The following is a 230,686-nucleotide window of genomic DNA, read 5'->3' on the forward strand; positions in this document are numbered from 1 at the left end:
TCCCCATGCAATTGTTGTTAATAGACCATGCTCAGAAGCTACTGCTTTTTCACCTGTGTTCATTAACATGAAGCAACCAGTTCCGTAAGTATTTTTCGCCATACCTTCACCGAAACAAGCTTGTCCAAATAATGCTGCTTGTTGGTCACCAGCTACACCTGCAATCGGTACATTTTGGCCGAAGAAGTGGTAATCAATTGTTTCTCCGTAAATTTCAGATGATGGACGTACTTCTGGAAGCATGCTCTTTGGTACTGTTAACATTTCTAGAAGCTCATCATCCCACTGTAAGTCGTGAATGTTAAACATTAACGTACGTGATGCGTTTGAGTAATCTGTTACGTGTGCTTTACCACCAGATAGTTTCCATACAAGCCACGAATCAATTGTTCCGAATAATAGATCGCCGTTTTCTGCTTTTTCTCTTGCACCTTCAACATTATCTAAAATCCATTTTACTTTCGTACCAGAGAAGTATGCATCAATTAAAAGACCTGTTTTTTCGCGAACCATTTCGCTATAACCTTTTTCTTTTAACTCATCACAAATTTCAGCTGTTTGGCGAGATTGCCATACGATTGCGTTGTAAATTGGTTTACTAGTTGTTTTATCCCAGACAACCGTTGTTTCACGTTGGTTCGTAATACCGATACCTGCGATTTGTTCCGGTTTTACATCTGCTTCGCTTAAGCAAGTTGCGATAACTGCTAAAATAGATCCCCAAATTTCTTGTGCATTATGCTCTACCCAGCCCGGCTTTGGAAAATGTTGTGTAAACTCTTTTTGAGCTGAATGAACAATTTCACCTTTTTTATTGAAAAGAATTGCGCGTGAGCTTGTTGTTCCTTGGTCTAATGAAAGAATATATTTTTTCATATCGGTTTCCCCCTTATGCTACTTTTCTACTATTTGTATTGCTTCCGCTTTTTTTACTTGTCATATAAGAGATTGCTAGTACAATCACAGTTGCGATAATCACATAAATAAGTGCTGAATTTTGCTTTCCTTCAAATACAACTTGATGGAATAAACCTGCAAGTGATCCACCTAAAATTGGACCAACTACTGGAATCCATGCATACTTCCAGTTTGAACCGCCTTTTCCTGCAATCGGAAGGAAGAAGTGTGCGATACGCGGACCTAAATCACGCGCTGGGTTAATTGCGTATCCTGTTGTCCCACCTAATGATAAACCAATACTTACAATTAAGAAACCTACGATAAATGGATTTAATCCATCTGCAAATTTATTTGCACCAATTGCTAATATACCAAATACTAAAACGAATGTTCCAATCATTTCACTTAAAAGGTTTGCAAATGTGTTCGGAATTGCTGGACCTGTTGCAAATACACCTAACTTTGTTCCTGGATCTTCTGTTTCTTTCCAGTGTGGTAAGTAATGTAAATATACGATAACTGCCCCGATAATTGCCCCAATCATTTGTGCTGCGATATAACCTGGTACATCACTCCATGGGAACGCTCCCTTAAATGCTAATCCTATTGTTAAAGCTGGATTCAAATGTGCCCCACTAATTGATCCAACCGCATATGCTGCAACCGCTACCGCTAAGCCCCAGCCCATTGTAATTACAATCCAACCAGAATCTTTCGCAAACGACTTCTTTAAACTTACACCAGCACAAACGCCGCCACCAAGTACGATTAACAACGCAGTCCCTATTAACTCTCCTAAAAATGCTGACATAGTATCCCTCCACAATCAATTTAAACGCTTCCAAATGTGATAGAGGTAAAATGAATGGCCATTCGTTTTTGTCAAAAGAAAAAGACCCACAGCTTGCACGCTTCTATATAAATTTATATAGAAACAATGAAATGTGGATCTCTACTTTTCTCCGTCACGTTTATTAACTTGTCTATAATGTTAACCGTAAATGAAAGCGGTGTCAACGAAAAAATTCACATTTTCGTCACTTTTTTTGGTAATGTTTCCATAGTTCGCGTTTTGATGTCGTAATTGCTGTCGCACCAGCGTTTAAAGCTCTTTCCACATCTTCTACAGTACGAATAAAACCACCCGCTAAAATCGGTACACCAGTACGCTCTTTCACTTCAGCGATAATATCCGTCATTGCTCCAGGAAGTACCTCAATATAATCCGGTTTCGTCTTATCTAAAAGATTGCAGCTCTTCTCCATCGCACTCGAATCGATTAAAAAGATGCGTTGTATTGCCACAACACCTTTTTGCTTCGCCTTCATAATAACGCTCGCCTTTGTTGAAAGTAACCCGTACGGTCTAAACTCCTGACATAAATATTCCGTCGCATGCCCATCACTCTGCAAACCATGAATTAAATCCACATGTAAAAATACCTTTTTACAATATTGCTTCGCAAGTGATATAACACTCTTTAATTGACCGACATGAATATCTAAAATAACAATATATTCATACGAACTATGTAATAGCTTTTCCAAATCTTTAATTTGCCTCACTGCCGGCAAAATCTTCTGTTCATGAAATTCCATTCTCTATATCCCCTTCTTTATGTCATCCTATCCTTTATAGTACACAATTTAAGTGAAAAGAACAGCTAGTGTAGGGGATTTCTTTCAAATCTTTCCTCTATCTATATATTTTCTTCAACTTATCCGATCCCATACCACCTATAATCATGAATGCAAGGGGCAAAAGATTCATTACATATGGCGCATCTGCTACAATTGTAATACTTGCTCCAGCAAACTTATTTAGCATCCATACAACGATTTTTGCAATAAACAAAAATACTCCTATCATAAATAGACTATCAAAAAACAACTTCCATTTTGGATACGCCAATTGCTTACTATCTTCAATTACTTTCTGCGTCAATTCTTCATCACCCCTTAGCAGTTCATCAATTGTAATACCGAACAGATCACTTAAATGAATAATAATTTCAATGCTCAGATAGTTCTTTCCCGTCTCCCATTTCGAAACAGATTGCCTGCTCACATGAATTTTTTCAGCCAAATCATTTTGCGACCAATTTCTTTTTTCCCTTTCTTCTTTTAAACGCTCACTAAAAATCATACTGTGTTTATCACCTCTCTATGCCCATTATGTTCAAATAAATGATGAAGAGTAAAGCTAGTTATCGTTGCATTTCCTGCGCAACTTATGCGTTACAGCTTATAATGGCGCTCTTTTATATGTATCTTCCCTATACTATGCTCCAATAATAATTTCCCGAACAATAATACAAGGAACGGATACTAATAAAGTGAAACTTTAATCAACCCTCACCAATCGGGCTTTTACGGACAGCCCGCCCCCCACCTAACTTCTTTGCTTCCGCTGAATTTTGAGGTGGGGTCTTACTGCCCGGCAAATAGCGGGATAAAGACTAGATTAGGCATAAAAAATACGCCATCCCTTCTTATCAGTCTCCAGAAAGAATAACGCAAATTTTCATTTTTACTCATCATTTTTCGGACTATATGAAAACCCCGGATATTTCACAACAGGCCTCTTCTCCTTACGCAGGGAATCCATTACTTGCGGGCCAACATGTATATTACTCTCCACTATTTCTTTAGGAGTCAGTGCCATCCATTGATTTAACGATACATCTTCAAAACGATTACTTCTGAACATCTCTAAAAACCATAATGTTTCGGTACCTGTATTTTGAATATAATGCCCCGTCGCAAACGGTACATATCCGACATCGCCAGCTCTATAATCAAATGTACGAGCGGTACCATTTCCAAGAAACACAGTCATTCTCGCTTCCCCTGTCAAATAATATTGCCATTCATCATTATTCGGGTGCCAATGAAGTTCTCTCATTCCGCCAGGCTCAACCTCAACGAGCGCTGCTGCGATTGTTTTGGAAATAGGGAAATTTGTAGAATCTACAATTCGAACGCTACCACCAGGCGTCTTAATCGGCTTTTGTTTTAACAATTCATGTTTAAATGTTAAAGGAACTTCTCCTTTCGGTGATTGAATTTCCTGACTTTCAAGCGAACCTGGCACCTCTCCTTGATAAATATAAACTTGATCTGAAGGGATAGAACGAAAAGCACTCTCAGGTACTCCGAAATTAGCCGACAACACTTCTTTTGGCGTATGCGCAAACCAATCAGAAATAGCTAAAGTAGATAAATCAGAAAAATGCCCATCATCGAAAACGAGTAGAAATTCACAATGTTCCAATCCTTGAATGGAATGCGGAATACCAGGCGGAAAATACCAAAGATCACCTGGTCCAACATCAGCAATAAAATTCCGTCCATTTTGATCAACAGCCGTTATGCGTGCCCGTCCTAAAAGCATATACGCCCATTCCGCTTCTTTATGCCAATGTAGTTCTCGTACTCCACCGGCCGTTAAACTCATATTTACTCCCGCAATCGTCGTCGAAACCGGTAGTTCTCGAACAGTAATCTCCCGAGACCACCCGCCTTGTTTCAAAATCATAGAAGTGTCCGAGAATGAAAACTTCAAGTTAGGAACTAATCCTGCATCCGTTATAGGCGGAACAAGCATATTCGGATTTTGAATATCCCGCATAACATTACGAGGTCCAGAATCAATCGTACCTGCTCCGTCGCTGCGGATTGGTTGTGGCACATTCCCTCCCGCTTCATTAACAGTACGTTTCTTCATGATTACACTCCTTTTTCATCCAATTAGTAAGTAAAAAGCCTCCATCATAGTGTATGAATTGGGCTTTGGATGGTTACAGTTACTATGGAGTTACATCATCTGCCTATCATTATCGTTTTGTTCATTTCTCAACTTATACTAGTATGCTTAGCGCTTAGGAAGACAAAAAAATAAACTAGAACTAACAAAAAACCCTGTAAAATTTATTACAGAGTTTTTCACCAATTATTTATTGTTTTACATATCGAATACGAACATTATCGTCCATTTGATAAATTTGTAATGTGTTTCCATAACTAATTCCTAACTCTTCACTTACACCAACTGCACTTACAAATACCCCTTTAAATACTTTATTTTTAGTTGGTTTTACTACCGATACTCTTCGCTGCCTCTTCAAACAGTTTCGAACCTTCTTGTGCTTTACTTACTGATTGATGCATTTTACTTTCGTCTTCCTGATCTAATGCATCAAAGAGAAGTTGAAAACAATCCGCATATAGTTCCATCGACTGCTTTATCTTCGCCTGTTCTCCCTGTAACTCTGGAGGCGCTTGTAGATTCTTCAGCTTTGTAGCAGTTGCCTTTGCTCCACCTAAACTCAGTTGTACTTCACTTTTCTTTTGTTTGTATGATTTTACGTCTGAATCTGCTATTCCTTCAATTAATTTCATTGTATTTTCAATTTGAGTAGCACTATTTATGATATCTGCCTTGTACCTTTCAACATCTGAACCAGTTACCTTACCAGTTGAAGAACTAGAAGAAGTTGAATTATTTGAAGAAGAACTTGGTTGACTACTTGATGAACTACTGTTTGTACCTTCACCTTTCGCTACAGATAAGCTATCCTCTTTCTTGCCATCAGTTGACTTACTCTCTTTTTCAGAAGTCTTATTCTCTTTCTCTACCTTTTGCGTTTCTTCTTTCTTTGGTTCAGCTTTCTTACCATCAGTTTCAATTGTAATACAACCACTCAATAACATAACTGGTAACGCTAAACTTACTAATTTCTTTGCTTTCATGATTACTAATACCCCTTTATTTGTAAAATGTAGTGCAAACAAGTTAATATACTTAACTAATAAATTCCCCCCGAATAATTTATTAAAATCTACTATCCATAGATTCCCTGTATATTCATAATCTTTCCATATATAAGATTTTACAAAGAATTACATATTTGGTCAAAGGGATTTATGTAGTTTTTAAAAGGAAATTTACTAAACGAAAAGAAAATTTTAATCACAAAGAAAAGAAGCTAACAATAAATTGTTAACTTCTCAGCTTAAGGAAAAAATAGTATCTTTCCTTATCTTCTACTATCTAGATTGTGGATGAACCATATACCGCTCCCTCAAAAGAAAAAAGCTACCACCTAGGCAATAATTTCTACTAAGTGGTAACCTTTCAAAATTTCTATTAAAGCAATACAGAATCCTTATCACTATCCTGATTACGTTTCTCACGCTCTTCTTCTAAGCGCTTCATATATACTTCGCCTTCTTTTTCGATAAACTCATTATCCATATCTTGCTCTTTTTTCGAAGTATATAAAACCATGTAGCCACTTAGTACAATCCCAACAATTACAAGATACACCCACCATGGTAAAGTTTCCAAATCACTTCATTCCTTTCCTTAGACAAGCCTTATTAGTTTCACTTTATGAGGAAAGAATTGGATTTATGCTTAAAATTTTTATTGTGGATGCTTCGCGAAAAATGCTTGTACATATTCCATAAACTCAATTGGTTCTTGACGAAACGGTGCGTGGTATCCTTTTTCAATAATATGAAACGTACTATTTGCAAATAGCCCATGATACAGTTCACCATTTTTCCACGAAACACTCTTATCATGTCGTCCCCATATAATTAAAGTCGGTACCTTAATTTTATCAGCTTCCATCGCAATGCGGCGCTCTCGCATTTTCGTAAGCTGATCATAATGCTCTTTATCATCACGACTATTTTTTACTTCATTTTTATTATACTTCGTAATCTCAGTTACAGTTTGTAAGTCCGTCGATAGCGGTGGTACTTCATAACTTTCTTTTTGCTGGAAAGACTCTATCCCTGTAGCATCCGCCAAGATGAGATGCGTCACTGCATCCGGATATAAATACGCTAAATTAAGGGACATCTCTCCGCCCATTGAATGGCCGAGTACCGCAAACTGATCGTATCCAAGCTTCTTCATTAACTTATAATATAAATTCACTTGCGCAGGAAACGAATACTGAAAATCAACCGGCTTAGAAGAACGCCCAAACCCTAAAATATCAACCGCAATAATCGTATGATCTCGCACTAGTTCCGGATAAATATCACTAAACCCATCAGAAGAACCACCAAACCCATGCAACATGAGTAACGGAGGTTTCCCCTCACCAATTTGCTTAAAATAAATCGTCTGCCCATCAATTTGCGCCATACTCTCTTTCGTATTCAGCTTCATCATAACAGTATCTTTCACTTCTTCAACCTTCGCAATCGGCTTATCAACGAAGTTACATACGATAAGCAAAACAAGCACAATACCGCTAATCAAATAAAACTTAAACCGTTTCAAAGTTCCCGTCTCCTTTCTTGAGTTGCTATTTAAAGTTTTTACATTTTTTGGTTGTTTTATGTTCTCTTTTTAATTGTAACTAATACAGTTACAATTAAACTAAAAAAATATAACTCATTTCTATTACTAATGGTTATTCTGTAACTATTATAGTTACATATTTAAAGTAAGTCAATTCTTTTCTCTACATGGCCTGAAAATAGAAAAAGGGACTTCATGTTGAAGTCCCTTTCTTTGTTATTATAGTTGGCTTACTCCGCCGTCGCCTTTATTATCTGCGGGTGCTCCGCCTGTGTCACCAATGTTAACGTAGTCTGGTCTTGCTGGTGCTCCACCCGTATCTCCTCGACTAGCGTATTGATTAGATTCAGTAGAGCTGTTTAATCCTATGGCTAAAGCCCCCAAAATTGCTAATCCCGCTATTAATTTGCTAAGTTTTTTCATTATTTCAAAGCTCCCTTTTCTAAATATTTTTTATTCGCTTTATTATTTATATAAAAATATTTACTTGCTTTGATATGATTACCTTCTTCATAAAATTGCATTGCTAATTTTTCACTGTATTCTTTTATACATTCTAACAGATTTTTACTTTCAAAATACGAAATGCTTTCTAATACAATTTTCTCCATTTCATTTGCATTAGAGCCCTTATTCAATTCTTCCAATATCATAAAACGATATTGAAATTCTTTATTTTTTAATTCGTTACATGTTTCAATTCCCATCGCAATATATTTTTGCGCTAACTCAATTTCACCCAATTTCCAATACTCTTCAGCCACTGTAAAAATCGCTTTATAATGTTTAGGTAATTTCTCAGCAACTTCAGAAGCATGACGAATGGCTAAATCAGATAGATTTTGAGTACCATATAACCAACCTAAATTGTTTCTAATCACCAGAACGTACTTTTTATGATTTAATCTTTGGAATACATCTAAAGCAATATTAAAACTTTCTTCAGCTAATTCAAATTGCTTTAATTCCACGCAACATAAACCATATATATTTTCACATAATGCAACATTAATTTGGTACTCAGGATGATTTATAAATTCTTCTTTCGCTTTTTGAATATGGTGAATAGCTTTCACTTCCTGGTATGTATGATAGTAAAATTCACCTAAACGATAATTAAATTCTGCTTTTTCACAAGGATTTTGAATATATTCTAATAATTTTTCTGCCTGTTCAAATTCTTTACTAGCTTCCTCATAATTTTCAACCATTCTAAAATAAAGCGCTTTAAACAAATGATAATAATAAGCTAGCAAACCTTCTTGCGGAACTTCAAAAGGTTCTACTTGATTAAAGTGACCTTCTTTAATGGAAACCCAATCACTCAAAACTTGATATCTAAAATTCAACAACGCATGATAAAGCAATACATCCTGATCCACGTCCAACCCACTAATCTTACTTTCAATCTCCTCTTTCATTTCCGTGGCCTTCTCTATATTTTGCTGCAACATTACACGATACCAATCATCTAAAGAATGTTTCATTTGCTCCCGCGTTACTACATCTGCTCCCATACACTCGCATCCCCTTTTCTCCAAAATTACAAAATTAGGATTTTTATACAATTATTAAAATTGTATATTACCACTCCTTTTCTATGCATTGAAAAATAATTATCAGAAAATTTAATATTTTAATTAATTATACCAAAGTTTTCCTTTTTAATAACTTGAGAAATAATTGTCAGAAAACTTACTAGGATAAATAAAAAAGCAAGTAGTTCCAGCACTCCGCTAAAACTACTTGCTCTCCTACTTACTATCTCTATTTTTACTCTTTAATAAATTCCTTCGTACTTCTCACTGTATCAATTGGACGAACTAATTTTTCAATTTCTTCACGTTTTGGCTCTAGGAATGGAGGTAAAGATAATTTTTCGCCAAGTGTTTCGTATGGCTCATCTCCCATAAATCCTGGGCCGTCTGTTGCAAATTCAAATAAGATTTGTGGTGCAACTCTTGCGTATAATGATTCGAAGAAGTGACGGTCTACATAGCCAGATGAAGGAAGTCCAACGCTACTGATTCTCTCAATCCATTCTTCTAATACAGCGCGATCTTCTACGCGGAATGCAGCATGGTGAACCGTACCAAAACCTTGTCGTGCTTCTGGAAGAACCGTATTATGTTCTACAATGACAGAAGCACCGTTTCCACCTTTATTCACTTCAAATAAATAGAATTCTCCTTCTTGCGCAACCTCTTTAAATAATAAAACTTTTTCTAACACTTCTTTGAAGAAACTAAAGTTTGCAATACGGATGAATACAGGCCCTAAACCAGTAATTGCATATTCTAATGGAACTGGTCCGTTTTGCCATGGTGTACCTGATTCAATCCCTTTATCAAGTTCATCTGAGATTAATTGATAGTGTTGGTCATCAAAGTCAACGAAAGAAAGAATTTTCTTACCAAATTGCTCTTTAATTCCTGTATGTTCTACTTCAAGACGGTCAAAACGTTTCACCCAATATGCTAACGCTGCATCAGTTGGCACTCGGAATGAAGTTTTTGAAATTTCATTCGTACCGTGTACTCCTTTTGGAATACCTGGGAAGTCAAAGAATGTCATATCTGTTCCTGCACTACCTTTATCATCTGCAAAGAATAAATGATACGTTTGAATGTCATCTTGGTTTACTGTTTTTTTAACTAAACGCATTCCTAAAACGTGAGTGAAAAACTCATAGTTTTTTTCTGCACTACTTGTAATCGCTGTAACGTGGTGAATTCCTTTTAATTGGTTCATTTTATATTCCTCCAATGTGTTTCATTTATTTGTTAAAGTTGTATATTTTCTTCTATTACTTCTCTTCAATAGGTGCTAAATTCGCTTCAATCTCTGCACGCTGATCTTCTAAGAACGGTGGTAAATCAAGTTTTTCTCCTAAATGTTCCACATCTCCATCAACTGTAAATCCTGGGCCATCTGTCGCAATTTCAAATAGGATTCCGTTTGATTCGCGGAAATATAAGCTTTTAAAATAGAAACGGTCGATGATTCCTGAAGAATGGAAGCCTCTTTGTTTCACTTGTTCTTCCCAATAGGCAAGCTCTGCATCGTTTTTCACGCGAATTGCTAAATGGTGAATGCTGCCTCGGCCCGGTTTTTCAGTAGGACCATCTAAATATTTCACAACGATTTCTCCAAAAGCCTCTCCTTTAATGGACTGGAAAATTGCTTCCTCTTCGCTGCGGCTAACCTCTGTATAACCAAACATTTCTGTAAGTGTACTCGCTATTTTATCAAGTCTACGAACGGTCATTTCTACAGAACCCATTCCTTGAATTTGATGCTCTGCAGGAACTTCTGATTTCTCCCAAGTTTCCCAGTGCTCTACTTTTTCTCCGTTTGAAACGAGTAGTACTAAGCGAAGACCTTCAGCATCCTCAAATTGTAAAGCAGGACGATTTGCATATGTTGTCATTTCACTATGTTTCACATCAAATTTCTCAAATCGTTCTTTCCAGTAATGTAAGCTTTCCTCTGAAGGAACGAGTAATCCAATTCGAGTAATCGCATTCGTACCGCGATATGTTCTTCCTACTAATGGAATTTCAAAAAATGATAATTCCGTACCCGGACTTCCTGTTTTATCTCCGTAAAATAAATGGTACATTGACGGATCATCTTGGTTCACTGTCATTTTCACACGACGTAATCCAAGCACATTTTTATAAAAGTGATTATTTTCATTTGCATTTTTCGTAACCATTGAAATGTGATGATGCCCTTTAATTTTATACATTTTTAATTCCTCCGCTTCGTTTTACTAGTCAAGTGATGATAAAAAAATAATATGCTTTTTAGCTGTTCAATTTATTCTCATTATGTTTTTGTAAATTCATCTTAGTTTTTACTGAATAAATTACTTCGTTTTTTTAATCGAAAGCAAGTGAGTGTATGTTTTTCATATGACTCAATCGCTTTCGTTACTATCACTTTACAACTCAAGTGATTAAAAAGCAAGTAATTTATCTCAAATTCGAGATATTTTTTTATTAAATAACATTTTGGACTAAAAACACGAGAAATTCTTGGTTTGAGGACATTATAAAATTCATAAGTTGATGGATGTGAGATATCGCCAGCATTTTTGAAAAAAACACGCTAAGAGTATGCGAGATTTTATACAGTTTTTTCGTTAATCCAATAACAGACAAGAACCCTAAAACCGCACCAGAATAGGAATGTATAAAAAATTGCATAGATTGATAGAACAAAAAAAGGAGGTTCCCTTGTGAGAGTAGGGTTCCTCCTTTTTCCTTGCTACCGATAATAGGACGTTATGTTAACTGATCATGTATAGGATATTCATATAGGAATTGTTTCTATCAATGCTGAATTATACAAAGAAGGAGGCATGATAATGAAAAAAGAACAATTAATATTAATTGCTAGTCTTACTCTTTTATTTCCTGTCCTTGAATTTTTCTTCCAGAAATATGATTACTTCAATTTTTACGCACATATAGGTATTATAGCCATTGCTGTATCAACTGTCGTATTCACACTCCATTATATAAAACAAATTTATTGGAAATTATCGATCGTATGAAGAAATTATGAAAGAATAGAATTTAATTGAATATGTTTTCTATTACCCGTTTCAAGCTTTTCCCCATACCTTTTACTGCCCATACTAGTTTAAGGAACACTTTAAAGATAGCATCCCATACGTGTTCATTAATAAAAAATTCGTATACTTTCTTTAACCACTCTTTCGGGGATTTACTCTTACGTTTAAACCTTTGCCAATGCGTTTCTTCACTAGTTTTCATAACTACCCCTTCTTTCTTAATCGAATATGCTTTCTATTAGAAGTTTTAACACCTCGCTATAATGATGAAAAGAACGAGGTTTATCATATCTGGCAATTTAATCACTCCTAATTTTAAATTAAATTCATTATATAACGATTTCTAAATTTTTAGTTAATTACTAGTGAGAATTAAGCAAAATTTAAACAAAAACACCTATGTTATTTAGTTACAGGTTTTCCCCCTATAAAATCAACTATTTGCGTCACCAACTATGGGGTACGCGAATTACTTTGATATTATCTTTGAACGAACAAAATAACTCCTTTCGAAAAACAAATGAACTGATATTAATCAACTTCCAATATCGAGAATTATGTAAATAAGCTGCCCATATGGACAGCTTATTGTATTTTTTGCTTAGCATATTTTTTCTGAAATGCTGGCGGTACTCAATTTAAAAGTTGATATGCCCCCATTCTAGTGGCAAGATATGTTTTATTAGTTCTTCGTTACACCCATGCGTACTTCTTAACTATTTTATTTCATTTTTAATAAAGTGAAACTTTAATCAGTGGGGGTTTTCTTCACCCCCCACTGATTATCAGCCCTCACCAATCGGACTTTAATGACTTAACATTATGCTTATCTTAGGAGCGAGGTATTTTATCGGTGAGTGTACACAAACCATGTAATGCTTGCTGTTAATAATGCTGACGAAATCAAAGCTGTAAGAACACTATATGTTTGCCACATAAGTATTGTTGACCAATCGAAAGCACAGCACAGTATACTCAGGGCAATCGTAGCGGTCAGGAAAATAACTGTTACGGTTATTCTCTTTTTTGTCATTGGCTGCTGATCATTCGTTTTCCTTCTGCGTAATCCTAAGAGAAATAGCAAAACGGCCAATAGACAAAGAATAATTGTGATAGACGACAAAATGATATCCAAAAGCTGTGTACCGCTTATTTCATATGACTGAGTTAGATTGCCTTCTAATATATCTTTAACTTTTAGTACCATGTTTGTATTGGTATTTGCGCCGTTGCTCAGCAAGGAGACGGCTGTTCGTTCATTTGGCAGTATGACTACTTCGGTTCTGAAATTTGGATTGCCCCCAGTGTGTTCTATAATCGTTTGTTCGGCATTTACGGACCAACCTGCCGCATAATACATACCGTTGACAGCCGAAACAGACATATCACCCCTATGTGATTTTTCGATAACCGTGTGAAATATTTCGGGTATGTCCTGCACGATACCCATCTGTATGCCCAGCCAACGAGCCATATCTTTTGTATTAGAAATGATGTAGCCTGCGGGTTTATTCCCAGCATAATCCGGAGCTTTAAATGGAGTTGTCATAAAAAAGGAAGAACGGTAGCCCTGTGCCAACTGTCCAGTAGCTTGAGCATCTTCTTTATAAACATACGTCTGGTGAAGACCTAGCGGCTGAAATACCTGTTCCTTCATAAAGTCTTCATAGCTTTGTCGCGACACAATCTCAATAACCAAACCCAATACGTCATAATTAACGGTTCCATAGTTATACTGTTCACCGGGAGGGAACGCCAATTCAGCATCAACGAGCATTTCCACAGTCTTTTGCAACATATCCGGTGTATTGCCTTGTGGAATATTTTGAGTATGCCTAATATTTATTAGACCACTGGTATGGTGAAGAAAGTTATTTAGTGTAAGACTTTGCATATCAACAGGTTTCCCTTGATACTTTAATGTAAACCAAGGTAAATATTTTTGGACAGGGTCAGTCATTGAGAGCAGCCCTTGCTCTTCCAATAGCATAATACCCATACCGGTAAAAGCTTTACTGACCGAGGCTAACTCATAGAGTGTATTTTCACTTGCAGACAACCCCTTTTCACGGTCTGCATACCCTGAAGAAAAGTAGAACACTTCATCATCAGCAAGTATTGAGATTGACATTCCCGGCACACCTGATATACGACAGGCATCATCTAGCAACGCTTGTATTGCCGCAGATTGCGAATCTGACAACGCATAACTTTGTGTTGCAAATCCTGAGAATAATATAAATATCGTTAATACAAAAACAATAATCTTTTTCATAAACTCTCCTTTTTGGAAAATTATAAGAGAATAATATAAATAACCTCCTTTTACAACTACGAAACTAAATTTTAATTCATCTTTCTATTCACCTGTATAATATCAAATAATTGCGAATAGTTACACTTGATCGAACAGATGGATGTAATTTGAAACAACTTTAAAGAGCCTTGCTACGTAGAATGTAGTAAGGCTCTTAGCTTTTTAATAATCAAAATTCAATAACTTTATTATCATTATACAACAGCCCCACTAAGCGTATTAACACTTAATGAGGCCACTTTATTCACACTATTAATTATGGAACGTCGGTTTATAGAACGAACGATTATCAAGTGCAAAGACACGCTCTGTGTATTCGCCTGGTTTTGTGCGTCCTAATGCGCGGTCCATCATGTTCATTTTTGCATCTAAGTTATCGATGTAATGCAGAATTTCTGCTTCTTTTACTAATGGTGGTTTTGGGCTACCCCATTCCGCTTTTCCGTGGTGAGAAAGGACGATGTGTTGAAGAATTAATACTTCTTCTGCATCGATTTGCAATTCGTCTGCTGCTTTACCAATTTCGTTCACCATAATAGAAATGTGGCCTAGTAAATTTCCTTCTAACGTATACGTTGTAGAAATTGGGCCAGATAGTTCGATTACTTTACCAAGGTCATGTAAAATAACGCCTGCATATAGTAAGTCTTTATCTAACGATGGGTATAGATTTGAGATAGCTTTCGCTAAATCAAGCATTGATACGACGTGATAAGCTAGTCCAGATACGAACTCGTGATGGTTCTTTGTCGCTGCTGGATAGTCTAAAAATTCGTTTTGATGCTTATTTAATAAATGTCTTGTTAGACGCTGAATGTTCGGGTTTCTCATTTCAAATATGTATTGCGTAATTTTCTCAACCATATCTTCTTTTTTCACTGGTGCTTTTTCTACGAAGTCTGAGATATCTGTTACTTCATTTTCATTCGCAACACGAATTTGTTTCACACGTAATTGAATACGTCCTTTGTAGTTTAAAATATCACCAGCTACTTTCACGATTGTTTCCGCTACATATTGTTTCTCAACTTCTGGTGATACGTCCCATAGCTTCGCTTCAATGTCTCCACTTGGATCTTGTAAGATTACTGTTAAAAATGGCTTTCCATTGCTTGCGATACCTTTTGTCGCTGTTTTAATTAACAAGAAAATATCGACTTGTTCACCAACTTCATACTCTGCAATTTTCTTTTTCATTCGAATTCCTCCACCAAATCAGTTACTTTTAGTATAGCACACTACAACTCATTTTCTTTACGCATATGTGTTAATTTTATAATCTGTTTTTCTGGAAAATACGCAAGTAAATGCGCATGACATGTAAAGAATATGACTTGTCTATCCTTTGCAATTTCCTTTATAAGTTCAATCGTTCGATTCGTCCTTACCGCATCAAAATGCACGAAACTATCATCAATAATAAATGGATAATCATGTTCGAATGTTTTCGCGAGCGCAAATCTCAGCGATAAATATAACTGCTCCGCTGTCGCTTGGCTTAGTTCATGACTGTAAAAACGCATACCATCGTTACGTTCAACGATAAACGGTTCTGCCTCTGACGGTGAAAAGATTTTACTATAGCGTCCGCCTGTTAAATAGACGAAATACTCTTCTGATTTTTGTAAAATACGAGGAAGATGAACTTCATGATAATAGTGCTTCGTTTTCGTTAACACTGTCTTTGCGGCCGCATAAGCAGCCCACTTCTTCACTTGTTCACGCACTTGCGCTTTTTTCATTTCCCATTCATGCATTAAATCGCCGTACGTACTACCTTCTTCTAAATTCGCAATTTCCATACGATGTTTCGCAATACGCTCTGTCAGTTCTTTCTCTTTCGTAAGACAGTTTTGGACAGTTGTAATTTCTTGCTTTAATTTTCCTTCATAACCGTCAGCTTCATAATGTTCAGCTAATGATAAACTCGTTAAACGCTGTTCCAACAGATCAATTTGCGGTAATAAACGCCTCACTTGTTTCTCTGCATCCTCACGTTTTTCCGCCAGTTTACCTGCTTCTAAAAACATCTCTTCATCTGTAGACTCTGCAATATGCCATAAACCATCTCGTTCTATTAGTAATTGCTTTAATTGTTCTTGCATAAACTCATATTCTTCTTGCCATTCCGCCAGTTTTTCTTTTAACTGCTTACAAGTTTGGCGCTTCTCTTTCTCATTTTGCATACGGCTTTGTGCCTCGTGTAGCTTACTATACTCCGCACTACCGATAACAGTTTCTAGTTTATGTTCAAATTGCGAAATCATTTCATATAATGAAGATTTTCGCGTACCTTGCTTCTCTAACTCCCGATATAATTGCTGCATTTTTTCAATACGCTCAAACGCCGGCAATATGTGTGCATACGTATAAAATTCAGGAAACATATAGCGCGTTTTATATGCATCGACTTGTTCTCCCGCCTGGAACGTTTCTCTCTCCCATTCCTCATACGATGAAACGACTTTATCATACGCTCGTTCCAACTGCTGTAACTTATAAGACTCGCGCTCAAATAACTTCCGAATCTCTTCATCTTTTTCTAACTGATAACGAACAGACATCGCTTCTTCACTTTGTCTCCCGCCAGCACTTTGCTGAAGTGTAAGGAGCTCTTCTTGTAATCCACTTGATGGATCTTTATATAAAACAAGGGCGAGAACAATCCCTACAAAAACAATGACACTAATAAATAAGAGCGGTCGATTGTCTATAAATAAGCTTGTGAATAAAATGCCTGTGTTAATAAGGAGTAACAGAAGACAAACTCTTTGCCACTGCTTTTTCTTTTGCTTAGCTGCTCCTGCTTTTTCCTCATACTTGCGCTTCATTCTCTCTGCGCCCATACCGATAAACGCCGCATCTTGGAACGACTTCTCTTTCTCAGCTAACGCATTTCGCTCTTCATCCGCTAACATTCGTTGCTTAATCTGTCTTATATTCTCTTCTTGTTCTTCTAATTGCTCCTGCGCTACTTTAAAATGATCATCAAGCTGTGCTTTTTGCGTTTCTAATTCACGCGCCTTTTGCACTGTTTGCGTAATTAACTCTTTCGTTGCCAAACTCATATCAAACGACAGAACTGTTTCCTTTTCAAAAGTAGCACCAATTTGTTGCTCTAGTTCTGCCAGTTCTTCTTTTATATTCGTAATACTTCCTGTCAAATCACGCATTTCTTGGCGTGCATTTTCGTAAGACATATGCTGCATACGAAGTTCTTCTACATAACTTTCTTTTTGTAAAAACTCTTCATCTATTTGAATCGAGGCAATTTCCGATTGCACTGTCTCAATTTTCTTGTGGAGCGAATCAACTTGTAATTGAAGCGGCTCCATCTTCGCCTTAATTGCTTCATAACGCGCCATTCCGTTTACAGGAAACTGCCCGCTCTCGTTCTCTAACACTTTCTCGTGCGCACGCTTTTCAATAACGAGAGGCTCAAGCGCTGCTAATATTTCATAATCTTGCTTCCGCTTTTCTGCATTCTCTTTTTCCACGCGAACAGAAGCAAGTTTCTCTTCACTTTCTTTTAACTGCTCCACTTGCTTTTCATACGTGCCAATTTTCCCTTGCCACTCTTTCATCTTCTCTTCAAGTTTCTTCATCTCTTGCAATGACACGTTAATTTCTGGTTTACGACCACTCGGCTTGAAGCGCTGGTCCATTTCTTTTTCTAGCTTTTTATCTAACTGCAATAGCGCATCACTTCCGACTGCACTTGCCGAAAATAAATAATTGCCAATATCTGCTTCGCCAAGCTGATGAATGTTTTGAAGGCCATGCATATCAAATGAAAAGACAGATTCAAATAAATTTTCATTCATCCCGCTTAATATATCGTTTAAAATTTCTTCTCCGCCCGTTTTCCCGTCTTCAAAATAAACGGTCACCTCGCCAGCTGCCGTCTTTGGCAATCGCTCAATTTTCAAACGACCGTACTGCTCTGTTTGCACAGTGATCGCACCGCCATACTTCCCGCCTTCTTTCGGCTCATAACGGCGCTGTCCTCTCGTCGGAAAACCGAATAAAATACTTTTCATAAATGAGCGAATTGTCGATTTCCCCGCTTCATTTTCACCGTATAACACTGTCAGCAAGGAAAGATCCATTTCCACATTTTCTAATTTTCCGTACCCATAAATATGGAGTTTTTCAATTCTCATTTTTTATCCCTCTCTTGCTGGAATAATTGTTCTAAAATAATATTTTCTGCTTCCTTTTGAATCTCTTTCTTCTCTTCTTCTGTAAAAGATTCAATACTATTACGCGCTACAGGAGATGTCCAAATAGTGCGCAATACTCCGTCCATATTAGTGAAAGCTTCTAACTCCTTTAGCACACTACCGACGAAATGATTTTCCGCTTTCAAACGTTCGATTTCCGCAAAAGAAACCGTCTCATTTTTCCACTTCATTGCATATACGAAATCTTTTCGCTCTTCTCCAGATGCTAAAATGTGAAAAATCTCTTCCACACGCTTTTCGTCGCGCAAATAAGGTGAAAGTGGGCCTTGTCCTGTAAATACGACAGTTAATAGCGTACCTTCCTCTTCTCTTCGGCATTCATTCATCGCAGTAGATATGCTTGTCATAAGTTCATCAACAGTGTCAAGTCCATCAATACCAACCTCGATTTCGTCCCATACAACATCTGCCGTATGGAAAAATGAACACTGCGATCCTTTTTTCGTAAGTTCAATAAGGTATGCACCCTTCTCGCCTGTTTCCTTACGATGACGACCTTGTATGTTCCCTGGATAAATAATGTATGGTTCTTCTGATAAAATTTCACGTTTATGTATATGGCCAAGAGCCCAATAATCAAACTGTTTTTCTTTCAACTCACGAATTTGAAACGGTGCATAGCGATTATGCTCTGCATCTCCTTCCACACTTCCGTGAAGCATACCAATATGAAAAGGCGCATCACTCATTTTCGTATACTGCGCTGTCATATTATCCGTTACCGCTTGCTGCAAATAACTAAAACCATAAATAGAAGCTAATAGCTCACCATTTTTATAAAATGATTTCTCTTCTACATAAGGCTCAGTAAATACATGAACATTTTCCGAAAACTCAATTGCTGCCCAGCTTCCCCCTAAATGATCATGGTTACCGTGAATAATAAAAACAGGGATATCGTATTGCGAAAGTCTCTTCATTTGCTCACGCACAAACACTTGCGCCCTCAAACTTCTCGTCTCCGCATCATACAAATCCCCAGCTAGTAATACGAAATCAACGCGCTCTTGAATCGCTTTATCAACAATACGCTCAAATGATTCAAACGTACTTTGCTTCATTCTCTCCCACACAGACTGCGTAACATTCATCTCCATCCCTTTAAACGGACTATCCAAATGCAAATCAGCCGCATGTATAAACTTTACTTGTTTCACAAATAACGATCCTTTCTATCTTTCAAAAGTTTCATTTTATCAAAATTTAAATCGCTGAAAACTAATAATCATCGAGAATAAAAATATTCTCGATGATTAAAGTTTCATTCTATTTTACCACGCAATGTCATATATTTCTTTGCATATTGTAGTATTTTATGTCAAAATAATTATAAGATTCTGATTTTAAATATTGGAGGGAATTTTCATGGGAGTATACGTTCTAACAGTCTTTGAAAAAGATGGTTCAAAAGCATTAGACGAATCATTCGAGGCGGCAACTGAAAAAGAAGCGAAAGCAAAAGGTGAATCTATCTTACAAGAAAAAGGATTGTATGAAAAAACACATCGCTGTACATCTACTGCAGGTAAGCTCGTTTTATTCCAGCGCTAAAAAAAGAAGCGTCATCCGCTTCTTTTTCACTCTACTATATCTTCGTCACACCACGTAAACACCACATCTAGAATACGATTACCGATACGTACGCGTTTATTCCATTTACCTGTTTGGATCTGATGTTGCAATTCTGCTTTCATCTTTTCCGTCCAGTCGTGAATTGTTTCACTACCGTCGTACGGATATACGCTTGGAAACTCTTCCTGCAGTAGATGCAAGCTCTCTGCATCAAAATGAAAATGGAAGAAGTAGTTTGCTGTAAGCGATGGTTCTTGCAATCGTAAAAAATGATCATCAATTTGCTTTCTATTTCGATAGAAAGTAAAGATATTCACTTTACCGCTAGTAATTTGGTCAATTTGAATTTCGTGCTTCTCTATAATCACGTCTTGTCCACCTCGTTGTATACTATCTTTAGTATATATGTCTTTTGCAACAAAGTTAACCATTTTCGCGCGAAATTCATTTCCTTCATTATATTACCTGTACCTCCATATGCAATCAGAATAAATAAAACAAAGTTGAAGGGGAGCGATCACATGTATTTCGGAAGCAAAGGTTGGTATGTAAAAGAACTTAAAAAATTAGGTATCCGTACTTATGAAGGTAAAAAACTAGAATCGTATCGTACGCATGTGTTGTCTAGTTTACTTGAGAGAATGAAGAAGGCTTCGGCTTAATAGAATAGCAAGAAGTAAACCTGAATATTGATAAATGATAAAAAACACCTCCTAAATTCGCATACTAAGTATGCAAATTAAATGGAGGTGTTTTTATCAGTCTCACTTTTTCAGGGGCGCTTCAGTTTTCATAAAATATTTTTTGTTTCCGCTGAAACGGATAAGTTTTAATCTCAGCTGTATCTAAATTTTCATTGAATAAATGAATAGCTATAATTTGTCTACAATCGTAAGTATGGTAATAATATGTTCCAGATTCCATACACATTGCACTCGTATAGATGGTATTATCTAATGTTCCGTCTTCTGTTATTACTGCCCCTTTAGGGACCTCACAATTTGATAAGATATGAAAAATAGCAGATATCCCCTCTTCTTCGTTCTCTATACCTTGAATGTTTTGTTTTCCATATGCTGCCCGCACAAATCTTGATGGCGGGGTAAAATCTCCAGGAAGTCCCATCGATCCTGAACCTTGGCCAAAGGCACTTAATGGTACATCTCCCCACTCCGTTGGCGCAAATGGCTGCGATTTAAGTCCAATATATTGTCTTAAATTTTGTAAATGCCAATTAAACTCCGGACTATTAGTCATCACTCCTAATGGATTGTCATACATTTTTAGTCCATCAGTTGTCGGCTCAAGTACAATACAATCTCCCCATTTATCTGCTAAAATCCAATGTAGCGGCGGAGTAATTCCTAAAACTGGTAATGGTATATCTATAAGGGAAATGTTATCAACAGATTTTTTTAACTCTTCAACAGAATTAAATTGCGTGAGGCTCCAAGCCACAAAATCAAATGGCGCTAAATTCGTTTTATGGTTATCTATACTGTTACTATAAGTAGCGAATCCCGGGAAATAGAGAGTGGCACACGTCATACCAGCTTCATTTACTCCGTCCGCCATAATGACCCTTCCTTCATGATTAATTCCCATTCCGACAACAGCCTTTTTCGCTCGGATAGTTTCACCAGTTATATTGTTCCACTGATAACGCCGAGGAATGATTATTACTTCCTGATTCATATCTAATGTGAAATCCATTGTTCTCGCAAAAAGATGTTGGAAATTTTTAGTTTGTAACGTCAAACTAGTACACATGAAGAAATCCCCCCATTTTATAGTTATATACACATTTTATAAAATTCTGATAAATACGTAAATTAAAAAACCTATTTATCACTAACAAAGTAACCACCCAAACTAAAAATGCTATAATAAACCCAATCAAACTAAGGGGGCAAATTACTTTGCTTGGAACATGCATTCAATTTCATAAGTTTGGCAATCCAAAAGACGTATTACAAGTTGAATATAAAAATATAGAACCACTGAAAGATAATGAAGTTTTCGTCCGTATGCTAGTTAGACCGATTAATCCATCTGACTTAATTCCCATCACAGGAGCGTACGCTCATAGAATTCCTTTACCTAACATACCTGGCTATGAAGGTGTTGGTATTGTAGAAAATGTTGGCGCTTTTGTTTCTCGAGAGCTTATCGGTAAACGAGTGTTACCTTTACGCGGGGAAGGTACTTGGCAAGAATATGTGAAGACATCAGCTGATTTTGTAGTCCCTATTCCTGATTCCATTGATGATTTCACAGCGGCACAAATGTATATTAATCCCCTTACGGCGTGGGTTACTTGTACAGAAACGTTAAACTTACAGCGTAATGACGTTTTATTAGTGAATGCTTGTGGGTCCGCTATTGGGCATCTATTTGCGCAGTTATCCCAAATTTTAAATTTCCGATTAATTGCCGTTACAAGAAATAATAAGCATACAGAAGAATTACTGCGCCTTGGTGCTGCATATGTAATTGATACTTCCACTGCCCCGCTTTATGAAACTGTTATGACATTAACAAATGGGATTGGTGCGGATGCTGCGATTGATTCTATCGGAGGACCGGATGGAAATGAATTAGCTTTTTCCTTACGTCCAAACGGGCATTTTTTAACGATCGGTCTTCTATCAGGAATACAAGTGAACTGGGCCGAGATTGTCACAAAAGCAAAAGTGCACGCAAACATATTTCATTTACGACATTGGAATAAAGAGGTATCACCATATAAATGGCAAGAAACGTTTCGTCACTTAATTCGCTTAGTAGAAAATGAGCAATTACGTTTTATGAAAGTCCATTCTACGTATGAATTAGCGGATGTGAAAGCGGCAGTTGATGTTGTACAGTCTGCTGAGAAAACGAAAGGGAAAGTGTTTTTGACGAGTTATTGAATGCCATAAAAGAATCTCTTTTAGTATCTCGGCTTCAACTACCTAAAAAATAACATTGTCAACACAACTTAAATTGGTTATCATAAAAACGAATATAACAGGAGATGAGCAGATGAATATGAACGAAAAGAAATCCTTTTCAAAAGTTTCTCGGCGAAAATTAGTCGATGAAGTATTGGAACGTCTACAAGAGAAAATCTTTTCTGGCGAGTATGAAGTTGGTGATCGCCTCCCTACAGAGCCGCAATTAATGGAAGAGCTAGGGGTAGGACGTTCAACGCTGCGAGAGAGTATAAAGATATTAGTACATGCTGGCGTATTAGAAGTTCGACAAGGACAAGGCACTCGTATTGTCTCATTAAATACAACGCAAGATTCATTTAAAAAAAGACTGCAAGCAGCTAATATAAATCATGTGTATGAAGCACGAAATATGTTAGATAAAGAAGTAGCAATGTTAGCGGCACAACGCCGAAGCGAAGAGGATCTTTTATATTTAAAAGGACATTTGAATAAAAGAAAAAATGCCCTTCAAGAAGGAAATTATGTAGCATACATAGATGCAGACATTCAGTTTCATCTAGCCATTGCAAAGGCGAGCAAAAACGAAGTTCTATTTGATTTGTATCAATCTTTCGTACCTGCCCTTCGCCATATTTTAAGTCAATTAATATTACATACAGCGAACTATGAAGACAACTCTGGCATTCATGAAAAGTTATTCCAAGCTATTTTAAAGCAAAATACCGAAGAGGCGCGAACATACGCTGTTCAAAATTTGGAGCTGAAATAAGCTCCTTATCTATTACACAAAAACATCAGATGATATACTCAATAACATCTCATGTTTAAGAAAGGAGAAAATGAAATTGAAACAGCAAGAACGAACTTATTTGTATATACTAGCACTATTTTTTATTTCCATTAATTTACGTATCGGAATTACATCTGTTTCACCTTTATTAGAAACAATCCGACAAGACTTAAATATAAGCAATTTTTCCGTTAGTTTTTTAACAGCTATTCCTGTTTTTTGTATGGGGACATTCGCCTTACTGACTGCGAAGGTAATTAAAAAATACGGGGCAGAAAAATCAATTATGACTTGTCTTATTTTAATCGGCTTGGCAACATGTATGAGAGCTTTTACCTTTTCCATTTCCACATTATTCGCGAGTTCTTTATTTATCGGTATTGGAATTGCACTTGCAGGTCCTTTACTATCAGGTTTTATTAAAGAAAAATTCCCTACAAAAATTGGCTTAATGATTGGCATATATTCAGTAGGTATGGGAACTGGCGCTTCTTTAAGTGCAGGTTTAACAATCCCTTTACAACATGTATTAAAAGGATCTTGGAATATGGCACTCGCTTTTTGGGGTGCACTAACTATTATCGCTATTATGTTTTGGTATCCTGTTATGAAACGAAAAAAGAAGACGAACACACAAAATAAAAAGAATAATAAATTGCCTTTAAGAAATAAAAAAGCATGGTTATTTACAATCCTTTTCGGGCTACAATCAGGAATCTTTTATTCCATTACGACTTGGCTTGCGCCGGCAAATCAAAGTATGGGTGTGAGTAGTGAGCAAGCAGGTACTCTTATAACTGTTTTTACCGTAATCCAAATGATATGTAGCTTTTTAATTCCGACATTAGCGGATATTTATAAAAACAGAGCACTTTGGTTATTAGGGAGTATATGCTTTGTAATCGTAGGTTTATCGCTTATGATTTACCCACTAACTACACCATGGATCCCTTCTATTTTACTAGGTATCGGGCTCGGCGGCGTATTTCCACTCGCTCTTATGCTGCCGCTATATGAAACAAAAACTTCAGAAGATGCAAGTGCATGGACTGCTATGATGCAATCAGGAGGATATATTATGGGCGGATTCATTCCTGTCCTAGCTGGGATAGCTCGTGACTATTTTGATAGTTATACGCAAGTTTTTATTATAATGGCACTTTTAAGCTTAATTTTACTCCTATTAACTTTAGTCATAAATAAAAGGAGAAGAAATGCAGAAGACCTTCTCTCCGCTTAAATTTAAAATGTTAATATATGGTATAATTTAATTAAAAAACGAAAGGAGCTTCTAACATGTGGTTCATTTCGGCAATTTGGCCTATTATACTAGTCGGGGGAATTGTAGTATTTGTAATAAAAAGATTGGAACATAAATATAAGCACGGCAAATTAGGTAAGAAAAAATCAAAAAACACTCAAATTTTATTAGACAGTTTAATACCAATGGCAATGCTTTTAGGGTGTTTGATCGGTATTATTGTCGGCATATTTTCTCCTGATTCTTTACTACTTTCAATTAGTTTAGGATCCGGAATAGGCTATTTATTTGGTTTTTTTGCCTATGAATTTTATAGCAAGACAGGAAACAATTTTTCCTAATCCAAAAGGAATAAGCGGGACAGTACATAGTAATCATATGAAATATGTAACTGTCCTTTATTTTTGCATCAATGTTATCAATTTTTCTTCCACATCCTATACACCTTTTTTATTGATGTTTCTCTCCTCTTTCTTTCGCATATCCGCTTTTTTGTTCTTCTCGGCTCTATAACCAAAGTAAAGTAGCGCACATGTAGTAATAGAACCTACAATGTATCCTAAAAAGCCCCCTAACCAAAACATAAAAATTGCCCCCAATCCATTATAAATTTTATGTAGTAGACATCTGTAAAACGTTCTCAGTACCTCCGTTTTTTATTACAGATTGGAAAATCCCCTTAACCATTCCATCCATGAACATTCTGTCTTCTCTATTTTGATTATTATCTATAAAGTTATTTATACCACTAATTCTTCCATTATCTCAAATAACAACTTTATTATTTATTATAAAGTTTGCACTCACACTACATATATGTAGCATCACTGTCTCTTTTTCATTTTACCCTTGCAACTGGAGTTTACTTCTACAACTTAAAAACAAAAAAACCCCTCAAAGCATAAACTTCAAGGGGTGAGCCTGTTTTTTATTTACTTATATACGTACAGCTGTACCACTTACAGCAACCATTAACATTCCATCACGAACAACTTCATAATCTACGTCAATACCAACGATAGCGTTCGCACCTTTTTGTCGTGCAAGTTCTTTCATTTCATCCATTGCAATATCACGTGCGTCTTTTAATTTACTTTCGTAAGCACCAGCACGACCACCGACAACATCACGAACGGAAGCGAATAAATCTCGGACAATGTTTGCACCCATAATCGCTTCACCATTTACAATATCAATATACTCAATAATTTCTTTACCTTGAATTCCAGAAGTTGTTGTTACAATCATGACTGACACTCTCCTAATAAGTTGTAGTTTTAATTAGCTTTCTTATGTCTTTATTATGACATGGAAAAAGTAACTAATCTATTGAATTACCTTACAGGAGTGTGACAATTTTGTAATAATAAAATGCGCTTTATGTTTCATTTTAATAAAGCGCTTTAATATTTGGATACATAAACGAGTCTCTATTTTCTTTCCAATCCTTTTCTACTTCTTTAAAAGTTGGTCGCCCTAATTCTTTATTATTTTCATGTTTACTAAACCATTTTTTCACATACTGATCTCCATTTTTATTTTGAACTGTGCAAAGGAAACTATTACTACTATCCTTTAATATTTTTACAATCACGAATAGACACCTCTTCCCTTCTCAATATCATAATAGGACTTGATCTTTTACTATAAGCCCTTCCTCTCTTATAGTCATACGACTCCTCGGCCGCGCCAAAGTTGTAAGATCAAAAACGATATTCACTTTGTTTACATTTTATTTAAAGAAATCAGAGTTATAGGCATTATGCTTATCAAATATTTTATAGATTTCTAACTTATCATCTAATTTTGCATCTACTAAAATTAATATATTTCCATCGTAAATATATTCTTCATACTTTTTAGCATGGTCTTCAGGGATTCCTAAGCCAATAAATGCTCCTATTAAACTTCCAGCTCCTCCGCCAATACCGGCTCCTCCAATAGCTGCTGCGATTGGTCCTGCTGCTACAATTGGACCCATTCCAGATACGGCAAGTATACCAAGACCTGTTAATAAACCACCGAGCCCGCCTGCTACTCCTCCAGCTACAAGCCCTGTCGCTGAAAAGATATCTGCTTTATGTGCAGTTTCGCTATTCACTTTTTCACCCGATTTTTCTTCCAGATGTTCAATTTCCTTTTGATCTTTCGCAATAGCTGAAATGTTATCTGCTGAGTATCCTTTTTCATTTAATTCATTAATAACGAGTGCCGCATCATCAATTGTTCTAAAAACACCTACTATTTTTCTATCTACATTCATAACTATTAACCTCCTAAAGTTTTATATAATGTATCTTTATTTTTCTTCATTTCTGTATACACTAATCTTTTTATTAACATAACCATTTACGAAAAAAGCGAATAGTAAAAGCACTACAAGTGAACTACTTAACAAGTAAATTAAATCAAATGTAATATTAATCATCATTTCATTCATGTATACCAGGCTCCTTTTTATTTAAAGTAAAAGTATATTTTGATAAACTAATCTACTAAAAATAGACATCTTACAATTCATCTTCAGTTAATCTCTTTGTAGTATATGTATACCCTTCCTAACCTTTTCTAAACGTAAAAAACTATAATTATATTTTTTCTTATTTATATGTTTAACATTTTTTTAAACGGGTATGTTTATATTGTTATGCTTACTATATGGAAAGGAATATTACGATGAACGCCATTCACTCTACTACTATTTCTTATAATGAAACACCTACAATAACTCAGATTCATCATTTTTATGCTTTAATGACAACATTTCAAACGAATGTATTTATAAGTAAACACGGAACACTTACTTCTATTAAAAACTTAAGCACTCTAGTATCCTTTTTCCTTACTGTAAAAAAGAGAGATCTTGTATTATTTATTTTTGAAGGAATAGATGCAAAAAGAGCTTTAAGAACACTCTTCCCTTCTTAGAATATTTGTTATCCTCTATTCCCTCGTTTACTACCTTTCATATATGTTTTTATATTTCAAAATGATTTCCCCTATAAAAAAAGAACCCCCTAATACAATAGGGGGATTTCTAGTTTAGCCTTATGAAAACTGATATAATATATATTACGTTTTTCATTCTTTAAAATAGAAAAGTTTTAATAACCTTGAAGGTAGGAATTTTTAATGAACTCGAAAGCAAAATTTAGTATTCGCTACAAAATTATGGCTGGTTATTTAGTTATCATTTTGTTCTTACTTGTTTCTTTCATTATGTTGAACAATGAGATTTCTAATTTACAAAAATCTCGTAATTTTATTATTGATCACGATTTTAAAGTTCTCAATTTAACAAATCAAGTGGAGAAAGATTTACTAACAATTGAAAATAAAGCGAAAGGGTTTATCATTTCTAATAATCCAAATTACGTACAATCTCTTAATTCTGCGGAAAAGGATTACGAAAAGCATTATCAAGATCTTTTCTCATTATTAGAGGATAACCCATCTCAGCAAGAAAAATTAAAACAGATTAACGAAAATATTATTAGTTGGATAAATAAAGAGATTCACCCGTTAATTGCAAATCATAATAGTAATAATGTACAAACAATCGACACGACTCAAATTCAGTCATTACAGTCACAGGTAACTAACTTCCGTAGCACTGAGGAGCAATTAACAAAAAAAAGAGCAGCACAATTAGATACTGAAAATAATAAATTAGAGATTTGGTTATACAGTTTATTGTTCTTACTTTCTTGTATTTCTATTATCATTTCACTCTATATTTCGAATTCCATTACAAAAACGATTAAAAATGTAATTCAAGCTATTAAATCCATTTCTTCTAAAGAAAAAATCACGGAAAGAATTCATGTAAACACACGTGATGAAATAAAAGATCTTGCTCATACAACGAATCACCTACTAGACGAAATATCGAAAAGAGAGTGGTTACAAACGGAGCTTGCAGAATTAATTTTAATGTATCAAGGTGTATCTTCTATTGAGATGTTAGGTAAAAAAATTCTTAGTGGAATTATACAAAAAACGCAAACTTCTTGCGGTGCATTTTATGTACGTGAAGAATATGAAGAAACTGTCTACTATGTGAAAAAAGCTTCTTTCGCCGATCAAGGTGCTGATATTGGGAAACAATCCATTCAAATGGGTGAAGGTTTCATTGGACAGTCTGCCTTAGAAAAGAAAAGTTTTATTCTCAGGGATATACCCGAAGAGTTTCGTTATGTCACTAGCGGAGTATTAGAAATACGTCCTAAAAATCTATTAATCATCCCTATCTTATTTGAGGATGAAGTAATCGCAGTAATGGAGTTAGTAAGTGTAACTGAGATTTCAGATTTACATCAAGATTTAATTAAACAAACCGTTGATAATCTAGGTTTAACAATCCATAGCATTATGGGACGTATGCGAATTCAAACTCTTTTACATGAATCACAAGCAATGACAGAAGAGTTACAAGTTCAATCAGAAGAATTGCAAACGCAAGCGGAAGAACTACAAATGCAAGCAGAAGAATTACGAACAACGAATGAACAATTAGAGTCTAGAACTGAAGAGGCTGAGCAGAAGACAGCTGACTTACAAATTACTAAATCAGAATTAGAAGAAAAAGCAAGCGAGTTGTTACGCAGCTCAAAATACAAATCTGAGTTCCTAGCAAATATGTCACATGAATTACGCACACCGTTAAATAGTATTTTACTATTATCTGAAATGTTAAGAGAAAATCATGATAACAATTTATCCGACGATGAGATTGAATTAGCAACTGTCATTCATTCATCAGGGAAAGACTTACTTACTTTAATTAATGACATACTCGATTTATCTAAAGTAGAAGCAGGCAAACTAGACATCATTTTTGAAGCAACGAACATAAGTGACATGGCAGCCAATATGCATCAAAACTTTTTACATATAGCTGCACAAAAAAATGTCGAATTTACTATTGAAGACAGTGATACGATTCCTGATCTGTTTTATACAGATGCAAAACGGATTGAGCAAATTATTAAAAACTTATTATCCAATGCATTTAAATTTACAGAAAAAGGATCCGTTTCTTTACATTTCGATTCGATAGAAACAAGTAATTTAAGTCATGATATGCAGTCTATAAGTAAAGATTGGATTACAATTTCAGTAAAAGATACTGGTATTGGTATCGCTAAAGAACAGCATCAACTTATTTTCGAAGCCTTTCAACAGGCAGATGGCGCAACGATTCGGAAGTATGGTGGTACAGGATTAGGTTTATCTATTTGTAAAGAGTTTGCTAGATTGTTAGGTGGTTGGATTACGTTAGAGAGTAATGTAGGAGAAGGTAGTACTTTCACGGTATATATTCCTAACCTTCCAAATGGATTACCAGATATACAGTTATCCAATTTAGAAGTCGCAGCAACGATAGAAGATGTTATTCCTGCTGAAGTTGTTGAAGAAACTATCGTTACTCCCGAAACAAATAACGTCTTCCAAGAGAAAACCATTTTAATTGTCGATGATGATCATCGAAATATATTTGCGTTACAAAACGCATTAAAAAAACAAAATGCCAACATTATTACTGCCCAAAACGGCTTAGAGTGTTTAGAAATACTAAAAAGTAATACAAATATTGACCTTATTTTAATGGATATTATGATGCCTAATATGGACGGTTATGAAACGATGGAAAATATCCGAATGAACTTAGGGTTAAATGAAATACCTATTATCGCATTAACTGCTAAAGCAATGCCAAATGATAAGGAAAAATGTTTATCTGCTGGCGCTTCAGATTATATAAGTAAACCATTAAATCTACATCAACTCTATTCGGTAATGAGTGTATGGTTAATAAAATAAGTGAGGTTTAGTTGGAGTGGAAAATAAGTATTATAATTTTGATCCATCAGTAGATACGGATGAGCGCACGAACTTAGAAATTGAATTACTATTGGAAGCGGTATTTAAACTATCAGGATTTGATTTTCGCCAATATGCTCGCACATCTATTTATAGAAGAATTTGTAATAGAATGCAGCTCTCTAATATCCCTACCATTTCAAAATTAATTGAAAAAGTAATTCACGAGGAAGGGGTTTTAGAACAGTTATTAAATGATTTCTCGATTAATGTAACTGAGATGTTCCGTAACCCTGCCTTTTTTAAAGCGCTTAGAGAGCATGTTATTCCTGAATTAAAAAAGCAACCTGAAATTAGAATTTGGCATGCTGGATGCGCAACTGGTGAAGAAGTATTATCAATGTCCATCTTACTTCACGAAGAAGGATTAAGTGAAAAGTCGGTTATTTACGCAACAGATATGAATACAAATGTGTTAGAAAAAGCAAAACAAGCTATCCTCCCGTTAAATAAAATGCAAACTTATACGAAAAATTATTTACAAGCTGGCGGTACACAAGCATTTTCTAACTATTATTCAACAGATAATCGTTTTGCTTATTTTAATCCATCACTTTTACAAAACATTATTTTTGCACAGCATAATTTAGTAACCGATCAATCTTTTAACGAGTTTCATATTATACTTTGTCGTAACGTTTTAATTTACTTTACAAGTAAACTTCAAAATCAAGTGCAGCAACTATTTTATGAAAGCTTAGGTCACAATGGTTTTCTATGTTTAGGAAATAAAGAAACTCTTCGTTTTTCAAATATAATGCCGCATTATACCCAATTTAATCCTAGCGAACAAATTTATCAAAAAATACAATAAAAAGCGTATGAAATCCTCTGTTTGGATTTCATACGCTTTTTATTTCGCATTCGTTTGTATCATAATTAGACACATATCATCTGATTGCGCTTTCTTTTGTTCTTCCTTGTAAAACCCTTCTATCTCGCCTTCTAAATCTCCCCATTTTCTTTCTGTAAAAGTACGTAATTTCTCTTCAGCCTCAAATTCATCATTTGCAATTGCTTCAAGAACACCATCTGTAAACAATACGATTTGAGCGTTCTTCTCAAAAGGTATAACTGTCTTTTTAACTTTTATTTCATCAAAAAATCCTACCGCACAACTCCCGTGATTTAGTTCAAACATATTTGTTTCATCGACTAAAACGTATCCAGAAGGATGCCCTGCATTTACATATTCAATCGTTCTCTTTTCTGTATCTACTACTAAATATATCGCTGTAAAATAATATGGAATATCGTCATTCTCATTATGTAAAAGAGTCATATATTTATTTAAATCTTTAATGACAAGTTCTGGATCGATTAAAGATTTAATCGTTTCACGTAATACAGACGAAATAAACATACAAACTAATGAAGCAGATATACCATGTCCCATCACGTCTAATAATATAATACCGTAGCGGTTTTCATCGATTTTATACCAATAATACATATCTCCAGCTAATTTAAATGAAGGTAAGTAACTTGCTTCAATTTTTATATAATCTTCTCTTAATGGGCTACTTAATAAGTTTCTTTGTACTTGCGTAGCTAAATCTAGTTCATTCCGAAGATTTTCTTCTTGTTCTTTATGCCAATTTAATTCCGATTTCAAGCGTAACGCTACACGCATACGTGCTAATAGTTCAACTTTATTTATAGGTTTCGTAATATAATCCATTGCCCCCATATCAAGAGCTTCGGCCAACTTATTGGCATCCTCTAAAGCTGTAACAAAAATAATAGGAATATCTTTAAACTTCTCCTCTTTTTGTAATCGCCTACAAACTTCAAGTCCATCAATTTCAGGCATCATAATATCTAACAGTATTAAATCAATTTCATTATCCCTGGAAGAATCTTCTCCAAATTGAATGTATTCGAAAAGCTCTTGTGCAGAATTCAGCGATACAAGATCCTGATATCCGGCTTGCTTTAAAATTTTTTCAATTACAAAGATGTTAACCGGATTATCATCGACAATTAAAATGGACACAAGTTATTTCCCCTTTTCTTATTTAAAATGTAAATCTATTATCATTTTCTATTTTTCTAGTATTGCATACTCAGTTACAAAATGAAAATTTCCTACTCTAACATAATTTTTATACAGCAAAAGAACAAACCCCCAGAAATGAGAGTTTGTTCTTTCATTCTATAAATTTCCACTATTAATTTAATACCATTGCTTTGTCATTTAAAAGACGATCTAATTCTTCCATATGATTTGTTTCATCTGCAATCATATCTTCTAGTTTTACAACTAACTCTGTCATATTTAATTTCGCTGCCTGTTCTTTTCTCGTTTCATAACGCTTAATTGTCTCATATTCTGATTGTCTAGCGTATTCTAACATTTCTCTAACATCTTCTGCTTGTTTCACTCGTAAAGGGATTGTAGTAGGTGTACCACCTAACGTCTTAATTTTCTCCGCTAAATATAGGGCATGTCCTTGTTCATCACTAATTTCAGATTCAAAGAAAGGTTTTAACACTTGTCTATATATACCAGAAACTGTAGCTGCATTATGGTTATACATAATAATTGCTGAGTATTCTCCTGCTAAATCTTCATTCAATCCTTCGATTAGTTCTTTCACATCGTGTGACATTTTTATATCTCCTCCTATATTTAATAAGTACCCCTTTTCTCATGTTTTAAACATAATGATTTTAAATTTTTATGTATCTAAAAATGCTGCTTGCTTCAATTTACTTATCGCTTGTCTTTTAATACGAGAAACGTGCATTTGTGAAATACCTAACCGTTCCCCTGTATCTTTTTGATTTAAATTTTCTCCAAATATATAATGAATAACACTCTTTTCTGTGTCATTTAATACGTTGAAAATATCCTTTAAAACGAGACGCCTTTCTGCCTCTTCATATCCTTGCTCTACTTCACCTACAGATTCAATCCTCGCTACCGAACTGCCATCAGATGAATTTTCAACTACATCATCTAAGGAAGATACGCGATAATTATTTTTCGCATCCATAATTTCTAGCACTTCCTCTTCGGATAGTCCTAAATGATCTGCAATCTCTTTAATCTTCGGTGAACGCTGGAAACGATCTGTTAGCTCCTCTATCGCAAGTTTAATCTTCCCGCCTAAATCTTTAATTCGCCTTGGAACGTGAATACCCCAAGTTTTATCACGTAAATATTTCTTTATTTCGCCTACTATTGTAGGTATTGCAAACGGCTCAAAAGCATTCCCTATCGAATAATCATACCTTCTTATTGCGCCTAAGAGCCCTAACATCCCTACTTGTATAATATCCTCATGCATAGGCCCGCCTTTTGAATAGCGATATGCAATGGAGTATACAAGATTTTTATAGTGATTAACCAATCTTTCCTGTGCTTCATCACATTGGTTTTGTTGGAAGTCTGCAATTAGTTTAATAACGTCTTCTTTAGTAAGATTTGTAGGTTGAGATTGGATTTCCATCATTCTCCACCTGCTCTCTTTGTATATATTTTGTCATTAAAACTGTCATGCCCTCATCATGCATAATTTGTATATCATCCATTAACGTATTGATTAAATATAAACCTAAACCATTTTCCGGCAAATGTTCTACTGGTTTACTAATATCATACGGACCAACTTTCCTTTTTAAGCTATTAAAATCAAAGCTAACCCCATTATCCGCAGCCATAATTTCTAATCGATCTTCATATAGCCCGAAGACAATTGTAATTTCTCCAACGTCTTCTTTGTATGCATGTTGTACAATGTTTGTACAAGCTTCACTAATAGCAATTTTCATATCTTCTATATCGTCATAAGCAAAGCCCATTCGATTCGCAACACCAGCCATTGTTAAACGAATAATAGCCACATATTCTGCTTTTGCAGGAATTTTCATTTCTATCTTTTCAAATCTCTCCATCATCCCTAGTCACCTTCTTTCTACTTTTTCAAAATCGGAATTCAAATTTAATATTTCTGTTAGCCCTGTAATATCAAATAATCTTTTTAGCCTTTTAGACACACCAGTAAACTCTAGCTTCCCATCATTTTTCTTAACTGCTTTTAATAAAGCTATAAAAACTCCTAAGCCTGTACTATCCATATAATCTACGTTATGAAAATCTACTACAATATGAACCTCTTTTTCGCTTGTAATAGGCATTACCTTATTTTTTAAATCTGATGCCGTATACGCATCAATCTCACCATTAAGTTGTACCGTATAACCTACATCATTTTGCAAAATATTTATTGCCAAATTCATCATTTCCGCCCCCTTATCTCGAACTTTTACTATTTAATTACCCATAAAAATTAGTTTTAAACATATTTTTTTATTTTAATTATAAATAAATTTTCTACACCTTTCTCGGCTTAACACTTAAATCGTACTAATAAATGTTTAAAACTTATAATTTTGTGTATGTATAATGTATAAACATTATTTTTAGGGGGATCTATCTATGGAAGAGCACAACTTTAAAAAGGGAGATTTCGTTCAATTTTCTTATCGACACGATCATGCTACAAAATTAGTTGGTTCCATTATTAACATACTAACGAATACAATTGTAGTTGATATAAGTAATAGCGAGGACTTATCTCATATAGAACCAAGGCAAGTCGTAAGAATAAATAATTGTAAAAAGGTAACGATGGCTTAATACATAATAGAAAGTGTAATGTTAATGAGTGGGGGGTTCTTCATCCTCCACTCATTCCTATGTAAAATACATAAAAAAGCATCCAATTAAATTAATTTGGATGCTTTTTTATGTATTTTTATCAGTTCATTAACTTTATAACTATATATAATAAACTTAAGATTACTATTTATTATCATACTTACGCTTTCCGCAGCATTCTAGAGAAGAATGTAACGATTAAAATAAAGACGATTGCACCTAATAACGCTGGAAGAACAAAAATGCCTCCCCATTCAGGACCCCAATGACCAAATAACGCACTACCTACCCAAGATCCGATTAATCCGGCAATCACGTTACCAACTATACCTAACGGAAAGTCTTTTCCTGTAATCATTCCAGCTAACGCACCAATAAGTCCACCTACAATACACGTAATAATAAGTCCCACAATTAAACCTCCTATATTCGTTTTATATTGAATTCATCAAGCTTTAGTATGTAACTAAAGCTTGATGAACATATATTATTCTTTATTATCCAATTCATCACTTATCTTTTGTTTCACTTTTCCGACTTTTTCTTTTATCGTTCCCTTCGTTTTTTCCCACTTACCTTCATTTTTCAACTCTCTATCTTCTGTAACTTCACCAATTCCTTCTTTTACTTGTCCTTTTTTCTTTTCAACTTTACCTTTAACTTGTTCTTTTAGTCCGTTCTCACTCATATTTACAATCTCCTTTTCGTAATAGATTTATAGATTTAAAGGATACAAATTTAAATAGAATACATGCATCTTCTTTCTTGTAACCATTCACCGACTCTTTCTAAATCCTTAACGAATAACAAGATTTTCCCTTCATCCAGTTTTTCTTCATAAAAGTTCGCTTCTTCCTCATTAAGCCCTAACTCTTGCATTTTATTTCTTAACTGATCTCCTGTTTTTTGAAAGACGTTAATAATGCTTGTCCCAAGTCCCTCCTCTTTTATCCCAATTGTATTCACGTCTGCATTGTCCGCAATTCTATCTGTCCTATCTTTCTCATGCGTTAATACGTAAATATCTTTTTGGTCTATTCCTTTTTTCACGAGATCATTCGCCGCATTCATGACCTCTTTCTCCGTAATAAATTCATATACAAAAGGTTTACTATACTTCGTTTCCATCTTTAACTTCCTCCTTTAAAATGAATTATTTGTTATATTATATGTAGTACACCCATTTTCGAAATGTTAAACATAAAATATGAAAAAAGTTATGTGAATTTTAATTTTAATAGAGAATGAACATCATCATTTACCACTTTAAAACATCTTCTCCTTACAATAACCACCTAAATTAACAGAAAATTGTTATAATTAAACTTGAGGAGGGATACTATGAAAAAAATCATATCTATATGCGCTCTAACCGCTTTATCTTTCACTTTAATAGGTTGTACAAGTACCTCGGCTACAGATAAAGCTTCACAAGTTAAGCAAGAACATAAACAAAATACCTTTCAATTAAATTCTGCTAATATTACAGACATTGAAATACTGAAAACAACAAATCATACTACTTCCAAATCTCAAACAGACAACGAAAAAATGATACAATCTATCGTTTCAGCAGTCCAAAAAGGCACTCCTAAACAAATCACACTAGATCAAAAAAAGAGAGAATCTGCACATTCTACTATTACTGTTACATATAAAGATGACTCAAAAGAAGAATTTCTTGTGTGGGCTGATAATAAGGAGCAAATTACGATTGCTAAAGATGAGAAGAAAGATAAGGTAGAAGGTGTGATAGTGAATATTAAAGATGCTAAAATAATGAAGGATTTCTTTTAAAATTCTAATTAACGTTAAAAAAAAGTAGGATTACATCCTACTCTTTTTTAATCATGCTCAATAAATAGACCTTTATAAAATCTATTTAAGGTCTAATTTTGCTAAATCATGTTGTAAAACATTGTTTCCTTCTTGTGGGTTAAATATGATTGCACTAAGACCAAAAACATTCGTAACAACATCTCTATCTTTCGGACGAATGATTCTTACTTCATAAGCAAAAAGTGCTGGAGGAAGAGCTGCTGAACGAAAAGTAACATATCGATTAGGTGGCAATGTTTGTGTTGAAGGGTCTATTAATGGTAACAATACCGGAGAACCAGATGACCAATCAAACATTTCAACTGTTACTCTACGAGTATCATCTGGATCAACATTCATAGCTTCAACAGTAAGAAATAACGTAGCGGAATGTCTACGTAATACACCCGTTGACAAAGTTTCATTGTGATGTTTATGACATCTTCCAGGAGGATGACCATAGCCATAGCTCATATCAATTCCCCCTTTCATTTACAATTAAGGACAAGTATTCCTTATAATATATAATGCTAGTATTATTTTAATGAAAGGTATAAAAGCGGATTTCTATCTATATTATTAGATATTTTATTTTTCATTTATTCGCTCTTAAAGAATAAAATGAAACTTTAATCAGCCCCCACCAATCCGGGTCTTACTATCCGAAAAATAGCGGCATAAATCTATTTTAAAAAGGACCTGCTCCATTTATTCGTAAAAAGCATAAAGTAAATGGAATCCGTTAAAACACATGAGTGAACCTTTGTTTTTCTCCTCCTATTTAAAGGAGGAACTGTTATGGGCTTTGGTGGTAGTTGTGGCGGCTGTGGCTTCGCTGGAGGATTTGCTTTATTAGTTGTATTGTTTATTTTATTAATCATCGTTGGAGCTGCTTGCTTCTGCTAAAAACTATCGAAAGGACACTCACGTGAGTGTCCTTTCTTCATGAAAAAAGCCCTACGTAATGTGCAGAGGTTCAAGTGTAACGAATACTTTAAAAATGTAGTATTACATTCCCCCCTCCAAAATGAACTTCGATGCTATAAATTTCGTTTAAGTGCAATCTTAATATTTTAGTTTAATAGCAATATGGTGAAACTTTATTCCAAACAATATTGCTATTGCACCAAAGTAAAACAAACTGGACAACCTAGATTTCAAAAGGAAGACACCTTAAAGGTTGTCTTTTCTTCATAAGTAAAAAAAAGCCCGCCTATTTCCGTAGGCGGGCTTTATCTTTATTACACAATATGAAAGTATACTCTCTTTTTCTTTGAAATTTTATGTAATTATACATATTCATGAAAATAGAAGAAGTGAAATTGTACGTTTAGATACAGTTTGGCAACAAACTAACTGTTTTCTTGTGCATTAATAGACAACTACTGCAAGAGTTATAATTTTTATGTTTTCATTTCCTTTTTACATTTCTCTTTTAATTAGACGAATGCTTTTTTTAGTACATAATAAAAAATATCCAGAAAAACTGTCACAAAATCCGTTTTTCTGGTTTCTCTATAATACAGGTATCAAATTGAAAGTGAGGTTTAAACGAACATGTTAACCATAGAAAATGAAGAAAGTCATGCTTCTGATATGACCTTTGAAGATTTATTTAAGCAGTACTATGCTTACGCTGTGAAACAAATCATCTGGATTGTTAAAGATCAATCTATCGCTGAAGAGTTAGCACAAGAAGTATTTTTACAACTATATCGTAGTGATTGGAAAGGGATTGAAAACATACCTGGATGGTTGATTAAATCTTCTACTTATGTAGCCTATAACCATTTTCGATCTGAAAAAAGGCAGCAAGCGAAGATTGATAAAGAAATACAATACCATGAAGTACAAAATGTTTCATCATTAGACGATGATTGGATAAGAAAAGAAGAAATTACAAAGGTCCAAACGATACTAAATAAAATGAATGATCGAGAACGAACCCTTTTACTAATGAAATTCTCTGGTTTTCAATATAAAGAAATTGCAGAAGTACTTCAAATTGAAATATCTTCTATTGGAACATTATTGGTCCGAGCCAAAATGAAATTTCGCAAGATTTATAAACAAATGGAGGAGGCATAACAAATGAAATGTTATGATATCGGGTTTATTCAAACATATATTGATGGAGAACTTTCTCATGATATAAGAAAAGAATTCACAAAACACCTAGATACATGTGAAGCATGCCAAGATTTATTAATAGAAATTAGTAAATTAAATCAATGGGAAAACGTAATGCTAGATGAAGAATCTGCAAATTCACCACAAGAAATCAAAATTGATATAGAACAAGCATGGAAAACATTTGAAAGTCGTTCCAAGTTAGACAATGTTTCTAATATAAATCACAAAAAACAACAAAAGAAGGGACTCTTTACAAACATGAGTAAAAAATCAAAACGTTTTATTTATACAGCAGTAGCTGCAGCAGCACTTTTCACAACAGCAATGATTCCACAAGTACAAGTGGCGGCTACAAATGTTGCTTCCTATTTTTCTAATGCAATTACAAATGATAAAGTTGTAAATGAAGGAATAAAAGATGAAAATGGTATCACACAAGATATGATGAAGAATGGTAAATATATTCCTATTGATGAAAAAATTACAGATCAAGGTATTACTGTACATCTCAAAGAAGTATTTATCGCAGATTCACGTATATCAGTTCATTATAGAATGGAAAAAGCGGACGGAAGTTTAGTACCATTTGAATTTGATACATCAGGATTAAATCTTGAGAGTGATGGTAAAATTGATGGGCAACAAGAGGAAAACCCTGAGATTAAAAATGACGGGAGACTATCATTTATCCATGATTCAGATGATTATCTTCCTTTTGAACTTATGGCAGCAGGTAAAAAGTTAGATAAAATAGGCATTCGTGATAATGATAGACCTGAAGGTGTTGCTACATTTGTTATAACTACTGAAGAAAAAGACGTTTTTAAACAGCCTCTTACTTTAGATGTAAATATAACTAGAATTGGAAAAGTAATTGGATCTTGGAAAGCTCAAATTCCAATTGATACTTCACATTTGAAAAATAATACGAATTAACATGAAAAAAAGAATAGAACAATATGTATCTAATTCTCAGTTTATATGTTTCCTTGTTTTCGTTACATTTATTTCTTATATAGTTTTTATTTTATCTTTTATTTATGATTTAAGTTTATAACCTTAAATCAATCATTTAAAACCATTACAAGAAAAAGATCTCTAAAAAAGTGGGGAAATAAATAACCGATTTCTTAACATATAAGGAATCGGTTATTTTGTATTTAAAATGCGTCTAGACATACAATTTTCTTTTTTGATATAGTGACCTCCAATACATCATTGTCCTTCTCTAATCTCATATCTATTTTAAGAAGAGTCATTTACAAATTCAAAAAAACCCTCAAAGCAGCTACTTTAAGGGGATTTCTCCTATCATCTTCTCTCTTCATACAATCGATTTGCTTTATACGAGCAAACGAAAAACATACATGTCGCAACGGGGATAAATATCAAAAAAAGTCCTCTCATTAATGCAAATGGCGTTTCAAATAAGAATGACCATAGAAATGATTCACCTTGCTTATCCCATAATCCTGGGGTCAAGTATAGTTCTTTCGGATTTACAAAGGCTCCTAAATTCATTGTATTACTATACATAAATAAAAATAATATCGGCAAATAACAGATCGCTAATTCTAAAAATGTTTTAGATAGACGCTTATACTTTCCTGCTCGTGACATTGGATCTGAAAAAATGTCATCTTCACTTTCTTCATCTACCTTTTTAAAATATTGCGTACCTGACCACCGATTACCAGCTATATGCTCCCAACCACTATCTTCAAATAATGTGCAGTAATTAATAAAATCACTTTTTCTACTAAATACTCTATGGTCTATTTTAATCGTCGCATCTTCCGGTTCTGTATATCTAAATGTATAACCAAATGTATTGCTTTCTAGTTGATAGCCTTTCCAAGCCATCTCTTCTAACCATTTTTCCTCTTTCTCAAAGTCTAAAAAGAATTTTAATCTCCACATCATCGTTTCCTCCTAACTATACGTGTAATAAACTTTTTGTAACCGCAATAATGTGCTGCATTCTCATAAAATCTAAATGCAATACTTCTTTCCCGCGTTCCGTAATGACATACACTTTTCTTCTTTTATCTTCACTTTTTACCGATTCTATTAACCCTTGTTTTAATAAATTTTCCACCGCACCATACAATGTACCCGCTGCGATTTTCACTTGATGATTACTCAGTTCCTCCACCTTTTGCATAATTAAATATCCATGAGCTGGCTCTAATAAAGCTAAAAGAACGTAATACGTTGTTTCCGTTAATGGTAAATTTTTATCTCTATTCATAAAGACCTCCAATGTAACGATAACTATATAGCTAAACTATATAGTTAAACTGTATAGTTTAATTTTATACAGTCAGACTGTATATGTCAAATGTAGGAATAACTTTATAACCCAAAACAAAAACGCTACCTTTTTAAAAGATAGCGTTTTTGTTTTACCCTTGCTTATTCTTCGCCTTCATTTGCTCTTCAAGAGATTTTTTTCAGTTTCTAACACACTCATATCACTTTTCAACTTTTGCGTTTCTTCAAAATGTTCATCTACTAATTTATTATATTCTTTCTCAGAGTACATTTTTTCACTGGTTGATGTCGTTTTCTCTTTCGTAACAACTACATTAATAATTACAAATAAGGCTACAATTCCTATTAACACAGCGAAAATCTTCTTTTTATTCATGATTAATCCTCTAAAATGTAAAATTCCAAAAATTATCATAACAGACCAATTCGCTTTCACCTGTCATATTTTGTCGAATTAATATAATAAAAAAAGCATCTGAAACAGATGCTTTTTCTCATTCTTAATACGTAAACGTAATCGTCACTAAAGAATACCCTTCTTTCGCATTGTAAGGCTCCGCTTTATAAGAAACACGGTTGGACCCTTGCGGATAACCGATTTCCCCAATTGCATTTTTCACATCTTGCAGCGCACCGTTCATTGATTGCTTATAAAGTACTTCTATCTTTTCTGGCTTTGCACTATAACGCTGCTGCATTTTATTTTTTAATTCAGTATAGTTATTTGCAATATATTCATTTCCTAAATAGTTTAACTTTGTATCTTTTAATATTTGCTGATATGCAGACGTTTTCGTACTACCTGCCGCAATTTTATTTGTCAGTGTACTATAATAATTTGTTGTAGCTTGCGGATAGTCTCCACGGTTCCACTCATGATTTCTTGCGATTTGTTCATCTGATAAATTGAAATACGAATACGTTACGCGGCCCTGCTCATCTGGAACCGGATCATCGAATGTTGTATCAAGGTGATACCATTTGTTTTCGATTTTCACTAAATTCCAAGCATGAGGTTGTCCGTCCCCAGTTCCTGTCACGAAATGATTTTCAATTCCTGCTTCTTTTAATAATTGATAAGTTAATAGTGCGTAACCTTGGCAAACCGCAGAACGATTTACAAGTGCTTCATATGCTGTGTAAGCTTTATAAGACGTATCATAAGAAACATGCTTTACTACGTAATCATGAATCGCCTTCACTTTTTCGTGATCATCCATTCCAACTTGAGTGATAGAAGAAACGATTGCTTTCGCTTGTTTCATGACATATTCCGTCTGTTCTTTCGTTTCACGATATGTAATCTTAAGCGTAAACGTATAATTTCCAGGTGATCCAGAAAGTCCATATGAAACATTCGATCTATTATTATTTGTATACTCATTCTTACTTGCCACTTCTTTATATGCGTTAAAAAGTGTATTCATCACTTCGTCTGTATTATTATTTTTCGTTTTATATGGCAGTGTAATATTTGTCTCGTATGTATTAATACGCTTTTGTACTTCCTCTTTAAACGCTGTTAATAATGCCGCATCTCCTGTATCTTTCACATCAGCATTTTTATACTTCAAAGTTTTATATAAAAACTGCGCATACTGTTCACGTGTTACTGTGCCATACGGTTCAAAATTCCCGTTCCCTGTGCCATCTGCGATTCCATTTGACTGCACCGCACTAATTGCATTTTCTGCCCAAAATGGATTTGGAACATCCTTAAAGGTATGTTTTTGTTTTGCCGCAAGATGGAAAGCATTCGTAAGAATTTGTGCCATTTCTGCACGATTCACAGAAGCTTTCGGTCTAAATCGGCCATTTTCATCACCTTTAAAAACTCCTAAATTCGTTAAAGTTAATACCTCTTCTGGGAACATTGTAGAACTTTGATTAATATCACCGTAAGGATTTTTAAACGTAGACCCATCCTTTAATACGTAACGAGTTCCATCATTACTAAACGAGCCGCCTTGTTTATTTGGTACTAACACTCGATAAATTAAAGCCGCAACTTGCTCCCTTGTCGCAACATCTCCAAAACCAAATATCCCATTTCCATAACCGGAAATAATATTTTTACTCGCTAAATCTTTAATCGCAGGATATGACCAATGTGATGTCGGCACATCAGAAAAAACACCCACTTCAGCAGCTTTTACATCGCTGCCATTTGTATATAACAACGCACCACCAATAAGTGATAATGATGTAATTGATTTTAATAGTTTTGTATACATAATGTCTTCTCCCAATACGCTCTCTATTTTTGTTGGTTTATGTCGAAAAATCTAAAAATATGACAAAATATATTATACAATTAAAACTTTTTAAGGGATATATTAAATTTTAAAATATGCAAAAATTCATATTGTTATAAGGGTTCATAGTGATATTATGTTATTTTACTTGCGAATATATAAATAAAAAAACGCTCATCTGAGCGTTTCATCTATATACCTAATAATTACTTTTTTCTACACTTCGAACTCTTCTTCGGTAATAATCCTTTGATCTAACAACTCTTTATACTCCAATATTTCTTTAGCCCCACGACTCTCCATGCGTATATTGTATAACACTTTTTGTATTGACCTTTGATTGGTCCGTTGAAAGATTTACTCCATTTAGAAATAATTCTATTGAATTTTTCACCACTAGCCACAAAAATATCTTATAATCTTTATATAATAAACTACAGTATTAGGAGTAGATAAAATGCCAGTTACACTCGAACTTATTCTTTTCATTCTTATAGCAATTAGTGCTGTTGGCTATTTAATAAAAGAATTTCAAAAAACTAGGAAACGAACACTTGGAATTTCACTAGAATTTTTAGTTCTTTTCTGGTCAATATGGAGAATATCAACTCTCATAATCTAATTTATAAAACATGAATTCCTTCGAATGAAGTGAAACTCTAATCAGTGGGGGTTTTACGGGATAAATTTACCAGTATTTTCACCACAACATTCATGTTAAAATCCCTTGTGAGTACGACATAACTCGACCTTATGAAGCTCCGCAGCTTTTATCGCGGAGCTTTTTTTATTTAAATTAACGCTTTTGTTCACTTTTTTGATACATTTACGAAACATTCATATGTTACGTTATATAAGTCCTTTTTTAAATCATATTCATTCTAGCAAAAAGTCCTAGTCCCCCTAGGACTTTTTGCATTCAAATAATGAGTTGTCTTTTTTCTCAATAACCGAAGCTATTTAACGTGGTAAAATAATAATTGGACTGGCATCCAATACCATATTACAATGGAGCAAATCGCAAGAAGGCACCTTAGGGTGTCTTTTTTGTACATAAAAAAATCTTCCCATCTTATAGAAACGATAAGCCCTTTAAAACAATAATTGCAACTATATTAATTTTACATTACATTAAGGTTAGAGAATGTTCTTATTTTAATAAAGTGCTAAATAGTAGGTGGAAAAATGGAATTTAACGATTTGGGTATTACCATTAAAGAACTTAGAATCAAAAAAAATATATCACAATCCGAATTATGTCATGGAATATGTTCACAAAGTCAAATTAGCAAGATTGAAAAAGGTATGATTTATCCATCTAGTATATTGTTATATCAATTATCAGAAAGACTTGGTATTGATCCGAATAACATATTTGCACTAACTCAAAACAAAAGATTAAAATATGTAGAAAATGTAAAATATGTAATAAAAGATTGCTTAAAGCAAAAACAATATAAAGAACTTTATGAAATAGTAAAAAAAGAGAAAAACTTAAATAATTTTCAAACAAAAGATGAGAAACAATTTCTAATGTGGCATGAAGCAATTGCTATATTTATGGTGGATAAATCAATAAAAACTGCTTTAGATTTTTTAAATAATGCATTAAAACTGACTTTAACTAATTCTGATTTTTTATCAGAAAGAGAAATAGATATTATGCAAACAATGGCTATATTTTATGCAGAAAATAAAGAATATGAAAAAAGTATTAATATATTCAAAAGATGTTTAACTAATTTTAATAAATTAGATTTTCCTAGAGATAAAGAAATTAAATTAAAACTCATGTTAAATTTAGCAAAATGTTTCGACTTCACATATCAACATGAAGAGGCAATAAAGTACATTGATAAGGGTATCAAATTAGCAATTAATCTAAATACTTTATACCTATTAGGTGAACTATTCTATTTAAAAGGTCAGTGTTTATTAAAAATGAAACAACATAATGTAGAAGATGTTATTTATAACTGGAAAAAAGCATTATTTATATTTGAACTAACAGAAAAAGAATATTATACAAACGTGATACCAAATGAACTTATTGAATTACAAAATAAAAAACACTCATAATTTCGTAAAAACTACTTACAAAACCCACAGTAAAAATCCCTACAGCTTTTAAACTTAGATCGATAATATTAAAATTAATTTAAGCCGGCGGAAGGCACCTTTTGGTGTCTTTTCTTTATTTTTACAAGGACCTGTTCAATTAATTTTAAAAAACATAATAGGGGATATTGTTTTATTTATCTCATTTTCATTCATGCTATATGTAAAATTCGTTAATAAACCCACCTCAAATACTAGTTCCTTTTATAAGCTGTTTTTTTGATGTAGATGACATTATTCTCAATACAATAGAATGAATTATGGGAACATATTTAGCAATATATCAAAAAATAATATTAAGAAACCCCCTCCACCTTAAGGTAGAAGGGATCTTCTAATTTCTATTTCAAACTACCCGAAATTTCCCTAAAGGTACCCTAAGCGCATGTGTATCTGGATATCCTAAACTTCTTTCACCAACTACCACTCCTCTGCCGAACGATCTTTCACCGATAGATTGTATGCCGTGAATTGCTACTTGTAACATTTCAATTCAGATATACGACAGTAAAAAATACATCATCACAGTGTCAGCAAGCAAAAGTGTATTCTGCATTTCTGAAAACAGTAGATGGCAAATTGTGACCTACTGAATCTGCTAAGAAAGAATATACAAGAACATCCTTAACATCCTCTTTATTTCCACTAATGATGACATCAAGGAAATCTTCTACTTGAAATTCTGGAGTAAACAACACAATCTTAGTTGTTCTGTTTGGTTCTAAAGAAACAAAAGTACGAGAGATTTCAACTAATTCATTTTGAGTTGGGAAAAAGGTGTTTCGACTTCTCTTAACAGTTACCGTTACATTACTAGTATGGCAGCGTGAATCATTGTTTAACATAATGTTGAGAGCAGTTGGAATAATCCCATTTTCAGAAACTGGAACCCGAAACACTCCAGTAGATTTATGAGCCATATAATCAGATCCTTCCAAAATAAAATATATTTACAATATATTAAATGCAAAAAACGTTCATTTTGATAGGGACAAATTATGTAATTACTATATTTATAATAACCCTTGGTATTACTAAGCTAATGTTTTAACAGATTAACAAATAATTACCTCTGCAAATTAAAAAAATATCTACACTTTTTACAAACATTATTACAATTAGATAAACTAAAGCAATATCTCATTAACAAAGGGACTCCATAATTGGAGTCCCTTTGTTAATGAGATATTAAAAATGATCAGCATGTGAATATTGTATAATTTCTTCCTTTTTTAGAGCATGTTGTGTATCACCTGTATTGTTACTAAATGATAATACTATCACTAATCCTAACGTCGCTAATATAAGCTTCTTCATTATTTTAACGCCCCTTTGCTTAGTAGTTTTTGTTTCGCTTCGTAACATACATCGAAATAATCACTAACTTTTTCATGCTTATTCAATTTGCTGCGACAACATCATTTGATAAAAATCATTAAGTTATTGCATAACTGCTTCATGCATTAAAATATTTGTGCTCATATCACTAGGTCCTCCTCAACTACTTCTATTTACCTAAAAATTACCATAATTCTGTAAATTATATAATAGTTCAACCTCTAATTGTAAATCGATAAAAAACAACAGAATATTCTGAATCAAGAGAAGGGATTGGCTAACAAATGGTTACTGTATAAAAAATAAAAAACTTGTGATATTGCTTTTATCATATTTGATCTTATATATGGTTCTGTTACAAAGTTTGCTAAGTTAATATAAACTCTAGAAAAAATGAATAAAGATCACCACAGCTGAGCTATCTTTAATCCGTATAATAATATAAACATTCTATTAATTCATATTATTAATAAAGAAATACTTAAATATTCCATTTTTTCTAAAAGTGTATTATACTGTAAATTGCTGAGGGGCATATTTTAGTATTTTCTGGTAACTATTCAATTTGTTAGGTTGTTATTAGTATTACGGTAACGAAAACCTTATATTTCCCCTTGAAGATAAAGCATTAGCAGCAATTACATCGAGATATCATAATAATAATTATTTTCTTAACAATATCACGGAATTTTAATTCAGAAAATTCTAATCATTAACTAATATACAGTGCTAAATAAAATATTTAGACAATTGAAGTCCAACAACGATTAGAAGATATATATATTAGAAAAGGAATTTTGGGAGATCTTATCCTATATAACTAATACATATAGCGTTGTATCTTTAAATCAATAAATTTTTCGATAAGCTAGTTAATAGATTATTGAATTTAATCTTTTGATAGAGTTAAAAAAATCAACTTTATATTCTAATTTAGAAATTATTAGGTGGTGTCAGTAGTGTTTGAGTATCTTTTAGTTAAAGCTTTATTTACTATTTTCTTAATTAGCCTAATCGTGTTAATCAGTGTAATATGGACTAAAATAGAAAAAATTATGGACGAGACTGTATTTAAAAACGTTTCTGAAAAAACCAGATATGTAGGAACTATGATAATTGTTATGGTAGGAGAATTTGTTCTCATAGTCATTACTTCATTAAATTGGAAAGCTTCAATTATTGACACACTCTTTTTTGGTAGTATTATTTTGTTCTGCTGTATATGGCTAATACCTTATTTTGTTAATCAACAACAAAACGTCGCTAAAGTTATGGATAAGCATTTTAGTGGAGGGGTAGATTTAGGTGAAATTCAAGTTCATCGTGCGAAACTTTCTGCATTTAATTTAGGAAGTATTGTATTTTCTATAGTGGGAATTATTATACCTATTTGTTATTATTTTAAATACTTTTTATAACGGTTTATTGGTTCTGTTGGAAATTTTTTAAAGATATAGTAATAGGTGAGATTACAGATATTTATGTAGAAACAACTTAGATGTATAAGACAATCCATGTGAGCGAAAACAGTAAAATACCCTATAAGATCTCTTTTACTTGTATTAATTAAAAATGGTACTAATCCCCAAAACTTCCACCACTATGAGAGGTAAATGAAGGAAACCGATACAGCTTGTGCGTATGCAGTGCATTTTGGTCTGGGTCACAGTCTTTTAACGTGGTCGAACTACAGGGGGAGTAAGCATATTCCCGATGGATCCATTTCTATACCTCCATTATCTAGGGAAATCCCCCAGTATCCAAGACTAAATTTTACCCATACATCATTTTTTGATGTAGCTCTTGAAGATAAAAACTATTTAATTTTCAAGGAACAGTTATTAACTTAAAACTTATTATACAAGGAGGGTGTATCATGAAAAAAATATGCTTTGTATTAATTGTCGACGCTGGTATAAATTATGGTTCAATATTTTCTCTACCATTTTTAAGGAATCAGGATGATTTGAAGGAATATTTCTCTAAGTATTATAATGTTTCAATTAATTATATTAGGGATAAAAACTCAGTTGACTATTTGGTAGTTCCCAAACCGTGTCCAGCTTTTGATAATGAAAATAATCTTCCAATAATTGAAGTACCAGCAATCTTATTTATGGAAAAGAATTTTGAAAAAATAAAGACTTATATAGACAATTATTTTTCTAATAACTCATAAAGAAAATAAAAGTACAATAAAAAGAAGTCCGATAAAAAACGAGTGGTGTAGAATATTTCTATTAATCATTCGTTTTTTATTATATTTACATATATTTTTTAAAAGAGGATTATAGACGTTCTGAAAAAAATTAATTATAACAAGAACAGTGTTCGTGCTACTATCTACGGTTATTTTTTGTACTAAGTACCCCTTTAACTAACAAGACAACAAAAAATAATTAATATATTAAAGTGAATAATGTTACTATTTTTCAAACCTAATCTAGAAGACACCGGAATTCTTTCGGCTTCATATTCCTTCATCAGCTCAAAATCAGCCTGATTATTAACATCTAACTTTCGTAAATCTTACTTTTTATCTATTTGACGTATCATATTTGAAACCTTCAAGCTGAAGCTACTTTCTTGCACCTTTTCAAAACCAAATTTAGGATAAAATTCTAACACCGTATCATTCGCGAATAAGTATATAAAATCATAATTCTTCTCGTATTTTTTAATGATATGATTCATTAATTTAGTCGCTAAACCTTGATGTCTATAATCCGGATGTGTCATCACTGTACCCAATTGAATTGCTTTATATTCCTTACCGTTAGAGATTACATTCATTTTATTAATAGATGTATTTGCGATGACTTTATCTCCATCCACATAAGAATAGCAAATATAGTTATCATTCCAACAGCCCCTGTCATACCATCCTTTAAAATCCAATTCAAATACATGTTTTGCAAGGTCATTAAAGCTTTCCTTATATTTTTCATTTTGCTTGTAGTCACTAATTAATTGATATTCATTCATGATAAATCCTCCATTTTTTATTATATTTTCCTAAAAAGAGTGTATATTTCTTACAACAATCTACTACTAAGTTTTCGTTAATCACCGCCTTATAATAGGTGTAACGGCATAGAAACATGCTTCTGGAATCAAAAAACGACAAAAAAAAGACCACAAGAAGAAACATCTTCTCATGGTCAAATTTCTGTCTATTATAAATACACCTATCCCGAAAGAATAGATATCGTGAAATAACATGAAATTTTTTGATAAGATATAATGTCTTCTAACCGCTACTAGTAAAAGGGTATAACAAATAAAATCAAGGAATTATCCTTAATTTGACCTTTTACAGTATAAAATTCGTTTGAATTTTAATTAGCGATTAATAAGCTTCATCATATACAATCAAAACCTCTTTTCAATATAATTTCTTACTAAGAATATCTCCTTTGAAAACCGTTGTAAATGAAGACATAACAAAAAACAAGATTTATGTCCTTCTGTATCACCAAAATCGGTCGTTTTTGGTGATACAAAAAGACACATACTATTATTCTCGAAAACTACAGAAAAATCCCTCCGTCTTAAGACAGAGGGACTTTCTCATTCCTATTTCAAACTACCCGCAATCTCCGTAAAGATAACTCCAAGCGCATGTGCACCTGCATCAGGGTATCCTAAACTTCTTTCGCCAACTGTACCAGCGCGGCCCATGCGAGCTACGATTTCTTTCGTGTACTCTGCTCCTTTAACCGCTGCTTCTGCACCTTTTTCAAAGGCAGTTTTTACGTCTACTTCGTTTGAGGCGCTATCTAACCAAGAGTCTACACATGGAGCAAGTGCGTCAACAAGTGTTTTATCACCAACTACTGCTCCTCTACCGAATGATCTTTCACCGATAGATTGGATGCCTTGCAGTGCTGCTTGCAGTATTTCAGCGAATTCTTTTACTGTTAACTCGCGCTTCTCGCCTGCTGCTTTACTAGCAGCGCGGAATGCACCGCCCCAAATTGGACCAGAAGCTCCGCCGCAATGTTCCATAATAATCATAGAACAACCGTCAAGGAATGATCCGATCGTTACATTTTCTTGTTCTACAATCGAATGCCACTCACGTTTTAATTGTTTAAATCCTTTTGCAACACTCATTCCGAAGTCACCATCACCTGCATGCGTATCTAGCTCACAGAACGGTACTTCATTTTTAATGATAATATCGCTCATTTTATCAACGAGATAAATCATGTTGTTTAATGTAATGACATTATCTTTAATAACAGCGTGTTCTTCCGCCGTTTCTAGTTCAAATGAAACTTCCTTCTCTTCTGTTTCTTCAAGTACATTTACATACTCTACACTTTCAACTGGTCCATCTACTTTAAACGCTGGTGTGTTACATTCTTTCGATAGTAATGTTTTTAACTCATCATCTAACTTCATTACAGTTAAAGACATACCTGCCATATCGATACTCGTCATATAGTTGCCGACGAATACTCTATTAATTTTAATGTTTCTAGCAGCTAATTCTCGCGTCACTGCATTGTTAAATAAGTAAAGTTCCTGCAGTGGTGTTCCGCCAAAACCGTTAACTAGAAGTGCGATTTCCTCGCCATCTTTTACTCCTAAATCTTTTACAAGGTCATTTGTCATACGGTTCGCTAGTTCATCTGCTGACAACATTTTTTCACGCTTAATTCCTGGCTCGCCGTGAATACCTACGCCATATTCCATTTCATCTTCCGCAAGTGTGAAAGTAGGTGATCCGCTCGCTGGAACTGTACAAGACGTTAACGCTAAACCGATTGTGCGCACGTTAGCCGCTGCTTTTTCTGCGACAGCTTTCACCGCTCCTAAATCCATACCTGCTTCCGCTGCTGCGCCGGCAATTTTATGAACGAGAATAACGCCCGCAACGCCGCGGCGTCCTACTGTATATAGACTATCTTCTACCGCAATATCATCATCCACTTTTACGTAGTCGACTTCAATTCCATCTTCCGTCGCTAAATGTGCACCATTTTTAAAATTCATAATATCGCCGCTGTAATTTTTAATAATTAATAACGTACCTTTTTTACTCGCTGTTTCTTTAATTGCTTGATACACCTGAATTTGTGAAGGCGAAGCGAATACATCTCCGCACACCGCCGCATCTAACATTCCTTTTCCGACTAGTCCTGCATGCGCTGGCTCATGACCACTACCGCCGCCACTAATTAACGTTACTTTATTTTCGTTCATTTCTTTCTTCTTGATGACTTTATATTTTCTCAAAAGCTCAAGCTCTGGGTGAGCCATAACCATTCCGTTGCACATTTCCATTACTAATGTTTCTGGTTTGTTTATAATCTTTTTCATTGTGATTCTCCCTCAATTCCTTTAATATATTGTGATATATTTGAAATCTTCTTCTTACTATCCATGTTAAAATGAAAGCGTTTTATAGTAAACGGACAAAATGGACAATCTGTCTAAAGACACCGCTCTCATTTGTAGGTAGGATTTTCATATTACTAACATTCTAGGGATGATTCAGATGACCTCTTCTATAATTTCTAAAAAGATAATCGCGAATTCATTGAAGTATTTAATGGAAACAGAGTCGTTTCATAAAATATCAGTGAGCGATATTATGTTACACTGTCAAATGCGTAGGCAAACTTTTTATTATCATTTTAAAGATAAATTTGAACTATTAAGCTGGATTTATAGAGAAGAAACGAAAGAAAACATTATCGACTTTCTTGACTATGAAACGTGGGAAAATATTTTCGATTTATTATTTGATTACTTTTATGAAAATCAAAAATTTTACCGAAATGCTTTCAAAGTCATTGAACAAAACTCGTTTAATCACTATTTATTTGAGCATACGAAAAACTTATATATGAAGATTATTGATGAATTATCTGTGAGCTGTGGATTCAGCCTTTCTGATGAGACAAAAAATACGATTGCCTCCTTTTATAGTCACGGCTTCGTTGGCACGATAAAAGATTGGATTGAAAGCAAGTGCGAAGTAGATCCATCCATTATGTCTTCTCTCATGAAAAATATGATAAACAATCAATTACTACTATTACTGGAGCAATCAGCAAAGTAATTAAAGGGTGGCAAAGGCAATGAAAAAGATTATGAATGATGTACAACATATCGTTCAAGATATGATGCATGGCTTTTATTTTGAACATAACGACAAAGTGAATTACGACGAAACAAATAACATCATTTATGTAAAAGATATCGAGAAACTGAAGCAAAACGTTGTTATCATAAGTGGCGGTGGTAGCGGACATGAGCCTGCTGACATTGGGTATGTAGGAAAAGGTATGCTTACGGCGGCAGTAAACGGAAGTATTTTCACTCCGCCTACAGTGGAACAAATTGTCGCGGCAACTCGCCTCATGCCAAAAGATAGGAGTATTTTATTCATCATTAAAAACTTTAAAGATGACGTTGAGAACTTTCTAGCGGCTGAGCAGATCGCTAAAGAAGAAGGAAGAAAAATTGACCATATCATTGTAAATGACGACGTTTCAATTGAAGATGATGCTTCGTTTAATAAAAGAAGACGCGGCGTTGCTGGTACTGTTTTCATTCAAAAAATACTTGGTGCGGCTGCTCTTGAAGGTCATTCTTTAGAAGAACTAACAACAATTGGCCGTTCTGTTACAGAAAACTTACACACATTAGGAGTTGCTCTTTCACCTGCAAACGATCCAGTGAAAGGAAAAGCTTCATTCACATTAAATGACGATGAAGTGTTTTACGGCGTCGGCATTCACGGAGAAAAAGGATATCGTAAAGAAGCACTATCCTCTTCTGAAATATTAGCAATCGAACTAATGAACAAACTTAAAAGCATTTATCGCTGGAGAAAAGAAGACAACTTCGCTATCCTCATTAATGGACTCGGCGCAACTCCATTAATGGAACAATACATTTTCGCAAACGACATTCGCCGTTTGTGTGAACTTGAAGGATTGCAAGTCACATTCGTAAAGGTTGGTACACTGTTAACTTCTTTAGATATGAAAGGTGTTTCGCTCAGTTTGCTTAAGGTAGAAGATTTGGATTGGGTGAAGTGGTTGAAGGAAAGTACGGAAACTGCTAGTTGGTAATACAAATAAAGTGAAACTTTAATCAGCCCTCACCAATCGGGCTTTTACGGGCAGGCCGATCCTCACCTTGAAATAAACTTTTAGATAACTCAAAATAACAAGCAAAAAGTCCCTTCAAAGTTAAAGGGACTTTTTAGTATGTAGAAATTAGCCTAAACCTAAGATTACATCTCTTGAAAGGGGGCATTTTTATGTTATTCAGGTTTATTGAGGAGCTTTTGTTTGAAGCAACTTTAACCCCATACCAATAAAAATCAGTCCTGTTATCTTATTTAGAATCATTCCTACCTTTTGGTTTCCTCTTAATTTTTTTGTAACATATGAAGAGAAATAAGCAACAAATAAACACCATAATAGTCCAGTTACTGTAAAAGTAAGTCCTAAAATGATAAAAGGCATAGGACCTGAAGCCTTTGTATCTATAAATTGCGGAAGAAACGCAATAAAGAATAAAGAGACTTTTGGATTCGTAAGACTTGTTAAAAGCCCTTGTATATATATTTTTCTAATGTTCAATTTATTGGACGAGGCCTGGAAAGCTACATTCGTCTTATCAAGTATCATTTTAATCCCTAAATATACAAGATAGATAACACCTATAACCTTAATAGTGTTAAATAGCACAATGGATTTTGTAAGTATAATAGATAAACCAAAAGCAACCAACAACGTATGAACTAAAGAACCAGTAATAATACCAAAAACAGAATACACACCTGCTTTTCTACCTTGTGAAATACTTCTCCCCACAATGTACATGGTGTCTGCACCAGGAATTAAATTCAATAAAATTCCTGTTAGTAAAAACACTTCATAATTAATAATACCGTACATTTTAGCACCTCTATCTATTTTTTTGGTGCCCTTATTGATATTAAATTAAATAAACGAAAAAAGAAAGTATTTTCTATTTATTCAATAAAATTAGCGGATTTTTGAATCTACAAACGAAATCCAGCTATTTAAAAATTCAATTACTGAAGAATTCTGCCCTCAATATTACAGCAAATTCACATCAAAAATGTAAATCCTCATTTCCTTCGTATTTTCCCCTATTAAGTCTTTTTCTTATGAATAATTCTGCAACAATTAAATTAGGTACCCACGCTAACCAAGCAATAATAGCGTAACTAAGTTCAAAGCGCTCTATTCCAAATAGAACGATAAACAACGGTAGCCAAATTCTTAATGTAACTGCTCCAAAGGTTAAAGAATAATTTCTAATCATCCAATTCCGATGGTCTTTAATTTTTTTATTCTTAACTCTATTTAATGCTTGATATGCTGATGTTAGCCAAAATACAGATAACAAACCGAAACCTAGCTTCGCTACCAATCCTCCCGTAGCATAAAAAGATAGGTATAGTCCAGAAACGCCTCCTAATAATATACCAACCATATAGATTCTCCCAATTATTCGATGACGGTTGATATTCCTTTCTCTAAATCTAGTGGATAATGTAAAAGGACCAATTACTAATGCTACTATACTAGTTGTAATATGTATAAATAGCATCATATACCAGAACGCACTTAATTTAGATCCAAACATAAGCTTCACTTTTACAAGCCCTGTTTGAAATCCATCCATAATAAAATATTGGACAACAATATAACTAGCTACTAAAAATGCAAAACAAGTAACTACAAACCAAATTTTCCTGTTCAAATTTTACTGCCTCCTTATTACATTCACGAAAATTAGATTATATATTTCTTTTCATTCTCGGGAAAAATAGAAAAGCCTTCTTTACTCTCTTTAGCACATTGTTTTTATAAACCGAATGACTTACATGCAACGACGAATAAAATATATGATACAAGGCCCTTCTTCATACATAAAAACCCTCAAGTATGTCGTTCTATACTTGAGGGTTTTTTCATTTATTCTCTCTCGTCTCTCATTTTCTTAAATCAATAATTAGCTCATCTGTAATCTGCTCAAGATGGAAAAATCTTTTTATATAATGGATATCAGACCATTTTTCTTCTCCACCAATAATAAATAATTCTTGCGCATCATACATAAATGAAAAGCTTGGATAGAAACTGTCCGCTTTTATTTCAATCCCACCAGTACGATTACTGATAATCTTACAGTCTGCTGAATAGCTTAATAGCGTATAGAGAGAATCTTGTGCTGATTGGAAGAAATACTTCATAAGTGTGGTTATATCATCACTATTGGTAATGCACACTTTAAAAAAGTTCGTATCCTTTTTCTTATTAGTAAAAACTAGCTCAAAATGAAGTTTATTCTCTTCTAAAAACCCTTCAATAAAGTCTCTACATAAATAAGTTTCAAATAACATATACATAGGAAATTTGTTATGTGTACCCATAAATCCTTTAATGATTTCTTCGAATCCTGTATGCTGATTCAAATTCGTTCCCACTCCTATCATAATAGGGTGATTTAAATAAATAGGATACGGTGATAGCCCTTCATCTTTTAACATATACACTCGTTTTTCATCTGTATGAAGAGCTGGTTTAGACTCTTTTAGTAAGTATTGAGATAATTGAACATTTAACACATTTACACCTGCCTATCATGTCATACATAAACTGTATCTATTAAGTTAGAAAAAAGGATGAATAATTCATATTTTACCGTGTATAAGCGAGAAGAACTAGAATAGATCGCCGGCTTACATGTCTCCAGGATAATAAATGAACATCGCACCTACAAATGAAAAAACTAAACAAAAAACAGCCTCATATTTTATAACTAAAGAAGAGTTCGTATCAAGCCTTTTTTCCTCTCTTTTACATATCATTTTAAACATTTTAAATAAAACTCTATATATTACATACCCCACAATTGCCCCAAGGGTATTCGTAAATACATCATCAATATCTGTAATTCTATTATTTAATAATTGGTTTAACTCAATTGCCAATGAAAAAAAGAATCCCGCACATACGGTGTTTTTCATTTTTCTAAACTGCGACCAAATAGTCGGTAATAAAAAACCTAATGGCATAAACAGTACAATGTTCAAAAGATACGTCGTACTACCTGCCGTATCAAATAGAGTCAAGTTGATTTGACTTACACGAATCCACGTTTCATATCTACTTATATCCCATACAGTCGCGATCTGCGTCACCCTATACACTAGCGAAAGGTAGAATAGAAAAACATATACCCACAAAAAATGCAGAATAGATATAGTTCTTTTCGCTTTAAAATAAAATCCAATTTGAAACACAATACAAAACATAATAGTAAAAAAATAAGTATACAAATAACTCATCAAAACTCCTGTATCCATGTAGAATCCCCTAACTTTACAATTTCATCTATGACTTTGTTGTTTATAGGATAGGAGAAACTTTTAAAATAAAAAGTGGGGTAAACATAAAATTTTTCTTAAATCTTCAGTTGGGTTTTATTATTACTCTTCTTAGGAATCCACCATTGATAGCTAGGCAACAGTATGCTTACACTTAACAATATTATCATTTTTGCACGTAATCCTCGTAATACTTTAACCGATGAAGCATATATAAAATCATGTGAATCGTTTGTTCAGTTAAAACATGAAATTAAGAAATATATGACGTACTATAATCACTCTTGCTATCAATAGAATGTACAGAAGATGACTCCTGTTTGCATACAGAAATCATCTTTTTTAGGTTACCGATTTTTTTTATAATGTCCTTTACAAAGGGTACAAATCAAGAGCATCTTATTCCTATTCAAGGGGATCAACTATACCTTCCTCCCTTAAAATCACTAAAACCCATTTACAAATCTATAAAAGTAGATATAATATCCTTATGGAACCTTTATTAATTTATAAAGCATTGTCAAATGAAACAAGATGTCAAATTTTATCATGGTTAAAAAATCCAGAAAACCATTTCGACGAAAAACCTTACCTAGAACAAGACCTTAACTTTCAAGTTGGAGTATGTGTAGGAGATATCCAGCTTAAAACTGGCTTAGCTCAATCGGTTATTTCTAGTTATTTATTAACTATGAAAAAAGCAGGCTTACTAGAGTCTGACCGAATTGGAAAATGGACCTACTATCGTCGAAATGAAAAAACAATACGAGAGTTTTCTGAATACGTCCAAAACGAATTATAAAATGAAAGCTAATAATCAATCAGCATACTAATTGATTATTAGCTTTCACACATTCTGCTTTTTTACAGGTATCCAATGACTTCTTATAAATTGCACTGCCTGTAAAAGCAAGAAACATCGAAAGGAGAATTTTTTTTAATATATCATATCTAGTTATTCAGATATCTGTTATTGTATTTCAGATTACATACTCCTGATAATATTGGCATCCAATCATGCTTATAATAATGCTTCTTTGTTAATGAATTTACTTTCAAAATACTGATACGAATGGAGAGTTTTATAAATGAAAAAAGTAAATCCTTTACTTATTCTGACACTCGCAATAGGTGTGTTCGGAATTATTACTACCGAGATGGGTATTGTCGGCGTATTACCACAAATCACTGAAAAGTTCGGAATTTCAACTACACAAGCTGGATTTTTAGTAAGTATATTTGCACTAGTTGTTGCTATTTCTGGTCCGTTTTTAATTCTGCTCGTCTCTAGTATTAATCGCAAAATAATTTTATTAACAGCAATTTTCACATTTGTTATTTCAAATTTAATCTACGCTTATACAACACAATTTGAAGTCATGCTTGTTTTTCGTATTTTACCGGCAGCGCTTCATCCACTCTTCTTTTCAATCGCTCTTGTAACAGCTGCTAAACTTGTCCCTCCAGAAAAGAGCGGTCAAGCAGTTACAAAAGTTTTCATGGGAATTACTGTTGGTTTCGCTTTAGGTATACCACTAACCTCTTACCTTGCAGACCAATTTTCACTCGAAATGGCTTTCTTATTCGGAGCATTCGTTAACACTCTTGCATTCATTGGAATACTACTCCTACTTCCTTCTATGCCTGTTAAAGAAAAAATGTCTTTCGGCAAACAAATTCGTATACTCGGCAAACCAGGATTATGGTTAAATATTTTAACCGTCACATTCCTTTTTGCAGCCATGTTTTCCGTATACAGCTACTTCGCCGAGTACCTTGCAAAAGTAACTTCCATGAATGGATCTCTCATCAGTATCATGCTATTCATATTTGGTATAGTTATGATTTTAGGTAATCATTTATTTGGTGGTCTCCTGCAAAAAAGCATAATAAACACTGTAATATCATTCCCTATTCTATATTCTATTGTTTACATATTGGTTTATTATTTAGGTTCCTACCTTGTTCCAATGATTTTTATAGTATTCATTTGGGGAATCGTACATGCTGGTGGATTAATTGTTGGTCAAACATGGTTAATAAGTGAAGCTAAAGAAGCACCTGAATTTGGTAACAGTCTATTCGTTTCGTTCTCAAATCTCGGAATTACTTTAGGAACCACTATTGGAGGCTGGTTCATTTCAAACTTAGGTATTCACCAGCTTATTTGGAGCGGCTTTATATTCACACTACTCTCATTTCTATTAATTATAATAAAACTAAAATTTTTCAATTCTAATAGCCAGGCTTCATTATCAAGCTAGTACATTTTCAGTTCCAAATTCGATAAAGTGAAACTTTAATCAGCCCTCACCAATCGGACTTTTATTAATTTCAACGTTTAGACAGATACATAACTCCAAAACTAAAACGTTTATTGCAATTATCGATATGGAACATTTTACAAAACAACTTAACATGGTAAAATAATATTCGGACAGGAGTCCAATATTATTAAAATTAAGATGGTTCAAGTCGGAGGAAGGCACCTTATGGTGTCTTTTCTTTATTTGCAAATGGACCTGCTCAATTATTGTGTAAAAAACATAAAGTAAGTTGAATCCATTAAAATACATGAGTGACCCCTTGTTTTCCCCTCTTATTAAAGGAGGAACTATTATGGGATTTGGTGGTAGTTGTAGTAGTGGTTGTGGCGGCGGCTTTGCTTTACTAGTTGTATTGTTTATTTTATTAATCATTGTTGGAGCTTCTTGCTTCTGCTAAAAAACTATTGGAAAAGACACTCTTATATGGGTGTCTTTTCTTTGTAATAAAAAGCTCTCTAGAAAAGAAAGTTTTGAGGCTTTTACATTCAAATCATCCAAATTAGTTATTTACACAGCACTTTATTTCTTCTCATCCCTCATACTGTAATAGCCCAAATTAATAATAATCAGGAAATACCCACCCATAATTCCAGCTGCAAATGTCCACATGTACTCACGGTGTTCAATTTCATACATAATAATCGCACCGAGTATGGCGGCTGCAAACCGATTCATCATGCCGAGCATTGGTGCTTTTTCTTTTTTTACGATGCTATTTCCGAACTTTTCGATACGCCTTCCTAAAATCCAGGCGCAGTACATACTCACTAAAAGGCCGATGCTTATCCCTACAAACTGGGCTGGAAAAGGTGTCAGCAACCATCCCAATAACATCACGCCTAATAAACAATATATTTGTATGTTGAATGATCTTAATGCCATACGAATCATATTATGCTCCTTATCTTTCCTATTAATCCCATCTTTCGGACTTCAAGCTTTCCGATATATCTTTTTTAAAATGAGGGAATTTGATTTTGCTCACCATTAAATAAGCGAGTACGCATGTGCCAAATGCCACGGAAACTGGGTTATTTAGGAGGCATAAAATGAGGAGACACATTGCCGCAAATGGAATGGGCATTCCGATGAATGTTGGGAGTTTGCTTTGTTGCGTGTTAAATCTAGCAAGCCGCAGCATTCCGCAAATACTATAAGCGAGCGCACATATCATCCCGATAAACTGCAAATCTTTTAAAGCGACACTATAGGCAAGAATAGATGGTGTCACACCGAAGGTCACTAAATCCGCAAATGAGTCTAACTCTCCGCCTATTTCCGAAGCAGCATCTAGTTTCCGAGCGACCATACCATCAAACAGATCAAATACCATACCTGTAATAATGAACATAACTGCACCATGCATATCGTGAACGAAAACAGCGTGAATAGCCAAAAGCCCACACACAAAATTTGCTATCGTAATCATATTTGGTATGTAACTCATCACACGCTTCTCCTCCTTTCTACTAATTGCTTCATCTTCATTCTTACTCATTAGACTCAAGATCCTTCTGCTTTTCTTCCAATATCACTTTATTTATTTTCGTTAACGTATCAGTCATTTGCTGCAACGCTCCAATATCAATTTTCGAGAAATATTTCTCGATCAATACATCATCTAACTCAGACAATCTTTCGATATATTTACTACCGTTTGGACCGATCGTAAGGAAATACTCCCTTTTATTGTTAGGATTCACTTGTTTCGAAATCATCTGTTGCTTTTCCAATTTCGATAAAACTTGGCTCACAGCACTTTTCGTTATATTAAACGTACTCGCAATGTTATTTGCTGTCGTGTTTTCATTTAAATGAATATGAAATAACATGCTCTCTTGCTGCCCAGTAAGACCGAACTCATCCTTTAAATCTTGAAATAGTAAAATATAGAGTTCCGTATAGGCTCGATTCATTTCATTAATTACTTCTTTATACGTTCTAGTCATAGCATCCTCCATGCTTTTATTTCGTTTTGCTTAATAGTTAAGTTTACTTAACTTAACTATATTATACCGTTATGTTTGTGTAAAGGGAAATATAACTCTACACTTTACTCACAATGATACAAAAAAGAAGACACTCTTCTAAAACATGTTTAGTCGCTTCTGTCTCACTGCTTTCCTCATCCAAATACTTGGCAAGTCATTCTGAATAATCAAAAAGAAAATCAACAAAATTCCATATAGACCCATTACTGGTTAAAATGTTATAATGGAATTACCCTACATAGTTACTCATAGCCAGACTGAGGAACTAGCGTCTTATTAAGTAATGCGCATAACTAAAATAAAAAAGACACTTTACGGTGTCTTTTTTATTTATATTCCTAGGAATTATCTCTTTTATAAACAGACTCTATCAAACAGTAAAGGAGACTAACAGATGGAACATCCTGTTGCAAGAGAATTACGTTTTATACGGGTATGTCTTATCATTTTGATTATTGTCATTGCGTTTTGGGAACGGGAGAAAACTGTAGAAATTACTGATCACGGTAGCGATCCTATCTTAAACACCAGCAATATGACCCAAGTTGGTGAGAATACATTTGCATACAAAGACGAATCAAATCAAATTAAAATATTTAAGTTTAATCCAGATACAAATGAAATATCACTTATTAAAGAGTTTCGTGCTGAGGAATATTACTCAGATACAGCTAAATAAAGTAATATTGACCACAAAAGTATAATGACCACAGCCTTTAGCCATAATTACGACTAAAGGCTTTTTGTATGTAAGTAAATGAAAAAGGAGCTAATTTTATGGAACATAATAAAAATGGAATACTTGCTTTAATTGTTTTATTTTTAGGATTAGTGTTTTTTGTTAGTGGAATGGTTTATCATTTATGGGGCTCATTTTAATTTCAACTTTTAGACAGATAAAGTGAAACTTTAATCAGCCCCCACCTAACTTCTTTGCTTTCGCTGAATTTTTAAGTGGGGGTCTTACTGCCCGGCAAATAGCGGGATAAATAACTCGAATCAGAGAAATGCACAATATTTCCCCTTTTCCTTCCAAAATTAATATAATAAGATATAAAATGTAATACATATAAAGACAAATATATAGCACTCATTAAAGTGCTTCTATTTTGGAAGGAAGAAACGATGAACAAAAAGTTATTAGCCTCATTATTATGTAGCACATTCTTGTTTGGAGTATCAGCTTGCGGTTCACATGATGCGCCTGCGAAAAATGAGCAGGCGACTTCTAAAAAAACAGAGAATGACAAACTTAGCAGCAAGGATTCGCAAAAAGAACTTCCTACCAATGTAGATTCCTCTGATGTATACATGTCAATGGGATCTGCCGAGTCATTAGATGTTATAGGGACTGGAGAAGTTAAAGCACAAGGTGTCTTTAAAGTATTAGACATCGCAGTTTATAATCGTAAAGAAGAACCCATTACACTAGATATTAACAACTTTAAATTAATTGATGGATTTGGAAGAGAATATCACATTTCTAATGAATATCAATCCGTACTTAAAGCTGCAAATACGTCTACATTTAAATTTGGTATTGTTAACCCTGATGAACATTCGGACGGAAACATTGTATTCGATGTACCGAAAAACACGCGAGGATTAACTTTAAAATTTAATAATGATAAGTTAGATAAAGAGCTCCAATTAAAAGTGGAATTGGAATAGGCAAAATAAATACGTCTCCCTTAACATTCTCTACTAACATAAAAAAGTACAGTCTTTTCTACAGCAGACTGTACTTTTTCATTTATCATTTCACATAACATTCCCTAATTTTTTTGACTAGATGCTCTCCAATCACGAAAAGATGTTGGGCGTCCAGAAAAAGCTCTTTGCTTTGTAACAGATGGTTTTTCTTCAGGAGTCATTGTTTTTTCTTTAAGCGTCGCTGGTTTTTCTTTAAGCGTCACTGATTTTTCTTCAAGAATAGTCACAGCTGTTTGCATTTTCTCTAACTGTTCTTTCAGCAATTGTTGTTCAATCTTTAAATCCGTAAGTAAACGTAAAATCATCTCAGAATTAGCCATAAGATCCTCCTTCCCCCAATACACAGAATAAAATACAATATGTAGAAGGCGGGATACCGGTGACAAAAATAAGGTCGTCAACTCTTTTTAACTTCTAAAATCCTTTTATTTTTTTAAGGACCTGCTCCATTCATCCTTAAAAACATAAATTAAATTAAATCCATTAATAAATGGTCTTTATGGAAGGAGGAGTTAATATGGGCTATGGCGGTAGTTGTGGTGGAGGCTGTGGTTTCGGCGGCGGATTTGCCTTACTTGTTGTGCTCTTCATCTTATTAATCATCGTTGGCGCTAGCTGTTGGGGCGGCGGATTCGGCTGCTAAGGAGAGGCACTCTTGAGAGTGTCTTTTTTTTGGTATGTGGCTCGTATACATATTAAAAAAAATTTCCGTTCTAGAAGTACTATAATATTAGCTTAACATGTCAGTTCCCCCTAATTAATAGGTGGTTCTAGCCTATAGAATTCTTTTAAATATAAAATGAAACTATATTTCTCAATGAATAAAACAATTTAACATGGTAAAATAATATTTGGATGGGAGTCCAATATATTATTAAAATTAAGATGGTTCAAGTCGAAGGAAGGCACCTTAGGGTGTCTTTTCTTTTTTATAAATAATTATAAATTAAAATTGTAAAGGATGCTTACTACTTACAAGGAACATTTTCTTCCCTACAACTATTTATTTGAAACTAATTACTATTATAAATATAAAGAAGTTATGGATAAAGTAGTGAGGTAAATAAAACAAAATATAGATTTAATTCATGTTTCTCAACGAGGTACCACCAGCATTTTCAAAAAAATACGCTAAGCAAAAAAATAATCAGCTGTCCATATCGACAGCTGATTTACATCATTACATTTCTATTATTTATCTTACCACTTGTACAGATACTGGTTTCCACCCCTGATTTTCTACCCAATCAATATTAACCTTATATTTTTTATTATTTTGCTTATCTCGTACATTACCGTAGGCTTTATTATTACCATTATTCCCAATAAAATCGAAAATCAATTGGCTCTCTGGAACATCAACAGCATAAGAAATTGCTTTTTTCATCTCACTCCAATCTACTGTTCCTTCTTTAAATTTCATTTCAGGTTTTGCTCCTTGCTCGGTACCAATTGGCTTCCAAGAAGGATTAGTTTGAGAACCCTTTTCTTGAGATGCCGTTTTTTCTTCCTCATTATTTTCAGTTCCGTTCGTTTTTACCGATTTTTCTGTTTTTGATTTCTCTTCTAGCTGTGCTGCCTCTTTATCTTCAGTTTTCTTCTCTTCTATCTTTGCTGTTTCTTTATCTTCAGTTTTCTTCTCTTCTATCTTTGCTGTTTCTTTATCTTCAGTTTTCTTCTCTTCTATCTTTGTTACTTTCTTTTCTTGAGCAATTGCTTTCGTTGATGTATTAGAAGGGGTAAACAATTGGTATGTCACTATACCAACTGTCACTAATACCAAAGTAAATGCAATATTAAAAATTGCCTTTTGACGACGATTCTGTTGTTTTTCTTGAAATCTGCTTACTTGTCCCATTCTTCAAACCTCCGTGTTTACTTTCTCCTCTACTCTTTATGTATTATCCCTAAAATTCTTAATATTTTTATTAAACAATAGAAATAAACTACACTTTCCATACAGGATTTCATATCATAATAAAATTTGTGTTTTTTCAAGTATCTGACATATGTTATTCAAAATAGTTTAATACATTAAAAATAGATAAGCTTCTGCACTTAAGAAACTTTCAATTTTATTCAAAGGTGATTCCAATTATGTCCATATTAGATCTCCTGTAGAAAGCTTTTTAACAATTAAACCTCTTCTTCCCTTATTTATAATTTTTAAATTAAATTTCCCTCTATAGTATAATAAAGATGTTTCGTTTTCTAATGGGGTATGTCGTAAAATCAAAAGGGATTTTATCTCTTTTACCTTCTTTTCAGAGTAAATTTCACCACTAGGAAATTCTATTATTCCTAATGTAATCTTTAATTCGCTCTCATCGAAAGGCCACTCCTTATTAAGTTCCCTTATCTTTTGTATAAAGCTTCTTTTGGTTTGTCCTATATATAGCAATGTTACACTCTTAGCACATACTCTAGAGATTGCAAATATCCCCTTCTTAGAAGCTTCTTCCCTATTATAAAAATCATTTATACTATACATTCCATACCATTTAATATGTACTGTTTCTATGAATCTCACCTCATTTTTAGACAATATTATAATTTCTGAATGTTCAAATTATAATGGGCGCATAGTCCTGATTACTTGAATTATAAATTGTGCTTTTCAATAATACATTTTATTATTACTAATTTCAATAATACAAAAAAAATACAATATTATAGTTTAATTACAAAACTTTATAAAAAAACAAAGTGATGTCGTACCAAATATTATATTTTTTCAATATCAGACTACCATGAACAAAAGTTAGAGAGTTATTGAATAAAATATAATTTGTATGTACATACATTTCTTTAAAAAGAAGTTTTGTAGTTTGCAACTGAATTAAAAAACATAGATTTTTATGACTCTTTCGGAGATATACCAAAGTGGGATCTTTGATATGCACATTACTATACCGAACTTTCGGTATAGTATTTTTTTGCAGCTCCTTGATTTTTCACCAAATACGTATAAAAATCAATAGTAGGAAAATAAACTGCTGGCTAAAAGTTTACTTTCGATAAAATAAAAAAGAATCTGCAAATCTGCAGATTCTCCTGATAATGATTATATAAGTATAGTATCATCCATTTATTTGACTATTATTCGGAAAGTATAAAACAGTTCACTAGATAGCAAAGTATTTTTACATATTGTATTAATTCCTTCTTCAAAAATCCCCCTAAAAAAAAAAATACGCTATTCTTTCTGTAGAATCATAGGAAAGGATGGTATTTTTGTATGTCTATTTCTGTATTTGATGAATTATAACTATTTGCTCAAGAAATTCAAAGCTTTTTATGGACTTTCTTTTATTATATCGGTTTCACATATTTCCTCTAAAATCTCTAATACTTGCTTTTTCAATTCAGCCATTTACTTATTTTATATGACTTCTTATTCTTTTTCTTTTATAGGAATCATTGCAAGAACTGTTAAATCTGCATTCGTTAAATCTTTTATCACTTGATGAGAAGCAAATACCGGTAGCGAAACAATAAAACCATCATCTACTTTTGTAATATCATTATGTGTAACATACTCCAGAAATACTTTATTTGCAGCCGCTACAAATTCTTCATCGCCTGTTCCATCAGGGTATGATACACCAATTTCCCCTAACATAATATAATATTGCTTTTTAATACCAGTCATATCCATTGGATCAATGGATTGAATTTTGTAATTTACCATTCCAGATTTCACTTTTCTTTCAGGAATATCTAAGTCAAAAAACTCTCCAGCTTCTTCTAAAATAATATTGATATCTTTGATTGTTGTTATAGCATTAGTTGCTTCCTTAAAAAACATGAGTTGCTCTCTTGATAAAACAATATTTTTTTCCTCTTTCTTAAACTGTAGATTTTCTAAAATATCTTCTATTTCTTCTACATTTTCCAGAAAAAATATATCATTCTCCATATGAGGAATTAATTCTTTTAAGTTTATCAAATACATCTGTGAATATTTTATATTCATCTCTTTCATTTCACGTAATTTGTCTAGAAATTTTAATACCTTAGCTTTACGATATGTTTCTGCCATCATTTTCACCTCTCGTTACATTTTGTATACAATCTGTATACAGATTGTATTGGATTTGCAAGTATTAATTTTAAAATACAAAATTAATTGGTATTGTTTAAAAATTTTTATTATAGCTATCATGAATTTACTAATACAACTCCACCTATAAAGGTTACGATTCTAAAAAATATTAGATTTTCAAATATTCTTCTTCGCCTGCTGAAACTCTTACAGCGAAACGGACGAAAATCCCCATCGATACAGGGAGAAAACGGTCTTTAATATATTAGGTGTCGTTTACAATTGGACCATGTCTGATAATTAAGCCGCTTAATTTTAAAAATGAAACCCGTTAGGATTTATTTGATATGCAGAATCCCCAATGATTTGCACTGGTTTTTAGAATAAGAAAAAATCCCTTCTGAAACTGCCCTTTCTTAGCCTTAGCTTGATAGCAATGTGGCGGTACACCATCGCTATCAAGCTAAGACTTTAAAGAAGCCCCTAAACGATAATTTTGTGTTTTTTACAGCACCGAAGTTCATTTTTATAGTTTTTGGGTAACCTTTTTTGTTAGGGTGATAGATATGGGGGCTAAGTCATAAATGTTTAAAAAAGAGCTCGTCCTATCTTTTCTGTACGAGAAACAAGATAGATTGACCTAGTACTGTGGAAATCTTTAATGGGTACAGAACAAAGAGATAAATGACCTATGTGTTCTGAAATTGTTCGAAACACGCTCTTACTTTATTTAATTGATTCATTCTTTTATAAAAAAGTCTGTTCATTTCTATGATCCTTCAACTAACGCCATCCACCCATTGAACAAAAAGGAAAAAGTAAAGTTAACTCTTTTTCCCATAAGGAATAATGACTTTGTTCAGTAATCATTATCATTTTGCTAATGTAATGAACTTACTTTATTAATTTTCAACGGATACCCTCTTCATTAATCGCTTTAATTTATTTTCTGTATCCGTTTCCCCTACTGGCGTATAGATACTACACCGTAAATCCATATCACCTTGAACTTGAAAAGAAGTTAAATTAAACAACATTTTGCCTGCTTTAGCATGTCTGAATTCAATTATCATGTCTGGAGCCTTACTCACTTGACTTTCTTGCCATAAATTCTGGAATTCTGGATGGGAACGACTCATTTCTTCAATAAACTGGCTGTACCATTCATCGTCTAAATAGCGTCCATAATAGGTACGGAAAATAGCAAGAAAACCTTTCACGAAATGTTCCCAATTGACGGCCAATGCTTTTAACTCTTTTCTAGTGAATACTAAACGAATCAAATTTCTTTGATTATTTGGTATTTGTTCAAAATCTAAAAAAACATGAGCAGCTGCAGGATTCCAGCCCATAATATGGCAATGTCGATCCGTAATGATAGTTGGACAATATGTTAATTCATCTAGTATTCGTATTAAAGAAGGGCTAAGCTTTGATTGATCCTTTTTTGGACTTGTACTTTCTGAATTTGTTTCAAATGCCAGGTCATATAAGTAGTCTGTTTCATCATTATTTAATTGCAAAGCTTTAGAAATACAATCAAGTACGATTGTAGAAACCTTTATATCTCTTCCTTGCTCTAGCCATGTATACCAAGTGGTGCTTACACCTGCTAACTGCGCAACCTCTTCTCTTCGTAACCCTGGTGTTCTTCTCCGGTTTCCGGCAGACAAACCAATAGACTCTGGACTAATTTGGGCACGCTTAGCTTTTAAGAATGCCGACAGAGCTTTAAGCCTTATTTTATTATTCATTTTTAAAACTCCTTATCTTATCAATTTATCCTAGTAGTAGTTATACTAGGATAAATCCCCCCTTGTAATAGGATAAATTGACTGTAAAATACAAGTATATTATTGATTGGAGGGAATGCAAAGTGGAAAGAGTTGTGATTACTGGTATGGGCGTAGTTTCTCCTATAGGAAACGACATCAAAACATTTTGGAACAATCTAATTAAAGGGGAATCTGGTATAGTCAATATCGATACTTTCGATGTTACCAATCATAAAACAAAAATTGCGGGTATCGTCCAAGATTTTGATGCAGATGAAGTTTTAGGAAAGAAAGAAGCAAGACGTTTAGATCGTTTTTCTCAATTTGCTTTGGCTGCAGCTGAACAAGCTTGGTCAGATTCTAAGTTAGACCTCGATCGTATAGATGTAGAAAGGTTAGGCGTATACGTGGGTTCAGGTATTGGAGGGATTGAAACCTTGATTGAAAATGTTGATGCACTTAGGCAGAAGGGACCAAGAAGAGTCAGCCCAACTCTAGTACCTGCCATAATGTCTAATGCTGCTGCAGCACAAATTAGTATCAAGTGGAATGCGATGGGACCTTCTATGTCACCTGTTTCTGCCTGTGCAATTGGAAATACATCTATCGGGGAAGCCTTTAGACTAATTCGTTCTGGGGAAGCTGACGTTATATTTGCGGGTGGAACAGAGTCAGCTATAACAGACTTATCAATAGCCAGTTTTGGTAACGCTACAGCATTATCAACAAGAAACGATAATCCCACTAAAGCTAGTCGTCCATTTGATGAAAATCGAGATGGATTTGTCATGTCAGAAGGAGCTGGAATTCTAATCTTAGAATCTTTATCTCATGCTTTACATAGAGAGGCAAAAATTTATGCAGAAGTCGTTGGATATGGTGCAAGTTCAGACGCATACCATATCGTAGCTACACATCCGGAAGGTAAAGGTGCTTATCTTGCAATGAGATCAGCTTTAAAAAATGCCAATATATCGCCTGAAGAAGTTGATGTTATTAGTGCCCATGCAACAAGTACAAAAGTGGGGGACATCTCTGAAACGATGGCTATTAAGCAACTGTTTGGAAAACAAGCTTATCAGATTCCGGTAACAGCTAATAAATCTATGCTTGGTCATATGTTAGGGGCAGCTGGTGGAGTTGAAGCAATTGCTCTAGCAATGAGCTTAAAGGAAGGGACAGTTCCTCCAACAATTAACTTAGAAAATCTTGATCCATTATGTGATCTGGATTATGTACCATCTGTTGCTCGCCAAGTGAAAATAAATATAGGTCTATCTAACTCATTTGGTTTCGGAGGTCATAATGCAGCCATTGTTTTAAAGAGATACGAGTGAATAAATTTCTCTCGTAAATTTAACCGTTTACTCTAGAAACGGTTAGATTTATTTAATTAAAAAAAGGAAGAGAGAGTGAGAAAATGAATATTAGAGTAGCAACTGCATTAGACTACCCTAATTTAAGAAGGATATATTTAGAATCACGGCGTGAAAGTTTTCATTGGCTAGATAGAAATGAAATGACTGTAGAAGATTTTGATAAACATACTGAAGGAGAACATATACTACTAGCAGAGGAAGATAATCATATCCTCGGATTTGCTTCTTTATATTTACCTGAAAACTTTATACACAATTTATTTGTACATCCTGAGTTCTTTGGTAAGGGGGTTGGAAGACAGTTACTTCATGCTTCCATAGAAAAGATGAATATACCATTAAGATTAAAGTGTGTTTCTAAAAATCAAAAAGCATTAAAGTTTTATGAGAATATGGGCTGGAAAAAAGTTATTGAAGAAGGTGAGCTAGAAGAAAAATATTGGGTAATGATATATGAGAGGTAGCACCACATCCATCAACTTAAGAAATTAGGTATTCCAAAAACAAAAAATAAGCTAAGTGTTTTTATATTTTGTTTTATATTTATATAAAGGTGAGATGAAAAAAGACTTAATCCTTATGAGGAATTTAAGTCTTTTTATAGTGTTGTTATTAGGTGTCCTGCCAGCATTTCGGAAAAAAAACACGCTAAGAGTATGCAAGAACTTATGCAAAAAATAGGGAGACATCGGGAACTATAAGGAAGCCAAAAGGCGCCCCAGAATAAGAATGTATATAAAGATGCATAGAGTCATAGAAAAAGAAAAATCCCTTGTGAGAGTAAGGGGACGTCTTTCTCTTTGCTACTGATAATGAGACGTTATGTTAACTTCATATGCATATGGTATACATCCAATTTTTAATCATACATAAAGGTATTCAAATAAAAAGTCTATCGAATTTATCAGAATATTATTACAATTAAAAGGAAGGGGTGAAAACAATGAAAAAAAACGAAAAAGATTCTACAGTTATGTTCTCTTAGCATATTATTCTTAATTCCTATGGGATGTTCTAATCTTTCTTCATCAAAACCTACTGATACAAAAGAAAGTGCAACTATCCAATTAAAAGAGAAAGATATACAGGAAATCAGATTAGATTCCGCTGGAAAAGATAGCCACTCTAAATCAACAACAGACAATGAAGAAATAACAAAAGCTATCAAAACAGCTATCGAAACAGGAACACCTAAAGAAATCTCACTAGATAAACAAACAAAAGATTCAATCCACACTAACATGACAGTTACATTAAAAGATGATTCCAAAGAACAATATTTCGTTTTGATCAATGATAAAAACGAAATTACAATTGCTAAAGATACAGACAAAAAACATACACAAGGTATTTTACTAAACAACAAAGATTCTAAACTGATAGATAAATTTTTCACAAACAAAAACAGTCTTGATTAATCAAGACTGTTTTTGTTGTTTAATAGAACTTTTAAAATAACTTCCGCTAACGAAAATTATGTAAATGAGCCGTCCGTATGGACGGCTCATCGTATTTTTTGCTTAGCATGGGGTTTTTCCAAAATGCAGACGGTACCCCATGCCCATCAACTTAAGAATACAAACCAGCCCCAAAACGAAAAAATGAGCTTTTTTATTACAAATTAGCATAAAATCTTGTTTTGGGATATTATAAAACAACATTTCCCTAAAATGAAAAAAATGCTATTCTTTATATATATTTCTCCAGCAAGAATAGCGTTTTTTTATATCGATGGTTCTTCTATTTAATTACGATAGATAATTTGTAATTAGCATGTTCGTTTAGTTGAGTTAAGAATTGATCAAGGGCTTCATTAGATGGAAACTTACACTCTAGAAGATAACAACCTTCACCGCTAATTTTGAAGTTCTTTATGATATATTCGTGTTGTGTTTTTACAAATGATAAATAGGAACTGTGTTGAATGCTCCTTGTATAAATATTTATAAATGCGTGAACATAGTAACCTAGTTTTCTTTCATTCAGTTTAATCGTATAACCTTCTATGATGCCTTTCTCTTCCAGCCTTATTACTCTAGATGAGGTTGCTTGCCCTGTCAGATGGACTTTTTCTCCTAATTCCTTCATTGACGTACGGCCATTTTTCAATAACGCTTCTAGTATTTTTTTATCTGTATCATCTAACACCGTGACACATCCTTTCACATTTCAAGTCAAACCTTATAAATTTTTGATTTTATCTATGTAACATGATTTCTCTCATATTTTATACTATTGTTGAATCATATAAAAGGGAGGAATACCGCATGGATATTAGACTTATACGTAATGCAACACTTGTTGTACATTATGCAGACAAGAAGTTTTTGATCGATCCTTTTTTAGCTGACAAAGGATCCATTCCACCGTTTCCAAATACACCAAATCAAGATATGAGAAATCCGTTAGTTAGTTTACCAATTTCTATAGAAGAAATTATTCAGGTTGATGCGGTTATCATCACGCATTTACATCCTGATCACTTTGACGAAGTTGCTAAAAAAGTTTTACCTAAGGATATAAAAATCTATGCACAAAATGAACATGATATTGAGGCTATTAATAAAGAAGGCTTTCACAATATAGAATCTTTACAGCATGTTACCAACATAGAAGAAATTAAGCTATTTAAAACAAATGGACAACATGGAACTGGCGAAATCACAAAGTTTACCGGTGAAGTATCAGGTATCGTATTTAATCATCCAGACGAGCCGAGATTGTATGTGGCAGGTGATACAATATGGTGTAACGATGTTCAACAAGCAATTGACACGCACGACCCTGAAGTTATTGTGATCAATGGAGGTGCTGCTCAGTTTCTAGAAGGTGGCCCTATTACAATGACAAAAGAGGATATTTATGACACAAAACAGGCAGCACCACAGGCCAAAATTATCGTTTCTCATATGGAATCACTTAACCATTGCCTATTAACCAGAAAGGAATTGAATGACTTTATTGATAAGAAAGGATTATCTAACACTATTTTAGTGCCATCTGATGGGGAGTCCTATTCGTTTTAAAGTGGTGCAGTTAACCTAAACCAGAATATCAAAAGCCCGCTTTTGATTGATATTATCCCCTTTAGGTAGACAGTATGAAAAAGACCATGTATACACATGGATGTTACACTAATTGCTATTAAGCTAAGATAAATCTGTATCCATAAAACAAAAAAGCGCTATTCTTTTTGTAGAAATATACAGAAAGGATGGCGTTTTTGATGAACCCAATCATCTCAAATGAACTGAATCTTTTCGCACAAGAACTACAATACTTTTTATTAATTTTGAATATTAAAACCATAATTAACAAGTATATCAATATTGAGAAATTTATTACAAAATTAACTATAAATGATTCAAAACTCCAATGTAAACTTTTATCCAGTAGTTTACTTTCATACTATTGATTTTTATACGTGTTTGGTAAAAAAACACAATCAGTTGCAAAAAAATACTATACCAAAATCTAGTTCGGTATAGTAATGTGCATATAAAAAATCCCTCTTTGCTATATCCCCCAAAAAAATTATTGCTGAGAGACTTATAAACTGTATTTTCAGAAACATTACAAGTATGTAAGCAAAATGTAAGGCAATTCAATATGAGAAAAATAATCTCACTACTACAATGAATAACAGATACATTCATGAAAAATCTGTGGTGCGATATCAAGTTATTTTAGTGCTTAAAACATTCGACCAAGTATTACAGTTTAAATAAGGAAATACGAAACTAGACCATCAATTGTGACAAGACAAATGAGGATCCTATTTTTTTACCGATTGTAGTGGCTATGATTCACAGCAGTTTTGCATTTCTAACTTTGCACCAATTAGGACAAAGAGCAAATAGGGAAATGTCCGTTATTCAAAGCTCAATTGTTGTATTAGTAAGCTATATTTACATGCAAATTATTTACTTCCTTATTATTAGAAATCACTATATAAAACGCATATGTACAAAATTAAATTCATAAAAAAGATAACTCTAAACAGAAAAGTGCATACGCAGTCAATAGAACATGGATACCAGTATATAATCCTATGTTAATTATTATTAGGAGTAGCAATCTATCTAGAATAGTATATAAAAACTATTAAATATTTAATTCATAAAAACAGAGGTGTAAAATGAACTTTATTTTCAATCTAATTGCTAGTTATGCGATTCCTACGATACTACTCGCATTCTTGTTACTACTTATATTTGTTTTTAGCTATTTTGTAGTATACAAAAAGATATATAAAGGAGAAAAAAAACTTACTGTACAACAAATTATATTGTTTATATTAATAATAGGATACTATTCCTTTGCATTATCAGCTACTTCATTTGGTCGTTCAGATGATATGGTTTTTGCAAGAACAATTGACTTCGATGTACTTAGTGTTTATAAAAAAGCATGGAATACCTTTTCATTTTCTTCTTTTTTCCATATTATTTTAAATATAGTTATGCTTTTTCCGTTAGGAATTTTATTCCCTCTATTTAGTAAGGTTTTTCAAAAAACAAAATGGATGTTAATCATCTCAATTATAGCAAGTTTATTGATTGAAATTCTTGAATTTATACTGCAACGCGGAAGTATGGAACTAGCCGATTTACTTCATAATACTTTAGGCATGATGCTAGGGTATTCTGTGTTAAACATAGTTCTTATATTTTTGAAAAAAAAGAAACAGATACAAAAATAATCAAATATTTATACCTTCCCATTACAGTAAATTTCGTTGCACTCGGAATAATGATTTCGTATCAAATGAAAGAATTTGGGAATATGCCTATTGATCCCATTACAAAAACTGATATGTCTCATGTTACTATAAAAACATCAATAGAGTTAAAAGACGAAGGGAAAAAAATGCCTGTTTACAAAGATTTCGTTACAAAAAAATCACATGTTCGAGATGTTGAAATTCTTTCTCCGAAGGAAGCATTTCAAAAACTGAAACAAGGAGACTTCGATCCTATAGGATCTTTCAAAGCAGGTGATACATTATTCATTACAAAATATAATATAGATTACTATACTGATACAAAAGGTTTCTCTCAGCCTATATATGTTTTTGAAGTACAATTAAATGATAAAAATATTTGGTCTCAACCTATTTCCGCAAAGAAATAACGTAAATTTGGTTCTGTTGCAAAGTTTTTTAAGAAATAAACAGAGATATGAATGTATGAGGAAATATTATGAGGAGGCTACTAGTACTGGCTGTAATTCATGATACATCGAAAAGGCGGAGTCCGTTTGAAGACTTCGCCTTTGTTTGTATAGTGCATGCAAGGGTACGGAAACGATTCAGGGGATAAGGGCCATCATCAATTAACTCTCATTCTTATTGTATAAATTTGGAGGGGATTTCTCATATGAAAATAGTAAAAGATCTTAGTAAAGAATACACAAGAAAGGTTTCACATACAGCACTTTCAAATATAAAATTTAACAATTACAGAAGGAGAATTTATTGGAATTATGGGTCTTTCGGGTAGTGGTAAAACAACGTTATTGAATATGATTTCTACTATTGACTCACCAATATCAGGTAGTGTATTCATTAATAGTAAAAATCCGTATCAACTTTTACCCAATGATTTAGCCTTATTTCGCAGACAGGAATTAGGATTCGTCTTTCAATCCTTTAACTTGTTGCATACATTAACAGCAAAAGAGAATATGGTTCTTCCGCTCGTATTAGATGGCATAAATGTGAAAAGAATAAATAAACGAGTAGAATCTATTTCGAAGAAATTAGGAATCAGTAAAATTTTGAATAAACGAACATATGAAATATCAGGAGGACAAGCACAGTGAACAGGGATTGCCCATGCACTCATTCATTCTCCTAAACTGGTTCTTGCTGATGAACCAACAGGAAACTTAGATTCTAAAGCTTCTCAAGATGTAATGGAGATATTAATACAATTAAATAAAGAAGAAAAGACAGCAATGATGTTAGTAACGTACGATCCAGTTGCTGCAAGTTACTGTGACCGCGTTATTTTTATTAAAGATGGACAGTTATATCATGAAATTTGCTACAATGACAATCGTCCATTATTTTATCAAAATATTATGGACAGTCTTTCTATGCTAGGAGAGAATAAAAATGACTTTTCGACAACTCGCATTTAATAATGTTACACGGAATAAACGAATATATCTTGGCCATTTTTTTAGTAGCACATTTGCGGTAATGATTTTTTTTACTTATGGGCTACTTGTCTTTCATCCGAACCTACAAGGCGAACTGACTCATGTAAGTACTATAATGAGCACATTTGGGAAAATAGGATTTCAACTATCGTATTACTTAATTTTTGTTTTCTCTTTCTTATTTATTTTCTATTCTGTTAGCGCACTTTTAAAAAATAGAACAAAAGAGTTTGGATTATTAATGTTACATGGAATGTCTCATCAACAGCTTCATCGATTAATTTTTTTCGAAAACATGTTGATTGGAATCCCTTCTATACTAGCAGGCATTGCGCTTGGGATGGTTTTTTCTAAATTAGTTTTACTAATTAGTGGGTCTTTATTGGCAATAGAGCATGCGTTAGCATTTTATTTTCCATTAAAGTCTATGGGAGTAACATGTATTTCCTTTTTTGTTTTATTTCTACTCATTTCATTGTTTACATCAAAAATGGTGAAAATGAATGAGCTTGTAGAACTCATAAAATCAGAGGAGAAACCAAAACCTGAGCCTAAAGTATCTGTTTGGATATCGTTGTTGGCAATTATTTTAATTGGAGTAGGTTACTCCTCCGTTCACCACAGTATCGTCGCAGTGGATTACATGAGTTTGAAACAATTATTACTACTCGTAGGAGTAGGTGTCATATGTATCGTATTTGGAACCTATTTTTTCTTCAATCAATTGTGTGTATATGTGATATACACTTTAAAAAATAGAGAAACTACATTCTTTAAAAGAACCAATCTTCTTGTTATCTCAGAATTAATGTATCGAATGAAAGATAATGCGAGAACGTTCTTTATAGTTACAATTATATCCGCAGTATCATTTACAGCAATTGGAGTTTGTACGGCTATCGCAAATCCTGAATTGGCAAAACATGAGACCCCATATGCATTTACCTATCAATCGGATAAGGGGAATACACTAGAAAAATCCCATATTGAAGAGATAAAAAAGCAATTAAAAGAATCTGGATTTTCTTATAAACTTGTAGCAACAAAATTTAAAGTGACACAAAACGGATTGGTATTAATTAATCTTTCTACGTATAATGAATACGCTAAAAAATTAGGGTATGAAATAGAGAAATTAACAAATGAAAATGAAAGTATCGCTATACTACCAAAGAAAAACCACAAAAGTGCAGAGGATCAAAAAACATTTGAATTAAAACATGGTGAACTAGAAGTACCACTTTCTGTTCAAAAAACAGTTTATATCCCAGAATTCTCCACGTTTTATACACCTGTTATTGTCTCTGATGCTATTTACAGTAAAGTCCTAAATATTCAACAAGAAAGTATACTCCGAGATTACACTATATACGGTTTTATCATAAAAAATTGGCCTGAAACAACTGAAGTTTCTACAAAACTTATGAAGTTCATTGGTACGAGTCAAGATGATTATTATGCCTTTTCATCTTTAAATTTAAAATGGCTTGAACTGAAACAACAAAACGGATTACTTTCTATTACAAGTGTATTGGTGGGAATTTTATTTTTCGTATTTACGCTAAGTTTTTTATATTTCCGTCTATTTACTGATTTAGAACGTGATAAAGAGCAATATCAAATGATTTCAAAATTAGGTTTAAACCAAAAAGAGTTAAAGCAAATTGTGACAAGACAAATGATGATACTATTTTTCTTACCGATTGTAGTGGCTATGGTTCACAGCAGTTTTGCATTTCTAACTTTTCACCAATTAGGACAAAGAGTAAGTAAGGAAATGTCCGTTATTCAAAGTTCAATTGTTGTATTAGTAAGCTTTACTTGTATGCAAATTATTTACTTCCTTATTATTAGAAGTCACTATATAAAACGCATATGTACAAAAATATATTTATAAAAAAGATAATCTAAAAATTGAAGGTGCAGACTCAGTCACTAAATATGATTGAGTCTGCACCTTCAGTATGTTGAAAAATATACCAAGACTAATCTGTGTTTGTTCCAAATTCTCTTGCCACTGTTGACTTAATCATTTGTCAGTGGATCCAAAAAGGAGGAATGGTTGCCGTACCCCTTATATTTAGAATATAATATTTATTCCGAATTTAGGAAATTATTATTCCATATTTTTCACTTTTGTATTCGGAAATTCATTCCAGATGTAAAATTCTAATCATAATAACAAGGCATCTCCAAAGTAAACTTTTAGCCAAAAGTTTACTTCCAAATTAGAAAAGATTAGGTCCTTAATTTGCTTTACCCCAGCCATAAACCTTACAATCAAAAACAAAGGATAATTCAACTATCAAACTCATATAAAATGTTAATCTTGTCTAAGCATTCATTAGGATATACAATTGATCATCTATTTTTCTTTACATAATCTCCAGATACAGTCCATATCAACTATAGATTCTTGCCTTATGCTAAATGTAATCAAAAAGCAAGTAGATAAAGATAATGACTAAAACATTAACTCTAGATACTTTTTTGATGAATATTACAAATAAACAGGAGGTAATGAAAAATGATTAAAACATTATTAGCAGGAGCATTTTTAAGTACAGGATTATTAGCGGGTGGTGCAATTGGTGCAGATGATGCGAAAACGGACAATTTAAAGTCAAATGAAAATTCAAATCAAGTAATTACACAGAGTGCAGATGGAACAACGTCTTCCTCACAAAACTTTGATTTACCTAAAGATGCAGTGCCAGCATCTAAAGGAGATGTAAAAACTGTTGAAAAATCAGAAGGTACAGGTACAGATTCTCAACAAGGAAAAATGGTAGAAACAAAAGAAGGTACAGAATCACAACCTGGAAAACATGCAAAAACTGTTGAAAGAACAGAAGGTACAGGTACAGATTCTCAACAAGGAAAAATGGTAGAAACAAATGGAGGTACAGAATCACAACCTGGAAAACATGCAAAAACTGTTGAAAAATCAGAAGGTACAGGTACGGATTCTCAACAAGGAAAAATGGTACCAACAAATGAAGAAAATTAAATAATATATAGTTATAACGAAGAGCATCCCAAAAGGGGTGCTCTTTTTATATTATAGAGATTAACTAGTTTTACTCAACATAGAGGTGTAGGAGGAATTGAGGGTTAGAACATGGGGTACTGTTTCTTCAAATTATGGTGTTTAGAGCAATAGTTTTGGTGGTAACGTTACAATACAAACAGTTTGTTAGAAATTTTTTTAATTTACATAGATTCTAGATAGACTACATATAAACTTCAGATACTTGTTTTATGATACAAGTAATCAAACAAAAGGAGGGGGTTACAACAGTATTAACAGGGCACGCCATTAGTAGATGGAGAAAATGTTGAAGATGTACAGACAGATAAAAACATATTCCATATAAATAAAATGAATTGCAAAAAGCTAAAAGTACGGTTCTAAGAAGTTTGAGTTATAAAAAGAAAATAGATAAGTATAGTGAAAATAGATAAATTGACAAGAGAAAAGCACTTTGTGTACATCACAGGTCCTTTTTATTTTTATTTTGATCTAGGACTTGAATTAAACTTTTATACTAAAATATATATAGGAGAAGGTGGAAGTTCATTGTACAAAATTATTTATGGAATATTAATTTTAATTTATACTTTGTATTCATTTTTTCTAAGTGATGGAAGTGAAGTAAGGTTTATTATGGTGTTAACTATAGTACTTATCTTTTCTGTGGTTTTAGAAAAAGGAAATGTAAAAAAAAGGATTGATTAAAGGTCGTTTTTTTTTACAACTCGTTGCATCGCATCCTAAAAAAGTATCAATTTCACAAGTCAATCATGTTAAGTTCCACGACAAATACAATATAGAAGCAATAGAACAGATAATTGAGGTGGATGCACTATCGGACAGCTTACGAGAGTTATTACTGAAACGATTAAATAAATAATTACACCACCAAACATCTATTCCCGTATTATGTATGGGCGTGTTTGCATTATTTACAGTTAAGGTGAATAAGAAGTATGGAGCAAAAAAGGCAATTCTAGCTTGTCTTATTTTAATTGGAGTTGCAACATGTATGAGAGTTTTTGCTTATTCAGTTTCCACATTACTGATTAGCTATCTATTTATTGGTAGGGGTCTCGCCACATCGCTACCAACCTAAGAAAACAGTTCACCCCCAAAACGATAAATAAGCTTTTTCGTTACAAGAAATCCTAAAAATTTCGTTCTGGGGGTGTAATAAAACTTTAGGTTGATGGGCATGTGTCTGTACCCCTAATTTAAGATGATGTCGTACTTCCTCTTCAATCAGATTCGGCTATACTTATTCTAACTTTCTACCTGTTAATAAACTTTACAACAGACCCCTAATTTGCAAGCTGGCGGAACAAATCGAAATATCATGCTTTCCCATCAAATAACAAACAGCAACAGTACTTTAAATTTAATTCTTAGGATATCGCTCTTTTACAAGTTCTTCGATGTTAATAGCTTTTTTAATTTCTTCTGATGATAACCAAGGTGTATATCTTGTTCCATTCTTATTGTCTAAATATATCTTAAATTTTTTATTATATAGTTCTTCTTTAAGGATTGTGGTTACCTTGATTAAATCTTTAATTACAAGGGGATTATTTTCAAATTCATTACTACTGGTATTAATAACTAAATACACCTTATATCCTCGAACATCCCCATCTTTCAAATTTGAATAAGTAATACCTTCCAATTCAAAATGATTGTTTTGAATTGCAATTAATCTCTCTTCTATTTTTGTATGATTTTTAATCCAATTTTCCAAATAAATGTCTATGGCATTGCCCATCGTTTTTTTCATTGTTAGTAACAGCTCTTCTTTTGTTATCATTTTTTGCACATTTTTAAAAGGTCCACCTAAAGATTTGCCATTATAATCCTTAATTTCAAGTTCTGTTATCTTTTTATTATTTTTCTGGATGAGTTGAAATAGAGTATATAAACGATCTAATTCTACTGATTCAAATTGGCTAAAGTCAATCTCGTTACTCATTTGCAAAGTTAATAATAATTCATTAGTTGGTTTTCCTTCATCTGATCTTCTATCCTCTGACAAATATTGAAGAGTGTTATCAGTTTTAGTTTCCACGTACCCTAATTTTTTTATTTCTTCTAGAGTTGGTTGGAATTTCTGATATGCCTCAAATGTTTTTTTTCCATATTTGTATTCATCACTTTTTATGGATGAATAGAAGAGACCATCTACCTCTACTCGAAATTGAATATTTTTATTATTCTTTGCTTGCACAGTATGGTATGCATGTCCCATATTATTTTCATTTAAAGGGCTCATATGTGTTACAACAACATCGATTCCGTGTTTTTCTTTTATATATTTTTGTACCTCATCTTCATTAACTTGATTACAACCACTTAAAAATATGAAACATACTACTAGCAATATTACATTTTTCATGCTTTTCATATAAGCACTCCCTACGTAAGATTAATTCTTGAATATGCAGCACACTGCAAAGCACTCTTTCCTTAGTCGTATACTTCAACTTTTATATAGTGTGAATCTTAAATCATTTAAGTTCTTGATGTTCCCATCTATACTGCTTGTAATATTACTGCATTAAAATATATAACTTATTTGTTTCAAGGTCTTTCTCAGTTCTAAAAGCATATGGTTCATTGGGCAAATATCTAAATTGTACATTCATACCATGAGACCTATTTTACTATAAAATAACGAAAAAATACGCTATTCTTTCTGTAGAATCATAGGAAAGGATGGCGTTTTTTATGTCTGTTTCTGTGTCTAACGAATTACAACTATTTGCTCAAGAGATTCAAAGTGCCCTATCTCCAAATGCCTTACGAAATCTTGCTAGAGATGTTGGCTTTGTACAACGAACCAGTAAGTACCAAGCAAAAGATTTAGTCGCTTTATGTGTATGGGTGAGCCAAAATGTAGCTATGACTTCTTTAACTCAGTTATCTAGCTGTTTAGAAGCATCAACAGAAGTACTCATCAGCCCTGAGGGCTTGAATCAACGATTTAATAAAGCGGCTGTTCAATTTTTACAACACATATTAGCTGAACTACTAAACCAAAAACTGACCTCATCTATGCCAATTTCTTATCCATATACTTCTGTTTTCAAGCGTATTCGTATTTTAGATTCAACTGCATTTCAACTTCCGGATATATTTTCATCAATTTATCCTGGTGCGGGAGGATGCAGCCATACAGCGGGAGTAAAGATACAGCTTGAGTATGGTTTATTAAGTGGACAATTCCTTCATATTCATACAGGTCCAGGTAAACAACATGATCGAACCTACGGTTCCCTGTGTGCCCCAACTGTAACAGCGAATGATTTATGTATCCGAGACTTAGGTTATTTTCATTTGAAAGATCTTCAACATATACAAGATAAAAAGGCTTATTATATCTCACGTATCAAATCAAATACACGTATTTATCAAAAAAATCTAAACCCTGATTATTTTCAAGATGGCAGAATTAAGAAGGGTACAGAGTATATCCAAATAGATATGGAGGTTTTAATGAACTCTCTTCAGCCAGGACAAACATATGAAATATCCGACGCTTATGTGGGAATGACTGATAAAGTGCCAGCTCGTGTGATTGTTCATCGACTTACAGATGAACAACAACAAAAACGATTACGTGATCAAGCTATACGAGAAAAAAAGAAAGGAATGAAGTATTCTCCTCGTAGCAAACGACTTAGTGGTATCAATGTATATATGACAAACGCCTCTACAAATATTGTCCCGATGGGACAAGTACATGATCGGTATTCTTTACGTTGGCAAATCGAGATTTTATTTAAAACATGGAAGTCATTCTTTCATATTCACCATTGTAAAAAGATAAAACGTGAAAGATTAGAATGCCATTTGTATGGGCAACTGATCGCCATTCTACTCTGTTCGTCTACTATGTTTCAAATGCGTCAATTACTTCTTATGAAAAAGAAACGAGAACTGAGTGAATATAAGGCCATATATATGATTAAAGATTACTTTTTTCTTCTTTTCCAATCGATACAAAAAGACACCCAAGAGCTATCAAAGGTATTACTTCGCCCGTTCAACCTCCTACAGCAAAACGGGAGGAAATCTCATCGATATGAGAAGAAAACAATCTTTGATATATTAGGTGTCATTTACAATTGTACCATGTTTGATAATCAAGGGGCTTAAATCAAAAAATTGAAACCCATTAGGGTTTATTTCGTATGCAAATCTTTAAATTCCCTACACATAGCTTTAAAAAAAAGAAACAACCTCTACTATAATTAACGTTGTATGGACTTAACTTGATAGCGATGTGGTGCTACCCCTCAATGAACAAAAAAATTAGCATAGTAAAATAGTATTCGGATAGGAGTCCAATATATTATTAAAATTAAGATGGTTCAAGTTGAAGGAAGGCACTTTAGGGGGGTCTTTTCTTTATTTTTAAAAGGACCTGCTCCATTCATTCTTAAAAACATAAAGTAAAGTGAACCCGTTAAAATACATGAATGAACCTTAGTTTTAATCCTCTTACCTAAAGGAGGAACTATTATGGGCTATGGTGGTAGTTGCGGAGAAGGCTGTGGTTTTGCTGGAGGATTTGCTTTGCTTGTTGTACTCTTTATACTATTAATCATTATCGGATGCAGTTGCTTCTGCTAAAAAACTATTAGAAAGGACACTCTTATATGGGTGTCTTTTCTTTATGAAAAATATCTAACTATCAACCTTTTCCTTATGACTTCTAACATCAACAAAGGGTGATACAAACTATTACATATGTTTGTACCACCCTTTATTGATGCGTTTAGACTTCACAGTTGTTAAAGTTTTAGACTTCTCCCTTAGTGTACCCATATTATTAGAACATCCTGTAATCTGTAGACAAAATGTAGCTAATAAAAACAATATTAATAATTTCTTCAATAAATCCTCCTACATGCATAAAACACCATATGTTACAAAACAAACATAACATCAACTCTTTATAAAAACAATATAATCCTCGGTCCTTAAGCTATCTCTTAACATAGGAGTACCGCTACATATTCATACAGCCAAAATTTTAAAATATCCTCTACTTAAGGAATTTGTAAGTATCAAGTAAGAAAAACGAGAGCTTTGCTTCGTATAATCAAAATATAAAGTGAAGGAAGAAAGATTATTTCTGGGATTAATATGCATGTAACAAGAGAAGAAATTTACATTTTTTTAGAATAATAATATTAGTATGTCCAAGTTTTGGAGATTGCTTGCAAATATTTTGAAGTTTTCGCACCAGAATTCTAATTACCATACCTGTTTTGTACCATCACATATTGGAGGTTGAAACATGAATAAAAAAAAGAAAATACAAAAATCAGTCCTTACCTTTACCCTACTCTTTTCTTTAGGCGTTTCATCTTTCCCGCTTACAACAACTATTCACGCAGATACACATGAGGAACAATCTGCTGAAAAGAAACTAGTCTCTTTAACGGAGCGTACATCATTATTTTTTGAATATCTCCAGCAAGGTAAGTATGCAGAGGCAATACAGTTGACGTCTGCTGCTTTTCAATCCAAGTTTACAGCAACCACATTACAAAACTGGTGGACACAAAGTGGCTGGAGCAGGATAAAAAGCATGGGAACCCCCGTGATAAAAGAACGAAACTTGGTCCATCAGACGGTAGAAATTCCAGCAGCTACCGAAGGAACTACCATACCGCTACTCCTTAAATTCACACCTGGCGGGAAAGTAGATGAAGTTGGAGAAAGGTCACCCGAGGAATATTTTACCATCCCCCATCCTAGCTATGATCAACATGATTCCTATCAAGAACGTGAAATCGTCATTGGAAATTCTACCTATCCGTTACCAGCCACATTAACAGTTCCGAAACATAAGCGTGGTGAAAAGCTGCCCGTAGTTGTTCTTGTTCATGGTGCTGGCATCCATGATCGCGATAGCACATATATGGGAACAAAAATCTTACGAGACCTTGCGGTGGGCCTTTCATCCAACGGAATTGCAGTGTTGCGCTATGAAAAACGCACCTTAGAACATGCATTAAAGATGAGTGCAGAACCTGTTACGTTAGACCGTGATACTACAGATGATGCCATATATGCAGCAAAATCAGCAGTGCAGCAGGAAGGCATTGATCCAAATAATATTTTCATTCTTGGACATAGCCTAGGAGCTGGCACAATGCCACGTATACTAAGCAAAGCACCTTCCTCACTTGTCCGAGGAAGCATCTTACTCGCACCACCAGCACGCCCTTTGACTGAAATTGCTATTGATCATTCTCAATACCTTGGGGCGTCAAAGGAAGAAATCGATGAACTAAAAAGACAGGCTGCTTTTATTCAGGATCCTACTTTCAATCCTGATCATCCTCCAGCTGGCTACAATTTTGGGTCACCTCATTTTATGTATGATGTTTCTAGGTGGCGTCCAGTTGAAGAGGCAAAATCAAGAAAAGAGCCTTTACTCATTCTGCAAGGAGCACGTGATTATCAAGTAACAGTAAAAGATGAATATACAAAATGGCAGAAAGGACTTTCAAACCGCGGGAATGTTCAGTTCAAAAAATATCCGAAATTGAATCATTTCTTCACAGAGGGTGACGGAGAATTAAGTCTTCCTAGTGAATACGAAATCCCTGCTAACGTTCCCGAATACGTCATCCAGGACATTATTACATGGGTTAACGATACAAAAAAATAAGAAAACATCAAAAGCCTTCATGCAATCATCATTGCATGAAGGCTTTTTGAAACTGGTGATTCAGAGATAGCTATTATAATGCATCAAAACGAAAATTATATTTTTCTACGTACTAAATAAAATGCTAAGGAACCCATAATAACAGGTGCAACGAAGTCAAAGAAATGTGAAAAAGTAAAAGTAAAAAGAAAAAGATATAGTATAAGTGTATAGATCAATGCTAGTCCTATAAATAAAGGAATTCCAAATTGAAACTCTCTACATCGTTTAATTTTCCTATATAAGACTTCCCCAAGTAAACAAGCTATAAGAGCTGGTATACTACCATAAGTGACGATAGTTTTTATGAATCCCTGTAAAACGTCCGGGTGAATAAAGCTAGGATTAAAAATATATGAAATTAAGAACCATCCAAAAATAAAAGCAAATAGACTTGCAGCATAACTAACTACAAATTTTATCAAAGTAAGCAACGTAATCATCCCCATAATTTCCTAATATTATCTTCATTGTATCATTTTCTCTTAAAAAGACTCCAAAAGGATATACTTGCCCTTCAGCTTTCTTTTTTAACACTTGTTCAAGACGTATTTTTTGATGTTATTTTGTATAAAAAACTTTTGCTATCAACCTGTTCTGTTAGGTTGATAGCAATGGGATGCCGCCACATCGCCATCAACCTTAGGGCGCTAAGAGGTTATATGTGAGGATTATTCCTTTAAATTTCTACGACTGTTCTAAAGATAGGCATAACAAATAAACCTATTAACTGGGCATTTTAAAAAATATTATGCAACCTTGAAACTTTTTGACAACATATAATCATACACAACACCTAAAATATCAAAAACGGTTTTCTTTTCATACCGATGAGATTTTCTCCCGTTTTTCTCTAAAAGGTAAAACAAACGCAGCAAAACTTTTAATAATTCATGGATGCTCTTTTGTAGTCCCTCATAAAACAATTGATAATAATTCTTTATCATATAGATGGATTTGTATTCACTTAACTCTTTCTTTTTCTTATCCAAGAGTAACTGACGCATTTTGAACATCGTCGATAAACAGAGTAAAATACTAATGAGTTGCCCATATAAATGGCATTCTAAGCGTTCTTTCTTAATTTCTTTGCACCTGTCAATTTTTAAAAAAGATTTCCATATTTTGAACAAAATTTCAATTTGCCAGCGTAATGAATACAAGTCATGGATATGTTCCGTTGGAACATTTTCTGTAGAAAGACTCGTAATATACACGTTGATCCCACTCAACCGTTTACTTCGTTCTTTGTAGGCAATACCTTTCTTCTTTTCTTTTTTTGCTTGTTCCTTCAACCTTTTCTCTGTTTGTTCTTTTGTTAATCGATGAATAATAACACGAGCTGGTAATTTTTGATACTGTCCAATGTGTGCCTCTGAAATCTCCATTGTTTGAACAGGGGACAATTGATTCATGAGTTCTTCCATATCTAACTGAATATAGAGTGGCCCTTTCTTCTTTCCAAAATCAAATTCACTCACATGTGCTGATTCACATAAAAATGCTGGTTAAATTCATTAATAAAACTTCATTAATAATGACTGTTACTGATATCGGAAGATTAATGGGTATCTTCCGTAAAGATAAAGCTACTGTATCTAAATAAAATAGGCACTCGAAAGAGTACTTTTATTTTTTCTCAATGATCAATATTAATTAACGTAGTAAAATACTATTTTGATGGGATTCCAATACATATTATTAAAATTAAAGCGGTTCAAGTCGGAGGAAGGCACCTTTGGGTGTCTTTTTTATGATTAGCAATAAGTTTTAAATTTTGCAACGACATCCAACGAGCTTATGAGGGGCTAGACGGACGGCAGCAAGGCCGTTTTTCAAAAAAATACCAATTTATCCAATGAGGGCTTCGGCTCTCTTTTTTTTTACTCTTTTTAAACTAGAACCTTTTTATACAACCTTCATAATATAATATAGGACAACCTTAAACTCTTTTTTGAGAGGAATGATTAGATATGGCAGATTATTTCTGTAAAGATGGAAAGAAATATTACAAGAAAAAAGATAAATCATGTAACTCTTCAAACTCCAGTAACTGTTTCATAGAGACATTTACAATTTTTGGATCTGAAACTACCCCTACAAGTCTTGAAATCCCACCCGGTTCTACAATTACCCTATTTGAAAATTTTACAACTAATCACAATAAAACTCTAATTCGTTTTAGTTTTAGCCCTGTATTTGCTGCGTTTGTTACATTGACTATTAGAACATTTAATTCCACAACCCCACAAACAATTACATTAACACCAGGAGATAGAAAAACTTTCTTATTTGAGGATGTTCAAAGTATTACTTTCTCAAATGCCACTACAGCTAACGCTGAACTTAGTCCATTATTTATCCAACAAACAACATGTATTTGTTGTGGTGAATCAAATTCATATTACTATGAGAGTAGTGACCATGGTTATTAGTAGTTATTATAGAGGGCTTCGGCTCTCTTTTTTTATTCACAATTTCTAGTACAATTAAAATAATTAAGAAACGTATAGGGTACCCCGTCCAATCTCAACCGCTGAAGAAAAAGAACTGATTGAGAACATGTTGTTATGTTCCTTATTATCTGAAGAAGAAATACTAATTACATATTATGAAGATGGCTATTTACTCTCTAGCTAGATGACTGTTGTTAATATTGATCCACCAAATAGCGCTGTTTTATGTACCGATGCTTTTTATAACAAGATAAAACTGCAATTTTCTAATATAATAGATGTTAAATAACATAGGTTTAGATTATTTAAAGGAGTGTAAAAATACAAGGGAATCATCTTATTTTTTGGAACTAACGCACCCGTTAGCTGAATAAGGAAAAATGACTTTAGTAACTTATTTTGAACTTTCTCCTATAATTTCTAGTATAGAAACGGAATAATTCGCCAAGTCTTGGACTGATATTGTTTATATTGTTCACCAAATAGTGTAACAAGGGTTCTCTCTTCAACTTTTATACGATACGAATACGCAAGAAAAAATAAAAAGATATTTATGATAATGGCAATGAACGAAGATGAAGATATAGCAAACCCTAAAAAGGTCAGAAAAGAACCTAAATAACCAGGATGGCGAATATATTTATACAGACCGCTTTGAATTAACTTATGTTCTCCCTGCATTCCGACGTTCCTACTGTAAAATCGCCCTAATGTATTCATTGAAGAAAATCTAATCCATACACCAATTAGCCCAACAATAACACCAAAAAACAGAAATGAATTAATCTTATTTATTGTAAAGAAATACATAATCTCTGGAATGGTTATCATCAAGGCTAAAACTGCTCCGATAAAAAAACTAGAACCACTATTTTGTTTTTCTTCTTTAACAGGTGAACTTCTATAAAATTCTAATAATAAGTACAAAAAAATAGGCAAATATGCTATAAAAAACATAATTCTCTCTCCTTTCAATAAAAGTGTCGAATGATTAACCTATTTATTTTTATCAATGAGGTCACGCAATTTGGATGACCCTAAGATCATATCAACACAGGTTCTTTTATCAATCTTTATTACAAATTATCTATCTTTATTATAAATAATCGAATTTTATTTTAAATCTACACCTATTATCACTCTTACAATCTACTATCACCTTAATATGGTATTAAGTTTATAAAAATATAAAATTTAACATCCCCAAAAGGTACACCTTTTGATACACACCCCTACCCCACATTAAAACCACATCTCCCGATAGATTTGATAAAAACTATTATTTAATATTAGTAAAAAATAGAGGATATTGCTCTAATATCCATCGGTAAATTCTTATCATTTTTCCATTGAGAGTTATGGCTATCTTTTTTATTCCCATTCGACACGATATAACAATATACAGATGTTTATTTTGATAAGATTGTCCAGAAATATTACATTATATATATCTTGGAGGAATTAAATTATGAGCAAAAAATTATTAATGGCTTTAGCATGCAGCGTGTTACTTATGGGATTGGCTGCTTGTGGTTCAAATGATAAAGCAAATACATCAGAAGAACCAAAACAAGAAACTAAAAAAGAAGATGAACAAAAGAAAATAGAAGAACAGAAAAAAGCCGAAGAACAAAAACAAGCTGAAGAGCAAAAGAACAGGAACAACAAAAAGCTGCAGCTAATACAGCACCTCAGCAACAAGCTGCACCTAAACAAGAGAAAGTTCACTTTGCAAACTGTACAGATGCAAATAATGCTGGTTACTACGATATAACTCCAGATAGCCCAGCTTATGCTTCGCATTTAGATCGTGATGGCGATGGTGTAGCTTGTGAACGAAATAAAGGACATAAAAAATCTAGTAAAAAACATTAGATTTAAGGATAAACACTCTTATGAGTGCTTTTTTGTTTCCATTCGACATCATATGACAATATTAGAATTGATTGTTTGCTATGATAAGCTCGGAAATCTTACATTTTACATAATTAAAGAGATTATAATGAAACGAACAACTGAATTTGTATTAGGTCTTATTGATGGTATTTTTGGTCTTATTTTCGCGTTTATAGCTTTAATGATTGGTGGATTAATGGGTATCTTCCGTAAAGGTTAAGGTAAAGCTACTGTATCTGCTTAAAATAGGCACTCAAAAGAGTACTTTTATTTTTTTATTAAATTATCTAATACATCTAAGATTTACAGGAGGAATAGCTTTGACACTATTTAAAAGATTTTTAATTGTCGTCTTAATATTGACGATAATGTATGCTGCAATTTTGATGGTTACATATGGTGCGCTTTATGAAACAATTGGAGAATTCCCAAGCCTCACATCTAGAACGATTTTCCATACCATGTTTATGACGTTCACTTACACTATAATTATCGGGATTTATTATTTAATTAAAGGATTTATTAAACTCTTATTAAAAAAAACAGCAAAAAATCATTTCGTTTTTTCAGGATTACTAATGTTAATGGCAATTATTATAGTAGGTATATCACCAGAAAAAGAACCTATGAACCGACTAAACTTTAATGAACAAATCGTTGAAGAAAATGAGGTACTTCACAAAAACATAAAAACATTAGAAACAGAAAATAAGGCTCTTGATGATCAAGTGAAAAAGTTAGAAGAAGAGTTAACAAAGCAAAACAGGTCTAAAACAGAGGGATCTCCTGCATCTCAAGTTATAACACACGAGAACCCTAATAAATCTGTTCCGCCATCTACAAATGAGCCAAAAACTAACACAGCCGACTACGATAAAAACGGTAATTATAAACCAGTGGACCAGATGACACCTGAAGAAATTAGAAAAGAAGCTGAAGGAATGCTAAAAGAAGCATTAGAAAGAGATGGAGTAAAATAGCAAAATATAGATTTTGTTCACTTTTACGATACATTTATGAAACATTCATATGTTACGTTATATAAGTCCTTTTTTGAATCATTTTCATTCTGTCAAAAAGTCCTAGCCCCTCTAGGGCTTTTTACGTTCAAATAAAGAGGTATACCAAATTTCTCAATGTACAATACAACTTAACATGGTAAAATAATATTTGGATTGGCGTCCAATACATATTATTAAAATTAAAGTGGTTCAAGTCGGAGAAAGGCACCTTTGGGTGTCTTTTCTTTATGCATAAAAAAGCCTTATCTTCCTATAAAAAAGATAAGACCTTTATATACTACCTATTATCCGGTTCATCAGTTTCATAACACATTTAGCTTCTCCAAAAAGACCACCAGTGTCCTATTCTCCACCATAATACGCATACTTCCCAGGTGAACCATTATCTCGTATACTTGGATATGATTTTAGTTTATATTCATAAACCTAAAACATAAAAATATAACCAGATTACCATGATTAGAATTCCCATAACAGTAACTAATAGGAGTTTACCATCCGCACCGGTAATAACTTCTTTTAGATTTTCTTTTGCTTGTTGTTTCTTTTCTCCACTTGAAAAAAGATAAATAATGAAATAAGTAACCACTAAGAAGAATGAGAATATTATATCTATCATTACTTATGTACCTCCCTAATGCGTGCTATTAATTTCCTTATACGTTTTAAACTAAGATATCTGAAATCATAATGTTAATAAATATATCCCCCCGATTAAAAGTGCCGCAGCAAAGACTAATATTATTATTCCATCAGGACTATTAAGAATTTCTTTTATATGTTTTTTTGCTATTTGCTTAGTTTCTCCACTTGAAAAGAGATAAACAATGGAATGGAGAATTAGTAAGAAAAACGCCGTAACTAACTCTATCATGGTTTATGTACCTCCTAATATATATGTACCTTTAATTATCTAGTAATTTTCTTGCACCTTGTATCAGCCTGAGTAACTGGAATGTTTAGTTCAATAAAAACCAAATGATAAAAATTACTCCTATAACTGCTAAAGTTCCAAAAAAACCTACCAACATTTTTCCCTCAGGACCATTAATAAGCTCTTTTAAAACTTCTTTTGCTATTCGCTGACCTTTACCACTTAAAGTTATTGAAAGAATAAAGAATATTACCACTAATACAAATGAAAAAATTATTAGTTCCATGACTTGTATACCTCCCTAATATATGTTCGTTATTAATTAACCAATAATTGCCTTATACATTATACCAACTAGGGTATATAGAAGTATAACAAATTATTTTTATAATTTAATTTATTAATTGGTACCGTAGTAATAAAGGATAGTCCAAGGAGGAGTAAAGCGCCTTAGGGTGTCCTTTCTTTATTTCCAAAAAGGGTATCGAGGGACTAGCCTTTTCTAATTTGAAAGTAAACTTTTGAATATAAATTCAAAAAAAAGTTTGAGTTCTATACTTCTTACCCCATAAATAATTTAGTTTTCTTCCAATCATTGACTTGAGATTCACTACTAATAGAACTAATTATTTTTAAATCTTTTCATATTAATTGTATAGCTTGAATATTCAATTAAATATTTATAAATAAATTAAAATGTTAGAAAATACAAATAATATGGTATTGTTATTTATGTAATATTCATTCCAAAAAAGGGGGATTTTTCATGTTCAAGAAAGTAATAATTGGAACATTAGCAACTGGAATTATGTTATCTGGTGCTGGAGGAGTATTTGCGGAAACACCTACTGATACAGGTGTAAAATTAAAAACGATTGATAATAAAAAAAGTTTTGTTAAGAAAAAAGAAAAACAAGACTTTCCTGGTTACAAATCAAAAGGGGAAATACCTACTGTAAAAGAGTGGGATGGAGTGACTTGGTATTTAAAAGGAGCAACTGAAGTAAGTAAAAATTCATGGACAGGACATTATGAAGGATGGCGAACAAGTAATAATTAAGAAACTTTAATTAAGTTTTCCAAGAAAACAAGTAAACAAATAAAAAGAAGACCGAACTAGATTGTTATTCTAGTTCGGTCTTCTTTTTATTTTAAATTCATTAATAATTAATTTTTTCATATCACTATAAAATACCATTATTAACATCCCTAATATAGTTATAAATAAAGAAATTCCTTCAATGCCATTTTTCAAAATTAAGATGGTTCAAGTCCCAGGAAGGCACCTTTAGGGGTCTTTTTTTATGAATTTAAAGCCCACCTATTTCCTTAGGTGGACTACTTGTGATTTTACACAATTAAGTTATAGCAAAAGCATTTATATCGAAAGTAATTAATATTAACTTTGTAACCCTAATACCCTAATAATCTCAATTGTTTTATTATCTTTTATTTTAAAATAAAGCCTTTTCCCTATACGTTCACTAATTACAATATTTCCAGAGGCTAATTTACGCAAATGTTGTACAATCAAATCTTCTGTAATTTTTGTTTGCTTACTTAAATCAGAAACTGACAACGATCCATATGTAGTCAATTTACAAACAATTGATAATCGAGTAGAATTCCCTAATAAGCCTAAAACTTTTATACTTTCGGTATAGAAACTAAAATCCATCTGAAAAACATGTAACAGATCTTCCAACCTCCTAAAATAAGATGAATATCAACCAAAATATCTTAACATAAAAATAGTAAAAAACACCCTAAAATATACCAATTATTCATTGAGAAAAATGATACTTGAATGGAAATCCAATACATATTATTAAATTTAAAGTGGTTCAAGTCGGAGGAAAGCACCTTAGGGTGTCTTCCTCCGACTTGAAATTCATAAAATTCCTATGTAATTAAAATGAAATTTTATACATTTCCATCAAACAAACTACTAATTATTTTCTTGATTTAATTCCATTTCCTTAGTTTCCAAATAATCCATGTACTCATGCCAATCATTAAAACTTAGCTTATCTTCTTTCCCTTCTAACAACTCCAACGTCTCTCTTGCCTTTTTTAAATCTTCTACGTACAAATAAGATACTCCTAATATATAAACAAAATCATTTTGTAAATTCCTCTTATCTTTTAAAATATTAATTATTTCATTGTATTTAGGATTTTCACTACTAAACTCTAAATATGCTATATATTCTTCAACATCTTTAACTTCAAATACATATGGATTTTCTTGCTGTTGTTTTTTTATTTCTTGAAGCAAATCAATACTTTTTTGAATGTTTTGCTCCTCACCAATATCCACTAACACTTGAGCTAATAAATATTTACAAAATGTATCATCTGGGTTATCGACTAAACTACTCTCAAAACATACTTTTGATTTTAATAAATCTCTTTTTGTACCTTTATAAAATACCATCCCCGCTAAAACCTTATCCTCAAAAATTTCTAAGTAATCATCATTATCCAAATTATGCTTAGTTCTTATCTTATCGTAATCTTTTTGTTCTAAATTTCTTAATGCAAATATCCATTCTTTCCCTTCATATATCTGTTCCTTATATTCCACAAGGATTGCAAATACTCTTTCAAATGTCAAAAATATAGTAACTGTTAAAAATAGCAAACTTATGGAACCTTGTGTTTTATTTTGTAAAATATTCGAAATTACAATAGGTATAAACACTATAAATACGACAAATCTTTTCGCTCTAATACTATCTTTATTAAAACTTGAATACGTAATTAAAATAACAAAAATAGCTGTCCAAAAAAACAAAATCTCCAATATATGGGCTACAAAGAAAGTATCTGGCACCATTGCATATGTAATAAATAATGTAACAAAAATAAAAATTGGCCCTATAATAACTAAAGATTTTTCTATTTTTAAATTTATAACTACTAAACGTAATATACTATTACTTATCGCTAAAATTTTCACCATTCTAAACTCATTATTATCTTTATTTAAATAGACTATAATAGCAGAAATAAATGCTATTAAAACTAACCATAAAAATATATCTTTAAAACTTATATATAGACTTGGTATTATAAGTAAGGAGGGTGATAAGAATTCTCTCTCTCCTGTAAAGATATATCCTAAATTTTTTACAAAAGATACAATAATGCTATTAAAAGATGGTAAGAAAGTAATAAAAACATATAGTAATGCCCCAAAAAAATACGAAAATAATAATAATGCCATTAAATCAATTGCATAAATACCAAATTTCTTTTTAAATTTATTCTCGGATTCATTCAATTCGTTTTCCAACTTATCAAAGTTTAATAGGGCATTATCGAGCCTCTTTATAATTAATAAAAATATTCTCAAAAAAACCATAAATTATATTCTCCTTCCTGCAAAATTTCCTATTAAATTTAATAAATAATAGATTATTTAACTATATAGAGAAAATATTATTCAATCTATATGTTAAATTTAAAATATAAATAATCCCATTTATTGATGGTATAATAAGCTTACTCGATAATTGTTGTATTTTTAGCAATACAATACCTTCTTAGCACCAAATGTCCAAGTAAAAGAGAACTCATAAAACGCCTTAAATTAGCAAATTTAAATATCAATATTTTATTATAAAATAATACATTAATATTAACACTGAAAATTTGTTATAATTAGTAAAGAATTCTATTAATTAGATAGAGAGGATACAATATTATGGGTTATAAATTTCGTAGAATTATCCAGTTTTCCCCGGGTGTGAAAATTAACTTTACATACACAGGTATGGGAGGGAACTCTATTTCACCTGAATCAAGAACAACAACTTATGTACCTGGAACTGGAATCTCGTATACACCACGAATAGCTGAGTCAAACAATTATTATATACAACGAGGATATCAAGGACCAAACACTTCCTATCCCACTATGGATGAACAAGATTACAATACGGTAAATGCATTTGAGCCAGTAAAAGAAACCCAAACTTACCTTGTTACTGCTTTTCGTAAAAAGGATAATCAAGTAAACTCCGTAGGTAGAAAACTAATGAAACCACTTTCCATAATTACAGGCGTTTTTGCGGGCCTATTCTTAATTATGATGCTTATTATACCTGCTCTAATCATGGCATTCTTTTCTTTCCTATGCTATAAAAATATAAAAACACCATTTGCAGTTGTATGCCCAGAATGTGATGCTGAAAATCTATTCATTTTTGAGGAAGAGAAGATTACTTGTCGTAAATGTGAGAGCACTCTTATAATCCAAAAATAAATAGTTCTCAAATTAACGGCTTTTTTAGTAGACAAAACAATAAAAATCTAATTATAAATATAAACAGATAATAGAGAGGCAAGTGAATATCATCATTAATTTTGAAGCGTTTAATCCAACTATAAACGACTTAGCTATTAAACTTGCTATGGTACTGTTTATACCATTATTCTTAGCATTGATTGTCAAAGTGATACTTATGAAATTTATGAAAGAATCGATTGCTGGCAGATTAGCAAGTCTATCTTTGTTATTTTTTATGTACTATGTATTTAAATTTGTTACAGCTTAAAAGGCACCTTATGGTGTGTTTTTATGTATTAAAAGACCTACCTATTTCCCTAGGTAGGCCTTTTGTGACTTTGTATTTACAAACGATGATATTATAACAAAACTCCTTAATCCTCAAACTCCCTGATTGTTCTTCTTTAATATACTTAAGATGATTCTATATATATTAGTCTAAAGTACGAGCAGCTGCATAGAATGATCCAGAACCACCATTTCTGTGAGTAACTTTAAGCTTATATTTACCTTTTGGAAGAGTATTGTACGTATTTGTAAAACCCTTTCCTGCTACTAACGATCCAGAACCAATAACATTACCTTTTGAGTCTTTTAAAGACCAATCAAGTGTACCTTTAGTATTGTTTGTCATATGAACTCTCATATCTGCTTTTTTTACATGCTCGAACGATACTTCTCTTTCACCATTTATCAGACTGAAATCATCTTTAAGTATTTGGGTACGTTGGATAATTGGTGCTGAATTTTTAGTATTATCTACACCTTCTGTACTTGCTGATGCTGCTCCAATCCCTCCAGTTAATGCGATACCAGTTGCTAATGCTCCTACTACTAATTTCTTAAACATAATAAATCCCCCTTAAATATTTTTTATAACTTGCACCTTAAATGTATCAATTTTTCATCTTTTGTAAATATTTTAAATTTGTAGAAATATTTATTTAATTATTAACAATATTGGGATTGTATTTTATCAAATGGAAAATAGAGGGATTTACAATGATATGTAATAATGCATAATAAATCAAGCAAATATCATGATATACTCTCAAAGAGCTGATACAAAATTTCTTTAGATTGGAAAACTAAAGTCTTATCTACCTAAAAGGAAGGCCCTTATGGCGTCTTTTTTCTATTTTCAAAAGGACCTGCTCAATTAATTCTTAAAAACATAAGGTAAAGTGAACCCATTAAAATCCATGGAATGAACCCTAGTTTTACCCTCTAATCTAAAGGAGGCACTATTGTTATGGGATATGGTGGTAGTTGTGGTGAAGGCTGCGGTTTCGCTGGAGGATTCGCTTTATTAGTTGTATTGTTTATTTTATTAATCATTATCGGATGCAGTTGCTTCTGCTAAAAAACTATTGGAAAAGGCACCCTTATATGGGCGCCTTTTTGTATATTAAAAACCTCCCTATTTCCGTAGGCAGGCTAAATGTGATTTTGCACAATTGAGTTATAGCAAAATCATTTATATTGAAAGTAATGAAAATTAACTTAGTAATCCTAATACCTTAATAATCTCAATTGTTTTATTATCTTTTATTTTAAAATAAAGCCTTTTCCCTATACGTTCACTAATTACAATATTTCCAGAGGCTAATTTACGCAAATGTTGTACAATCAAATCCTCTGTAATTCTTGTTTGCTTACTTAAATCAGAAACTGACAACGATCCATATGTAATCAATTTACAAACAATTGATAAGCGAGTAGAATTCCCTAATAACCCTAAAACTTTTATACTTTCGGTATAGAAACTAAAATCCATATGAAAAGCATGTAACAGATTTTCCAACCTCCTAAAATAAGATGAATATCAACCAAAATATCTTAACATAAAAATAGTAAAAAACACCTAAAATATACCAATTATTCATTGAGAAAAATGATACTTGAATGGGAGTCCAATACATATTATTAAAATTAATGTGTATTGGACTTTCCATCCTCAATGAATGGAAAGTAGAGATGCTTCAATTATGTACCGATCTGGAGCGTCTCCTATATAGTCAAAAGGATAACAAGTTGTTAATGTTAATGTTGGCTCACTTTTTTCTACAATAACTGTTCGATCTTCTGAATCTGTTATCCAATGCTTGTTAATTTCATATGTATATGTTTTATTTTCATATTCCACGATAAGTTGGTCATTTTCCTTTAATTGACCAAGCTCGGTAAAAACAGTATCTCTATGTCCACTTAAAACTGTATGACCATTTCCGGATGGTGTAGTAGTTAAGTCACTAACAAACATACCTACACCCTTTTTTAGTACTTTATCATCAGCTCCCCAATATATAGAGTATTTCTTTTGTATTTTAGGGATAATTAAATATGCTACTTTATCTCCTAACTGATGGTTTACCTTTGAAGCAGGAATTTGTACAGGTTTTTCTTGTAATGAAGTGTCAGTCTTTATCTCTGTCTCTGTTTGATTGATGTTTTGCGTTTCATTTTCTTTAGAAGGTGTGGAGGTCTCATATTGTTTAGCCTCGTTAGTTGTTAACGACTCTGCTGATTGTCTAGCACTATACCATTCTAGAAAATAATAGGAAAAGATAGTAAGTCCAATAACAGTTAAACATAAGCCTATCCATTGTTTTTTATTCACTTTTATCACTCCATTTGAAAACGACAGGATTTCTCCTGCCGTTTTAAGGAACTATTTTATGCGTTTGTCTTTTTACGACGGAACATTAATACAGAACCAGCTAATGCTAATCCTAAGCTTGCTAACATCATTGTAACACCGTTTGATGCTGTATTAGGTAATTTTTCACCTTGTTTTTTCGTTTCTTTTTTCACAACTGTATTAGTATTTTTCTTTGTTTCTTTTGCAGTCGTTTGAGGCTTAGTTTGTTCTTGTGTAGTATTTGTTGTTTGGTTATTTTGTTTTGAATTCTCTTGCTTAGTGTTTTCTTGTTTAACAGGTTCTTGTTTAGTATTTTCTTGTTTAGGTTGTTCTTGAGGTTTAGTAGTTTCTTTATTTTCTGTTGTAGTATTTGTGCTCTTTGGATATTTATAATCTTCACATGGAATGCCGTCTTTATCATTATCTAAACGGTGTGGATCATTTCCAACACCATATCCATTTTGATCCCAGAATGCTTGAGCATCTTGTTGACTTTTAAAATGGCCACAGTTTTTTGTATCATTAGGACTCTTAGCTGCAAATGCAGAAGAACTGTACCCCACTGTTAATAGTGTTACCGCTGTTGCTGAAGCTAATAATTTTTTCATAAATTTCTTTATCCCCCTAAATGGTATGTATTTACATTGAAATATTTTACATTTAAAAATCTAAAAATACAATAATAATTTGTAGATAAATGTAAGATTTCTAGATAATAATACCAAATTGTTAATTCATATATTGTCATATTATGTCGAAAGAAAATAAAAAAAGAGCCACAGCTCTCTTTAATAACTAATACTAACCATAGTCACTATTCTCACAGTAATATGAATTTGATTTATCACAACAAATATATGTTGTTTGTTGGATAAATAATGGCCTTGATGAGGCGTTAACTGAAGTGGCATTTAACATCCTCAAATAAGAAAGTCCTTGTATCTCCCTGGTGTTAATCTAATTGTTTGTGGAGTTGTGGATTTAAATGGTCTACTAGTCAATGTGACGAACGCAGCAAATACAAAGCTAAAACTAAAACGAATAAGAGTCTTAGTGTGGTTAGTTGTAAAATTTTCAAATAGAGTAATTGTAGAGTTAGGTGGAATTTCAAGACTTGTAAGGTTAGTTTCTGATCCGAAAATTGTAAAGGTCTCTATAAAACTGTTGGTAGAGTTTGAAGAGTTACATGATTATCTTTATTGGAATCAAAATAAGCTTACACATCCAAACTGTTGATAATAGCTAATATTTGATGATCTGTCCATTTGCCATTAATCCTTATATTTTCTTTCGCTATACCTTCTTTTTTAAACCCCACTTTTTCTAATACACGAATAGATGCTATATTATCAAGCATCGCTCCTGCTTCAATTCTATGTAGCTTTAATTCCCTAAAAGCAAAATCTACAACAAGTTGAAGAGCCTCTGTTGCATAGCCCTTTGCATTATGCTCCTTATCTAAAGTGAATCCCGTATAACAGCTTTGGAGGTCTCCCCTAACAATTTGAGTTAATGAAATGTCTCCGATAAGTTTATCATTTTCTCTTAAAAAGATTCCAAAAGGGTATACTTGTCCTTCAGCTGTCTTTTTTAGAGCTTGTTCAAGACGTATTTTTTGATGTTCTTCTGTATAAAAAACTTCTGGGAGCAACGGGCAAACTCGTTGAAAAAATTCGCGATTTCTAATATGTAAGTTAGCTAACTCGTTAGCATCAGCAGTTTTATAAAGCCGAATATAAATGTGCTTCCCTACTAGTTTCATAACATCCCTCCAACATTTTTATATGTCTAATGAGGCAAAAGTATACCGTATACTTTATACAGTTGGCTATTGTCAGGAATCATTTTGCACGAAAGAAAAGACACTCTATATGAGTGTCTTTTCCAATAGTTTTTAGCAGAAGCAAGAAGCTCCAACGATGATTAATAAAATGAATAACACAACTACCACCATAACCCATAATAGTTCCTCCTTTAGATAAGAGGGGAAAACTAAGGTTCACTCATGTATTTTAATGGATTCGTTTCATCTTATGTTTTTCCGCATTGATTGAGCAGGTCCTTTCGAAAACTATTCACATATTAACTATATTTTTAAAAATAAATAATTTAACTATATCAATAGATAGATAAATTAATATAATGTATTAATCCTAAAAGAAGGGAGGAATAGCCATGCAATTAGTTTGTTTTAAAATAGTAAGTGGTCAATATTTCTTATTTGTAGAAGGTATTCAAATTCCTGTACCAATTCCAGCAGTTGCTGCAGCTTTATTAATTGGTTTAGGAGTAATTCCACTTTGTTCTTAATGTAAAGAATTCGGACCATTCCTATCTTTCCATTGGAAAAGCCTCAAGTATATGAATACTTGAGGCTTTCTTTATATCAGAGAAAAAACACCTTACAGCGCTTGAAGATCTCCTGATTTAATTAATGCGGCCGTTACATCATCACCGAAAGTATTGAGACAGAATACTTGCTCGTCTACCTTATCCATCACTGTAGCTTCACCTATCTTGCCACCTTGAAGTTTAATAAAATAGTTATGTTCTTCTACAATTTTACTAAAATCTCTATTTGCCCATCTTTCAGTAATTGCTAATAGCTCTTCTTTGTTCTTGAAATTGTTTCCGTTTAGAATATTTCTTACTTTCTCTGCATTCTTTTTGGACATAGGGGTTGCTCCCTTTCCTTCACACGCTTTTACTTTTTGATGAGTCATGCTATGCATAGCTGAAATAACTTCTTCTTCAGTAGAAGTTACTGTAATGTGAAGTTGTGCATTTGAACCTTTCACTTCTGCTTCATTCGATAGTATGTCTTCTTTATTAACCTCTGCAAAAACATGGTCCTCACCCTTAAGCGGGACTTCAGCAAACTGTAATATTCCATAAGTCATACCAGTTGCAAGTACTACTCCCCCTATAATAGATGCTAGCCAATACTTTAGCTTCTTATCCATCTTCATTCCCCCGTCTTCGTTTACATATCTTAACTAAAGAATACCATATTTAATTCCTTTTTATTGAAGAGTCTCTAATTTCTACCATTTAAAAATATTCTCATCGTTTAATGTAATACGATATAATCATTTTATAATACAAAAAAACCCATATTCTCATTCCCTATTTTTTTGGAGGTGATTGTCTTGAATAAAAACATCAATCTACTTCTTCAAATAATAATTGGAATTATAATTATGATTGCACCTATTCTCATAACAGGATCTATATACGATGTCACTAAATCATTTGGTGAACTATTAGTGGCAGAACTTATTATAAGAACTCTTTCTCTCATTATTGGACTTTTAGTTATTAGCACAGCTTTGCATCGTTATTCTCAATAATTATTCATGTTCAAAAAATACAAATATTTTACATACCAATTCTTATGTATTAAGACATCAAAAACAAGTGTTACGAAAAAAATATAAAAAAGACATCTTTTTTAGGGAAAGATGTCTTTTTTATATAAACCTTAATGTTCGTTCTGTAAAACCCTCGCTGCCTTTACTCCCTCTTTCTCCTCTTTTAAAAACAACGATACGATAAAAGCAACAATGATAAAGACTAACCCTAGTGCAAATGCACCTTGGAATCCAGACGTTAAACCGTTTAACTTCTCTACTGGATCCAGTGGATTTGCGGAGCTTTCCATATAGCTAGTTGTTCCTGAAGACATTTTCGATATGAATATAGCTGTACCAATTGCGCCAGCTACTTGTTGCAGTGTACTAAACAGTGCTGTTCCGTGCGGATATAAATCTGGTGTTAATTGATTTAAACCGTATGTTTGTGCTGTCATAACAAACATGAGTCCAACCATTAATACGCTATGCATAACAATAATTTGTACCATTGATGTATCAGGAGTAATGCCTTTAAATAAGAACATTGCTATCCCCACTAACACAATACCGGGAACGATAATAACTTTCGGACTAAATTTATCAAATAGTTTACCTGCGATTGGTCCCATTATGGCGCTAATAACACTTCCCGGAAGCATGATGATTCCTGATTTAAAAGCTGTAACGAGTAAAACTGTTTGCAGGAACATCGGTAATAAAGTCATCGTTGAAAATAACGACATCATCACAATGACGATTAATCCAATTGATAATGTAAACATCGGGACTTTAAATGCGCGTAATTCTAAAATTGGATTCTCAATTTTTAATTGTCGGACGACAAAAATACATAATGAGATAAGCCCAACAAGTAAAGTGCCATACACTTTCGCATCGGACCATCCTAAATCACCCGATGCACTAAAGCTATACACAAGTCCGCCAAATCCGAGTGTCGATAAAAGGATAGATGGATAATCTACTTTTGGCCTTGTTAACTCTGAAACATTTTGAATGTACTTCATTCCAATCATAATGGAAATGATCACGACAGGAATAACAATATAGAATAACCAGCGCCAATTTAGTGAGTCTACGATTACTCCAGATAATGTAGGACCAATTGCCGGAGCTGCCATCATCACAAGTGCGATTAATCCCATTGTGGCACCACGTTTTTCAGGTGGACAAATGATTAAAATCGTATTCATTAATAACGGTGTAATTAATCCCGTCGCTACAGCTTGGACGATACGGCCGACTAATAAAACAGAAAATGTCGATGCGGATCCCGCAATTAATGTACCAGCTAAAAACGTTACCATAGCGATCAAAAACATTTGTCTTGTTGTGAGCCATTGCTGAAGTAACGCTGTAATTGGAACTAAAACCCCAACTACTAACATGTACGCTGTAGAAAGCCATTGAATCGTTGAAGCTGTTACGCCAAATTCTTTCATTAATACTGTTAACGCATTACCAAGTAATGTTTCATTTAATAATGCAACCATTGCCCCTAAAAGTAATGCAATTAAAATAGGGGTATGTTTCATATTAGAAGTATCAACTTTGCCACTTGCTGGGCTCTTAGTTGTCATATTCATTTGCAAATTCTCCTCCTGTTTCTTACTAAAAAACTTTAAATACACCAGAACACATGTAATATAATATACATATGTAGATTAAAAAGGGAGAATCAATTTTCAGCCACTGTATATTTAATCTACAAAAAAGGAGAATTGTAGATGAACGATAATGAAAAACAAATTGATTTACGTATTAGACGTACACATAAATTACTATGGGATTCCTTATTTGAATTAATGACACAATCAAAACAGAAATATAGTACGATCACAATTAACCAAATATGTGACCGCGCGATGGTACACCGAACAACCTTTTATAAACACTTCGAAGATAAAGATGCTTTATTAGCATTTGGATTTAAACGATACAGCAAGATGATTGCGGGAATACCGGTTTCAGATCGATTAAGTAAACCATTTCAAGTAATGGAACAATTTCTACACCATGAAGAAATCGGTAAAATATTAGAAACGCAAATGTCTGATGAACAATTTATTAACCGGACACAGTATTTAAGTCACGAAACGAGAAAACAAGAAATAGAAGCGTTACATCAACTGCGCAAAAATCATACGATGCCAAATGATCTAATCATTGAATTTTATTCAGGGGCAATCACCTCATTAAGCGCATGGTGGTTTAAAAATGAAAGAAAAGTTTCTGCTGCTGAAATGGATAGGTATCTCCACCAACTTATTAATCGGGATATTTTTCAGTTTGGAAAAGAATAGATAATTTTATCGATAAAAAAAGCCCATATGAAATGGGCTTTTTGCATACTATTTATTCTCTTTCAACTTCTCTAACTCCCGCTGCACTTCTTCTTGTAAATTTTTATCTAACACTTCTTGTTGATTCGGAGACTTCATATTGTAAAAGTAGTTGCTAGCAGCTGTTTCTGCTTCTAATTTCTGTACGTACGATTCAATACGTGCAAAACCTTTCGCTGTACTTTCTGTATGGAACGAATCAATCGCTCTGTTGCTTTCTTTTATCGCTTGCGCCGCATTTAACCTTGAAACAAGAACAAGTTCTTTATATTGCAATTCTCCATATTTCTTTTGCAGTTTGTCAATTTGTTCATAAAGCGTCGCTGTTTGCTCTTTTGTTATTTCGTACTGCTGGCGGTATAACTCCGCTTTTTTCTCATTCACAATTTTTTCTTGCAAAGCTAACTGCGCCATATGATCTTCTTCACGTGATACGGCAAGTTCCGCTTGGCGCGTTCTCTTCGCAATAAGAGCATTCGTTTCTGAAATTAATGCTTCATATTTCTTTTCTAAATAATATTGATGCGAAAGTGCTTTTTCCGCCTTCGTAATTTGCTGTTCTGTCTCGCGAAGATATTGCTTTAACATACTAACCGGATTTTCTATTTTATCTAGCGTTTGATGCACATCCGCCACTACAATATTTTTAATACGTTTTAAAATACCCATTATTACTTCTCCTCCTTACGAATACTTCTTTCCCATTGATCTAAAATATCCACTTGTTGGTGCACTTGAAAATCGCTGTATACATCTATATGAGTTGCCAATCTTTTTTCTTTTAATTTTTTATATGTCCAAACAATTATCGCAACAAATGCGAGCACCGGAAGAACTGGTAATACACCAATAACTAGGAGCAATATGCCTGTCCACTTTTTAACCATATTTCCTTCAGACTTACGAAGCATGTACCAGCCGAAAAGAACAAATCCAAACGCTAACAAGAATGGTATAAAGAATAAACCTTCAAACTCTTTTTCGTGGTGTTTTTCATGATGCTGATCTCGCTCAAAGTTATTAAATTTTTCTTTTTGCGTAACGAAAGCTTCTCTTTCTTTATCGTGAGAAACTGTATATGCTGCTTGCTTATGTTTCTCATGCCCCCACCTTTCAAACTTCATACTATGTAATCCAAACAATAGTAATCCCAGAAGTAACGGAAGGATCAAAACCCATTTTAACCAACGCAATTTTTTACGTTTATTCTTTTTCATCTGTTCACCACCATCTATCCTTCGTTTTGAAATAAGTAAAAAATGTATGACCTCCCTTTACCTTTGATACATACGATTGTAAAACGTAGACGTGAGAAGAAAATGAAGGAAGCATGATGAATATATGAGAAATATATAAGAAATTTCTCATAATGATTTCAAAACGAAAAAACCTAACTTCTCCATATAAAATAGAGAAATTAGGTTCTTTTTCATTCTTTCTATTCCCTTTCGTAAATCACTTCCCAATCTTCTTCAAATCCGAACTCTCAATAATCGAATGCGAATATCCATCTTTCCCAACTCGCACCATCGCTCTTCCTAATCGTGCTGAAGTAATTCTGTTTCCGAGTCTCTTCAGTTTTATATTTATGTATAGTCTTTATTAAGACGGACCATAACCAATAAGATGAGCAATTATAACTGCTATTAAACCGATTGAGTATTCAATTAGAATTAAAGGAAGAATCCACCTTGCCCACCTTGTCCATGAAATTCCTGCAATTGCTAATCCAGCCATTAGCGTACCACCTGTCGGAAAAATAATGTTTCCAATACCATCCGCGAATGAAAAGGATAATACAGCTGTTTGGCGTGTAATGTCCAATAAATCTGCAAGTGGCGCCATGATAGGCATTGTCAACATTGCATGACCACTACCTGATGCTAAAATAAAATGAATCGCTACTTGGAAGTTGTACATTCCAACAACACTTAAAAAAGGAGAAATATGTTCCATTCCTTCCGACACTTGATAAAGTAGCGGGTCTATAATATGCCCTTGATTCAATACAACTAAAATAGCGCGTGATACACCAATAATTAATGCGCCGCCGATTAAAGATGCCGACCCTTGTGTAAAAGATTCTACTGTATCATCAAGAGATATCTTGCCAAGAATTGCAATGATTATAGTTAAAATAATAAATAAGGCTGCAATTTCTTTTATATACCACTCGTACTTAATAACACCAAATACAAGAATAATATAATTGATTAAAAAGGCCGTTAATATCCATTTATGTCTTTTTGTTAAACCTACTTTAGCTGTTAGTAGGCTGTCTTGCTTATTTGTATCGAATTTTCCGTAAATTCCGCTTGCAGGATCCCTCTTTACTTTCATAGCATGACGATAGACGAATGTAACAGCAATTACATATATGACTACGAATAAAATGAGGCGGAACCCCATCCCTGAATACATAGGAAGACCCGCTATCCCTTGCGCAAGTCCAACTGTAAACGGATTCATAATTGCCGTTGTAAATCCAACGGACGCTCCTACTAGTACCATCGCGGTTCCTGTTATCGTATCAAATCCAACCGCAAGAGCTAGCGGGATGAATAGAGGGACATACACTAAAGCTTCCTCAGCCATTCCCATTAATGACCCGCCAAGCGCAAAGAACAGCATGATAATAGGAATCATTAACTTTTCACGGTTAGCAAGTTTTTTTGCCATCGTTGAAACAAGAGCCTCAACCGTACCGGATGCCTTTAATACACCAAAAAAACCTCCAATAATCAGAATAAAAAAGATAATATTAGCAGCTTCTACCATCCCTGTAGGAATAGATTTTACCGTATCAAAAAATCCAAGTGGCGTTGATTCAATCCATTTAAATGAATTTGGATCTACTGTTGTATACCCGTTTTTTTCAATCTGTTCATATTTTCCTGCTGGCAATATATGTGTAATAACAGCCGCAATAACTAACAAGACAAGTAACATTGCAAATACGTTTATTTTCCATTCTTTTTTTTCCTTTTTTTCTTCTGGCTCGAATGAAACTGCCTTTTCTGATACTTGACTCATATACCAATCCCCTTTGCAATAGAATGAAACTTTAATCAGTGGGGGTTTCGTTCATCCCCCACTGATTATGCAGCCAGCAGTCTGGTTTCCCCACTACCATGACGTACCAAGCTATCCACCAATTCTTTTATTTATAACACGCTAGGATTTAACTACCTTTTTACTAATTTCATTTACAAATTGGTTAAATAAACGTTGCTGCAAGACATCCTTTTCCGACATCATTTCTGGATGCCATTGAACGGCTGCTACATAACGATGAGCTTTCGATTCAATAGCCTCTATTACACCATCAAAGGACCATGCGCTCGCCTCGAAATCTTTTCCTAATGTTTTCACTGCTTGATGGTGAAAAGAATTAACCATTAAAGATTTTTGGCCAATGGCCTCATAAATTTTTCCCTCTTCCAGAAGATCTACAGAATGAGAGCCTTGCCATTTACGGAACTGTTCTCGAACATGGAAATATTCTGGCCCCATCTCGTGCTCTAAGTCTTGATAAAGAGATCCACCAGCTGCAACATTTAACACCTGTAATCCTCGGCAAATTCCTAGAATAGGAATATCTTTTTCTAAAGCCTGCTTTGCCAAATTTAATTCAAAATTATCTCGTTCTTCCTCTACAGTACCTATATATGATTTTGGAGTATCACCGTAATAAATTGGATTGATGTCCGCGCCACCAGCCAATAACAATCCATCTAATTGATTAAGTGTGGACTCAATTTGATCAACTTCCTCAATTGGAAGTAGAACAACCGTTGCACCTGCTCGTTGAATTGAACGAATGTAGTCATAAGAAAAGATAGCCATATCTTGACCTGGTAGCCCTCGTAAGCCCTCCTTCCCTATTTCACTATGATCAATATAATACCCCGTAACACCAATTAGTGGTTTCATTTTCTCTCACCTCATAATTTAAATGGTTTCGTTGTCTTTCTCTGCTGAAATTGTATACTCTTAACCTCCCTTTTCTAGCAAGTGGTAAAGAATTAAATATGTAAATTATGACTCTACTCATTTCATTATTTCTTTACACACCATTGATACAAGCAAATATCGTGCCAACATTGAAATTAAAGTGATTATTTACATATTTTTAAATATTTTGTCGTTTTATCGGTGTTTACTATACTGAAATGCATTATAATTGGTTATTAATTGGTTACATAATGACCAATTAATAACCAACTTTAGACCAATTACATTCAACTAAAGAGGTGCTCTATGAACAAATTTGAAACTAACCACATTGTATTGATCACCGTTTTAAAAGAAACACGAAAAGCCCTACATCAACAACTAACGGAGATGATAGGTGACCTCATAGATATTGAAAGTTTTTCTGTAGAAGAAAGCATTCCAAAAGTATTTCATTCTACATTAATTGTGCTACCTAATACATTTACGATAGAAACGGTGAAAGACTTTATTGGGGAAAACTGCGAAGTAATAATAGCAAAACGAACATTAAATTACGAAAACGTAGACCAGCTTTTATTTTTACCAGAAGGAACACAAGCCCTATATGTGAATGATAATCATAAAACAGTATACGAATCAATTGAAACGATGCGGCAATTGGGGCTAAACCACATTGAATATTTCCCCTACTATCCTGGAAAAACGAATATACAAATGATCAAGCTTGCAATTACACCTGGCGAACTTGAAATTATCCCTGATTTTGTAGAAAAAGTAATTAATATCGGTCATAGATTAATAGATATTACTACAATCATGTCCATTCTAGATCGATTTCATTTAATGGAGGAATCAGGTAACCACGTTTCTGAGAGATACTATCGAAAAATAGTAGATTTAACAAAGAATTTAGCTAAAGCTCATCGACAACTTCATCAAGTTATTGATGGTGTTGGTGATGGCATACTAGCTATTGATTATGAAGGAAGAATTGTTGTCTTTAATGAATTTCTGGAAAGCATGCTGAAAATAAAAAGTAAAAACGCTATTGGTCATCCGATTGATGCCATTATTGATAATATTGATTTAGTAAACTTCATCCTTTCAAATAAGCAACAAGAAAGCGGAATATTTGTTGTAAACGGCTTGGATGTAATAGTAGAACGCCTACATATAAATGATCAATCGATTATTGTTACTTTTAGAAATGCCCTTAAGACCATCGGATTTGAACGGAAATTGAGAAAAGAATTTGTCAAAAAAGGATATGTAGCAAAATACAATTTTCATAACATCGTTGGGATTAGCTCTACGATCCAAGACACGAAACAAATTGCCAAAAGGTTAGCTAAGACTGATTTAACTGTATTAATTGAGGGTGAGAGTGGTACCGGAAAAGAGTTATTTGCAAGTGCTATTCATAATGCTTCCCAGCGAAATAGCGGCCCTTTTCTTGCTGTTAACTTCAGTGCTTTATCGGATGATTTAGTCGAGAGTGAATTATTTGGTTATGAAGACGGAGCGTTTACCGGAGCAAAAAAGGGCGGGAAAATGGGACTATTTGAACAAGCAAATGGTGGCACTATTTTTTTAGATGAGATTGGAGATATTAGCCTGAAACTTCAAGCACGACTACTTCGAGTATTGCAGGAAAAAGAGATTATGCGCGTTGGCGGAAGCCAAATTATCCCGATAGACGTCCGGATTATTGCAGCAACCAATAAGGATCTACTGAAAATGATTCAAGAAAATATGTTTAGAGAAGATTTATACCATAGGCTTAAAGTACTCTTTATACACCTCCCCGAATTAAGGGCACGCCGAAATGACATTGAATTATTAGCTAAACATTTTGTCGCACTATCGGACCCTAAAGTCAAAATTGAACAAGAATTGATTGAAGAACTGCACGGATATCCATGGTACGGAAATGTAAGAGAACTTAAAAATACGATAGATTATATGCTTGCTGTCCGTACCGGAAACCAAATAACAAAAAATGATTTGCCTAATCAACATTATTTTCAAAAGCCTCCACATAAGAAAACAAATAGCGATCAGGCAGAAAATATTAAACCCTTTTCTTCAAATTCAAACGCTCTTGATCAAGAATCACTTTTCATCCTTACCCTTATCATGAATTATGAAGAAAAAGGAAAAGCAATCGGAAGAAGAATTATTTCTGAAAAGAGCCAAGAAGTCGAAATAAATTTATCTGAAGCACAAGTGAGACACCGGTTGAACTTCCTGAAAATGAAAGGTTATGTGGAAATAAAAAGAGGTAGAGCAGGGATTCATTTAACAAGAAAAGGGTTGGAGATTGTACGTAGTCTTTAGTCAAGGTTCGGATTTTCAGATACATAGAGGCTGTTTTATAAACAGCCTCTTTCTTATGGAATAAAACGTCGATAAATTTAAGTTACAAATATTCAGAATTAATATTAAAATGAAGAATGGGGATAGGGGTATGGGATTCTAAAATTTATACATAACGAGGGAATAGAAATGAAACTACAATTAAAAGCGGATTTAGGGCTACTACTTGTTACATTCTTCTGGGGTGCATCCATCTTACTTACGAAGGTTGGACTCGAAGGCATAGAAGAATACAACTTAATCGCATTACGATTTATTATTGCCTTTCTTTTATCAGGTTTAATATTTTACAAACATTTATTCAAAATCGATTTTAAAACTGTAAAATATGCATTTATACTCGCTTCTGTCTTATTTATCGTTTACATTTTTGCGACTTTCGGCACAAAGTATACGAGTGTTTCAAATGCTGGCTTCTTACTATGTCTCACAGTCATTTTCATTCCGATATTATCAGCTATATTTTTAAAACACATTCCGGAAAAGAAAGTGATAGTAGGAATCATTTTAACGATAATAGGAATCGGCTTATTAACATTAACAAGCGAATTCAAGATCGGTAACGGCGACATATTTTGCATACTATCTGCCTTATTTTATGCCATTCACGTCATCATTACTGGCAGCGTAACAAAACATGTGAACTCCATTGCACTTGGCGTCATACAACTCGGTTTCGTCGGCCTATTTAGTCTTATTTTTTCATTCATTATCGAAACGCCAAAACTGCCTAGCACAACCAACTCATGGCTCATCATCTTAGCCTTAAGCATATTTTGCACCGCAGTCGCATTCATCGTGCAAGTTATCGCCCAGCAATACACGACGCCTACACATACAGGACTTATCTTCTCATTAGAACCTGTCTTTTCCGCAGGCTTTGCTTTCGTTTTCACAGGTGAAACACTCACAGGAAAAGGATATTTAGGGGCGACACTTATATTAGTGAGTGTGTTGATTGCTGAGGTGGATTTTAAGGGGTTGCTGCGGCCTAATTATAAGAAGAATATGGAATAGTTATTTCACTACAGTACATAAACATACCCCGAAAATATTCGTTTGCATTATTTTCACCCTCTTACCTTATTTTTTTAGATGCTATCTTTGAATAAGGTAGCATCTAAAAAATGTTACAAGGAACTATTATATTTATGTAGCCTGCATAGTTAACCTTTTCTACATTACTTACTGCACATAGTCATACAGATTTTTCGCTAACAATAAACAAGTTACTGTAATGAAAAGAGCACGAACATACCCGCTACCTTTTTTTATAGCAAATTTCGAGCCAACGACTCCTCCAGCAATTTGAGCAATCCCCATTATAAAACCATACGCATAGTTTACTTGCCCTACATACATAAACATTAACAATGCACCAACGTTACTTCCTAAATTAAGAAACTTCGCAGTACCTGCTGCTTTTAAAAAATCATACCCAATAAATAAAAGAGAAAACATTAAAAATGAACCTGTACCAGGACCTAGAAATCCATCATAAAAACCAATAGCAAAAATAAAAAAGGTAAAAATAATGACGTGTCGACCAGATAATTTTTTATGAGTGGAAATACTTCCCCAATCCTTCTTGAATATCGTATAAATAGCGACTGCACCAAGCATGATCAGCATTAATGGCTTCAGTATTTCTGGGTTCATTAAATGAACGGTCCATGCACCTACTATAGAGCCTATGAAAGTGATTGGAAATAATTTTAAAGCCGATTTCAAATTAAGATTACCAGAACGATAAAACACAATATTACTAGTTGCACTCCCCATTGTTGATGCTAATTTATTCGTGGCTACTGCACTTGCTGGATTCAGCCCTGTAAATAATAAAGCTGGTAAGGCAATGAGTCCACCACCACCTACAACTGAATCAATAAATGCAGCCACAAACCCAAAAACAATCAAAATAATTAATATAGATGGGTCTAAATACAAATCCATACTAGTAGCCTCCCCTTTAGTCACTATTGTAATAGTAACTATCAATTTGCTAAATGTAAAGAGTTATTGTAACGTTGAAATATAAAGTGAAACTTTAATCAGTGGGGCGGGTTTTGTTCATCCCCCACTAATTATTAGCCCTCACCAATCGGGCTTTTACGGGCAGCCCGACCCCCACCTAACTTCTTTGCTTCCCCTGAATTTTGAGGTGGGGTCTTACTGCCCGGCAAATAGCGGGATAAAAGCAAACATCGGAGGACGAAAAAGTGGACTACATCGTACAACAGCTTAAAAAAATTGGTTTTAATGAATATGAAGCTAAATCTTATGTATCTCTTGTGAAACAAGGGCCTGCTACAGCCTACCAAGTGAGTAAGGATTCAGGGGTCCCAAGGGCGCGAATTTACGAGATTTTAGGTAACCTTGTAGAAAAAGGAATTGTCATGAAGGAAGAAATAAATGACACCACTCGCTATTCACCTCTACCTGTTGAAATCTTTTTACAGAAAGCTCAATCAGAATGGCAGTCTACTTATGAAGGAATCAGTGATTCATTAAAAAAACTCGAAACATCCGAGGAGAAGACGGATAATCGAGTAATTACTTTAAAAGACAACAAAACAATCATTAGCTATTGTCAGGCATTAATAAAAAAAGCAGAACACCGTATTGTCATTTCAATGTGGGATGAGATGTATGAAGCGTTAAAAGAGGAACTATCTAAGGTAGCTGATAAAATTTCAGTACAAGGTATTACCTTACATGTTGAAAATCTAATTAAAAATCTAGAAGCTCATCGTATCACACCTTATACAGAAACTCTGTCTACAGAACATTGGTTTATTGTATCGATAGATTCTAAAGAGATGATTTATGGACCATCAATTGAAGAGCGTAATATTGCTTTTTATACAGATGACCCCGTTCATATATACTTACTAGAGGATTATGTATGGCATGATGTGTTAGTAAATCGACTTGTCCGACGTAGCCAAGATGACTTGGAGCAATGGATTACTGCAGAGAGAAAATCCTTCTTTATGGGGAAATAAGAAACATATTCAAAGAATCAAAAATAAAGCATAAGTTAATGAAATAGAACACTTATGCTTTATTTTATTTACAAAGTGATACTCAAGTCTTTTAACTATTTCCCCTCCACAAACCGCCCAAACTCCTTCATAAACCTCAGCTTAAAACTCCCCACAGGCCCATTCCGGTGCTTCGCCACATAAATCTCCGTCATCTCTTTCTGCACCGTTTCCTTATCATAATAATCTTCGCGATACATAAGCATAATGACATCCGCATCTTGCTCAATTTGTCCTGTCTCTCTTAGATCAAATAAAAGAGGTGTCACCTTATAACTATGTGATACCTCTTTTTAAATATTTAATGTAGAATTTTTATTATTAGATTTTAAGTTTGTTTTTCTTACAATTGCTGTTATTACCTTCATTAACAATAAGGGAATAATAGCTGCGTATATAATATATATAATTCCATATTTAATAATAACGCCTAATCCATCCGTATCTCGCATTATAAAAGTGACATAATCTACATTCTCAAACAGTTCAATAACATTAGTAAATAACCTAGTGGCTAGAGCTAAACACCCTAAATAAAATAAAAAATTAATAAATCTAGAATTACCTTTCGTTACACACATGAGTACAAATGATATAACAAAGCCCATATAAATATATGTAGCGTATTCAACTGCGTACGCAATAACGAGAAATCCACCAATGAAAAAAGCGATTAAACCGGCTATTAAAATAACTAAAAACAGAAGGAATGTTCCTTGTCCAGTAGGTATTGGAATCCCTACTGAATGAGCATCATTTTGATTTGATGCTACATCCCATGTATCACTATCAGAATCTAGTGTATATCCTCTGTCGTATAACTTATTTTCTGCATCTCGGCTTGCACGTGTATTCCCCTCATAATATAACCGTTCCAGTTCTTCATCTGACTTATTCGAGTCATCTCCCATAAACTTGCCCCTATCCAATAATTTTTTCATTTTATTATCTCATTTATATTTATTAATTTTTCAGTCTTTTAATCAAAAACAGTTATTACAATCAATCTCGTGCGGTAATATAAATCATGGAGACAAAGCTCTTTTCTTACATATTCATATCAATAGTCTTTTAGCTCGATCCCGTTAGCGACTTTCGCTACCATTTTCGTGAATAGCTTAAACTGGAAGACCATAAGCATTGGTACTCGTAACATGAAATTGCGCAGAAAGATTTTAAAGCTCGATTTTTCAACCATGCTCCCAGCAGCTAGTTTCCCTATTTTTTGATTCTTCTCAACAAACTTTCTCATCTCTTGCTCATAAGCAACATAGGCACGGGAATGATCACCATGCGCGTTTTTGAGTTCGCCTGCTAATACATAAGCTCCGACAAGCGCTAGACTAGTACCTTGCCCTGATAGAGGTGATGGACCATACGCCGCATCACCTACCAATGTAATTCGACCTTTTGACCATGTTGGCATGTGAATTTGACAAATCTCATCAAAGTAAAAATCATCCGCCTCTTTCATAGTTTTAAGTATGTGTGAAGTTTCCCAGCCTTCTGTATGGCCTACAAAGGCATTTTCTACAAGTTTTCTTTGAGATTCTTCATCATAGCGATCGTACTCCAGTGCCTCTGATTGGAACAGGAGCATACCTTTTGCCTCTGTATTACCACGAGCGCTATACATACCAACAGTTTTGCCTGGCATTGTATAAAGCATTGTGCGGTGGTCAAGGTTGAGGTAATTCTCGAGGGTAAAAATCGAGATATAACAGCCAAGTGTATGTTTAAACTGTGCCTCATCACCAAAAGTCAGGGACCTCACATTAGAATGCAGCCCATCCGCACCGATGACCAGATCAAACGTCTGTGGCTTTTCATGAATAAATTGGACTTCGACACCTGCTTCAGTTTCATGTATAGCAGTAATTGACTCACTCCAAATGTATTTAATTGTATCCTTAGTTAAATCGTACAAAATATTACTCAAATCATCACGCATGATTTCAATGTCCACACCATGCTGGTTCGCTACACTTGCTTCACTTAATTGACCTTCAACATCACCTTTGCTATTCACGAAGTACACACCGGTCATGTTTGTATCAGCTGCACGGACTTGATCGAGTATACCCATCTGTCCAAGCACCGTAACAGCTGCACCACGGACATCAACCCCGTATCCACCAGAGCGCAATGCAGGTGCGCGTTCTACTACAGTCACGTCGAAACCATAACGATGAAGCCAGTAAGCAAGTGCCGGACCGGTAATGCTCGCACCAGAAATAAGGACGCGTATCGCTTTTTTCATAATTACTTATTCACTCCTATCCTAATGAAAGTCATAACATACCCTCCAGTATATTCACCGCAACAAAATAATAGGTATTGAATTATTCAACAAATAACCCGCTTGCTGAAAAAGTAAAAAACCTGCCTATCAATATAGGACATTTGCTCAAACTTTATTACAAATTATTAATACCTAAAACGTCATAAAAAATAAAAGGTGATACATCTTAGTTATGCATCACCTTTGTAATTCTTGTTCAACAATCCGGACCGTAATCAGGGATATATACCACCAACAATCATATAAAGTGCTCAAGAATTCATCCCCTCCACAAACCGACCAAACTCCTTCATAAACCTCAGCTTAAAACTCCCCACAGGCCCATTCCGGTGCTTCGCCACATGAATCTCCGTCATCTCTTTCTGCTTCGTTTCCTTATCGTAATAATCTTCGCGGTACATAAGCATAATGACATCCGCATCTTGCTCAATTTGTCCGGTCTCTCTTAAATCAGATAATAGCGGACGCTTATCTTGTCGTGACTCTACAGAACGAGATAACTGTGATAACGCTACTACACAAACATTTAATTCACGCGCTAATAACTTAAGCTTACGAGAAATCTCACTAATTTCTTGAAATCGATTGCCCTTATGCTTCGGATCACCCGTAATAAGCTGCAAGTAATCTACAATAATTAAAATCTTTTTATCACCGTTCTTCCTCTTTAACTTACGAGTTTGCATCCAAATATCTTGCACCGTAACGCCTGCATTGTCATAAATCTCAAATGGCAACTCACCAATCTCCGCAAACGCCTTACTTACCTTCTCCCAATCTTCCATCGCAAAACGATGCTTCGGATTTTTCAGCCTACCTCCTGACACTTCGCCTACGCAAGAAGCCATCCTTTTCAATAATTGCTTACTACTCATCTCTAACGAAAACAATCCCACCGCCGCTCCAGACTTCGCCGCATGTAGTCCAACATTTAGCGCAAACGCAGTTTTCCCCATAGAAGGACGCGCACCAAGGACGACAAAATCACCTTCCTGCAATCCGCACGTCATTTTATTTAACGATGTATAACCAGTCTCAATACCAGTAATCTCCTTCACATCTTGATGAAGCTCCTCATACAAATCAACTAACGCATCCTTCAAATCAAATTCACATACAGAGTCTTTCTCCTCTAACTCACAAAGCGCCGTAATCGTCTCACCGATAACTTTCTCACTCTTCTCCGCAATAAGACGCTCTCCCATCTTGTGCCCAAGAACACCAGCCTGATACATTTTCCACGCACCTCGAACAAGCCCCTCATAATATGAGAAGTTGCTAGTAGTAGGCACACCATCCATTAACCCTATAAAATACTCCATTCCCCCGATGCCCTTCAAAAAATTCGGGTCCAACCTAGAAGTGAAAGTCACAAGATCAATCGGTTGCCCCTCTCCTTCCATCTTTCGCATTAACTGAAATATAGACTTATGCACCGGCATCGAAAAATACTGCTCCGTCAAACGGCACTCCTTAATAAGCTCTCCATCAAGCAATAGAGAACCTAACACCGTCTTTTCCGCCTCCACATTTTGAATACTCATGGCCGCCACCCGCGCTCCGCTAAAAAGCGCTGCAACTCTTCCTCAGACGGCGCATTCTTCTCCCACTCCTCACACCTCGCCAAAAACTCCTCCGTCTCCCCCGTACTAACAGACGACTCCTTCTTCCGAAACTTAGCCGTATCCGCCTCAACCTCACACACTTTCGTAAATCCCTTCCCATGCCAATCGCGTAAAATCCCCTTCACATAAGCAATCGTCCGCTTATTATTCTCAAACGCAATTTGAAGAGCCTTCAGCACAAGCTCCTCTGACAAATTTTCCATCCATGCACTCAGTTCCTCCACCGCAAAAGGAGACAAACTACCGAAATGTTGCTCATAAAAAGAAAACACACGACTTCCCGTTTCTTCCTCTATAACCTCTTCTTCCGCCTCTGTCTCCTCACAAACTGGCTCAACATCATCCACAGCCAAATCACTCGGTATACCGAAATGCGCTAAAAGCATCGGAACATTCAGCTCCTCCTCTACGCACTTCTGAAGAAACATATGTACAAACTCCTTATTCTTCACACCCTTCAGCTCACGAAGCACACACTTCTCCACATTCGTATTCGTCACAGGGTTATAACGAAGCCAATTCAAAACGAATAACTCCCGTGTATCCGCATCATACAGAATCTTCCCATAATCAATGAAGCGCTGCACAAGCTTATCAACAGTCTCCCGATTATAACCCGTCTCCATCTCAGCTAACCGCTTCGGAAAAGGAAAAATCCCGCACTGCGTCGTCTTCGAACAAGTTAATAAATAAACATAAAAATACCGCTCCTCCGGCGTCAAATCCAAAACAAAATCATCCTGCCAAAAATTCACCTGCACATTACGATACACCGCCATCAAAGTTCCTCCCGTCTCCGTTCAAAAGTAAAAGCCCCTTCATAATATATATGGGAGGATGGCAGGGTTTTTGGCGTGTTATTTCAAATTTTTTTTGACTACTACTACGGTGTTTGTTGTTGTAGTTGTTTTTGTTATGTTTTTTCTTAGTGATTTATTACTTGGTAGGGGCTTGTAAGGGGCTTATGAGGGGCTAGTTATCGGTTACTTCGATTAAAAATACTCGATCTGAGAAGCCACCTCTTTCTTCTGCTTTCTTTTTTCGGATGTTGTTGATTTCTTCTAGTGTTGTGCCTTCGTGTTCGGCTAGGGCGTTTATTAGTTCTAGTAGGTCGGATAGTTCTTCTAGTTTATGTTCTTTTGTGTCTGCTTCTAGGTATTCGGTTAGTTCTTCTTCTGTTTTCTTGCAGATTTCTTTTATGTATTCGTCTTCGGGTAGGATTATTGTTGTGGGTGTTTTTCCGTTAGCTTTTATGATTTGTGGGATTTTGTTTCGGATTAGTTTGTTGTAGGTCGGCATGTGGGTTTCCCTCCGTTTGGTTTTTCTTTTATTTTAAACTTCATAGAGTATGGGGGTTAAAATAGAAAAAAACTTTAAGGTAGACAGATTTTGATTTTTAATCTGTCTACCTTAAAGGGAACATATCATTTCTCCCGTACTCTTTTCCAATTATTACAACATAGAACCATACTAGTTAGTATCTACATTAAAAGATTCCATCATCTTTTGAAAACTACTTATCCTATCTCTATGTTTCACACTATTATTTTTGCGCTAAATTGACCACTTACTATCCAAAAATCAATAAGCTGGACCAATGACTTAGTTTGTTGTTCATTTAGTGGAACTCCCAACTCAAACTGTGTTTGCAATGCTCGTTCACTAAAATTTGCTGATCCCATATAGCCTTTTTCTTGATCTATTAATAATAACTTAGCATGGAACCATAACTTTTTCTCTTGTTTTTCTAAAGGTTCAAATATTCTCATCTGAATATTTTCGTGTAAAGACTGTTCTAATAAATATTCAAAAGCTTTTCTATTCATATCTAAATCATAATCATTTACTATCCAATCTATAGTAATACCGCTTTTGTTTTCGCTGAGCGCCTTTAGGCTTATCATCAATTGTTGTATACCTGCAACTGAATAGTATGGTGAAAAGAAGATTATTCTTTTATTTGCTGTTTGTATTAAATTTTGGATCCATGTATTTAAGTATTCGAAATGCTTCGAAATCCTTCTCGGAATCACAGGATTAATACCATGTGGAATAGTCCACAATAGTTGTTCATTCTCTGTTTCTAACGAATCATAATCAAAACTCCCTACTATTTCAGCTAATTCAAATATTCTTTGTAACTGGATATCATTAATAACAATGTATTTATTTTGACTTTGTTTTATCAATTCCATATCTTCTAATATCCTAAAAAGCGTATGTACAATCCCTTCATCTATATGTTGTTTATTTAAGCTTATCCATTCTTTTAACGTAAAGCCATTTGGTTGAATACACTGTAAGTAACGAAAAATTCCAGCCCATTTAATTAATGCGCTATCTAACTTGTTTTTTTTAGTTAAATTTATAAGCCTTATCAAAATTTCCTTTCCCCTTCTTCATTACCTCGTCTAATTCTTTGGAAAAATAGCCAATTATAGGGGTTTCTCCAACATAACCACCTGTTAACAAATTTCTGCTTAAACCACGATTAAAGTGCTGACACGAAAACTTCAAGTATGAACATGCATGACAAGCACCGTGCTGTCCTTTACAAATCGGATCATATAAGCACGTTTGAGTTTTCTCATAAGTATTTCTAAGCCATCTTTCAAGATCATTTTCAAATGCAGCAATAAGTGCCCCCATTCCACCACCTTGTAACTTAGAAACATAAATTGTGCCTGCCAAAGCAGATGGGAAGATGTACTCAGACATACTATCTACATCTAAACCTATAATGGATTTCCCAGCATGCAACAACATATGTAACATTGTATGAACCAGTTGATATGTCATAATAGTCGCTAAAACCTTTTGATCATGCACATAGTCTTTTGGATCAAGCATTACCAAATCTTCCTTCTCCATTTTAGAAAGAAGTAAATAATTATATAGGATTGCATGTGCCTCTCTTTTACTGTTTGGAGACTCATTATTAAAGGTGATTAATTTATTTATCTCTAACCATCTTAAAATTCTTAATGGATCTAATTTAAAAATAATAGCTTCATTGTCATTTTTTAGAACAGGGATTACTGTATATCGCTTATTACTTATCTGCTTCCGGAATGGGTTTAAAATAGAGCGATTTCTATCAAAAGATTTACGTGTGTACCCTACCCCCATGGTAATAACCGGAAACTTTTCTAGTAATGCTACTGATTCTAAACCAAGATTCTCAACTTCATTTTGTGCCCGTATATAGGAAGTTTCTTGCACTAAATCACTATTTATCCTTGCTTCTTCTAATTTAGCCTGGATAGTTTGCCCATCATTTTCATACCAAGAGAATAAAAACTCATGTAATAATCTGTCCTCTTCAACAGTTTCAATAGGGAATGTCTTTTGAAATATCTCCTCCACTTCTTTTGTTATATCTCCCTCTAAAAACTGTGCTCCCAAATCACTGTTTTTAATAGTTTTTAATAGTATCCTTCTTTCTTCTTCATTCTTTGCAGACTCTAATAGTATTTGCAATGTACTATTATTTTTTTCAATCTCGAAATTTTGTGCGTAGTTTCCCGTATTAATTGAATCCAGTTGTAATAAAGCTGCCATTTGGATCTGCGTAAAACTTTCATGCTCCTTTCGTTCTATTAGTGTTTGCTGTTCTAAATTAACCATAGATTTTAGTGCAGGATAATGAATATCGCCTTCTGATAGATGAGTTCCTCCCAAAAAACGTTTGTTATTTTGTATCATTTCCTCAGTTAAAGGAAGATTAGTACGCTTTGTCCCAAGGTCACCTAATGATATTTGCTTCTTATAGTTGTACCAGGTCGCTGTAGTAAAACGTCTAGTATCGCGCATACGAATTCCATCATATTTTTCGTGCCAGTTTTTAGCACCTTTATTAGTCTTAACATTAATAGATTGAAGATCTCCATTTAGATGAACAAGAGCGTATGGATATTGCTTAATAACATCTTTGCTACAAAATTGGCATCGTAATTCTGGATTTTTTCTAGAAAGGTCTTCAAGGTTAAAATATTGATGTACATTTCTACAAGAACGATTGTTACAGCGAAAAACTAACGGAAAGAGTGAAAATTCAATTTGATCGATCTCTCCAAAGAAATATAATTCATCCTGTTCGGGAAATAAATTGGTACTTAGTCCTGCATTTGTATTCCAATCATTAATATATCTTCTAACCGCTTCAAGAAGATGAGCTGTTTTTTCATTTAATTTATTTAATTCCATATCTGTTACCTGATACCACTTCTTATCCTCCATAAAAACCGATCCAGGGAGAAAACGGAATAGAACTTGACTTCTACCTCTTTTCAATTTCTTAACCATAATTACTTACCATTCCTTTCGCTATGAAGGAGTGCATACCTTAGAACAACATCTGTTTCTCTGCACGACTGTATTGTAATGCCCTCTTCTATGTCTCGAAAACTTGTGATAGGATTTAATGCCTGTTCATCCTTAAGGTTCAACGTTTTTGAACTTATATTTAAAAGATGTTCTTTTTCCTTATATATTCGTTCAATTGCTTCTTTGACTCTTTCCCTAGCTGTTAGTGAAAAATACTCATATCCTGCACCAAATATTCTCTCCAACTGCTCAATAATTTCCTGGCTAACTGAGTCCCCACTTGTAACTCTAGCCGCAACATACTCCTGAAATAAACCACAACTATAGATAGTATTATTTTGTTTTTGAGAATGTACGTTAAGTAACAGACTTGATAACAATCCTGGTAAAGTTCTTTCAATCGCCTTTAAAGATAAACGATTAATCGGAACAGGATCCACCAAACGATCCATAAAAATGTGATTTTGAATAAAAAATTGATACTGAGACCTTTCACGTAAGTCATTCGCCCTGAAGCTCACTAATACTAATCCTGCATGCGATCTAGCAGAACGGCTTGATGCTTGGATATACTCAGCTTGTTTTGAAGGCATACCTGCCATGAAAAAGTTGTTTATTCTTTCCAAATCCACTCCATGGCTAATTAGACTTGTAGCAATTAACAACTGCAATTTATCCTTATACTCTACCCCACTACCCTGTGACTCAATTTTATCAATGACATCAATAATTTTATCCATATCATTTTCACCAGTCAGCATTTCAGTTTGTATACCGAATTCTGGACCTGTAATTTCTTCCATACGCCTTGCTATGTCCGATCCCATAGTTTTTTGGTTTACATACACAGTAGACAAGTCATACCTTGATAGCAAATCCAAAAAGTCCTCTTCACACTCAATTCCCTCAAATCCAAATTGTTTAAAGATATAACTAGATTTATAATATAAATCTTTAATTTCTTTTTGATATAAATAAACCGCTCTTCCTATTATTTCCTCTTGAGAACGTGAATGCGGCAAGATCCCTAGATATAAACGTCTTTTAACATTTGGCGTACTTGTAGCATAAAAAGATTCACCTTTCTTAAATCCCATAGATGGATACTTTCTAGGCGCACGTAAATACAAATGATTAATATGATGTTCATATGATTCAATTGTAGCAGTGGCAGCAATAATTTTAGGTAAGTGCTCAGGCTTTCTCCCAAATGAACGAGAAAATTCATTTAATGCTCCCTCATAATGACCATTTAAAGCCCCTAATTCTTCTTTTAATAAGTGAAGTTCATCTTGAATGAACAAAGATGGGACTGGATCATAAAAACTATTTTTTATAGTCAATACATCTCTCTTATGCTTGGCCGTATTTTTTACTTTTTCGCTACAAGATTGATATTCATCGTAGGCTCCAACAATACATCTATCAGAATAAAAGCCATGTTTAGGGCATACTCCACCAATTTGTCCAAAAATATGCGAAAACTCCCTATATCTTCCCATAATAGCCAACTTATCAACAGTTCCACACAATACACTTGGAACAAATCTATATACTTCTGAATCAGTAATATATATCGGTACAACACCGTTTAATTCTTTACTCTTTACAACAAAACAATCGCTATTAGTACAACAATGTTCAAATCTCCATAAAGACTCGTTAAATTCAAGTGTAAGATTTTCGTTACATCTAGGGCACTTATGTAATAACATCTTCTTTTTTTTACTTATTTCATTTTCGAAATATTTCTTTCTCATACGGTCTTTTACAAAGTTATCGGTATTACCTCCCCCTGCAAAGAAACCTATTGAGAATGGTTTTCCCTTTTCTGGAATTTCATCACTTTTTTGTCTATATTCCTCTGCATATATTAACATCTTAGCAAGGCGATCTAATTGGTTCTTGGATAGCATCCGAAGAGGGAATCTAATCCATGAACTACATCCTCGTTTTTTTCCCCTTAACCGATCATAGAATAGTGCTGTAACCACTAAGCCCAGGTAAGCTTCCGTTTTACCTCCACCAGTTGGAAACCATAATACGTCTGCATATTTTGCAGATTGAGTAATTTCTTCTTTTTTACTATCAGTTTCAGCCATTTCACGAGCGTATAAGCTTGGTAAAATTCTTATAATGAATATTATTTGGAATAACCGCCAAGAAGTATACTTACCTTTTCCAGATTCCGCAAACACTTTATTCATTATATTAAATGCGGTCATTAACCTTGAATCCATATTTAATACATATATCCCTAATTCAAATGACTCAATTTCCGCCTCGAATTCCTTCATATCTTTGATACAACTAATAACTTCCTCTTCATTTATTAGTTGTTTATCTCCATCACCTTTATAGTCAATGAAAGTTTTCCACTTGCGTAAATACCCCTTCATTTCTAACACTACGCTTGAGAGCGTTTTATTTACCAATTCCGGTGTTGTAAGATCTCCAAAGGCAACTGACAGATCCTCCCTAGTTCTATAGTGTTCTTGAAAATAAGACGGGATGGTTTCTGTTGATAAAATTAATTCACTATCAGTATCCTCATACGCCCCTACACAATTAATACCTTTGACATTATAGCTTCTATCATATTTATAATCATCGCTAGCTCCATCAAAATAAAATGGTATATGGCTCCCCTGTTGAACTTTGACTTCAAAATAACAATCAAAAAACTGCGTTGAATGGCCTGTTGGCTTTTCGCCCATTTTTATATCAGGAACTTTCGTATCATTGATTAAGCTTATGCTAATTTTTAATAAGTTCTTTCCTTCTTTATTTTTATAATAAACTGGATCAATGACTAGCTTTGCGTCCCAATCAGCTATATTAGCGTTTGGTTCCCTTATTTCTCGCAGCATATCTTTAAACTCTTCTTCTGTTTCGGGTTTCTTAATAATTGGTACAACACCTGTTTTTTCTATAACATTAGAATACACGGAAAATAAATCTTCTCTATCCAAAAGATGCATTATTTTTTCTTTTAAAATACCCTGTAGTGGGATATCCTGTTGATTTAATTCATTAACATCTATTTCAAAAGGCAAATCATTAAAGTGAACTTGTATTTGTTCATATTTCTCCAACAATTTAAGTCCTTTATTTTGTTCATCTGTCTTTTTATCATCAATATATTTAGTTGTATTACCTTCTATTTTCCCCTCAGTTATCCCCACTACTGTTTCTCCTAATAATTCAGTAGTATATTCATTATTAGCCAAATATTCAAATGACTCTTTTTGTTCTGAGAAAGCAGGGAAAAATCTTGGATATAAATTAAATTTCCCCGAAATTGTTCCTTTCACATTTACGTTATTTGGATCTATTAGAAATTCTAGCCCCATATTACAATTTTTTGTTAAGCTCTTAAACTGAGGCTGCGGGTCATTCTCCTCGTTCTCTTCAGTTAATTGGTTTATAAATTCAATATCTGGAAACAGAACACCTGAGAAAAAACGTCGAATAGGTTCTTCTCCAATTACGATTTTTTCTTTATTCCCCCGTAGACCGTCTTTCAAGACTTGCTCCATATGTTCAACAAATTTTATTTCATTATTAGTATTTTGCTGTTTACTGATACTCTGTCGTTTCCACATATTTAACTATTCCCCTTTCAATAAACAAATTATGGGTTTCATCTGAAATAATTTTTTCTACTATGCTTGGATGAACTAGATAATCCTGATTCGCATCCAAATATTTAATCTCAGAAAACTCTATAACATCCAGAATGTCTTTCATTGAAATACGCATACCTTTACCTAAGTCTATCCATCTTGATTCATCTAGCTCATATCCTTCTACTAAACCTGCAGCTTGCTCCGCAACAATTTTCCCTAAGGACTTTCCTAATTTAATATGAATCCCCCAAAGTTCCTTCATTGCTTTATAAATTGACCGAACCCTATCTTCATATTGCTTCTCTTCTAATATCCTTGCCACAGCTCTTACATTTGCATAATCTCGGACAAGAGAAACGTCCCCATTAATCCAGTTTGAAATTGTTATTGGAGATACGATTTTCCCACCATTATTATTAATAGCATTCAAAATTTTTTCATAGGATTCAGATTTATATCTACTATTATGATGATATTTACGCCACAATAAGTTTAACATATCTTTCCATTCACTTGCATTCGCTTCTATCCATTTCATAATTAACGCATTAGATGACATACTAAGAATAGTATTAAAAAGCTCTTTTCTCTGCTGTTTTTTTACCCTCACCCATATATCACCAGGCTTTATCTCTAAGGGGTTAATAGTTTTAACATCAGACTCATTGAATTTTTTAACTTTCACTGTACAATCGTTGGGGATAAATACATATTTTTCATTATTCTTATCCTCATTTAAACCACTTGATACTGTCAGCCTAACACATGTGAAATAGGTGTCCGAAGAATTACCAACAAGTTCATGACCAAAAGATGATTCATCGATAACATTTGTATTTAGTCCCCACTCGCCTTCAAATTCATCGAAATCATTTTCTTCTGCTAAAATTTTAATTAGAACATTATCTTTAAATAAATCATCAATTTCCGTTTTATTAGCTATATCAGATATGGCACTATTATTATCTACAAAGTTAATTACATGCTCATTCAAATTAATTTTCACTGGCGGTACCGTGTCCTCTTGAGCAAAGACTTCTATATTAGCCCCAAAAAGATTACGAAATGTGGTATCCAACCGTTGTGGATATAAATTACTTATCATTTTATTAATCTGGTATTTTATAAGTGGTAATTCCTTGAATCCCTCAATAATATGTATTTCTGTTTTTCTAGAAAAATAAGATGAGCTCATATATTTTTTGGCCCACGGATTAACCAAAATCACAAGATCTGGTTCGTTTGATCCATCTAAATATATTTCTTTCAACTGTTTTTTTGCCCAGTTTTCCTGTGTCATCACATTAACTTTCATTAAATCTTTTAAACTAAAGTTCAATGTAGCTCTAAGCCATACTTTAAGCTCTTCAGCAACAATCTTATCTGACACTATTATTAAGATATTACCCTTACTATTAATATGCGTATTTATAAGTTCCTTAACTATTTTCCCTCTAGGACTATCTCCCATTCCCATTAAAATATCATAAATTTCAATAACATCTTTTAACAGATGTGGCATCAGAGTATCGTAAATAAGTTTTTCTTCATAGCTATCACCCTGAATTTTAGAAACTGTTAATAATATCTCTTTAATTGTAGGCTTACCTTGCGACCACCTTGTTCTTTCATACCAATCTATAGGAATTGGTATTGATAGCATTTTCAAAAGTATATTCTGTACTTTTTTAAAACTAAGTACTTGTTCACCTGAGCCGGTATAACTTTTACCCAAAATATCTAATGCTTTACTGAAGCTTTGATGTAATGAACGTAAGCCTTTTATTTGTTGGATTGTTATTTCACGTTTCCATTCTTTAAGATACGGCACGGAAGACTGTAAACTCCAAACCGCTGTAACTGGATTGGGAATCAAATTCAAATCTAGATTAAATAAGCTATTAAATTTCTCAATTGTATACATATCTACTGGGACACAATTTTCCACTTTCGCTGCAATATTTAATGAGATTTCATCACCAGTAGGGGCGATTACGATTACATGTTTAGCATGTTTTTTTGCCCATTTTACTAGTTTCATCGCCCTACTTCTGTGTCGGAACGGTAATAAATCAATTACAATAACATCAGGGTTCATTTCTAAACCTTCTGGTAGAGAATGCCTATACGCCCTGAAAATTGCTAGCCATGGCAATGTCCCATCATCCTTATTAATTCCATCCTTCTTCTTTTTTCCTTTATTATCATTAAAAGTGAAAGGTTTAAATCTTTCCGCTTCAACTGTATATATCTTTATATAATCACGTAAAAAGGTATTATCGATTGAAGTTCTCCAAATATGGGATAATAATTCAATGTTATCTGTTAAAATGAGTATCCCAGAATTCTCAGTAAATCTAACTCCTACTTCTGGAGCTAGACTGCCAACTACATGTTGTAATATTAAATGGTAAGAAAGTAAAAGAGGAAAACCATAAGAAAATGAAGGAATAGAATACAGAATGTCCCCTTTATTTGCTTCTACTTTAGATAAAAAGAACGCTTTCAACGATGTTGTTAAGATGATATTATCAATATCTGAAGGTTCAACTTTTTCTGTTTGGGTAGTGGATTCAAACGAATTTAATGATTCAAATAAACAATATTTTTGATGATTTAACATACCTCTCCCCAAGTCCAAACTAGATAAGCTTAAGAAATCTCCTAAAATCTCCCTCGTCGCATGTTCATAAACATTTATTGGTACCGGCATAATTTCTTTATATGCTCTCTTTTTCTGTGCATCTGTTAAACCACTCAATAGAAAATCCCCCATCTTATTGAAGTTATCTTAATATCATTGTAAATGAATTGATTTACTAAAAAAAGTAATCTCTCCTTAAAATAGAAAATTATTCCGGATAACAGTTTAAAAGGAAGTATTAAAAAAAGTATGTTATAATCTTATCAGCTGAAAAATAAAAATAAGGATTGAGATACAATGACAAGATTTCCGTTTAATATCCCTAATAATGAGCCTGTATTTACCACTGAATATGGAAAAGCTTATTGTTCGGATTCTATAAAATTCATGGAGAATATTCCTGACAATTCAGTAGATTTAATCATGACTTCTCCCCCATTTGCATTATTACGAAAAAAAAAGTACGGCAATGAAGAGTCTAGTGATTATGTAAAATGGTTTATAGATAATTTCGCTTCAGAGTTTTGGAGAATTTTAAAGCCCACTGGTAGTCTTGTTATCGACATTGGAGGTACTTGGAATAAAGGGGAACCTACACGATCTTTATACCATTTTGAATTATTACTGCAATTATGTTCAAGTGATATTGGATTTCATTTAGCTCAAGAATTTTATTGGTATAATCCTTCCAAGCTCCCATCACCTATTCAATGGGTTAACATAAAACGAGTACGTGTTAAGGATTCTATAAATCCTGTATGGTGGCTATCTAAAACGAAAAATCCAAAAGCTAATAATCGAAATGTACTAACCCCATACAAAGCAAGTATGAAAAAGCTATTTACTAATGGATATAATGACGGTCCTAGACCATCAGGACATCACGTTTCTAAAAAATGGGGAACTGATAATGGTGGAGCAATTCCACCTAACCTTATTGGTTATGAAGAAGCATTCGATTATTTTAACGATAACTTATTAGAAATATCCAATACTCGTTCCAATGACAAATATCTAAATGCATGTAAAATTTTAGATAAGAAGCCTCACCCTGCTCGATTCCCAAAAGAACTACCTTCTTTCTTTGTTAATTTCCTTACAGATGAGGGAGATGTAATTTATGATCCTTTTGGTGGAAGCTGTGTTACCGGAGAAGTTGCAGAAAATTCAAAAAGAAATTGGATTACATCTGAAATCCTATCGGAATATGTAGAAACTTCCCGTTACCGCTTCGAAGAATTACCTTCCCTTAATAAGGATACTAATGATTAGTAACTTATTAATACATACAAAAGGGATTTCTAAATTAATACGTTTAGAAATCCCTTTTGTTGTGAATATCCTCGGAAATATACCGTCAATCATTCAGATATATCCTTTTATTCGAAATAAAATAACTATTTTAACAAAAACTAAATGTAATTCACATAAACTCTCAATAATAATTCTAATTATTGATTAAGAAACACTAAATACTTGTTCGTATGATAGAATATATAATTATTTGTAGGAAGGTGAAAAATATGGCTCCTAAAGACCAACATTTAGCTCTTAGTTCCGGAATCGGCTTAGCAGGATTAGCTGTTTCAAATTTTTGGGACTATGGCACAGAGGCAGCTTGGGTCTTTAAAGATGAAATTATAGATAGTATTGTCAAACCCACCAAATTGACAGCAATACATCATTTTTTGTATTTTTTTCAAGATATTGAAAATGAATTGGACATGATTTGGAAAAATGCCGATGATATGAAATGGGTATATACTTTCATAGTAAGAACACTTCACGAAGTAAACTTACACCCCAATCTTACAGAACCAGATTTTGATTTATGCATTGATGACCATGGACATTTTAATTGTGCTTGTAACGATATTATCCATCAATGGATAGACTATGTTAATGACAATCAGGATAAAATAGATGATTTAATAGTACATTCAGCATTCCAATTTATTTTCCAAGATAGAAAATTCTTACATGATTTCCATTTAGAATTATCTAGGTTTATCGAAAAATATATGGATGATATTGAGAAAAAACATTCAGACTGTGTAACAAAAAAGAAACGAATAAAAAGACAATATTTTCCTAAATGGCTAACATCAGCAGTATTTTATAGAGATAAAGGGACATGCGCTATTTGTCGATGTGACCTTTCTAATTTAGTAAGAACACAGAATACTATACATCTTGACCACATTATCCCGCTAGATGTATACGGTAGTAATGACGCTTCAAATTTCCAATTATTATGCGAAAGGTGCAACACTTCTAAAGGAGCAAGATCTACAACCACCAGCTTAGTAAGCACTCCTGTTTGGAATTTGTAAACATCGTACTAATTCACTAATAATGCTCTCTAATCATCGTCATGTCCTCTTTTTTCTAGTAAATAAGGCCATATCAAAAGCAAGCATCCTCCGATGCCATTTTGATACAGCCTTATTTACTACTGCTCTTTAATCATTTTAGGGTAATGCTGGTATTAAAAATTCAACCTACCTACAAAACATTACCTTCCTTTAAATAACCATAAAGCTTATTATCCACCGATTTCTCCATAATCATATTCATCGTAACAACCGGTAGTTCTTTTCCATTTTTATCTTGCATTTCAGTTTGTTCTACACTTGTTTTATCAGGTCTCGCTTTTCCTAAATAGTAAAAGTCGCTTCCCTCGTCGTCATCTTTTTTCACAAAAATATGGACGTCAATATTATTTTCTTTAGCATCAATAATTGTTTGAACTTCCTTCGATTTTAATGTTCTATTACTTCTTGTATACCATTTAAGAACATCTTGATTAAGGAATTCATCACCGTAGTCCACACTAGATTCTACCTCATCATTTTTATGGTATGTGATAAATATTGGACAAGTATAGTACTTTGTCTTATAACCATACATAGTTGAGCTCTCATCATTATGCCAATTTAAAAGTTTACAAACATCTTTTCTTGAGTATTTTTTATATACAGTAAGGTTACTATCACACTCATAGTTTTTGCTCTTTTCCCTTGCACTTTTAATAATGTCCATAACCAAACGCTTAAAGTATTCATTTTGTTCTAAGCTTTTTCGGATAGAATCATTAAACATATACGTCTTATCGTCCTGTAAAGAGAGAATTGGCTTTTCTCCATATTTCTTTTGGCTGTTTTGCAAGAAAAATTCTAATTCAAAAATTCGTTGTACAGAAGTAATCGTGTCATCATCTGTTAAGCAATTAGATTTTTCAAGTTGTTTTATATACTCATCTTTATCAACTTTTTCTTGCTTTAGTAACAATTCTAATAAAACAATTTCGTTTTTACGTTTTCCATTCAATACTTCCAATGAAAACATCGTTAAAACTTTATTTTCGTACTCTGTTAATGTAGGGACATCTTCTTTCATTTTCAATAAGAACTGATAATAGTTCGAATATCCTTCTGCAAGTACAACTGGATCAATAGAATGGTTTACTATAAAGTCATATAGATATGGAGTTCTTCCTATTCTATTTTTCAACTCAGCAAAAGCTTCCTTCAATACTTTCATTGCTGTTAAATTACTATTGTTAATCGCTCTAAAGATCTGCTTTTTCGCTATCTCTTCAAAGTTAACTGTTGAAATACCTTTAATATAACTCGTGTCATTTGTATATCTACGTATATTATCTTTATTTTGTGATTTATCTCCGGAAAGGGCAATCGGAATTAAATAGTTGTTTTTATAGTTTCCAATAAAATCAATGATCGTAACAAAATCTTTTGAATCGTGTTTTCTAAGTCCACGCCCTAGCTGCTGTATAAAGATAATACTTGATTGAGTTTGTCTTAACATAACAACTTGGTTCACACTTGGAATATCAATTCCTTCATTAAAAATGTCTACTGTTAAAATATAATCGAGTATGCCATTTTCTAATTGATTCACACGCAGTTCTCTTTCCTGTTGGGAATGACCGCCGGTTAATGCAAATGTGCGAAAACCTTTGTTATTTAAAGCATTTGATAATTGTTCAGCCTCATCTTTTCGACTGCAAAACATTAATCCTGTTACCTTTTCACCAGAAAAACCGTAATATTTTACTTTTTCAACTATATGATCCACTCGCTCTTCCGTAACAAGCTTAGATAAAACAGTAGTGTCATCTATCTTTTCACCATTATATTCAAAATCAGTAACTCCAAAATAATGAAAAGGACAAAGCATATCTTCTTCAAGTGCTTCTTGCAATCGAATTTCATAAGCAATGTTGTAATCAAATAGCTCATAAATATTAAAATTGTCTGTACGTTCAGGTGTAGCGGTCATTCCCATTAAAAATTTCGGTTTAAAATAATCAATGACTCTATGATAAGAACTAGCACCAGCTTTATGAACTTCATCTATTAAAATATAATCAAATAACCCAGGATCAAATTGATGTAAATTTTCTTCCTTTGAAATAGTCTGGATTGTCGCAAATAAATATTTAGCATTTATTTGCTTATTTGATCCTGATAAAACTCCAAAGTCCTCATCGGCTCCACCAAGAACCTTTTGAAAATCTGATTTTGCTTTATTTAATATTTGCTCTCGGTGAACAATAAATAGCATCCGTTTAGGTGCAAAATTTCTAACATCAAATGCTGAAAGATATGTCTTACCCGTTCCTGTTGCAGAGATAACTAATCCTTTTTCTTTTCCAGCGTCTCGAATAGCTTGTATTTCTTGTAACGCAGCTTGTTGCATTTTATTTGGAGTAATTTTCAACGCTTCTTCAATTGCATTATGATATTGACCCGGTAATTCTATAACTCGATCTAGCAACTTATTTTCTGCAACTTGTTCATATATTGTTTCGTAATTTGCAATCAACTCTTCAGTTAATACTTGAGAATGCTCCCAGACTTCTTCAAATTGATTTTTAAAATGTTGAACAATCTCTCCATCTTCATGTGATGTTAACTTGACGTTCCATTCATAGTTTACCTTCAAAGCATGTGCAGTCAGATTTGAACTACCAACTATTAATGAACAATGTGTTTTGTTATCAAATATGTATCCCTTTGAATGAAAACCAGATAAGTTTGTTAATCTTACTTCTACATTTTCAAGTTTCATTAATTCTCTAAACACTTTTGGTGTATTAAAATTTAAGAATGTAGATGTTAATATACGTCCTTTAACTCCTTTTTGTTTAAGATCAAGGAAATGCGATTTTAAAGTCGCCAGTCCACTTTCCGTAATAAAAGCTACTGAGAAAATAAAGGCTGTACTATTTTCAAGCTCTTCCAACAATGAGCTTAAAACATTTTCATTTTTCTTCGTATTGTTTACTAATAATTTAGGCTTATATATTCCAGGATGATTATGTTTTTGATTAATAAATCCTTTATATAAAGACCCTTCTAACTTTCGAATGAAATTCTCCATATGATCACCATTTATGACAAATTTTTATACTAATTGTATTACTCACTGATTTAAAGTGCAAATTTATTACAATAAAAAAACTATCCGCATAAAACGAATAGTTTTTAATCAAATTACTTTACAATCGATTCTTTTGATAATTTCTCAATAGTTGGGATATCCGCAGGTGCCCACTCTAAAGCTGCTAGTTCATTCGGATATAACCATTTAATTGCTACGTGCTCGGTTAGAACCGGACTCCCTTCAACAAGCTTACAATAAAAAGTCTTCAAATGAACAATACCAAAATCATACTCATAGGCTGTATAATCAATTTGCTCACCAATCTGCACGCTACAATGCATTTCTTCATCAATTTCACGCTTTAACGCCTCTTGAGGTGTTTCTCCCTCTTCTATTTTCCCACCTGGAAATTCCCACATAAGCGGTAGCGATTTAGATGGTCCTCTTTGTGCACATAAAATTTTCTCATCTTGGACTATAACTGCTCCAACAACATAAATATTTTTTTTCATTATGTCCTCCTTAAATCTCACAGAAACTCTATACTTTATGTTTCCACACTTTATAGACTGAAAAATGCCTTTTATATCTTTTAACAACTAATATACTTTTAATCAGTAAGCTAGATTTGTTCTAACCCTATCTAGCCCTTTTAATGTAATTAGCCTAACACTCTCATCTCTTTTATATTATATAGAAGTAAAGACAAAAATAAAGCATGATTGAACACTTCCCACCTGAACTTCTCGCATTAGGCATAGGTTTCCCGTACCCGCCCTAACAGTTTCCGTATTCTTCTGAACAACTGCTTTCGTTTCTTTATGGATAAAGAGTATTGGAATTGAGTCATTATTCTATTTATACATAGCTGAATGTATCACGATAAACTTTATTACTCATTGCGTATGGCAGAGTCTTCGAAGATTGATGCGAAGTTGAGTGGTGGAGATGCTTTAGATAGTGTTACTAGCGCGAAATAACAAATTATGGAGATACCTTAAAATAGGTTGGTCTTTTCTTCCTATATATATAACTCCGCACTAAAAACCACTTTATTTATCTATATAATTTTATTATTATTATTAATATATAAAGATAAATATATTATAAAGAAAAGAGGAAAACCTAATGCAACAGAAAAAGAAATCTCATAAAATAATCGCCATTTTTTATGAGATCCTTATTAATACAATACAATTTATCTTTAATAAAATTGAATTGTATATACAAAAACAACAGTATCAAAATTTTTACGTACTAGCTTCTATGTTTGTTTTTTTAAATATGATTTTAGTTATATTTTTACCGCACATATTAGGATTCATATCATCTTTAATTTTCACTTTAATCCTCTTCTATATGATCATTAGAGCCTTAGCCAATTTACTTAGCCAATGGAAAAATATTAGAGAGCTAAAACATTATAATATATTTGATGATACTATCGATTTAAGTGCTAAATCGATAATAATTAAACAGTTTCTTTCTATACTATATGGATGTTTATTTATACTAACGGGAATATATATATGGATCAATGAACTAACTTTAATAAATCCTTCTTTTATCAAAGTCTATAACTGTATATTCATAATATTGATATCACTTATGATAGCTTCGACGGTATATATTTTAAGTTATAAGTACTCTAGTATTAGAGCAACACTTTTATTTGTTGCTGTTTTACCCATTATAAGCGTATTTCTCAGTTCGACCATCCTTCAAGAATTCATTAAGTTATTTGAACCAGTAACATCAATCGAGGTTAATATAAATTTCTTAAGAAGCAATTTCTTTATCGGTACGAGTACCATTGTCATTTCCGTATTGGTTCAAATTATTATTGTATTCGTCCGACCACCGTATAAACTAAAAAGCACACATCTTGCATTTATCATTGTTAATGTTTTTTGTACTATTAGCACACTGATTATATTTATTTTCATAAACGATTTTGCAGTATATATACATGAAAAAATGGTATCTGCAAACATATCTAACATACCAACCGATGCAATAAATGATTGGTTAACAAAAACTATTAAAATCATTTTACTTCCCTATGCTTTAGGGACCGGTATTGGCATAACCTTCATAGTCATTCGACAGCATATTTTTAATAAAAGAGCTGAAAAACTATTTTTAAATATTATGGACACATTAGTACAGAAGAATGAGTTACTATTATCCGATATGGACAGACAAGAACTATTTTCAAAAATAAAGAAATGTTGTTATTTCGGTGGTTTTCAATTTAAAATGCACTTCTTAGGAAATACAATTTTAAGAAATTTTATAGATGAGATGCATATAACATCCGAAAAAAAGTAGTTTGTAAATACTTTCTATATGAAGTACTTCCCTAAATTACTTACTATTAAAAAGACATAGCATAAACTATGTCTTTTTAATTAAATCAATAAAATATTAAGTGTTTTTTCTTATATCCCTATCCTAGATTGTTACATTCACATCTCCATTAAACGACATTACTCCTCCTATACTTCCAATATGTCATTCCCTCAACTTCTTTGAAACTCTCTAATAAAATCCAATATAAATGTATCAACTATCATTTACAATCACATCCTTATTTTCTTTAACTCCATATTAACGGGCCCTCTGATTCCCACATCAAAATTTGATGTGGGAATCAGAGGGCCCGTTAGTGCGAGCTAGTAATTAGTTATCCTTACTTACAGTTTCCGTTTCTTCTATCGCCCTCTTCACCTGCAAAATCCGACTAATAGGCACACTCGCATCATGCATTACCGTAAGTGCTTGCGAGAAGTGTTGTAAGTAGTTTGGATCGTGACTTTTTGATGAGACTATGATCATTTTTCGGTTTAGTTCTTGTTCGAATAGAGTGAAGACTTTTTCTTTTCGGCTGTCATCTAGGGCGCTGTCGTATTCGTCTAGGATGATGTAGCCTGGGGATGCTTCGATTGTTTGTAGTAAGGCTAGTGCGAATAGTAGAGATGAAAGGGATTCTTCTCCTCCTGATACGCCGCTTCCTACTTTGCCTCCGCGTCCTTTGGCGCTAATGTCTTCCTCATCACGAACTAGTTCCCCCTCTAATATATCAATATAGTAGGAAAGAAAATCTTTTATCGTACTAGACGTATAATCACTATAAATCTCCAATTGTCCTTTTAGGATATTTAATATATCCCCATAATCTAAAGTAAGATACGATTTATGACTTGGAGCGCTACCATCTAAACTTAAAAAAATTGGAATGATCGTATACCCTTCATATTTCTCGCTAACAAAATTTATGTAATTTTGTAATTGGCCATCCGATTCCAATGACTTATATTTATTTTCAATCAGAATAGCAACCTTTTGCGCTTCTGATATTGCCAAAATATCAATTCGTTTATTATTTTTCGTTTGTACTTCGCGAAACACTTCCAAATCTTGAAGAGACTGCTTATGTAATTTAATAAAATTATATTGTCCAATTAACTCCTCATTCTCCGCTTTTACAAACGTTCTAGAAAGGATCTTATTTACAAACATAGAACCTAAGTGATGGTTTTCCATAGGATCAAGTAGCCAAGCAATCATATTAGAATGTCTAATCTCAAACTTATCTACCTTTAATATTTTAAAAGGATTAAAACGATTAAACTTACTATGTAGCTTCTCAAACTCAATTGAATTATCTAACAATGATAAAATCTCAAAATTATAATCCATTCCACACACCGCCGTTTATAAATTTGTAAATCAATTCTCCTGAATAATCATTTTTATAAATTTTTATAAGTAAATTATAACTTATAATGTGGCATTATTTATGTCACATATCCCATTTCTTACAAATAAACATGCATTAATTACTAAACTTAACCATCCCCCCATACCACCCACTACTCTCCTCCAAAAACCCCCTACTCTCCCCACTATCCTTATAAAAACTCTCCCAACCCCGCTCCCTCAAAATCCCCTTCCAACTATCACTCTCCACCATTTTTTTAATAACACCATCCCAATAAGCAACCTCTTCCTCCGTCATATCTTTCGGGCCCATAATTCCTTTCCAGTGCTGGAATATGACGTTGATGCCTTGTTCTTTCCAGGTTGGGATTTCTGGTAGTCGGTCTAGGCGTTTTGGTGCGGATACGGCTAGTATTTTTATTTTGCCGGCTTTGTATTGTTTTTCGGCTTCGGATAGAGTCATGGTTGCGGCGCTGATTTGTTTGTTCGTTAGGGCGTTTATGATTTTTTCTTTGTTTTCGTAGACGAAGAATTGTAGTTCGGCTGGATTTATGCCGAATGCTTTGCTTACTTGTACGAATGATAGGTGATCGTCGTTTCCTAGGCCTGGGGCAACGCCGATTTTGAAGTTTTTCTTGTCTTGTTTTAGTTGTTCCATGAGTTGTTTTGCGTTTTCTATGTTTGATTCTTTTGATACGACAACGACTTCCCAGTCCGATGCTAGTGTCGCGAGCGGCGTGAAGTCTTTATATGTTAGTTTACTGTGGCCTAGTAGGTTGTTCGTTATGAGTAAGCTTGAGTTGATCGCTAGTACGTGACCACCTTTTTGTTTCGTATATTTCCATCCGACGTCACCGCTGCCACCTACTTTGTTTGTGACTGTGATTGGTTTTGTGAAGATTTTTTCTTCTGTCAGTGTTTTTTGCATCGCTCGTGCCGTTAAGTCCCATCCTGCTCCTTGAACGTTTGGCGCAACGATTTCTACTTTGTCTATGTTTACTTTATTCGTATGGGATTTTTCCGAAGAACAACCAGCTATTACTCCTGTCATGATCCATATACATAGTAATAATCGTTTTTTCATAGTCCTCGTCCTATGCGATATTTTCGTTCTGGTCGTCCGATAATGCCGTATGTGTACTCTACTGTGCATTCGTTTGTCGCTACTAAGTATTCTAAATATCTTCTTGCGGTTGTTCGGGAGGCCCCCATTTGTTCTCCCATTTCTTCTATTGTAATGCCCTCTTCGAATCCTTTTATAATCCCTTTCACTTTTTGCAGTGTTAACGGGTCCACACCTGTCGGTAAGTTTTTTATGTCTTGTGTTTGCGAGATGCCGAAGAAGTTATCGATGAGTGCTTGATTCACTTCATTGTTACTATGTAATAATTGCTTCTTTCTTTTATAGTCTTCAATTGTGCGAACGAATTTTTCTAACGTAACCGGTTTTATAAGGTAGTTGCTTACGCCATTTCGAATTGCTTTTTCTAACATATGATTTTCATTTGCCGCTGTAACCATAATGACGTCAACGTTTGGAAAGTCAGCATGGATTTTTGGTAATAAGTCCGTTCCGATTCCATCTGGTAAATAATTATCTAATAGAAGCAAATCGACTTCTTCCTTTTGTAGTAATTCCATCGTTTCTTTCGCGTTCAATGCTTTTCCGATCACTTTTACGTCCTTTATTTTTGATAAAAACCCTTCCTGAATTTGCGCGACGCGGAAATCATCTTCTGCAATTGCAACCTTCAACATATGTCCATCCCCCTGTTTGTTATGTACTTTCTTTCAATGTTTTCGGAAGGTAAATTGTAAAAATAGCTCCCCCATTTTTCTCGTTTTGAATTTCAATTGTTCCCCCTAGTAGATCTACCATTTCTTTCACGTTTGCTAGTCCGTAACCACGATCATTTCCTTTCGTTGAAAATCCTTTTTGAAAAATAGTCGTGATTTTTTCTGCCGGTATCCCTATCCCACTATCTATCACTTCAAACACAATATCGTGCCCAATATCCGTAACAAAGAAGGACACATTCTTTTCCTCTTGTGTACTCACCGCATCAAATGCATTGTCGATTATGTTTCCAAGAATCGTAATAAGGTGCGAAACTTTTATATGGTCTGGTAACGGATGAAGCGCACTATCTCCTTCAATATGAAAATCAATTTTCTTCTCAGATGCTGTTCCGATTTTTCCTAATAAAATAGCTTGTACTTTCGCATCATGAATTTGATGGAATAAAATATGGTTTTGACTTTGATGAATATTAGATTCTTGTTGAATAAATTCAATCGCTTCTTTGTAATGTCCTAATTGAAGTAATCCTGATAAGACGAAAAGTTTATTTGTAAATTCATGCGTTTGAGCGCGTAAATCCTCGGAATACTTTCTTACCTCAGATATTGTGTTCACAAGGTTTTGCAGTTCTGTTTTATCTCTAAAACTGCATACAACGCCTACCGTACTATTATTTTCGAGTATCGGTGTCATGTTTAAAATAAACACTTTATCTTGAAACGCGATTTCTTGATCGCTTTCTAGCACTCTTTCCATATTAAATTCCGGTAAAACTTTTGAAATGTGCTGCTGCATATAATCACCATTTACATGAAGCATCTCTTCTGCCGAAGTGTTCATCATCGTAATAAAACCGTTTTGATCAATAGCGATAATTCCTTCTTTTATAGATAGTAGTATCGCGCTTCGTTCCCGGTATAACGCCGCAATTTCATTCGGCTCTAAACCGAGTGTATCTTTACGAATGCTACGTGCTAAAAGAATGCCGCCAATAATTCCGACTACTAATACAGCTAAGGAAAAGAGTATAATTTCTTTCGTTCTGCTCAGTATGTTAGATTCAATACCTTTTATTAAAAACTCTACTGTCACAACACCTACGACTTGATCGTAGTCTCCGTTATGAACAATAATGGGTGCCTTTGCCATTAAAGCCGGACCACTTTCACCATTTCCTTCGAGCGTATAATAGCCACCAAAAGTGAGTGCTTCATAGTTATACGGGTTGTTACTCTTTGTGCCAATTAACTCCGAATTAGAATGGGAATACATCACCCCAAAGCGATCTTCTATAATGACAGTATCGGCACCAGATTGCTCGCGAACTTGTTCCGCAATAGATTGAATGTTACTTTTATGCTCGTTATTTTGAAAGGCATCTTTTATAGCTGGCATAAAAGAAAGCGACTTGGCTGTTTGCAGTGCTAATTGTTCCACTTGGCGCTTCGTATCAACGGACTGAATGTAAACAAATATTCCTGCTAATAGGAGAACAACAAATAAAATTAACGTAATAATTAAGCTTACTATTTTCGTTTGCAATGACACTTTGCGTGATTTCTTCATTCTTCATATCCTTTGATAAAATATTCTAAACTATCAATCTCCTTTTTCTATTATTATGACAAAACGAATAAGGAAGCAACTATTAAAACTCTCCATGTACATAAAGTACAAAAAGAATAAAATTGTCATAATATTGAGATTTTATTCTACAGACAGTACAATTCAACTATAATGAACACGCTTTCATAATTATCATTTTATTTATAAGCAAGAGGAGGAAAGATTATGGCTCAAGTAAAATCTAATCGAGTCGCCGGCAATATTTTTAAAGGGTCTGTCGGCAATTTAATTGAATGGTACGATTGGTACGTTTACTCTGCTTTCGCTGTTTACTTTTCAGCAGAGTTCTTTCCTAAAGGAGATCCAACGAGCCAGTTACTGAACACAGCAGCTATTTTTGCAGTTGGATTCTTAATGCGCCCTATCGGAAGTTTATTAATGGGACGCTATGCGGATCGGCACGGACGCCGGGCAGCATTAACGCTTTCGATTACAGTTATGGCCGGTGGTTCTTTAATTATCGCCTGTACACCTAGTTACGAAAGCATCGGTATTATGGCACCAATTATTTTAGTTCTTGCTCGTTTACTACAAGGATTATCACTCGGCGGAGAGTATGGAACTTCCGCAACGTATTTATCTGAAATGGCTAGTAGTGGTCGCCGTGGCTTTTATTCAAGCTTCCAATATGTAACGCTCGTTGCTGGGCAAATGGTTGCGTTAGGCGTTCAAATTGTTCTTCAGCAATTGCTAAGCGAACCAGATATGAAGGCTTGGGGCTGGCGCATTCCATTCATTATTGGAGCGATGGGTGCAGTAGCTGTATTATGGCTTCGCCGCACGATGGATGAATCGGAGCAGTTCGCAAACATAAAATCACAAAAACGCGAAAGCGCAGGAACCGTTCGCGCTCTTATGAAACACCCGAAAGCAGTATTAGCAGTAGTCGGCCTAACATTAGGAGGCACTGTCGCATTCTATACGTACACAACATATTTACAAAAGTTCATGGTAAACACAGTCGGTCTTCCGAAAGAAGTTGTAAGCTGGATTAACTTTGTCGCACTACTTATTTTCGTCGTACTTCAACCAATTGCAGGACTACTATCAGATAAAATCGGACGCCGCCCATTATTAATGGCATTCGGTATTCTTGGAACATTACTAACAGCACCGATCTTCTTCTTCATGGAAAAAACGACAGAACCAATCGTAGCATTCTTACTCATGATGGTCGGTCTCATCATCGTTACTGGTTACACTTCTATTAACGCAATTGTAAAAGCAGAACTCTTCCCGACCGAAATTCGCGCACTAGGCGTAGGTTTACCATATGCACTAACAGTTGCGATATTTGGCGGAACAGCTGAGTTCATCGCATTATGGCTAAAAAGTATCGGAATGGAATCACTATTCTACTTCTACGTAGCTGGATGTATCGCGATCAGCTTTATTACGTATTGGCGTATGGATGAGTCATCGAAGACTTCGCAGATTGAGGCAGAGCTTGGTGGTGGGGATACATTAGTTAATAATAAGTCTAGTTAAAATTATGTATTCTATAATCTTCGTTTATCTGAACTCGATTTACTTTATCTAAGAAGGCATAATTCATTAAGATATAATTTAAAAACCTCTACTTATATGTAGGGGTTTTTGTATGACGAAAAAACACGTATTATCGACAATTGCAAAAAGCTGGAGACTTTGCTGGTATAGAATCTATCGGTACTCACACCATGCGAAAAACCTTCGGCTATTGGTTCTATAAACAAACAAAAGATGTTGCTATGTTACAAGAAATTCTTAACCATAGCACATCCCCCTGAAATATATTGGAATTAATAAAGAAGAAAAAGATAATATTCTTGATACATTTCAAATTTAATTCACTTAAAATTACTATTTCAATCATCATAAAAAAGACCTTTTATTTTAAAATAAAAGGTCTTTTTTATAAACATATATGTATTAAGATTTATATTTTTTTACTGTACAAGGAATAGTTACAATGTACAAATCAATAGCATAGATTGTAACACAGATACCTTTACCTTCAGCTTCTAACTTTTTATCTAGTTGAGACAAATGCTCTGAAACTTTTCTTTTTCCCCATCTTCTAGGAAACCATTGAAAAACCTTAGGAACATTATATTTTTTATTATACCAAGTATTCAATCTCCAAAAAATGAAAAAAACCAAAACAATAATTATGATACGAAAAATATCAGAATATGAAATTCCTAAAACCATATTATATTTTCTCCATTTTCACTAAAACTCAGATAATTTACTTCTTAATTCTAATTCATCCTCTGTTTCGAAACCCTTAAATAATAAATGAATTATTTGATTATGATTAAAAAACACATTATATTCTTTTGATAAATTACCATGAGGATATGGACAAGAAACATAATCGCATAATTTATTATCAGCTTGTTGTTGCTTTCTTCCATAAATCATAAGAGGTTGATTAATTTCTTCTATAAGAGCTACAGAACCAATTGGTAATAATTAGCCTCCAATTGGAAAATAAGGGACAAACAAGGACAATCTACTCAGCTACCCTAAGATTTTAATGGTTTAATATTTTGATTTTCAAGTTTGCCTTCACAAATTCCTGTTAACACTGATAATAAGAAAAACAGGCCGTAACGGGCGATCAATTTGATCATAAAGGTCATACGCTTCGCCAAGTGGAACATCCGAATCATGTGGTTGTTCACCCTGTAACAATTACTAACAGCGCGTAGAAAACATTTGGATAAATAAGAGGCAAATAAATGATTAAAAAGTTGTAACCCCTACTATAAGAAATACTATTATTACCAAAGGAAGAATGATAATCATAAAGGACACTATTATTGTTAATAATGCTTTCCATGCTGAAAATTGTTGTGCTTCTCCTAAACATTTTAAGGAAATAATGATTGTCCAAATTGCAATAACTATATCAATTATGGCAAAAATAAGAAACAAAATCGTTAAAGTTATGCTACTCTCCATTTTCGGTGTCTCACTCGTAAAGTTTTCTATCCCAAACAAGAAAAATGAAGGCACCCAAACTAATATAAGAGAATAAACGTAAGGGATATAAGAATAGGCAACTGCGTAACGTGTTTTTTCAAAGGTACCTTGTCCACCAAGTTTTTTTGCCACCCAATTAAATAACGCTGGTAGCAAAAAATAATAAATTAAGAAGGCAACGAAGGTACCGAATATAACCATTGAGATTAATGAAACTGGACTATTTATTGAATCCGCCATATTTTTAGAAGATGCTCGATCTAAAGTCTGTACGAATGAGCCTAATAAAATGAGTAAAAACACATTCTTAGGTTTGGATATAAAAATTTCTTTCATTGTATCACGTGGTTTTGTCCAAATGGAGAACCAAGGATTAAGTGCACGCTTAAATTGATTTTCTGGAGTTTCCATATAAAAAACATTCCCCTTTCTTAAAACATATTAAATACAATTTCCTAATCATTCCAGTTATGTACATAGAAATATTAAAGCATAAATAGACGGTTATTTAAATATAAATATTCAATCATTTAATTTCATCTGAAACTTAGGAGGAGTGCTTCTTAGCAATTACCTCTATATTGTCTTGTATTTTTAACTATGGGCTGAGTAGTTACTTTCATTTTGAGTACCTCACATTCTTTAATACATTGGATAAACAGTTATAATCTTATCATTAATAAGAACAAACCTAATTTCCATTCCTTCAGATGTTTTACTAGAATATAATCTTCCTCTTATACATCTTTTATTGCTATAAGCCTCGTAAATGGCTTCCATAAGAAGAATGCAATTATACACTTGAAATGCAACAAATCCTCTTTAAAAGCCTATACGTATTTTCCCTCCATCTTCTATATGCTTACGTAAATAATAATACTTATGGAGTTCTATAATCATATAAAACAAAGCAAACGAAAACACTGTGCATGCAGACATAAATACAATTGCCCCCATCTGTTGTGTTGCAATGCTAAGAATTATATTAGCAATTAACTGCCCCGATCCAGCTGCAATAGCTGCTACTTTTACACCACCAGTTCCTTTCGATGATTTTGATTTTTTTCTTGGTTCCTGAAGTTTTTCAATATGATTTTTATAAAAATAATACAAAGCAACACCATACAAACCAACTGAAAAAATAAAATAGATAGGAGTTTGTAATTGTAACACTTCATAGGCAAATTTTTGCGTTATAACCAATAATCCGACTGAACATATGGTGCCATATACTCCCCGAAATAGAGTGTATTGTAATTGTCGTTTCCGAGGATTTATAGCAATCCATATTGCCCACAAATTAAAAAAAATAACTGGAGGAGTTACTAAGTAATTGAAAAGGATTCGCGAACGCAGGCAAAAGAACAAACACGTCTGCCCCCAAAAGGACAAGAACAATTACGTGGACTCTTATTTCATTTACAGGATAAAGAGCCATATAATGTGCAAAAGCTTTCTTATTAAAATCTATACTTTTTTTCATGTTAATTAGACCACCCCGTTACTGTTCCAATCAGTAAAAGTTTCATAACTATTCATTCTCTCCCCCTAAATTTATCCATAATATTATGAGCAACTATATTCCATAGTAAAGAAAGTACGGTAACAAAAAGTACAGCTAAAGAAAAATAAATCCTATCCTTCCATGTATCATGTACAATCATGCCTAGTATAATCATTATTAACGCACCAACACATATAACTATTTTTGAAAATTTTTGCATTCTATTATCTCGCTTCCTTCTCAAACTTAAATGAAACTCCTGCGGAATCTATAACCATACCCACCTATTACAATCTCACCTTTGGAACTTATATCATAATCACCTAATACAGGTATATAATTAGGTATCTTAATTTTAGTAATTTCCGCTTCATATGTTTGTAACACTATCAACGTTTCAAATGTCCTTTATACATTCCTTATTTAACCCCAAAACATTAAAATATGAATATTATAAAAATTAACTATCTACTTCCCATCAAAATTACGGTAATCCTATTAAGCCTGGGATTACTCCTTCTACCTTCGCCCATTCAAACGAGCACTCAACTAACATTTGATTCTTACACTTAATTTTTAATAAACCTTCTTCTTCTATCGTATTTATTTCAAAATAATCAATTATATTTTCTGTCCCTAAACCTTTTATTGTTAAATTATGAATAGCAAAGAAAGATATCTCTACATAAATTACATCCCACTTATCCCATCTTTTTGGCTTGTTTTCAACATTTTCCTTTGTCATCAATTGAATAACTAAAGTAGGACCATCTCTTTTAAGACGCACATCTAATAACTCTGATTCTTCAAACTTTGGTATTTTCCCAAAAATACTGATTAACGCTTGTGGATTTAAAAATTTAAATTGATCAATCATTTTTATACTTCCTATTTTTATTTCTCTTCTCAAAATAATAATGATCCTCCATACCATCTACCTGTCCTGTTCGTGTATTGTATTCAGGTCTTACATTATGATGCGGTGACTGATCTCCAATTCCACCTTCTCCAAACTTATGACCCTCTGAATGATCTTGAATTATAATTTTTTGACCTTTTACTTCATATGTTAATTCTCGAGTTATAATAGGCTGTTTATTATCATTTAATATCCTTTTACCATTACTATCTGTTAATGGTACCATTTTTTGACTAATCGGGTGTTGAAATCTAGGTATATTTAATTGTCTTTTAATTTCTTTTAAACTAGCTCCCCTAGATTCATGAGAATTTTCCCTCTCAATCTTCTTAACTTTGAGATAATATTAAAAAGACTTATGCGTAATTCACATAAGTCTTACTTTTGTTACTCATAATTAATTATTCGTCCTCGTCTTCAAACTCATATAAGCTATCAAGTAATTCTGCAAAAGATGAACAAACAGGATAGATGGATTCTTCCATTTCTTCTTCCTCATGGTCCCAAAATACGACTGTTGGTGACTGAGGATTATTTCGGTAATCAAAGCATAGAAGGTTACCAAACGGGTCTCTAGCAAAAGGATATACTTTATCTACCAATCTATCTTTTATACTATTATATGTTTGCAGCATAGAAATTTTTCTCTCAGAGTCTAAGGTTAAAAGGTTATTAAGTGAATCTTCATCCTGATTAGGAATATTGAATGTATCTGGAGTAGGATAGCCACCATCATATTTCTTTACACACTCAATAAAATCATTAGGAAATTTAATACCAAAGTACTCTTCTAATTGTTCAATTTGTTCATCTGTAACTTTTTTCTCACTTACATTAATCCATGTAATGTTGTTCATAATTATAAACCGCCCTATCTTTTCCTCAAATTTTATATCCACCTGTATGACCAGTATCGTGATGTATCTGATAATCTACAAGTTGTATTCGACCAGGTTCCTGATTATGAAAGATTTAAAATTAATTCTGCTAAACTATCACAGATTACTTCGAAGCTTCCGCTTTCATAAGCTTCTAATTTTACTTGTCCATTTTCATTATCTACAACTACCAAGAGACCATTGAATTCCATACCAATAGGAATATTATTCAGTTGATTATCATGTGCGCCTTGGTACCCTTGTAAAGATACATAAAAATCATGCAGTTCAATTCCTGGTATAACAGAATTTAATTCAAAATCATAACCTAAATAATTACCTCCTAAGTCTAAAAACCAATAAGAATTATAATATTCTTTAATTGAATTATATAATTGTATCCCCAAATCTTTTTCTATATTAGAAAAATCATGAATTATATTTTTTCTAACGGTTTCCAGAATACGTATCCCTCTATATCTGGTTCTCCTTCATAGATAAAAGCCTCTGCTTCTTCTATCCATAAAGATTTTGGCAATGAATTATTACAATCTTGCCACTCTCTAATTATTTTATCAAAACAATTTTTCATTTCATTTTTCATTTTTTTATTTACCGCCTAATGTATGATGTTCAATAAATTTCTGAAGCATTTCTACATATCCTGCATCTTTTCCCCCATGCTCCAATCGATTTTTCTGCGTTATGAATCCCTCCAAAACCAGGATGTAGTGGCAGCGGAACACCAACAGCTTGACCACCACCAATATGGTGATGGACTAATTTAGTTCCACGTAATCCAGTAAAATCATATTGTAGAAATTCCCCTCTAAATCATTAAGGATTTAGAGGGGAATTTCTTTATCACATAAGTAATATCATTTCTTATTAAATTTACTGTGTATCAGTTCAAAGAATTTATTTGTACCAAGTGAAATTGCGCCAATAATAAGAACACCAATAATAAAATAAATCTTTTTAAATAAGTTGTAAGGAGATAAAATAGCAACTACAAGAAGTATTATAATTGCAACGAATGTGACTAATTTCCCAACTTTAAATGCTTGCATATCAGCTTTCCTCCTTCTGGATAAAAACAGCCAATATAGTCATACATCACAGGTTCTTTAACCATAAGTTTTTGTTTCCTTCCATAAATCACAATACTTAAAATTCAATAAACCTCTTTAAAAGGTTTCATGTGTTCTACCCCCATCTTCTATATGCTTCCTTAAACAATAGTACCTATGGAGTTCCATAATGAAATGAAACAACATAAACGAAAGCATGGAGTATACACACATTAATACAATTGCTACCATCTTTTGTGTTGCAAAACCAAGACTGATATTAGCAATGAGTTGACCCAATCCTACAAAAGCCACTACTCCGAAACTAGAGTTTTTTTTCGATGATTTTGATTTTTTTGATTGATTCCTGAAGTTTTTTAATATGATTTTTATAATAATAATACAAAGCAAAAATATACAAACCAATCGAAAAAATAAAATAGATAGGAGTTTGTAATCCTAACATTTCATATGCAAACTTTTGGGTTATAACTAATAATCCTACTGAACATACGATGCCAAATACCCCACGAAATAGAGTGTATTGTAATTGCCGCTTCCTAGGATTTATAACAATCCATATTGCCCATACATTTAAAAAAGCAACTGGTGGAACTATTATGTACATATATATCGGTTGAACAGGATTCGCAAAAGCAGGCAAAAGCACAAATATATCTGCTATCCCAATCACAAGAGTAATTATAGTCGATCTTATATCATTTACAGCATAAAGAGCCATATAATATTCAAAAGCTTTTTTATTAAAATCTGTATTTTTTTTTCATGTTAATTAAACCACCCCGCTACTGTTGACCAAGCTTTTTTCGAACCCGTTTTCACCCTATCCTTAATACTATTATCTTCACCATCACCATCTAAATCAACATCCCATTTTACACCTTCTGTGAAATATTATTCCCTTCTCGAAAAGAAGATCAACCCATTAATAAAATCTAGGCTTATCAAAAATTTCAAAAAGCCAAAGATTTTGCTGGGATCGAATCTATTGGGACTCACACCATGTGCAAAACCTTCGGCTATTGGTTCTATAAACAAACAAAAGATTTCGCTATGTTGTAAGAAATACTCAATCATAGCACCTCATAAATTACACTTAAAATATATTGGTATCAATAAGGAAGAAAAAGATAATATCTGAGCTACATTTCAAATTTAAAAAATAAAAAGGGCATATCCCTTTCAGAATTGCCCTTTACCTTAAAAGTATATGTCAGCTTATTATTTATTTCTTTTCACAAAATGATGAATCCCTTCAAAGATTACTTCTTTTAAAGCTTCTGGATAATCCGAATAGCCTTCTTTTTCCATAATTATCTCCAACACTTCCCTTAAATTCCCATCAAGTATTATAGTAACTCCTGGCGTTAGTTCACCAGTTTCTTCATTTTTAAATGTTTCTTTTATCATAACTACTTTATTTTCTTCCATGACCTAATCCTCTCTAACTAAATAGTTTTTATTCTCATCTTCCCAATATCTATATTCATAGGGTACTTGTTCATCAAATCGCTGTAAATAACCTCTCCAGTTATTCGGAATATATTCTTCAAAAGATATTGATTCCGGATAATTAGAATAAAAAATTAAACGCTCAAAGTCTATTAGGAAACATGGATTATAATCATAATAGGCTTCTTCTCTATTAGTTCTTAGTTCCCTTAAAAATTCTAACCTAATATCTTCTGTAAATCTTTTATATTTTTCTATTCTTTCTAAAAAGTTAGCTATTGTAGTCTCATTTAAAATACTAATGCCTTTTCTTTCCTCTGGATATTCACTAGGAGAATATCCAGCTTGATTATAATCTAAATACCATAAATCCGATTCAGTTATATACCAATTGAGCTTATTTTTATATTTTACACCTACTATAATATTTTCGGCGTATAAAGGCTTAATCATTTAACACGCTCTCCTCTCTTACTTAATAAGTTTAGCATTCCGTCCGTATTCTACCAACCACCGACTAATGGGGTCAGGTAATTCGTATGCAACACCTTCAAATCCATATTTATCAAAAATACCCTTGTCAACAATCTTAGGAGCTGTTCTACCTTGGTTAAGTGGATTAGTTTTATAACCCTTCTGAGAAATCGCATTTTCTCTAATTAAATCATCTAAATACTGTGGTACATCAAATTCCACAATATATGAGTCTGCTCGTTTATTTTTGAAATATGTAGAGTGATCTTTTCCAGTAGATACATTTAAATTATGATCTGCCCTCCATTTACTATTTAAAGAGAGTGTACCATCATCATTAACTAAAATTAACTCTTTACTATCACCACCTTGAACCCTACGATAAGTAACGTTTTCTTCTCCTACACTAGTTCCGCTGACTTTCTTATTAACTTCACTTGTACCTTTAGCTTCATTTACTTTTTCAACAGGTACTTTTTTAGTTTTATTTACAACCTTAGTAGCGTCAGCAGTCATCTTTACACCCTTACCAACTTTCGAAATTTTTCCAATTGGGGTAAGACCAGCTACTACCATCCCACCAGCTAAAAATCGGTCCAAAGTAGACAGTTTTTCTCCAGATGATGGATCAACACCATCCCAAGCCCGACGAATATCATATTCACCACTTATTTCACCAGCTATGTCCCTTGCTAGTTTTTTACCATCAAAACCTTTTTCTTCTGATTCCGATGAAAATCTACCATCAATTGCTCCTTCTTCAATTGTACCACTATTTAGAAGGTTATCAGTCTGACGATTTCTATCTTCTGTAATCTCCTGAATTGAAGTTGTCCATTCCATATTCAACCCTTGCGTACTAAATGTACCACTTGCAGGACTAAACCCTTTCCCACTTTGAACTTCCGCAAGACCTGCAGCAATACTAGCTGCTAATTGAAGGGCTGTACTATAATTATTACTAGAGGTCTGATTGAATTGATACAAATGATCCAGCTTTTCTTGCAGTTTTTTCCTCATCACAGTAAAAAGATTCGCCATAGCGTCCATACCTGGGATTGGCATAGCTTGACTGATGGCTTCCATACTTGCTTTCATTCGGTCAATTTCTCGAATTTGTTCTAATATTTCTTGTTCAATTACATCTGTGGAAGCGACTTGTGATTGAAATTGACTTGGAAAAGCATCGTTCTGGCGAATTAACTCTTCACACAGATAAATGATTCCTTGCGCTAAAGGACGAAAGGTTTGTACAAAAAATGATTTTGCACTGCTATAAGTTTGTCCTTGTAGAACAGTATCAATTGCAAAGGCATCAATTGACTGAATGACTTGTTCCATACCTTGAATAGTAGCGTTACATACAGCATTCATACTTTGAGTTTGGCCTTGTACTTCTCCTAAATACATATTTAAGCTCATGCATTGACCTCCCTCGCTAATTGTTGTTGTTGATAGGAAAGGTCGTTTTCTAAATCACTAAGGTTTCGTCTTTCTTTAAGCAACGTTTCTTTTTGGTTTTCTAATTCAAATGTGACTTTTCGTTCAATATGTTGTGCCTCTTGATATGTATTCATAAAAAATTGAGACATTTCTCTATCACCATGCCAAGTTCCTAAAATTCGATCAAACAAACGATGGTTTCGACCTCTCCATTCATAAAAATCTGCTTCCGCTTGCTCCTGAATGTGAATCGCGGATTGATTTCGGTCTTGTTCTTCAAATACACTTCTTAACTTTTGATTTACTTGATTGATTTGTTTTTCAATATCTTGACTCATTATATTCCTCCTACTATTTTACCTTTACGTAGGTTGTCACATTAGCGAAAAGTGTTGTGAAGTTCGTTATCCATTCTCTCAAACTCTTGGGCTACTGAATGAATATTATCGACCGCTTGTTGAAAGGCAGTGGAAAATTGTTTCGTAAAATCTAACATTTGTTGATTCGCTTCTTGTGCTTTGGAATTAACAGATAGTGTTGTACGCGTCGCCTTTGTTATAGAACGATTTGTTGCACTTTGGATTATATTCGAAGCTGTTCTCATCTGCGTAGCAATTTGTTGTGCCGTTTGAAAATTACTTTGAAATTGTCCCATCACTCAAATCCTTTCTCTAATTTTCAGAAGATGCCAAAGAAATCCCAATAAATATATGAAAATTCCCTATTAATATCACTCTTTTTAAACGTGTGTCCAGCTAAGTTGGGCATGCAATCAAATGAGCCATACACTATAAGCTGTATGGCTCATTTGAAATGCCTGTTATATAGAGTATGACAATTTTTATTTCAAACCGAAATTACGTGATAATTCTTCATCATGAGAAGCAACAGCTTCTGCAGTTTTATTAAGCTGCATATTAATTTCTTGTAATAGCTGTGCGAAGTTTTGTACTTTTGGCTTTAATTGATTGAACTGTTGATCAAAACCTTCGAAAGCACGACCTTCCCATTCTCCTCTTAATTCATTTTGTAAATTTTGTAGTTGACTTAAAATGTCCTCAATTTGATTTGCACCTTGTCCATATTGAGCTGCTTTCGATTTAAGCTCCTCTGGTGACATACGAATTTGTCCAGCCATTTTCATTTCCCCTTTAATACATAATGAGCAAAATATAAATTGGTTAATTTTACTAAATATATTATAATGTATTATTTTGAACTTTAAAACATTTTATCTTTCTATTGAATATTAGAATATTAATATTCAACTTTTTCTTACTTTACAAGATTTTATGCAAAAAAGACCACCAAAAGGCAGTCCCTCAAAACTCAATCCCATCCCGCGCTCCACTACTTTCTCATACAAATAATTCGCAACGATAATATCTACTACAGCCAAACCAACTGATTTGAAAATAGTAATCTCTTCATCATTTTCGCGTCCGTTTTTCCCCCGCTTAGGATTTGTCCAAGTTCGGCGTGGAGATTGCTAGTTTTATCGGAATTTGAAGATCATCTGTTTCTAGATCATATTCAATTAAGCAATCCTACAAATGCCTCTTCTTCCTCATCTATAAAACCTACAAATATAATTTCTTCGATATCCTCATGATCAAATACAAATGTATACTCAGGATTAATATATCCTTCTGAATAAAAACAGCCAATATAGTCATACATCACAAGTTCTTTAATCCTAAGTTTTTGTTTTCTTCCATAGTTATTTATGTGAATTCAGCTCGTTTTTTTGTTTTGGGTGAAAAAATTTTTAACTTGATAGCAATGTGGTGCTGCCCCATCGCTATCAAGCTAAGCTTATACAAAGTCAATTTTAGGCGAGATTGTTTCTTTTTTCTAAAGGGCAAGTGTAGGTGATTGAAAGATTTGCATACGAAATAACCCCTAACGGGTTTCACTTTTTTGAATTAAGCGGCTTGATTGTCCGACATAGTACAATTGTAAACGACACCTAATATATCAAAGACCGTTTTCTTCTTATATCGATGAGATTTCCGCCCGCTTTGCTGTAGGAGATTGAACAGACGAAGTAACACCTTTGATAGCTCTTGGGTGTTTTTTTGTATAGTTTGGAATAGAAGAAGAAAATAGTCTTTAATCATATATATGGCTTTATACTCACTAAGCTCTCGTTTTTTCTTCATGAGGAGCAATTGGCGCATTTGAAACATGATAGAAGAACAGAGTAGAATGGCAATCAATTGACCATATAAATGGCACTCCAATCGTTCTGGTTTTATCTTCTTACAATGATGGATTTGAAAGAATGACTTCCACGTTTTAAATAAAATTTCGATTTGCCAACGCAAAGAATACCAGTCATGTACCTGTCCCATCGGGACAATATCTGTAGAGGTGTTTGTCATATATACATTAATTCCACTGAGTCGTTTACTACGAGGAGAATACTTCATTCCTTTCTTTTTTTCTCTTACAGATTGATCTTGTAATCGTTTTTGTTGCTGTTGTTTTGTTAATCGATGAACAATTACACGAGCTGGCACTTTATCAATCATTCCTACATAAGCATCAGCTATTTCACATGTTTGTCCTGGTTGAAGGGAGTTCATTAACGTCTCCATATCTATCTGTATATACTCTGTACCTTTCTTAATTCTTTCGTCTTGAAAATAATCAGGGTTAGGATTTTTTTGATACATACGTGTATTCGACTTGATACGAGAGATATAGTAGGCCTCTTTATCTTGTATATCTTGAAGGTCTTTTAAATGAAAATAACCTAAATCTCGGACACATAAATCATTTGCTGTCACAGTTGGGACACACAGAGAGCCGTAAGTGCGATCATGTTGTTTACCTGGTCCTGTATGAATATGTAGGAACTGTCCACTTAACAAATCATACTCAAGTTGAATTTTTATTCCAGCTGTATGGCTGCATCCTCCTGCACCTGGATAAACCGATGAAAATACATCCGGGAGTTGAAATGCAGTTGAATCTAAAATACGAATACGCTTGAAAACAGAAGTGTATGGAGAAGAAATCGGCATAGATGCGGCCAATTTTTTGCTTAGTAGTTCGGCTAGTAGGTGTTGTAAAAGTTGGACGGCTGCCTTATTAAATCGTTGATTCAGTCCCTCAGGACTGATGAGTACTTCTGTTGATGCTTCTAAACAGCTAGATAATTGAGTTAAAGAAGTCATAGCTACATTTTGGCTCAACCATACACATAAAGCTACTAAATCTTTTGCTTGATACTTACTAGTTCGTTGTACAAAACCAACATCTCTAGCAAGATCCCGTAAAGTATTTGGAGATAAAAAACTTTGAATCTCTTGAGCAAATAGTTGTAATTCATCAGACACAGAAACAGACATAAAAAACGCCACCCTTTCCTATGGTTCTACAGAAAGGATATCTTATTTTCATATTTGTAGGCTGGTTTTAGATACAAAAAATAATAAAAATATAAAAAAACAGATGTTAGCAATCTATATATGACTTAATGTAAAATATATATTGCATTTAATTTAATAATAGTATAATATATAGAATATAAGATTTATGGTATGAAGTTTATTTTTACAAATGAGGTGTATTTAATGTCTGTAAGTAAAATAAAAATTGCAAGAATAGAAAAAGGTCTGACCCAACAAGAGTTAGCCGATATTGTGAACGTTACACGACAAACCATTAGTCTTATTGAAAGTAATAAATATAACCCTTCTTTAAAACTTTGCATTCATATAGCTAAAACATTAGATAAAACCTTAGATAAATTATTTTGGGAGGAACTTTAAAATGGAAAAACTAAAAAAATGGTTTTCACTCAGTACACACTCAGATGAAAGAATTCAACAAATCGAAATGAAGATTTGGGCTCAATCTGGAATTGTTGTCCTGCTTATAGCTTTTGCTGATTTTATAATAAGAGGAGCATATCTACACCGTCCATTTCTAGAATGGGCTGCTTCATTAGCCATTATAATTTTTTATATGATATTCTTTTTTATTAAATCTATTCTGACTGGTGTTTATGAAACAGATATTAATAATAAAGAACAATTAAATGAAAAATTAAAAGAAAAAATGAGTAATACCCTTATTTTTTGTTTTGTCGCAATAGGTGCTACCACATACAAATATAACTTACCTGAAGATTTCATTGGATGGTTATCAGTAATAGCAAGATTTATTATACTTTTCGCTTTCCTATTTGGTATTCAATATCTTATTACAGTATTAGCATGGAAGAAATCAAATAAAATTTAATAAGTATAGACAAAAAAGCTTATCTTTTAGCACTTAATGATAAGCTTTTTATTATTTTTTTCATCTTTTTTCGTTTTGGGGTACAATGAATTTCTTAGCTTGATAGCGATGTGGTGCTGCCCCTATTAGGCAAATTCGAAAAAGAAAAGACACCCAAAGGTGCCTTCTTCGGACTTGAACCATCTTAATTTTATTGTGTAGTTATTATATAAGAAAAGAAGACATCGCTTAAGATGTCTTCTTTTCCTTGTACACTTGGTGTTAAGAAGGTATTTATTGCTTAAAAACCATAAAAAAATATAACAATCATCGAGTAAACCTATTATAGCATCAATAAATAGAGTTTTTATATGCATTTTTACATATATATAGATTTATTTATATTTTATCTATATAGTTAAATTGTCTGTTTCTTGTTTTAATTCGTTTGTTTATTTTGAGTGCTCCAGCAATGGAGCCTTTTTTTATGCAATAAAACATTTTCTTAGCATTACTTAGTTGATCTATATTAACTTTACCCTCTTAAATTATATCTATATTTTACCAAACAATTATATAGATAACCAGTTTTTTCTAATAATCTAGTGGATTGATAATTTTAATGTTAGTTATTAATACTTACAGGAAAATTCAGTATGCAATGGAAATTGAGAAATCAAGAATTATAAAAAACTTATAGTATCTTTTGTAAAAGTATATTTATAATTTGTATATTAATATGTTATAATTTAATTTCTAAAACTACCAAAAAAGGACTGCCAGTAATGGTGGTCTTTTTTAAATTGGTAAGATTGTACTAGGTTGAGCAAAAAAATGGAACCGAAAAAGTTATTTCTAATGAGGATAGCCTTCTTATGATGAAGTTTCATTCAGTGGATCTGCAAGCAAACATAAAAGAAGGAAAAAATTACGATTTTACTTTACGTGGATATAGAGTACCTATACTTTCATGGTTTCCAAATTTAGATGGTGCCGAACCACAAAATTAGCACTATTCTTTAATAAAAAATCCTACTCATTTTTTAATGAGTAGGATTTTTTATTAAAGAGCTATTTCGTATTAATTTGCGCCATCATTTAATATGCTATTTTTAAATGATTTCCAAATTTGATGACTAATTATCTAAATTTCTAAACTCTATACAGCACTATCAATTAAACAATTATTAGATATATCTTCTATCTAAAACATCGTATTATCATTAGCTGCTTCACTTGGAATCTCTTGAATTACATCCCAGTGTTCGACAATCTTTCCATCCTTGATACGAAATATATCCACTATAGCAACTCCCTTATCTTGAGAATTAGTACGAGAGTGTACATGAAGAGCAACTGTATCCCCTTCAGCTACTACACGTTTAATCTCTGCAGAGGAATTAGGATTTTTAACAAAATCCTCCTTAAAGAAATCCATGAAGGCTTTTCGTCCATCAGCAACAAAAGGATTATGTTGCTTATAATCTTCGCTAACATATTTAGGGATAATATCGATATTATGTTTGTTAAAAACTTCATTATAGAAATCAACTACCATCTTTTTATTCTTTTCATTTTCTTTTACTTCTTTTGATACAGAAGCGACATTTTCGCTCTTTATTGAGTTCCCTTTGTTATTACCGGTGGAAGCTTGATATACCAAAGTCGAAACTACTCCTAAAATAAATACAGAAATAATTGTTATGATTAAATTTTTCTCTAATTTCATATATACCTACCTCTTCTACTTAAATAAGTTTTCTTCTATAAAAAGCTTGAAGAAGGAGAAACCTTCCCCAAAATGTAATGTCAGGGATAATGTTAGGAATTTCATTTATCCTAACCTCCCCCTATACAAGGCATATTAGAAACGATTAACTCTAACTTAATACCTCATTAACAGTTGCACTGTCCACAATTTGAATAAACTTCTTAACCTTATCGTTCTCATCAAACTTATAAAGATGACAAAAATCTGCTACAAATGACTTCCCTGTAGCTTTATATGTTCCACTATATTTTCCATAAACGATAACAGTATTGTTATTAAAAGCATAAATTTCATCTTTAGCGCTATAGTCATCCCATTCCGTGCCAAGACGTTCATGTACGTTTTTCACTACTTCATCTGGACCTATATAAGTACCTGCATATGGAAACCCAGCAGCTTCTGTCCAAGATACATTTTCACTTAAATACGTTTTGAACGTATCCAATTTCCCTTCGCCAGTTAACACATACGTTTCATGTAATAGTTTTTGATATTTATTCATATCATTAACCCCAAGGCATTTCTTTTGTTACAACTTTTGCACTTAATTCTAATACACCTTTATTTGCATAGCCTGGATATGCTGCTTCAAGTTTTGCCACAAAATCTTTTGAAGTTCCACTTTCCTCAGAAGCTTGAACCGCCGTTCTTAGATAATCCATTGTCGCAGTAAGTGCTTGATTATTTAGGGATTTTTCGATTGATCCATGGCTAGGCACAATTATGTCAGCATGTAATGCTTGTAATACTTTCAAGTTCTCAATCCATGCCTCCATAGCCGCTTTTGAGCTAGTATCCGCTAAGAATACATGTATTTCGTTAAATACATCGATACCACCAATTAATACTTTTAGTTCTTTATTAAATAGGCTAGTTCTGTAATGATCTAAGCCTACTAGTTCAAATGTTAACCCCTGAAAATCAATCGCTTTTTCTTTAAATACTTGAGGTAATACCACGTTACTTGGTGCATTTTCTCCAAGGGCGTCTTTCCAAACTTTTAATTTCCCTAAGACAGAATGAACGATATGTTCAACAGTAGACTCTGTTGCATACGCTATAGCTTCTGGGTAAACGGCTTTAATGCTCTCTAATCCAAAGTAGTAGTCTGGATCCCCATGAATAATAAAGATTTTATCTAGAGATAAGTTGTTTTTTTTCAGATACTCAACAATTTCTTTCGAATCAGATTGCGTAAATTTTGAGTTTATTAAAAATGCATGTCCTGCTTTCTCAACTAATGTTGCTGTGACCATAAAGCTTTTTTCGTCCGAACTAAACACCGTTAATTTCACATCTTTTTGATTTGTATCGATTGTTTTAAACATAGTATGTTATTCTCCTTTTGTTAAAGTTATTAACTAATTATCATATTTTTATCTTGTTCCGATAAAATCTCCCACTCCCATTTATCTGAAAGTGTAATAGTACTGGCGAATATTACGGAGATGAATGTCAGGTGGCCTAAGATAACATGTTTGCTACTGTATCCTAAATTTTCTTAATATAAATTTTTAAAACGCGCTTCAATTTTATCCGGTGTCATTACGCCACCACCAATAGGAATAATTTGATTATCCTTTTGTAAAAGTAATGAAGGATAGCTATTAACACCAAGCTGTCGAACTTTATTGAAATCATTTTGGACATCTATTATTGTTTCTTGAGCGTTTAAACGTTCTAACACTTGTTCAGGGTCCAAACCATGCTCGATTGCAATTTTGCGATATGTTTCAGGATCACTCAGACTTTGGCCCTCATAATAAAACGCTTTTTGCATAGCCGAAGTGAATTCTAATAAACGGTCTGGCGCTAATGAGCGTAAAGCTGAAAAGCCAATTGCAGCATCTTTCGAATTCATTTTAAAAGTCCCTTCCTCCACCAATTTTTGATATGAAGGACCAAATTCAGCACCTGTAAGTTGATTAATTCTTTTATTTCCTTCTTCTATATATGAGAAGTTTTTCATTGGTAAATTATCTAAAAATAACCCTCCACATAAAACCGTTAATGGTACTTCAGTGTGGTTTTTGTAAAATCCTTTAATACTTTCTGAAAAACCATAGCACCATCCACAATATGCATCCCATACGTAAATAAGATTATCTTGTTTTGTCTCCATTTAAATCTCCTACCTTTTTTTATTATCCAGCTCAACTAAATTTTTGGTTTATATAGGTACATCTTTTTATACCTTGTTCTTTTTTAGATACCTTACTATATTTCCCCAAAACTAATATTTCCAAAGAAAGATCCACCAAGGTTTTTAACAAAAGATAACATTGCACCTTATTGCCCCGTAACAGAAAATACTAAAGCTTGGAATATGCATTGATTTGAATGTGTTAGTAACTTTCTACACCGGGTGGCAACGTATGGACCACCATCCTTAATTAAATATATAAATCATATTTTTAGCAGATATTAGTTGTAACTAAATTAATTACATGTTTATGTAACCATTTTAGTTACAACTAATATAGAAGTCAATTCTTTTTTTCGAAAACATTAAATTTCTACATTATAACGAAATTCTGTGTTAACTTGTAAAAAAAAGAGGAGCCATCTCCTCTTCATAAATAAACACTATTTAATTTGTTCCTTATACTCATGGTTAACAACTACATACCACTTTCCTGTATCAAATTTTTCTTTATTAATCACGTAAACTTTACTTTCTCTCATTACCTCCCCTGGTTTTAATCCCTTAGTGATAGTAGAGGTCTCGGCTTTTTCAACCGCATAACTACTAGCTGCCAACACATCACTTTGGTAAGCATTATCATTTTCATCCACTAAATCCACTGATGGTAAAACGGCTAATTTCATCGGTTCGTTTGTGATATTTTTCCCTTCTGCTTCTACAACAATAAAGACATGTCCATCTTCAGGCTTTTGGAATCCTATACTTTCTTTACCAACCTTATCTCTTTCTACAACTCTTTTTACAGTTACATCAAATTTAGGTGTATGAAAATCCTTGTTTACAGCATACTCTTTTTCTTTTATTTTTGATTTCTCTTTTGTTTGTTCTGTATTTTTCTGCTTTGTATTCTCTTTCGTTTTCGCCTCATCAGTTGTTTCCACTTTCTTTTCTTCTTGTTTAGAATTGGTTTCTTTAGATTCTGAAGAAGTTTTGTCGGATGTATTGCCGCAACCAGATAAATTGAATACTAAAGCGCCACCTAAAATACATGTAGTAAATTTTTTCAACATCTCTTTTATCCCCCAATAACACGATATGTAAATTCCTTACTTATCATAGCAAAAAACAAGATCTTAAATTGTTGCATCTTGTCGAATGATTAAGAATAATCAATTGTTTTTATTACATATAAAAAACATGATCTTGATGTAGTACCAAGATCATGTTTTACGTTGATGTTATTTATAAAATACTTTATCCACATTATACTTTGCTTGAAATTCGTTAATCATATATGTTTCGTAAATTTCTCTTTCCATCGGATCTTCTACAATACATACATCAATACGATACACTTCATCACGATGATTTTTAATACTTTGTCTTACTTTACGTGCTTTCCCAGCATTATAGTTAAAGAATAAAGGGAATTATATGATAGGAGATACAAATATAGACAGTCGCTGACCATTAATCTACAACCAATCCCACACCCCAACACAAAAGAAAAAAGCACCAGGTCCCCCCTAGTGCTCTCCCTCTAAAACAAATGACAAGCCACCTCATGCCCCTTCGCAATCTCAACCATCTTCGGTACTTCCTGTGCGCATTTTTCAGTGGCGAATTTGCAGCGCGTTCTGAATTTGCAGCCGGATGGTGTGTTTAGTGGGCTCGGTACTTCTCCCTCTAGGATAATCCGTTCTTTGCCAATGTTTGTTGGATCTGGTTCTGGCATGGATGAGAGTAGTGCTTGTGTGTATGGATGTGCCGGTTTTGTGTATAGGTCTTCACTGTCGGCAATTTCTACTATGTTTCCTAAGTACATGACTCCGATGCGGTCTGATATGTGTCTTACCATAGATAGGTCATGTGCGATGAATAAATATGTGACTCCTGTTTCTTCTTGGATGTCTTGCAGCATATTTACGACTTGTGCTTGGACTGAGACATCGAGTGCTGAGATTGGTTCGTCACATAGGATAAAGTCTGGTTTTACAGATAGTGCGCGCGCGATGCTAATGCGCTGGCGCTGGCCCCCGCTAAATTCGTGCGGGTAGCGATATAAATGTTCTTCTTTTAAGCCTACCTTTTTGAGCAGGTCTAATATGATTTCTTTTTGTTCTTCTTTTTCGTAAGAGCCGTGAATGTTCATTGGCTCGCTAATAATTTGGAATACGTTCATTGCTGGGTTTAATGATGCGTATGGATCTTGGAAAATGATTTGCATTCGTTTTCGATATTCTTTTAGTTCACTTTCCTTTAAACTTGCGATGTCTTTTCCGTCGAATAAAACGTTACCTGAAGTGACATCGTGTAAACGAATGATGCTTCTTCCCGTCGTTGACTTTCCGCAGCCAGATTCTCCTACTAATCCGAATGTTTCACCCTTTTTAATTGTGAAACTTAAATCATCGACTGCTTTTAATTGCTCTGTTTTTCTGCCGAATAGTCCTTTTTTAATAGGAAAATACTTTTTTAAGTTCCGAACTTCAATTAAGTTTTCTTCATGCATGAAAATCACCTACCGCCCTATCGTTTAGCCAGCACATGGAACGTCTTTCGTTTCCGATTTCAAAATATGGTGGACGTTCTTTTTCACAAATGTCCATCGCATGCGGGCAACGCTCTGCGAACGGGCAACCTTGTGGTGGGTTTAATAAGTTTGGCGTTACACCTTGAATGGGAGCAAGTCTTTCTTTTACGCCGTTTGCGATTTTTGGCAGAGAGTTTAATAACCCTTTCGTATATGGATGATTCGGCGATTGGAAAATATCAAGTACAGGTCCTTCTTCCATAATAAGTCCGCCATACATAACGATAACGCGTGTACAGTTTTGTGCGACTATTCCTAAGTCGTGCGTAATAAGAAGTAACGCCATGTTCGTTTCGTTTTTTAAGTTTTTCATTAAATCTAGTATTTGTGCTTGTATCGTTACATCAAGTGCTGTCGTCGGTTCGTCCGCAATGAGAAGGTCAGGGTTACAAGACATCGCCATTGCGATCATAACTCGCTGCTTCATACCTCCGCTTAGTTCATGTGGATATTGTTTCACCCTTTCTTCTGGTGAAGAAAGACCGACTTGTTTTAACAAGTTGACCGCGATTTGCTCTGCTTCTTTCTTTTTCACTTTTTGATGACGTATAATTACTTCCGTCATTTGTTTTCCAATTTTCACGACCGGATTTAGCGCTGACATTGGGTCTTGAGAGATAAGTGAAATTTGATTTCCTCTAATAGAACGCAATTCTTTTTCAGATTTAGAAAGTATGTTTTCATTATGAAAAAGGATTTCCCCTTCTTTCACTTTTCCTGGTGACGTAACGAGAGACATAACAGACTTCGCCATTACACTCTTCCCGCTTCCAGATTCCCCAACGATACCGACTACTTCTCCTTTATTTAAGCGAAATGTAACGCCGCGAACCGCTTCAACTTCGCCACTTTCTATGAAAAAAGAAGTCTTTAAATTTTTCACTTCTAGTAGTTTTTCAGACACGCTTCTCACTCCTTTCACTTAACACTTTAGTTTTCATGTCCGGCTCCTTTTGGTGCGAAAGCTTTCTTCAATGCTTCACCAATTACGTTAAAACTAAGTACCGTTAAAAGGATAAGGAATCCTGGGAAGAGTGTTAAATACCAAGCTTCACCAATATATCCTTGCGCATTGTTTAGCATGCTGCCCCAAGAAGAATCTGGTTCTCTAATACCTAATCCTAAGAAACTAAGTGATGATTCCATTAAAATCGATGTCGCAATTGTTAATGTCGCAGCGATAATAATGGTTGATAAAATGTTAGGAATGATATGTCTTACAATAATCATAAGTGATTTTTGTCCTGATACTTTTGCGTATAAAACGTACTCACGCTCTTTTACAGATAACGTTTCTGCCCTTACAATACGGGCGGTGTCCATCCATGTTAGTAATCCGATAATAAGAACTAACGTCGTAATTCCTGGTTTTAAATACGCATTTAATAGTAGCATTAAAAAGAATGATGGAATTGACATAAGCACTTCAACAACTCTCATTAAAAAGTTGTCTAACTTTCCGCCAAAATACCCGCTAATTGTTCCAACTGCAGTACCGATTGTAATAGAAACAACCATCGCAAGGAAACCGACCGCAAGCGAAACTCGTCCGCCATATAACGCTCTCGTTAAGTAATCCCTTCCGTAATCATCCGTTCCGAAAGGATGACTCATACTCGGTTCTTGTAAGCGATCTGGAATCGACATTTTGCTAGGATCGTACGGCGATACGAATGCGAAAATTGATGCGACCGTTAAAATCGCAAGTATTATAACTCCCATTAGTACAAACTTATTTTTCGTAAAGCTATGTTTTATCGTTTGAAATCTTCTATTATTCATTCCAAATCACCCCCTCATTCGAATGCGCGGATCTACTACGCCATATAAAATATCAGCAATTAAGTTACCGAGAATTAACATGAATGATGATAGTAATGTAATTGCCATGATAATCGGATAATCAAATCTAAAAATAGCATTTACCCCAAGTGAACCAAGACCCGGCCATGAAAATACTGTTTCCGTAATAAATGCTCCGCCTACTAAACTTGGAATCGATAATCCGAAAATTGTAATGATCGGTATTAATACATTTCGAAGTACGTGATTAAATAACACCGTTTTCTTTGAAGCGCCGTACGCATATTGAATTTGTACATATTCTTCTTCTAATTGCTGAATCGTACTTGAACGAATATATCTCATATAAACAGATACGTTTTGGAACGCTAGCACCATGCAAGGTAAAATGCCGTGTTGCACAATATCCCAAACAGAATCTTTACCTACGGTGCGCATACCCATACTCGGAAGTAGGTTCAATTTTAAAGAGAATAAGTAGACTAATAGTAGTGCAAACCAGAAAACCGGCATAGAAATACCAACATATGAAATAAAGTTTACAATGCGGTCAAAGAACGAATTCTTTTTCACACCTGTAAATAGTCCAAGTGGTATTGCGATTACGAATGAGACGAGTAAAGATGATCCCATTAACCCAATTGTTGCGGGTAATCTTTCTGCGATAAGATCTAAAACAGGACGATGATTTTGAAGTGAGTAACCAAAGTTTCCTGTTAAAATATTTTTTAACCATAAAATATACTGCACGTAAATTGGTTGATCTAGTCCTAAACTTTTGCGAATACGCTCCACATCAATTGGACTCATATTTGGCGTTACAAAGTTTCGAACAGGATCCCCCGGCGCTAGCTTTATTAATAGAAAAGAAATAATAGAAATAACAAATAAAAGCGGAATTGCATTTAAAAGCCTCTTCGCAATTACTTTATACACAAACTTCCCCCCTCAAGCTAAAGAAGCTGATTTCCACCAGCTTCTTTACTGTTTCTTATTTCACTTCATAAATCTTAGATAGATCTTCAAACATTGTGACAGGAATTGCTTTTGCTTCTTTTAATCCATCAAACTTTTTATCTACTGCAATAACTGCTTTCGGATACGCGATTGGTAGATAAGGTACGTCTTCTCTAGCTGTTTCTTGAATTTTATGGTATAGCTCTGCACGTTTTGTTTTATCCGTTTCAACTGCAGCTTCTTCCCATAACTTATCGAAATCAGCGTTTTTATATCGTGCATAATTGTATTCAGCATTACTTAAGAATAAGCTCTTATATGAATCTGGCTCAGGTCCCATTATGTAACCACCAAATGTAATGTCATATTCTTTATTCTCTTTATCTAAGCCTTTTTCACTTGCCGCACTAGCATCTAATGCATTTAGTTCAACTTCTAAGCCAACTTCTTTTAATTTTTGTTGTGTATAAAGCGCTAAGCTTTCCATGATTTTATTATTCGTTACATACATAACACGTACTTTTTCTTTATCTTTCACACCAGCTTTTGCTAATAAATCTTTCGCTTCTTTTTTATCATACTTATAGCCTTTAATATCTTTCGCATAATACATAGCGTCTGGCGTTAAGATTGAATTTGCTGGTTCTGCAAATTCACCCGAAACGAATGCTGAGTTAATCATTTCTTTTTTATCTAACGCATGCGCAATTGCTTGGCGCACTTCTTTTTTCTTCATCAAATCTGTATTCATGTTATAAGATAAGTAGAATAATCTACCTTCAGGGAATGTCACCATTGAGAAGTTCCCAGTACTATCTAGTTTTTTAAAGTCTTGCGGCTCAATCATTTTCATGTTGATTTGACCATTTTGCAGTGAAACATTTGCTGTATTACGGTCTTTTACAACGCGGTATACGATAGAGTCTAATTTAGCTTTCCCACCTACATAATCATCAAATCGATCTAATGCAACATACTCATCTGATTTATACTCTTTAAACTTAAACGGCCCTGATCCTACAGGCTGTAAGTTTTTCTTACTCTTCGCTAAATCTGCTTCCCCTTCAAATACATGTTTCGGAATTGGGAAGAAATCATTCATTACACCTTCGAAAGATGCGCTTACTTGTGGTAAAACGAATTGAGTTGTTAACTCATCTACCTTTTTCACATCAAGCGGCTTTCCTTTAAAAATAAAGTTTTCACGACTTGAGCTATTTTGCTTCTCATCCAAAATAGATTGGAATGTAAATGCTATATCGTCTGATGTAATTTTCTTACCATCATGCCATTTCAAATTATCTTTTAATTTCAATGTCCACGTTAATTGATCTTCTGAAGGCGTAAAGCTCTCAGCAAGAACAAACTTTTTCTTACCGTCTTCCATATGATACAGCGGCGCATATAAAGCTTGCTGCACAGTTAATGACACACGATCATTCGCATAAAGCGGATTCATCGTATCTGGATTATCGCTAACACCAATCGTTAACGTTCCTCCATCTTTCGGAGTCCCTGCTTTACTAGTACCCGCTTGCTTCGAAGAATCTTTTTCCCCAGAACAAGCCGCTAATGCAATAAGTAGTATTAGAACAAATGGTAATGCAAATAATTTCCGTTTCATCTTCCGGCCCCCTCAAACTAGTTATACCCATAAGAAAACTCGGAATTAATCCCGAGTTTTCTTATAAGTTTTAAATTACCACTACCTGTATGTAAAGTCAAACTTTTTTGTAAATGTGGAAAGTTTGAAATCTACTAATACATTCTTGCCATAAAATATATTTATAAGGAGGATTAAAAAAGAAGACCACGAATAGGTTACCTCGTAAAATGAGTTAAAAAACTAGTAGCCTACAAAAAAACTCTAAAATGATTGTTATATATGACCGAAAATGTAGAATGGGATTAAAGACAAAAAACACATTTAGGAGGTTATCATGACATTTGATGAATTGAAAAAAAACAAACCAACAACCCAATGGATTGAGAATGATGAAGATGGAGAGTTTTTCACTGAAGAAAATATAAGTGCAACAAATAAAATTCTTGATACTTACATAAATAATTTAGAGCAATTGGGAGAAAACCCAACTGAAATCGAAATAATGCATGTTGTTAAAGAGATTGTTCTTAACATAAATGAATTAAATGACGAACATGACTATTTTATTGAAACAATGGAAAGAGAAGATCTCTATGAATTTATCGATACAGCAGCACGAATAGCTGGCTTAGAATCCGAAGAGGATATAACAGAAGAATGGCGAGAATGGTAAAAAGTTGCCCCTCTAATAATTAGAGGGGCAACTTTTTTCATATACCAATTGAATGAATGATTTGATGTCCGCACAGAATTCATACATTGCAACATAATATTAAAAGGATTCAATTATAAATACTAGCACACCCACATCAACAAAAAAGACCACCAAAAGGCAGTCTCAAAACTCAATCTTATTCCCTACTCCTTGCTCCACCGCTTTCTCATACAAATACTTCGCAACGATAATATCCACTACCGCCAAACCAACTGATTTGAAAATAGTAATCTCTTCATTATTTTCGCGTCCAGCTTTTTCTTTGCTTATAATTTGACCAAGTTCAGCGTGAATGGCGTTTGCTTTGAATAGACCTTCTTTTATCGGAACTTGAAGGTCTCCTGTTTCGTCTAGTGCTGCTTCTTTTGATTCAACTACTACTTTGTTTGCTCCCGCGATGGCATGTGAGGGTAGTTCTTGCATGCTCGGTCTGAATGAGCCGACGGCGTTTACGTGGACGCCTTTTTGTAGTGTTTCTGAGAAGACTGGTGTGGATGCGTTCGTAGTTGTGACGATGATGTCTGCTTCGCTTATTGCTTCATTTGCATTTGTGTGAACATATGCAGGTTTGTTGAATCTCTCTTGTATATATTCCGCAAATGCATACGCCTTTTCTTCTGTGCGATTGTATAAGATGACTTTTTCGATATCTCTAACCGCAAATATTGCTTCAGCAATTCCTTTCGCTTGTTCACCCGTGCCGATAATGCATAAAGTTTTTGCGTTATGACGAGCTAAATATTTTGTCGCTACTCCTGATAAGGCGCCTGTTCGAATCATCGTTAAGTACGATCCTTCTAAAAGTGCGAGCGGTTCTCCCGTTTGAAAGTCTGATAGCATCACAATCCCGTTGATCGTTTTCTTTCCTATCTGTTTATTTTGCGGGACTACCGTTACTACTTTTAAGCCAAGTGCCTCAAGCCCTTCCGCTACTGAAGGCATAATTAATGCCGTATTTCGCTCGTTCGCAAATGGTAATGAGCCCCTTATTGGTGTAATCGTTCTTTCTGCGGAAAATTCTTTTAAAGCAAGCGCCGCGTATTCAATAACTTCATTCATATTTACTAAGTTTCTTTGTTCGTTCGCGCTTATGACTAACATATCTTTCCACCCCCTCCTTCTATCCTAACAAAAATCCACGGTTCAAATCATCTCTCGGGTCTACAACGAACTGATGAAATCCTGTAATAAAGGCATGCCCCGTTACTTTTGGAACGACAGCTTCATATGTATCTACTGCGGTTACCGACAATACTTCCCCCTCGAATTTCCCGTCAGTAATGCATTCATGGACGAAAATTTCTCCCTTTTGTAAAGCATCTTTTTCAAAAAGAGTTGCGATTCTTGCGGAAGTTCCTGTACCGCAAGGAGAACGATCTACTTGCCCATCAGCAAAGATTGTTACATTTCGTAAAGTTGCGTCTTCTCCTTTCGGTTCATCTGAGAAAATAACGCCGTATATCCCTTTTAATCCTTCTTCAAGTGGATGCTTCACTTCCATTTTGCTCTCGATGTAGTGCTTAATTTTACCGCCCCACGCTTGAATAGCAGATAAGTCTTTGAAATCGACTTTCAAGCCAAATTCTTTACAGTCTACTACCGCATAAAAAGCTCCGCCAAACGCGATATCTACTTGAAATTCATAGTTATCTATTTTAATAGGAACGTCTTTTTTGTATACAAAGGAAGGAACATTTTCAAATGATACGGACTCTACTTCGCTCCCGTTATATGTTGCATACGCAATGACTTCCCCAGCAGGGCTATCAATAATGAACTGTTGTTTCTCACCTGTCACTTCAAACATGCCTGTTTCAATTCCGACTGTAATAACAGCAATAATGCCATGACCACACATCGTACTCCATCCTTCGTTGTGCATAAATAATACGCCAAAATCAGCGTGAGCACTCGCAGGCGGAGTAATGATACAACCGTACATGCCGTGATGTCCTCTCGGTTCATACATAAGAACTTCGCGAAGATGATCCAAATGTTCCATGCAGTACGCACGTCTTTCTAGCTGCGTGTCTCCTTTTATTTCCGGCACGCCGCCCGTAATAATTCGAAGCGGTTCCCCAGCTACGTGAGCATCAATTGTTGTGTACACTTTACTAACCTTCATTTCTATCTCTCCCCTATATGTTGATACTCTTTTTATTGCAAATATCATGCCAACGCATAGGATATAAATTTGTATACATTGTTTAAAAAAGCATACATTACTGTCTATTTTTTTATACACTGTCCAGAGGCTATGTTATGGAGCCCCTTGATACAACCAGTCTTATTATTTTCACTGGAAAGTTACTTCCACCCCCAACATATACTGTTCAAAAGCAAAAAGGAAGTGATCCAATGTATTACGGAACAAAGGGCTGGTACGTAGCTGAACTAAAAAAATTAGGCGTACGCTATCATGAAGGACGAAAACTAGAAAGTTACCGCGGGCACATCTTGCGCAATTTACTACTTGCACAACAAGAGAAATTAAAAGAACAGTAACATTCTAATGTAACGATATCGGCGATTCTCGGAATATATCAGCGATTCAACACAATATATCGGCGATTCGACATGTAATATCGACTTACCGACAAATTTCGCTAATTCATCTACCTAAACCACCAACCGATTACACATCAATACAAACAAAAAAGGTCACCCAAACGGGTGACCTTTCTTTCTTATTCACAAACAAGAATCTGTCTAGTAAATGATCCTTTTCTTGTAATACAGCGATCTGTAATTTCGAATCCTGCTTCATGGATCATGTCGTCCATTGTTTCCATCGTGACAACGACTACTTTTTTCGCGATGCGGCGTGCACTTGAGAGAATTGATAGTTGATCTTCTGGTGTGGCATGCGTAAATAAGTCGTATGGCATATCGATAATGGCAACGTCGTAGTTCTCAGTAATTTCCTCGATCGGCCCTTTTGTTACTGTTCCTTCAAATCCGAAATGTGCGATGTTTTTTCTCGTTCCAAGAACTACAAGTGGATTTATATCTCTACCAACGATGTTAATCCCCATAGAAAGTGCTTCTACTACTACTGTTCCAATACCGCAGCACGGGTCAATTGCTCGTACTCCCTCTGGATTTGGTACAGCGATATTTGCAACTGATCTCGCAACACGTGTGCTAAGAGATGTCGAATAACTATGCGGTTTTTTTATGTGATGATACCAAACTGGTTCGCTTTCTACATAGTGCCCGAAGTACCAGCGTCCTCCAAGAGGAACAATCCCGAATACACGCTCTGGATTACGAACATCCGCTTCTCCTTCAATATGCATGCCGAGGTCTCTTTCAATAAGACGTCTTTCTCCATATTCAATTTTATTCTCTCCAACAAGGTCATTAATTTTAACGAAGATGACTTTGAACGTCGCTCCCGCCAAATCAATTTGTTCCACTTGTTTTAAAATGCTTTCTAAGTCGTCCCCTTCATACATAACTTCAATTCGCTCTTTAATAAACGCACTTCTACTCGGGTCAATTTTGACATCACTTTTTAAAATATTAACGTGGGACTCCATTCCAAAGAACGAGCGCATTTCCAAGTAACATAAAGCACGCTCCTCCTCACGAAATGCATACGTATATATACAGGCAGGTGTTTTACTATGATTATTCAATCTATTATCATCCTCTATCGTTTAAAATTGTTATGATTACAATTACTCAAATACTTTTCTTTTGTATATAAAATTAAATGATATCATATGCCGGAAATAAAGAGAAACGTTAATAAATAAAAGAGACTGCCAATGGCAATCTCTTATTATTTATTAACGGAAAGAAGACACGTTGTTACCCATTTCTTCATAGTAATCTAAAATACCTTGATAAATTGCTTCTGCTGCACTTTGTCTCTGCGCTGGTGTAGCTATTTTATCTGCATCACTTTTATTATCTACAAATGCTAATTCTGCTAATACAGCTGGCATTGTATTTTCTCTAATTACGTATAAATCGCCTTTTTTCACACCACGATCTTTTGTTCCCAGTGCATCTACAAGACGCTCTTGAATTTTTTCTGCTAGTAAACGACTTTCTGATACGTTAGGATTTGTTCCTCTTGCTGTCGCTGATTCATAGTAGAACGTTTCTGTACCTTGTCCATTTTTCTCTTCCGTGCCATTACCATGAATACTTACAAAAATATCCCCATTATTTTTTTGAGCAAATTCTACACGTTTCTTTAAAGAATCAGAAGCACTTGTTCCTGGACGTGTATCATCTGTACGAGTGAATAACACAGTAAATGGTGTCTTTTTCTCAAATATTTTCTGTAATCGTAGTGATACATCTAATACAGTTTCACTTTCTTTCTCATAATAACCTGGATTACCTGAATCCGCTCCACCATGACCTGGATCAATGATAATCGCTTTTCCTTCTAAGAAGTTACCTTGCTTCACTGGATTTAATTGATTTTTATTAACCCATTGGAAACCAGAGCCCATGCGGATACGAATCCAGCTGCCGTTCTCTTCAATAACAGTTACTTGTTGTGCGTTATGTGTTCCCATTACTTTTGAAGAAGAAGAAGCTTCTGCATAAGTAGTGAATCCTTCATTAATAACTTCTGTTTTCTCTACTAAAGGTGTCCATTTATCACCTTTACTTGTTGCAATTTTGATCCATCCATCTCGTTCTTCTTTAATTTCAACCATTTGTGGATTATGCTGATTTGCACTAATCCCAGAACTTAATGATGGTGCGTGATATGTAATGAATTTTCTATCTATGTACATTTTCTTTGTTTCTACTGGACGATCACTATTCTTGCTAAATTTATCTGTTTGCGCAGTAAGTTGAGCTGCTTGTTCACGCGTAATAGAATCATTCGGTTTCCAGCCATCCTCTGTACCTAACGAAAGTTTTAATTCTACTAAAATATTAACTTCTTCTTTACCCCAATGATTCTCTAAATCAGCAAATTTTGTAGGAACTGGTCCTGTTACTTTGCTTTTCAGATTATATGCTCTTACAAGCATAGCTGCCATTTCAGCACGAGTTACTTTTCCTTCAGGATCAAATACTCCTGGTTCTCGCCCTTTAATAATATTCTCTTTTTCCATGGCTGCAATAAATGAAGCTGCCCAACTATTTTTTGCATCATTATAAGACGGCTTTGCATTTGGATCTATTTTAGCACCAATTGCTGTTGCGATAATCTTTGCTGCCTGAGCACGTGTTAAATTTCCGTATGGCATAAAGTTACCATCTGGCATACCGTTAATTACATTTCTCTCTACTAAATAATAAATTGCGTCTTTTGACCACGCACTATCTGAAACATCAGGAAATTTCTTCGTTTCTGCTAAACTACTAATTGGATGTGCTAGTAAATTTGCTGCTAATAAACCTGCGGCTATTGCTTTGTACTTCATGAAAAATAAATCTCCTCTCAAAACTTCATATTCATACAATTTTTTTAATCAAGCTAACTAAAAAATATTAACTATTAATTAATCCCTTTCATAGTGTATAACATTATATATCTATAGTAAATACGTTTCCGGCCGTATAACAAAAATCGCATATATATAACTTATAATGAATGTATATAAAAACTTTAATCAGCCCTCACCAATCGGGCTTTTACGGGCAGCCCGCCCCCATCTAACTTTTTTGCTTTCGCTGAATTTTGAGGTAGGAGTCTTACTGCCCGGCAAATAGCGGGATAAAAAAGCGATTAGGACATGTCTCCTAATCGCTTTGCCAAATAAAAAGCTGATTAAAAATAATATCTTTAATCAGCTCTCTATTATCTATGAAATTATTCTTCAATTAAATTAGACATTACATATGCATACACTAATGCTTCTGTATGCGCAATAGAACTTTCATGCGTACGTTCAAATGCGTGGGAAGAATCAATACCCGCTCCAATTAACGCATGTTTCACATCAAATCCCGCGCGAATCGCAGCTGATGCATCAGATGCGTAGTACGGATAAATATCTACTTTATATTCAATATGATTCGTTTTCGCAAGCTCTACTAAATGTTTGCGCAGTGCATAATGATACGGGCCGCTAGAGTCTTTTGCACAAATAGATACTGTATATTCATCAGATGCTTGTCCATCACCTAACGCTCCCATATCAACTGCTAAGTATTCAACAGTTTCTTCTGGAATGTTAGAGTTACCACCGTATCCAATCTCTTCATTATTAGAAATTAAGAAATGCGTCGTATATGGTAATGTTATGTTTTCATCTTGTAATCTTTTAATTAATTTTAATAAAATTGCAACACTTACTTTGTCATCTAAATGACGTGATTTTATGTATCCACTCTCTGTAATTTGAACGCGCGGATCAAATGAAACGAAGTCTCCTACTTCAATTCCTAATTCGCGTACTTCATCAGCTGAAAATACGCGCTCATCAATACGAACTTCAATATTTTTCTCATCGCGTTTTGCTTCACCTGCATCTTTATATACATGTACAGATGTTTGATGCATTAAAATTGTTCCTGTATACGTCTTGCCACTTGATGTTTCAATTTCGCAATATTCCCCTTCTACGGAGTTCCAGCGAAATCCACCAATCATAGAAAGACTCAGGCGACCGTCAGGCTTAATTTCTTTTACCATCGCACCTAACGTATCAACGTGTGCCGTTAATAAGCGGTGCTGTGCATCATTTTTCCCTTTTACCGTTAAAATAAGAGCTCCCTTATTATTACGTTTCGTTTCTACGTTCCACTCACTGACATAGTTTTCAATGAAATTAATAATTTTTGCTGTATTTCCAGATGGACTTGGAATAGAGACAAGCTCCTTAATCAGTTCCATCGTTTCTTTCGCATGATGTGCCATTGTCGTTTCCTCCTCTTTTTCTCTACTATTCAGTATACAAAATTCACCAGAAAACCTCTACTTATATAGCTTAATTTTCTAAATTGTAGTAAAATTCTTTTTAGTATATAAAAGGAGTTATAAAATATGAATATATCAAAAAAATATATACACATTGCACTCATTTGGTTTTTAGCATCATTATTTTGTTTACAAATCTCTTATGCCATTCACACTACTACTTCTATTACAATCGGCTGGATATTAACAGCTATCTTCTTCATTATTAGCTTCATTGCAACAAAAAAGCATAGCGTTACTCATTAACGCTATGCTTTTCCTATAAAACTATTCTTCTGAAACGTCTAATAAATAAATACCTCTTTCAAATCCACCGCGCTCTACTTCTTTTTTCTTACGAAGGCGTTCTACATCTTCAATCGATGCACCTTCTGCACGTGCTAATGAAATGATAACTTCTAGCGCATCCGCAAGAGAATCTAGCGCATGTTCGCGTTCTTTCATAGAAGCAAATTCACGAATTTCTTCCGTTCCAATTTTCGCTAAAGCCTGTATGTATGCTTGCCCTGTTAATTTTTGTGCTGTATACGTTTTTCCAGACATTAAAATCTTCTCTGGAACACGATCTCTTACTAACTTGTTATATGCTGACATCATTCATCCTCCTATATTTAATAACATCCGAGCTCTGCTTTATAGAAAAACCATTTTTTCTTCACGCACGCACTTAACATATCAATTCCTGATCCATGTGCTCTTACATGTGGAAAGAAATAGTGCTCTAAGTCTTCGTCCTTACCATATAGAGTTTGATACTCATCTGGAATCGCTTCTTTTTTCACATCTTTTTCTTTCGTCACCCCGTCAGAAAATGCAACACTTGGATGTCCCTCAAAAAACAACGCAGTCCGAACTGCCAAAGATGGTGTACTATGCAAAGCAGAATATGTAAGCAAAATAATAGTAATAACACCGATCATTTTCTTCATGTATTACTCCTTAAAAAAAGTGCTAACACAATTATACTAAAATGTGTTAGCACTTTCTCCCCTTTATCCCGAATTAACGAGCTAATAATCAGTGAGGAATGGACAAACTTTATTCCCCTTTAAATGCTGGTAAACGTTTCTCTAAAAACGCAGCAATTCCTTCTTTATGATCCGCTGTTTGTCTCATTGCATATTGACCACGCTTCTCTAATTGCAATGTTTGCTCTAAATTAGAGCGATTTACTTCACATAAAATTTGCTTCGTTTGAATCATTGCTTTAATCGGTTTTTGTGACCATTCATTAATTTTTTGTTTCACAGCCGTTTGGAAATCTTCGCCGATTACTTCATCAATTAAGCCGATATCAAGCGCTTCTGTCGCTGATAACTTCTTACCTTCCCAAATAATTTGCTTCGTCATATTTTCACCGACACGCTTTTGAAGGAAGAAATGACCGCCTCCATCTGGAATTAAAGCGATTCCAATAAAGTTCATTGCAATAACAGATGATATATCCGCCATTACATAATCAGCTGTTAACGCAATACTTAACCCAAGACCTGCAGTCGGTCCATGAATTGCACTAATAACAAGCTTTGGCATCGTATATAATGTCACGACAACTTCAGAAATGGTATTCATAATGCCATCAAACTTACTTTCATCATTACTTGAAAGCATCGATTTAATATCCCCACCCGCAGAAAAACCACGGCCGTTCCCGCATAACACAACGATATGCGCAGAACTTTCCGCTACTTCTTTCAACTTTTGTAATAACTCTTTTAAGGTCGGCTCATCCAACGCATTTAACACCTCTGGGCGATTGACCATAACCGTTGCAACGTGGCCTTCATATTTCACAACGACAGATTCTGTTTTACTTGTTATTTCCATTATATATACCCCTCTTTTCTCCATAAAGATTATACTTATATAATTATAGAAAACCACTGAAAAATCCTTCTTTTTTCTTAATTTTCTGTCTAATAATCTCGCAATTTGTACATTTACCGTATAAAACATACAATTCCGTTGAAAAATATAGAAATTAAAGTCGGTTTATCCATGCTTTTCATCTATTTACCATTACAATGAAATGGTGTATTCTTAAGTTTGATAAAAAACAAATATTGAAATTCATTCGCCTTACTATGTAAAAAAGGCTTTATACCCATCTTTTGGGTGTTGTAATAAAGGAATGAAGAACTGGAGGAACATATGGTTAATAAGTTGAAACAAACGGATAACTACTTCCCACATTTCCTATTGCTATTCATTGTGTTTCAACCAATTTTAGATTTATTAACATCTTTTTCAATCTATATACTACACATGAGCGCAACAGTTGGAGTTGTAGTCCGTTTCGCCTTTATGCTTCTTGCATTAGGGTACCTACTTCTTCATCACAAACAACAAGATGCGAAAAAGTACATCCTCTATTTGTGCTTACTCGGGATCGCACTCGCAATCGGTCTTGTAAATAATATGATGGTTAAATCTCCAGTTTCATTTGGAGAAGAAGTTAAATTCATCTTAAAGAGCGTATATCCAATTGTGCTACTGTTTGGATATATTATCGCCTTTAAAGAGCTAAAAAATAAAGAGTATGTATTCCATAAAATCATTACATATTTCTTATATGCAACTTTAATTTTAAGCATTACAATGATTGTCGCAATGCAAACTGGAACGGATTTCCCAAGCTATCCTCACTCAAAAATCGGTTCAAGAGGTTGGTTCTTCGCTGGAAATGATTTAAGTTCTCTTTTCGCCATTATGTTCCCAATCATTGTCTTATATTCGATTCATAAAACAACTTCTTTCTCGAAAATATATTACTGGATTCCAACAATACTTGCGATGTATGCAAGTATTATGGTGGGAACGAAAGTCGGATATGGCGCAATTGTTATTACATTAGGCGTAGCACTTTTCTTCTCATTCATTGAATATATGATAAATCGTAAAAAAGAAGAAAAAGGATTCACACATATTGTAAATACCGTTGTTGTCGCAGTTATACTAGGAGGTTTAATTGCTCTTACACCGCATACTCCTATCGCAAAAAATATGGGCATTCACATGCAAATATACGAATACAAAAAATCAGTACAAGAAGAGAAAGATCGAAAAGAAGGAAAAGTAATTAAAGCAGATCCAGAAGATGCAAAAAAACATGCAAAAGGTGAACTTACAGATTCTGAAGTAAAAAGTTTAATTTACAGTGATCGCGACAAATTCTTAAAAACATACAAACAATACTATAAAGACGCACCGCTTTCACAAAAACTATTCGGAATGGGTTACGCTGGTAACTACACAGATAAAATTAAATTAATTGAAATGGACTTCCATGACCTATTTTTCGCCTTTGGAATTGTCGGTTTCCTTATTTACTTAATACCTCTTCTATACTTTGGTATTAAATTATTTATCCGCATGATCACAAACTTTAAGAAAATCATGAAAGTAAAGTATATGCTATTAGCGAGCACACTCGTTCTATCACTTGGCATTGGCTTTATGTCTGGCCACGTATTAACAGCACCAGCCGTTAGTATTTTCTTCGTTGTTATACTCGCTTATATCATTGTTGATTTTGAAATTGAATAAAAAGAAGGTGCTACGAAATATTAGTAGCACCTTCTTTTTTATTTAATTAATGTTTTACGTATTCTAAGCTTTCTTTTGCAATATACGCTTCTGTTACAGTAGGATTATCTGAAATAACTTTAACCCACGCTTTTCCATTTATTATCTCTTCACCAGTAACTGTGACAACTACATTTGTATTTAAACGATACAGTCGCTCATTTGATATACTAGGATTCTTTTTCACTTCCACGTTATTCATCACACGTGCAAGTTTGTACTTGTTGTATTCTTTTTTACCTAAATAAGAATCAAAACGGTTCATATGCCCCGCTACTTTTTTCCCCCAGTTCGCATCAGATGCATATTTCGCATTTAAACCAGCAGCTTTATCACCTGTATATGTTGCTGTATAACGCCAATGTCCTGGATTTAAATATCCTTCATTCATGTATAATTTTGCTGCATGTTCAATACAATCTTCTTTTGAATTGAATGCTTCTCCGTTACCATACGGACTATCGTCTGTTGCTTTTAAACCAAATAAATTATTTTTGTCTTTTGCAAGAGCGCTTGTTCCATAATAACTTTCATGAATTGCTAATGAATATAAGAATAATGCATTTACATTATACTTGCTTTCTACTTCTTTAAATTTCTTTCCTAAACCAATTAATGGAGAGTCTGGTTTAATCGATTTCACATAACTATCTAGTTGTTCAGCTGTATAATCTGTTTTCGAACGTAATGATAAATAATTGAAATATTGATAGAAAGTTTCGTCTCCAAATGTCTTTCCATCTACACTATACATTTGCTGTCCTTGCTTCATGAAAGAAGGTGCCACACCATATCTAAATTCTGTATATCCAGGTGAACTTGTATTATATGTATAATATTTATGGTATAAATATCCATCTGATTTCACATAATAAGACGACTGTTTCATTTCATTTGTAGGAATTAAAGTGATTTCATTCTTCTTCACATAACCTGTTAAACCAGAAAGTTGAACTTTCACACGATCTTCGCCAACTTCTAACACTTTCAATTCTGTTCCATACTGAATATACGTATATACTGTTGACAAATTCTCATCATAAATATTAATGATGTTTTGCCCAGTTATTCTTTTCGCACTTGCAAAACCATCTTTAATCCATAAAAATTCGTTCTCGTATTTTACCGCATTCATACCTTTATTTTGAGCAGCCGTAACCGCTTCTTTATACGTATTATAGCGCTCTACTTCTTGCTCTGTTCCGTTTTCTCTTACATTTGTCACAACATATTTCTTAGTTTCTACAGGATTGCTATTTCCGTTTTTTTCAATCGTCTGAAGCATGCGATCCAACATAGCTGAAGCCATCCCTCTTGTAGCTGATAAATGTGGTCTAAATGTATTATCTTCTGGATACCCTTTAATAATTTGAGTAGCCACCATAACTTGCACATGCTCTTTATAGTTAATACTATCTTTATCAGTAAAGGTAAGCGGACTTACAGCTACTTTAATATTTTTATAGTCTAACGCTCGCTTTACCATTATCGACATTTCTTCACGTGTAATTACATCATTTGGTGAGAATGTCTCGTTCGTACGACCATTAATAATTTTCGCTCCATATGCTCTACTTACACCATCATATAAACCGTAAGTCTTCGGCACATCCTCGAAATTCGAATCAGCTTTCGGTAAATTTAAAGCCCTTGCTATGAATGTAGCAAACTCTGCTCTTGTTACTAATTTATCAGGCGCATATACATTGTCTCCATACCCCATTAAAACTCCTTTAGTAATAAGTGAGCGCATATTCGTCTCAAACATATGTCCTGTAATATCATCATTTGCCGCATAACTTGAAATAGGAGTTAAAAGTAATGATCCCGTTAATGCCACTGCTGTTATACCTTTTGAAAAAGTCTTCAAGTTTACCCTCCTCGTAATCTACAAATTTATTATCACAAATTTGATTATATAATAATCGCAATCATTTTAGCATAATAAATAGGAATTAAAATAAAACGTTTTTGTAATTAGAATTTTCGTTAAATTCAAAACAAAATAAAAGACACTTTACTTTTTTAATAAAGTGCCTTTTTCCATATGATCAATGAGTTTCTTTGTTGCCTGTTTGCCTTGCAACCGAAGCTCATCTATTGTCAATTGTAACTCTTGCTGCACAGTTCCTTGTTGCATTAATTGCTTTTTCGCAATTTCATATAAATACTCAGCACTCCATTCGCCATCCACACTTCCTATAACTGGCTGATTCACTTGACTTAAAAACGAATCAATTTTCGGATCGTATGAAATCCCGACCATTGGAGTTTTGGCTACAGCAGAAAAAACTAGTGCATGAAGACGCATACCAATTAGTAATGAACATTGTGATAAAATGAATATTTTCTCGTCGATATCCATTTTATATGGAAGCATATACGTCTCTTCTCCCATTAAGTCTACTACTTCACGCGAAGCTTTTTGATCAAATGGCTCATGCATTGGAACAAATAGAATTTGGTATCCTTCTTGCTTTAATTTTTTTAATGCCGCAGCTAATTTTTTTATATAATCTTCTTTTGCATTCCAATAACGCACACTAACCGCAATTACTTTTCCATGTATCGAATGCTTTTGCAACCAATCCGATTGTTTTGTCCGTTTCCATGTTAAAACAGGGTCTGGAACAATTTCAATATCGTTTTTTATGCCAAGTTCTTTTAAATATAAAAACGAATCCTCATCTCGAACTGATACATAGGAAGCTTTTGACAAGTTCCATTTTACTAATAAACGATTATATCCTTTTGTAATTGGACCTATTCCTTGTGAATAAATGTAATACGGCTTTTTTAATAATCGAGCGAGTCCCATAATACCCGTATAATATAGAATACTCTTCGTACTTGTCTGATCTTGAAGAAGGCTCCCGCCACCACTAATAACTCCATCACTGTTTTTTATCGCATGATAAACAGCTTTTATATCCCAGCGATCTACCGATTCTACACCATACATTTCCTTTGTATATTTAGAATCATTTGATAGTACTACTAGTTCTATATCCGGGTTCTCTTTACTTAACGATTCAATAATTGATTGTAGAATCGCCTCGTCTCCAACATTATAAAAACCATAATATCCTGATAAGACTAAACGCACCCTAAATCTCCTCCAAAACTAGGTAACCGTTTATTTCATCTAACATAAACTGGTACCCATTCCTTACCTAAACACTTGATACCCTACATAGTTTCCTCTTTATCAGCTCATATGAATTATAATAAAAAATTAAATTTCTATATTTATCTTTTCAAAAATGGCATTTTGTTTATTGATATCCATTTTAATTTCAAAGCACATACACCATACAAAATGGTTGTAATACTTAATGCTATACCACTGAATAATAACGTCATAATTCTTGAAGATGTAACATCTATCACATTACATAGTTCATACAATCCTAGTCCCAAAATACATGCTATTGCTAGTACACCAAAAAAGCTTTTTAAATGAATAGAATAAGCAATATAGCTTCGAATATACAAATGATTTACAATACAAATCAATATGTAAGTAATTAATGTACTATACGCCGCTCCATCTATGCCAAACTTCTGCACGAACATCATGTTTAACACGACTTTCACACAACTCGCACCAATAACAATCCACGCAGCTTGTGCAGAACGGTTAATGCCCTGTAAAACACCTATTGATAATACCATAACCGCAGTAAAATACGAACTGCCAATCATAACTGTTAACATACTACTGCCTTTTACGTCTGTGAACAATCCGACATTTAACGGTACTGTTAATGCCATCAACCATATTGTTAACGGTGCTGTCAAAACATGCGCTAGTCGATTTGTATTTTGAATTGTTATTTTCGCCAAATTTATATCTTTTTTGGCCAATGCGGAAGTTAAGAGTGGTATTAACGGAAATACAATTGCACTTGCAAAAATAACAATTATTTGCGTGAATGCAAAACCGCGACTGTATATTCCAAATTGTTCTTGAATTTCTTTTGATGATCCTTGTAATACATGCGGTATTGTAAGCGAGTCTACTAAATTTAAAAGTGGCATTGATAAAGCTCCGATAGCGATTGGGATCGATACCCGCAATATCTTTTTGCCGTTTTCTCTTAAATCTCGGAGCGAATAGGAATTGCTTTTATTGTAGTATGGACTTCTATTATATTTTATACGCAAATATATAAGCGAACTAATGACTCCAAGAAAAGAGCCAACCATCGCACCACTAGTAATAACAGTATTACTCTTATCCCATGATACTAGTATGTAAGCAATTATTAACATAAAAAACACACGTACAAATTGCTCAATGACCTGTGATACCCCTGTTGGTTTCATATCACCGAAACCTTGAAAATACCCTCTATACACCGCCATGTATGGCGCAATGAGTAATGCTAATGAAGTAATAAGCAACGGCATTCTAGTTTCTTGTCCACCAAGCATATTTGCAATTTCAATAGAAAATAATACAATGACTAAACAGCCGAAAACGCCAAATGCTATCCCAATAATTGACGCTGATTTAAATAATTTCGCAATTTCCTTTTGCTTATTTTTTTCGTTCAACTCTGCAATTAGTTTCGAAATTGCAAGTGGAACTCCGGCTACCGATAATGTAAGAGCAATCATATATACAGGAAAAACAAGGCGAAAAATACCGAGCACTTCATCTCCTGCAATATTTTGTAATGGAATTTGAAAAAAACTACCAAGCAATTTCGACAAAAAAGTTGTAATGGTTAAAATTGCTGCTCCTTTTACAAATGTTTTATTCATATTTTTTCTCTTTTCTTTTATACATATACTCTCAAACATATTGTTTTAAACGACAGGGATTCACTTTATCCCATTGGTTATCATAACAAATTTATTATAGGTTGAATACTTGGTTTTTTTTTCAAAATAGAAAAGAGAACCCATTTAAGTCTGCCTCTTCACAATGTTTTTTCTAATTCCTTCCATTATATATGTACAAACTATAACCGTTTCTGTTACGCCAAAAGAGCCCTTCCTCTCTGTCACTGCGATACATATTACTAAAAACATTATAAAAATATCCCACAACTCTACATTATAATTTATGTAAGATTGTGAGATATTCTAATTACTATCTAAACACTTAAAATTTTCAATTGCTCTTTCTGTTCATCGCTTGCCATTACTGCGATTGTTTTTTCAATACTCGGATGTACTTGCTCAAGCTTTACACTTGCTCCTACTTTATTTGATTGCTCAACAAAATTTAATAATGCCATAGCCCCTGATACATCCATATAACGCACATCTTTCATACGTAAAACAACCGGTGACTTCACATCTTGTAAAGTAGAGAAAATACGATCTACTGATAGGAAAGAGAGCGGCCCTTGAATTGTGTACGTTTCTTCTCTTTCTTTTACGATAGAAGTTTTACGCTCCTTACATTTCACCATATATATGATGAACGAAAGAATAATACCGAAGGCAACAGCAATCATTAAATCGAACTTCACCGTTACAATCATCGTTACGAGCATAACAACGACATCACCTTTAGGAGCAACATGCATCTTTTTCATGCTTCCCCAATCGAACATTCCAATACCAGTTAAAATTAAAATACCTGATAATACAGCAAGTGGAATATATTGTACGACCGAACCAAGACCCATAATAAAAATAAATAAGATAACACTATGCATACATGCCGAAAGTGCCGTTTTACCGCCACTTCTTATATTCACGATAGACCTTACAGTCGCACCTGCACCTGCTAATCCGCCAAACAATCCGCTCATCATATTACCGATACCTTGTCCGACCAGTTCTTTATTACTTTTATGACGTGTACCTGTCACATTATCCATTACGACCGATGTTAACAACGAGTCAATCGATCCTAATAAAGCAATACTAAACGCTGGTAAAATAAGTGCTGCTATTCCTGTTCCACTTAAAGATGGAATATGAAGCGTAGGTATCGCTTCTGGAATGGTTCCAATCTTTTCAATTACTTTATTTAGTGAAAGATTTCCGATAATCGGTAACTTTACTGTAAGTCCTTCGAGTAGAGAAGAAAATAAAGGAAGCAAAGCTGTCACACCGACTAGTGCTACTAAACTAGACGGAATCGCCTTAATCCATTTACCAGAAACAATCATTACAATAATCGTTAACACAACAAGTAGAAAACTATTTTGTACGTGCTTTATTTCACCTAAAATAATGATTAATGCAATACCATTCATAAATCCCGAAACGACAGGATACGGAATATATCGAACGTAAGAACCGAGCTTACATACACCGAATAAAATTTGAAATAACCCTGCCATCATAAAAGCAATAAAACTTGCCTCTAACCCATGCGTCGCAATAACTCCTGTTGCAATAACGGTAATTGGTCCAGTTGGCCCTGTTACTTGCCCAGGTGTCCCGCCAAATAACGCTGCGAATAAACCTGCAAAAATCGCACCATACAATCCAACAAGCGCTCCCTCAGACGTTCCTGTCGCGGCAATACCAAATGCAATCGCAAGTGGTAACGCAACAATCGCAACAGTAAATCCTGCTAAACATTCCTTTGCTATTTTTTGAAACATAAAAAAACCACCTTTGTATAAAGTCCATGTTCCATTGTACACCTAAAAAGATACATTCGTTAGCTTACTTTTTACATTCTCGTGACGTAAACGTATTCAACGAAAAGTTTTCCCCTTATCTTTGGAAACAATTGCAACTATGCTATAATGAACAAATTAAATCTTTTACTATATACTTGGAGGCACTATGCTAACTTTTGAAGAAAAATTATCGATTATTGAATCTTTCCCAGAACTAGAAAGAAAGAACGTATCATTAAAACGTGTAAACTTCCACTTTGAAGAAAGTCGTTTAGATAAAAAGAACGTTGTATTTCATTTACACCCAAATGGAAATGGATTTGTATATGCAAGCGGTATTAAAGGTTATAAAACAGATGATAAAGGCATGGTTAACATCCGTGAGTTTTCAGCAGAGGAGTTACGTTCAGTAATTGAGAAATCAATTGACCTTCTATCACAAGAAGAGGTAGTAGCACCTGTAGAACCTGCGAAAGAAGAAGAATGGCAGAACGAAGATGGTCATATTCTTACTCTTATTTCAGAGGATGACATGTGGAACGTGTACGCTGGTGTAAACTTAGACGGTACATTCAACTCTTATCCAGAAGCTGCGGAATACCTTGATGAAGAAGGCTTTTCACGCAAATAAAAATAGAAACCTATTTCATTCAACGACTTTTATAGTAATCAAAGAAGACACTTAAGGTGTCTTTTTTTGTTATATAAACTCCTTTCTCACACTATCTCTACTAATTTTCATAAAATGATTCAGAGGAGGTTTATATGAATACAACTGCTAAATTAATAAATTGGAAAGAACATGGCGATATGATTATTCTAGAATGTGAATTAAATGGAAAACGCTTCGAGATATCAACATATAAACAAAGAATATATAATGCACACCTTTTATCAGCTGACGTTTATATTCGTTTAGACTCATCTGATAATATAATTGGAATAAATATTTATAAAAAGTAAGAAAAGCCCCCTATTCCGTAGGCGGGCTTTATCTTTATTACACAACATCAGAGTATACTCTCTTTTTTTCATACAGTTTATGTAATTATACATATTCATCAAAAAATACACTAAATGAATATTACATGTAGTAAAATATAACTTGTGGGCACGTTCTATAAAGCAGATTCTTTTAAAAGGCGTAACATATCAATTATTATAGGGGATGTGGCGTCACTTCAATATTGATCTCAAATCTCTTGTCTTTTGTGAACTAACAATCTAGTGTATATAGACGATTCTGCTTTATAGTATGTGTTTACACTCATAACAAAGGGGTAATGGTAATACGGATAGATTCGTATGAAATGAAATGGTTCAAGTCGGAGAGAGGCACCTTAAGGTGTCTTTTCTTTTTGGACATTACATCCATTTTGTTTTTCCACCTTATTTCAAATGCGCTAATTAACCTTCAACAAGAAGAAATGAGAATTAACAAAGATATTGTTTCTTCTGTTTAATATAGAAAAATGAAGGATACCCCATAGATATGGGGCATCCTTCATTTTCTATTTTTTCGCACCTTTCAACGACTCCCTCAGTACAAACTTCTGCAATTTCCCGCTCGCATTACGAGGGAGTTCATCTACAAATAAATAATGACGCGGACGTTTATAATCTGCTAGTTCATCACTTTCTTTGCAATACGTTTCTAAATCAGCTTCTGTTATTGTTTCATCTTTCTTCACAATAACTGCCACAACACGCTCTCCCCATAATTCGTCTGGCTCACCAAGTACCGCCACATCTAATATACCAGGATGACTATGAAGGAAATCTTCAATTTCACGAGGATAAATATTTACGCCACCGCTAATTACCATATCATCAACGCGATCAGCAACGAATAAATAACCGTCTTTATCAAAATAGCCTAGATCACCCGAATGATACCATCCTTTATACATCGATTTTTTATTCGCTTCTTCACGATTATGATAGCCAGCCATCATAGTTGGGCCGCGCAAAATAATTTCTCCCACTTCATAAGGAGGTAATACATCCTCTGGTTCTGCCGGTGCCTCCTCGTTCGGTTTCACAATACGAACTTCATGGCTAAAGCATGGCGTGCCTGCTGAACCAGCTTTCGTAATTTGATCCTCCTCTACGAGAAACGCAACAACTGGCCCCATTTCTGTCATTCCGTATATTTGAACAAGATCAATATAAAGACGTTCTTTACATTCTTTTACTAACGCCGGTGCCATTGCTGCTCCGCCGTATATACCAATCTTCATCGAAGTTAAATCATACTGAGCTAAATCTTTTTGCAACAACATATTCCACATTGTCGGCGCTGCAAAGAACGTCGTAATCTTTTCTTCTTGAATCGTATGTAATACTGTTTCTGTATCAAAATGATGCAAAATAACATTCTTTCCGCCAACTTGAATGCGTGGTATGATTCCGGCATTTAATTCACCACAGTGATATAAAGGCGCCACAACAAGCCCTACACTATCTCTATTATATTTAAGGAAATACGTACAAATCATACTATGCTCAGTCATTTCGCGATGACGATGTAATACGCCTTTCGGATGACCTGTCGTACCGCTCGTATAAAGCATTGAACAATAATCCATTTCATCAATTTCGATATTTACTTTCTCAGAAGATGCTGCATTCACTTTTTCATGGTAGGAACTTGCATAGGAAGGTTTATCGTTTTCTATAGACCAAAAAGATGTATTTGGAAAATCTCTTTCAATTATAGCAACAGTTGACTCAACTGCTTTTTCAAAGACAACGACTTTCGAGGATGCGTCCTGAAGAATATAAGATACTTCTTTCGCCTTTAAGCGGAAATTAATCGGGTTAAAGATCGCTCCGATTTTCGCACAGGCTAAGTAAACGTTTACAAATTCACGGCAATTATATAAGTAAACAGATACAGTATCTCCCTTTCTTACTCCGTCTTCTAATAGAGCGTGCGCTGTTTTATTTATTTGTTCATCCCACTGTTTATACGTCCAGCGAATATTCTTTTCAGGTTCCACTAACGCCTCTTTATTCGGATACTTACCAACTGATAAATCAAAAATTCTCCCTATCGTCATGTACATGCCAACAATTTCCCCCTTTTCTCTTTCATAAATCTATCATTTCGTCCATAAGTAGACATTGTCCTTTAATGATTTGACTAATTTTTCTGATTATTATCGACATAGTTTTACATACGGTACCGCTAGACGGTAAATGAAATTATATCGGCGATTTTCCAGATATATCGACCGTAACTTGAAATATATCAGCGATTTTCAAAATATATCAGCGCAACTCGAATTATATCAGCGATTTTTCGAATATATCGACTTACCGACAAAAACTGACAAGATATAATCGGACCGCCCGTTACTGCAGGATAAAAAGAGGTTGTTCCAACTCGGAACAACCTCTTTCTTCTTATGCAAATAGCTCTTCTAAAATTTTCAGTTTATCTTCTGTATATTTCACAAAGCCATCGTTATATGATTTTGGATCTTTCGGATTTGCGAAGTGAGTAATTGCTCCCGTCTTCGGATGAACAAATTTACTTGATGCACCACAGCCAAGTCCGATAATTGATTGTACTTCTTCCATAATGACAATGTTGTAAATACTTTCTTGCGTCGGCATTGCATAACCAACGTTCTCTAAGTTACCTAAAATATTCTTTTGACGATATAGGTAATATGGTACGTAATTATGCTTTTGCGTCCACTCTTCTGCTTCGTGCATCATCGCTGTAATTTCTTCGCGACCTGCTACTTTATATTTACGTTTGTTTTGCGTCATTTCAGAAGCACGTTTGAATGATAACGTATGAACTGTTAATGATTCTGGCATTAACTTTTCTGTTTCATCTAACGTATGTTTGAAGATATCTAACCCTTCACCAGGAAGACCAATAATTAAGTCCATATTAATATTGTTCATTCCCATTTCACGAGCTAAATGGTATTTCTCAATTGTTTCTTCTACAGTATGATGACGTCCAATTGCTTTTAGTGTCTCTTGATGGTATGACTGCGGATTAATACTAATACGGTCAATATTCCATTTATTTAACACTTCTAGCTTTGCTGGCGTGATCGTATCTGGGCGACCTGCCTCAACTGTTACTTCACGCACATTTTTCACATCTGGGAACGCTTCATACATTTCTTCATACAGCATATCCATCTCTTCTGCTGTAATACTTGTAGGTGTACCTCCGCCGTAATAAATCGTCGTAACTTTTACACCTTTTTCTTTTAAAAACTTACCAATTTCACGAACTTCATAATGTAAACCACCTAAGAACGAATCAACAGACCCTTGGCGTCCATTAATCGCATAAGCCGGGAATGTACAATATGCACATTTCGTTGGGCAGAACGGAATACCAATATAAATACTTACTTCTTCTTTCAAACGGTATAAATCTGGAACAACTGCTAATTGGCAATCAACAATGCGCTGAAGAAGTTCAATTTTCTCTTCATGAATTAAATAACTTTCACGAAGCTCTTGATGCGCTTCTTCTTTTGACATACCATTTTGAAGCATTTTATGAAGAAGTTTCGTCGGACGTACTCCCGTTAAAATACCCCAGCTTTGTTCAATACCAGTTAACTGCTGAAGAACAGAAAGATATACATAAGAAACAACGTGTTTCACTTGCTTCATACGCTCTTTTTCATCTGTGAAAGCAGATAAATCTTTCGAGAATGTTTCTTCATACACATTTCCTGTGCTAACATCCGTTAATCGAGCGGATGCTTTCACATTATCCTCAATGTGTATATCAACGATAAGATTCGCTTCCTCTTGTTCAAATCCAATCGTACTATCTTCAAAAAATAAGCCGCCAATATTTTGTAGCGGACGTAAAAAACGATCATCTTGTAACGTTTTAATTGAAATTAACAACATTATCACCTTTTCATTTGCAAACTCTCTTTAGTTTACTTGAAGGGCGTTTACAGGTCAATACAGAAGGTTTTACCTGTTTCTCTTACATTTTTTCAAATAATTCTTTTTATGAATATCGCTCCTGTATATAGACATCATCATTTTCTCTTGTTAAAATTTATTAGTACTAAAATCGATACATAGTGAAAATACAATATAAAAAGGAGGAATGTTAACACTAGATTCCATAATCTAATGTGTTAAAAAAAATATGAAAAAGAAATTTTATAGTGTTTTAACTCTCTCTCTTGCATTACAAACTGTTCTTGCACCTACTTATTCATTTGCAGAGAGTGCTGAAAAATCCGCTGAAGTATATACGGAAGATCAAGTTTTTAAAAGTATTAAAGAGCATGTTAATGAGCATAGTACTCATGAAGAAGATATCGAGGTTACTAGCCAATTCCTACTATACACTTCAAAAAAACATTCATTATATACCGCGAATGATTTAAAAAACAAATCGAATATCGAGATTACAGAACAAGTCGTAACGGCGACAAAGAAAAAAGGAAATGCTTATTACATAACGACGCCAACTGGCGCTGGATGGATAGATAACAATGATAATAGCTTAGAAGTTCAAGAGATTCATAAACTATCTAATCAAAAATTAATCGTAAAAGAAGAAGCTTCCATACATGCCCTTCCGTTCCAATCATTTAAAGAAGAAGGGAAACTACAGCCACAAGTCATAACTCCTACTGAACAAGCTGGAAATTGGTTTAAAGTCCAAATAAATGAAACAGCAAAATGGATTTATGCACCTTCTGCTACATTTGAAGGTACAAAAGCTTCATTATTAAAAAACAGTCGTACTGCTAAAAATAGTTTATTGAGATCGCCAGAAGCTCTACAAACAAACAATATTTATGGCGTTACATTTAAAGAAATGATTGTCCCAAAAGGAAATGACGATATTCGCCCTGGCTACCCGATGGTACCTAAATATATTACGATTCACGAAACAGCTAATACAGCGAAGGGTGCCAATGCTCTAAATCATGCAAAATTCTTAGATAATCAAGCACGCGGAACAGCTGATCGCGCCGCATCTTGGCATTTCACAGTAGATGATAAAGAGATTTACCAACATCTTCCAGTAAATGAAGTTGGATGGCATGCTGGAAATAAAACTGGAAACTATGAATCTATCGGAATTGAAATTGCCGTTAATCAAGATGGAAACTATGAAAAAGCGGTAGAAAATGCCCGTAAATTGGCAGCTTACTTAATGAACGACTTAAATATTTCTCTAGATAAGGTCCAAAAACACCAATTTTGGTCAGGAAAAAACTGCCCTGCGTTTATGATTCAACGCGGACAATGGGATGCTTTCTTAAAAGGAACTGAAACATACTATAAGGAAAATCAAAAAAATCCCGTAACTGATGACATTACAGGTGGATGGTATGAACAAGACATTCGTCAATTAGCAGCTAGAGGCATTATGCAAGGAGAAGGGAACGGCAAGTACTTCCCAGAACGTCTTGTAACGCGTGCTGAATTTGCTACACTAATTACTCGTGCTTTACAATTACCAAGTGGAAATGCTAATTTCACAGACTTAGAACAAGTACACCCATCGTTAAGAGACGGTATTAATCGTGCAGCAAGCGCAGGTATAATCCGCGGACGTGGTGATAATACATTTGATCCAAATACTACAATTACACGCGAAGAAGCTGTTATTATGATCGATCGTTCTCTAAAACACGCTGGTATTTTTGCAAAACAAGTTGAACTACCATTCGTAGACCAAAACTTAATTTACGCTAAAGAAGAAGTACAAAGAGTGTATGGATATGGAATTGTAAAAGGTAATGAATTTAATCAATTCGTACCAAAAGGACCATCACAACGTGCACACGCAGCTGCATTTATAAACAGAATGCTTAGCGTAATTGAAGCTTAACATATTTATCATTCCATATAGATATTTTCATTTTATCTGTATTCACTTAAAAGGCATCAGAGATTATATATCTCTGATGCCTTTTATACATCTTTTAGCTATTTTTAGCCATGAATCTTAAACGTATTCCTAATAGCAGAAGCATAAAACCGATGAATGGAACGTAATTCGTATTGTGTCCTGTAGCTGGAAGTTGTTGATTATTAGAAGAACCTTGTCCTTTTTCTGGTAAATTAGGTTTTTCTACTCCCTCACCTGGTTTTTCTGTTCCTTCACCTGGCTTCTCTGTTCCTTCACCTGGTTTTTCTGTTCCTTCACCCGGCTTTTCTGTTCCTTCACCTGGCTTTTCTGTTCCTTCACCTGGCTTCTCTGTTCCTTCACCTGGTTTTTCTGTTCCTTCACCCGGCTTTTCTGTTCCTTCACCTGGCTTTTCTGTTCCTTCGCCTGGCTTTTCTGTTCCTTCACCCGGCTTTTCTGTTCCTTCACCCGGCTTTTCTGTTCCTTCACCTGGCTTCTCTGTTCCTTCGCCTGGCTTTTCTGTTCCTTCACCCGGCTTCTCTGTTCCTTCACCCGGCTTCTCTGTTCCTTCACCTGGTTTTTCTGTTCCTTCACCCGGCTTTTCTGTTCCTTCACCTGGTTTTTCCGGACCTTTTTCTGTATCTTTTTCATTTGTAATTTGAAGCTTTACAACTTCAATTTTTTCATTAGAAATCGTAAATTTCATTTCCTTATCGGATAAAGTATATCCTTCTGGCGCTTGGATTTCTTTTAAAGTGTAATCTCCTGGTTCTAACTTCTTAGAAGTCGCTTTACCGCTCTTGTTTGTTGTTAATGTGTCGATTTTTGTTCCGTCTTTCCAAATTTCAAACACTGCGCCTGCTAATATTTTATTTGTATTATTAGCGTCTACCTTTGTAATTTCTAATTGACCTGTAATTTCTTCTTTCACTTTTTCATTCATAACTTCTTGTTTTACTACTTCATTTGCTACAACATTTACTTCTACTGTTACTTCTAACGCTTTATAACCTTCCGGCGCTTTCGTTTCCTCTAACGTGTACTTTCCTGGCACTAAGTTTTCGAATTTCACAACACCGTCTTTATTCGTTGTTTTCGCTTCTCCAACTACTTGACCAGCTTCGTTCTTTAATTTAAATTCTGCACCTGCTAGAACTTTTCCACTCTCCGAATCCTTTTTGATTACTTGTAAGCTTCCTAGTTCTTTTGCGTTTTCTACTTGTACTTCTACTACTTTGTTTGCTTCCACAACGACTTCAATTTCTTCTTTTAACAACTTATATCCTTGTGGTGCTTTCGTTTCTTTTAATGTGTACTTTCCTGGCTCTAATTTCTGTGAAACTACTTTACCAGTTTTATCTGTTCGTAACGTATCTACTTTTTTACCAGCTTTATACACTTCGAATTCTGCATCTGATAATACTTTCGTTTTATCTTCCGCATCTACTTTCACGATTTCGAATTGACCCGTTACTTTTTCGGGGATCTTTTTATTCACCACATCTACAGTCACTACTTTATTGACCTCTACATCAACAGAAACTGAACTAGATGATAATTCATATCCTTTCGGTGCTTCTACTTCTTTTAATGTATAGCTTCCAACTGGAAGTTGTTTCGATAAGGCTTCACCTTTATCATCTGTAACAATTGTTTCCACAACTTTCCCATCTTTATCGATAACATCAAATTTTGCACCTGGTAGAAGTTGACCAGATTCACTATCTTTTTTCAATAATTTAAATTGGCCATTCTCTACTTTTCTCGTATTCTTCATAACAAGTTCAATTACGTTTGTATTATCAATTGTTACTTTGACTGGTGTATCAACTTTTATATATCCTTCTGGTGCATTTATTTCTTTTACAAAATAGTCACCAAATGGTAAATCTTTAACTTCCGCAATACCCTTTTCGTTTGTTGTAACAGTAGCCACAACGTTATTATCTTTGTCTATAACATCAAATTTTGCGTCTTTTAAAACAATATTTTCATCGTTTTCATCAACTTTTTTAATTTGTAAATGTCCTTTTTCAGCTGCTGGCTTATTCCACTTTGGCCAGTTAAATTTAAAGTTATGAACCTCAAAACCATCTCTTTGGTGTAATCCTCCAACATAGGCTTGTCCATTAATAGAACCACCTTTTGTTTCTACAACTGCATTAGGTGCAAACACACTACCTACTACACCATATCCTTTAGTTGTTATCTTTTTAGCATTAGGGAACACCCAAATGACTTTACTAGCTAACTCAGTGAAGAAGGAATTAGGGTCATATGCTTGAGAGGTATTAACTAATGTAAACCCGCCCTTATCTGTCGTATCATACAGGATTGCACCGCCACCAAAATTAACTTCTTCTGCATCTGAATGAATAACAATAAAATCTTTGTTACTTACATTTGGAAGATAAACATCCTTTACATTGAATGGTTCTTGCCCTTCTAATCCTGAAGAGACATAAATATTAGGATTCTTTACATCTTCACCGATTCCAAAGGTCATACCCGATTTTGGTTTATCAGTATGTAATTGGCCCGCATCCTCAATTACGCTATCAACGTCTTTTCTAAATTCTTTAAACTTAGCATCAATCTCCGCTTGCTCTTTATAAGAGATACGGTCATATGATGTTTTCATTGCGCCATCTGGGTCACCGTCTTTTGTCATCGCCACTGTTCCATCTTGAATAATTACTTGTCCTGCTCCCGCTTTCGTAAATTGACCGCCTAGTAATAATGATGGATATCCTTCATCTACCCAAGTTGCTCCAGCTAAGTTATTTGCTCCAGTTGCAGCCGCTACGACTGTATAACTTGATGCGTTCATATTTTTCTGAACAGCCATCGCACCTTCAATATCCGCACTCGTTGCACTATGATCTCCAAAAATGATGGCGTTGTAATAAGATACATCACCTAAACCTTTTAATTCTGTTGTAGCTGCCTCTGCTTTAAATGGTAAATGGATTAAAAAATTCATACATATTAGTAATACAACTATTAAACTACTACTTAACTTTTTAATTTTTTGATTAAATGATTTCCTCAAGAAATTCATTCCCCCTTTTAAACTTCCTAAAACCACAAAAAGAAGTACATATCATATGTACCAAACCTTACTCACATTAACTTAAAATAATCCATTTAAATAAAACAAAGAAACACTACAACTACTTAATAAGATTGCTACAATTCATTTTTGAAATAATACGTGAACTAAACTGTCATGCGGAAATACTTTTACGTATGGGAGCCCAATAAAATTAATCTGAAGAATATTTCATGTGGTGTAACTGTTTTGGCAACATCATCCACTTTACATTAGTTTTCTAAAGGATTCAAGTGAATTGTATAGATTTCATACACAATTCATATTTTAAAACGCTTTCACTGTTTTTAATAAGATAAACAAAAAAACGTAGCCAAAAAGCTACGTTTTTCTGTCATCGTTTCGGTGTATTTTTATGATTCTTCAAAAACGGAAGCGGGAATTGCTTACGGAAATGCTCTTTAATCATATACTCTACACCGTTTTCGCTATTTGAACGTGTAATCCAATCTGCTGCTTGCTTTAATTCTACAGGCGCGTTCCCCATCGCTACCCCAAGTCCCACGTTTTCAATAACCTCTAAATCTTCCATACTATCTCCAATCGCAACCATTTCATTTAGCGAAATATTTAAATGCTCTCCAAGCAATTGTAATCCACGTAACTTTGATACATTTTGCGGTAAAATTTCTATTCGTTTTGAATCACATTCAACATACTCTACATCTTGGAATGCTTTTCTTAATGTATTTAGCCCGCGTTCTTTTTCACCTTTAGTTTGGAAAAGAACATCAATTTTTGGCGCCGCTACCGGATGGTCACGAAGCGCATCACCTAACGAATCTACAAATTGAACTGGATAAAATAACGGGTCTGCACTTGATAATACAGTGCGCGCAATTAAGTTTGGTGTATTTCTCTCACGATTTCCGATTGAAAACCGTTCATGAGAAATACGTACGTTACAATCAAAGTGCTCTAACACTTGCACAATGTTAAAAGTCTTCTCTTCAGATAATCTTCTTTGAACGTGCGGCTTATCTAACGTTGCTGAAACGAAAGCACCACCATGTGTCACTAATATAGAATCTAATTTTAACGCCTTTGCTACTTTATGAGCGGATTGAAAATTACGACTCGTAAATAACGTAACGTATACATCTTTTCTTTTTACAAATTCAATTGTTTCTCTTAATCCTTTTGCAATTTTTCCATTGTTGTATAGTAGTGTCCCATCTATATTAAGAGCTAGTAAGCGATAAATCATGTCGCACTCCCCCTCTTCGCTGTTGTACTCTATCCATAATTTATGAAATAAACCCGATAAATAGAACGAGTTAGAATTACTACTGAAAATTTGGTTTACTATATACATATACACTTAGTAAAGGAGATAGTACAATGCAGGCACCTCCTTCCTTTTATGAAGGCGATACGTTAGAAGTCGCAAAAAAATTACTCGGGCAAAAACTTGTTCATATTGTAGACGGAATAAAGCGAAGCGGAATCATTGTAGAAGTAGAAGCATATAAAGGCCCAGATGATAAGGCCGCACATAGTTACGGAGGCAGACGAACAGATCGCACAGAAGTTATGTTTGGTGCACCAGGGCATGCTTACGTATATTTAATTTACGGTATGTATCATTGCTTTAACGTTATTACAGCGCCAGTGGGCACCCCGCAAGGTGTTCTCATTCGAGCTCTTGAGCCGGTAGATGGAATAGAAGAAATAAAACTAGCGCGCTACAATAAGACCGAAATTACAAAAGCGCAGTACAAAAATTTAACGAACGGTCCTGGCAAACTATGCCGTGCCCTCGGAATTACTTTAGAAGAACGCGGTGTATCGTTACAAAGTGATACGTTACATATTGAATTAGTTCCAAAAGAAGAACACATATCATCACAATATAAAATAACAGCAGGACCTCGTATTAATATCGACTATGCAGAAGAAGCTGTACATTATCCGTGGCGTTTTTATTATGAGGGACATCCGTTTGTTTCAAAGAAATAAACGATATCGACTTACCGACAAATAAAAGAAGACTGTTCCAAAGTGGAACAGTCTTCTCCTTTTACTCCGCACCTTCCGCAGTTGCAATATTATCCTCTAAGTTTTCTCTTGATAATTCAGCCGCCATAAAATCTGCTGTTTCTGGAAGTGCTAAATGCATATGAGCTTTTTGACAAATTTGGATCGTGCAGTTTTCTACAACATAGTCGAAAACATGTCCGCCTCCGCTTCTTTCATCATCAATATAATGTAAGTGGAATCCAGCTACCCCAATACCTTGTGCGTAATCTGGTGTCCAAAATCCAGCAAGCGTACCTTCTGTATTTTCAAATGAAAAGATTGGCTGTGATTTCGTCACTTCAACGAGCGGTGTATACGGTTTTTCTTGTCTTGGAACAGTTCTCGTCCTTACTTCACGGAACGTACCGTCCATTCGAATAGCGTAAAATAAGTTTTTACTTGGCATTAATTCATGTAATAACGCTTCAACTTCTTCACGATTCATCGGACGCTCTACCGTATAACTCATTTCTTTTTCAAAAAACGTTACAGTTGCAAATGGCGTTGTTTCTTCTGGCTCTACTTTTTCCGCTGAACCGTCTGAACGTAAATGATAAAATTCATTATCAAATGCAATCATTTCACCGTCTAATTGATCAAATGTGCCGATGCCAAAATCACCATGTTTTTTCAAATCTTCAAAGCTAATCACACCATCATATATACCATCTAATAGCGCAAGCATTGTAGATGTTTGATATACTTCATTACTCATTTTCGTTTTTTTTGCATCAATATCAATTAATTGCGCAACAGTCATCTCAAATCTGCCTCCATTAGTTTAATTGGTTTGGTAATAATTTTTCGCTTAATTTAATGTTGTCACGATAGTCGATTGGAATATCAATAATGACAGGGCCGTCTGCTGCTAATGCTTCTTTTAATACACCTTCTAATTCATCAGGCGTGTTAACACGAAGACCTAACGCCCCGAAACTTTCCGCATATTTAACAAGATCAACATCGCCAAACTCTGTAGCTGATGTTCTGCCGTATTTCATCATTTGTTGGAATGCAACCATATCATATGTGCCGTCTCTCCAAACAAGATGGACGATTGGAGAATTTAAACGTACCGCCGTTTCTAACTCCATCGCTGAGAATAAGAAACCACCGTCACCTGATACGGAAACTACTTTTTTACCTGGTTCTACTAAAGTCGCTGCGATTGCCCAAGGAAGTGCAACACCTAACGTTTGCATGCCGTTACTAAATAATAATCTACGTGGTTCATAAGAACGGAAACATCTCGCCATCCAAATAGAATGGGAACCGATGTCACATGTAACAGTTGTATCGTCACTAATTAAAGAACGAAGTGTACGAATCACTTGAAGTGGATGCGTAACACCTTCTGCAGGACGATTTGGAACTTCTGCTTGTTCTGATAATTTTGCGCGTAATCGTTCTAATACCGCTTCTGATTTCGTACTTAACACAAGTTTCGGTAACTTTTCTGCGATGCTATTTACCGTTAAGGCAATATCACCAATTAATTCACGCTCTGGTTGGTAATCATGATCGATATCTGCTTGATGGTCGTCAAGATGAATAATCGTTCTGTCGCCAAGTTTATTCCAGAACTTTGGATCATACTCGATTGGATCATAACCGATAGAAATAACAAGGTCTGCTTCTTCTAGTAAAATATCACCTGGTTGGTTACGGAATAATCCAACGCGGCCGAAGAAATGATCTTCTAACTCACGTGAAATCGCACCAGCTGCTTGATATGTTTCAACGACAGGAAGTTCTGTATCCGCAATTAATTTACGAACAGCTTTCGTCACTTCATTTGTGCTCGCTCTCATACCGAGTAAAATAACTGGTAATTTCGCTGATTTTATTTTTTCTACTACATATGTAATATCATTTGTGGGAGCGATTCCAAGCTGTGGCTTAGAAAGCGCACCGATAGACTCTACAGTTGTTTCCGCAGTCATAACGTCTTGCGGAAGACTTACTAAAGTAGCTCCCGGATTTGTGGAAGTCGCACTTCGAAATGCATTACTAAGTGCTTCTGGCACATTATCAGGATGCTCTACTTCTACGCTATATTTTGTGATTGGTTCGAATAGTGCAGCATTATCCATAGATTGATGCGTACGTTTTAATCGATCCGTACGCGGTACTGCACCAGCTAAAGCAACAACGGGATCACTCTCCGCATTCGCAGTAACAAGACCTGTCGCTAAATTTGATGTCCCTGGTCCTGAAGTTACAAGACATACGCCCGGTTTCCCTGTTAATCTACCAATAGCAGCTGCCATAAATGCTGCATTTTGTTCATGACGACAAACGATTAACTCTGGTCCTCTTTCTTGCAATACATCAAATACAGAGTCAATCTTTGCTCCTGGAATACCGAAAACATGTGTAACACCTTGTTTAATTAAACAATCAACAACAAGATCTGCTCCTTTTGTTTTTGTCTTCACGTCGTTTACTTTTACACCTGTACTCAAACTAATCATTCCTTTGTTTCATAATTTGTGTAATAAAGATTTTTAATTTCACCTAGTTAATTAATGTGGTGAAGTATCATTTATCATTATATTACAAATGCATTATTTTTCCAACAATATGAATTCGATATTATTTTGACAAGATTTAAAGAATGCGCTTACAACCTTTTGTTTATCTTAAAATAACATTTTTATATCTCTTCTAAAAATGTACAAAAATACTTCCACCTATTCACATTATTAACAAATTTATAGTACCTTGCAAAGAATAATAGCAAGTGATATATTTGTAAATAATGGAATAACCATTATTTGGAATGTTATTTACGATTAGTATATCGCCTTTCAAAAAGTAAATATAGATTGTGTGTGCTGTTTAGAAAAAAGATAAGATTCTCAACTGTAATTCATCATTCTATAAAGGAAAGTGATTGTTATGAACAAAAATGAATTTTTGGAACAACTTAGTTCCTCTCTGCAGAATATGCCTAATTTAGAAAAGGAGGATATTATCTCGGAGTACGAAACTCATTTTATTAGTGGTAAACAAGATGGAATATCTGAAGAGGAAATTTCTAAAAAGCTAGGAAACCCTAAAACTATCGCTAAAGAACTTAATATTTCATATGTAATCAGTAAAGCTGACAAGAAACGCAGCCTAAAAAACATTATGACAGCACTGTTTTCTGTTATGAGCTTAAGTCTTTTAAACTTTATATTTATCATTATCGCCTTTTTCGTATTACTCTTTCTATTACCGCTTCTTCTAGCACTTATAATTGCTACACCGTTATTAATTATTTCACCTATATTATTAATAGGGTTAGGATTCTTTAAAGGGTTTCATCAAATCAGTTATTCCGATGTTTACAATGTATTCATAGCCTTTTGCATCGGCTTACTAATATCAGTCATATGTTATCAAATAATAAAACATCTATACGTAGCTTTAGTTAAATATTTGAAATGGAATGTAGCTATTTTGCAACGACACTAATGCAAAAGGAGATTAAGATGAAAAATTATATTTTATACCCACTCATGTTACTTACAATGTTATTTCTATCAGCTTGTTCAAACAGTGTACAGCCTAAGGAAAAAAATGATGTACAATCTATCAAAGATGTTGCTATTAAAGTTCCAGAAAATATATTTAGTTCCTCAAAGAAAAATGAAAATATTAGTGAAGACGAAATGAGACAAAATATAAAAAATTATATAGATTATAGTTGGAAGTTATCTGAAAATATTATCCCTCTCGCTTCAACAAATTCTGATAAGAATTTCACTGAATCTGACCGAGAAAAATTACAAAAACTAATAGAGTTAGCGAAGCAAAATGATGCAAACTTCCATAATTTTATTAGTAACAATACAATCCCTGATGATTACAAAAAGCCTTCAAAAGAAATCTATGAATTTATTTCATCGTCTACAGCACTTTCAGTAGAACTAGATCAAGAATTAGACAAACTCGCCCAAGATGGTAACTTATTCAAGGCCAATTTTTCTTTTACAAAGCGCTTTGAGAAAATAAATGGGAGGAAACAAAAAGAGATTGAAAAGTTTTTGAACGAAAAAAATATTAAAACTTCAATTAACAGCAATAAAAAAAATTAACCGATGTGTTACATATCCCTTTCAAAATAATCAATAAGAAATGGCTATTTTGAAAGGGAGTTTTTGTGATATAACTATTAAATTCCCTAAACAAAAAAGACGCTCCTAAACTAGGAGCGTCTTCCACTATTACGCTTGTTGTTGCGCGCTATATAATTCTTCAAGTGGCTTCATGATAATTTTGTTAACGTCACCGATTACAACGTTTAGGCGTTGCTCAGTTTCCATTAATTTTGTAATTTTAGCATCTTGTTGAATGCGAGCTACAACTTCTTGTGCTTGTTGGTTGTCTTCTTCAGTGATTTCTTGGCCTTGCATCATTTTTTGTTGTAGGCTAAGTTGCATTGTACGGAACTCATCGAATAAGTTCTTTGAAGCTGTGTCAGCTTGAACTGCTGCGTAGCTCTCTTTTAAAGTTTTGAAGTCATCGTTTTCAGCGATTGCTTTTTGTAATTCATATGCAACATCATGAATGTTCTTTGTCATTTTATTTTTCCTCCTTTAGAAGGCTAGCGCTTTTCATACGCACTGCCTTTTCAGTGCATTTACATACGCACCTCTTCTTACCATATCAAACTATGCAAGAGATGTGAAGAAATTTCACTTTTATTTCTATGTACTCACCTTATTATCTAAGAAACAATAGTAACAATCCTTGTACGAGCCCGATCATTCCGCCTAATAACGCTCCTAAATACGTAATCATTTTTAATTCGTTTTTCGTAATAGACAGAACTAAGTCTTCTAATCTTTCTGTTGAGAATGTAGACACTTCTTGCTGGACAATTTCCGCAAGGTGTAGATTGTTTAGTATACTCTCTACGTTTTCTGTTCCCCACTTTAAGCCTTTCGTTACTACACTTGGAACCACTTTTTCAATAATTGTTTCTCGAACTGGTTCACATACTTGCTGAACAGATTGATTTAAAAACTTACTCACTGTTTCCTCTACTTTAACTGCTGACAGCACGGAGCTTACAATCATTTCTTTCTCTACAAATGCTTCTAATTCTTTTACATCTCTTCCTTTTAACTTTTCCCACTCTTTTTGCAGTACGTCAGTTAAAAGCTGCTTTGTAGCATCTTGCCCTAAAAACTTAATAACTTCTGGCTGCACACGATCCACAACACTTACATTTCCTAAAAACATCCCAACTAAGTTAAGTAGCGTTCCACGAGAAGCAAAGAAATCATCAATCATTTTTGAAAGACGCGCTTTCCCTTCTTCACTTTCAAAAAAGCTAATTCCTCGCTCTAAAATAAACGCCGAGGCATTCGGAATCGCATTCTCTATCTTTTCATGTACAGAATGAGGTAAAGCCTGTTTCCATGTATATGTATAATACTCTGCTAAAAATGCATGAATTTTTTCTGTAATCACATGTTCGATTTTTCGAGTCGCTTCTTCTTCTACATGTGCTACATTCCATTTTTCTAACATATATCGCAGTGATTGTTCATTCGTAATTACTTTATCCACTTCCACTTGCGCCCAGTGAATTAAACCTTTTTGAAACTCTTCATTTGTTAGCTTTTTTCCGATTCCTTCTGGTGTTAACAAATGTTCTACAACCATTTTTCCTAATTGAACAGCAAGTTCATCACGCCGCTTCGGAATTAACCCTGGTGTAAATGGAACTTGAAACTTTCCGATATAAATAGGACGATGAGGACGAAATAACATTTTTATCGCTAAATGATTCGTATATCCTCCAATAATTGCTCCGAGTCCTGTCGTCGTTAACATATTTAACCATATATTCATTACAATCAACCTTTCACTTCTCCAAAACTATAGCATATCATCATACGGACAAAAGTATAATGGTATAAAAACGTATTTGCAATATATAGCTTCGCCTATTATGCAAATAGTAGTAAAGGAGTGATTTCGTTGGTTCTCGGCCTTTTAACTTCTAAACTTCATTATGAGCAAACGTATTACACCGAAATCGCTAAACGCGCTCGGCTTTATCATAATGTCGTTGCCCAGTTTACGCCATTTTGTATTGATCCTAAAACAGACCTTGTTTCTGGTCTTATTTACGATACAGATACAGGAAAATGGAAAAAGCAAACATTCCCTATTCCTTCTTATATATATGATCGTTATTCTTTTCAAGAGGAAACAAACTTTGAAAAAGTAAAATCAATTATTCACTCTTTGCACAATCGTCCTTCCACTACCTTTTTAAATAACACACTTATTAATTCAAGTGAACTACATGATTTATTTCTCACTAATAAAAAACTGTCTCCTTATATACCAAAATTTGAAATTGCGACGATACAAAACATTTTCAAACTGTTGTTAAAAACTAAAGATATTATTATACGCCCCACTAATATACATTCTAAAGATAACTTATATCGAGTCGCTTACAAAAATAAAACGTTTCAGATCGATACAGTAAATGAAAAATACCATACTTCTATTCCAATCAAACGCACAGACGAATTTATATCTTGGTGTAAATCTAACATACGTTCATCACGTTACATAGCGCACACTATGCTACAACCACCAAATCAATTAACATATCCACTGCACATTCGAACCATTTTGCAAAAAAACAAAGAACAAACTTGGAATGTTATCGGTCAATTTATACAAAAAAGCTCATTTCCTAATCAGCTTTTACCCTCAACAACGGACGATGATTCATTACATTCATTTTCAAAAATTAAATACGTACTATCTAGTACAGGTGTGCAACTATTGCACGACGCTTTACACGACATTATAAATGAAGTATTCCAAACACTAGATCAGTCTTATTCTTCGTTATTTGAACTAGAACTTTCCACAATTATGGATCAAAAAGGTGCAATCTGGCTTATGTATGTCAACACGATCCCTCCTTACGAACAATACATTCGTCATAGTGATTCATTAGCTGAAAAGATATTTCACGGACCACTTAAATTCAGTCGCTTTACACCATAATGAAAGGAGGTAAACCTATTTTGAAAGAACATATATATACATTAAATATTTCAGATGAACATCCAAATAGCATTACTTTACCTTACGTTTTTTCTATTACACCACCTATTACATCCCTCTCCTTCGGCATACGTCATATAGCAAGTGAAGAAGTAAAAATTCATTATTCCTTTACTCGCGAAATTATTATCGGAAAGCATATTGCCGAAAAACTTTTACTGCCTCAATCAACTACTATTCATGCATTCACACAAAACCAAACGATTATTTTCGGACCATTGATCGGCATTTTCACAACTGGCTTTAACGATGATTCTTCTAATCCTTTAGGAAATCGTTCAATTGCTCTCAGTGAGTTGTTAACACCACCATTCTCATTACGACCGTTCGTATTCGTCTTTGGCGTTCAACATATAAACTGGGAAGAAGAAACAATTGAAGGATATTTCTTTCGAGAGAAACAATGGATAAAGAAAAAGGTTCCTTTACCAAACGTCATTTACGATCGACTACCGAATCGACAAGCGGAAAATTACAAACCAATTGTCAGAGCAAAAAGAAAATTAGAACAAGACTACTCCATTCCATGGTTTAACCCAGGGTTTTTCAATAAATGGGAAGTTCATCAACTTCTTATGAAAGACGAATCAATTAAACCCTTATTACCAAATACAGAAGCATTTCAGCATTTCGAACAAGTAGAACGGTTTCTTGGCACATATAAATCAGTGTACATGAAACCAATACACGGGAGCTTTGGTAGAAATATTCATCAAATATTTTATTCTCAAACAGAAAATTGCTACTACTGTCGTTATCGCGAAAATGAAGAAAACAAACTGAGAAAGTATCAATCATTAGAAACTCTTCTAAACCATGTACTAAAAGGGCATGATTTAAAAAAGTTTATCGTACAGCAAGGTATTTCGTTACTTCGCTTTGATGGTCAACCTGTTGATTTCCGCATTCATACAAATAAAAATCATTTCGGTAATTGGATAGTTAGTGCAATCGTCGCCAAAATCGCCGGCAAAGGCAGTTTAACAACGCATGTAAATAGCGGCGGTAATACAAAATTGCTACAAGAACTTTTTCCAGATTCAACGAAGCAAGTTCAAATTGAAAATAAATTAAAACAAACAGCTCTGCAAATAAGTTATGCACTCGACGAGCAAGTAACTGGAAACATCGGTGAGATTGGTTTCGATATCGGTTTAGACACAAAGGAAAATCCGTGGTTATTTGAAGCCAACTCTAAACCTGGGCGAACTGTATTCCAAGATGCCAAATTAAAAGAACAAAGTGAACTGACACGCCAGTTATTTTACGAATATGCCATCTACTTAACTGAACATTCTTTACGTGATGCAAAGGAAAAAATGTCCCAAATAAAATCCGGGACTTCATCAAACACCGAATGTATCCCTTCTCCTATGATTCACTCACAAATGCAAAAACAAAAACTTCCACCTAGATAATAAGGTGGAAGTTTTCTATTTACACAAGTTTTACTACAACCTCAGTTTCCACATTACATACTCCGCAATAAAAAATATGATTGCAATATTCATTTGAATTATTATGCGTTAAACCATCTACTGCACTTAATAATTCTTGATCCATATAGGCACTATAATCATCTATGTAATCTACAGACTTCCCATAATCTTGGAGTATACTTTGGCAATTTTGACAAGAATATGTTTGTGATTCTAATGCGTTGCAAAGCGGGCAAATCCCCATCATGATTCCTCCATACTTTATCGTTTAAAGCCTCTCTTTTTTAGAGTGAAGAGAGCAACCTATCCAGACATAGGAGTGCCCACTCCATCCCTACTTAAAAATAGAACTATAAAGTTGCTACCGATTTCATTTTTATTTCAATAAATCATAAATAAGAAGCTAATAATTAGCCTACAAGTAGCAGGCTACAATGAGAAAATTATATTTAATATCCTCCTTAGTTTGGCCTGTTTTCTTAAAAATACAACGATTACTCTTATTTCATAATTTACGAAATCAATAAGTTTTTTTGACAAAATTTACAAATTATTATTTTGTATATCTTTCTAGGTAACATCCATACTATGAGTACAAACTTAATTACCGATGGATTAGCGCCAATCGGGGCGATAATCTGGTTCAACTCCAGCTAGTCCAACCAAAAAAACTTTTATAACTCTAAGGAGGATATATTCCTATGGCAAACCAAAATTCTTCAAATCAATTAGTAGTACCAGGTGCAACAGCTGCAATCGATCAAATGAAGTACGAAATCGCTCAAGAATTTGGTGTACAATTAGGAGCAGATTCTACGGCTCGCGCTAACGGTTCAGTTGGTGGAGAAATCACAAAACGTCTAGTTGCAATGGCTGAGCAAAGCCTTGGCGGATTCCACAAATAAATATATATGGCAAAAAGGTCTCAAGGCATATGCCTTGAGACCTTCCTTAATTTATTGCAACATTTGTAAAAACTTCTTCGTACGTTCTTCTTTTGGATTTGTAAATACTTCTTCTGGTGTACCTTGTTCGACAACGACACCACCATCCATGAAAATAACACGGTTCGCAATTTGATGTGCAAAACGCATTTCGTGCGTTACAATAACCATCGTCATGCCTTCTTTAGCAAGTTCTTTCATTACTTTCAGAACTTCTTGAACGAGTTCAGGATCAAGCGCTGACGTCGGCTCATCAAATAGTAACACTTCCGGCTCCATCGCAAGCGCGCGCGCAATTCCAACGCGCTGTTGTTGTCCGCCTGATAATTGGAACGGATATAAATCCACTTTATCTGCTAAACCAACTTTTTCAAGGAAATAGTTTGCTTTTTTCTTCGCTTCTTCTTTCCCCATCTTTTTCACTGTAACGAGCCCTTCCATTACATTTTGAAGTGCTGTTAAATGCGGGAATAAATTATGGTGCTGGAATACCATACCTGTTTGCGTACGAAGATTAACAATATCTTTCTTCGTTACTTTTTGAGAGAAGTTAAGCTCTTTATTACCGATACGAATATTACCAGCGTTTGGCGTTTCTAATACATTGAGACAACGTAAGAATGTCGTTTTACCAGATCCAGACGGCCCAATAATAACAACAACCTCGCCCTTCTCAACTGTTAAATCTATATGCTTTAGTACGGTATTATCTCCGAAACTTTTTTGTAAGTGCTGAATTGAAATCATAAAAACAAAAACTCCTTTTGTAAAAGGATTATTTTAATGTGTAGCGTTCTGAACGCTTTTCTAACATCTGTTGTACGATTGATAATAAGAAACAAATAACCCAATAAATAAGACCTGCTTCAAAATAAACAATTAAAAACTCGTAGTTCATCGCCGCAATTTCCTGCGCTTTTCGGAACATTTCTGTTACTAAAATTAACGATGCTAACGAAGTATCTTTCACTAAGCTAATAAATGTATTCGAAAGCGGCGGGATTGATACGCGCGTTGCTTGTGGTAAAATAACACGTTTTAATGCTTGTGGATATGTCATCCCAATTGTATAAGCTGCTTCCCACTGCCCTTTCGGAATGGAAAGGATAGAAGCACGAATAATTTCAGATGCATATGCACCGACATTTAATGAAAATCCAACAACTGCTGCTGTATATGGCTCAACTTCAATATTAAGAGTTGGAAGACCATAGAAAATAATAAATAGCTGTACAAGAAGTGGCGTTCCGCGAATGATAGATACATAGATACGAGCAATCCATTGTAAAATACGACTACCAGAAATACGTGCGAGCGCTGTTAACGTTGCCAGTATAATCCCGATAATAAATGTAATAAGCGTTAATGGAATTGTTGTAAAAACAGCTTCCTTCAGCATAGGCATGAAGGAAGACTGCATAATATCTATCCAAGTAGACAATCGATCTGAAACCAATGCACTACTTAGATACATTTTCACCGAACCATTTTTTCGCTATTTTGTCATACGTACCGTCTTTTTTCATATCTTCTAACGCTTTATCTACTTCTTGTACAAGCTTAGTGCTACCTTTACGGAATAAGAATCCACTTTGTGACGCTTCTTTTTCTGTATCTACAATTTTAATTTTTGCATCTTTTTTCGTTTCTAAATAGTTTAATACTGATAACTTATCATTAATTGTAAAATCAACGCGTCCTGAAGCTAATAATTCTGCCGCTTGGCTAAATCCTTCTACACCAATAATTTCCGCACCGTTTTTCTTAGCAATATCTGCATAGTTACTCGTTAAAGATTGTGCTCCTTTTAAACCTTTTACATCAGCAAATGTAGCAGGCTTATCTTTATCTTTTGCAATAACTAATGCCGCTGAAGATGAAACGTACGGTTTAGAGAAATCATATTTCTTTTGACGGTCTTCACGAATACCAACTTCGTTTGCAACCATATCGAAACGTTTTGCATCTAAACCAGCAAGTAAGCTATCCCATTGTGTTTCTTTAAATACAGGTTTTACACCTAAACGTTTTGCAACTTCTTCTGATAGTTCAACGTCAAATCCAGTTAATTTATTGCTTGAATCATGGAATGTGAACGGTGCGTATGTACCTTCTGTTCCAATTACAAGTTCACCGCTTTGTTTTATCTTTTGTAACGCGTCTTGACTAGCTGTATCTTTTTTCTCTTCTTTACCGCAGCCGGCTACAATCCCGATCGCTAATGTAGTTACTGCAAGCACTGAAAATAATTTCTTCATGATAGTAATCCTCCAAGTATTCTGATAGGAATTTAAAAACTATATTGATTGTATGCAATCTTGAACAATTTTTCAATGAAAATGTTCTTATTTAGTTTATCCTTTTTCTTCATAATCAAACAAAAGGGAAAAATAATGCTACATACAAAAAATAAGTAACATTTTTTAATATAGCATTTATTGTACGAAAGGTAAAATAATACTTCTTATTTAACTGCCCTGATTCACTAAAAAAAGAACTTGTGAAAATCACAAGTTCTCTCCCATACCTATTAAGCGCTCTGGTTCCCTTCCATTTGCGTTTTGTACATATCATAATAACGCCCGCGCTTTTTCATTAGCTCATCATGAGACCCTTTTTCTAAAATGGTTCCTCTATCAAGCACAATAATTTGATCTGCGCTTTTAATTGTTGAAAGTCGGTGAGCGATAATAAATGTCGTTCTTCCTTTTTTCACAACTTCTAGCGCTTGTTGAATCATCGCCTCTGTTTCTGTATCGATACTAGATGTCGCTTCATCTAAAATTAAAATGGCTGGGTCAAAAGCGAGCGCCCTAGCAAACGATATAAGCTGACGTTCTCCGGTTGAAAGAGTACTTCCTTTCTCCGTAATTTCTTCATTTATATTGTTCGCAAATCTTTCAGCACCAACATCACGCAATGCTTTTACGATGCGCTCTTTTGAAATTTTTTCATTTTCTAAACTTACATTAGATGCTACTGTTCCGCTAAATAAAAACGGATCTTGCAGTACAATTCCCATATGTTCACGAGTTGCTTGTTTCGGCATCTCTTTTACATCATGACCATCAATCGTAAGCTTTCCTTTTTCAAACTCGTAAAACTGAAAGAGTACGTTCATAATAGAACTTTTTCCTGATCCAGTATGACCGACAAGTGCCACGGTCTCCCCTTGTTTCGCTTCAAAAGAAATATTTTTTAACACTTCATCTTTCCCATTATAAGAAAACGATACATTATCAAACTTCACATTTCCTTGTAAGCGAGGCATACGCTCTTCTTCTACTGCTTCTCCTTTTTCCTCTAACAATTCAAAAACACGCTCTGATGCAACACGCGATTGTTCTAAGTTAGCAAGCTGATTCACCATATTTGTAATCGGTGAGAACAATCGTGTTAAATAATCAACGAACGCATACAGTATCCCTAGAGAAATGACGCCTGTAGCACTTAATGAAGCGCCACCGAAATACCAAATCACACCTGTGAAAGCGATATTTCTTAATACGGATACTAAATTATGAGAAGTTGCTGCATTTAAATTCAAAATTTTATTTTGATACTTAAAATAATCGCCATTTAATTCTTCAAACTCTTTTTTCGTTTCACGCTCTTGACGGAACGCTTGAATAATTGGCATCCCTTGAATGGATTCATTTACTGTTCCGTTAATATCAGATAAACGAGAGCGCATTTTATGATTGTATACAGACGCGTATTTTCTATAAAGAATCGCCCAAACAATTAAAATTGGGATAATTAATAAACATAATGAAGCGAGCTTCACATCTAATAAAAATAGCGCAGCAAATATCCCAATAATATAGATGATACTAGAAACGAATGTTGCCAGCACCGTTACATATAAATCACGAATGGCCTCTGTATCATTCGTCACACGCGAAACAATTTTCCCCGCCGGTAAATGATCAAAGTACCGAATTGGCAACGTTTGAATATGAGAAAAAACATCTTCCCTCATAATTTGAATAATTTTGTTCGCTGCCTTTTGCAAGAAGAACTGCTTTCCGTATGCAAATAATGATACGACTACTAATAAAGCAAAATAGCCACCACCAAGTAATAATAGACGGTTTATTTCTGGCTTATAAAATGCAAATACTTCTTCCTTTGTTAATGCTTTCGCTTTATAAACTTGCACCGCCTTACCATTTTGAACGGTAATCATATCCCCTTTTACAGTACGTGATCCTTCTACATTTACTTTATTCGGTACAAAATAATATTGAAAACCGACTTGCATCACGCGTACTTCTTTTCCTTTTTTCTCGCCTTGTTCAAAGCGATCACTTCGCTTATAAAAAGCCCCATTATACGAAACAGCATCTTCACTCTGTTCTGTTTCATACCAAGGTTTCTCTATCCCGACGATATGATCGTCAATCATCGTTTTAGCGACGAAAGGACCAGCAAGCTCTGCGATGACGAAAATAAATAACATTAACATCGCAGCAAAAATCGTCCCTTTCACTTTCATCGCGTATTGAAACAATCGTTTTGAAACGCTCATATTTTCACCCCACTATCTGCACTTTCACTTTCACCTTGTTGTCTTTCAAACTGTTCAGCATACCATCCTCCCTTTTGGATAAGCTGAGCATGCGTACCTTCTTCTATAACTGCGCCTTCATCCATAACGAGAATCCAATCCGCATGTTGCACTGCTGATAAACGATGCGTCGTAATAATCGTCGTCTTTCCGCTTCTTTCCGTTCTTATATTTTCAATGATCGCTGCTTCCGTACGAGCATCTACAGCTGATAAAGAATCGTCCAAAATTAAAATTTCTGGATTTTGAATAACAGCTCTTGCAATCGAGATCCTTTGTTTTTGCCCTCCTGATAAAGAAACACCTTTCTCTCCAACGAGCGTTTCTAACCCTTCTGGCAAAAACTCTAAATCCTTTTTAAACGCAGCAATTTCAATTGCTTTCTCTAGTTCTTCTTCAGTCGCTTCCCTATTTCCGAATAAAATATTTTCTCGCGCTGTTTTTGAGAACAAAATATGCTCCTGCGGTACATAACCAATCCAGCCGAGTACATTTTCATTCGTCATTTTATCTAATGTCACATCAGAAACTGCAATATCTCCATCTCCAAGTGGATATTGACGAAGAAGCTGACGTACAAGCGTCGTTTTCCCGCTTCCTGTTTTTCCGACAACCCCAAGCGTCTCCCCTTGTTTTAAGGTGAACGAAACCTTTTTTAAATTTGTTTCAGTTGATGAAGGATATGAAAAGGTAACGTCATCAAACTGAATATAATCCGGCTCTTGCACAAGCTTTGGATGTTTCGGATCCTTTACATCTGGTTCATACGCTAACGTTTCATTCACACGGTCAAGCGAAGCATTTCCTCTTTGCATAACATTAATTAATTCACCAATTGCAAACATCGGCCAAATCATCATCCCTAAATACACGTTAAATGAAACAAGTTCACCAAGTGTTACCTTTGATTGAAATACAAGATATGCCCCGTACACTAAACCGATTAAATAACTAAGGCCAACAAGCATTTTCACAGTTGGTTGGAATAATGCGTCAATCTTTGCTACTTTCATATTTTTTTCGTAGACGTCATCTCCTAAGTGATGAAATCTTTCCTCGTCTGCATTCTCTTGTACGTATGCACGAATAACGCGTACGCCAGCGATTGATTCAAGCACTTTATCGTTCATATCACCGAATGCATCTTGCGCAACGGTAAATCTTTCATGCAATTTCTTTCCATATATATTCATCGCATACGCCATAATTGGAAGCGGAATAAGCGCTGCAAATGTAAGCTCCCAACTAATTGTAAATCCCATCATAAAAACGATCGTAAGCATGTATAAACTAGAATCCACAAGCGTTAATATACCAAAACCAGCTGTCATAGCGATTGCTTTTAAATCATTCGTTGCCCTCGCCATTAAGTCGCCAGTACGATTTTTTTGATAAAAAGTCGGCGTCATCTTAAGTAAATGCCCCATAAATTTAGAGCGCATCGTTTTCTCAAGTACAAATGCACCTCCAAACAATTGATGTTGCCATACGAAAGTAAGACCATACCCAACGATTGTAACCCCTATTAAAATAAGAATAGATTGCATAATTGCTTCGTTCGATAACGTTCCTGTTTTTATATTATCTATCGTAACCCCTAACACTTTCGGGGGAATAACTTCAACTATATTCACAATTAAAAGAGCTCCAATGGCAATACTATATCTCTTCCAGTGCTCCCTAAAAAACCATTTTAACTTTAGTAATACTGATAACAATGTAACCTCTCCCTTCTCGTTCTCGTTTACCTCTCATTTCTTTATCCACTATCCAGACCCATCACATTTACATTTCGTAACCCATACAATCTCATCACATTTTTCCACCTTCCAAAGTTTTTTATCGAAACCAAACAAGGGAAAATAAACCAAAAAAAGCATACCGCCGCTTGACGATATGCACAGGAATGCATAAAAAGCGTACGTTACGATATACGCAACGTACGCTTTTTATAAGACAAAGATGCCCTATATATCCGTACGGGTTGCGTAATGATATGAATGTTTTCTGCCATTTAACAGAGCTAAGCCCATTACATTTACGATTACAATCATTACGCACACCCCCTTCATTTATTTTCCATTTATAATCTTACAACTTTATTGAGTATTCTGTCAATTATTTTTTCACACTTCAAATAAAAATATATGATACACCATTTTGAAATAAGGGAATGTTCTGTAAGAAAGGGCATACAAAATAAAAAAAGAATAAGAAATCGTTTTCACAAACATTTCATTTGAAAAATGTTATCAAACCCCCTACAATCACCTTATACTCACTCTTACAAGTTGCTATTTTAGGAGGACTAATCATGACAACTAGCAATACGTACAAATTTTATTTAAACGGAGAATGGAGAGAAAGCTCTTCAGGAGAAACAATCGAAATTCCATCTCCATACTTACACGAAGTAATTGGACAAGTACAAGCAATTACTCGCGGAGAAGTGGATGAAGCAATTGCATCTGCAAAAGAAGCTCAAAAATCATGGGCTGAAGCTTCCCTACAAGATCGCGCAAAATACTTATATAAATGGGCTGATGAGCTCGTAAATATGCAGGATGAAATTGCCGATATCATTATGAAAGAAGTCGGTAAAGGATATAAAGATGCGAAGAAAGAAGTTGTTCGTACAGCTGACTTCATTCGTTACACGATCGAAGAAGCTTTACATATGCACGGAGAAAGCATGATGGGCGATAGCTTCCCGGGCGGTACAAAATCTAAACTTGCGATTATCCAACGCGCACCACTTGGTGTTGTATTAGCAATCGCACCATTTAACTACCCAGTAAACTTATCTGCTGCAAAACTTGCACCAGCATTAATTATGGGTAACGCTGTTATTTTCAAACCAGCAACTCAAGGTGCAATTAGTGGTATTAAAATGGTTGAAGCACTTCACAAAGCTGGCCTTCCAAAAGGACTTGTAAACGTAGCGACAGGACGCGGTTCTGTAATTGGTGACTACTTAGTAGAACACGAAGGCATCAATATGGTATCGTTCACAGGTGGTACAAACACAGGTAAACATTTAGCGAAAAAAGCTTCAATGATTCCACTTGTATTAGAACTTGGTGGTAAAGACCCTGGTATCGTTCGTGAAGATGCTGACTTACAAGATGCTGCAAACCATATCGTAAGCGGTGCATTCTCTTACTCTGGTCAACGTTGTACAGCTATTAAACGTGTACTTGTACACGAAAACGTAGCGGACGAGCTTGTTAGCTTATTAAAAGCACAAGTAGCTGAACTATCAGTTGGATCTCCAGAACAAGATAGCACAATCGTTCCATTAATTGACGACAAGTCTGCTGACTTCGTTCAAGGTTTAGTTGACGACGCTGTAGAAAAAGGTGCTACAATCGTTATCGGTAACAAACGTGAGCGTAACTTAATTTACCCAACAGTAATCGACCACGTAACAGAAGAAATGAAAGTTGCTTGGGAAGAGCCATTCGGCCCAATCCTTCCAATCATCCGTGTTTCTTCAGATGAACAAGCAATTGAAATTGCTAACAAATCAGAGTTCGGTCTGCAAGCAAGTGTCTTCACTAAAGACATTAACAAAGCATTTGCAATTGCTAACAAAATCGAAACTGGTTCTGTACAAATTAACGGACGCACAGAGCGCGGCCCTGACCACTTCCCATTCATCGGTGTAAAAGGTTCAGGTATGGGCGCACAAGGTATTCGTAAGAGCCTTGAGTCTATGACACGTGAAAAAGTAACTGTATTAAACTTAGTTTAATCTTATAAAAAGAAGCTGATCTATTTTTAGATCAGCTTCTTTTCTATATAAATACTTCCGAAAAACGGAGTATTTCGTTCTACTTCCGATTTGGTTTTCCAAATCGAACTAAAACATGCCATAATAATTTTAATTCCTGAAGCACTTCTTCATAAGTTCCACGATCACTCCAAGATAATGGATTGCGTTTCAAATCCACTACAGCAGAGCCAATTATATTTGCATCGATGCAATGATTCCGTGCAATGCGTCTTGCTAAAGATGGCATTTTTGAACCTCTAAAATCCATCGGAACTTCGTCTACCGCAAGTACAAAACCGATGTGCCAATACAAATCAATCGCATACTTCAGGCAAATTTCTTCTAAAACTCTTCCTACATCCGTACCCTTAAATGAAGGATCTGCAACAAGCACCTCTACGTCTTCTTTAAGAGAAATCTCTCCATGAATTTGCGCTTCGATATAATGATTAAGATTACGGGCTGGCTCTTTGCTTACTAAATCTATAAACGGCCTTTTCAGGTTAGCCAGTAAATGATTAATTAATATTGTTGGAGTCAAATTCCCTTCACCAATTGCAAAATCTCTTACAAATGTCTCTTCCAAAAGAGCAGCTAAAATCATATCAAACTCCTCATAAGTCCCCTTTTCTTTCGGATCTTGATGCGAATCTAAATACGTATATGTAGAGCGCGAAGAAACTTTTGGAGATAAGAGAAAATAACATGAACCAAAACGCGGAGCCGGCCCATCTGGATGTAACATTAAATTTAGCGCTCCATATTTTGGCCGTTGATCATTCGTTACGCCTTCTAATTGATATGCTCCTCCAAATATTCTCTTTTCCCAAAGGTCACGTTCACCACCAGGGTAAGCAGATACGCTTCCATTAGATAGCAATGTTTCAAACTGACTTTTATATACTCCTTGCTCAAACAGTGCTTCAGCAACACTTTTCATATTCGAATCTAGTCTGTCTGGATGAAAGTGTAAAGCAATCCTTGCATGAGATTTTAAATTAGCGACAGCTTCTTCAAATATTTCATCTGTAATATTAGACATTTTAAGTATATGATTAATCGTTGCTTTAGCCCCACGTTTTTCGTTCTCTGCATATTTTGAAATATACTCTAAAGCAAACAATTGAGATCTTAATAATTCCATAATCCAATCTCCCCTTTAATTGAACTGCCCTTAAACACTTCAATTAAAAGCTTATTCTTTCCTTCTTATGAAACGAACCTCATTTATTTAAAAAAGTAATTCACTAAATCTTAATTATGTATACACGCATTTTTCATAGGCAAATGTACACATTCTACAGAAATTTGATACCCTAGCCATCGCTCAGCAATATGTTCAAATGATAAAACAGATCCCGTTGTAAAAAAGCGATGCTTCAGATTCAGATTGTCAGACAAAATTCCTTTATGCTGTAAAATGGTACTTAACTCTATCGCTGTTTCTTCTGCAGAACTAATAATCGTTATGTCTTCTCCTAGTTCCTTTTTTATATAGGACTCTAAAAGTGGATAATGCGTACATCCAAGAATTAACGTATCTATATCTTCTTTCGTTAATGGAAGTAAAGCTTGTTTCACTTGCTGCGTGACATATGCTGTATCTTCTAATTGATTTTCTACAACTGTGGCTAAAGTCGGGCAAGCATAGCTATGCACTTCCAAATATGTATCCAGCTCGTGTAATGCTTTTTCATACATATTAGATTTTATCGTACCTACAGTTCCAATTACCCCGATTTCCCCTTTCTTTGTAACTTTAATTGCCGCTCTTGCTCCTGGATGTATAACGCCAATAACTGGAATGGAAAGTGCTTCTTGTAGCGCATTCAATGCAGCAGCTGCAGCAGTATTACATGCTACGACTAGCGCTTTTAATGGAAACTGTTTGAGGAACTCAACCATTTCAAATACGAAAGATTGCACCTCCTCTACACTTCTTGGCCCATACGGACAACGCTTATTATCACCAATATAATAAATGCTTTCTTTAGGCAATTGTCTTATAATTTCGCTCGCAACTGTTAATCCCCCAACACCCGAATCTAGCACACCTATTACTGAATGTTTATGACATACAGACATATACTTCATCCCCTTTTCAATCATCTAGCGCTAATAACATGTATTATATTACGAAAATTCAAATATCACATAACAATCCCTCTTACTTTTAATCACAAACTGTTCTCTATAATCTGATTATTACTATATCCATTGACGTATAAAAATTCATTTGTTACTCTTAAATACGTTAATTTAATATTTAAATCCTCATTCGTATCTCGGTGAGGTAGAGGTTGCAGTCATTAAGAGTATCATTTCAGGAGATGTAGTGGCATTGATGAAGGAATGAGAAAGGAATGGTTGCCGAAGTAAGTCGTGTCCACCATGCACGCTTGCTGGGTCTGCATTTAATAAGTGCAGAACTGTCACAAACGTTTCGTTTGTGGAGAGCTATCGAGAGGTATGTCGTGGGTTTCTTATAAGATAGAAAGCATGTAGCGGCAGATTACGTGCTTTTTTTGTTTTGTTTGGGACTTCTCTTCCTGACTCAGGAAGACATACATATCTCCTCGCTTGACTTGGTTATACTAACTTTGGAGGTATTTTTCTATGCAACAAAAAAAATGGGGCTTTTGGGTACTAACAGCTTTCGTTGTCGGTAACATGGTTGGCGCTGGTATTTTCATGGTACCAAGTACGTTGGCACAAACAGCAAGCCCACTCGGTGTCACTTTAGCTTGGTTAACTACAGGGTTTGGTGTTTTAATGCTAGCTCTTGTTTTCGGTAATTTAGCAATTCGTCGTCCTGATTTAACGACAGGGCCACAAAGTCATGCATATGCTTTATTCTCAACACCAAAAAAGAAAAAAATGGCTGGCTTCAGTATGGTATGGGGATATTGGGTTGCAAACTGGGCAAGTAACGTTGCCATCATTACATCATTTGCGGGATATTTATCACTCTTCTTCCCAATTATGAAAGATACGCGACTACTATTTTCAATCGGCTCATTTAACGTAGAAGTCGGAAAACTAATTACATTTACGATTTGTTCCATCTTACTTTGGGGAACTCATATTATATTAACAAACGGTGTAAGCGGAGCTGGAAAACTAAACTTCTTAGCAACAACAACGAAAGTAACTGGATTCCTTTTATTCATCGTCGTTACGTTATTTGCATTCGAAGCTTCTAAGTTTGGACAATGGTACACACCGATGATTGATAAATCAGGTGCATCACATGGTCTTCTTTCACAAGTAAATTTAGCTGCTCTTACAACGCTTTGGGCGTTTATCGGAATTGAATCAGCCGTTCTTTTATCAAACCGTGCTGTTTCTCCAAAAACGGTAAAACGTGCAACAGTTGCGGGATTACTTATTACAGTTGCGATTTACTTAGGAATTACAATTTTAACAATGGGTGTACTTCACGTTGATAAATTACAAGCTTCTGAACGTCCATTAGCAGATGCACTAAACGCTGCAATGGGTCACGGCGGCGGGAAACTGATGGCATTACTTGCTCTTACTTCCCTGTTCGGTTCTATCTTAGGCTGGATTTTATTAAGCTCAGAAGTACCATATCAAGCAGCAAAAGAAGGTTTCTTCCCTTCCTTCTTCACGAAAACAAATAAAAAAGGAAGTCCAATTTACTCATTACGATTAACAAACATTATGTCGCAAGTATTCCTATTCTCAACATTATCAGGAACCATTGCGGAAGCTTATACATTCGTTATTACCGTATCAACACTGGCCTACCTCATTCCATATCTCGTTTCACCAATCTTCCAGTTAAAACTAGTCGCAACTGGTGAAACATATAAAAATGAAATGCGGGCAAGAATTACAGATGGCATAGTCGCAGTTATCGCACTTTGCTACGCACTATGGGTTATTAAAACTGGCGCATCCGATATAAAAACGTTCCTTCTCGGAATTGGTTTATTCGTAATTGGATTTGCTTTCTATCCATTAATGAATCGTGATCAGAAAAAAAATAACGAAAAGAAAAACGGGCAAGTTGCATAACGCAATTTGCTCGTTTTTTCTTTTGTAAAACATATATAATAGAACAAAGAGGTGAAAAACATGTCAATCGAATCGCTATGGAGCAGTCGCTTCCAACAACATATTCAAAATATCATTACATACTTTGCACGTATGATTAACGGTTTACTATATAGCTTTATCTTTATTTCATGCGTTGGCGCATATTATTATGCTCGGTTTCTAAAAGCATCTCCTTCTAAAGGAATATCTTTAATAATTATAACGATTGTACTTACATTCCTTATAACGAGATGCCCTATCCGTACATTTATTCAAAAACCTGATGCTGTCTATTTACTAGCACTAGAAGAGAAATTAACATCTTATTTCAAAAAATCTCTTCTATACAATTACATCATTCAGCTTTTCCCATTGTTATTTACGTTCCTTATTCTCGTTCCACTTGCTATGCAATCATTACAATTAACTGTACCTTTTTTATGTACAATCTTTATCGTGTTAATGATTACGAAAGCCTGGAACATGTACATACATTGGATGTGGCGTGATAGTCACGAAAAAAATATATGGCTGATCATTCGTATTACTTGTAACGCCCTAATCATTTACATGCTGTTTTATTCCGCAAATGTTCTCATATTGGGCGGACTACTCTTACTACTTGCTTTCCTACTTCTATATACGAAAAAACAGCCTACAAAACGAATACCGTGGGATTACATAATTGAGCAAGAAGAAAAAATGAACGTTCGTTTTTATCAATTTGCTAGCATTTTCACAGATGTTCCGCAACTGAATAAACAAGTAAATAAAAGAAAATGGCTTACAAATTGGATTGAACCTTTATTACATAAAAAACGAGCAACTTTCTTCTACTTACATACACTAGCATTTTTACGTGGAAATGATTATTTCGGTATATATACTCGCTTAGGATTGATCGGTGCTTTCGCCTTATATTTCATACCAAATATATACGTAAAAGGCGCTATCGCTTACATCGTTTTATATATGATCTCTATGCAGCTTCGTTCACTATGGAAATATTTTTCGGGAAATATTATTGTAGCATTATATCCAACCCATACTGAAGAAAGGATGAAGCAATTTCTTAGCTTAATCTTTATATTGCTAAGTATTCAACTCATTGTATTTTCGAGTGTTATACTCATTGCTACAGGTCAATTTTTACATAGCCTTATCATTATGATTGTCGGGTTACTCTGGATCAAATTTATTATTGTACCAAAAACGAAGCAAAGAATTTCCGCATTTTAACGAAAAGAATTATCTTAAAAGCCAAGGAGAAAATAAATTTTCTCCTTGGCTTTTTTATTTTGCTTCCTCAAACAAGAATCACTGAAACAACCGATATTTTATGATTTTACATACAAAAACGATAATACATGTTTACGACCTAATAAAAAGGGTATCTATTAATTAACAGAGTAAAGGAGGGGCCTATATTGTGAATAAAAAAACGGAACAATTGAAGCATCACGTTACTGACAATCAATGCAAACATGCTTTAACAACAAATCAAGGGGTAAAAATAGCTGAAGATGAATTTTCTTTAAAGATGGGCTTAAGAGGCCCAACCTTAATGGAGGATTTTCACTTTCGTGAGAAAATGACCCATTTTGATCACGAACGAATTCCCGAAAGGATTGTTCATGCACGCGGGGTTGGCGCTCATGGTTATTTTCAGCTTTATGAATCTTTAGAAACATATACGAAAGCAGATTTTCTTACTAATCCTTCAAAGAAAACACCTGTATTTGTACGGTTCTCAACCGTTCAAGGTTCTAAAGGATCCAACGACACAGTAAGAGATGTACGCGGATTCGCCACAAAATTTTATACAGATGAAGGAAACTATGATTTAGTGGGTAATAATATGCCAGTATTCTTTATCCAAGATGCTATTAAATTTCCTGATTTTGTCCATGCAGTTAAACCAGAACCACATAATGATATTCCTCAAGGAGCTAGCGCTCATGATACCTTTTGGGACTTTGTTGCGCATAATCCTGAGTCCACTCATATGGTCATGTGGCAAATGAGCGACCGAGCTATTCCGCGTAGTTTACGAATGATGGAAGGTTTTGGAGTTCACACATTTCGACTCATTAACGCAGAAGGAAAAGCCCATTTCGTAAAGTTTCACTGGAAACCTACCCTCGGGGTTCATTCATTAGTATGGGATGAAGCTCAAAAGATTGCCGGGAAAAATCCTGATTTTCATCGTCAAGATTTATACGAAGCAATTGAAAAAGGGGATTATCCTGAATGGGAGCTTGGATTACAGCTAATTCCAGAAGAAGATGAACATAAATTTGATTTTGATATTTTAGATCCAACGAAATTATGGCCAGAAGAAGAAGTTCCCGTAAAATTAGTTGGTAAAATGACACTGAACAAAAATGTTGATAACTTCTTTGCTGAAACAGAGCAGGTAGCTTTTCACCCTGGTCATGTCGTACCAGGTATTGATTTTTCAAATGACCCTCTTCTGCAAGGAAGATTATTCTCCTATACAGATACACAATTATCTCGTTTAGGGGGCCCTAATTTCCATCAAATTCCTATTAATCAGCCTGTATGTCCTTTTCATAATAATCAACGTGATGGTATGCATCAAATGCAGATTCATCGCGGTCAAACAAGCTATCATCCTAATGGATTAAATAACAATCAACCTGCAACCGTCCAAGCCGAACAAGGAGGTTATGAACATTATCAAGAAAAGATTGATGGGCATAAAATTAGAGGTCGCAGTAAAAGCTTTCTTAACTTTTATTCTCAGGCTAAACTTTTCTACAATAGTATGAGCCCTATTGAAAAGCAGCACATAAAAGAAGCTTTTTGCTTTGAAGTTGGGAAGTGTAAATCAGACATGGTGAAGGCAAATGTAATTGCTCTCTTAAACCACGTCGATCGTCAATTAGCACAAGAAGTCGCTAACATTATTGGAGCTCCTTTACCTAAGGAAAATCACGAAGTAAATTCAGATGCAAAATCACCTGCACTAAGTATGTCCAATACTATTTTTAAATCTGATTCCAAAAATGTTGCAATTCTATTAAATGGTGACCCAAGCGTCTCACTTCTGTCCGAATGGATTCAAGCTTTTGTACAACACCGAATTAACTATAGTATCATAGATAATAAAATTTATCAGTTCAATGATTCCATTAAAGTAACTGACACTTATACAACAACAGACTCCTCCCTTTTTGATGCAGTATTAGTGTTTAGTAGTGAGTCTGTCATTCAACCCCCTGTTTTAGAATTTGCAGAAACTACTTTTAAACATTTTAAACCGATAGCTCATGTCCTTAGTAATCCTCATGCTTTGGACCATAGTAAGATTAAACTGGATGGAGCAGGAGTTTACAACTTAACAAATACTTCAATTGAATCATTTATAGAAGGCATTGCCCAAGGAAGATTCTGGAGCCGATAATATAATATAATATAATATAATATAATATAAGGAGCGGATTAGAATGAGTAAAAAAATTGCTATTTTAATAACGGATTATTTCGAGGATACAGAATACACAGAGCCAGTAGAAGCTTTTAAACAAAAGGGATATGAATTCACAACTATTGAAATGGAAAAAGGGAAAACGGTACACGGTAAGCAAGGAAAAAGTGAAGTCGTGATTGATAAAAGTATTGATGATGTTTCTCCAGAGAACTTTGATGCCCTCTTCATACCGGGTGGATTTTCTCCAGATATACTTCGTGCCGATGAACGTTTTGTTCGCTTTAGTAAAGCATTTATGGATGCGGAAAAACCTGTTTTCGCTATTTGTCACGGACCTCAGCTACTCATCACTGCACAAACACTTGAAGGACGCGATGTAACTGGATATAAATCTATTGAAGTCGATTTAAAAAATGCCGGCGGGAACTTTCATGACAAAGAGGTTGTCGTATGTCAAAATCAGCTAGTAACAAGTAGACAGCCAGAGGACATCCCAGCGTTTATTGAAGAATCGTTGCGTATATTAGGATAACTACTTTGGTTAACTAACCTCCTTGTATTTACATGAAAATAATTAATTAGCCCTCACCAACTGGTCGTTTACAGGAAATCCGACCACCACAAATAGCAAGATAAATAAAAAAGGGGGGAATCCAAAAGTTCAGTTTTAATAATCTTTTGGATTCCCCCCTTTTCTCGCCCAAAAATTCCTTATCACTTTTCATAGGCAGTTCTCATATAGTGAAAATGACTATATAATTCCTATCCATAAGTTAAATAATGATTTCGCACATATATAAATACAAAAGATGGGAGCCTTATTTATGAATAACAATCCACCTTCAACGCCCCCAAATCCAACGGAAACGAATAATAATGAAGTGAGCTTACAAACGTTACGCATCATTGGGCTTATTGTACTGATTAGTGGCTACATATTAGTAGCGCTTTCTGAAGTAGGCACATTAAAAAATCTTTTACTACAGCCTAGTACTACTCCAAATTTAGCTGAAGTTGATCCGTTCTAAAAATTATATAAAAAGCGAGTCCCAGTATAACTGGTTCGCTTTTATATAGTTTCATCCAATTTGAGAAACATTTCTCTCATCCTCATACTTCTCTCTCCCTATCGCCTTCATAAATAGTAAAATACTGCTCATACCAACGATAAAGTACAGAGCACTCATGCCCCAAGATGCAATAAATGAACCTAGCATAACCCCTAATGCCCCGTTCATTTTTGCAACTTGAAAGACCATTCCGTTAATCGCCATATATGAACCTCTCGCCTCATTTGGCACCATATCTGCCATAATAGATTGACGCACTGGCACATACATCATCTCGCCTACCGTTTGGAAAAGCCCTGCAATTAATAAAATCCATAAGCTATTGCTCGTTCCGAGTATTGTAAATCCAATTGTATAAATGAATAAACCTACATATAAAATTTTCAAATCGTTGAAGCTTTTCAGCATTTTAATAAGAAGTGCTGAACATAACACAACTAAAATTGTATTCTCTGCAGAAATCCAGCTCAACATGCGAATCCCTGTTAAATCAAACGTAACACCATTCCCGAATAAAAAGTGCACCGTTTCAAATTCCTTCTGCAAGCGAACACCTAAATAATTATTAATTTGAAACTCTAAAGACAATGTACATATACTCGCTGCACAAAAAATTAAAAATGCTTTATCTTTCATCACAACTTTATAACTATCTGCCATATCTTTTAATACATTTTTCTTCTCCATCGTTTTTCGTGCTACATACACTTCTTCCATATACACAGCCATCACATATAAAGTCATAATGGCAACAAGCGTTAATACGATAAACAATTGTAGTCTATAGTTTTCAAATAGTAATCCTCCAAATATCGCTCCAATCGCAATGGATAAGTTAATAGCCCAGTAATTAATGCTGTACATCACTTTTCGATTTTCAGGTGTACTCACATCAATTAACATCGCCTCTGTCGCAGGATTCATAAGTCCAGACCCTAAACTATTCACTAACATAAACACAAATGTTAGCCATGGTGAGTCTACGTAATCCGAATTCGCAACTCCCATACAAGCAATGGAAATGACTTGTATACTTTGACCGATAATCATAACCTTTTTACGCCCAAGCCGGTCTCCAACATATCCACCGTATAAACCAATTACTAATGAAGCTATGACATTAATAAGTAGTAACGCACCAGCAATCGCACTACCTAACTTTATGGAAAAATAAATCGCCATAAATGGAAAAATCATCGTAGACACAGTACGTGTTAAAAACGATGTTATAATTCTAATTTTTATATTTCGATGCATACTCCAAAATCCCATTGTTTCCCCTCCTTATGCTTACTTATTTTACTTTGAAAAAAAGGAAGAAAAAGGTTAGAATATTCTAAAGAGTTTCCCCTTTTATGATAGAAGGAAGTGTATATATGAAAATTATGGACTATTACATTAGACTAAGACTACATGCACAAGATCAACAACATATGCGAAATAGCTTACAAGAATTAGCGGATGTTTTATATTGCAGTACGAAAAACGTAAAGATTTTATTAAAGAAAATGAGCGAGGAGCAATTAATTAGCTGGACTCCAGGGCGAGGCCGCGGAAATAAAACGGAAATTCTATTTATACATAATTTCGTAGAAGCGATTGAGTCCTATACAGATGAACTGTTAGCACAAGAAAAATTAAAAGATATCTTTCTTCTTTTAAAAGAACCCCTACCCCTTGCACTTCAAAAAAAGATAGAAAATAAACTACATCATCATTTTGGATACGAACCTTCAAATGATATGTACGACGTATTAAAGATTCCTATATCGAGAAAGATATTCCCATTAGATCCGGCTTTTGTGGCTGTAACTACAGAGAGTCATCTTACGAGTCAAATTTTTGATACGTTAGTTGTCTATAACGATGTTACTGAAAAAATGGAGCCTCACATTGCGCATACATGGGAATTAAGTGAAGATGGACTTACGTGGACCTTTTATTTACGAAAAGATATATATTTTCACAATGAATCAATTTTAACTTCTAAAGATGTACAGTTTTCATTTGAAAGACTAAAGCAAGTTCAATCCCCTTTCGAATGGTTAACAGAAGAAATTGTTGAAATTGAAACACCATCACCACTGCAAATTCGATTCCATTTAGCAAAACCAAATTTATTTTTCTTACACTATGTAAGTTCAATGCAGCTCGCAATTTTACCGCGTGATACGAGTATTCAAAATCATCATTATATAGGTACTGGACCTTTCAAACTTGCTCATTACTCTGAAGATAATATCGTACTCGAAGCGTTCACCCATTATTTTAAAGAGCGCGCATTATTAGACCGTATTGAATTTTGGGGTATTCCTGACCATGTGCAAATAGATGCTGATTATGAACTACCAAACGAAGAGGAAAATGAAAGGCATGATATACAAATAGAAGAAATAGGTTGTATTTATGCTAGCTTCAACTTTACAAAACCTGGTCCTCATCACGACATTTACTTTCGAAAAGCTTGGAGAGAACTATATGATGTTGAAATGATACTTCGTAACATAGAGGGTAGACGGACAATTGCTGCATCAAGCTTTTTCCCTGATAGAAGCCGCCTTGCAACAAGAAGATCCTACTCTTTAGAAAAGGCAAAAGAGTATTTGAAAAAGAGTACATATAATGGAGAAACGATACATATTTACTTCTTCGCATTTAAAGATAGTGCAAATGATGCATATTTCTTAAAAGAACGATGTGAAAGTTTAGGTATACAAGTAGAGCTTCACCCATTTCCCGTTTCAGATTATATGAATCACTCTATTGATAAACATGCTGATATTATTTTCATGGGAGAAGTATTTGCTGCCAATCATGAAATTGCATTCTTAAATGTATTTAAAAATAAAAGTTGCTTCGTAAATCGGTTCATGGACCCGCACTACGAAAAACAAATTAACTGTTTACTAGATACATTTTTATTAGAAGAAAATAAAGAAAAGCGCTATGAACTCATGTATGAGATTGAAGAGTTTTTACAAGCAGAACACATCATTTTATTTAACTATCACGTTCTAAAAAGAAAAACATACCCTTCTTCTTTAAAAAACGTAACAATTGATTCATTCGGTTGGGCAAATTTTGCGAAGTTATGGATACAGCCATCCATGTCTTAAAATGTGAGTCATTATAAAAGGAGAAGGTACTACATCCTTAGCAGTACCTTCTTCACATACTATTATTTAATTACTCCATCTAAGTGATCTTTCAAGTTCAATAAATACTTCTCTATATCCGGATTCTTCACCACATCATAACAAGCAAAACTCTTTAACGGACTCATACTGAGAAACTTTTGCACGCGGTGTAAATGACTAAGCGCTGATTCTAAACTTTCTCCTTCAAAGAACTTCGTCTTATCTCCAAATGCTTTTTCAGGTGCATTCCAAGTTGTAGAGAACATATACTCTTTCTCTTTTAATAAACCACCTGTTCCATATTCATCTGCACCTTTAAAGAACAAACCGTATTCATATACTTCATCCATATACGTTTTAAATAAGCCTGGAACACTAAACCAGTAAATTGGTGTTTGATAAATAACAACATCGGCCCATAAAAATTTATCTTGTTCTTCTTTAATATTGTAACCATCTTGAATCGTTGTTGTTTTCACATGATGATTCTCGCCTAATACAGTAACCATATAATCTACTAACGTTTTATTTAATCGTCCTTCCTTTGTACCGTATTTTTCATGTCCATTTATAATAAATATATTTTTCATCGTTTTTCTCTCCCCTATATGATCTACTCTTCAGCTATTAAGCCGAGTTGCTGCTGTAGTGTAAGATTATCTTCTAAATGCCAATCTTCCGTTATCTTTCCGTCTTTCACATGTAAAATATCAATTGCAAAAAAATTAATTTTCTTACCATTATGCGTTCCTGTAAAAGAAAGACGGGCTGTTACTTTATCACCAACAACTAATAAGTCTTCAATCTCGCAATGTATATCAGGCACAACTTTACGAAAATTTTGCGCTGCAAACTTTAATCCTTCAATGCCTTGTGGTCGCCCTTTCGGCAATGTATTATCGAAGAAATCTTTAGTAACAGTCTGCGGAATAAGTTCCTCCTTACCTGTATCCCAAAATGCATAAAAACGCTGCGCCGCATGAACCATTTCTGTCGCTTCTTTTTTACTTAGTGAGGGATCAATTGTCATTGCTTTTGGCTTTGGCATTTCTTTTAATAACTGAACTTCAGTTTTTTGTTCCACACCACATGCTACAAGCACAATACAAATAACAAACAAACTAAGAAATCCAAATAACTTTTTTATCCCCATGGAAATCACCACCTCCTTATATAATCCTTTTTGTTTCGTATTGCTATTGTATATGCACTAACTTCCTTTATGGAAGTAGTGATATTTTTTTCATATAGTTACCAAAAGTATAGTTTTGTGATACTATAAAGCAAATTCATCCAAAAAAATTTTATGGAGGCTAGTTCCATGAACGATATAAATCCAGTTGAATTAACGAAAGGTTTACCGGGCATACCTTGTCCTATCGCTAAAACGCTTGATGTAATTAGTACAAAATGGACGTTTTTAATCATTCGTGATCTTCTTATCGAAGGAACATTACGCTTTAGTGATTTACAAAAATCAATGGATGGTATTAGTCCAAAAACATTATCGCTTCGACTAAAAGAATTAGAGTCTCAAGGCATTATAACGAGAAAAGTATATCCAGAAGTTCCGCCTCGTGTAGAGTACACATTAACGGATAAAGGAAAGCAATTAGAGGGGATTTTTATTGAATTAAAACGGTTTGGATTAAGTTTATAAAATGAAACTTTAATCAGGATAAAACAAAAACCCCTTACCGTCGTAAGGGGTTTTATTACTTCGCAAAACTTTCAGCCAACTGTTTCTCTCTCCACATAAATGTAATGCCGAGACCAACTATTAAAACAACGCCTGAAAATGCATATGGATAATGAATATTCATATCAAATAATATTCCGCCCATCGCTGGTCCTGCGATATTTCCTAAACTCGTATAAGTCGAGTTCATACCAGCGACGAATCCTTGCTCTTTTCCGGCTGCTTTTGATAAAAATGTCGTTAAAGCTGGACGAAGTAAATCAAATGCTAAGAAAATGAAGCAAGTAACGAGAAGTACAATCCAATAATTAAAGACTACAGTTGAGACGAATGCTAATACTGCACCTACAATTAAACATATTTGAATTAACACTTTCTCACCGAACATTTCTACCAATTTGCCAAACATAAATACTTGCACAACTACCCCAAAGATTGAACTAATTGTAATAATTGCTGCGATATCTTTCGGCGAGAAGCCAAATTTATGATCAGAGAACAAGCTAAACACTGTTTCATACGCTGATAATCCGAATGCGAGTACAAATACGATAATAAATGCAATTGCATACATTGGATGTAATGATTTCTTTAAATCACCAATAAAACTTGATTCCTTCGTATTAGAAGAAATCTCTGCAAGTTCTTCTTTCGTTAACGGTTCTTTTAAAATAAAGATCGAAATCACACATGCTATAAAAGCAATTACTGCTGCAACGAAAAACGGCACACGTATACCGTATTCTGCAATAAATCCGCCGATTCCAGGACCTATAATGAATCCAGTACTAATAGCCGCAGATAAGTATCCCATCGCCTTTGGACGTTCCTGAATAGATGTAATATCCGCAACATACGCCGTAACACCAGGCATAATAAAAGCAGCACTAATTCCGCCTAATACCCTTGCTACATAAAGCATCCATACATCTTTTCCTAATCCAAAAAGAAGCTCTGAAACACCAAAAATAAATAATCCAATGATTATCATTTTCTTTCTACCGTAAAGATCAACCCACCGGCCTGTAATAGGTGAAGTAATGAGCTGTGCCATTGCAAACACTGCAACGAGATATCCCATCGTCTTCCCTGTTAAATGCATATCATTCATAAAGGACGGCATAACCGGAATGATTAATCCAATCCCTAAAAAAGCGATAAATATATTACTCAAAAGAATGACCAATACCATCTTTTGTTCTTTTATCGGTTTCTTCACTTTTTAACACCTCTTCCCGTAAGTTCCTCTCAAAAAATAATGCCCAAGAAGCTTTTTCTTTATCCTTCTATTTGTGGGCTAGTCATGAGTAGAGATGCCCCCCTACTCGTTAGAATTTCACACTATCCTTCCACACATACATACGCATTAGATGAATGACTATCATTCAGTTTTCCTCAAAAATGAACCTACCTTTTCAGACAGGTTCATCTCACTATTTCTTTATATGTAGTGCATGTGTTAAAAAATCTAGTACTTCTGCCTTTTGCAAATCGACTTGCTC

General features: G+C 34.2%; 223 protein-coding genes, 25 pseudogenes and 1 riboswitch (2 of these 249 only partly in view). Of the genes and pseudogenes, 87 read left to right on the forward strand and 161 right to left on the reverse strand.

What is annotated here, in order from left to right; all coding sequences use genetic code 11:
- The 13 genes from glpK to B9A45_RS24780 form a co-directional block, all read right to left on the reverse strand.
- A protein-coding gene (gene glpK / locus B9A45_RS24725) for a glycerol kinase GlpK (RefSeq protein ID WP_000760011.1) crosses the window boundary here: on the reverse strand, window positions 1–876 show its 5' portion. 615 nt of this gene lie to the left of the window's left edge; only the first 876 of its 1,491 coding nucleotides appear in the window; its start codon is at window positions 874–876; its stop codon lies off the left edge, out of view.
- A gap of 13 nt (window positions 877–889) precedes the next feature.
- Window positions 890–1,711, reverse strand: a complete 822-nt coding sequence (gene glpF / locus B9A45_RS24730; RefSeq protein ID WP_001272195.1) for a glycerol uptake facilitator protein GlpF — start codon at window positions 1,709–1,711, stop codon at window positions 890–892.
- A gap of 226 nt (window positions 1,712–1,937) precedes the next feature.
- Window positions 1,938–2,498, reverse strand: coding sequence for a glycerol uptake operon antiterminator GlpP (glpP, locus tag B9A45_RS24735; RefSeq protein WP_000394286.1), 561 nt, complete (start codon window positions 2,496–2,498; stop codon window positions 1,938–1,940).
- Between the two features lie 97 nt (window positions 2,499–2,595).
- A complete protein-coding gene (locus B9A45_RS24740) occupies window positions 2,596–3,045 on the reverse strand; it encodes a helix-turn-helix domain-containing protein (RefSeq protein ID WP_084065288.1) in 450 nt (149 codons plus the stop codon).
- A 384-nt stretch (window positions 3,046–3,429) separates the two neighbouring features.
- Window positions 3,430–4,626, reverse strand: coding sequence for an oxalate decarboxylase family bicupin (locus B9A45_RS24745; RefSeq protein ID WP_000747521.1), 1,197 nt, complete (start codon window positions 4,624–4,626; stop codon window positions 3,430–3,432).
- Between the two features lie 229 nt (window positions 4,627–4,855).
- Window positions 4,856–5,026: a hypothetical protein gene (locus B9A45_RS32330; protein WP_002100810.1), complete on the reverse strand. Its 171-nt coding sequence runs from the start codon at window positions 5,024–5,026 to the stop codon at window positions 4,856–4,858.
- Window positions 4,986–5,651, reverse strand: coding sequence for a DUF7018 domain-containing (lipo)protein (locus B9A45_RS24750; RefSeq protein WP_000644831.1), 666 nt, complete (start codon window positions 5,649–5,651; stop codon window positions 4,986–4,988). The genes B9A45_RS32330 and B9A45_RS24750 overlap by 41 nt, the downstream gene beginning before the upstream one ends.
- 397 nt (window positions 5,652–6,048) lie before the next feature.
- Complete coding sequence (locus B9A45_RS24755; protein ID WP_000449223.1) at window positions 6,049–6,249, reverse strand: sporulation YhaL family protein; 201 nt, start codon at window positions 6,247–6,249, stop codon at window positions 6,049–6,051.
- A gap of 78 nt (window positions 6,250–6,327) precedes the next feature.
- Window positions 6,328–7,200: an alpha/beta fold hydrolase gene (locus B9A45_RS24760; RefSeq protein ID WP_000819468.1), complete on the reverse strand. Its 873-nt coding sequence runs from the start codon at window positions 7,198–7,200 to the stop codon at window positions 6,328–6,330.
- Window positions 7,201–7,440: 240 nt separating this feature from the next.
- Window positions 7,441–7,644 (reverse strand): Phr family secreted Rap phosphatase inhibitor, encoded by a 204-nt coding sequence (locus B9A45_RS24765; RefSeq protein WP_053513543.1) that lies wholly within the window; start codon window positions 7,642–7,644, stop codon window positions 7,441–7,443.
- Window positions 7,644–8,738: a response regulator aspartate phosphatase gene (locus B9A45_RS24770; protein ID WP_053513542.1), complete on the reverse strand. Its 1,095-nt coding sequence runs from the start codon at window positions 8,736–8,738 to the stop codon at window positions 7,644–7,646. Before B9A45_RS24770 ends, B9A45_RS24765 begins: the two co-directional genes overlap by 1 nt.
- Before the next feature lie 256 nt (window positions 8,739–8,994).
- Window positions 8,995–9,972 (reverse strand): ring-cleaving dioxygenase, encoded by a 978-nt coding sequence (locus tag B9A45_RS24775; RefSeq protein ID WP_053513540.1) that lies wholly within the window; start codon window positions 9,970–9,972, stop codon window positions 8,995–8,997.
- Between the two features lie 55 nt (window positions 9,973–10,027).
- A complete protein-coding gene (locus B9A45_RS24780) occupies window positions 10,028–10,972 on the reverse strand; it encodes a ring-cleaving dioxygenase (protein WP_053513538.1) in 945 nt (314 codons plus the stop codon).
- A 621-nt stretch (window positions 10,973–11,593) separates the two neighbouring features.
- Between B9A45_RS24780 and B9A45_RS24790 the strand changes: the two genes are divergently transcribed.
- Window positions 11,594–11,782 carry a hypothetical protein gene (locus tag B9A45_RS24790; protein WP_000712159.1) on the forward strand — a complete coding sequence of 63 codons (189 nt, stop codon included), beginning with the start codon at window positions 11,594–11,596 and terminating at the stop codon, window positions 11,780–11,782.
- Between the two features lie 22 nt (window positions 11,783–11,804).
- Here the strand turns inward: B9A45_RS24790 and B9A45_RS24795 are convergent, their stop codons facing one another.
- The 5 genes from B9A45_RS24795 to B9A45_RS24815 all read right to left on the reverse strand — a co-directional run bounded on the left by B9A45_RS24795 (window position 11,805) and on the right by B9A45_RS24815 (window position 19,521).
- Entirely contained in the window at window positions 11,805–12,005 is a 201-nt protein-coding gene (locus tag B9A45_RS24795; RefSeq protein WP_000858032.1) for a hypothetical protein, read from the reverse strand.
- 645 nt (window positions 12,006–12,650) lie between these two features.
- A complete protein-coding gene (locus tag B9A45_RS24800) occupies window positions 12,651–14,078 on the reverse strand; it encodes a serine hydrolase domain-containing protein (protein ID WP_053513536.1) in 1,428 nt (475 codons plus the stop codon).
- A gap of 294 nt (window positions 14,079–14,372) precedes the next feature.
- The gene (gene yhaM, locus B9A45_RS24805; RefSeq protein ID WP_000726639.1) at window positions 14,373–15,317 is read right to left on the reverse strand and encodes a 3'-5' exoribonuclease YhaM; all 945 of its coding nucleotides are present in this window, start codon (window positions 15,315–15,317) and stop codon (window positions 14,373–14,375) included.
- A 41-nt stretch (window positions 15,318–15,358) separates the two neighbouring features.
- A complete protein-coding gene (locus B9A45_RS24810) occupies window positions 15,359–18,283 on the reverse strand; it encodes an ATP-binding protein (RefSeq protein ID WP_084065290.1) in 2,925 nt (974 codons plus the stop codon).
- On the reverse strand, window positions 18,280–19,521 hold the full coding sequence (locus B9A45_RS24815; protein WP_000815728.1) for a metallophosphoesterase family protein: 1,242 nt from the start codon (window positions 19,519–19,521) through the stop codon (window positions 18,280–18,282). Before B9A45_RS24815 ends, B9A45_RS24810 begins: the two co-directional genes overlap by 4 nt.
- A 208-nt stretch (window positions 19,522–19,729) precedes the next feature.
- Here B9A45_RS24815 and B9A45_RS24820 point away from each other — a divergent pair, with 208 nt between their 5' ends.
- Window positions 19,730–19,915 (forward strand): YhzD family protein, encoded by a 186-nt coding sequence (locus B9A45_RS24820; RefSeq protein WP_000539552.1) that lies wholly within the window; start codon window positions 19,730–19,732, stop codon window positions 19,913–19,915.
- A gap of 26 nt (window positions 19,916–19,941) precedes the next feature.
- Here the strand turns inward: B9A45_RS24820 and B9A45_RS24825 are convergent, their stop codons facing one another.
- Window positions 19,942–20,304: a hypothetical protein gene (locus B9A45_RS24825; protein WP_029437729.1), complete on the reverse strand. Its 363-nt coding sequence runs from the start codon at window positions 20,302–20,304 to the stop codon at window positions 19,942–19,944.
- A 153-nt stretch (window positions 20,305–20,457) separates the two neighbouring features.
- Here B9A45_RS24825 and B9A45_RS24830 point away from each other — a divergent pair, with 153 nt between their 5' ends.
- Window positions 20,458–20,598, forward strand: coding sequence for a YflJ family protein (locus B9A45_RS24830; protein WP_000273536.1), 141 nt, complete (start codon window positions 20,458–20,460; stop codon window positions 20,596–20,598).
- A 121-nt stretch (window positions 20,599–20,719) separates the two neighbouring features.
- On the opposite strand, the gene B9A45_RS24835 is transcribed toward B9A45_RS24830, so the two are convergent.
- Window positions 20,720–21,706 carry a choloylglycine hydrolase family protein gene (locus tag B9A45_RS24835; protein ID WP_084065293.1) on the reverse strand — a complete coding sequence of 329 codons (987 nt, stop codon included), beginning with the start codon at window positions 21,704–21,706 and terminating at the stop codon, window positions 20,720–20,722.
- A gap of 149 nt (window positions 21,707–21,855) precedes the next feature.
- On the opposite strand from B9A45_RS24835, the gene B9A45_RS24840 reads away from it, so the two are divergent.
- The 4 genes from B9A45_RS24840 (at window position 21,856) to B9A45_RS24855 (ending at window position 25,264) form a co-directional block, all read left to right on the forward strand.
- Window positions 21,856–22,848: a zinc-dependent alcohol dehydrogenase family protein gene (locus tag B9A45_RS24840; protein WP_084065296.1), complete on the forward strand. Its 993-nt coding sequence runs from the start codon at window positions 21,856–21,858 to the stop codon at window positions 22,846–22,848.
- Between the two features lie 112 nt (window positions 22,849–22,960).
- Window positions 22,961–23,641 carry a FadR/GntR family transcriptional regulator gene (locus B9A45_RS24845; RefSeq protein ID WP_084065298.1) on the forward strand — a complete coding sequence of 227 codons (681 nt, stop codon included), beginning with the start codon at window positions 22,961–22,963 and terminating at the stop codon, window positions 23,639–23,641.
- A 70-nt stretch (window positions 23,642–23,711) separates the two neighbouring features.
- A complete protein-coding gene (locus B9A45_RS24850; protein ID WP_084065301.1) occupies window positions 23,712–24,902 on the forward strand; it encodes an MFS transporter in 1,191 nt (396 codons plus the stop codon).
- Window positions 24,903–24,958: 56 nt separating this feature from the next.
- Window positions 24,959–25,264, forward strand: coding sequence for a hypothetical protein (locus B9A45_RS24855; protein ID WP_000264240.1), 306 nt, complete (start codon window positions 24,959–24,961; stop codon window positions 25,262–25,264).
- Between the two features lie 96 nt (window positions 25,265–25,360).
- Here the strand turns inward: B9A45_RS24855 and B9A45_RS32335 are convergent, their stop codons facing one another.
- From B9A45_RS32335 to B9A45_RS32340, 5 genes are all read right to left on the reverse strand, one after another.
- Window positions 25,361–25,507, reverse strand: coding sequence for a hypothetical protein (locus tag B9A45_RS32335; RefSeq protein WP_000498642.1), 147 nt, complete (start codon window positions 25,505–25,507; stop codon window positions 25,361–25,363).
- Between the two features lie 352 nt (window positions 25,508–25,859).
- Entirely contained in the window at window positions 25,860–26,171 is a 312-nt protein-coding gene (locus B9A45_RS24860) for a heavy metal-binding domain-containing protein (RefSeq protein ID WP_000637506.1), read from the reverse strand.
- A 142-nt stretch (window positions 26,172–26,313) separates the two neighbouring features.
- Window positions 26,314–26,517, reverse strand: a complete 204-nt coding sequence (locus tag B9A45_RS24865) for a DUF4028 family protein (protein ID WP_000635852.1) — start codon at window positions 26,515–26,517, stop codon at window positions 26,314–26,316.
- Window positions 26,518–26,655: 138 nt separating this feature from the next.
- Complete coding sequence (locus B9A45_RS24870) at window positions 26,656–27,186, reverse strand: general stress protein (protein ID WP_001100100.1); 531 nt, start codon at window positions 27,184–27,186, stop codon at window positions 26,656–26,658.
- A 36-nt stretch (window positions 27,187–27,222) separates the two neighbouring features.
- Complete coding sequence (locus B9A45_RS32340; protein ID WP_001004571.1) at window positions 27,223–27,363, reverse strand: hypothetical protein; 141 nt, start codon at window positions 27,361–27,363, stop codon at window positions 27,223–27,225.
- Between the two features lie 236 nt (window positions 27,364–27,599).
- On the opposite strand from B9A45_RS32340, the gene B9A45_RS24880 reads away from it, so the two are divergent.
- The 3 genes from B9A45_RS24880 (at window position 27,600) to B9A45_RS24890 (ending at window position 31,620) form a co-directional block, all read left to right on the forward strand.
- On the forward strand, window positions 27,600–27,851 hold the full coding sequence (locus B9A45_RS24880; RefSeq protein WP_000991357.1) for a hypothetical protein: 252 nt from the start codon (window positions 27,600–27,602) through the stop codon (window positions 27,849–27,851).
- A 204-nt stretch (window positions 27,852–28,055) separates the two neighbouring features.
- Entirely contained in the window at window positions 28,056–30,746 is a 2,691-nt protein-coding gene (locus B9A45_RS24885) for an ATP-binding protein (RefSeq protein WP_053513640.1), read from the forward strand.
- Between the two features lie 16 nt (window positions 30,747–30,762).
- Window positions 30,763–31,620 (forward strand): CheR family methyltransferase, encoded by an 858-nt coding sequence (locus B9A45_RS24890; RefSeq protein ID WP_000429042.1) that lies wholly within the window; start codon window positions 30,763–30,765, stop codon window positions 31,618–31,620.
- 39 nt (window positions 31,621–31,659) lie between these two features.
- On the opposite strand, the gene B9A45_RS24895 is transcribed toward B9A45_RS24890, so the two are convergent.
- The 5 genes from B9A45_RS24895 to B9A45_RS24915 all read right to left on the reverse strand — a co-directional run bounded on the left by B9A45_RS24895 (window position 31,660) and on the right by B9A45_RS24915 (window position 35,054).
- On the reverse strand, window positions 31,660–32,802 hold the full coding sequence (locus B9A45_RS24895; protein WP_053513642.1) for a SpoIIE family protein phosphatase: 1,143 nt from the start codon (window positions 32,800–32,802) through the stop codon (window positions 31,660–31,662).
- 175 nt (window positions 32,803–32,977) lie between these two features.
- Window positions 32,978–33,418, reverse strand: coding sequence for a ferritin-like domain-containing protein (locus B9A45_RS24900; protein WP_000017765.1), 441 nt, complete (start codon window positions 33,416–33,418; stop codon window positions 32,978–32,980).
- A 69-nt stretch (window positions 33,419–33,487) separates the two neighbouring features.
- Window positions 33,488–34,264: an RNA polymerase sigma factor SigB gene (gene sigB, locus B9A45_RS24905; RefSeq protein ID WP_002100806.1), complete on the reverse strand. Its 777-nt coding sequence runs from the start codon at window positions 34,262–34,264 to the stop codon at window positions 33,488–33,490.
- On the reverse strand, window positions 34,227–34,709 hold the full coding sequence (gene rsbW, locus B9A45_RS24910) for an anti-sigma B factor RsbW (RefSeq protein WP_000970579.1): 483 nt from the start codon (window positions 34,707–34,709) through the stop codon (window positions 34,227–34,229). Before rsbW ends, sigB begins: the two co-directional genes overlap by 38 nt.
- Window positions 34,710–34,715: 6 nt before the next feature.
- Complete coding sequence (locus B9A45_RS24915; RefSeq protein ID WP_002060869.1) at window positions 34,716–35,054, reverse strand: STAS domain-containing protein; 339 nt, start codon at window positions 35,052–35,054, stop codon at window positions 34,716–34,718.
- Between the two features lie 196 nt (window positions 35,055–35,250).
- Here B9A45_RS24915 and B9A45_RS24920 point away from each other — a divergent pair, with 196 nt between their 5' ends.
- A complete protein-coding gene (locus B9A45_RS24920) occupies window positions 35,251–35,451 on the forward strand; it encodes a hypothetical protein (RefSeq protein ID WP_000391011.1) in 201 nt (66 codons plus the stop codon).
- Window positions 35,452–35,632: 181 nt separating this feature from the next.
- On the opposite strand, the gene B9A45_RS24925 is transcribed toward B9A45_RS24920, so the two are convergent.
- The 3 genes from B9A45_RS24925 to B9A45_RS24935 all read right to left on the reverse strand — a co-directional run bounded on the left by B9A45_RS24925 (window position 35,633) and on the right by B9A45_RS24935 (window position 36,600).
- A complete protein-coding gene (locus B9A45_RS24925) occupies window positions 35,633–35,884 on the reverse strand; it encodes a GlsB/YeaQ/YmgE family stress response membrane protein (protein ID WP_000522903.1) in 252 nt (83 codons plus the stop codon).
- Window positions 35,885–35,959: 75 nt separating this feature from the next.
- Window positions 35,960–36,160 (reverse strand): CsbD family protein, encoded by a 201-nt coding sequence (locus tag B9A45_RS24930; protein WP_001293468.1) that lies wholly within the window; start codon window positions 36,158–36,160, stop codon window positions 35,960–35,962.
- 50 nt (window positions 36,161–36,210) lie between these two features.
- Complete coding sequence (locus tag B9A45_RS24935) at window positions 36,211–36,600, reverse strand: YflT domain-containing protein (protein WP_000448802.1); 390 nt, start codon at window positions 36,598–36,600, stop codon at window positions 36,211–36,213.
- A gap of 213 nt (window positions 36,601–36,813) precedes the next feature.
- On the opposite strand from B9A45_RS24935, the gene B9A45_RS24940 reads away from it, so the two are divergent.
- On the forward strand, window positions 36,814–37,269 hold the full coding sequence (locus B9A45_RS24940; protein WP_000720859.1) for a hypothetical protein: 456 nt from the start codon (window positions 36,814–36,816) through the stop codon (window positions 37,267–37,269).
- Window positions 37,270–37,350: 81 nt separating this feature from the next.
- Here the strand turns inward: B9A45_RS24940 and B9A45_RS24945 are convergent, their stop codons facing one another.
- Complete coding sequence (locus tag B9A45_RS24945; RefSeq protein ID WP_000120203.1) at window positions 37,351–37,764, reverse strand: hypothetical protein; 414 nt, start codon at window positions 37,762–37,764, stop codon at window positions 37,351–37,353.
- Between the two features lie 324 nt (window positions 37,765–38,088).
- Between B9A45_RS24945 and B9A45_RS24950 the strand changes: the two genes are divergently transcribed.
- From B9A45_RS24950 to B9A45_RS24960, 3 genes are all read left to right on the forward strand, one after another.
- The gene (locus B9A45_RS24950) at window positions 38,089–38,196 is read left to right on the forward strand and encodes a YjcZ family sporulation protein (RefSeq protein WP_000505670.1); all 108 of its coding nucleotides are present in this window, start codon (window positions 38,089–38,091) and stop codon (window positions 38,194–38,196) included.
- A 651-nt stretch (window positions 38,197–38,847) separates the two neighbouring features.
- Window positions 38,848–39,378: an RNA polymerase sigma factor SigX gene (locus B9A45_RS24955; RefSeq protein ID WP_000955505.1), complete on the forward strand. Its 531-nt coding sequence runs from the start codon at window positions 38,848–38,850 to the stop codon at window positions 39,376–39,378.
- 3 nt (window positions 39,379–39,381) lie between these two features.
- A complete protein-coding gene (locus tag B9A45_RS24960; protein ID WP_000650408.1) occupies window positions 39,382–40,359 on the forward strand; it encodes a DUF4179 domain-containing protein in 978 nt (325 codons plus the stop codon).
- A gap of 375 nt (window positions 40,360–40,734) precedes the next feature.
- On the opposite strand, the gene B9A45_RS24965 is transcribed toward B9A45_RS24960, so the two are convergent.
- The 4 genes and pseudogenes from B9A45_RS24965 to B9A45_RS24980 all read right to left on the reverse strand — a co-directional run bounded on the left by B9A45_RS24965 (window position 40,735) and on the right by B9A45_RS24980 (window position 43,931).
- Window positions 40,735–41,346 carry a DUF2812 domain-containing protein gene (locus tag B9A45_RS24965; protein WP_084065303.1) on the reverse strand — a complete coding sequence of 204 codons (612 nt, stop codon included), beginning with the start codon at window positions 41,344–41,346 and terminating at the stop codon, window positions 40,735–40,737.
- A 13-nt stretch (window positions 41,347–41,359) separates the two neighbouring features.
- Window positions 41,360–41,674 (reverse strand): PadR family transcriptional regulator, encoded by a 315-nt coding sequence (locus B9A45_RS24970; RefSeq protein ID WP_001078063.1) that lies wholly within the window; start codon window positions 41,672–41,674, stop codon window positions 41,360–41,362.
- Between the two features lie 198 nt (window positions 41,675–41,872).
- Window positions 41,873–42,073 (reverse strand): annotated as a pseudogene (locus B9A45_RS24975) (hypothetical protein); the annotation flags it as partial.
- 124 nt (window positions 42,074–42,197) lie between these two features.
- Window positions 42,198–43,931, reverse strand: a complete 1,734-nt coding sequence (locus B9A45_RS24980; protein ID WP_053513644.1) for an S-layer homology domain-containing protein — start codon at window positions 43,929–43,931, stop codon at window positions 42,198–42,200.
- A gap of 1,206 nt (window positions 43,932–45,137) precedes the next feature.
- Here B9A45_RS24980 and B9A45_RS24990 point away from each other — a divergent pair.
- On the forward strand, window positions 45,138–46,031 hold the full coding sequence (locus B9A45_RS24990; RefSeq protein ID WP_048567819.1) for a helix-turn-helix domain-containing protein: 894 nt from the start codon (window positions 45,138–45,140) through the stop codon (window positions 46,029–46,031).
- A 569-nt stretch (window positions 46,032–46,600) separates the two neighbouring features.
- Here B9A45_RS24990 and B9A45_RS25000 read toward each other — a convergent pair.
- Both B9A45_RS25000 and B9A45_RS32875 read right to left on the reverse strand, forming a co-directional pair.
- The gene (locus B9A45_RS25000) at window positions 46,601–46,990 is read right to left on the reverse strand and encodes a hypothetical protein (protein WP_000940662.1); all 390 of its coding nucleotides are present in this window, start codon (window positions 46,988–46,990) and stop codon (window positions 46,601–46,603) included.
- Window positions 46,991–47,258: 268 nt separating this feature from the next.
- Window positions 47,259–47,387 carry a hypothetical protein gene (locus B9A45_RS32875; protein WP_000733538.1) on the reverse strand — a complete coding sequence of 43 codons (129 nt, stop codon included), beginning with the start codon at window positions 47,385–47,387 and terminating at the stop codon, window positions 47,259–47,261.
- A 980-nt stretch (window positions 47,388–48,367) separates the two neighbouring features.
- Between B9A45_RS32875 and B9A45_RS25005 the strand changes: the two genes are divergently transcribed.
- Both B9A45_RS25005 and B9A45_RS25015 read left to right on the forward strand, forming a co-directional pair.
- Complete coding sequence (locus B9A45_RS25005; protein ID WP_000464476.1) at window positions 48,368–48,826, forward strand: hypothetical protein; 459 nt, start codon at window positions 48,368–48,370, stop codon at window positions 48,824–48,826.
- Between the two features lie 458 nt (window positions 48,827–49,284).
- Window positions 49,285–49,587 (forward strand): hypothetical protein, encoded by a 303-nt coding sequence (locus B9A45_RS25015; protein WP_016109376.1) that lies wholly within the window; start codon window positions 49,285–49,287, stop codon window positions 49,585–49,587.
- 350 nt (window positions 49,588–49,937) lie between these two features.
- Here the strand turns inward: B9A45_RS25015 and B9A45_RS25020 are convergent, their stop codons facing one another.
- Both B9A45_RS25020 and dhaK read right to left on the reverse strand, forming a co-directional pair.
- A complete protein-coding gene (locus B9A45_RS25020) occupies window positions 49,938–50,393 on the reverse strand; it encodes a GNAT family N-acetyltransferase (RefSeq protein ID WP_076775411.1) in 456 nt (151 codons plus the stop codon).
- 591 nt (window positions 50,394–50,984) lie between these two features.
- Window positions 50,985–52,736, reverse strand: a complete 1,752-nt coding sequence (gene dhaK, locus B9A45_RS25025; RefSeq protein ID WP_082682323.1) for a dihydroxyacetone kinase subunit DhaK — start codon at window positions 52,734–52,736, stop codon at window positions 50,985–50,987.
- Between the two features lie 178 nt (window positions 52,737–52,914).
- Here dhaK and dhaS point away from each other — a divergent pair, with 178 nt between their 5' ends.
- Together dhaS and dhaQ are read left to right on the forward strand one after the other, a co-directional pair.
- Window positions 52,915–53,481, forward strand: coding sequence for a dihydroxyacetone kinase transcriptional activator DhaS (dhaS, locus tag B9A45_RS25030; protein ID WP_000204220.1), 567 nt, complete (start codon window positions 52,915–52,917; stop codon window positions 53,479–53,481).
- A gap of 19 nt (window positions 53,482–53,500) precedes the next feature.
- The gene (gene dhaQ / locus B9A45_RS25035; RefSeq protein ID WP_084065308.1) at window positions 53,501–54,499 is read left to right on the forward strand and encodes a DhaKLM operon coactivator DhaQ; all 999 of its coding nucleotides are present in this window, start codon (window positions 53,501–53,503) and stop codon (window positions 54,497–54,499) included.
- Between the two features lie 204 nt (window positions 54,500–54,703).
- Here dhaQ and B9A45_RS25040 read toward each other — a convergent pair whose 3' ends face one another.
- The 4 genes from B9A45_RS25040 to B9A45_RS25055 form a co-directional block, all read right to left on the reverse strand.
- Window positions 54,704–55,333 (reverse strand): LysE family translocator, encoded by a 630-nt coding sequence (locus tag B9A45_RS25040; protein WP_000274247.1) that lies wholly within the window; start codon window positions 55,331–55,333, stop codon window positions 54,704–54,706.
- A gap of 181 nt (window positions 55,334–55,514) precedes the next feature.
- Window positions 55,515–56,168 (reverse strand): DUF2306 domain-containing protein, encoded by a 654-nt coding sequence (locus tag B9A45_RS25045; RefSeq protein ID WP_016109371.1) that lies wholly within the window; start codon window positions 56,166–56,168, stop codon window positions 55,515–55,517.
- Window positions 56,169–56,400: 232 nt separating this feature from the next.
- Window positions 56,401–57,036, reverse strand: a complete 636-nt coding sequence (locus tag B9A45_RS25050) for a hypothetical protein (RefSeq protein ID WP_053512805.1) — start codon at window positions 57,034–57,036, stop codon at window positions 56,401–56,403.
- Between the two features lie 114 nt (window positions 57,037–57,150).
- Window positions 57,151–57,777 carry a VanZ family protein gene (locus B9A45_RS25055; protein WP_000379423.1) on the reverse strand — a complete coding sequence of 209 codons (627 nt, stop codon included), beginning with the start codon at window positions 57,775–57,777 and terminating at the stop codon, window positions 57,151–57,153.
- Between the two features lie 216 nt (window positions 57,778–57,993).
- Between B9A45_RS25055 and B9A45_RS25060 the strand changes: the two are divergent.
- The 4 genes and pseudogenes from B9A45_RS25060 to B9A45_RS25075 all read left to right on the forward strand — a co-directional run.
- Window positions 57,994–58,095 (forward strand): annotated as a pseudogene (locus tag B9A45_RS25060) (TetR family transcriptional regulator); the annotation flags it as partial.
- Window positions 58,096–58,288: 193 nt separating this feature from the next.
- Entirely contained in the window at window positions 58,289–58,600 is a 312-nt protein-coding gene (locus B9A45_RS25065) for an ArsR/SmtB family transcription factor (RefSeq protein WP_000433539.1), read from the forward strand.
- Between the two features lie 286 nt (window positions 58,601–58,886).
- The gene (locus tag B9A45_RS25070) at window positions 58,887–60,062 is read left to right on the forward strand and encodes an MFS transporter (protein ID WP_000757550.1); all 1,176 of its coding nucleotides are present in this window, start codon (window positions 58,887–58,889) and stop codon (window positions 60,060–60,062) included.
- Between the two features lie 355 nt (window positions 60,063–60,417).
- The gene (locus B9A45_RS25075; protein WP_000505689.1) at window positions 60,418–60,522 is read left to right on the forward strand and encodes a YjcZ family sporulation protein; all 105 of its coding nucleotides are present in this window, start codon (window positions 60,418–60,420) and stop codon (window positions 60,520–60,522) included.
- Window positions 60,523–60,644: 122 nt separating this feature from the next.
- On the opposite strand, the gene B9A45_RS25080 is transcribed toward B9A45_RS25075, so the two are convergent.
- The 3 genes from B9A45_RS25080 to B9A45_RS25090 are packed head-to-tail and all read right to left on the reverse strand — an operon-like array spanning window position 60,645 to window position 62,074.
- Window positions 60,645–61,016: an ATP synthase subunit I gene (locus B9A45_RS25080; protein WP_000620582.1), complete on the reverse strand. Its 372-nt coding sequence runs from the start codon at window positions 61,014–61,016 to the stop codon at window positions 60,645–60,647.
- A 22-nt stretch (window positions 61,017–61,038) separates the two neighbouring features.
- Entirely contained in the window at window positions 61,039–61,623 is a 585-nt protein-coding gene (gene pssA / locus B9A45_RS25085) for a CDP-diacylglycerol--serine O-phosphatidyltransferase (protein ID WP_016109370.1), read from the reverse strand.
- The gene (locus B9A45_RS25090; protein ID WP_000198950.1) at window positions 61,616–62,074 is read right to left on the reverse strand and encodes a MarR family winged helix-turn-helix transcriptional regulator; all 459 of its coding nucleotides are present in this window, start codon (window positions 62,072–62,074) and stop codon (window positions 61,616–61,618) included. The genes pssA and B9A45_RS25090 overlap by 8 nt, the downstream gene beginning before the upstream one ends.
- A 436-nt stretch (window positions 62,075–62,510) precedes the next feature.
- Between B9A45_RS25090 and B9A45_RS25095 the strand changes: the two genes are divergently transcribed.
- Together B9A45_RS25095 and B9A45_RS25105 are read left to right on the forward strand one after the other, a co-directional pair.
- The gene (locus B9A45_RS25095) at window positions 62,511–62,795 is read left to right on the forward strand and encodes a YmzC family protein (RefSeq protein WP_016109369.1); all 285 of its coding nucleotides are present in this window, start codon (window positions 62,511–62,513) and stop codon (window positions 62,793–62,795) included.
- A 446-nt stretch (window positions 62,796–63,241) separates the two neighbouring features.
- Entirely contained in the window at window positions 63,242–63,787 is a 546-nt protein-coding gene (locus B9A45_RS25105) for a DUF4352 domain-containing protein (RefSeq protein WP_001035574.1), read from the forward strand.
- A 104-nt stretch (window positions 63,788–63,891) separates the two neighbouring features.
- Here the strand turns inward: B9A45_RS25105 and B9A45_RS25110 are convergent, their stop codons facing one another.
- Window positions 63,892–64,149, reverse strand: coding sequence for a hypothetical protein (locus B9A45_RS25110; protein ID WP_000013694.1), 258 nt, complete (start codon window positions 64,147–64,149; stop codon window positions 63,892–63,894).
- 197 nt (window positions 64,150–64,346) lie between these two features.
- On the opposite strand from B9A45_RS25110, the gene B9A45_RS25115 reads away from it, so the two are divergent.
- On the forward strand, window positions 64,347–64,472 hold the full coding sequence (locus B9A45_RS25115) for a YjcZ family sporulation protein (protein WP_000540377.1): 126 nt from the start codon (window positions 64,347–64,349) through the stop codon (window positions 64,470–64,472).
- Between the two features lie 552 nt (window positions 64,473–65,024).
- Here the strand turns inward: B9A45_RS25115 and B9A45_RS25120 are convergent.
- From B9A45_RS25120 to B9A45_RS25130, 3 genes are all read right to left on the reverse strand, one after another.
- Entirely contained in the window at window positions 65,025–65,687 is a 663-nt protein-coding gene (locus tag B9A45_RS25120; RefSeq protein WP_023901697.1) for a YrrS family protein, read from the reverse strand.
- A gap of 237 nt (window positions 65,688–65,924) precedes the next feature.
- Complete coding sequence (locus tag B9A45_RS25125; protein WP_002100802.1) at window positions 65,925–66,359, reverse strand: hypothetical protein; 435 nt, start codon at window positions 66,357–66,359, stop codon at window positions 65,925–65,927.
- A gap of 864 nt (window positions 66,360–67,223) precedes the next feature.
- A complete protein-coding gene (locus tag B9A45_RS25130; RefSeq protein ID WP_016109367.1) occupies window positions 67,224–67,874 on the reverse strand; it encodes a glycoside hydrolase family 18 protein in 651 nt (216 codons plus the stop codon).
- 156 nt (window positions 67,875–68,030) lie between these two features.
- On the opposite strand from B9A45_RS25130, the pseudogene B9A45_RS32880 reads away from it, so the two are divergent.
- Window positions 68,031–68,178: pseudogene (locus B9A45_RS32880) on the forward strand (IS4 family transposase); the annotation flags it as partial.
- A gap of 598 nt (window positions 68,179–68,776) precedes the next feature.
- Here the strand turns inward: B9A45_RS32880 and B9A45_RS25135 are convergent.
- Entirely contained in the window at window positions 68,777–69,628 is an 852-nt protein-coding gene (locus B9A45_RS25135) for a helix-turn-helix transcriptional regulator (protein WP_016109366.1), read from the reverse strand.
- Window positions 69,629–69,750: 122 nt separating this feature from the next.
- Here B9A45_RS25135 and fabF point away from each other — a divergent pair, with 122 nt between their 5' ends.
- From fabF to B9A45_RS25150, 3 genes are all read left to right on the forward strand, one after another.
- The gene (gene fabF, locus B9A45_RS25140) at window positions 69,751–70,986 is read left to right on the forward strand and encodes a beta-ketoacyl-ACP synthase II (protein ID WP_016109365.1); all 1,236 of its coding nucleotides are present in this window, start codon (window positions 69,751–69,753) and stop codon (window positions 70,984–70,986) included.
- Between the two features lie 83 nt (window positions 70,987–71,069).
- Entirely contained in the window at window positions 71,070–71,492 is a 423-nt protein-coding gene (locus B9A45_RS25145) for a GNAT family N-acetyltransferase (RefSeq protein WP_001026485.1), read from the forward strand.
- A 540-nt stretch (window positions 71,493–72,032) separates the two neighbouring features.
- Entirely contained in the window at window positions 72,033–72,446 is a 414-nt protein-coding gene (locus B9A45_RS25150) for a hypothetical protein (protein ID WP_000501912.1), read from the forward strand.
- A 322-nt stretch (window positions 72,447–72,768) separates the two neighbouring features.
- Here B9A45_RS25150 and B9A45_RS25155 read toward each other — a convergent pair whose 3' ends face one another.
- Window positions 72,769–73,176, reverse strand: a complete 408-nt coding sequence (locus B9A45_RS25155) for an Lrp/AsnC family transcriptional regulator (protein WP_000883327.1) — start codon at window positions 73,174–73,176, stop codon at window positions 72,769–72,771.
- 119 nt (window positions 73,177–73,295) lie between these two features.
- Between B9A45_RS25155 and B9A45_RS25160 the strand changes: the two genes are divergently transcribed.
- From B9A45_RS25160 to B9A45_RS25180, 3 genes and pseudogenes are all read left to right on the forward strand, one after another.
- A complete protein-coding gene (locus B9A45_RS25160; RefSeq protein ID WP_000354667.1) occupies window positions 73,296–74,054 on the forward strand; it encodes an MBL fold metallo-hydrolase in 759 nt (252 codons plus the stop codon).
- A 754-nt stretch (window positions 74,055–74,808) separates the two neighbouring features.
- Window positions 74,809–75,012: pseudogene (locus tag B9A45_RS32885) on the forward strand (ABC transporter permease); the annotation flags it as partial.
- Between the two features lie 154 nt (window positions 75,013–75,166).
- Window positions 75,167–76,161, forward strand: a pseudogene (locus tag B9A45_RS25180) (VanZ family protein).
- A 66-nt stretch (window positions 76,162–76,227) separates the two neighbouring features.
- On the opposite strand, the pseudogene B9A45_RS32890 reads toward B9A45_RS25180, so the two are convergent.
- Window positions 76,228–76,323, reverse strand: a pseudogene (locus B9A45_RS32890) (IS6 family transposase); the annotation flags it as partial.
- A gap of 83 nt (window positions 76,324–76,406) precedes the next feature.
- On the opposite strand from B9A45_RS32890, the pseudogene B9A45_RS32345 reads away from it, so the two are divergent.
- The 5 genes and pseudogenes from B9A45_RS32345 to B9A45_RS32895 all read left to right on the forward strand — a co-directional run.
- Window positions 76,407–77,172, forward strand: a pseudogene (locus B9A45_RS32345) (ABC transporter ATP-binding protein).
- Window positions 77,147–79,090, forward strand: coding sequence for an FtsX-like permease family protein (locus B9A45_RS25200; protein ID WP_000144210.1), 1,944 nt, complete (start codon window positions 77,147–77,149; stop codon window positions 79,088–79,090). The pseudogene B9A45_RS32345 and the gene B9A45_RS25200 overlap by 26 nt, the downstream one beginning before the upstream one ends.
- 630 nt (window positions 79,091–79,720) lie before the next feature.
- The gene (locus B9A45_RS25205) at window positions 79,721–80,203 is read left to right on the forward strand and encodes a hypothetical protein (protein ID WP_000598086.1); all 483 of its coding nucleotides are present in this window, start codon (window positions 79,721–79,723) and stop codon (window positions 80,201–80,203) included.
- A 721-nt stretch (window positions 80,204–80,924) separates the two neighbouring features.
- Window positions 80,925–81,107: a 3-alpha domain-containing protein gene (locus tag B9A45_RS25220; protein WP_000589741.1), complete on the forward strand. Its 183-nt coding sequence runs from the start codon at window positions 80,925–80,927 to the stop codon at window positions 81,105–81,107.
- A 12-nt stretch (window positions 81,108–81,119) separates the two neighbouring features.
- Window positions 81,120–81,320 (forward strand): annotated as a pseudogene (locus B9A45_RS32895) (MFS transporter); the annotation flags it as partial.
- A 288-nt stretch (window positions 81,321–81,608) separates the two neighbouring features.
- Here the strand turns inward: B9A45_RS32895 and B9A45_RS25230 are convergent.
- Window positions 81,609–82,625, reverse strand: coding sequence for a hypothetical protein (locus B9A45_RS25230; RefSeq protein WP_000839699.1), 1,017 nt, complete (start codon window positions 82,623–82,625; stop codon window positions 81,609–81,611).
- Window positions 82,626–82,948: 323 nt separating this feature from the next.
- Between B9A45_RS25230 and B9A45_RS25235 the strand changes: the two genes are divergently transcribed.
- The 3 genes from B9A45_RS25235 (at window position 82,949) to B9A45_RS25250 (ending at window position 86,909) form a co-directional block, all read left to right on the forward strand.
- Entirely contained in the window at window positions 82,949–84,379 is a 1,431-nt protein-coding gene (locus B9A45_RS25235; RefSeq protein WP_000117012.1) for an IS4 family transposase, read from the forward strand.
- 366 nt (window positions 84,380–84,745) lie between these two features.
- Window positions 84,746–84,856, forward strand: a complete 111-nt coding sequence (locus tag B9A45_RS25240) for a YjcZ family sporulation protein (protein ID WP_000540371.1) — start codon at window positions 84,746–84,748, stop codon at window positions 84,854–84,856.
- A gap of 670 nt (window positions 84,857–85,526) precedes the next feature.
- Window positions 85,527–86,909, forward strand: a complete 1,383-nt coding sequence (locus B9A45_RS25250) for an alpha/beta hydrolase (protein WP_016109360.1) — start codon at window positions 85,527–85,529, stop codon at window positions 86,907–86,909.
- 95 nt (window positions 86,910–87,004) lie between these two features.
- Here B9A45_RS25250 and B9A45_RS25255 read toward each other — a convergent pair whose 3' ends face one another.
- From B9A45_RS25255 to B9A45_RS25260, 3 genes and pseudogenes are all read right to left on the reverse strand, one after another.
- On the reverse strand, window positions 87,005–87,391 hold the full coding sequence (locus B9A45_RS25255; protein WP_000631593.1) for a hypothetical protein: 387 nt from the start codon (window positions 87,389–87,391) through the stop codon (window positions 87,005–87,007).
- A 25-nt stretch (window positions 87,392–87,416) separates the two neighbouring features.
- Window positions 87,417–87,539: pseudogene (locus B9A45_RS32505) on the reverse strand (N-acetyltransferase); the annotation flags it as partial.
- A 158-nt stretch (window positions 87,540–87,697) separates the two neighbouring features.
- Window positions 87,698–88,396, reverse strand: a pseudogene (locus B9A45_RS25260) (transposase); the annotation flags it as partial.
- Between the two features lie 525 nt (window positions 88,397–88,921).
- Between B9A45_RS25260 and B9A45_RS25265 the strand changes: the two are divergent.
- Together B9A45_RS25265 and B9A45_RS25270 are read left to right on the forward strand one after the other, a co-directional pair.
- Window positions 88,922–89,383: a hypothetical protein gene (locus B9A45_RS25265; RefSeq protein ID WP_016109358.1), complete on the forward strand. Its 462-nt coding sequence runs from the start codon at window positions 88,922–88,924 to the stop codon at window positions 89,381–89,383.
- Between the two features lie 76 nt (window positions 89,384–89,459).
- Window positions 89,460–89,693: pseudogene (locus tag B9A45_RS25270) on the forward strand (YolD-like family protein); the annotation flags it as partial.
- A 131-nt stretch (window positions 89,694–89,824) separates the two neighbouring features.
- On the opposite strand, the gene B9A45_RS25275 reads toward B9A45_RS25270, so the two are convergent.
- Window positions 89,825–90,361 carry a methyltransferase family protein gene (locus tag B9A45_RS25275; protein ID WP_084065310.1) on the reverse strand — a complete coding sequence of 179 codons (537 nt, stop codon included), beginning with the start codon at window positions 90,359–90,361 and terminating at the stop codon, window positions 89,825–89,827.
- Between the two features lie 511 nt (window positions 90,362–90,872).
- On the opposite strand from B9A45_RS25275, the pseudogene B9A45_RS25280 reads away from it, so the two are divergent.
- Both B9A45_RS25280 and B9A45_RS25285 read left to right on the forward strand, forming a co-directional pair.
- Window positions 90,873–91,279, forward strand: a pseudogene (locus tag B9A45_RS25280) (excalibur calcium-binding domain-containing protein).
- A 341-nt stretch (window positions 91,280–91,620) separates the two neighbouring features.
- The gene (locus B9A45_RS25285) at window positions 91,621–92,280 is read left to right on the forward strand and encodes a hypothetical protein (protein ID WP_016109356.1); all 660 of its coding nucleotides are present in this window, start codon (window positions 91,621–91,623) and stop codon (window positions 92,278–92,280) included.
- A gap of 460 nt (window positions 92,281–92,740) precedes the next feature.
- Here B9A45_RS25285 and B9A45_RS25290 read toward each other — a convergent pair whose 3' ends face one another.
- From B9A45_RS25290 to B9A45_RS25300, 3 genes are all read right to left on the reverse strand, one after another.
- Window positions 92,741–92,941: a hypothetical protein gene (locus B9A45_RS25290; RefSeq protein ID WP_000565400.1), complete on the reverse strand. Its 201-nt coding sequence runs from the start codon at window positions 92,939–92,941 to the stop codon at window positions 92,741–92,743.
- Window positions 92,942–93,007: 66 nt separating this feature from the next.
- Complete coding sequence (locus tag B9A45_RS25295; protein ID WP_000571721.1) at window positions 93,008–93,196, reverse strand: hypothetical protein; 189 nt, start codon at window positions 93,194–93,196, stop codon at window positions 93,008–93,010.
- 85 nt (window positions 93,197–93,281) lie between these two features.
- The gene (locus tag B9A45_RS25300) at window positions 93,282–93,482 is read right to left on the reverse strand and encodes a hypothetical protein (protein ID WP_000420155.1); all 201 of its coding nucleotides are present in this window, start codon (window positions 93,480–93,482) and stop codon (window positions 93,282–93,284) included.
- Window positions 93,483–93,962: 480 nt separating this feature from the next.
- On the opposite strand from B9A45_RS25300, the gene B9A45_RS25305 reads away from it, so the two are divergent.
- Window positions 93,963–94,256, forward strand: a complete 294-nt coding sequence (locus B9A45_RS25305) for an LCI fold-containing protein (RefSeq protein ID WP_000475232.1) — start codon at window positions 93,963–93,965, stop codon at window positions 94,254–94,256.
- 339 nt (window positions 94,257–94,595) lie between these two features.
- On the opposite strand, the gene B9A45_RS25310 is transcribed toward B9A45_RS25305, so the two are convergent.
- A complete protein-coding gene (locus B9A45_RS25310) occupies window positions 94,596–94,874 on the reverse strand; it encodes an ArsR/SmtB family transcription factor (protein WP_016109355.1) in 279 nt (92 codons plus the stop codon).
- 270 nt (window positions 94,875–95,144) lie between these two features.
- Entirely contained in the window at window positions 95,145–96,563 is a 1,419-nt protein-coding gene (locus B9A45_RS25315; RefSeq protein ID WP_016109354.1) for a hypothetical protein, read from the reverse strand.
- Between the two features lie 342 nt (window positions 96,564–96,905).
- On the opposite strand from B9A45_RS25315, the gene B9A45_RS25320 reads away from it, so the two are divergent.
- Window positions 96,906–97,466, forward strand: coding sequence for a DUF4236 domain-containing protein (locus tag B9A45_RS25320; protein WP_000540755.1), 561 nt, complete (start codon window positions 96,906–96,908; stop codon window positions 97,464–97,466).
- An 82-nt stretch (window positions 97,467–97,548) separates the two neighbouring features.
- Window positions 97,549–97,758 carry a hypothetical protein gene (locus tag B9A45_RS32905; protein ID WP_001021326.1) on the forward strand — a complete coding sequence of 70 codons (210 nt, stop codon included), beginning with the start codon at window positions 97,549–97,551 and terminating at the stop codon, window positions 97,756–97,758.
- A 165-nt stretch (window positions 97,759–97,923) separates the two neighbouring features.
- Here B9A45_RS32905 and B9A45_RS33260 read toward each other — a convergent pair whose 3' ends face one another.
- Window positions 97,924–98,340, reverse strand: a complete 417-nt coding sequence (locus B9A45_RS33260; RefSeq protein ID WP_053512727.1) for a hypothetical protein — start codon at window positions 98,338–98,340, stop codon at window positions 97,924–97,926.
- A 402-nt stretch (window positions 98,341–98,742) separates the two neighbouring features.
- Here B9A45_RS33260 and B9A45_RS25335 point away from each other — a divergent pair, with 402 nt between their 5' ends.
- Window positions 98,743–98,853: a YjcZ family sporulation protein gene (locus B9A45_RS25335; protein WP_000540371.1), complete on the forward strand. Its 111-nt coding sequence runs from the start codon at window positions 98,743–98,745 to the stop codon at window positions 98,851–98,853.
- Window positions 98,854–98,988: 135 nt separating this feature from the next.
- Here B9A45_RS25335 and B9A45_RS25340 read toward each other — a convergent pair whose 3' ends face one another.
- The 5 genes from B9A45_RS25340 to B9A45_RS25365 form a co-directional block, all read right to left on the reverse strand.
- Window positions 98,989–99,267: an ArsR/SmtB family transcription factor gene (locus tag B9A45_RS25340; RefSeq protein ID WP_053512726.1), complete on the reverse strand. Its 279-nt coding sequence runs from the start codon at window positions 99,265–99,267 to the stop codon at window positions 98,989–98,991.
- A gap of 180 nt (window positions 99,268–99,447) precedes the next feature.
- On the reverse strand, window positions 99,448–100,110 hold the full coding sequence (locus tag B9A45_RS25345) for a class D sortase (RefSeq protein ID WP_001036101.1): 663 nt from the start codon (window positions 100,108–100,110) through the stop codon (window positions 99,448–99,450).
- 56 nt (window positions 100,111–100,166) lie between these two features.
- Window positions 100,167–100,739: an excalibur calcium-binding domain-containing protein gene (locus tag B9A45_RS25350; RefSeq protein WP_004418231.1), complete on the reverse strand. Its 573-nt coding sequence runs from the start codon at window positions 100,737–100,739 to the stop codon at window positions 100,167–100,169.
- 608 nt (window positions 100,740–101,347) lie between these two features.
- Complete coding sequence (locus tag B9A45_RS25360) at window positions 101,348–101,893, reverse strand: GNAT family N-acetyltransferase (protein ID WP_000779761.1); 546 nt, start codon at window positions 101,891–101,893, stop codon at window positions 101,348–101,350.
- Between the two features lie 132 nt (window positions 101,894–102,025).
- Entirely contained in the window at window positions 102,026–102,085 is a 60-nt protein-coding gene (locus B9A45_RS25365; RefSeq protein ID WP_074628568.1) for a YjcZ family sporulation protein, read from the reverse strand.
- Between the two features lie 221 nt (window positions 102,086–102,306).
- Between B9A45_RS25365 and B9A45_RS32915 the strand changes: the two genes are divergently transcribed.
- On the forward strand, window positions 102,307–102,441 hold the full coding sequence (locus tag B9A45_RS32915; RefSeq protein ID WP_001177693.1) for a hypothetical protein: 135 nt from the start codon (window positions 102,307–102,309) through the stop codon (window positions 102,439–102,441).
- Between the two features lie 92 nt (window positions 102,442–102,533).
- Here the strand turns inward: B9A45_RS32915 and B9A45_RS25370 are convergent, their stop codons facing one another.
- On the reverse strand, window positions 102,534–103,094 hold the full coding sequence (locus B9A45_RS25370) for a PRK06770 family protein (RefSeq protein WP_000358637.1): 561 nt from the start codon (window positions 103,092–103,094) through the stop codon (window positions 102,534–102,536).
- 186 nt (window positions 103,095–103,280) lie between these two features.
- Between B9A45_RS25370 and B9A45_RS25375 the strand changes: the two genes are divergently transcribed.
- Window positions 103,281–103,481 (forward strand): hypothetical protein, encoded by a 201-nt coding sequence (locus B9A45_RS25375; RefSeq protein WP_001038824.1) that lies wholly within the window; start codon window positions 103,281–103,283, stop codon window positions 103,479–103,481.
- Window positions 103,482–103,612: 131 nt separating this feature from the next.
- On the opposite strand, the gene B9A45_RS25380 is transcribed toward B9A45_RS25375, so the two are convergent.
- Window positions 103,613–105,088, reverse strand: a complete 1,476-nt coding sequence (locus B9A45_RS25380) for an MDR family MFS transporter (RefSeq protein ID WP_084065313.1) — start codon at window positions 105,086–105,088, stop codon at window positions 103,613–103,615.
- A gap of 141 nt (window positions 105,089–105,229) precedes the next feature.
- Here B9A45_RS25380 and B9A45_RS25385 point away from each other — a divergent pair, with 141 nt between their 5' ends.
- Window positions 105,230–105,805: a TetR/AcrR family transcriptional regulator gene (locus B9A45_RS25385; protein ID WP_000999283.1), complete on the forward strand. Its 576-nt coding sequence runs from the start codon at window positions 105,230–105,232 to the stop codon at window positions 105,803–105,805.
- Between the two features lie 48 nt (window positions 105,806–105,853).
- Here the strand turns inward: B9A45_RS25385 and B9A45_RS25390 are convergent, their stop codons facing one another.
- The 4 genes from B9A45_RS25390 to B9A45_RS25410 all read right to left on the reverse strand — a co-directional run bounded on the left by B9A45_RS25390 (window position 105,854) and on the right by B9A45_RS25410 (window position 109,777).
- Complete coding sequence (locus B9A45_RS25390; protein WP_016109349.1) at window positions 105,854–106,513, reverse strand: PspA/IM30 family protein; 660 nt, start codon at window positions 106,511–106,513, stop codon at window positions 105,854–105,856.
- 2 nt (window positions 106,514–106,515) lie between these two features.
- Window positions 106,516–107,061 carry a hypothetical protein gene (locus B9A45_RS25395; RefSeq protein WP_053512725.1) on the reverse strand — a complete coding sequence of 182 codons (546 nt, stop codon included), beginning with the start codon at window positions 107,059–107,061 and terminating at the stop codon, window positions 106,516–106,518.
- Between the two features lie 385 nt (window positions 107,062–107,446).
- On the reverse strand, window positions 107,447–108,877 hold the full coding sequence (locus tag B9A45_RS25405; protein WP_016109347.1) for a YfcC family protein: 1,431 nt from the start codon (window positions 108,875–108,877) through the stop codon (window positions 107,447–107,449).
- A 141-nt stretch (window positions 108,878–109,018) separates the two neighbouring features.
- Window positions 109,019–109,777 (reverse strand): gamma-glutamyl-gamma-aminobutyrate hydrolase family protein, encoded by a 759-nt coding sequence (locus B9A45_RS25410; protein WP_000803235.1) that lies wholly within the window; start codon window positions 109,775–109,777, stop codon window positions 109,019–109,021.
- A gap of 327 nt (window positions 109,778–110,104) precedes the next feature.
- Here B9A45_RS25410 and B9A45_RS25415 point away from each other — a divergent pair, with 327 nt between their 5' ends.
- Together B9A45_RS25415 and B9A45_RS25420 are read left to right on the forward strand one after the other, a co-directional pair.
- Entirely contained in the window at window positions 110,105–112,138 is a 2,034-nt protein-coding gene (locus tag B9A45_RS25415; protein WP_084065316.1) for a sigma 54-interacting transcriptional regulator, read from the forward strand.
- A 168-nt stretch (window positions 112,139–112,306) separates the two neighbouring features.
- On the forward strand, window positions 112,307–113,194 hold the full coding sequence (locus B9A45_RS25420) for a DMT family transporter (RefSeq protein WP_084065318.1): 888 nt from the start codon (window positions 112,307–112,309) through the stop codon (window positions 113,192–113,194).
- 168 nt (window positions 113,195–113,362) lie between these two features.
- On the opposite strand, the gene B9A45_RS25425 is transcribed toward B9A45_RS25420, so the two are convergent.
- On the reverse strand, window positions 113,363–114,130 hold the full coding sequence (locus B9A45_RS25425; RefSeq protein WP_084065321.1) for a TSUP family transporter: 768 nt from the start codon (window positions 114,128–114,130) through the stop codon (window positions 113,363–113,365).
- A gap of 266 nt (window positions 114,131–114,396) precedes the next feature.
- Between B9A45_RS25425 and B9A45_RS25430 the strand changes: the two genes are divergently transcribed.
- Entirely contained in the window at window positions 114,397–115,182 is a 786-nt protein-coding gene (locus tag B9A45_RS25430) for a TrmB family transcriptional regulator (RefSeq protein ID WP_084065323.1), read from the forward strand.
- A 95-nt stretch (window positions 115,183–115,277) separates the two neighbouring features.
- On the opposite strand, the pseudogene B9A45_RS25435 reads toward B9A45_RS25430, so the two are convergent.
- The 10 genes and pseudogenes from B9A45_RS25435 to B9A45_RS25480 form a co-directional block, all read right to left on the reverse strand.
- Window positions 115,278–115,484: pseudogene (locus B9A45_RS25435) on the reverse strand (DnaB-like helicase C-terminal domain-containing protein); the annotation flags it as partial.
- 30 nt (window positions 115,485–115,514) lie between these two features.
- On the reverse strand, window positions 115,515–116,132 hold the full coding sequence (locus tag B9A45_RS31855) for a hypothetical protein (protein ID WP_142263104.1): 618 nt from the start codon (window positions 116,130–116,132) through the stop codon (window positions 115,515–115,517).
- 149 nt (window positions 116,133–116,281) lie between these two features.
- Window positions 116,282–117,481, reverse strand: coding sequence for an FAD-dependent monooxygenase (locus tag B9A45_RS25445; RefSeq protein WP_084065329.1), 1,200 nt, complete (start codon window positions 117,479–117,481; stop codon window positions 116,282–116,284).
- Window positions 117,482–117,774: 293 nt separating this feature from the next.
- Window positions 117,775–119,067, reverse strand: a complete 1,293-nt coding sequence (dnaB, locus tag B9A45_RS25450; protein ID WP_142263090.1) for a replicative DNA helicase — start codon at window positions 119,065–119,067, stop codon at window positions 117,775–117,777.
- Window positions 119,064–119,927: a DnaD domain-containing protein gene (locus B9A45_RS25455; RefSeq protein WP_084065335.1), complete on the reverse strand. Its 864-nt coding sequence runs from the start codon at window positions 119,925–119,927 to the stop codon at window positions 119,064–119,066. The genes dnaB and B9A45_RS25455 overlap by 4 nt, the downstream gene beginning before the upstream one ends.
- A gap of 193 nt (window positions 119,928–120,120) precedes the next feature.
- Window positions 120,121–120,447, reverse strand: a complete 327-nt coding sequence (locus tag B9A45_RS25460; RefSeq protein WP_053512720.1) for a nucleoside triphosphate pyrophosphohydrolase — start codon at window positions 120,445–120,447, stop codon at window positions 120,121–120,123.
- A 236-nt stretch (window positions 120,448–120,683) separates the two neighbouring features.
- Window positions 120,684–121,529, reverse strand: a complete 846-nt coding sequence (locus B9A45_RS25465; RefSeq protein ID WP_084065337.1) for a phospholipase D-like domain-containing protein — start codon at window positions 121,527–121,529, stop codon at window positions 120,684–120,686.
- Window positions 121,504–123,387: a hypothetical protein gene (locus tag B9A45_RS25470; RefSeq protein ID WP_084065616.1), complete on the reverse strand. Its 1,884-nt coding sequence runs from the start codon at window positions 123,385–123,387 to the stop codon at window positions 121,504–121,506. Before B9A45_RS25470 ends, B9A45_RS25465 begins: the two co-directional genes overlap by 26 nt.
- 68 nt (window positions 123,388–123,455) lie before the next feature.
- Window positions 123,456–127,079, reverse strand: a complete 3,624-nt coding sequence (locus B9A45_RS25475; protein ID WP_084065340.1) for a helicase-related protein — start codon at window positions 127,077–127,079, stop codon at window positions 123,456–123,458.
- A complete protein-coding gene (locus B9A45_RS25480) occupies window positions 127,054–129,864 on the reverse strand; it encodes a DrmE family protein (RefSeq protein ID WP_084065343.1) in 2,811 nt (936 codons plus the stop codon). The genes B9A45_RS25475 and B9A45_RS25480 overlap by 26 nt, the downstream gene beginning before the upstream one ends.
- Window positions 129,865–130,044: 180 nt before the next feature.
- On the opposite strand from B9A45_RS25480, the gene B9A45_RS25485 reads away from it, so the two are divergent.
- Window positions 130,045–131,019, forward strand: coding sequence for a DNA-methyltransferase (locus B9A45_RS25485; protein ID WP_084065346.1), 975 nt, complete (start codon window positions 130,045–130,047; stop codon window positions 131,017–131,019).
- Between the two features lie 251 nt (window positions 131,020–131,270).
- A complete protein-coding gene (locus tag B9A45_RS25490) occupies window positions 131,271–132,080 on the forward strand; it encodes an HNH endonuclease (RefSeq protein ID WP_084065349.1) in 810 nt (269 codons plus the stop codon).
- A gap of 172 nt (window positions 132,081–132,252) precedes the next feature.
- Here B9A45_RS25490 and B9A45_RS25495 read toward each other — a convergent pair whose 3' ends face one another.
- On the reverse strand, window positions 132,253–135,153 hold the full coding sequence (locus tag B9A45_RS25495; protein ID WP_084065352.1) for a DUF3427 domain-containing protein: 2,901 nt from the start codon (window positions 135,151–135,153) through the stop codon (window positions 132,253–132,255).
- Window positions 135,154–135,266: 113 nt separating this feature from the next.
- A complete protein-coding gene (locus tag B9A45_RS25500; RefSeq protein ID WP_000739608.1) occupies window positions 135,267–135,668 on the reverse strand; it encodes a (deoxy)nucleoside triphosphate pyrophosphohydrolase in 402 nt (133 codons plus the stop codon).
- Between the two features lie 212 nt (window positions 135,669–135,880).
- Here B9A45_RS25500 and B9A45_RS32920 point away from each other — a divergent pair.
- Together B9A45_RS32920 and B9A45_RS25510 are read left to right on the forward strand one after the other, a co-directional pair.
- A pseudogene (locus tag B9A45_RS32920) lies at window positions 135,881–136,136 on the forward strand (alpha-ketoglutarate transporter); the annotation flags it as partial.
- Between the two features lie 148 nt (window positions 136,137–136,284).
- Window positions 136,285–137,487: a hypothetical protein gene (locus B9A45_RS25510; protein WP_084065355.1), complete on the forward strand. Its 1,203-nt coding sequence runs from the start codon at window positions 136,285–136,287 to the stop codon at window positions 137,485–137,487.
- Window positions 137,488–137,838: 351 nt separating this feature from the next.
- Here B9A45_RS25510 and B9A45_RS33265 read toward each other — a convergent pair whose 3' ends face one another.
- From B9A45_RS33265 to B9A45_RS25530, 4 genes are all read right to left on the reverse strand, one after another.
- A complete protein-coding gene (locus B9A45_RS33265) occupies window positions 137,839–138,858 on the reverse strand; it encodes a PD-(D/E)XK nuclease family protein (protein WP_084065361.1) in 1,020 nt (339 codons plus the stop codon).
- A 136-nt stretch (window positions 138,859–138,994) separates the two neighbouring features.
- Window positions 138,995–139,963 carry a tripartite tricarboxylate transporter substrate binding protein gene (locus B9A45_RS25520; RefSeq protein WP_084065366.1) on the reverse strand — a complete coding sequence of 323 codons (969 nt, stop codon included), beginning with the start codon at window positions 139,961–139,963 and terminating at the stop codon, window positions 138,995–138,997.
- Entirely contained in the window at window positions 139,960–140,637 is a 678-nt protein-coding gene (locus tag B9A45_RS25525) for a response regulator (RefSeq protein WP_084065369.1), read from the reverse strand. The genes B9A45_RS25520 and B9A45_RS25525 overlap by 4 nt, the downstream gene beginning before the upstream one ends.
- Window positions 140,638–140,656: 19 nt before the next feature.
- Window positions 140,657–142,246 (reverse strand): ATP-binding protein, encoded by a 1,590-nt coding sequence (locus B9A45_RS25530; RefSeq protein ID WP_084065372.1) that lies wholly within the window; start codon window positions 142,244–142,246, stop codon window positions 140,657–140,659.
- A 225-nt stretch (window positions 142,247–142,471) separates the two neighbouring features.
- Between B9A45_RS25530 and B9A45_RS25535 the strand changes: the two genes are divergently transcribed.
- Together B9A45_RS25535 and B9A45_RS25540 are read left to right on the forward strand one after the other, a co-directional pair.
- The gene (locus B9A45_RS25535) at window positions 142,472–143,794 is read left to right on the forward strand and encodes an MFS transporter (protein WP_084065374.1); all 1,323 of its coding nucleotides are present in this window, start codon (window positions 142,472–142,474) and stop codon (window positions 143,792–143,794) included.
- A gap of 131 nt (window positions 143,795–143,925) precedes the next feature.
- A pseudogene (locus tag B9A45_RS25540) lies at window positions 143,926–144,134 on the forward strand (integrase); the annotation flags it as partial.
- 83 nt (window positions 144,135–144,217) lie between these two features.
- Here B9A45_RS25540 and B9A45_RS25545 read toward each other — a convergent pair.
- The 13 genes and pseudogenes from B9A45_RS25545 to B9A45_RS31865 all read right to left on the reverse strand — a co-directional run bounded on the left by B9A45_RS25545 (window position 144,218) and on the right by B9A45_RS31865 (window position 150,389).
- Window positions 144,218–144,499 (reverse strand): hypothetical protein, encoded by a 282-nt coding sequence (locus B9A45_RS25545; RefSeq protein ID WP_084065377.1) that lies wholly within the window; start codon window positions 144,497–144,499, stop codon window positions 144,218–144,220.
- Window positions 144,500–144,520: 21 nt separating this feature from the next.
- The gene (locus tag B9A45_RS25550) at window positions 144,521–144,754 is read right to left on the reverse strand and encodes a DUF4176 domain-containing protein (RefSeq protein ID WP_073990571.1); all 234 of its coding nucleotides are present in this window, start codon (window positions 144,752–144,754) and stop codon (window positions 144,521–144,523) included.
- A gap of 282 nt (window positions 144,755–145,036) precedes the next feature.
- Complete coding sequence (locus B9A45_RS25560) at window positions 145,037–145,687, reverse strand: Yip1 family protein (RefSeq protein WP_084065379.1); 651 nt, start codon at window positions 145,685–145,687, stop codon at window positions 145,037–145,039.
- 411 nt (window positions 145,688–146,098) lie between these two features.
- Window positions 146,099–146,759 (reverse strand): annotated as a pseudogene (locus B9A45_RS32925) (hypothetical protein).
- Window positions 146,760–147,264: 505 nt separating this feature from the next.
- Window positions 147,265–147,657 (reverse strand): immunity 50 family protein, encoded by a 393-nt coding sequence (locus B9A45_RS25580; protein WP_061667976.1) that lies wholly within the window; start codon window positions 147,655–147,657, stop codon window positions 147,265–147,267.
- Complete coding sequence (locus B9A45_RS25585) at window positions 147,650–147,925, reverse strand: HNH/endonuclease VII fold putative polymorphic toxin (protein WP_000249010.1); 276 nt, start codon at window positions 147,923–147,925, stop codon at window positions 147,650–147,652. Before B9A45_RS25585 ends, B9A45_RS25580 begins: the two co-directional genes overlap by 8 nt.
- A gap of 175 nt (window positions 147,926–148,100) precedes the next feature.
- Window positions 148,101–148,556, reverse strand: a complete 456-nt coding sequence (locus B9A45_RS25590; RefSeq protein WP_001060032.1) for an SMI1/KNR4 family protein — start codon at window positions 148,554–148,556, stop codon at window positions 148,101–148,103.
- Between the two features lie 25 nt (window positions 148,557–148,581).
- Window positions 148,582–148,665 (reverse strand): annotated as a pseudogene (locus tag B9A45_RS33270) (HNH endonuclease); the annotation flags it as partial.
- Window positions 148,661–149,181, reverse strand: a pseudogene (locus B9A45_RS25600) (SecY-interacting protein Syd). The pseudogenes B9A45_RS25600 and B9A45_RS33270, both read right to left, overlap by 5 nt.
- A 29-nt stretch (window positions 149,182–149,210) precedes the next feature.
- Window positions 149,211–149,348, reverse strand: a pseudogene (locus B9A45_RS32930) (hypothetical protein); the annotation flags it as partial.
- Between the two features lie 107 nt (window positions 149,349–149,455).
- Entirely contained in the window at window positions 149,456–149,647 is a 192-nt protein-coding gene (locus tag B9A45_RS25610; RefSeq protein WP_001147554.1) for a hypothetical protein, read from the reverse strand.
- Between the two features lie 11 nt (window positions 149,648–149,658).
- Window positions 149,659–149,742: pseudogene (locus B9A45_RS31860) on the reverse strand (DUF4176 domain-containing protein); the annotation flags it as partial.
- Window positions 149,743–149,764: 22 nt separating this feature from the next.
- Window positions 149,765–150,389 (reverse strand): annotated as a pseudogene (locus tag B9A45_RS31865) (hypothetical protein).
- Between the two features lie 86 nt (window positions 150,390–150,475).
- Between B9A45_RS31865 and B9A45_RS32935 the strand changes: the two are divergent.
- A pseudogene (locus B9A45_RS32935) lies at window positions 150,476–150,809 on the forward strand (tyrosine-type recombinase/integrase); the annotation flags it as partial.
- Window positions 150,810–150,889: 80 nt separating this feature from the next.
- On the opposite strand, the gene B9A45_RS25635 reads toward B9A45_RS32935, so the two are convergent.
- The 9 genes and pseudogenes from B9A45_RS25635 to B9A45_RS25675 all read right to left on the reverse strand — a co-directional run bounded on the left by B9A45_RS25635 (window position 150,890) and on the right by B9A45_RS25675 (window position 156,393).
- A complete protein-coding gene (locus tag B9A45_RS25635; protein WP_000392187.1) occupies window positions 150,890–151,099 on the reverse strand; it encodes a hypothetical protein in 210 nt (69 codons plus the stop codon).
- Between the two features lie 3 nt (window positions 151,100–151,102).
- Window positions 151,103–151,573, reverse strand: coding sequence for a hypothetical protein (locus B9A45_RS25640; RefSeq protein WP_000595046.1), 471 nt, complete (start codon window positions 151,571–151,573; stop codon window positions 151,103–151,105).
- Between the two features lie 18 nt (window positions 151,574–151,591).
- Window positions 151,592–153,016 (reverse strand): pre-toxin TG domain-containing protein, encoded by a 1,425-nt coding sequence (locus B9A45_RS25645; protein ID WP_000056052.1) that lies wholly within the window; start codon window positions 153,014–153,016, stop codon window positions 151,592–151,594.
- Window positions 153,013–153,375, reverse strand: a complete 363-nt coding sequence (locus B9A45_RS25650; protein WP_000076120.1) for a DUF3958 family protein — start codon at window positions 153,373–153,375, stop codon at window positions 153,013–153,015. The genes B9A45_RS25645 and B9A45_RS25650 overlap by 4 nt, the downstream gene beginning before the upstream one ends.
- Before the next feature lie 41 nt (window positions 153,376–153,416).
- Window positions 153,417–153,692 (reverse strand): TIGR04197 family type VII secretion effector, encoded by a 276-nt coding sequence (locus B9A45_RS25655; protein ID WP_000529655.1) that lies wholly within the window; start codon window positions 153,690–153,692, stop codon window positions 153,417–153,419.
- Between the two features lie 186 nt (window positions 153,693–153,878).
- The gene (locus tag B9A45_RS25660; protein WP_000918587.1) at window positions 153,879–154,175 is read right to left on the reverse strand and encodes a WXG100 family type VII secretion target; all 297 of its coding nucleotides are present in this window, start codon (window positions 154,173–154,175) and stop codon (window positions 153,879–153,881) included.
- 126 nt (window positions 154,176–154,301) lie between these two features.
- A complete protein-coding gene (locus B9A45_RS33275) occupies window positions 154,302–154,436 on the reverse strand; it encodes a hypothetical protein (RefSeq protein WP_002025378.1) in 135 nt (44 codons plus the stop codon).
- Between the two features lie 134 nt (window positions 154,437–154,570).
- Window positions 154,571–154,756 (reverse strand): annotated as a pseudogene (locus B9A45_RS25670) (DUF4176 domain-containing protein); the annotation flags it as partial.
- A 206-nt stretch (window positions 154,757–154,962) separates the two neighbouring features.
- Window positions 154,963–156,393, reverse strand: coding sequence for an IS4 family transposase (locus B9A45_RS25675; protein ID WP_084065386.1), 1,431 nt, complete (start codon window positions 156,391–156,393; stop codon window positions 154,963–154,965).
- Window positions 156,394–156,618: 225 nt separating this feature from the next.
- On the opposite strand from B9A45_RS25675, the gene B9A45_RS32940 reads away from it, so the two are divergent.
- The 3 genes from B9A45_RS32940 to B9A45_RS32945 all read left to right on the forward strand — a co-directional run bounded on the left by B9A45_RS32940 (window position 156,619) and on the right by B9A45_RS32945 (window position 158,277).
- The gene (locus B9A45_RS32940) at window positions 156,619–156,816 is read left to right on the forward strand and encodes a helix-turn-helix transcriptional regulator (protein WP_227601712.1); all 198 of its coding nucleotides are present in this window, start codon (window positions 156,619–156,621) and stop codon (window positions 156,814–156,816) included.
- A 1-nt stretch (window position 156,817) separates the two neighbouring features.
- The gene (locus B9A45_RS25680) at window positions 156,818–157,288 is read left to right on the forward strand and encodes a DUF6773 family protein (protein ID WP_256891715.1); all 471 of its coding nucleotides are present in this window, start codon (window positions 156,818–156,820) and stop codon (window positions 157,286–157,288) included.
- A gap of 854 nt (window positions 157,289–158,142) precedes the next feature.
- Window positions 158,143–158,277, forward strand: coding sequence for a hypothetical protein (locus B9A45_RS32945; protein ID WP_000975273.1), 135 nt, complete (start codon window positions 158,143–158,145; stop codon window positions 158,275–158,277).
- Window positions 158,278–158,471: 194 nt separating this feature from the next.
- On the opposite strand, the gene B9A45_RS25690 is transcribed toward B9A45_RS32945, so the two are convergent.
- From B9A45_RS25690 to B9A45_RS25735, 11 genes and pseudogenes are all read right to left on the reverse strand, one after another.
- Window positions 158,472–158,996, reverse strand: a complete 525-nt coding sequence (locus B9A45_RS25690; RefSeq protein WP_000764192.1) for a nuclear transport factor 2 family protein — start codon at window positions 158,994–158,996, stop codon at window positions 158,472–158,474.
- 151 nt (window positions 158,997–159,147) lie between these two features.
- Window positions 159,148–159,540 (reverse strand): nuclear transport factor 2 family protein, encoded by a 393-nt coding sequence (locus B9A45_RS25695; protein WP_084065391.1) that lies wholly within the window; start codon window positions 159,538–159,540, stop codon window positions 159,148–159,150.
- Between the two features lie 4 nt (window positions 159,541–159,544).
- The gene (locus tag B9A45_RS25700; RefSeq protein WP_000477273.1) at window positions 159,545–160,366 is read right to left on the reverse strand and encodes an MBL fold metallo-hydrolase; all 822 of its coding nucleotides are present in this window, start codon (window positions 160,364–160,366) and stop codon (window positions 159,545–159,547) included.
- Between the two features lie 173 nt (window positions 160,367–160,539).
- Window positions 160,540–161,160, reverse strand: a complete 621-nt coding sequence (locus tag B9A45_RS25705) for a DsbA family protein (protein WP_000448622.1) — start codon at window positions 161,158–161,160, stop codon at window positions 160,540–160,542.
- Between the two features lie 464 nt (window positions 161,161–161,624).
- Window positions 161,625–162,254, reverse strand: coding sequence for a hypothetical protein (locus B9A45_RS25710; RefSeq protein WP_074593257.1), 630 nt, complete (start codon window positions 162,252–162,254; stop codon window positions 161,625–161,627).
- Between the two features lie 168 nt (window positions 162,255–162,422).
- Window positions 162,423–162,560 (reverse strand): annotated as a pseudogene (locus B9A45_RS32510) (excinuclease ABC subunit C); the annotation flags it as partial.
- Window positions 162,561–162,724: 164 nt separating this feature from the next.
- On the reverse strand, window positions 162,725–163,696 hold the full coding sequence (locus tag B9A45_RS25715; protein WP_000544131.1) for an ABC transporter ATP-binding protein: 972 nt from the start codon (window positions 163,694–163,696) through the stop codon (window positions 162,725–162,727).
- Window positions 163,689–164,681 carry an ABC transporter ATP-binding protein gene (locus B9A45_RS25720; RefSeq protein WP_001291165.1) on the reverse strand — a complete coding sequence of 331 codons (993 nt, stop codon included), beginning with the start codon at window positions 164,679–164,681 and terminating at the stop codon, window positions 163,689–163,691. The genes B9A45_RS25715 and B9A45_RS25720 overlap by 8 nt, the downstream gene beginning before the upstream one ends.
- 26 nt (window positions 164,682–164,707) lie before the next feature.
- Window positions 164,708–165,559, reverse strand: coding sequence for an ABC transporter permease (locus tag B9A45_RS25725; RefSeq protein WP_084065394.1), 852 nt, complete (start codon window positions 165,557–165,559; stop codon window positions 164,708–164,710).
- Between the two features lie 6 nt (window positions 165,560–165,565).
- Window positions 165,566–166,516, reverse strand: a complete 951-nt coding sequence (locus B9A45_RS25730) for an ABC transporter permease (protein ID WP_000278787.1) — start codon at window positions 166,514–166,516, stop codon at window positions 165,566–165,568.
- Between the two features lie 55 nt (window positions 166,517–166,571).
- Entirely contained in the window at window positions 166,572–168,161 is a 1,590-nt protein-coding gene (locus tag B9A45_RS25735; RefSeq protein WP_084065396.1) for an ABC transporter substrate-binding protein, read from the reverse strand.
- Window positions 168,162–168,477: 316 nt separating this feature from the next.
- On the opposite strand from B9A45_RS25735, the gene B9A45_RS25740 reads away from it, so the two are divergent.
- Window positions 168,478–168,816, forward strand: coding sequence for a hypothetical protein (locus tag B9A45_RS25740; RefSeq protein ID WP_084065399.1), 339 nt, complete (start codon window positions 168,478–168,480; stop codon window positions 168,814–168,816).
- Window positions 168,817–168,981: 165 nt separating this feature from the next.
- Here B9A45_RS25740 and B9A45_RS25745 read toward each other — a convergent pair whose 3' ends face one another.
- Both B9A45_RS25745 and B9A45_RS25750 read right to left on the reverse strand, forming a co-directional pair.
- Window positions 168,982–169,959, reverse strand: coding sequence for an ornithine cyclodeaminase family protein (locus B9A45_RS25745; RefSeq protein WP_053512536.1), 978 nt, complete (start codon window positions 169,957–169,959; stop codon window positions 168,982–168,984).
- Between the two features lie 19 nt (window positions 169,960–169,978).
- The gene (locus B9A45_RS25750; protein WP_003283354.1) at window positions 169,979–171,031 is read right to left on the reverse strand and encodes a proline racemase family protein; all 1,053 of its coding nucleotides are present in this window, start codon (window positions 171,029–171,031) and stop codon (window positions 169,979–169,981) included.
- Between the two features lie 89 nt (window positions 171,032–171,120).
- Here B9A45_RS25750 and B9A45_RS25755 point away from each other — a divergent pair, with 89 nt between their 5' ends.
- Complete coding sequence (locus B9A45_RS25755) at window positions 171,121–171,363, forward strand: YflJ family protein (RefSeq protein ID WP_000433499.1); 243 nt, start codon at window positions 171,121–171,123, stop codon at window positions 171,361–171,363.
- Between the two features lie 182 nt (window positions 171,364–171,545).
- Here B9A45_RS25755 and B9A45_RS25760 read toward each other — a convergent pair whose 3' ends face one another.
- The 3 genes from B9A45_RS25760 to B9A45_RS25770 all read right to left on the reverse strand — a co-directional run bounded on the left by B9A45_RS25760 (window position 171,546) and on the right by B9A45_RS25770 (window position 175,699).
- Complete coding sequence (locus B9A45_RS25760; protein WP_001059308.1) at window positions 171,546–172,499, reverse strand: TRM11 family SAM-dependent methyltransferase; 954 nt, start codon at window positions 172,497–172,499, stop codon at window positions 171,546–171,548.
- A 153-nt stretch (window positions 172,500–172,652) separates the two neighbouring features.
- Entirely contained in the window at window positions 172,653–174,260 is a 1,608-nt protein-coding gene (locus B9A45_RS25765) for an N-acetylmuramoyl-L-alanine amidase (RefSeq protein WP_084065402.1), read from the reverse strand.
- A 389-nt stretch (window positions 174,261–174,649) separates the two neighbouring features.
- Complete coding sequence (locus tag B9A45_RS25770) at window positions 174,650–175,699, reverse strand: M42 family metallopeptidase (RefSeq protein WP_000930026.1); 1,050 nt, start codon at window positions 175,697–175,699, stop codon at window positions 174,650–174,652.
- Window positions 175,700–175,825: 126 nt separating this feature from the next.
- On the opposite strand from B9A45_RS25770, the gene B9A45_RS25775 reads away from it, so the two are divergent.
- Complete coding sequence (locus B9A45_RS25775; RefSeq protein WP_001027083.1) at window positions 175,826–176,005, forward strand: hypothetical protein; 180 nt, start codon at window positions 175,826–175,828, stop codon at window positions 176,003–176,005.
- Between the two features lie 21 nt (window positions 176,006–176,026).
- On the opposite strand, the gene B9A45_RS25780 is transcribed toward B9A45_RS25775, so the two are convergent.
- From B9A45_RS25780 to B9A45_RS25790, 3 genes are all read right to left on the reverse strand, one after another.
- On the reverse strand, window positions 176,027–176,353 hold the full coding sequence (locus tag B9A45_RS25780; protein ID WP_001277348.1) for a nucleoside triphosphate pyrophosphohydrolase: 327 nt from the start codon (window positions 176,351–176,353) through the stop codon (window positions 176,027–176,029).
- Between the two features lie 17 nt (window positions 176,354–176,370).
- Window positions 176,371–176,688 carry a hypothetical protein gene (locus tag B9A45_RS25785; RefSeq protein WP_000738198.1) on the reverse strand — a complete coding sequence of 106 codons (318 nt, stop codon included), beginning with the start codon at window positions 176,686–176,688 and terminating at the stop codon, window positions 176,371–176,373.
- A 109-nt stretch (window positions 176,689–176,797) separates the two neighbouring features.
- Complete coding sequence (locus tag B9A45_RS25790; RefSeq protein WP_001999174.1) at window positions 176,798–177,610, reverse strand: enoyl-CoA hydratase; 813 nt, start codon at window positions 177,608–177,610, stop codon at window positions 176,798–176,800.
- A gap of 300 nt (window positions 177,611–177,910) precedes the next feature.
- Between B9A45_RS25790 and B9A45_RS25795 the strand changes: the two genes are divergently transcribed.
- Window positions 177,911–179,305 (forward strand): O-antigen ligase family protein, encoded by a 1,395-nt coding sequence (locus B9A45_RS25795; protein ID WP_084065404.1) that lies wholly within the window; start codon window positions 177,911–177,913, stop codon window positions 179,303–179,305.
- A 46-nt stretch (window positions 179,306–179,351) separates the two neighbouring features.
- On the opposite strand, the gene B9A45_RS25800 is transcribed toward B9A45_RS25795, so the two are convergent.
- From B9A45_RS25800 to B9A45_RS25815, 4 genes are all read right to left on the reverse strand, one after another.
- Complete coding sequence (locus tag B9A45_RS25800; protein ID WP_000847506.1) at window positions 179,352–181,214, reverse strand: S-layer homology domain-containing protein; 1,863 nt, start codon at window positions 181,212–181,214, stop codon at window positions 179,352–179,354.
- 147 nt (window positions 181,215–181,361) lie between these two features.
- Window positions 181,362–182,450 (reverse strand): polysaccharide pyruvyl transferase CsaB, encoded by a 1,089-nt coding sequence (gene csaB, locus B9A45_RS25805; protein ID WP_001241591.1) that lies wholly within the window; start codon window positions 182,448–182,450, stop codon window positions 181,362–181,364.
- A gap of 143 nt (window positions 182,451–182,593) precedes the next feature.
- A complete protein-coding gene (locus B9A45_RS25810) occupies window positions 182,594–184,114 on the reverse strand; it encodes a putative polysaccharide biosynthesis protein (RefSeq protein WP_084065407.1) in 1,521 nt (506 codons plus the stop codon).
- Window positions 184,115–184,449: 335 nt separating this feature from the next.
- Window positions 184,450–185,919 (reverse strand): SulP family inorganic anion transporter, encoded by a 1,470-nt coding sequence (locus tag B9A45_RS25815; RefSeq protein ID WP_084065409.1) that lies wholly within the window; start codon window positions 185,917–185,919, stop codon window positions 184,450–184,452.
- Between the two features lie 187 nt (window positions 185,920–186,106).
- On the opposite strand from B9A45_RS25815, the gene B9A45_RS25820 reads away from it, so the two are divergent.
- Together B9A45_RS25820 and B9A45_RS25825 are read left to right on the forward strand one after the other, a co-directional pair.
- The gene (locus B9A45_RS25820; RefSeq protein WP_000954998.1) at window positions 186,107–186,571 is read left to right on the forward strand and encodes a hypothetical protein; all 465 of its coding nucleotides are present in this window, start codon (window positions 186,107–186,109) and stop codon (window positions 186,569–186,571) included.
- A 134-nt stretch (window positions 186,572–186,705) separates the two neighbouring features.
- A complete protein-coding gene (locus B9A45_RS25825; RefSeq protein WP_001098258.1) occupies window positions 186,706–186,903 on the forward strand; it encodes a hypothetical protein in 198 nt (65 codons plus the stop codon).
- Between the two features lie 548 nt (window positions 186,904–187,451).
- On the opposite strand, the gene B9A45_RS25830 is transcribed toward B9A45_RS25825, so the two are convergent.
- On the reverse strand, window positions 187,452–189,008 hold the full coding sequence (locus B9A45_RS25830; RefSeq protein ID WP_084065411.1) for a fatty acid--CoA ligase: 1,557 nt from the start codon (window positions 189,006–189,008) through the stop codon (window positions 187,452–187,454).
- Window positions 189,009–189,348: 340 nt separating this feature from the next.
- Window positions 189,349–190,839: a coproporphyrinogen III oxidase gene (locus tag B9A45_RS25840; protein ID WP_001999181.1), complete on the reverse strand. Its 1,491-nt coding sequence runs from the start codon at window positions 190,837–190,839 to the stop codon at window positions 189,349–189,351.
- Window positions 190,840–191,089: 250 nt separating this feature from the next.
- Between B9A45_RS25840 and B9A45_RS31870 the strand changes: the two genes are divergently transcribed.
- A complete protein-coding gene (locus tag B9A45_RS31870; protein ID WP_000726535.1) occupies window positions 191,090–192,793 on the forward strand; it encodes an S-layer homology domain-containing protein in 1,704 nt (567 codons plus the stop codon).
- 94 nt (window positions 192,794–192,887) lie between these two features.
- Here the strand turns inward: B9A45_RS31870 and B9A45_RS25850 are convergent, their stop codons facing one another.
- On the reverse strand, window positions 192,888–195,863 hold the full coding sequence (locus B9A45_RS25850; protein WP_142263091.1) for a SpaA isopeptide-forming pilin-related protein: 2,976 nt from the start codon (window positions 195,861–195,863) through the stop codon (window positions 192,888–192,890).
- A gap of 394 nt (window positions 195,864–196,257) precedes the next feature.
- Window positions 196,258–197,130: a Cof-type HAD-IIB family hydrolase gene (locus tag B9A45_RS25855; protein ID WP_016109308.1), complete on the reverse strand. Its 873-nt coding sequence runs from the start codon at window positions 197,128–197,130 to the stop codon at window positions 196,258–196,260.
- Window positions 197,131–197,264: 134 nt separating this feature from the next.
- Here B9A45_RS25855 and B9A45_RS25860 point away from each other — a divergent pair, with 134 nt between their 5' ends.
- Window positions 197,265–197,882: a DNA-3-methyladenine glycosylase gene (locus B9A45_RS25860; protein ID WP_016109307.1), complete on the forward strand. Its 618-nt coding sequence runs from the start codon at window positions 197,265–197,267 to the stop codon at window positions 197,880–197,882.
- Window positions 197,883–197,943: 61 nt separating this feature from the next.
- Here B9A45_RS25860 and alsD read toward each other — a convergent pair whose 3' ends face one another.
- Both alsD and alsS read right to left on the reverse strand, forming a co-directional pair.
- Window positions 197,944–198,702 carry an alpha-acetolactate decarboxylase gene (gene alsD / locus B9A45_RS25865; protein ID WP_000215005.1) on the reverse strand — a complete coding sequence of 253 codons (759 nt, stop codon included), beginning with the start codon at window positions 198,700–198,702 and terminating at the stop codon, window positions 197,944–197,946.
- Window positions 198,703–198,718: 16 nt separating this feature from the next.
- Window positions 198,719–200,407, reverse strand: a complete 1,689-nt coding sequence (alsS, locus tag B9A45_RS25870) for an acetolactate synthase AlsS (RefSeq protein WP_000103546.1) — start codon at window positions 200,405–200,407, stop codon at window positions 198,719–198,721.
- Between the two features lie 436 nt (window positions 200,408–200,843).
- Here alsS and B9A45_RS25875 point away from each other — a divergent pair, with 436 nt between their 5' ends.
- Window positions 200,844–201,404, forward strand: coding sequence for an HAAS signaling domain-containing protein (locus B9A45_RS25875; protein ID WP_001038634.1), 561 nt, complete (start codon window positions 200,844–200,846; stop codon window positions 201,402–201,404).
- Between the two features lie 17 nt (window positions 201,405–201,421).
- Window positions 201,422–202,064: pseudogene (locus B9A45_RS25880) on the forward strand (NDxxF motif lipoprotein).
- 92 nt (window positions 202,065–202,156) lie between these two features.
- Here the strand turns inward: B9A45_RS25880 and B9A45_RS25885 are convergent.
- Entirely contained in the window at window positions 202,157–202,513 is a 357-nt protein-coding gene (locus tag B9A45_RS25885) for a YlbF/YmcA family competence regulator (protein WP_000164610.1), read from the reverse strand.
- 142 nt (window positions 202,514–202,655) lie between these two features.
- A complete protein-coding gene (locus B9A45_RS25890; RefSeq protein WP_141531442.1) occupies window positions 202,656–203,792 on the reverse strand; it encodes a DUF445 domain-containing protein in 1,137 nt (378 codons plus the stop codon).
- A gap of 129 nt (window positions 203,793–203,921) precedes the next feature.
- Here B9A45_RS25890 and B9A45_RS25895 point away from each other — a divergent pair, with 129 nt between their 5' ends.
- Complete coding sequence (locus B9A45_RS25895; RefSeq protein WP_053512542.1) at window positions 203,922–204,974, forward strand: YheC/YheD family endospore coat-associated protein; 1,053 nt, start codon at window positions 203,922–203,924, stop codon at window positions 204,972–204,974.
- A 20-nt stretch (window positions 204,975–204,994) separates the two neighbouring features.
- Window positions 204,995–206,452, forward strand: a complete 1,458-nt coding sequence (locus B9A45_RS25900; protein WP_053512543.1) for a YheC/YheD family endospore coat-associated protein — start codon at window positions 204,995–204,997, stop codon at window positions 206,450–206,452.
- 19 nt (window positions 206,453–206,471) lie between these two features.
- Here B9A45_RS25900 and B9A45_RS25905 read toward each other — a convergent pair whose 3' ends face one another.
- Window positions 206,472–206,717 carry a hypothetical protein gene (locus B9A45_RS25905; RefSeq protein WP_000510474.1) on the reverse strand — a complete coding sequence of 82 codons (246 nt, stop codon included), beginning with the start codon at window positions 206,715–206,717 and terminating at the stop codon, window positions 206,472–206,474.
- A 457-nt stretch (window positions 206,718–207,174) separates the two neighbouring features.
- Between B9A45_RS25905 and sasP the strand changes: the two genes are divergently transcribed.
- Window positions 207,175–207,378: a small acid-soluble spore protein, SasP family gene (sasP, locus tag B9A45_RS25910; protein ID WP_000013338.1), complete on the forward strand. Its 204-nt coding sequence runs from the start codon at window positions 207,175–207,177 to the stop codon at window positions 207,376–207,378.
- 51 nt (window positions 207,379–207,429) lie between these two features.
- Here the strand turns inward: sasP and B9A45_RS25915 are convergent, their stop codons facing one another.
- From B9A45_RS25915 to B9A45_RS25940, 5 genes are all read right to left on the reverse strand, one after another.
- The gene (locus B9A45_RS25915; RefSeq protein WP_000623610.1) at window positions 207,430–208,164 is read right to left on the reverse strand and encodes an amino acid ABC transporter ATP-binding protein; all 735 of its coding nucleotides are present in this window, start codon (window positions 208,162–208,164) and stop codon (window positions 207,430–207,432) included.
- Between the two features lie 28 nt (window positions 208,165–208,192).
- The gene (locus B9A45_RS25920; RefSeq protein ID WP_000281496.1) at window positions 208,193–208,891 is read right to left on the reverse strand and encodes an amino acid ABC transporter permease; all 699 of its coding nucleotides are present in this window, start codon (window positions 208,889–208,891) and stop codon (window positions 208,193–208,195) included.
- Complete coding sequence (locus B9A45_RS25925; RefSeq protein WP_053512544.1) at window positions 208,878–209,675, reverse strand: amino acid ABC transporter substrate-binding protein; 798 nt, start codon at window positions 209,673–209,675, stop codon at window positions 208,878–208,880. Before B9A45_RS25925 ends, B9A45_RS25920 begins: the two co-directional genes overlap by 14 nt.
- A gap of 272 nt (window positions 209,676–209,947) precedes the next feature.
- Window positions 209,948–211,948 (reverse strand): ABC transporter ATP-binding protein, encoded by a 2,001-nt coding sequence (locus tag B9A45_RS25935; RefSeq protein ID WP_000116648.1) that lies wholly within the window; start codon window positions 211,946–211,948, stop codon window positions 209,948–209,950.
- On the reverse strand, window positions 211,945–213,705 hold the full coding sequence (locus B9A45_RS25940) for an ABC transporter ATP-binding protein (RefSeq protein WP_084065421.1): 1,761 nt from the start codon (window positions 213,703–213,705) through the stop codon (window positions 211,945–211,947). Before B9A45_RS25940 ends, B9A45_RS25935 begins: the two co-directional genes overlap by 4 nt.
- A 596-nt stretch (window positions 213,706–214,301) precedes the next feature.
- On the opposite strand from B9A45_RS25940, the gene gapN reads away from it, so the two are divergent.
- A complete protein-coding gene (gene gapN / locus B9A45_RS25960; RefSeq protein ID WP_084065423.1) occupies window positions 214,302–215,741 on the forward strand; it encodes an NADP-dependent glyceraldehyde-3-phosphate dehydrogenase in 1,440 nt (479 codons plus the stop codon).
- 79 nt (window positions 215,742–215,820) lie between these two features.
- On the opposite strand, the gene B9A45_RS25965 is transcribed toward gapN, so the two are convergent.
- Window positions 215,821–216,906 (reverse strand): DUF3626 domain-containing protein, encoded by a 1,086-nt coding sequence (locus B9A45_RS25965; RefSeq protein ID WP_074595660.1) that lies wholly within the window; start codon window positions 216,904–216,906, stop codon window positions 215,821–215,823.
- Between the two features lie 110 nt (window positions 216,907–217,016).
- Window positions 217,017–217,847: a glutamate racemase gene (gene racE / locus B9A45_RS25970; RefSeq protein ID WP_000109668.1), complete on the reverse strand. Its 831-nt coding sequence runs from the start codon at window positions 217,845–217,847 to the stop codon at window positions 217,017–217,019.
- 201 nt (window positions 217,848–218,048) lie between these two features.
- Window positions 218,049–218,230: riboswitch (Lysine riboswitch) on the forward strand.
- Between the two features lie 148 nt (window positions 218,231–218,378).
- On the opposite strand from racE, the gene B9A45_RS25975 reads away from it, so the two are divergent.
- From B9A45_RS25975 to B9A45_RS25995, 5 genes are all read left to right on the forward strand, one after another.
- Window positions 218,379–219,803, forward strand: a complete 1,425-nt coding sequence (locus B9A45_RS25975) for an amino acid permease (protein ID WP_001186301.1) — start codon at window positions 218,379–218,381, stop codon at window positions 219,801–219,803.
- 60 nt (window positions 219,804–219,863) lie between these two features.
- A complete protein-coding gene (locus B9A45_RS25980) occupies window positions 219,864–221,063 on the forward strand; it encodes an ABC transporter permease (protein ID WP_084065425.1) in 1,200 nt (399 codons plus the stop codon).
- A gap of 190 nt (window positions 221,064–221,253) precedes the next feature.
- Window positions 221,254–223,251 carry a catalase gene (locus B9A45_RS25985; RefSeq protein ID WP_001036536.1) on the forward strand — a complete coding sequence of 666 codons (1,998 nt, stop codon included), beginning with the start codon at window positions 221,254–221,256 and terminating at the stop codon, window positions 223,249–223,251.
- Window positions 223,252–223,294: 43 nt separating this feature from the next.
- Window positions 223,295–223,810 carry a type 1 glutamine amidotransferase domain-containing protein gene (locus B9A45_RS25990; protein ID WP_000037532.1) on the forward strand — a complete coding sequence of 172 codons (516 nt, stop codon included), beginning with the start codon at window positions 223,295–223,297 and terminating at the stop codon, window positions 223,808–223,810.
- A 292-nt stretch (window positions 223,811–224,102) separates the two neighbouring features.
- Window positions 224,103–224,306, forward strand: coding sequence for a hypothetical protein (locus B9A45_RS25995; protein WP_001063862.1), 204 nt, complete (start codon window positions 224,103–224,105; stop codon window positions 224,304–224,306).
- A gap of 51 nt (window positions 224,307–224,357) precedes the next feature.
- Here B9A45_RS25995 and B9A45_RS26000 read toward each other — a convergent pair whose 3' ends face one another.
- The gene (locus B9A45_RS26000; protein WP_084065428.1) at window positions 224,358–225,620 is read right to left on the reverse strand and encodes an MDR family MFS transporter; all 1,263 of its coding nucleotides are present in this window, start codon (window positions 225,618–225,620) and stop codon (window positions 224,358–224,360) included.
- An 83-nt stretch (window positions 225,621–225,703) separates the two neighbouring features.
- Between B9A45_RS26000 and B9A45_RS26005 the strand changes: the two genes are divergently transcribed.
- Window positions 225,704–227,464, forward strand: a complete 1,761-nt coding sequence (locus B9A45_RS26005; RefSeq protein ID WP_134995051.1) for an SgrR family transcriptional regulator — start codon at window positions 225,704–225,706, stop codon at window positions 227,462–227,464.
- Between the two features lie 62 nt (window positions 227,465–227,526).
- On the opposite strand, the gene B9A45_RS26010 is transcribed toward B9A45_RS26005, so the two are convergent.
- Both B9A45_RS26010 and B9A45_RS26015 read right to left on the reverse strand, forming a co-directional pair.
- Window positions 227,527–228,075 (reverse strand): NAD(P)H-dependent oxidoreductase, encoded by a 549-nt coding sequence (locus B9A45_RS26010; RefSeq protein WP_002098791.1) that lies wholly within the window; start codon window positions 228,073–228,075, stop codon window positions 227,527–227,529.
- 23 nt (window positions 228,076–228,098) lie between these two features.
- Window positions 228,099–228,638 (reverse strand): ester cyclase, encoded by a 540-nt coding sequence (locus tag B9A45_RS26015; RefSeq protein WP_000511560.1) that lies wholly within the window; start codon window positions 228,636–228,638, stop codon window positions 228,099–228,101.
- A gap of 168 nt (window positions 228,639–228,806) precedes the next feature.
- Here B9A45_RS26015 and B9A45_RS26020 point away from each other — a divergent pair, with 168 nt between their 5' ends.
- Window positions 228,807–229,145 (forward strand): winged helix-turn-helix transcriptional regulator, encoded by a 339-nt coding sequence (locus B9A45_RS26020; RefSeq protein ID WP_000997917.1) that lies wholly within the window; start codon window positions 228,807–228,809, stop codon window positions 229,143–229,145.
- Window positions 229,146–229,200: 55 nt separating this feature from the next.
- Here B9A45_RS26020 and B9A45_RS26025 read toward each other — a convergent pair whose 3' ends face one another.
- Entirely contained in the window at window positions 229,201–230,403 is a 1,203-nt protein-coding gene (locus tag B9A45_RS26025) for an MFS transporter (protein ID WP_000742959.1), read from the reverse strand.
- A 214-nt stretch (window positions 230,404–230,617) separates the two neighbouring features.
- Window positions 230,618–230,686: the final stretch of a TetR family transcriptional regulator gene (locus tag B9A45_RS26030; protein WP_001999151.1), read on the reverse strand. The gene runs 510 nt beyond the window's last position; the window shows 69 of its 579 coding nt (coding positions 511–579); its start codon lies beyond the right edge, outside the window; its stop codon occupies window positions 230,618–230,620.

The organism is Bacillus sp. JKS001846 (assembly GCF_900176455.1).
GTDB classification, from domain to species: Bacteria; Bacillota; Bacilli; order Bacillales; family Bacillaceae_G; genus Bacillus_A; species Bacillus_A cereus.

Coding starts and splice junctions, on each gene's coding strand:
- B9A45_RS25810 (WP_084065407.1), bottom strand. CDS start 184,114: ATGAATAAAACATTTGTAAAAGGAGCAGCAATTTTAACCATTACAACT.
- B9A45_RS25230 (WP_000839699.1), bottom strand. CDS start 82,625: ATGAAAAGCATGAAAAATGTAATATTGCTAGTAGTATGTTTCATATTT.
- B9A45_RS25340 (WP_053512726.1), bottom strand. CDS start 99,267: ATGGATTTTAGTTTCTATACCGAAAGTATAAAAGTTTTAGGGTTATTA.
- B9A45_RS25255 (WP_000631593.1), bottom strand. CDS start 87,391: ATGATTACGTTGCTTACTTTGATAAAATTTGTAGTTAGTTATGCTGCA.
- B9A45_RS25250 (WP_016109360.1), top strand. CDS start 85,527: ATGAATAAAAAAAAGAAAATACAAAAATCAGTCCTTACCTTTACCCTA.
- B9A45_RS32940 (WP_227601712.1), top strand. CDS start 156,619: ATGTCTGTAAGTAAAATAAAAATTGCAAGAATAGAAAAAGGTCTGACC.
- B9A45_RS25795 (WP_084065404.1), top strand. CDS start 177,911: ATGGTTAATAAGTTGAAACAAACGGATAACTACTTCCCACATTTCCTA.
- B9A45_RS24795 (WP_000858032.1), bottom strand. CDS start 12,005: ATGAAAACTAGTGAAGAAACGCATTGGCAAAGGTTTAAACGTAAGAGT.
- B9A45_RS33265 (WP_084065361.1), bottom strand. CDS start 138,858: ATGGATTATAATTTTGAGATTTTATCATTGTTAGATAATTCAATTGAG.
- glpF (WP_001272195.1), bottom strand. CDS start 1,711: ATGTCAGCATTTTTAGGAGAGTTAATAGGGACTGCGTTGTTAATCGTA.
- B9A45_RS25700 (WP_000477273.1), bottom strand. CDS start 160,366: ATGTTTAAAACAATCGATACAAATCAAAAAGATGTGAAATTAACGGTG.
- B9A45_RS25750 (WP_003283354.1), bottom strand. CDS start 171,031: ATGATATTTGCAATAAAAAGAGTATCAACATATAGGGGAGAGATAGAA.
- B9A45_RS24845 (WP_084065298.1), top strand. CDS start 22,961: ATGAATATGAACGAAAAGAAATCCTTTTCAAAAGTTTCTCGGCGAAAA.
- B9A45_RS24775 (WP_053513540.1), bottom strand. CDS start 9,972: ATGAACCAATTAAAAGGAATTCACCACGTTACAGCGATTACAAGTAGT.
- B9A45_RS25890 (WP_141531442.1), bottom strand. CDS start 203,792: ATGAATATATGGTTAAATATGTTAACGACGACAGGACTCGGAGCAATT.
- B9A45_RS25055 (WP_000379423.1), bottom strand. CDS start 57,777: ATGGATACAGGAGTTTTGATGAGTTATTTGTATACTTATTTTTTTACT.
- B9A45_RS25295 (WP_000571721.1), bottom strand. CDS start 93,196: ATGATAGAGTTAGTTACGGCGTTTTTCTTACTAATTCTCCATTCCATT.
- B9A45_RS25390 (WP_016109349.1), bottom strand. CDS start 106,513: ATGGGTATTTTAAAACGTATTAAAAATATTGTAGTGGCGGATGTGCAT.
- glpP (WP_000394286.1), bottom strand. CDS start 2,498: ATGGAATTTCATGAACAGAAGATTTTGCCGGCAGTGAGGCAAATTAAA.
- B9A45_RS25980 (WP_084065425.1), top strand. CDS start 219,864: ATGTCAATCGAATCGCTATGGAGCAGTCGCTTCCAACAACATATTCAA.
- B9A45_RS24800 (WP_053513536.1), bottom strand. CDS start 14,078: ATGAAAAAGATTATTGTTTTTGTATTAACGATATTTATATTATTCTCA.
- B9A45_RS25065 (WP_000433539.1), top strand. CDS start 58,289: ATGGAACCTTTATTAATTTATAAAGCATTGTCAAATGAAACAAGATGT.
- B9A45_RS25420 (WP_084065318.1), top strand. CDS start 112,307: ATGAAACTACAATTAAAAGCGGATTTAGGGCTACTACTTGTTACATTC.
- dnaB (WP_142263090.1), bottom strand. CDS start 119,067: ATGAGTATTCAAAATGTGGAGGCGGAAAAGACGGTGTTAGGTTCTCTA.
- B9A45_RS25765 (WP_084065402.1), bottom strand. CDS start 174,260: ATGAAGTACAAAGCAATAGCCGCAGGTTTATTAGCAGCAAATTTACTA.
- B9A45_RS25410 (WP_000803235.1), bottom strand. CDS start 109,777: ATGAAACCACTAATTGGTGTTACGGGGTATTATATTGATCATAGTGAA.
- B9A45_RS33260 (WP_053512727.1), bottom strand. CDS start 98,340: ATGTTTAAGAAATTAGTAGTAGGAGCATTAGCAACTGGTATCGCATTA.
- B9A45_RS25925 (WP_053512544.1), bottom strand. CDS start 209,675: ATGAAGAAATTATTTTCAGTGCTTGCAGTAACTACATTAGCGATCGGG.
- B9A45_RS25290 (WP_000565400.1), bottom strand. CDS start 92,941: ATGATAGATATAATATTCTCATTCTTCTTAGTGGTTACTTATTTCATT.
- B9A45_RS25715 (WP_000544131.1), bottom strand. CDS start 163,696: ATGCATGAAGAAAACTTAATTGAAGTTCGGAACTTAAAAAAGTATTTT.
- B9A45_RS24950 (WP_000505670.1), top strand. CDS start 38,089: ATGGGCTTTGGTGGTAGTTGTGGCGGCTGTGGCTTCGCTGGAGGATTT.
- B9A45_RS25460 (WP_053512720.1), bottom strand. CDS start 120,447: ATGCCGACCTACAACAAACTAATCCGAAACAAAATCCCACAAATCATA.
- B9A45_RS24860 (WP_000637506.1), bottom strand. CDS start 26,171: ATGATTGTAACAACAACTTCTGGAATTCAAGGTAAAGAAATTATTGAG.
- B9A45_RS25115 (WP_000540377.1), top strand. CDS start 64,347: ATGGGCTATGGCGGTAGTTGTGGTGGAGGCTGTGGTTTCGGCGGCGGA.
- B9A45_RS25775 (WP_001027083.1), top strand. CDS start 175,826: ATGAATATATCAAAAAAATATATACACATTGCACTCATTTGGTTTTTA.
- B9A45_RS25040 (WP_000274247.1), bottom strand. CDS start 55,333: ATGTACGGTATTATTAATTATGAAGTGTTTTTACTAACAGGAATTTTA.
- B9A45_RS24770 (WP_053513542.1), bottom strand. CDS start 8,738: ATGGGAGCAGATGTAGTAACGCGGGAGCAAATGAAACATTCTTTAGAT.
- B9A45_RS26005 (WP_134995051.1), top strand. CDS start 225,704: ATGATAGAAGGAAGTGTATATATGAAAATTATGGACTATTACATTAGA.
- dhaK (WP_082682323.1), bottom strand. CDS start 52,736: ATGAAAAAGATTATAAACAAACCAGAAACATTAGTAATGGAAATGTGC.
- B9A45_RS25095 (WP_016109369.1), top strand. CDS start 62,511: ATGGAACATCCTGTTGCAAGAGAATTACGTTTTATACGGGTATGTCTT.
- B9A45_RS24880 (WP_000991357.1), top strand. CDS start 27,600: ATGAACGCCATTCACTCTACTACTATTTCTTATAATGAAACACCTACA.
- B9A45_RS25485 (WP_084065346.1), top strand. CDS start 130,045: ATGACAAGATTTCCGTTTAATATCCCTAATAATGAGCCTGTATTTACC.
- B9A45_RS25755 (WP_000433499.1), top strand. CDS start 171,121: ATGGAGCCCCTTGATACAACCAGTCTTATTATTTTCACTGGAAAGTTA.
- rsbW (WP_000970579.1), bottom strand. CDS start 34,709: ATGATGGAGAGATTTGAAAAGATAGAAATGAAAATTCCTGCAAAAGCA.
- B9A45_RS25725 (WP_084065394.1), bottom strand. CDS start 165,559: ATGAATAATAGAAGATTTCAAACGATAAAACATAGCTTTACGAAAAAT.
- B9A45_RS24835 (WP_084065293.1), bottom strand. CDS start 21,706: ATGTGTACTAGTTTGACGTTACAAACTAAAAATTTCCAACATCTTTTT.
- B9A45_RS25780 (WP_001277348.1), bottom strand. CDS start 176,353: ATGTCAGCATATAACAAGTTAGTAAGAGATCGTGTTCCAGAGAAGATT.
- B9A45_RS25135 (WP_016109366.1), bottom strand. CDS start 69,628: ATGAATAATAAAATAAGGCTTAAAGCTCTGTCGGCATTCTTAAAAGCT.
- B9A45_RS25635 (WP_000392187.1), bottom strand. CDS start 151,099: ATGGAAGAAAATAAAGTAGTTATGATAAAAGAAACATTTAAAAATGAA.
- B9A45_RS25975 (WP_001186301.1), top strand. CDS start 218,379: ATGCAACAAAAAAAATGGGGCTTTTGGGTACTAACAGCTTTCGTTGTC.
- B9A45_RS25425 (WP_084065321.1), bottom strand. CDS start 114,130: ATGGATTTGTATTTAGACCCATCTATATTAATTATTTTGATTGTTTTT.
- B9A45_RS25825 (WP_001098258.1), top strand. CDS start 186,706: ATGAATACAACTGCTAAATTAATAAATTGGAAAGAACATGGCGATATG.
- B9A45_RS25830 (WP_084065411.1), bottom strand. CDS start 189,008: ATGTACATGACGATAGGGAGAATTTTTGATTTATCAGTTGGTAAGTAT.
- B9A45_RS24960 (WP_000650408.1), top strand. CDS start 39,382: ATGAAATGTTATGATATCGGGTTTATTCAAACATATATTGATGGAGAA.
- B9A45_RS25640 (WP_000595046.1), bottom strand. CDS start 151,573: ATGATTAAGCCTTTATACGCCGAAAATATTATAGTAGGTGTAAAATAT.
- B9A45_RS25815 (WP_084065409.1), bottom strand. CDS start 185,919: ATGTTTCAAAAAATAGCAAAGGAATGTTTAGCAGGATTTACTGTTGCG.
- B9A45_RS25405 (WP_016109347.1), bottom strand. CDS start 108,877: ATGAGTCAAGTATCAGAAAAGGCAGTTTCATTCGAGCCAGAAGAAAAA.
- B9A45_RS32340 (WP_001004571.1), bottom strand. CDS start 27,363: ATGAATGAAATGATGATTAATATTACATTTGATTTAATTTACTTGTTA.
- B9A45_RS25370 (WP_000358637.1), bottom strand. CDS start 103,094: ATGGATAAGAAGCTAAAGTATTGGCTAGCATCTATTATAGGGGGAGTA.
- B9A45_RS25150 (WP_000501912.1), top strand. CDS start 72,033: ATGGGATGTTCTAATCTTTCTTCATCAAAACCTACTGATACAAAAGAA.
- B9A45_RS24885 (WP_053513640.1), top strand. CDS start 28,056: ATGAACTCGAAAGCAAAATTTAGTATTCGCTACAAAATTATGGCTGGT.
- B9A45_RS25545 (WP_084065377.1), bottom strand. CDS start 144,499: ATGGTTTTAGGAATTTCATATTCTGATATTTTTCGTATCATAATTATT.
- B9A45_RS25740 (WP_084065399.1), top strand. CDS start 168,478: ATGACATTTGATGAATTGAAAAAAAACAAACCAACAACCCAATGGATT.
- B9A45_RS25315 (WP_016109354.1), bottom strand. CDS start 96,563: ATGGTTTTTTTGAGAATATTTTTATTAATTATAAAGAGGCTCGATAAT.
- B9A45_RS25650 (WP_000076120.1), bottom strand. CDS start 153,375: ATGAGTCAAGATATTGAAAAACAAATCAATCAAGTAAATCAAAAGTTA.
- B9A45_RS25590 (WP_001060032.1), bottom strand. CDS start 148,556: ATGAACAACATTACATGGATTAATGTAAGTGAGAAAAAAGTTACAGAT.
- B9A45_RS25920 (WP_000281496.1), bottom strand. CDS start 208,891: ATGTATCTAAGTAGTGCATTGGTTTCAGATCGATTGTCTACTTGGATA.
- B9A45_RS25500 (WP_000739608.1), bottom strand. CDS start 135,668: ATGAAAAAAAATATTTATGTTGTTGGAGCAGTTATAGTCCAAGATGAG.
- B9A45_RS25905 (WP_000510474.1), bottom strand. CDS start 206,717: ATGGGGATTTGCCCGCTTTGCAACGCATTAGAATCACAAACATATTCT.
- B9A45_RS24745 (WP_000747521.1), bottom strand. CDS start 4,626: ATGAAGAAACGTACTGTTAATGAAGCGGGAGGGAATGTGCCACAACCA.
- B9A45_RS24935 (WP_000448802.1), bottom strand. CDS start 36,600: ATGGAAACGAAGTATAGTAAACCTTTTGTATATGAATTTATTACGGAG.
- B9A45_RS25310 (WP_016109355.1), bottom strand. CDS start 94,874: ATGGATTTTAGTTTCTATACCGAAAGTATAAAAGTTTTAGGCTTATTA.
- B9A45_RS25090 (WP_000198950.1), bottom strand. CDS start 62,074: ATGACTAGAACGTATAAAGAAGTAATTAATGAAATGAATCGAGCCTAT.
- B9A45_RS25240 (WP_000540371.1), top strand. CDS start 84,746: ATGGGCTATGGTGGTAGTTGCGGAGAAGGCTGTGGTTTTGCTGGAGGA.
- B9A45_RS26000 (WP_084065428.1), bottom strand. CDS start 225,620: ATGGGATTTTGGAGTATGCATCGAAATATAAAAATTAGAATTATAACA.
- B9A45_RS25785 (WP_000738198.1), bottom strand. CDS start 176,688: ATGAAGAAAATGATCGGTGTTATTACTATTATTTTGCTTACATATTCT.
- B9A45_RS25160 (WP_000354667.1), top strand. CDS start 73,296: ATGGATATTAGACTTATACGTAATGCAACACTTGTTGTACATTATGCA.
- B9A45_RS25265 (WP_016109358.1), top strand. CDS start 88,922: ATGGCAGATTATTTCTGTAAAGATGGAAAGAAATATTACAAGAAAAAA.
- B9A45_RS25935 (WP_000116648.1), bottom strand. CDS start 211,948: ATGAGCGTTTCAAAACGATTGTTTCAATACGCGATGAAAGTGAAAGGG.
- B9A45_RS25695 (WP_084065391.1), bottom strand. CDS start 159,540: ATGAATAAATATCAAAAACTATTACATGAAACGTATGTGTTAACTGGC.
- B9A45_RS25990 (WP_000037532.1), top strand. CDS start 223,295: ATGAGTAAAAAAATTGCTATTTTAATAACGGATTATTTCGAGGATACA.
- B9A45_RS24870 (WP_001100100.1), bottom strand. CDS start 27,186: ATGAATGTAGATAGAAAAATAGTAGGTGTTTTTAGAACAATTGATGAT.
- sigB (WP_002100806.1), bottom strand. CDS start 34,264: ATGATGGAAATCCAATCTCAACCTACAAATCTTACTAAAGAAGACGTT.
- B9A45_RS25710 (WP_074593257.1), bottom strand. CDS start 162,254: ATGTTGAAAAAATTTACTACATGTATTTTAGGTGGCGCTTTAGTATTC.
- B9A45_RS25875 (WP_001038634.1), top strand. CDS start 200,844: ATGAACAAAAATGAATTTTTGGAACAACTTAGTTCCTCTCTGCAGAAT.
- B9A45_RS25455 (WP_084065335.1), bottom strand. CDS start 119,927: ATGGCGGTGTATCGTAATGTGCAGGTGAATTTTTGGCAGGATGATTTT.
- B9A45_RS25660 (WP_000918587.1), bottom strand. CDS start 154,175: ATGGCTGGACAAATTCGTATGTCACCAGAGGAGCTTAAATCGAAAGCA.
- B9A45_RS25820 (WP_000954998.1), top strand. CDS start 186,107: ATGCTAACTTTTGAAGAAAAATTATCGATTATTGAATCTTTCCCAGAA.
- B9A45_RS25520 (WP_084065366.1), bottom strand. CDS start 139,963: ATGAAAAAACGATTATTACTATGTATATGGATCATGACAGGAGTAATA.
- B9A45_RS26020 (WP_000997917.1), top strand. CDS start 228,807: ATGAACGATATAAATCCAGTTGAATTAACGAAAGGTTTACCGGGCATA.
- B9A45_RS25495 (WP_084065352.1), bottom strand. CDS start 135,153: ATGGAGAATTTCATTCGAAAGTTAGAAGGGTCTTTATATAAAGGATTT.
- B9A45_RS25145 (WP_001026485.1), top strand. CDS start 71,070: ATGAATATTAGAGTAGCAACTGCATTAGACTACCCTAATTTAAGAAGG.
- B9A45_RS26010 (WP_002098791.1), bottom strand. CDS start 228,075: ATGAAAAATATATTTATTATAAATGGACATGAAAAATACGGTACAAAG.
- B9A45_RS25610 (WP_001147554.1), bottom strand. CDS start 149,647: ATGCAAGCATTTAAAGTTGGGAAATTAGTCACATTCGTTGCAATTATA.
- B9A45_RS25080 (WP_000620582.1), bottom strand. CDS start 61,016: ATGATTCGTATGGCATTAAGATCATTCAACATACAAATATATTGTTTA.
- B9A45_RS25015 (WP_016109376.1), top strand. CDS start 49,285: ATGAAAAAAATATGCTTTGTATTAATTGTCGACGCTGGTATAAATTAT.
- B9A45_RS25380 (WP_084065313.1), bottom strand. CDS start 105,088: ATGAATATGACAACTAAGAGCCCAGCAAGTGGCAAAGTTGATACTTCT.
- B9A45_RS25000 (WP_000940662.1), bottom strand. CDS start 46,990: ATGGCTCATAAATCTACTGGAGTGTTTCGGGTTCCAGTTTCTGAAAAT.
- B9A45_RS25680 (WP_256891715.1), top strand. CDS start 156,818: ATGGAAAAACTAAAAAAATGGTTTTCACTCAGTACACACTCAGATGAA.
- B9A45_RS25840 (WP_001999181.1), bottom strand. CDS start 190,839: ATGTTGTTAATTTCAATTAAAACGTTACAAGATGATCGTTTTTTACGT.
- B9A45_RS25965 (WP_074595660.1), bottom strand. CDS start 216,906: ATGGAATTATTAAGATCTCAATTGTTTGCTTTAGAGTATATTTCAAAA.
- pssA (WP_016109370.1), bottom strand. CDS start 61,623: ATGAGTAAGAATGAAGATGAAGCAATTAGTAGAAAGGAGGAGAAGCGT.
- B9A45_RS25645 (WP_000056052.1), bottom strand. CDS start 153,016: ATGAGCTTAAATATGTATTTAGGAGAAGTACAAGGCCAAACTCAAAGT.
- B9A45_RS25020 (WP_076775411.1), bottom strand. CDS start 50,393: ATGAATGAATATCAATTAATTAGTGACTACAAGCAAAATGAAAAATAT.
- B9A45_RS24920 (WP_000391011.1), top strand. CDS start 35,251: ATGGAAGAGCACAACTTTAAAAAGGGAGATTTCGTTCAATTTTCTTAT.
- B9A45_RS24945 (WP_000120203.1), bottom strand. CDS start 37,764: ATGAGCTATGGCTATGGTCATCCTCCTGGAAGATGTCATAAACATCAC.
- B9A45_RS24930 (WP_001293468.1), bottom strand. CDS start 36,160: ATGAGTGAGAACGGACTAAAAGAACAAGTTAAAGGTAAAGTTGAAAAG.
- racE (WP_000109668.1), bottom strand. CDS start 217,847: ATGTCTGTATGTCATAAACATTCAGTAATAGGTGTGCTAGATTCGGGT.
- B9A45_RS25275 (WP_084065310.1), bottom strand. CDS start 90,361: ATGTTTTTTATAGCATATTTGCCTATTTTTTTGTACTTATTATTAGAA.
- B9A45_RS32915 (WP_001177693.1), top strand. CDS start 102,307: ATGCAATTAGTTTGTTTTAAAATAGTAAGTGGTCAATATTTCTTATTT.
- B9A45_RS24940 (WP_000720859.1), top strand. CDS start 36,814: ATGAAAAAAATCATATCTATATGCGCTCTAACCGCTTTATCTTTCACT.
- B9A45_RS25705 (WP_000448622.1), bottom strand. CDS start 161,160: ATGGAGACAAAACAAGATAATCTTATTTACGTATGGGATGCATATTGT.
- B9A45_RS24955 (WP_000955505.1), top strand. CDS start 38,848: ATGTTAACCATAGAAAATGAAGAAAGTCATGCTTCTGATATGACCTTT.
- B9A45_RS25690 (WP_000764192.1), bottom strand. CDS start 158,996: ATGAAATTAGAGAAAAATTTAATCATAACAATTATTTCTGTATTTATT.
- B9A45_RS25415 (WP_084065316.1), top strand. CDS start 110,105: ATGAACAAATTTGAAACTAACCACATTGTATTGATCACCGTTTTAAAA.
- B9A45_RS25525 (WP_084065369.1), bottom strand. CDS start 140,637: ATGTTGAAGGTTGCAATTGCAGAAGATGATTTCCGCGTCGCGCAAATT.
- B9A45_RS25385 (WP_000999283.1), top strand. CDS start 105,230: ATGAACGATAATGAAAAACAAATTGATTTACGTATTAGACGTACACAT.
- dhaS (WP_000204220.1), top strand. CDS start 52,915: ATGACCTCTTCTATAATTTCTAAAAAGATAATCGCGAATTCATTGAAG.
- B9A45_RS25735 (WP_084065396.1), bottom strand. CDS start 168,161: ATGAAACGGAAATTATTTGCATTACCATTTGTTCTAATACTACTTATT.
- B9A45_RS25860 (WP_016109307.1), top strand. CDS start 197,265: ATGCAGGCACCTCCTTCCTTTTATGAAGGCGATACGTTAGAAGTCGCA.
- B9A45_RS25745 (WP_053512536.1), bottom strand. CDS start 169,959: ATGTTAGTCATAAGCGCGAACGAACAAAGAAACTTAGTAAATATGAAT.
- B9A45_RS25790 (WP_001999174.1), bottom strand. CDS start 177,610: ATGGAGAAAAGAGGGGTATATATAATGGAAATAACAAGTAAAACAGAA.
- B9A45_RS25360 (WP_000779761.1), bottom strand. CDS start 101,893: ATGAAACTAGTAGGGAAGCACATTTATATTCGGCTTTATAAAACTGCT.
- B9A45_RS24765 (WP_053513543.1), bottom strand. CDS start 7,644: ATGAAAAAACTTAGCAAATTAATAGCGGGATTAGCAATTTTGGGGGCT.
- B9A45_RS24990 (WP_048567819.1), top strand. CDS start 45,138: ATGGAATTTAACGATTTGGGTATTACCATTAAAGAACTTAGAATCAAA.
- B9A45_RS25470 (WP_084065616.1), bottom strand. CDS start 123,387: ATGGAGGATAAGAAGTGGTATCAGGTAACAGATATGGAATTAAATAAA.
- B9A45_RS32945 (WP_000975273.1), top strand. CDS start 158,143: ATGATGAAGTTTCATTCAGTGGATCTGCAAGCAAACATAAAAGAAGGA.
- B9A45_RS24900 (WP_000017765.1), bottom strand. CDS start 33,418: ATGTCACACGATGTGAAAGAACTAATCGAAGGATTGAATGAAGATTTA.
- B9A45_RS25995 (WP_001063862.1), top strand. CDS start 224,103: ATGAATAACAATCCACCTTCAACGCCCCCAAATCCAACGGAAACGAAT.
- B9A45_RS25395 (WP_053512725.1), bottom strand. CDS start 107,061: ATGAAAAAGAATAAACGTAAAAAATTGCGTTGGTTAAAATGGGTTTTG.
- alsD (WP_000215005.1), bottom strand. CDS start 198,702: ATGACTGTTGCGCAATTAATTGATATTGATGCAAAAAAAACGAAAATG.
- B9A45_RS26015 (WP_000511560.1), bottom strand. CDS start 228,638: ATGGGGATAAAAAAGTTATTTGGATTTCTTAGTTTGTTTGTTATTTGT.
- sasP (WP_000013338.1), top strand. CDS start 207,175: ATGGCAAACCAAAATTCTTCAAATCAATTAGTAGTACCAGGTGCAACA.
- B9A45_RS31855 (WP_142263104.1), bottom strand. CDS start 116,132: ATGGGAGATGACTCGAATAAGTCAGATGAAGAACTGGAACGGTTATAT.
- B9A45_RS24780 (WP_053513538.1), bottom strand. CDS start 10,972: ATGTATAAAATTAAAGGGCATCATCACATTTCAATGGTTACGAAAAAT.
- B9A45_RS25475 (WP_084065340.1), bottom strand. CDS start 127,079: ATGTGGAAACGACAGAGTATCAGTAAACAGCAAAATACTAATAATGAA.
- B9A45_RS25075 (WP_000505689.1), top strand. CDS start 60,418: ATGGGATTTGGTGGTAGTTGTAGTAGTGGTTGTGGCGGCGGCTTTGCT.
- B9A45_RS24855 (WP_000264240.1), top strand. CDS start 24,959: ATGTGGTTCATTTCGGCAATTTGGCCTATTATACTAGTCGGGGGAATT.
- B9A45_RS24810 (WP_084065290.1), bottom strand. CDS start 18,283: ATGAGAATTGAAAAACTCCATATTTATGGGTACGGAAAATTAGAAAAT.
- B9A45_RS25445 (WP_084065329.1), bottom strand. CDS start 117,481: ATGAAAAAAGCGATACGCGTCCTTATTTCTGGTGCGAGCATTACCGGT.
- B9A45_RS24790 (WP_000712159.1), top strand. CDS start 11,594: ATGAAAAAAGAACAATTAATATTAATTGCTAGTCTTACTCTTTTATTT.
- B9A45_RS24750 (WP_000644831.1), bottom strand. CDS start 5,651: ATGAAAGCAAAGAAATTAGTAAGTTTAGCGTTACCAGTTATGTTATTG.
- B9A45_RS25855 (WP_016109308.1), bottom strand. CDS start 197,130: ATGATTTATCGCTTACTAGCTCTTAATATAGATGGGACACTACTATAC.
- B9A45_RS32335 (WP_000498642.1), bottom strand. CDS start 25,507: ATGTTTTGGTTAGGGGGCTTTTTAGGATACATTGTAGGTTCTATTACT.
- B9A45_RS25585 (WP_000249010.1), bottom strand. CDS start 147,925: ATGGTACCATTAACAGATAGTAATGGTAAAAGGATATTAAATGATAAT.
- B9A45_RS24965 (WP_084065303.1), bottom strand. CDS start 41,346: ATGATGTGGAGATTAAAATTCTTTTTAGACTTTGAGAAAGAGGAAAAA.
- B9A45_RS25300 (WP_000420155.1), bottom strand. CDS start 93,482: ATGGAACTAATAATTTTTTCATTTGTATTAGTGGTAATATTCTTTATT.
- B9A45_RS25235 (WP_000117012.1), top strand. CDS start 82,949: ATGTCTGTTTCTGTGTCTAACGAATTACAACTATTTGCTCAAGAGATT.
- B9A45_RS25530 (WP_084065372.1), bottom strand. CDS start 142,246: ATGAAGAAATCACGCAAAGTGTCATTGCAAACGAAAATAGTAAGCTTA.
- B9A45_RS25320 (WP_000540755.1), top strand. CDS start 96,906: ATGGGTTATAAATTTCGTAGAATTATCCAGTTTTCCCCGGGTGTGAAA.
- B9A45_RS25130 (WP_016109367.1), bottom strand. CDS start 67,874: ATGATGGCAGAAACATATCGTAAAGCTAAGGTATTAAAATTTCTAGAC.
- B9A45_RS25885 (WP_000164610.1), bottom strand. CDS start 202,513: ATGACAAAGAACATTCATGATGTTGCATATGAATTACAAAAAGCAATC.
- B9A45_RS24970 (WP_001078063.1), bottom strand. CDS start 41,674: ATGAATAGAGATAAAAATTTACCATTAACGGAAACAACGTATTACGTT.
- dhaQ (WP_084065308.1), top strand. CDS start 53,501: ATGAAAAAGATTATGAATGATGTACAACATATCGTTCAAGATATGATG.
- B9A45_RS25560 (WP_084065379.1), bottom strand. CDS start 145,687: ATGGAAACTCCAGAAAATCAATTTAAGCGTGCACTTAATCCTTGGTTC.
- B9A45_RS25655 (WP_000529655.1), bottom strand. CDS start 153,692: ATGGGACAATTTCAAAGTAATTTTCAAACGGCACAACAAATTGCTACG.
- B9A45_RS25070 (WP_000757550.1), top strand. CDS start 58,887: ATGAAAAAAGTAAATCCTTTACTTATTCTGACACTCGCAATAGGTGTG.
- B9A45_RS25490 (WP_084065349.1), top strand. CDS start 131,271: ATGGCTCCTAAAGACCAACATTTAGCTCTTAGTTCCGGAATCGGCTTA.
- B9A45_RS32875 (WP_000733538.1), bottom strand. CDS start 47,387: ATGAAGAAGCTTATATTAGCGACGTTAGGATTAGTGATAGTATTATCA.
- B9A45_RS25350 (WP_004418231.1), bottom strand. CDS start 100,739: ATGAAAAAATTATTAGCTTCAGCAACAGCGGTAACACTATTAACAGTG.
- B9A45_RS24830 (WP_000273536.1), top strand. CDS start 20,458: ATGTATTTCGGAAGCAAAGGTTGGTATGTAAAAGAACTTAAAAAATTA.
- B9A45_RS24740 (WP_084065288.1), bottom strand. CDS start 3,045: ATGATTTTTAGTGAGCGTTTAAAAGAAGAAAGGGAAAAAAGAAATTGG.
- B9A45_RS25535 (WP_084065374.1), top strand. CDS start 142,472: ATGGCTCAAGTAAAATCTAATCGAGTCGCCGGCAATATTTTTAAAGGG.
- B9A45_RS25110 (WP_000013694.1), bottom strand. CDS start 64,149: ATGGCTAATTCTGAGATGATTTTACGTTTACTTACGGATTTAAAGATT.
- B9A45_RS25510 (WP_084065355.1), top strand. CDS start 136,285: ATGCAACAGAAAAAGAAATCTCATAAAATAATCGCCATTTTTTATGAG.
- B9A45_RS24820 (WP_000539552.1), top strand. CDS start 19,730: ATGGGAGTATACGTTCTAACAGTCTTTGAAAAAGATGGTTCAAAAGCA.
- B9A45_RS25105 (WP_001035574.1), top strand. CDS start 63,242: ATGAACAAAAAGTTATTAGCCTCATTATTATGTAGCACATTCTTGTTT.
- B9A45_RS24915 (WP_002060869.1), bottom strand. CDS start 35,054: ATGATGAATTTGGCAATAAATATTTTGCAAAATGATGTAGGTTATACG.
- gapN (WP_084065423.1), top strand. CDS start 214,302: ATGACAACTAGCAATACGTACAAATTTTATTTAAACGGAGAATGGAGA.
- B9A45_RS25305 (WP_000475232.1), top strand. CDS start 93,963: ATGTTCAAGAAAGTAATAATTGGAACATTAGCAACTGGAATTATGTTA.
- B9A45_RS24980 (WP_053513644.1), bottom strand. CDS start 43,931: ATGTATACAAAACTATTAAAATCAATTACATCATTATCACTTATTGGT.
- B9A45_RS25335 (WP_000540371.1), top strand. CDS start 98,743: ATGGGATATGGTGGTAGTTGTGGTGAAGGCTGCGGTTTCGCTGGAGGA.
- B9A45_RS25580 (WP_061667976.1), bottom strand. CDS start 147,657: ATGATTGATCAATTTAAATTTTTAAATCCACAAGCGTTAATCAGTATT.
- B9A45_RS25915 (WP_000623610.1), bottom strand. CDS start 208,164: ATGATTTCAATTCAGCACTTACAAAAAAGTTTCGGAGATAATACCGTA.
- B9A45_RS24850 (WP_084065301.1), top strand. CDS start 23,712: ATGAAATTGAAACAGCAAGAACGAACTTATTTGTATATACTAGCACTA.
- B9A45_RS25200 (WP_000144210.1), top strand. CDS start 77,147: ATGACTTTTCGACAACTCGCATTTAATAATGTTACACGGAATAAACGA.
- B9A45_RS25120 (WP_023901697.1), bottom strand. CDS start 65,687: ATGGGACAAGTAAGCAGATTTCAAGAAAAACAACAGAATCGTCGTCAA.
- B9A45_RS31870 (WP_000726535.1), top strand. CDS start 191,090: ATGAAAAAGAAATTTTATAGTGTTTTAACTCTCTCTCTTGCATTACAA.
- yhaM (WP_000726639.1), bottom strand. CDS start 15,317: ATGAAAAAGAAAATTGCAGAGTATGAAGTTGGTGAACAAGTCGATATT.
- B9A45_RS25675 (WP_084065386.1), bottom strand. CDS start 156,393: ATGTCTGTTTCTGTGTCTGATGAATTACAACTATTTGCTCAAGAGATT.
- B9A45_RS25770 (WP_000930026.1), bottom strand. CDS start 175,699: ATGGCACATCATGCGAAAGAAACGATGGAACTGATTAAGGAGCTTGTC.
- B9A45_RS25205 (WP_000598086.1), top strand. CDS start 79,721: ATGATTAAAACATTATTAGCAGGAGCATTTTTAAGTACAGGATTATTA.